Here is a 207,878-nt window from a genome sequence, read left to right as displayed (position 1 = left end):
CTCCGGTGTTGGTTCAGGTGTTGGTTCAGGTTTCGGCTTCGGCTTCGGTGCGGGTCTGGTTTCCTGCACGGGTTCGGGGCTGGCGTCTTCTGCGGGAGCCGGAGCGGGTTTGCCTGCAAGCGAGATTTTGATAGCCGGTGCTGTATTGACGGCCGCATTGCCAAGCTGATTTATCTCGAGGGGCTTCTCTGGCGCTGCGGCCATGATGATGCCAGCGCTCAGTATGACAGCGATAACCAGCAACCCCAGGCGGGCGGCCCTTCCTGTGTCCCTCACGTTTCAGGCTCCGTCAGCAGCAGAATTTCCTCATAGCCACCCTGCTCCAGCATTCGGAAAAGCGTTTCAAGGTCAGCCATGGAAAGGGTACTGGCAGCAGCAATTTTCAGTGGGTTCTTTGCGTCGGGCTCCGGCAGCCTCTGAAGCAGGGCCTGCGCGTTTAGTGTTTCTCCATCTATGCGCCAGTTCCCCTGACCATCAACCAGCAGATCGGCATGGGGTGACTGTTGTTCAGCGCTCGCTGGTGTAGTCGGCAGATCGGGCAAGGGGGTGTCTGCTAGCTGGCCTGCCACAATGAAAAACATCAGTAGCAGAAAAACCAGGTTAATGAGCGGCAAAAGTGCGTCTTCAACCCGTTCCATTAAAGACTTGCCGGAGGTCGAAGGCGGTGGAACCAGTTCGGTCATGGCGATTCTTCAGTCGCGCGTTTCCAGTGGGTCTGGATGCCATTTTGAGACAGTTCACCAAGGGCAGCTGTGAACTGGCTTAGCTGAGTTTCCGGGGTGGTCGTGAGATTTACCTCGGAAATACCGGCTCGGCGAAGCTCGGCCAGCAATTGGCCGATTGGAAGTGTGAGCTCCTGCCACTTCACATCGCCTTGTTGCGAGACGATCAGCAGCGGCAGTGGTTCGCCCTTTGTGGTGCTGCGCCCGTCGGTGTTGTTGGCTAGCTCCAGATAGTCTACCGGCAGAAGCCGGCTGGTAAGCATAAAGAACACGAGCAGAATGAACACCACATCAATCAACGGTGTTATGCGGATCGGTATTGGCCGGCTGGGCCTGGGTTCAACCAGTTGCATGAGCGAAACGCTGCCTGTCGCCAGTCCTTGATTCCTGTGCGGCTTCCGGCTCCGCACAGGGCTGGCGCGCAGTCGCCTGGATTGGCGCTTCACTCTCGTGCCCACTGACTTGTTCCTGTTGGCCAGTAAAGGCTTCAGGCGTCACGCTGAGAACAGAAACCAGGGTGCTGTTGATAATTTTATGGATACGCCGCAGCCGGAATTCGATCCAGGCAGCCAGAGCAGCGAATGGAATAGCGACCACAAGGCCGGCTGCAGTTGTGGTCAGGGCTTCATAAATGCCGCCGCTTAATTGCGAGGCATTGGCGCGGCCTTCTGTTGCGGCCATGGCGCTGAAGGCCTCCATCATTCCCAGAACGGTTCCCAGTAAGCCAAGCAAAGGCGCAAGGGCAGCGATAACTTCAATGATTTTCAGGGGTGCTTCAAAAGGTTCTAACGCTTGCTGTGCATCCCTCGCTGACATCTCGCGAACCTGCCGATTATCCTGATTGTTCTGCTGCGCCTCAATGGTATTGATCACCAGGTTCAGCAGGGGGTTCAGTTTCGCCCATCGGTTAGCCTGCAGACGAATCGCTTGCGGGTGCACGCCAGAAGGGTTCTGTTGCCAAAGCGTAATAAGGCTTTTAAGTTTTCTGGATAACCTGGGCGCGTAGAGCGTACCCACAAGTACCAGGTAGGTAAACGTGACAAGGCCCAGAACTGCCATAACAAGCAGTACCATCATTACTGGGCCGCCCATGGCTAGCAGCTGATTGAGAGGGCCGTCTGCCATTGCGGAATCGAAGGGTGCCAGAGAACTACTCATGTCAGGGATCACTTTTTCTGAAGCTTCATGATAATGATAAAGATTATCATTCGATTTGCAAGGTCTGTAATCCTACCGGCTTCAAGCCTCTGTTAGAATTCATGTCGCTATCAAGAACACTCTTATAAACTCTTTGACTTGAAACCGGAGGCCCTACTATCCACCCGCTACCCCTGCAAAACGGAGTAACTCTGCTGTGTTGATTAGCCGTTGGCTGGGCAGCCTGGTTAACCGGGCGGTTCTGATGGTAGTGGGTGTTATTGTTCTGACAGCGCTACTGGTTGCACTTGCGGGTTCGCTTCTCAGCCGGTCGGAGCTCGAGCAACAGGCGGCAAACCAGGTCGCCACCATTGCGCAACTGGTTGCCGGCGAGCTGGACGACAAACTGTCAGAGCGCCTGGAAGCACTCAGCCATGTCGCGCAAGGGTTAACTATGAGCCAGACGGTTTTCGAGGTGCGAGCGAAAGTACTGATGCGCCGCCAGACGGCGTTACAGCGCCTGTTCGATGGTCTTTATCTGATCGATGCGCAAGGCAAGGTGATCGCCGAGTACCCGGAGGCCCTGAACATAATCGGGACGGATGTCAGCAGCCGCTCATATTTCCGTCAGGCCTCCGGGCAGCTGACCCCGGGTATTAGTGAGCCCTACCGCTCGCACGATGAAGGAAAGCCCGCAGTGATGTTGGCTGCACCTGTATTCGACCATAAACAGCGTTTTATCGGCATGCTCGGTGGTGCGATTTCGCTGGCAGATGGGCACCTGATTGAAGAGTTCTCTGGCATCCGCATTGGTAAAACCGGTTACCTCACCATCGTTAGCCGCAGTGGAACTGTTCTTGCCAATGGTCGCACCGGGGAGGTTTTTCAGCCGGTAAAAAGTGCCAACCCTATGCTCCGAAACGCGATGGATGGTTTTGAAGGTACCGCCAAGACACTCAGTGCTGAAGGCGAGAACATTATTCTGTCGGTACAACAGTTGGTTGAGGTGCCCTGGTTTGTAGCCGCTGTCTGGCCCGCCGGTGAAGCTTATGCGCCTGTCACTCGTATCACGGATGCGTTTCTCTGGGTTTTGCTGGCGGTGATCCTGCTGGTTGTTCCGGTTTCCATGTGGCGCTTCCGCCGCTTGATGGCGCCTTTGGGTGAGCTTGGGTTACAGGTGCATGAACGCCACCTGGGTGTGCGAAATAAACCTGTGAGGGTTTCTGGAGGTATGGAAATCAGCCAGGTAGTTGAAATATTCAATATGGTGATGGATGAGCGTGACGACGTTCTAAGCTCCCTGGCCGAGCGCGAGGCGTTTTTCCGATCACTCACGCGGGGCGCGCCTATCGGTATTGTGCAGGCCGATGTTCTTGGCCGCATCGAGTTTGTGAATCCGGTGTTTGAAAATATCATAGGCCTGGAGCTGGCTGAGCTAAGCGGTACGCATTTGTTCGATTATGTCTCGGGTGATGATCGCGATTCTGCGGTGAAAGGCTGGCAGCAAGCCCTGAAAAAACAAGAGGTATTCCGTGATCGTTTCCGGCTGCAAGGGCCGAACGCCGGCCCCCCGGTTTGGTGTCAGGTAATGACGGCGACCCTTGAAACCCCGGAAAAGGTCATGGGCACCATCACGGTTGTGCGGGATATTTCCCACGAACTGGAGGTAGAGAAAGATCTGCGGGACGAGCAGCTAAGAGCGAAAAATATACTCAGCGTGATGCAGGATGGCGTGCTGATGGCGGATACGGGGGGTGTGATTCGTTACGCCAATCACGCGGCTGGCCGTTTCTTGGGCGCCGGCGGGGAATACCTTGGTAAAAACGTGTTTGAGCTGCTCGGAATTAATCACGCGGATCAGGCGCTCACCCATGAGTGGTTTCTTGACCATGACGATCTCGACAGCCTTTACGTGACCCTCCGCAATTGCAGCGGTGATGTTTTCGATGTGGATCTCAGCATGATTCATATTCGCCAGGGGCGGCAGAACGAACGGCTGGTGTTCGTGCTCCGGGACGACACCGAACGCAGGCGTGAAGAAGAGCGGTTGTCCTGGGAAGCAACTCACGACAGCCTGACGCAACTGCTGAACCGCCGTGCCTTTACAGTGGCGCTGAACAAATGTCTCAGTGACGCGGCGCGCCAGGATGCAAGCTCAGTGTTGATGCTCATCGATCTCGATCATTTCAAGCCGGTGAATGATGAAGGCGGGCACCTGCTCGGTGATGAGCTGCTCCTGCGCCTTGCCGATTTGTTCAAAGAGTCGGTGCGTCAGTCTGACACCGTCGCGCGGCTGGGCGGCGACGAGTTCGGCATTATTCTCCCCGCTTGCGGTTTGGCCAGAGCAAAGGCCCTTGCTGAACGTATTCGTGCCGGTGTTGACGCGCTCGAAATCGAACACGAAGGCCGCATGTTCGGAGTCACGGCCAGTATCGGTATGACCGAACTGCTTCCCGCAGATCGTGAGCCCAAAGATGTGGTCGCCCGGGCAGATGAAGGCACCTATCTTGCCAAGGCAAAAGGCCGGAACCGGGTTGTCGTTGTGCCCGTACCGGAACCAGAGCCGAAGCAATAGCCAGGGGCGCTCAGGTCCACCAGTCAGCCGCCAGGCTGGCCTGCCACATCAAGCGCAAAGCAAGGATGGTCAGAACCAGATTGAGCGCTTTGCTGAACCGGCGATTATTGAGCGAGTTCAGAAGCCGCAAGCCTATCCAGGTGCCCGCAAAACCGCAGGCAACCATGGCCAGGATAAACGGCAACCAGTGTGCAAACACAAACCCCGTCACACCAAAAACCAGGGCTTTGGGGGCATGCTGCAGGACCATTGCGGTGGCAAAGGTTGCGACTGTGCGAAACCTGTCCACATGAATCTGTTTTACAAACGCCGCCACCAGGGGGCCGGTAGCGCCCACAAAGAGACTGACAAAGCTGGTTATTGTGGCGGCGATAAAAACACCAACCGGGCCGAACGCGCTTTTTGGCAGAGCAGGGCCCCAGCACAGGTAGAGCACGAATACCGCAATGGTCAGTTGCCATAGATAGGCGGGCAGGCTCACCAGCAACCAGGCACCCGCCGCTGCGCCTGCGATAACGCCGGGCGCAAAAGCCGCAATAGTCCGCCAGTCGATATGCTTCCACGTCAGTATTGCCCGGCCACCGTTGGAGCCCAGTTGAATCATGCCGTGCACGGGGATAATTGCGGCTGCAGGCATCCAGGTGGCCATCAGAATCAGTAGCAGAACACCCCCGCCGGCGCCCAGGCTGGCGGTAATCATTGACGTAACAACGGAACTCGCCAGCAGGAAAAGTGCCACTGACAAGCTCAGGCTCTCTGGGAGCAGTGCTATTTCCACGCGCAGAATGCCTCGGGCTTTAGCTGTGGCGTTCGGCACAAGGCTTCGGTTGCCAGTTGTACATCGGCCACATAATACAGGGAGGCCAGCCCAAGCCTGTCCCGGCCCAGGTTGTGAAACACCATGCCAAACGCGATGTCGCCTGCAGTAAAACGCTCGTGATTGGGTGCAAAGTATGCCGCTGGTTTTGCCAGAGTCTCGTCATCCAGAAGCGCCTGCACACGGCCTGCGCCACCGTGGTAGGCCTGAACCAGCAACAGCACAAACAGTTTATTGCGTTTGCTTTCCGGAAGGTGGCCGAAACGTTTGTCAAAGGCCGGCTGCAGGTTGCGGGCGTTCTGGTGCATCAGGCGTAATGCACAGTCGATCTGCGCCAGCCGGTGCCAATAGTTCTGTGGTTTTATCTGGCAGTCTTTCAGTGCGGAAGGTGAAAGCTGGAGAATACCTTTTGCGTCCGCTCGAGAGTGAGCTCTTGCCTGTCCACCGCTTTCAATCAGGATTTGGCCGGCCAGATACCTGGGCAAAACCTCTGGCAGTGCAAAGCGATTTTGCTCGCTCCGGCGCTGAACGATGTACATGAGCGCATCGTGGAGAGATCCTGGTTTTTCAGAGGTTGCGAACGAGAGGTCGTCCCAGGCCCCCCATACGCGATCTCTGGCTCGGGCGCCCATATAGCGGCCAACGGCGAGGTCCAGATCTACATGGGGTTGGTCACAGGCCAAGGCAAACGGGTAGCCTTTGGTACCTTTGTCGCCGGCAACCCAGTCCTCGGTGAGCCCCTTTTCGTGCAGCGACTGGCGGGTATTGTTAAGGCGCTTTTGGGTTGTTTCGCGGTCAGCGCCGTTACTGATCCAGCCCAAAAACTGCCCGCGTATGTCGAACAGAATGTGACGCTCAGGGCTTGAGCAATAGCCTGTTTCTTTGAGCACCCAGCGCCGGATGGTGAGGATATTCTGGTACACGCCCTGGCTGACCCAGTAGGGTGAGCCCCGCACAATAGCGGTCCAGCCCGGGGTGTCAGCACTATCATCGCCGACCAGATCTTCTTCGGCCAGGGCAGATGCTTGCGCCAGCGTGGTCAGGATGAAAATCAGAACAAGCTGACGTAAGCTTGCGAATCTTGAGTTCATAAACGATGTGTCCGTGGCATTCCGGGCACCACAATAACAAATGGACGCCGCTATGAAGCAATCTGAATATCTTTGTTATGACGCCACCGCGCTGGCGGATCTGATACGCCGTGGCGAAGTGACCTCCCGGGAAGTATGCGAGGCTGCCGTGGAACGGGCAACCTCTGTGAACGGTTCCCTTAATGCAATTTGCTTTCCCCAGTTTTCCGCAGCGCTGGCGCAGGACTTCCCACCGCAAGGTGTGCTCGCCGGTGTGCCTTTGCTGCTCAAGGATCTGTCTCAGGAGCAGGCCGGCGTGCCCTGCACCTATGGCAGCCGTGGCTTTAAAAACAACATTGCACCGCAGGATTCCGAGTTTGTACGCCGTGCCCGTGAGGGTGGGCTGGTCTTTCTGGGGCGAACAGCCACACCGGAGTTTGGCCTCAAGGCAATCACGGAATCCGAGCTGTGGGGGCCGTCGCGTAACCCCTGGAACACCAGCCTCACGCCCGGCGGTTCAAGCGGGGGCTCCGCTGCCGCAACCGCAGCCGGTATTGTACCTATGGCCGGCGCCAACGATGGTGGCGGTTCAATCCGTATCCCTGCCGCCTACAATGGCTTGTTTGGTCTCAAACCATCGCGCGGACGAATTTCCAGCGGGCCTACGATGGGCGAGTCCTGGACCGGTGCTTCATCAGATCATGTGGTCACCCGCACGGTGCGCGACAGTGCTGCCATGCTGGATGTGCTCAGTGGCGCGGCCTCAGGTGACCCGTTTGTCATTCCACCCCCCGGCACTGCCTACGCCGACCTCATGCAGAAATCGTCTGGCAGCCTGAAAATCGGCGTGTTTACCTCATCTCCTTACGACACTGAGGTGGCTCCCGAGTGCGTTGCTGCGGCTGAGGAAACGGCGCGTATTCTGGAAAATCTGGGGCACAAGGTTGAGTATGCCCGCCCGGAATTTGATGGCATGGCGCTGGCGCGCTGCTATCTGGGCCTTTATTTTGGTGAAGTGTCCGCCATGATGGCGAAAGCCAAGGAACAGTTTGGCGCGACCGACAGCGATTTTGAGCTGGATACCCGCCTGATTGGCATGCTGGGTAACACCATGCCGCTGTCAGACTATGTGCTTCGGCGCCAGCAATGGAATGAGTTTGCCCGGGCGCTGGGCGTTTTTTTCGGCCGGTATGACCTTTACCTCTGCCCCACCACCGGCCAGTTGCCGGCCCGTATCGGTGAGCTGGAGACGCCGGCACACCTGAAGCTGGCGGCAAAACTGATGTTGATGCTCAAAGCCGGCAGATTGGTGCATCGCAGTGGCCAGGTGGATCAGATGGCGATGGAAAGTCTCGCCCGAACGCCGTTCACCCAGCTTGCCAACCTCACGGGAACACCGGCCATGTCGGTGCCCCTGCACTGGACGGCTGAGGGGTTGCCGGTTGGCGTGCAACTGGGCGCACCGCACGGTGGTGAGGAGGTATTGCTGCAACTGGCGGCACAGCTTGAAGAAGCGGCGCCCTGGTTTGGATATTATGAACGGCTCGACAATGCCTTTTCGGCTGCGTGCGGATGAAAGGTTGTGATCCGTTGGCCCGAAGCCTACGTTTATCTTTGTAGGCTTTACAGGCTATGCTGTGTATCAGGGAGATCATCTTCCTGAATTACCCTGATGGCATCGAGGAGGCGAGCGCATTATGAACCAACCGATGGCAATCGATGAACTGGTATCCGTAGCACAGGCAGAAGCCATGGGAGAGCTCGACGCTCCGATGATGGCGATTGTTCTGGCCAGCGAACAAAGCTATGACTTGCCCATCAACTCACTTGAAACCGATGCCGACAAGGCACGCTGGGGATTGATTCTCCGCGCTGCCCGCGAGCATGTTGAAGCGGATGCCGTGGCGGTTCTGTACCCCGCCTGGACAACCATTCGCGAGAAAAAGAAAGAAGCTGCAGAAGATGACGGCACCGAAACCTCTGTTGAGGCTTCGCCAGATACGTCAGTAGACAGCCTTGGAGGCTCGTCAAAAGATAACGCCGAGGAAGAGTCAAACGAGCCTATAGACACCTTGTTTGTGCAACTCCATACCCGGGATCATGTGTACTGGCGTGGTTTTGAGCAAATCCGGGATCCGAAGCATCAGCGCATCATCGGCTTTCGCCGAATCAAGGCGTTGTCTACCGATTACCGGCGTGATGAAGAGCCGTCGATTGCATCCTGGCTCAGCGCATTGTTTGATCCCTTGCCGGAGCATGGTGAGGAGTCAGACGTTGATCTTGAGCTGGCTGATCTTCTGGAAGAGCCCGAGGTAAGCGCTGCGTTGTATCCGCGACAGTTGCGGGCGTTGCACTAATCCGGAATTCTGAAATCCTGAGTTGAAAAGCCGGGCTTGGCGCCCGGCTTTTTGGTTTCAAGTGCTTTTCTAAATCGAACCCGCCCTTTCTGCAACCCACATCAGGCTGATGGTGCCTATGCCCATGAGAATCAATGGCACTATAAACCGTTGATATGCTCTGACGTGCGCGAAAGCGTAGAGCAGCGGGAAACCAATGATCAACAGGCCCAGTTGCCCGAATTCCACCCCCAGATTGAAGCCCGCAAGAGCAATGACCAGGTTGGAAACGCCTCCGGTCAGATCGCCCAACACGCTGGCAAAGCCGAAGCCGTGGATCAGCCCGAAGGCGAACGCCAGCTTCCAGGTTTTCCGTCCCAGAAAAGGCCAGACCACATTAAGTGCAGCAACAGCGATGGAAAGCGCGATTACGGTTTCAACCCAGGCGATGGGGAGCCGAACAATATTCAGCGCTGACAAAGCCAAAGTGATGGAGTGTGCCACTGTAAAGGCGGTCACAATGCCCGCCAACTGCAGCAACCGCGATTTGAATGAGCGGGTTGGGGCCCGATTGCTCTGTCGGCGGCTGATCAGAGTAGCCGGCAATACCAGCACCAGCAGAAAAAGCATGTGATCAAGCCCGATCAGCAAATGGACAATGCCTTCATAAAGAAACGTTCCGAAGGTGCTCCACGCCCCCATCGCACCCCCGGAGAGATCCACAACCGGCTTTTCGGGTGAGAGCACTGTGAGAGAGCGGGTCTCTCCCGATGTGATCTGTACCAGCCCCCTGTGCAGGCTGTCCTGATCGAACAGCAAGGTGTATTCAATCTGTTCCAGAAGCTCGCCGTTGGGGCAGTCGACCCGATATTGGGTGGCAAGATAGGGGCCATCGCTGTGGGAACTTAGCCCCCAGGCCTGTCCACTGAGTGTGCAAGCACTTTGCTCGCCGGTCAGAGTAATCGCGTTTTCAACAGCTTGCGTGGCGAGAGGTCGCTGGGCGCGTAACTCCTGGCCCGTGATTCTCTGGTCGCCATTGGTATCCAGAGGAACCAACAGTGCGAGATCCCGCAAGGCTATGTCGATTCGTACCTCGGAGGCGTCCATATCCACGTAGAGAAAGCTGTCGCTGGCCTTGTGGGCAAGGACTGTGCTCGCGAAAGCCGCCATGATCAGCACTGCCAGAAGCGATTTTACAGACATCACGACCCCTCCGGATAGCGGGCATCAGATTGATTCTGCTGCTTGAGCCAGCCACGTACCTGGCTCAATGCGGTGTTGTCTTGCGCAGCAATCGCAGCCCGAAGCGCCAAGCGGGTATCCAGAGGTTCACGTTGTGTGTCCCAGTTGGCCATGGCGTGCTGCAGGGCGTCCTTGGGCCGCTGTTCGATATCCAGTTCGAATCGGGACAAGTCGCGCTGGTGCAGCATGGAGCCGCGCCACAGGGCCTCTTCAAACCGTTCTCGTAAGCGGGACGCCAGCTTGGGCGCGTCGGGATGGTTCAGGCGATGTAAGGCGACAGCGCGGATGACAGCCAGATTATCCACGGCTTCATAGCCTTCGGTTGCTACCAGAGCTTGCTTGGGTTTTTCATTCTGCAGGTACCAGTCGGCGAGTTGCGCCCGGGTGTACAAGTCGTCCGGGTCCTGGCTCAGCACTCGTTGCCAGTGCTCTGCGGCCGAACCCCGGTCAAGCTGTGCAGCGATATCTCCCAGCGTACCCTGGGCCCATAGATAGCCCTGAATGGATACGTTGCTCAAGGAGCGGGTGGCGGCGGTCAGTTCGTCATAAGCGGCTTTGGCGGAGCCGGTACGAGCGGCCACCTGGGCGTGGCAACTAGAGGCAATCAGGCCGGGGTACTCTGCTGTCAGTTGCTCACACAGAGGCCGTGCCCGATCATAATGTCCCTGAACCATCTCGATGTTGGCCAGGGTCAGCAATGCCTGAGTTCTCTGTGCCGGTGCATCAGAGCGGTCGAGAACGGCCTTTAAATCCTGCCTTGCTGCGTCGAACCTGTGCAGGCTCTGCGCCAGGGTTGCTCGCAGTACCAGTAATTGATCGGTCAGGCCCTGACTGACCTGCTGATTGAACAAGCGCTCGGCATAGCCCAGAAAACGGGGGTCGCCGCTGCGCCTTGCCTCGGAGATCAACCGTTGAATCTCCCGTGCCATGGCTTCCGGTGAGGACGGGGCGCCATCACTGGCTGGTGCAGATGCCGGCAGCGTTACCAGCACCGCGTCGTCATCAAAATCACTTTGAATTGGACTCGGAGCCGCCGTAACGGCTGAAGAGCACAGCACGCCGAGCAAACCAAGCCCAATCCAAAAAGCCCCCCCGCACCGAAGCGCAGGGAGAGAAAAGACCGGATGCAAAGACATTTGGGCCCGGTGTGGGACTGTTCTATCTGAGTAGATCATCGAAAGCCCGTGGGTCATCCTGGTCATTGAAGCTGAATGTGACGGCATTGATTTTCCTGGGCTCCCGATTGGGGTCCGGGTTATCAAATTCGCCTTTCACGAAGGTTCCGAAATCCACCGACATCGCGGGCGGCTGGCTCTGGCTACTGTTGTTGCTGCTGGAACCGTCGAAGCACCCCGTCAGTGCCAGCGCCATGAGGCCCATTCCGGCAAACTGTGTGGTCAGTTTCATCATTCGTTCCTCATGAATTAGGTGAGCCGGCCAGCGGAGTCGCCAGGTACGGGAACACCGCCTGTAATTCGGTCGGATCGAGCTGAACGCCATCGGTAAACGGGGTGTTCCTGTTTGGCGCGTCGCTGGTCAAGGCACCCATGACGACTCTCAAGGCCGAATCGACCACGTCATCGACGGGGCGACGACCGTTCGGGAATCCGGCGTTGTCGCCACCCAAAACACCCAGGTCGTTTTGCATGGCCACAGGAGTAGCCGCAATGGCCGGGTTCAGGCGCAGCATCTCGGAGCCTTGCACGCCAACAGGCATATTTACATCCGGTACACCGGTCAGGAAGGCGGTTACCAGATCGGTGCGCGGGAAGTTATCCGGCGCCACAGCACCTGCGCCACCGAACAGTATTTCCAGCAGTTCCGGCAGGGTCGGATGGGTTAAGTAGGTGGCAAACTGGCTGTCGTTCATGGGCTCGCTGGCGTTGAACAGGTTTTTGTCTTTGAGGCCTATGACCACTTCATTCACCAGCGGCATGCCCAGGCGCGATACCTGGGTCCAGGCGCCGCCCTCTACCGTGGCACCTTTACCGCCTGCGGTTGGCTCGGGGTTGATGACTCTCGCCTGGCGCACACTGGCGGTGGTCCAGGCTCCGATGACTGGCTGGTCCAAGCCGGTAACGGCCGTACCGGTCAGACATTCGGTGGGCACTTCCAGGGCAAACGAGGTCACGTTCTTGTCCGCCAGGTCACCTGCACCCTCGCCGTCCCGTGCACCGAGCGGGTTGGTGTTGACCAGATCGAAAATCTCGCCGAGGTTCACTGCAAAGGCTTCCTTGCGTTGGCCCACAAACACCTGGCCGTTGGTAGCGCAGCCCGGAATGCCAATCTGAAAGATGTGCTGGCTTGCGTAGGTTTGGTAATCGGCAAACGATTTGCCGCCGATGTTGTCCAGAGGTTTGTCAAATGTGCTGGTGCCGTCGGTGATATTGGTTGCCGCCTCGACGGTGCCTGTGCGGCGGTCGCCACGAATCACAGAAACCGTGTATTCCTGGCTGAGCTGAACATTGGCGTCGTTGGTGGCATCGCCAATGTTTTTAAGAGGAACAGAGACCATTCGCTGGTCGCCAGCGGGGCCGACCGGTAACTGGATGTCGTTCAGAGTGTTGGAGAACTGGAAGCGGAACGTAAGGTTTTCCTGTGCATTACCGCTGTTGTCGATGTGGATTTCGTATACCGCGTCTTCATCCAGATCGAAATAGTTGGGGCCGCCATACGCATCCTGCAGAGGCAGGTAATTCGCGATCAGTGTGACAAAATCGTCGCGGCCGGTCTCGTAACTGCGAAAGATGTAAAAGTCGGTTCCGTCGACTTTGGGTACTTCGGTGATAAAGGGGGCTTCGCGATGGCTGGACGCGGTTGCTGAGCCGGCACTGATACAGAGACCGGCAACGGCAATGGCGAGGCCGGAGCGTTTCAGAAAAGTATTCATTCCGTTTTCCTCTTCTATTGTTGGAATTGCAGAAGAGTTAACGGAGCGGGTGCCGGAAAAGATGCAGTTACTATCAAGTTTTTTATCAGGGTGCGCTTGTAGGGTACTCTTGGGGGGTAACCTTCAGGATCAACAACCATGTTTAATCGCGCCCAGTGGTTATCCGATGCCATTGCCCGTATTGATGCGGATTTCAATCGTTCATCGGACACGCACCTGATCAAGCTGGACCTGCCGGGGCTGCGCCATATCGATATCTATCTCAAGGATGAATCAACCCATCCCACGGGCAGTCTGAAGCACCGGTTGGCACGCTCGCTTTTTCTGTTCGGGCTTTGTAACGGCTGGATCACGCAGAGCACGCCGATTATTGAGGCCTCCAGCGGTTCCACAGCGGTGTCTGAGGCGTATTTTGCCAAGCTCCTGGGCTTACGGTTTATCGCGGTCATGCCCAGAACGACTTCGACCCAAAAGATCGCCAAGATCGAATTTTATGGCGGTGAGTGCCATCTGGTTGATAACGGCAGCGAGATCTACACCGAATCGCAGCGGCTGGCCCATGAGCTGGGCGGTCACTATATGGACCAGTTCACTTACGCCGAGAGGGCGACGGACTGGCGGGGCAACAATAATATTGCCGAAAGCATTTTTGAGCAGTTGCGACGCGAGCCCTACCCCATACCCCGCTGGATTGTTGTCAGCGCCGGCACGGGCGGCACCTCTTCCACCATCGGGCGCTATATTCGCTATGGCGGGCATCTTGCCCGGGGCTGTGAACTTTGCGTAGCAGACCCTGAAAACTCGGTTTTCTATGAGGCCTTTGCCAGCGGACGGTCTGATATTACCGGTCAGTGCGGCTCACGCATTGAGGGCATCGGCCGCCCAAGGGTGGAGCCTTCCTTCAACCCTTCGGTGATCGACCGCATGGTGCGCGTGCCCGATGCAGCCAGTTTCGCCGCGCTGCGCTACCTGGAGCGTCACTTGGGGAGGCGCTGTGGCGGATCTACCGGTACCAATCTGATCGCCACACTGAGCCTGGCCAGCGAGATGCAAAAAGCCGGCGAAAAAGGCTCGGTTGTCACGCTTCTATGTGACGGTGGCGATCGTTACATCGACACCTACTTTAATCCCTCGTGGGTTGCCAATCAGGGTCTGGATTTAACGGAATGGGAGGATGCACTGGATAACTTCGACTATAGCGGCGTATTTGAGCCGGGTTTGGCAAGCACGTCCACAAGCTAATCGGCGAGAGCGTTGGCTGAACAGCTCATCTTGCCGACCTTTGTGCATCCTTATGGGGATGCCGCCCGTAGTATTGGAGAAGACTCTGAAAACAAGACAAGGGAAAGCACAGATGGTGGCCAGCAACTCTGAACAGGATGAACTTATGGGGCTGTTAATTGCAGTCTCCCGTGAGGACCGGCAGGCCTTTCAGCAGCTTTATGAAAAAATTTCCGGCCGCATGTTCGGACTTTGCCTGAAACTGGGGAGCCAGCAGGAGCTCGCGGAAGAAGCGCTGCAGGACGCGTTCATACAGATATGGCATCGCGCAGCAGAATACCATAGCGACCGTGGTGCCCCCCTGAGCTGGATGATGACCATTGCCCGATATCGCACGCTTGATCTGATGAGGTCCAGAAAGGCAAAACAAACGTCTGGTGACCGTCATCTGGAGCATGTGGAGGATCAGCGCGAAGGCCCGCTGGATGTCTCGCTTCGCAGCGCGGGCGCGGCGGAGCTGACCGGCTGCTTTGATGAACTATCCGATGTGCAGCGTGACAGTATTCTTTTGTCCTATTACCGGGGCTTTACCCACGATGAAGTCTCGGAGGCTTTGAGCTCTCCCATTGGAACCGTTAAGAGTTGGATTCGCCGCGGACTGATGGTTTTGAAGAGGTGCCTGGAGCGATGAAAAAGACACCTGAACGCATTGAACGGCTTGCCGCTGAATATGTTCTCGGCTCCCTTCATGGCCCTGCCCGAAAACGCTTTGAGAGCTGGATGATGGAATCCGCAAAAGTCCGGGAAGAGGTCTGGTTTTGGGAGAGAAAGCTTGGCCGGCTACCTGGTGAGGTGCCCGAAGTCATGCCGCCGCCTTCCGTATGGAGCTCTATCGAGCGTCGTTTATGGCCGGTTGAGAGTCTGGTAGAGAGCCCGGCTGGCAACGCCCAATCCCGTGCCAACCAGCGCTGGTTCTGGCCCAGTTGGAGCATTTTGGCGACGGCAGCCGCCCTTGTTATGGCGGTTGTATTGATGCAGCCAGCGCCTCAGAGTTCCCGGGCACAATTTTCCGGCGCGATTGTTCAAGCCGATACCAAGGATCCGCTCTGGCTGGTGAGTGAGACCGGGCAAGGCAACCTGCTGAAATTGCGTTCTGTCGCCGCCAGTGCCGCCGAAGCCGGCAAGGATTACGAGCTGTGGATAGTGCCGGAGAATGGCCCGCCCCTGTCGTTGGGCGTCATTCCGGTCGGAGGCCTGCACCAGGTCACCCTGACAGACACGGCCAGGCAAGCGTTGTCAAAAAGCCGCACCCTTGCTATCAGCCTGGAACCCGTCGGAGGTTCGCCAACTGGCAAACCGACCGGGCCGATTCTGCACGTGGCCCAGCTGTATGAGCTTTAGTGGTGATTTGTGGGTTCGGGTTTGGCTGGTGAATAGGCTATAATGGCCGGCTTTAATGCTGCACCCACAAGGCGCTGATCGTGATTGTATTTGACCAGGTACAGAAGTCGTATCAGGTGGACGGCCGGGCGATCCCCGCGCTGCACCCAACCGATATGACCATTGAAACCGGCGAGGTGTTCGGTATTGTCGGGCATTCCGGGGCGGGGAAATCGACCTTGGTGCGCCTTATCAACCTGCTGGAACCTCCGACCGGCGGTAATATTCTGATTGATGGCGAGAATATCACCCGTTACAACGCCACTGAGCTGCGCGCCTTTCGTCGTAAAGTCGGGATGATCTTCCAGCACTTCAACCTGCTGTCCTCAAAAACCGTTTCGGATAATATTGCTTTCCCCATGAAGCTGGCGGGCATCTATTCCAAGGCGGAAATCCGGGATCGGGTGCGGGAGCTGCTGGCTCGCGTCAGCCTCATGGATCACGCCACCAAATACCCTTCCCAGCTTTCCGGCGGTCAGAAGCAACGTGTGGGTATTGCCCGGGCGCTGGCTTGCAGACCAACGATATTGCTGTGCGACGAAGCCACCAGCGCACTGGACCCGCAAACAACACAGTCAGTGCTGCGCTTGCTGGCGGAAATCAATAGGGAACTTGGCCTCACTATCGTACTCATCACCCACGAAATGGACGTGGTGCGCAGGGTGTGTGACCGGGTTGCAGTGATGGACGGTGGCCGCGTGGTGGAGATGGGCGCCGTGAGTGATGTCTTCCTGCATCCGAAACACCCCACCACCCGGGATTTCGTGTTTGAAAGTGAAAGCATCGACAGCCAGGAGCGTCAGGAAGATCTGCAAAAGGCGAATGGCCGTATTCTGCGCCTGACGTTTAAGGGCGAATCCACGTACCAGCCTTTACTGGGCAGCGTGGCGCGTGCCTCTGGCGTGGATTTCAGCATTCTCTCGGGCCGAATCGACCACATCAAGGACACGCCCTACGGCCAGTTGACGCTGTCTTTGGTAGGCGGTGATCTGGCGGTTGCCATGAACGCACTGGAAGCGGCGGATGTTCACGTGGAGGTGTTGCGCTGATGGAAGCTTTACTGAGTAACGTGGACTGGCCAGAGATCGGCATAGCGAGCTGGGACACCCTGATAATGGTGGGCATGTCGCTGCTGTTCAGTGTGTTGGCCGGCCTGCCCATTGGTGTGTTGCTGTTCCTGACCGGCAAACGACAGTTACTGGAGCAGCCGGTTGCCTACGCGGTGCTGTCGTTTGTCGTGAACGTGCTGCGTTCGGTGCCGTTTATCATTCTGTTGATCGTGATGATCCCGTTCACCGTAATGCTGATCGGCACCTCTCTGGGCGTGGCAGGTGCCATTCCCCCGTTGGTGGCAGGTGGTGCGCCGTTCTTTGCCCGGCTGGTGGAAACATCCTTGCGGGAAGTTGACCGGGGTATCATTGAGGCAACCCAGGCCATGGGCGCCAACGTGCGCCAGATCATTCTCGGCGCCTTGCTGCCGGAGGCGCTTCCGGGCATCATCGCCGGCATTACGGTTACAGCAATTACGCTGGTGTCCTATGCTGCCATGTCTGGCGTTATCGGTGGTGGCGGTCTGGGTGATCTGGCCATTCGTTTTGGCTACCAGCGGTTTCAGACCGATGTGATGGTGATTACCGTCGCCCTTTTGGTGATCTTCGTACAAGTGTTGCAGATGCTCGGCGATCGTCTGGTTCTGTATTTTAGCCGTAAGTAGTTTTTTGAACCTTGAGTCGGCCTGCGATGGCACCGCCCTTCCGAAAAACGCCCGTAAATACGTCCCTGTAGGGCTCGGTCGCGCCATCCCTGGCGCTCCACGTTTTCGGAAGGGCTGTGCCATCGCAGGCTCCAGAGTTGCGAGAAACCCTCACTTTAATGCAAGTAAAAATAGTCCCGTTTATTGACAGGAGAGTGTGTTTATGAACTTCAAAAAAGCCTTTGTAGCCCTGGCTGCCGCATCTGTTTTTTCTGCGGCGGTATCCGCTGAGAAGCTATCCGTAGCCGCAACGCCGGTACCCCACGCTGAACTGCTGGAATTCGTGAAGCCGAAGCTTGCGGAACAGGGTGTAGAACTGGATGTGAAGGTGTTCACCGACTATATCCAGCCGAATATTCAGGTAGATCAGAAGCGCATGGACGCCAACTTCTTTCAGCACCAGCCGTACCTGGATGAGTTCAATGACGGCCGTGGCACCAACCTCGTGACCGTTACCGGTATTCACGTCGAGCCGTTTGGCGCCTACTCAAACAAGATCAAGTCTCTGGATGAGTTGAAAAAAGGTGCAGTTGTCGCGATTCCGAACGACCCCACCAACGGTGGCCGGGCGTTGTTGTTGCTGCAGAAAGCCGGACTGATTACATTGAAAGAAGGCAGCAAGATCACCGCAACGCCGCGTGATATTGCAGATAACCCGAAAGATCTCGATTTCAAGGAACTGGAAGCTGCAACGCTGCCACGAATTCTTGGCCAGGTGGATGTTGCACTGATCAACACCAACTACGCGCTGGAAGCCGGCCTGAACCCGTCAGAAGATGCGTTGATCATTGAGGGTTCCGAGTCCCCGTATGTGAACATTCTGGTTGCGCGCCCTGATAACAAAGACAGCGACGCCATGCAGAAGCTCGCAGCGGCGCTGAAATCTGATGAGGTTCGTGACTTCATCAAGGAAAAGTATAAGGGTGCGGTGGTTCCGGCGTTCTGATCAGAGCGCAAACCATAAAAAAGCCGGGCAGCTTGCGCTGCCCGCCTTTTTTGCTCCAGGAGTTGGCACTGATAATCAGTCGCCGCTCCAGTTGGTTGTGGGGTCTGGTGTCATCCGCAGGTAAGATTTGACCTTCTTGTAGCCTTTCGGGAAGCGTCTTTTGATTTCTTCCTCATCTTGCAGAGACGGAACAATGACCACGTCGCCACCACGTTCCCAGTTGCCCGGGGTGGCGACTTTGTGTTCGTCGGTCATCTGCAGGGAATCAATCACCCGCAGAACTTCATTGAAGTTACGACCGGTGCTGGCCGGGTAAGTGATCATCAGGCGAACTTTTTTGTTCGGATCGATCACGAACAGCGAACGCACTGTAAGCGTGCTGTCGGCATTGGGGTGAATCATGTCATACAGCTCGGCAACTTTGCCGTCATGGTCTGCGATAATCGGAAAATTCACCGCGCAGCCCTGGGTTTCGTTGATATCTTTGATCCACTCGTGGTGGGAATCGACGGGGTCAACACTCAGTGCAATGGCTTTCACGTTTCGCTGTGCAAACTCGTCTTTGAGTTTAGCTGTCAGGCCAAGCTCTGTGGTGCACACCGGAGTAAAGTCTGCCGGGTGAGAGAACAGCACCCCCCAGCCATTACCTAACCATTCGTGGAATGAAATCTTGCCTTCACTGGAATCCTGTTCGAAATCTGGTGCGGTATCGCCTAGACGTAAGCTCATGCTCGCTCTCCTTTGATGCTGCTTATGATAGCGCGGTTCGAGATGCCGGCAGGCATGCCTGCCGGATCCATTTATTGAGTGTATACGAGAATCGTTGGTGCCGGATGACGGTATTGCAAGAGTCAGTTGACCCACCTCATCTTGCATTGCCGCATTTGCCAGCCGCTACAATGACAGTCGTATCAGAGCCCTGTTAAAGACCCGCAGCCCTTTCTTTTTCGAAATACTCTTTGGTGAGCTTGAACACTACCGGGCTGAGCAACAGAAGGGCGATCAGGTTGGGCAGTGCCATCATGGCGTTCAGCGTGTCGGCTATCAGCCAGATCAGACCCAGGTTTACGGTTGCACCAACGGGAATGGCAAGAACCCAGGCAATCCGGTACGGCACTATCGCCTTCACTCCGAACAGAAATTCGACGCTACGCTCACCGTAGAACGACCAGCCAAGCAGCGTGGTAAAGGCAAAAACCGCAAGAGAAATGGCCACGATATAATCACCAACCCCCGGAAGTGCCTGATCGAAGGCCATGGAAGTGAGCGAGGCGCCGGATTCGCCGGATGTCCACGCGCCAGAGGTGATGATCACCAGGCCGGTGATCGAACATATGATAATGGTGTCGAAAAACGTTCCCAGCATGGCCACCATGCCCTGACGGACCGGGTCTTTGGTTTGCGCCGCGGCATGAGCGATGGGCGCCGAGCCCAGACCGGCCTCATTGGAAAAGATACCCCGTGCAACACCAAACCGGATAGCTGCCCAGACTGCGGCACCGGCAAATCCGCCTTCTGCGGCTGTCGGGCTGAAAGCATGCTCGAAGATCATGGAAAAGGCGGCAGGAATCTCTGCGTAATTAATGGACAGAACAACCAGGCCTGCGACCAGATACGACAGCGCCATAAAGGGAACAAGAGCACTGGCTACCCGCCCGATACGCTTGATACCGCCAATCAGTACCATGCCAACCAGCACCATCAGAATAATGCCGCTGATCCAATGCGGCAGGCCGAAGGTCGTTTCCATTACATCTGCAACCGAGTTGGCCTGCACCGTATTGCCAATACCGAAGCCGGCTATTGCCGCAAAGATGGCGAACAACACGCCCATCCAGGCCCATTTTTTGCCAAGGCCGTTGCGAATGTAATACATGGGCCCACCCACATGGGCGCCACGCTCATCTACCTCGCGGAAACGCACGGCAAGGACGGCTTCCGAGTACTTTGTGGCCATGCCCACCAGAGCGGTCAGCCACATCCAGAACAGGGCGCCTGGCCCCCCGAGGAAAACAGCGGTCGCAACGCCTGCAATATTGCCTGTTCCGACGGTTGCAGACAGGGCGGTCATGAGCGCCTGGAACGGTGGGATTTCACCGTCTGCCTCCGCGCCTCCGGCGCTGCGGCCACTCCACAATAGACGGAAACCAGCGCCAATTTTGAGTATGGGCATCAGCTTCAGGCCGAGGCTCAGGAACAGCCCGGCACCAAGAATGAGTATGAGCATGGGTGGTCCCCAGACCAGCCCATTGATTGCACCAAAAATGTTTGAGATGGCTTCCATGGGGTTCCCCTTGTTTTGTGCCATGATGTGATTTTACCCGTGAGGGTATAACCGACTGAGTTTAGTCAGTTATTGCCATGTGTAAACTGGAAAGAGGTGAAAGTTGGAGGATTTAGTGTCTATTGCCTATGTTTAAAGGACAGGATTCGCGCCCGGCTGGTGCAGTCGGGTTAACCAGCAATGCGAGGAGTTATTCATGGGTGCGCTCAGAGTTTCCGATATTATGTCAAACCACATTGAACCCATCCGGTGCGGAACACCGCTGACCCGCGTGGTCAAGGCGCTTCTGGAGAATCATATCTCCGGGCTGCCGGTGGTCGATGCGAACCGCCATTTGCTGGGTTTTGTTTCCGAGCAGGATTGCATTCATGCGCTGCTGGTAAGCAACTATCACTGTGAGGGAGATCCGGTTGTGGACGATGTGATGTTCCGCGAACCTTTGCCGATTTCACCGGGCATGGCGATTGTCGACCTTGCGCAGCAGCTCGGCTCCGGCAAGCCGAAAGTGTACCCTGTTGTTGAACACGGAAAACTCATCGGCATCGTAACGCGCACGGCTGTGCTTGCTGAACTTGCCCGCATCGGATGCGGACTCGAGCTTTCGAAGCATACAAGCGCTGACGACTGACCAACCGTATTCTACAGAGGCCACCTTGCTGATTCCGGAAGCCGGTGAGCGATTGCCCCTGCTGAACGATCAAGGCACGTCAGAGCTTGGGCCTTAGCTGAAGGGTTCACCGGATCAGTCCGGGAAGCCCCAGATCCGGCTGAAGTTCATGGATGGCATGATGTCCGGCTCTTCCAGAGCCCGGATATTGTAGACTGGCTCGCTGGTGTCACGTTCCTGGCGGGTGTCGTAGTTGTTGCCCGAGGGATCGAAGACAACCTGAACAAACGGTCCGCGGGCGCGTACTGGCCTGCCCGTTATGACGCCAACCTCGTTGTTTTCGAGTCGCACCAGGGTTCCAGGTGGATATTCTCCCAGCACCTGAAGCAGGGCTTTGGACAGGGCCGGCCGGAAGGTGCCGTCTGCGAGATTGGCGATCAGTTTGCGCGCAGCGGTTACGTTCATTCGCTGGCGATAGGCACGTTTTGTGATCATGGCGACATAGCGTTCGGCCAGTGCGAGTATTTCCGCCTCAGGCCGGATATCTGCGCCGCTCAGTCCTTCCGGATAACCACTGCCGTCTGCCTGCTCATGGTGCTGCGCGATGATGGTAAACAATAGCTCGTTATCAATGCCCACAGCCTTGAGTGCGCGGATGCTCCGTTGTGGGTGCTTGCGAATAACGCTTCTCTGCTCCTTGCTGAGTATCTTGTTGAAGGCATTGAGCTTGTCGGCAACAGGAACCAGGGCGAGGTTTGCGCTCAGGGCAGCTTCTGTCAATAACGGGATGCGGTGCTCTTCGAGCCCGAACTGCCGGGCAATAAGCTGGCAGAGAATGGCGTAAAAAATGATCTGTTCGTGGATGGTAGGCCCGACCGAGTAAAGGTGGATGAGCGCGAGGCTGGAGTCCGGCGCGCGTATACAGGCATGCTCTATAGCGTGCGCCAGGTCCTGCAGGTGTTTGCGGGCTTCCGGTGTGCCATTGGCGATCATTGCGAGCGCTTTTTCAAGCGAATGAAGGTAATCCGGATAGCGGGCAAACGGGTTACATTCAGCTTCATCGTCAGGCGCTTTGGTGCCTTGCTGCGGTACCTCAATAACCCGCGGCTTGAAACGACCACGCTCAAAAAGCTGGTCTAGCTGTGAATCTGTCTGGATCACATATCCCTGACATAGCAGAACGTTGCCCTCGGCGTCATAAACGTCCCATGGCAACGGGCGGCCTATGGTTAATGCGCCGGGGGCTATTCGAACGAGGTTACTCAAAATCCTGCTGATTCCTTGTAGGGCATGTCGGGTTTGAACACAGTAATGACTATAGTAAAGGCATTTGATTTGCCAGAGCTACCGGTCCATGTATCAAAATCACCGCCCCCCTTTTTTTATGACTTTTCAGAGGTATTTTGTTAAAAAACGTAGGATATGACGCTTATTGCGCCGCACTGAATTATGCTTCAGTAGTAACTTCTGCTTGGCGGGAAGATAACAGACATGCTAAAGCGTCTCAAAACCGATTTTCGGTTGTCGATCATTACTCTTTTGGGTGCCAGTGCATTGCTGGGAATCACCCCATTTGCGGTCATGCGCTTTTTGCAGGGTGAGCTTGTCGCCGGGGGCATAGACACAGCGATTCTGCTGAGCATATCGGGTGGTATGATTTACGCCTGGGTAACCGGAGATACACGCCGTAGTGGTATGGTTCTGGCCATCGTTGCGTGTTTTGGCGCTGTTATGGTGGCAGCGGTTGTAGGTGAGGTAGGATTGTTCTGGCTGTATCCTTGCCTGGTCACTACGTTTTTTCTGGCCAGCCCGCGTATTGCCGGATTTCTCAACCTTGCCTCGATTTTGGCCATGATAGGTCTGGGCGACGTTTTTCAATCGGATGTTCAGATGTGGTCGTTTAGTGCAACCGCAGTAGTGGTCAGTGCGGCGGCCTTCGTGTTTGCGCAACGTAACGACACTCAGCGCCATAGTCTGGAACATTTGGCGACCATTGACCCTCTGACCGGCGTGAAAAACCGACGATCCATGGACGAAGAGCTCAATCTGGCGTCAGCCCAGGTTGAGCGCACTGGCTTGTCTTATGCGCTGGTGATGCTGGATATTGATCACTTCAAGAAGGTCAACGATGAGTACGGCCATGGCGTAGGCGATGGAGTGCTCATTGATCTGGCAACACTGATTTTGCACAGCACGCGCAAATCTGACCAGCTTTTCCGTTACGGTGGTGAAGAGTTTGTGCTCTTGCTGCCAGGTGTTGATGGAGCGGGTCTCACAGCGGTGATGAATAATCTCCAGCATACCTTGCGGAAAAAGATTAGGCATCCGGGAGGCGCGATCAGCGCATCGTTCGGCGTCGCGCTGATTAGACCCGGTGAAAGCGTTGAGAGTTGGCTGGAGCGCGCGGATACGGCTCTCTACGAGGCCAAGAAAGCTGGCCGAGACAGGATCGTGTTTTCGAATAGCATGCCAGCGGCCGAAGCGGAGTTGTCTGTTGGCAGTCCCGAGTCAGCCAGTTAGGTGCCCGCTGGTTTTCGGGCGATATCGAAACAGCCTCCATCCCAGCAATGCACTTGCTGATGCCAAACCCCCGGTCAGCCCTATCCAGAACCCTGCAGCTCCCATAGCCGAAGCAATCACATCGGTAAACGTCAGAATATAGCCCAGCGGTAACCCCACACCCCAGAATGAGAACAGCATGATCAGCAAGGGGATTCCCGTATCCTTATAGCCTCTCAGGGCGCTTATGCAGGTCACCTGGATAACATCTGCCACCTGGAAGATTGCCGCAAACATCAACAATCGAATGGTCACCGCCTGAACATCCACATCGCTGGTGTAAAGGGCCGCAATGCCTTGTGAGAAAACAAACAGGATAATGGCGAAAACCAGAGCCGTAGAAGCCGCAAGAATCAGAGAGCTGCGGGAAATCAAACGTGCTGTATCTGGCGCGCCTGCTCCGATAAGAAAACTGACTCTCAATGTCAGCGCCATGCCAATACTCAGCGGCAGCATGAACAGCAGAGACACCACGTTCAGTGCAATCTGGTGCCCTGCAACAATAATAGGGCCCAGTGGTGCGAGAAACAGTGCGATCACAGAGAACACGCTGGCTTCTACAAAAATCGTGAATCCGATAGGTATGCCAATGCCCAGGATGTAGCGAATCAGGGTGGCATTGGGCTTTGTCCAGTCTGCAATGAGGTGGAATTTTTTGTAGAGCTGGCTCCGGTTCAGGTAGGTCAGCAGCGCTATTGCGGCGACCCCGTTGGAAATCGAAGTTGCCCAGCCACAGCCAATGCCGCCCATGGCAGGCAGCCCGAGCTTGCCGTAAATGAAGATATAATTCAGGGGCAGGTTAATCAGAGTGCTCAGCACCGAGAACGCCATAATTACGCGGGTGTGCCCCAGCCCATCCGTCAGCCCGCGAAGAGCAGTCATCAGCAGCAGGGCAGGAATGCCCCATGCGAAAGCGTTCAGGTAGCCCTGGGTTATGCTTGCGGTAGTGGCCTCGAGCTTCAGCCCTTCCAGAATCGGATGCACGTTTGTCAGCAACAGGATCATGACAACAGAACCAACACCGGCGATATATAAGCCTTGCCAGGTAGCCGGCATTATTTTTTCCGGCGTGCGGGCGCCGTTGTAACCTGAAATAATCGGCTGCAGTGCTCCGAGCATGCCCATGAAAAACAGAAACAACGGCATCCAGAGGCTGCTGCCAATTCCCACACCCGCCAGGTCTTCAGCGCTGGCATGGCCGGCCATGACGGTATCGATAACGCCATTGGCCATCTGGGCAATCTGTGCAATCAGAATCGGCCCGCCGAGTATCGCCAGAGTCTTCCATTCGGTCAGTGTCCGCGAGACGAGAGGCTTGCGAACTTCTGGCAGTGGCTGATGTATGTCATCCATAGAGTGCTGTTCCGAAGGGCCTGAGCGGATAGCCATCAAGGCCAGGATTCGCGGGCGCATATTTTACTTGATCTTCGCGATGTGCATCATAGGGGTTTGCCGTGAAAAGGCGCTGAAAATGGGCTTGAAACCCGCTAAAGTGGGCGCCCGCACACTCATACGGATAGCAATTATTATGGGACTCCTGGTTTTCGTCACGATACTCTGGGCTTTTTCCTTTAGCCTGATTGGCGAATTTCTCGCCGGCCAGGTAGACAGCGATTTTGCGGTGCTCAGCCGTGTGTTACTGGCAATGTTGATATTCCTGCCGTTTACCCGCTGGCGAGGCGTGCCCGGAGGCTTGAAGCTGGGTGTGCTGATAACCGGCATGCTGCAGTTTGGCATCACCTATCTTTGTCTGTACCGCTCGTTCAGCTATCTGACGGTTCCCGAAGTACTGCTGTTCACCATATTTACCCCCCTGTACGTAACCCTGATTGATGACGCCCTGTCTCGCCGGTTTTCCCCTATTGCTCTGATTGCGGCTGCAATAGCGACGTTCGGTGCCGGCATCATCCGCTACGACGGGCTTAGCGAAGACTTCATTACCGGCTTCCTGTTGCTGCAGGTTGCAAATTTCACCTTTGCTGCGGGCCAGGTGGGCTACAAACATGTCATGCAGCGCTTTCCGGTTGATATTCCCGCGTACCGTACCTTCGGTTACTTCTTTATAGGTGCGCTGATTATCGCCCTGCCTGCGTTCATGGTATTCGGAAACGCCGAACGCCTGCCCACCACCGCCTTACAATGGGGCATTCTGACGTGGCTGGGGCTGGCAGCTTCCGGGCTTGGCCTGTTCCTCTGGAATCGAGGAGCCTGCCGAGTCGATGCAGGTACCCTCGCTATCATGAACAATGTTCTGGTGCCCGCCGGATTGTTGGTAAACCTGCTCATCTGGAATCGCGATGCGGATTTGCTGAGGCTTGCAGTCGGTGGGGGCATTATTGCCCTGTCGCTGTGGATCAATGCACGCCTGCATCCCCGGGCCCGGCTGGTTGGAGTAGCGTAGAAGCTGGGCATCAGCCATGGGCAGGGGGCGCAGAGATATAACCTGTTACTTAGCTTTACTTTTGGTGGATATCAATAAAGGAAGCGAGTCTATATTGTGTGCGGCAAACCTGTATTTCCATGCGCACAACGAGTGACAAACAACGATATGCGAACAAATCTCCCCGTAACCCAGCGTGAAGTTAAAATGCGCAAGGGCGGCAGGCTTATTACTACTACTGATCTCAAGGGTGTTATCACATACTGCAATGATGAGTTCACCGAGATCAGTGGCTTCCCGGAAGATGAATTGATTGGACAGGCTCACAATATTATTCGTCACCCTGATATGCCGCAGGCGGTATTCAGGGACATGTGGCAGTACCTCGGTGCAGGCAAAGCCTGGATGGGCGTGGTTAAAAACCGTGCAAAGAGTGGTGATCACTACTGGGTGAGCGCTTATGTCACTCCCATCCGGGAAAACGGCCAGATAGTTGGTTACGAATCGGTTCGTGTGGAGCCCGCCCGGGAAGATGTTGCCCGGGCTGAGACACTCTATGCACGCATCTCGGCTGACAAGTCAGCCCTGAACATCCGGAGTCGTATCCTGTTGGTGATGAAATCCGGGTGGCCCCTGGCCCTGTCGCTGGTGCTGAGCCTTGTTGCGCTTGGGTTTGAAAATGACTGGATGGCAGGCGGGCTGATTGTAGCTGGCCATCTATTGGGCGGCGTTCTGTTACTGAAGTCGCTGCGCGGTCGGCTTATGAGTCTAATGGAATTACGCCCGGGCGCTTTCCGCGACCCCCTCGTTGCTCGCACATACAGCGATGAGTCCGGGCTTTTTTCGCAACTGGCACTGCTGCTTATAAGTGAAGACGCACGGATTCGTACGGCCCTTGCCCGGATAGATGATCAAGCTGAGCGGCTTTATGAGCAGGCACGTGCTTCTCACAATTATATCAGTGGTGGTGCGGAAGCCATTGGCCGCCAACGTGCTGAAACGGATCAGACGGCCTCGGCGATCACCGAAATGACGGCCTCCATTCAGGAAGTCACTGAATCCATGCTGGGCAATGCCCGGGAGGCCGAAGAGGCAGACCGCCTTGCGGTAATTGGCAGCGAGCGTAGCTCAGAAGCGCTGGTTGCAATTGAGCAGTTGGTTACTCGTGTGAATGGAGTTGGCAAGGCAATAAGCCGGCTGGGTGAGTCCACCAAGAGCATTGGAGAGGCGGCGAGCCTGATTACCGAGATTGCCGAACAGACCAACCTGCTGGCCTTGAATGCGGCGATTGAAGCGGCCCGCGCGGGTGAGCAGGGGCGCGGTTTTGCTGTCGTAGCCGACGAGGTTCGCTCGCTGGCCCAGCGGACCCGCGAATCTACCGTACGTATCCAGGATGTGATTGACGACTTCCGCCTGCAGGTGGACTCGGCAGTGCAGGCCACCCGGGACGGCGAGGCGGTTGCCGGCCAGGGGCTGGAGAAAGTGCGTGAAGCCGAGAGCTCTCTGCGGGATATCGTAACGTCCATAAGAACGATTTCTGATAGCTTCATCAACATGTCAGCGGCATTTGCGGAGCAGAATCAGGTGTCTGAGGGAATCAATCGTCAGATTATCAATATCGCTGAGCTTGCAGACCAAAGCGAAGAACAGGCGTTTTCTGCCAAACAAAGCAGTGATCGCCTTAGCGCCATGTCCCGGGGGCTGAAGGATCTGGTTTCGAGGTTTCTAGGAAAAAGCGATTAAGTATTTGGACTTTTTACTTGCCGGGCTGGCAGACAGCAGCCGCGGCTCTCTTTGACGATTCCTTAGCCGAAAGCACAGGAACATAACATGACTCAGCACAACCCGGCTTCGAGTAGCGATAGCGGGGCCTCTCGCGGCCTCTGGTCTTCCCGCTTTGCATTCATTCTCGCCGCAACCGGATCTGCCGTTGGCCTCGGCAACATATGGAAATTTCCTTATGTCACGGGCGAGAATGGAGGCGGCGCGTTCGTTCTGGTTTACCTGCTGTGTATTGCTGTGATCGGTATCCCCATCATGATGGCCGAAATATTTGTGGGCCGCAGTGGCCGCCACAACCCGATTGGCAGTATGCGCCTGGTTGCCGAGCGCAACCTCAGCTCGCCGGCGTGGCGTATTTCTGCTGTTATCGGCATGATCGCGGCTTTTGCGATTCTTTCCTTCTATTCCGTTATTGGTGGTTGGGCTGCTTCTTACATCGGCCATGCGGCCATGGGTGATTTCACCAGTGGCACTGCAGATTCAATTGGCGAGCTTTTCAGTGGTTTGCTGGCCAGCCCCAAGCAGCTGTTGGCGTGGCACACTCTGTTTATGGCGTTGGTGATACTGGTGGTATCCCGGGGTTTGACGGGCGGCCTGGAGCGTGCAGTCACAATTCTGATGCCGGCGCTTTTTGTGCTGCTGCTTATTGCGGTGGGCTACGCCACCACCACAGGCCACTTCGATGAGGCTGCAAGTTTTCTGTTTACGCCAAACTTCGGGGCGCTGACCATCAATGGCGTGCTGATTGCGCTGGGCCATGCGTTTTTCACGCTGAGCCTGGGTATGGCCATCATGATGGCGTATGGCTCCTACCTTGGGCGTGATGTGCCTGTGGGGCGCACGGCGGTGAGCATTGCGTTAATGGATACCGTTGTTGCGTTGCTTGCCGGGTTGGCAATTTTCCCGGTGGTTTTTGCCAACGGTCTTGAGGCCAGTGCTGGCCCCGGTCTGATTTTCCAGACCTTGCCACTGGCGTTCGGAAACATGCCCATGGGCGGCCTGTTTGGCACGCTGTTCTTTGTATTGTTGCTGTTCGCCGCCTGGACATCGGGCATCTCTTTGCTGGAGCCCGTGGTTGAGTGGGTGGAAGAAAACACCAACATGGAGCGCGTGGGCAGTGCCATTGTGGTTGGCCTGCTGTGTTGGCTTTTGGGCATTGCGTCCATTCTGTCGCTGAACGTATGGGCGGATTTTGCGCCCCTCGATATGTTCGAGCGATTTGAAGGCAAGACGATTTTCGACCTGTTGGACTTCTTTACGGCCAACATCCTGTTGCCCTTGTCCGGCTTGTTGACGGCGATCTTTGTGGGCTGGTTTGTTGCCAAGGAATCCCTGAAAGCTGATGTGAACCTGAGCCGTGGTGCGTTTGCCTTGTGGCTGACTCTGCTGCGCTATGTGTCGCCTGTGGCGGTTGTGATTGTGTTTGTTTACAACCTGACGGCGTAATCGCACAGGCAAACAGAGAGCCCGGAAGGCAGCGATGCCTTCCGGGCTTTTTTGTAAAGAGGCGTCAGTTTTCGTCATCCCGAGGGCAGCTTCCATCGAGGCCCGTGTGACAGATTCGTGAAGTTTTCGCGTTAGACTGCAGAAAAGGAAACACAGCAGATGGGCTGTTCGCACAGCCCGGACAACCGAGCCGGAGCACCATGACACGAACGGTACTGATTATTGAGGACAACCCCGGGATTGGCGAGCTGGTCAGCATGCAGATCAAGGATCTTGGCATGCAGCCGGTTCTGGTAGATCGTGGGGACGACGGCCTTGAGCGGTTTAAAAAGAGCGGTATAGATCTGGTTGTTCTCGACCTGATGCTGCCGGGGCTCGATGGGCTTTCGGTGTGCCGGGAAATCCGTGCGGTCCCGGGCTATGTTCCGGTGCTGATGCTGACCGCAAAAAGCACCGAGCTGGACCGGGTGCTTGGTCTGGAAATGGGCGCAGATGACTACCTGACCAAACCGTTCAGCGTGGCGGAACTTGCTGCCCGTATCAAAGCCCTCTTCCGTCGGGTGGACGCGCTTTCTTCACGCAATTCTGAACAAGCGAAAGCTGAGGAAGTGGAAGTGGACGGGCTCCGAATAGACCCAGTGCGACGCCGCGTATTTGTTCGTGGTAGCGAAGCGGAACTCACAGCCCGTGAGTTCGATCTGCTCTGGCATTTTGCCTGCCATCGCGGGCGCGTATTTAGCCGCGCGCAGTTGCTGGACGCTGTATGGGGGTACAATCACGATGGCTACGAGCACACCGTGAATACCCACATCAACCGTTTACGCAACAAGATTGAAACCAATCCGGCCGAGCCCCGTTACGTGCAAACGGTGTGGGGCGTCGGTTACCGGTTTCTGGACTGAACCATGAGCCGACCCCGGACCCGATCCCTGTTTCAAACCCTGTATGCGCGCCTGGCCCTTGGCCTGTTTCTGTTGTTGGTGATTGTGGGCGGGCTGTTTACCGTGCTGAGTCTCTACTCAGTGCGCGAATACAGCGCGGCGGTGAACCAGGCGCTTAATCGTGACCTGGCCAGCCATTTGGTTTCCGATCGCAATCTGGTTACCGATGGCAGGATTAACCACAGTGAGCTGGAGCGGCTGTTTGATCTCTACATGAGCATCAATCCCAGCATCGAGATTTATCTGCTGGATCAGGAAGGGCGCATTCTTTCCTATTCCGCCAACCCGGCCAAAATCAAGCTTAAGCATGTATCCCTGGAGCCAGTTCGCAGGCTGCTGGAAAACCCGGATGCCTATCCATTACAGGGCGACGACCCGCGCAGCCATGATCGCCGCAAAGTGTTCTCGGTAACACCGGTACCCAGCGCTGAGAACCCTACGGGCTATCTCTACGTCGTGCTCAGAGGTGAGGAATACGATTTTGCCGAAAGCATGGTGCACAGTGAGCGCTTGTTGCAGATGGGCGGCGGCGCCTTGGCCATCAGCCTTTTCGTGGGGCTGCTGGCGGGCCTGGTGTTTTTTCGGCTGTTGACACGAAGGCTGTCGCGGTTGACTGCTCGGGTGGAAGCCTTCGAAGCGGAAGCAAAGGGTGTTGTAACCACTGGCGGCGCAGACGAAACCGGTGTTCCCGGGGACGATGTGGACTATCTGGCAGCCCGGTTCGATCAGATGGCTGCCCGCATCGCCGCTCAGCTGGAGCTGCTGAAAGACAAGGATCGCCAGCGCCGTCAATTGGTGGCTCAGGTATCACACGATTTGCGCACACCGCTGGCGTCTATTCAGGGCTACCTGGAAACGCTGGGGATGAAACAGCAGGAGCTCAATACCGACGAACGCCGGCGTTTTCTGAATGTGGCACTGGCCGAAACCCTTCGCCTCAGCAAGCTTGTTGACGAACTGTTTGAACTGGCAGCACTGGACGCCCGTGAGCGACAGCCCTTTGCGGAGCCGTTCATGCCCGCAGAACTGTTGCACGATGTGGTGCAAAAGCACAGGCCGAAAGCAGAACAGGCGGGCGTTGCCCTGAGCATTACCCGCGCACAACCGGCGATGGTGTATGCAGATATCGCGATGACCGAGCGGGTGCTCGATAATCTGATTGGTAACGCTGTAGATCACTCACCGAAGGGTGCCGAAGTAAAACTGAGCGTTACGGTGGACAACGAAGGCGTTGAAATCTGTGTTCTGGACGCCGGAGAAGGTATCAGCCCGCAGGATATTGATCATGTATTTGATCCGTTTTATCAGGCGCCGGGTGCCATCCGCAGCGGACATGCCGGGCTGGGCCTTGCTATCGCGCGCCGCATGGCAGAATTGCAGCAGGGACGGGTCTCCGTAGAAAGCCAGCCCGGGGCTGGCGCAGCGTTCCGTTTCTGGTTGCCGCTGGTTGATGCCACGGCAAAAGAATCCACAGCGTTATAGATTCGTAAGAATTAAGGAACGTTTTGGTGAAGTCACGGCGATAGGATGGCTTACGATATTACTCGCAGGAGAGTTGTTATGAACCGAAAAATACTCGCTATGGTCACCGCGTTGTTCATTGCGGTCATCGGCGCCTTATACGCCGCCGTTGCCACGGCCGAAAAGACAACGGCCAATGCCAACGAATACGCGCCGTCAGATCCGGGCCTGAAGGTCGCTACCTTTGCCGGTGGCTGCTTCTGGTGCGTTGAGGCCGGTTACGAGAAGATCCCCGGCGTCGTCGAGGCCGTTTCTGGCTACGCTGGCGGAGACGAGCGCAATCCGACCTATCAGCAGGTTGCTTCGGGCCGTACCGGGCACACCGAGGCGGTGCAGGTTTATTATGATCCTGATGTGATTACCTACGAAGGCTTGCTGCAAGGCCTTTGGAGAATGATGAACCCGACGGATGCCAAGGGTCAGTTTGTTGATCGCGGACAGCAGTATCGCCCCGCAATTTTCTACCACAACGCCGAGCAGAAACGTTTGGCAGAAACCGCGAAACAAGAGCTGCAGGCATCAGGTGTTTACAAGAACCCGGTGGTGATCGAAATTACCCCGCTGAAAGCCTTTTATGCGGCTGAGAAGTATCACCAGGATTATTACAAAAAGAATCCGGTGCGCTACAACCTTTACACCTTCAACTCAGGCCGGTATCAGTTTATCGAAGACGTGTATGGAAAAGACTACGAGCTGGACTTCAGTCAGTTCAAACCAGAGGCCACGGCCGCTGGTAGCGCTGAGAAGACTGCGGCAAAAAGCGCCGGGATGAAAGGCTTTGATCCGCAAACGTTCGTCAAGCCGGGTTCGGAGACCCTGAAGCAGCGTCTGACCAGTACGCAGTACGAAATAACCCAGAATGACGGTACAGAACGGGCGTTCAGCAATCCGTATTGGGACAACAAGCAGCCAGGAATCTATGTGGATGTTGTCTCAGGTGAGCCCTTGTTTTCCTCCCGTGACAAGTACAAGTCCGGAACAGGCTGGCCGAGCTTTACTCGCCCACTGAGCCCGGACATGGTTGTAGAAAAGGAAGACAACGGCTTCTTCATGAAACGTACCGAGATTCGCAGCCGCTTTGCTGATTCGCATCTCGGGCACGTATTCAACGATGGCCCGGCCCCTACAGGCTTGCGTTACTGCATGAACTCAGCCGCGCTGAAGTTTATCCCGTTGGAAGAAATGGCTGACGCCGGTTACGGCGACTGGATGGCAGAAGTGAAGGCGTCGCAGTAAGGCTTGGAAGAGTAAACTTTTGCCTCAAAGCCAAAGATCACCAATGGGTGTTTGCGGGCTGAAATGATGCTGTATCTGGGCCTGCAGCAGCTCCGCAGTGGCAATGGCATCAATCAGAGCGTTATGGGCCGCATAGTGTGGCAGTCCGTAGCGCGTTCTGCTGTCTGCGAGGCGGATGGACAGCGGTTTCTCCCCCACCAGGCGTTTCAAAAAGGAAGGCTGTCGGTCCGGGTGTAAGTGCGCCTCAATGGCCATGGTGTCGACGACCGGAAAGCGAATACCTTCATCAAGACGATATTGCAGCGCCACATTCAGGAAAGGCCGCTCAATATGCCTGAAGTGTACCACCGGAATGCGGCCATTCAGGCTGGCGAAGACCTCCTCGAGTATTTCTGACAGGTCCGGAGCGTTGTATATGTCGGCGTGGGTGATGCCATGGAAGGTAACCGACATCTGGTGCAGCGGCAGCTTCGGGCGCACGACCCAGTGCCTTGCCTGGCTAAGCTGAATGGCATCGAGAGTAAAGGGCACCAGCCCGATACTCACAATAGAATGTTCATCCGCCTCCAAACCGGTCGTCTCAAAGTCCAGTGCCACCATGGGAACCTCGGACACAGGTGTATCCGGTGGGGCGCAGCCGGCTTCGTAAAAGGCTTTCAATACGGGCGCTTTGGCACTGTTTGCCAGCGCCTCGTATTGCTCCGGCCAAGGCAGGCGTTTGGCATCGTCGAGCATGAATGGGGTCTCAGACATGCCGGGTCGCCTGTGAGGTATAACGGAACCTCAAAAACTTCTGGGCGTTGCTGACAACCTGGAAAGCGTCCTTTAGATGGCTGCGTTCAAACGGCGACAAGTCCTCTGGCCGCACGTTGTTATCCGGCTCTCCTCCAGCCTCAAGAGTCAGCGCCTGGTGGCGGATACGCACAATGGAAATGAATTCCAGCGCGTCTCTCAGGTTGCTCAAGTCGTCTTCAAGGATAAGCTTGGTCTTACCAATGCTGTTCAAGCGCTCAAAAGAGTTCTGTGCCCGCGAGCCGCAGGCCAGCGCGTGAATCCGGATCAGATCAGAAAGCGGGGCTGTACCCCGGCGTTTCAGGTTGAACGTTTTTTGATGCTTGCCGTCTTCCTCAAGCACAAAGGTGCGGAAGAAACCGAGAGGGGGTGTCCGGTTAAGCGCGTTGCGCGCCATCAACGTCAGAAATAGCTGGCTGTTGCTGGCTTTTTCTGTGATCAGGGATTTGAGCTCTTCCGCAAATTCCGTGCGGCCGAATATACCGTCCAGGTCAAAGAAGATATTGCTGTTCAGAAGAGATTCCGCCTTCGGGTTTTCAATCCAGTCGGTAAAGTAACTTCGCCAAACCTTTAAAGGTTGGCGCCATTTCGGGTTGGTGGCCATAATGTCGCCGGTGCAGTAGGTGTAGCCACATTCTGCCAGACCGTCGGATACAAACTTCGCCAACGCCAAAAAGTATTCATCGTGCTCTTCCGGTACAAAACTGTCGTCCAGAATCATGGCGTTGTCCTGGTCTGTTACCACCAGTTGCTCGTCCCGCGCCATGGAACCGAGGGCCATGAAACAGTAAGGCACTGGCGGCGGACCCAGTTCTTCTTCTCCCAGTTCCAGCAGGCGTTGGGTGAAGCTGCGGCCAATGCCGGCCATGGCACTGCCAATCATGTGTGAGTTGGCGTCTTCATTGACCATGCGCACAAAGCTGTCGCGGACATCGAGGCTGATCTTTTTCAGACCTCTTACATGCTGCTGATGGAAAATATTGCTCACCAGGTACAGGCTGCTCTGGCTTTCATACCGCACAATATCTGCAAGCGCGATTACGCCCCGGACTTCATGGCCGTCCATCACCGGAAGGTGGTGCACATTGTTATGCAGCATGGTGAGCATGGCTTCGAAGATGTAGCTGCTGGCACGTATGGTGATCAGCCCTTCGGTCATGATTTCGCTGATGGGCGTTTCTGAGGGCAGCGCTTCGTTTACTGCCCGGGTGCGCAGGTCACGGTCGGTGATAATGCCTGTAAGGCGCTCATTGTCGCCTTCGCCGTCCATCAGCAATAGAGCGGATACGCCGTTATCTGTCATGATGCGTGCGGCTTCCTGCAAGCGCACGGTCGTGGGTGCCGAGACTGTTTTCCGGGAAATCAGGCGGCTCACGCGGGATGTCATCAGGGTGTTGGATTTTTCCCGGCGAGAGACTGCAGAGCGTAAACGGCTGCGATCTTCTATCTCAACAAAGTCGGCAAAGTTCTCGTCGTTTTCAAACAGGTAATGAAAGGTTTCGGCCGGAATGCGATACAGCAGGCTGTCTTCCAGCGCCCTGGCTGGAAACCTTACCTGGCCTCGAATCAACAGGCCAAACTGGCCGAAAATACAGCCTTCACCGATGCGGTTATAGAGCTCGCCGGAACGGCGGTAAATTTCCACAGCACCGCTGCGGATATAATACATGCGTGTGCTGATTTGCCCGGTTTCCGTTATCTGGGTTCCCGCTCGCACATAACTGATTTCAATACTGGCGGTGAGCTGATTGACCAGTTCCTCGGGCATGTCATCAAACGGGGCATGCTGGATAAGATGGTTACGGATGTCGATCAGTTCAGCCTGCATGCTGTCTCCCGGGTGGAATGGATAATGCCTGCGCAAAACTATAGCAGAAACCCGGGGTTGGGCGGCGGAGCCTGAGCCAAAAGGCTATATCGTTGAAAACCGGCCCCGCAATCTGCACAGATTTGCCAGGTGAACATGGCGGGTACGTACGGTGACATCAACATTGCTATGAGAGGTGCGCGCGTTAAGTTCTGATTATTTCTTCTGGTGATCTCTCCGTCTCCGACCTGGCCCCGCTTGCGGGGCTTTTTTGCTTTGCGGTGTATCAGCCGGTTAGCATGCTTGCCAAGCTCTCAGAGAAACACCTAAACATGCATATTCTGGTTCTTGGCGGCATTCGTTCCGGTAAAACCGCGCTTGCGGAGCGTTTGGCATCCGGCACAAATAATTCGGTGGTGTACCTCGCCACAGCAATGGCAGGCGATGATGAGATGCGGGCGCGTATTCAGCGCCACCAGCAACAGCGCCCGACAGCCTGGGGTCTGGAAGAAGAGCCCCTGGCTCTGGCTCAGGTGCTTGCCGGTTATGCTCTTACCCAGAGCGCGCCCTGCCTTCTGGTTGACTGCATGAGCCTGTGGTTGAGTAATTTGCTGCATGCGGGTGAAATCACGTTTGCGCAAGAGCGGGAAGCGTTTTTAACTCAGGTAAGTCATTACCCGGGCGAGCTGGTGATTGTAAGCAACGAAGTCGGGTTGGGCATTATCGGAATGGATCCGCTTACCCGCCGCTTTGCGGATGAGCTGGGGTGGCTGAACCAGGCGCTGGCAGCGCGGAGCGACAAGGTGGTGATGAGCGTCGCGGGACTGCCTATGGTTTTAAAGTCTTAAATGCCCCATGCGCTACAAGGCTCTGAAACCGCCCGTGGGTTGACGTATCGACCTGAACTCTGCTGCGGCAGGCATAGGGTGTAGTCAGGCTGGAGAATGCGTGTTTCAACGGGATGTTCATGGCGTCAGCAACGACCATTCTTATGACGCCTCCGTGGCAAACGATCAGTACATTCTGGCCCGCAAGCTCCTGTTGCCAGTGGCGCCAGCTCTCAACAACGCGGTGGTTGAAGTCCGTGGCAGGCTCACCACCCGGAGGTGTGTTGGAAACCGGGTCAGCCCAGAACTGGCTGAGTTTTTCACCATTGCTCGCCATCACCTCATCAGCGGTGCGCCCTTCCCACTCTCCGAAGTTGATTTCCCGCAGGCGGTCATCCCTGTGCAGGGGAACCTGGTAGCGATCTGCCAGTTCCCGGGCAAAGTGAGCGCAGCGCAGCATGGGGGAGGTAACGATTGCGTCCCAGTGGTCGGCTTCGGTAATGGCGTCTCGCATTTGCTGCCAGCCTGTGTCACTCAGCGGATCGTCTATGCTGCCACGGTACATCGGCCCGCCCTCGGGCTCGCCGTGGCGGATGAGGTCAAACATCGTTGTGTTGTCAGCCATCATGATGCCCCTCTTTATTGCTGACGCCGGCGTCCGTAAAACTGGCCATGCCATTGTGAAGCTCACAAGCAATCCGCAGCAGAGGAACGGCTACGGCTGCACCACTACCTTCGCCAAGACGCATCCCGAGATCAAGCAGTGGCTCCGCATTCAGTGCCGCCAGAATGGCCTGGTGGCCCGGCTCGGCAGAGCGGTGGGCGAACAGCAGCCAGGGGCGGATATCCGGTTGCTGGCGGACTGCAATCAACGCAGCGACAGAGACAATATATCCATCGATCAACACCGGAATGGATCGTGCGGCACAACCGGCAATGGCGCCCGCCAAAGCTGCAATTTCAAAGCCGCCAAAGGCTTTGAGCACCGCCATCGCATCCTGACCATCATCGTCGTTATCGTGGCGCTGAATCGCCAGAATGATTATTTCGGCTTTATGACGCACACCGGCGATGTCCAAGCCCGTGCCGGGCCCTGTCAGTTTCATGGGATTTTTTTCCATTAGCGCGCAGGCAACGGCGGTTGCAGAGGTGGTGTTACCTATGCCCATTTCACCGCCAATAAACAGTTGGCAGCCCTTGTCTGATGCCCGCTGAGCGGCTGCGTCGCCGTGGTTCAGTGCTGCGCATACCTGTTCCGTGGTCATGGCGTCGGTGGCCACAAAATTACGGGTACAGGGCGCTATGCGAGCATCTATGACGCCGGGCAAATCGGGTTCGACGTCAGATACCGTGCCAAGGTTTACAACTTCCAGTCCCGCGCCCAATGATTTAGCCAGAACACTGACTGCCGCGCCGCCATTGGCAAAGTTTGCAATCATCTGTGCGGTAACTGCCTGGGGGTATGCGGATATCCCTTCTTCACAAATACCGTGATCACCCACAAAAACACTGATCTGGATGCGATCAAGCGTCGGCGTATCTGTGCCCTGAAGTCCGGCGAGCTGAACGGCAACGTTCTCCAGTTTGCCCAGAGAGCCGGTGGGCTTGGTCAGCACACTTTGCCGCCGTGCTGCCTGCTCGAAAAAACGTGCTTCGGGTTGCCGGGGAGGGGTGGTCCAACTGCTGGGAAATGACATTGCACATACCTTCAGACATCAATGTACCGTAAAGCAGGTTCTGATTACGGAGTGTGGAGCATGAGTTCAATACAATATAGGGCGGGATCATACTCCGACTGGGCGTCTTGAGGTAGGCTTGACGGCTTTACCTTCTGTCTGGTCCGGGAACACCTGTGTTGCTATTCACTCCTTTCATTGTCTGTGTGCTTGCTCTTGCCCTCGATTATCTGTTTGGCGAGCCGCGCTGCATGCACCCGGTTGTCGGGTTCGGGCGATTGGTCACTGCTGTGGAAAAGAGGCTCAACATCTCACCGGAAAATCCCCTTCGAGGTTTGACGACCGGCATTTTAGCGGTGCTTTTGCTGACGGCTCCTCTGTTGGGTCTGGCCGTCTGGGTTTCTCTGGCACTCGATGGGCTGCTGCTGATGCTGGCTCAGATGGTAGCGCTCTGGCTGGCCATTTCTCTTCGTGGGCTAGCCGAGCATGGCAGAGCTGTAGCTGAACCGTTACACGAGGGCGACCTCGAAAGGGCTCGTGATCAAGTCAGCCGTATTGTCAGTCGCCAGGCCAGTGCGCTGGATGAACAGGGCGTGGCTGCTGCCGCGACCGAGTCCATGCTGGAGAACGGAGCAGATGCGGTGTTTGCCAGCCTGTTCTGGTTCCTGATTGCGGGCATTCCTGGCGTGGTTATGCACCGAATGGTGAATACCCTGGATGCCATGTGGGGTTATCGCAACCCACGGTTTCTGTATTTTGGCCGGGCTGCGGCACGGCTTGATGACCTGATGGGGTGGTTGCCAGCCCGGCTGACAGCTCATACCTATGCGCTGTTGGGCGATCGCAAATTGGCCTGGTGGTGCTGGCGAAACCAGGCGCCACAATGGGACAGTCCCAATGCGGGGCCTGTTATGGCGGCAGGCGCAGGTGCATTGAATGTCAGGCTCGGCGGGCCATCGCCTTATCCGGGTGGCATAAAACAACGCCCGATTCTTGGTGGTACCCGAGATGCGAGTCCGGCAAGCGTTGAGTCTGCCATCAGGCTGGTGCGACATGGCGTCTGGCTCTGGCTTGGTATTTCTCTGGCAGCTACAATTCTTGCTTTTGTTGTGGTGACACAATAATGATGTTGGAACATGGTGGGCGCCTGAATGAAGCTGTTGAGCGCTGGGGTATTCCCCGTTCGCAGTGGCTTGACCTATCCACCGGTATAAACCCGGTTGGCTGGCCAGTGCCTGACATACCGGCTGAGGTATGGCAAAGACTGCCGGAAGCTGATGACGGGCTTGAAGGTATTGTTCGTGAGTGGTCGGGCGCATCGTCATCGGTAGCCTGTGTTCCCGTACCAGGCAGCCAGGCGGCTATTATGGCTCTGCCGGGGTTGCGTAAACCCTGCCGTGTAGGCATACCGGTACCTGGTTATCGTGAACATGGGTATAGCTGGGGGCGTTCTGGTCATACGGTTGTCCCCATAGGGCCTGAGCAGACCGGCGGTGGCGCTTCCGGTTGCGATGATCGATGGCTTGACCGGCTGGATGTCTTTGTCTGGATCAACCCCAACAACCCCACCGGAGAAATAATCCCGCCCTCCACGCTGTTGCGTTGGCATGAACGGCTGACAAAGCGGGGTGGCTGGCTTGTTGTGGATGAGGCATTCATGGATGCTACGCCGGCCTTCAGCCTGTGTTCCCGAGCGGGCTTGCCAGGTTTGATTGTTCTCCGTTCGCTTGGAAAGTTTTTTGGTCTGGCTGGCGCACGGGCTGGGGCGGTACTTGCTGATTTTGCAGTTGCTGACTCTTTAAGGAAAGTGCTCGGCCCCTGGCCGCTTGGTGGGCCAGCTCGCTATGTGATGGCTCAGGCGCTGACCGATACTGACTGGCAGTTTCAGAGCCGCGACGGCTTGCAACGAAGTGCCGACAGGTTGCGGGAGGTATTACAGGCCGCCGGGCTCACGTATACGGGCGGTAGTCCACTGTTTCAGACAGTTCGCACTGATAATCCACAGTTGTTGGCGGACCAGTTGGCTGCCCAGGCGGTGCTGGTCAGAGTCTTTGAGCAATCGGGAATGCTGCGGTTTGGTCTGGCGGGAAATGAGAGTCAGTGGCGACGGCTAGAGGCGGCTCTAGCGACCAGCATTTGTGCTTAGTCATTGACCAGACATTAACGCATTGTTAGTATTTCTTCGCGTTTGTAGGTGCTGTTGTGGCGGAATCATCGCCTCTATAACAGTGAAACGGGAAGCCGGTTAAAGTCCGGCACTGCCCCCGCAACGGTAAGTGGGTGAACGGCGAAGAGAGATGCCACTGTGCGCGAGCATGGGAAGGCTTATGCCGATCGGTATTATAACCCACAAGTCCGGAGACCGGCCTGTAAACACACCGAACGCTGCGGAGGGCAGTTGCGGTGGGTAAGCACCGGTCTGTCTCACGGAATTTTCCCACCTGTTGAAATGCTTCACCCTGGCTTGTCGCCGGAATTAGCCTCCCTTATGTAGCACCGAACAATCAACCATGCGGGTGCGCGTGGTGAGTCTGTGAGTGCGTTTTATGAAAGTGTCCCTGTCAGCTACCCGAGCTCTGGTAGTTCCTTTTGCGTTTAGTCCCCTCTCAATTGCGGTCGCTCAAGAAGCTCAGGTTTCGCAATTAGATCCGATTGTTGTCACCGCAACTCTTGGTCCCAGAACGGTCGGTGAGAGCCTTGCCTCCGTTACGGTGATTGACGAAGAAGATATTCGCTCCAAAGCGCCAGCCGATTTCTCCGATCTTTTGCGCGGCCAGCCTGGCATCAACGTGGTCGGTAACGGCTCTTTTGGCAAATCAACAAGCGTCTACACCCGTGGCGTCAAGAACGGCGGCACTGTTTTTCTGGTTGACGGTGTAAAGCTGCATTCGGCAACCGGCGGTGGCGCTTCCTGGCAGTACTTCCCGTCAGAGCTTGTTCAGCGTGTTGAGATCGTGCGTGGACCTCGCAGTTCGCTCTATGGTGCAGATGCCATGGGCGGTGTTGTTCAGGCTTTCACACTGGATCCAAAGCAGGGGCAAAGAGGCTGGGTTGAGGCGGGTGCCGGTAACTTTGATTCCCAGAAGGTGAGCGCGGGTGTTTCCGGCGAGGCTGGGAACACGCGCTTCAGCCTGAGCGGTCTTCATAAAGAAACCGACGGCACGGCGATTGTGGAAAACGGTGATGACAGAGGTTTTCGCAATTCAGCCGGGCTTGGCCGGGTTGTGCACGATTTTGATAACGGCGGTGAAGCCAGCGTTATGCTTTTGCAGTCTGAGGGAAACTCCGAGTTTGAGGGCGGCAATACTGATTTTACGCTACGTGCCCTTGGCTTTGGAGTGATGACGCCTCTGAACGACAACTGGAAAACGGGTATCCAGTTCTCTGAATCACGGGATGAAGCCGAAAGCTTCCAGGGTGGTAGTGAAAGTGTGTTTAACACGCGCCTGCAACAGGCCCGATGGGAAAACACGTTCTCCTACAGTGTCCACGAACTGGTTATCGGCGCAGAGCTGCAGCAGGACGAGGTCAGCAGTACTCAAGACTTCAACGAAACCAGTAGGACGAACACCGCCGTGTTCAGCCAGTTACGCCTTAATTTTGGCCCGGTTGATGCTCAGCTAAGCCTGCGCAGCGATGATAATGAAGCCTACGGTACCCAGGAAACTGGCGGGTTGGCGTTGGGCTACAGGTTTGATCGTTCTCATCGTGTGCGGGCCAGTTACGGTACGGCCTTCCGTGCCCCTACTTTCAACGACCTCTATTTTCCGTTCACGGACTTTGGTTTTGGGTTTTCATATCAGGGCAATCCCGATCTGGAACCGGAGGAATCAGAAAACTATGAACTGGGAGTCAGCGGAAATTACCAAGCCTGGTTCTGGGATCTGGCGGTTTATCAGATGGACATTGAGAGCCTGATCAGCTCTGGGATGATTGGCGGTGTTAATACCGCTGTGAACGTCGACGACGCACGAATTCGCGGTGCGGAACTCTCAGCCGGCTATGAGTTAGACGGCTGGCGCACTGCTATTGCGTTGACCTACATGGACCCGGAAGATCGGGAAACCGGTAAACAGTTAAGACGCCGTACGCGCCAGACCGCGCGTATTGATCTGGATAAGGCTGTCAGTAACTTTGTCTTTGGCGGCTCAGTGATTGCAGAGGGTGATCGCTACGATGATGCTGCAAACACCAATCGGTTGGCAGGCTTTGCGACCTTGGACCTGCGCGCAGGTTGGAATTTTGCCCCTGACTGGAGTGCGCGTTTGACTCTGACAAACGTGCTTGACAAAGAGTACTCAACTGCCCGGAGATCTGCCACTCAGAACTACATTGCTGCGGGCCGCACGGGCATGCTTGCCGTACGTTATGATTTCCGCTGAGTGAGAGCCGAACTATGACTTACTGGCCGGTTAAGGCACTGTTTTGCGTGCTTCTGTTCCTGCCTGTGATGGTGTGGGCAGAGGTGTGTGCTGAAGATGAGAAGGGTGCGCAAGTGTGCCTGCCAGAACCGGCCAAACGAATAGTTACTCTGTCGCCCGGAGCTACCGAGCTTATGTTTGCGGCGGGTGCTGGCGACAAGGTAGTTGCTGTTGTTAACTACAGCGACTACCCTCCTGCCGCGCTCAAGTTGCCTTTGGTTGGCAATCACACCCGCATAGATCTGGAAGCTCTGCTGGCCTTTAAGCCGGATCTGGTGGTTACCTGGGTAACGGGTAACCCGCCTGCGCAGGTCGAGCTGCTGCAGGAACTTGGTGTGCCACTGTTTTCCATAGAACCTCGGACATTCGAAGGGGTTTCCAGCGTTATTGAGCGGCTCTCCACATTGGCGGGAACGGAACAGGAAGGGTATGCGGAAGCTGCGCATTTTCGGGCGGGTATTAAAGCAATCTCTGAGCAGTACCGGGGTGCTGAACCCATACGGGTTTTTTATCAGGTTTGGGAGCAGCCTCTGATGACGATCAATAATGATCATTTGATTGGCAAGGTTCTCCAATTGTGCGGTGGTGTGAATGTATTTGGTGAGATGTCCCGCCTGGTGCCGCGAATCAGTGCAGAAGTTGTTCTGGAGGCTAACCCCCACGCTATTCTTACAGGAAGTGTGGATGGTAAAAGTGACGATCAGCTCGATCTTTGGAAGAACTATTCCGGTTTGAAGGCTGTTGCCAGAGACAACCTGTTTTTTGTACCTGCATCCCCGATTTCGAGGCCCACCCCCAGGCTTCTCGAAGCGACCGAGCTAATCTGTGAAAAGCTGGATGTTGCGCGTGAGCGTTAATGCCCCAAGCGATAGCTTACAGGCAGGTGGTCGATGATCCGTTCGCTGTTAATTCTTGGCATCCTTGCTTTTTTCTCGGTGGTGCTGGCCATGGCCTTGGGCAGCGTAAACATTCCACTGCTTGATCTCTGGCAGACCATTCAGGGCGAAGGCAGCGCGTTGAATCGCACACTTTTGATGGACTTGCGCCTGCCACGCACTCTTGCAGCTTTTGCCACCGGTGGTTTGCTGGCGGTCGCGGGCGCCCTGATGCAAGTGCTACTGAGGAATCCTCTGGCCGACCCATACGTGCTGGGGTTGTCCGGCGGTGCTGCAGTCGGGGCGTTGCTGGCCATGCTGGCTGGCATGGGTGCGCTGCTGATATCGGGTTCGGCTTTCGCCGGCGCCATGCTGGCCACCCTGCTGGTCTTCGGTATCGCCCACGGCACTGGCAGCTGGACACCTTCCCGCCTGCTGCTGACTGGTGTGGTGGTTGCTGCTGGTTGGGGCGCTGTCATTACTCTCATGCTGGCAATCACCCCCTCTTACAAACTCCCCGGTATGCTGTACTGGCTGATGGGCGATGTCTCTTACGCTCGTTCACCCTGGCCGGCGCTGACTGTGCTTGTTTTAGCGGTGGTGCTGATTATGCCCCTTGCCCGTAATCTGAATGTGCTGGCTCGTGGACCGTTGCAGGCTGCTGCGTTGGGTGTCGCTGTGCGGCCGCTGGAATGGGTGATTTACCTTCTCGCCAGCTTGCTGACGGCCACCGCCGTGACCACCGCTGGCAGTATCGGATTTGTCGGCCTGATTGTGCCTCATATGCTCCGGTTGGTTCTGGGCAACGACCAGCGCATTATCTTGCCAGCCAGTGCCTTGGCTGGTGGCGCTCTGCTGGTGCTGGCGGACACGCTGGCACGCACGGTGATAGCCCCTGAACAGTTGCCGGTTGGTGTGATTACCGCGTTGCTTGGTGTGCCGACTTTCCTGTACCTGCTGCACCGGAGCCGCTGATGAGCAAGCTGAGTACCCGCGATCTGATCATTAACGTACCGGGAAGGCCAGATGGCTTTGCTCTCAATCTAAGTGTTGAGCCAGCCCAGGTATGGGGTGTACTTGGTCCCAACGGAGCGGGTAAAACCACCTTGCTGCATACACTCGCCGGTTTGCTGCCCGCCCGCAGCGGCCAGATAGTGCTGAATGACACAGACTTGGGCGAACAGAAGCGCCGGGATATCGCCCGGCAACTGGGCCTGGTGTTTCAGGACCGTCAGGACAGTTTCCCGGCAACCGTGATGGAAACCGCCCTTATCGGGCGTCACCCCTGGCTGTCGCCATGGGAGAGCGAGCGAGGTGAAGATCAGGCTTTTGCAGAGCAGGCGCTGACGGCACTGGATGTAGATCATTTGTCGGGTCGCTTGCTGAACACGCTATCCGGCGGTGAACGGCAACGTGTCGCCATTGCCACGCTGATGACTCAGAACCCGGATATCTGGCTGCTGGATGAACCCACCAACCATCTGGACCTGCACCATCAGGTCAAGGTAATGAACTTGCTCGCGGATCAGGCGGGTGCCGGCAAAACCGTATTTCTGTGCCTGCACGACCTGAATTTGGCAGCGCGCTGGTGCAGCCATGTTTTGCTTTTATACACCAACGGTGATGCCTGCTGGGGGCCGGCAGGCGCTATGTTGGAGCCTTCTGCGCTTGAGCAGTTGTATAACCAGAAACTTATCACCGTAGAAGCCGATGGCGCGACACTATTTGTACCCGTGCGCTCCGGGCCGAAACCCTGAACCTGGCCAGCCAATGAATATAACCATACCGGCGGTGATGATTACCGCTCCCGCCTCCGGGCAGGGTAAATCCATGGTGACGGCCGCGCTGGCCCGCCTGCACAGGAACGCTGGCCGCACGGTACGAGTGTTCAAGCACGGTCCGGATTATCTGGACCCGATGATACTTGAAGTCGCATCAGGCCAGCCGGTTTACCAGCTTCACCCCTGGATGACCGGTGAACACGAATGCCGCTGGCGTCTGGCGGAAGCCGCCCGGGATGCCGACCTGATTCTGATCGAAGGTGCGATGGGGCTGTTTGATGGCGACCCATCCAGTGCAGATCTTGCGAAACTGCTGGGTATTCCTGCGCTGCCGGTTATTGATGCCGGTGGCATGGCACAAACCTTTGGTGCCCTGGTGTTGGGGCTGGCGTGTTTTGATCCGGAACTGTCAGTGTACCAGGTGATTGCCAACAAGATCGGCAGCCCCCGCCACGGCGAGATGTTGAAGGAAGGTTTGCCCAGAGGCATCAGCCTGCTGGGTGCTATTCCTCGCAACGAGGCCATGCATATTCCGGATCGGCACCTGGGCCTGTTGCAACCGGCAGAGCTGGGCAACCTCGACCAGCAGCTTGATGCGGCGGCCGCTGTGCTTGAAGCCGCCGGCCTTGGTGAGTTACCGAAGGCTGTCACGATTGCCCCGGCTGAGCCTGTTAAACCAGAGGCTTTGCTGAACGGTGTGCGCATTGCCATTGCCCGCGATCTGGCATTCAGCTTTATCTATCGCGCGAACACAGACCTGTTATTGGCAATGGGGGCTGAGCTGCACTATTTTTCCCCACTGGCGGACTCGCAGTTACCGCCGGCTGACGCCCTGTGGCTCCCTGGCGGCTACCCGGAACTTCACGGCAGCACTTTGGCCAACAATACCGCTATGGCAGACGCGATTCGTGGGTTTTATGATGCCGGCAAACCGATTCTCGCAGAGTGCGGCGGTCTGATGGCCTGCGCGGAAGAATTATCAGACAAGGAAGGCGTTGTGCATTCACTGTTTGGCCTGATACCCGGTCGCTCGGCCATGGCCAAACGCTTACAGGGCCTGGGCATGCACAGCCTGACAGCGGAGCAGGGGGAGTTGCGGGGCCACACCTTTCACCGTTCCACACTGGATACCAACTGGCAACCGGCAGCCTATACTCACAAGCAGGCGGGCACGGGTAGTGAGGCAGTGTTCTGTGATAAAGGCTTAGTTGCCAGCTATTTTCACGGGTACTTCTCGTCTGCGCCGAAACTCGTTGCCGCTATTTTCAAGGGCCAGTCACCGACATTCCCCAATACCAAGGAGAAGACCCATGCGTGAACGCGCAAAAGACCCGGAACGCCATATTCGCCGAATGACAGCCAAACAAAAAATCATGCAGGAACGGATTGCTAAAGCCCAGAAAGAGCAGGGCATATTGCTGGTGCTAACCGGCCCAGGCAAAGGCAAGAGCAGCTCCGGTTTTGGTATGGTCGCCCGTGCGCTTGGCCATGGCATGAAGGTCGGCATTGTGCAGTTCATCAAGGGTGCATTCAGTACCGGCGAAGAGGCGTTCTTTCGGGATCTGCCCAATGTGGATTACCACGTAATGGGGCAAGGTTATACCTGGGAGACCCAGAACCGTGAGCAGGATGTTGCTTCGGCCAATGCCGCCTGGGATATCGTTGCAGGCATGTTGCAGGACGACAGCTATGATCTGATTTTGCTGGACGAACTCAATATTGCGCTGAAGTACGACTACATCGACCTGGATCGCGTTCTGGACGACCTACAGGCCCGGCCAGAGATGCAGCATGTGGTTGTCACCGGCCGCAGCGCACCGCAAGAGCTGATCGATATCGCGGATACCGTTACAGAAATGGGCGTGGTGAAACACGCCTTTAAGGATCAGGGTATCAAGGCTCAGAAGGGCGTTGAGCTCTAAATATGGCTACCTTGATGATTCAGGGCACCACCTCAGATGCCGGTAAAACCACTGTCGTCGCGGCCTTGTGCCGCTGGCTGGCTCGCCAGGGCGTTTCAGTGGCACCGTTTAAGCCCCAGAATATGGCTCTAAACAGTGCGGTAACCACAGACGGCGGTGAAATTGGCCGCTCCACAGCGTTGCAGGCGCTGGCCTGCGGGATTGAACCTCACAGCGACATGAACCCGGTATTGCTGAAGCCGCAAAGCGACAGTGGCGCCCAGGTAATTTTGCGCGGGCAAGTGCATGGCAATATGGGCGCGTTGGATTATCACGCCTACAAAGCTGAAGCCATGGAGGCGGTGATGGCTGCCTGGCGTTCACTCAGCGAACGTTACGATGTGATCATTGCGGAAGGCGCCGGTAGCCCGGCTGAGGTCAACCTGCGGGCGAACGACATCGCCAACATGGGCTTTGCGGAAGCGGCGGATTGCCCGGTGTTGTTGGTGGGCGATATAGACCGGGGCGGAGTGTTTGCTCAGCTGGTGGGTACTCTCGAGCTGATCTCCAGCAGCGAACAGCAACGCACAAAAGGCTTCATCATTAATCGCTTTCGTGGCGATATCAGTTTGCTGGAACCGGGCCTGGACTGGCTGGCTGACCGCACTGGCAAGCCGGTGATGGGTGTGTTGCCGTATCTTCATGGCCTGATTGTGGATTCTGAAGATAGCATAGGCACCACGGGCACCAGCGAAGCCGGCGCTCTCAATGTGATCGTGCCCGTTTTGCCGCGCATCAGTAACCACAACGATTTCGACCCATTGCGCCTGCACCCGGGGGTAAACCTGCAGTTCATCGGCCCGGATCAACCCATCCCGGCGGCTGATCTTATTATCTTGCCCGGCAGCAAAAGTACCCGGACGGACTTGGCCTTTCTGCACGCCCAGGGCTGGACGCAAGCCATCCAAAAACACCTGCGCTACGGTGGCAAGGTGTTTGGCATTTGCGGCGGCTTTCAAATGCTGGGGTCATCTGTGGATGACCCCGATGGACTGGAAGGCCAAAGTGGCTCAACCAAAGGCTTGGGCCTTTTGGCCATGGCTACCACCATGGTGGCTGGTAAACAACTGAAAAACGTGCGTGGCACGCTGAACCCGGCCGCAACGGATTGCGTGCAAGCAGAGATCGGTTTCAGTGGATACGAAATGCACAACGGCGTTAGTGAAGGCGCGGCCCTGGCGCATCCGCTCGGCCGGATAGATGGCAGTAACGAAGGCGCGATGAGCACTGATGGCCAGATCGCCGGTACCTATGTGCATGGAATATTTGATGAGCCCGCCGCCTGTGACGCACTGCTGCAATGGGCTGGGCTGAATCAATCGGGCGCGGCAGTGGATTATCAAAGCCATCGCCTGGCCCAGCTTGACCGGCTGGCGGATCAGGTAGAGCAACATCTGGATACTGACTGGCTCTGCGATCTGCTGGGGCTGCCGGCAGCAGCGGCTGCGCCCAAGGAGATGAACCAGCAATGAACGATCCTGACCGCCGGTTCAGTGACGAAGAGCGCGCCGGACTGTATCGCGCCATTTACGAACGCCGCGATGTGCGCTCCCAGTTCCTGCCAGATCCTATCCCTCGGCCGGTGTTAGCACGGTTGCTAAAAGCCGCGCACCACGCGCCATCGGTGGGATTCATGCAGCCCTGGGACTTTATCCTGATCGACAGCCTGGACGTGCGCCAGCAAGTGCTGGCCAGCTACAACGAAGAAAACGCCAAAGCGGCGAAAAATTACAGCGGTGAACGCCAGCAAACCTACCGCAGCCTGAAACTTCAGGGCATTGTCGAAAGCCCGATGAACCTGTGCATTACCTGCGACCGCAGCCGCGGCGGCACCCATGTGCTGGGGCGAAACTCCATTGTGGATATGGATTTATTCAGCACCTGCCTGGCCGTGCAGAATTTGTGGCTGGCGGCGCGGGCTGAAGGTATTGGTGTGGGCTGGGTGAGCATCATCGACCAGTCCAAGTTGGCACATATCCTGAACTTGCCGGATAACGTATACCCGTTGGCTTATTTATGTATGGGCTACGTTAGCGAATTTCTGGACCAGCCTGAACTCGAGACCAAAGGCTGGCGGTCGCGCCTACCGCTGGAAGAGCTGGTGCATAGTAACGGCTGGGGTGTGGCGCTGGACGATGAGGTACTACTGGAGCAACTGAAAAAGTAAGCGAACACTACTGTGAATTATATTCGGTTGCGCTGTTTTTCGGTTTCTTCAGTGCCTCAAAACCGATAATTACATCCATCAGCTCATTGGTGATCTCTGTTTGCCGCACAGATCGAAGTTCTCCTGTTACTTCCTCTATGCGCTCATCCACTGACTGCTCGGCCTGCTGCATCAGAGCCAGCCGTGCGGAATTTTCGGTCACCATGGCTTCTGCCGAAGCGCGAAACACACTGGCGAAGATGTGGCTGCGAATCAGCGATGACAGCAGCGCGTCAGCTTCCATGGTGTATTCCGGAAGCGAGCGTGAATCCCAGTGCTTTTCGCGCTGCAGCAGCGAAGGCGCCAACGGCAGAAGTCTTTGCGTTACCGGCTCGCGCAGGCCGTGGTCGCCGCGTTGGGTAAACGCCAGGGTGACAGCCAGATGATGCAGCGGCTGGCCCTGACTGAAACGGTCTATGCGTGTAACGATATCGCCGGCAAGGCGGCCGATGCCTTCGGCAGACGCCGGTGGCAGCAGCACAGCTTCTGGTGTAAGGCCTTGATCATCCAGGGCGTCGTTCATTTGTGCACCGATGCAGAGTAGACGCTGCTTACGGAAGGCTTGGCCTTGGCAATGCTGCTTCACCTTTTCTGCGAGAACTTCATTGTAGTTGCCACAGAGACCATGGTCGGAGCCGAACACGATAACCAGATGCTCAAGTGTGTCATCCTGGCGCAGAACGATTTCTCCGGTTCGGTAAGCGAAGGCGGCAAAACCTTGAAGGATGGTCTGGTGATAGGCCTCAATTGAGCGTGCTGCGTGCTCATAGGGTGTTGCGTTAATTGCAGACAGGGTTTTCATGGTGTGGACGATGCCACGAATACTGGTCAGGGTATCGCTGTGCCGGGTAAGCGTCTCAAGCGTCTGGGCCATGGCGGGCCTCTGCGCTGGAGATATCTGCGGAGCTGCTCGCAGCAAGTGCATTACGTGCGCTTGTTATAACCAGTTCCCGGTCTGCCTCACTCAACCCTTTGTTTTCACTGATGCGCTCGTCAATGACCTGTAATTGTTTCTGCGTAGCGGCACGAATGCGGGCCATGGCATCAGTCAGTTGTTGTTCAGACAAGGCATCGAAAAGACCTTCCATCGCGGCAATCAGCACCGCCAGTTGCTCAGCGGCAGGCATGGGGTCTCGCTCGGCCTGGCGCAGCGCAGTGCGAACGGCAGCGCCACGGGTCAGACGGGCGCGTGTGGCGTCGTCCAGCCGCGTACCGAAGCGGGCAAAGTCTTCCAGTTCCTCAAATTGCGACAGGGTAACCCGCAGGTTGCCGGCCACTTCTCGCAGAGCACGGGTCTGTGCTTTACCGCCTACCCGGGAGACAGACAGCCCCAGATCAACGGCAGGGAACTGGTTTTTGCGTACTAGCCTTGGCGACAGGTAAATCTGGCCATCCGTTATGGAAATCAGGTTTGTAGGGATATAGGCCGACAGGTTCTCTGCCTGGGTTTCCACTACGGGCAAGGCGGTAATCGAGCCGCCGCCGGCTTCTTTTGTAAACTGGCCGGCCCGTTCCAGAAGGCGGGCATGAACGTAGAAAATATCGCCGGGAAAAGCCTCGCGCCCCGGTGGCCGGCGTAGCAGCAGTGATAATTCCCGGTAGGAACGGGCGTGGTGTGTCAGATCATCAAAAATCACCAGCACGTCCTGGCCCTGATCTGAAAAGTACTCCGCCATAGCCATAGCGGCATAGGGCGCGATGTAGGCCAGCCCCGGTGTTTCTTCATCGCCGGCTGACATAACCACGCTGCGGGCCATCATGTTGCCTTTTTTCAGGGCCCCGATCGCTCGGGAGACCGCGTCCCCACGTTGGCCAATGGCGCAGTAGATGCAGGTAACGGCGGAGCGTACCTGATTGAGGATGGTGTCTATGGCGATTGAGGTTTTTCCAGTCTGGCGGTCCCCGATGATCAGCTCGCGTTGGCCGAGGCCCACGGGTACAGCGGCATCAATGGCTTTGATGCCGGTCGCCAGTGGCCGGAAAATGGCCGAACGGCTGAGAATGCCCGGTGCTTCTGCTTCAATGGGGTGCTCGGCTACTGCCGCAACAGGCCCCAGGCCGTCCCTTGGGCGCCCCATGGCATCCACCACGCGGCCGAGTAGAGCAGGGCCGACCGGCACGCTCACTACCTTACGAGTGCGGCGTACATCTTCGCCCAGGGTAATGAGCTCTGAAGGTCCGAGCAGGATCACACCGAGCCTTCCAGGCTCCAGGTCCAGGGCAATGCCGCGCACGCCGCAGTCAAACATCAATAGTTCATCCGCCAGTGCACGGGCGAGGCCGGTAACGACCGCAACACCGTCGCCCACTTCTGTGACGGTTCCGATTTCAGTCAGTTCCGGCGCGGGCGCGGGTGTTGCCAGCAGGGCTTCCCGCCAGGCGTCAAAGGGGTCAGTTACAGGCAGTTCAGAACGGTTCTCCATCGTAGTTTATCTACCTCTCTCAGGCATTACCTGGCTGAACCCGGCCGGACGCACCGGCGGCGAGGCGCTCGCTTAAAAGCGCATCAAAGGCCTCAGTGTAACTGTCGACCGTCCAGGCAACCTGGGCGCTGCCGACCCGCAGAACCAGGCCGGGAGCCTGTTTCTGGTCGGTTTCAAAACGCAGGGTTATGCCTGGCAGCAGGCTTTCGATATCGGCCTGCATCTGCGCCTGCGCGGCCTCCGGCAAGGGGTCTCGCGTGGTGGCAAGGGCTTCTTTGTTGTCACCGGCGGCGTCGGAGAGTTCGCTGGCAATCGGGCGCAGGCGCGCGCTGACGTGGCGAGCAATAGCCTCCTCCAGTGATTCGTCCGCAAGATCCCGAAGGGCTTTCCGGGTCAGTTCCAACAGGGTTTCTTCTCCGGCGCGTTGCAGTTGCGCGGTGAACTTCTGCCGCTCACGCTCAAGATGTTTGTGCCAGTCTTTCTGCTCCTGTTCAAGCTTGGCGCGAGCCTCGGCGAGCAGAGCGTCGCGCTTGTTTTCTGATTCCCGGAGCGCCCGTTCGACCACGGCATTCTGGTCAGATAACAGCTGTTTTCGCTGTTGTTGGTAGTCCGCTTCAACTGCTTGGGCTTTCTTTTGAGCCTCCCCGGCTTCTGCCATGCTGCGCGCGATCTCGGCCTCGCGTGCATCAATACCGTCAAGGATCGGACGGTAGAGAAAGCGCTTCAGTAGCCAGACCAGTACCAGAAAGTTGGCGATCTGCGCAATAACGGTAATCCAGTCAATGGACATGATCGCTTCTACCCTCCTGGGGCAACCTGCACCGCGGCCCAGAACGGGTTGGCGAAAAGCAGAATCATGGCCACCACAAAACAGTAGATAGCGGTGGATTCGATCATCGCCAGGCTCACAAACAGGGTTCGGGACAGAGTGGGAGCGGCATCCGGTTGCTGGGCCATGGCGGCAATTGCAGCGGCGGCGGCCCGGCCTTCGCCGAGGGCCGGGCCGAGAGCGCCGAAGGAAACGGTCAGGCCTGCCGTGAAAATTGATATGACTGCGATAATGGCAAGATCTGTCATGGCTTGTCCTCGTGTTTTTGCAATGAAGGGTCAGGCTCTGCTGTGGCAGAGGAGATGTAAACCGTGGCGAGCATGGCGAAGATATACGCCTGAATCATGCCGGTCAGTAAGCCGAGCATGTCCATGGCGACGGGAAAGAAAAATGGCGCGATGGTCAGAAGAATCGCCGCGATAACGGCGCCACTCATTATGTTGCCGTAAAGGCGGATAGCCAGGGATATGCCCCGGGAGAACTCGCCGATAATATTGAATGGCAGCATGATGACCGAAGGCTGGATGAACGTTTTCAGGTAGCTTCCCAGCCCGCCAGTGGCAATGCCGAATACCGGTACCGCCATCAGTACAGACAAAGCCAGAGCCGCTGTGGTGGATAAGGACGATGTGGGCGGCGAAAACCCCGGTATCACCAGCATCAGATTTGATAAGGCAATGAACAGGAACAGCGTGCCGGAAAAATACATGACATGGCGCGCGGAGTTCCGTGTAACTTCCTCAATCTGGCCCTGAATCAGTTTAACGATCACTTCCAGCGCCGTACGCCAGCGATTGGGTGGCACATCGGCGCGTAGGTTGCGGGTAATCAGCATGGAAGTGCCTACCAGCAACGCCATAACGATCCAGGTATTAACGATGGTGGCGTTAATTTCCCAACCAGCCAGAGCGAAAACAACGACATCATCGGGAGTCAACTGCATTATATGCCCTCCTGTCCAGTGGTGGCGGACGTTTTGCCCGTCCTGGCCCAGAGTATGGCCATCAGCCGTGCCAGAAAAAACGCCAGCGCATAGCCGGCTACGGCCCAGTTACTTCCTGCGGTCGATATTACCCAGAAGCCAACGGCCAGGAGTACCGCAATCCTGCTGAAGGCGCTGATCATCAGCCATAGCCCGGGTCTTTTGGAACCGAGGGCTCGCTGCATTCCCCAGGCCAGACCCGCAAAGAACAGGGCGCTGACGGGAACACCTACTGACAACCCCAACAGAGCTGCATGCCAGTCGACTGTTATCACCGCTTGTCTCCTTTCTGGTCCGGACCTTCTTTGCTGATCCAGTTCCAGGCAATAATACCTCCAACCACGACACCTCCCAGGATAAGTGCAATGGGCCAGGAAAAGTCCTGGGGTGCTACCCGGTTCAGCCATAAACCCAGAAATGCACCACCCACTGTTGGTACGGCAATCGACCAGCCAACAATTCCGAATGCCCCCAACCCTCGCAGAGGACTCAGGCCTGGAGAACTGCGCGCCAGCTTCATACGCTCGGCAGTGCGCCGGATGTTTTCTGCTGAGCGGTGGTCGTTCCTGTTCACACGGTGGGTTTCCGCAAGTCGCCAAAATGCCGGACGATGCCCGCTTCAAGGCGGGACAGTGCTGACCGGGCCACCCGTTCTTCTTCATCCACTTCGATAAACGCGGCCAGTATGGTTTCGTTCAGGGAGTTGAGGTCCTGGCCCTGAACACCCCGGCGTATGGCGATATCCACTCGATGGCCTTTTTTCATCAGCACACCCTCATCAATGCCAAAAAAAAGTTCTTCACCGTCGGCTGAAGTGAGAATAAGTACCGAGGGCACCAGCGCCGTAACGAAGTCGATATGGTTGGGAAGCATCCCGAAAGCGCCGTTCTCCGCCGTGGCAAATAGCTGCTTTACCGTGCCTTCATAGAGTGTGCGGGTAGGTAGCCGAAGCGCTACCTGCATGGTGTCGGCCAGGCTCATGACTTCACCTCCAGGTCCTTCAGTGAACCAATCATATAATAGTCGGTTTCGTTATCATTAAACTCGGTCTGGTTCAGAATGGTTTCGCAGCCATCGAGGGTATCTTTGATGGGCACACGTTTGCCGCCGGTACCGGTGAAAGAGCCGGTGGTAAAAAACGGCTGGGTAAGAAAGCGTTCGAGCCGCCGCGCCCGGGCAACCGTGGCTCGGTCAGCGGCTGAGAGCTCCTCCATGCCCAGCATTGCAATGATATCGCGCAGATCCTCATACTCTGCCAGGGTGCGCCTTACTGCCCGGGCGATGTCGTAATGACGCTGGCCGACCACGGCGGGCGTTAGCATCACCGAGGCGGAGCCGAGCGGGTCGACCGCCGGGTACAGGCCCTCGCTGGCGCGCTTTCGGGAAAGCACCACGGAGGCAGAGAGGTGTGAGAAAATATGCGCCGCTGCCGGGTCGGTGAAGTCATCGGCGGGCACGTAGACTGCCTGGATGGAGGTTATCGCTCCATTGCGGGTAGAGGTGATGCGCTCCTGCAGGGTGGCCAGTTCGGTGGCCAGGGTAGGCTGGTAGCCGACCCGGGAGGGCATACGACCCATCAGCCCGGAGACCTCAGAACCGGCCTGAACAAAACGGAAAATATTGTCGATGAGCAACAGCACATCCTGTTTCTGGTCGTCGCGAAAATACTCCGCCATGGTGAGCGCAGTTTTTCCTACCAGAAACCGCACACCCGGGGCTTCGTTCATCTGCCCGAACAGCATGACGGTCTTATCCCGCACACCGGCGTCGCCCATCTCACGGTACAGTTCTTCCGCTTCCCGCGAGCGTTCGCCAATGCCGCAGAACAGACTTACACCCTGGTAGTGCTGAACCGTGTTGTTGATCAATTCGGTGATCAGCACGGTTTTACCGACTCCGGCACCGCCGAACAGCCCGGTCTTGCCGCCGCGCTCAATGGGGGACAGCAAATCAATGGCCTTGATGCCGGTTTCCAGAATATCGCTGTGTATGACGCGGTCTTCCAGTGCCGGCGGTGGTTGGTGAATGGAGCGCCGCACTGTGGCGGCAGGAGCAGGCTTGCCATCAATGGGTTCGCCAAATACGTTGAGCATACGGCCCAGTACGGTGTCGCCTACGGGAACCTGAATGGGCGCGCCTGTGGCCTGCACGGACATTCCCAGGCCCAGTCCGCGCACAGGGGCCAGCGCCATGCAACGTACTGCGCCGTTCTCAAGCAGTGAGGTGACCTCCAGATCCAGGTTGCCAGCGCGGACCAGGTCCTGGATGCGGGGGGCAACGCCGGGGAACTTTACATCGACAACGCCACCACGAATCCCCACAATCTGTCCGACACTGTCACTGCCAGTGTCTGGCGTGAGATCCCCGTCGTTAGCAACCAGATTAGACATGATAACGTGCCTGAACGGTTAGGAGTTTTGGGAGCTTGCTCTTGTAATGAGCGTACCTGCGTGTCCACCCAGAATAGCGAGAGCATCTTCCAGGCGGCCAATGCCGCTGATGCCCCCAGTGTCCGCGAAATCGGCGCCGGCTGTCACCTTTGGCCCCATGGAACCGGCTGGCATATCCAGTTTTCGCGCCTGGTCTGCGGTAATTCTATGTATTGGGGCCGCGGCCTGAGTGTTTAAGTCACGATAAACTGCGTCTACGTCGGTCAGCAATAACAGCGCGTCTGCGCCTAACTCGCGTGCGAGCAGGGCACTGGCCGCGTCCTTGTCGATAACCGCCTCAACGCCGGTCATGCTGCCATCGTTACGGCGCAGCACCGGGATGCCTCCACCTCCGGTACAGATCACAATCACGTTCTGATCCAGCAGCAGTTTCAGCACATGAATATCCGGAATTTCTTTGGGAACCGGCGACGGCACGACTCTGCGCCATTTGTCACCATCGGCTGCAATGCGCCAGCCGGCGGCCGCAGCTCTGGCCTCTGCTTCTGCTTTACTATAGACGGGGCCGATAAATTTGGTCGGCTTGGCAAAGGCCGGGTCATTCCGGTCAACCACAACCTGGGTGAGCAGAGTGGCCACAGGGCGGTCATGGTCAAGGGCATTCTCGATTTCCTGTTCGATCATATAACCGATCATGCCGCCGGTCTCGGCACCCAGCACATCCAGAGGATACGCTTCCTCAGGTTTGTAGGCGGCACCCTGTAATGCCAGCAAACCCACCTGAGGACCGTTGCCGTGGGTAATAACGAGCTGGTGTCCGGCTCGTACCAGTTCGACCAGTGATTTTGCTGCGGTTCGTATATTGGCGCGTTGAGCCTTAGCCGTCAGTGGCTCTCCGCGTCTTAACAGGGCGTTGCCGCCCAGAGCTGCGACAATCAGCATAGGGTGCATCCTTTATCAACGATTAGCTCCGGAATCAGGCCCCGAGCGTGGCTACCAGCACCGCTTTGATGGTGTGCATGCGGTTTTCTGCCTGATCGAATACTATCGATGCCGGGCTCTCGAAAACTTCGTCCGTTACTTCCATGGCGTCAATGCCAAACTCGGCCTGGATCTCTTTGCCTACGGTGGTTTCGGTGTTGTGAAAAGCCGGCAGGCAGTGCATGAAGCGGGCCCGGGGATTGCCGGTTTTCTGCATGACCTCTGCATTGACCTGGTAAGGCATCAACAGCTCAATGCGCTCCCCCCATTTTTCTTTTGACTCGCCCATGGATACCCATACATCGGTGTAGACAAAATCAACGCCCGCCAAGGCAGGGTCCAGATCTTCGGTAATCGTAAGACGTGCACCGGTTTCCCGGGCTATCGCCTGAGCCTCGTCTTGAACCGACTGGCGCGGCCAGCAGGCTTTTGGTGCGCACAAACGCACATCCATACCCATTTTGGCACCACCGATTAGCAGGCTGTCGCCCATGTTGTTGGCGGCATCGCCCAGAAAGGCATAAGCCACCTGGTGCAAGGGTTTCTCAGTATGCTCCTGCATAGTGAGGAAGTCGGCAAGAATCTGGGTTGGATGGAATTCATCGGTCAGGCCGTTATAGACAGGCACGCCGGCATATTCTGCCAGTTCTTCGACAATCTTCTGGCCGAAACCACGGTATTCGATGGCGTCGTAGACGCGCCCGAGCACCCGCGCCGTGTCTTTTACTGACTCCTTGTGCCCGATGTGGTTGCCAGTGGGCCCGAGGTAAGTGACTCTGGCCCCCTGGTCATAAGCGGCGACTTCGAAACCTACTCGTGTTCGGGTGGAATTTTTCTCGAAGATCAGGGCTATTTCCTTGCCGTTGAGCTGAGGAACCTCGGTGCCGGCGTATTTGGCAGTCTTCAGATCAGCCGAGAGCTGTAGCAGGAATTTGATCTCCTGCGGGGAGAAATCACGCAGGGTCAAAAAGTGCCGATTTTTCAGATTAAACGCCATGGGCTTGGTCCTGTGCAGTCAGATGGGGTCGCGCATTGTCGGGCAGCTCATGCACCGTCCGCCGCCCCGGCCACGTCCCAGTTCGGCACCGGGAATAGACAGTACCTCAATGCCCGCCGCTTCCAGTGCCGTATTGGTGTCGTCGTTGCGGTCGTAACCGACGACCACACCAGGGCTCAGTGCCAACACGTTGTTGCCATCGTTCCACTGTTCGCGTTCCCGCTCGGCCGGGTTATCACCACCGGTGGGGACTATGTCGAGAGATTGGTAGCCAAGAACGTCAGCAACCACATCAAACAGGGGTCGAGGGTCCTGGCGGAAAGACAGGTGCTTTTCGCCTTCACCGGGGCGCAAGTCATAGCAGACCACTTCGTCCGCGACCTCCTTGAAGGTGGTGACCACGTTGCCACCGCAGAAGGTGAAAATGGTGTCCAGGTGCATGGCGGAACGGGATTTCGGGATCTGGCAGGCAATCACCCGTTCTACCGTGCCTTTCTCAAAGAGCGCGTTAGCCAGTTGCCCGACAGCCTGAGGTGATGAACGCTCTCCCATGCCTACAAGAAGAGTGCCATTGCCTACGGGCATGACATCTCCGCCTTCGAGTGTCGCAAGCCCATGTTCCTGTGTAGGGTCACCCCAGAGCACATCGACCTTGCCGGCAAATTTCGGGTGGAACAGGTACACGCCGGCCATTAACAGCGTTTCGGGCTTGCGGGCGGCCCAGTACATCGGGTTCAGAGTGACACCGCCATAGATCCAGGCGCTGTTGTCCCTTGTAAAGAGATAGTTTGGCAGTGGTGGCAGCACAAACCCATAATGCCCCAGGTGGTTGCCAAAAAGCCCCGTCGGGTCAAAGGGCAGGTCGGCCACCTCAAGCCCGCCAATAAGGTATTCAGCAAGCTTTCTGCCCGGAAGCTCGTCCATCCAGGCGCGCAAATCGGAAATCATCCCGACACCAATCTGGTTCCAGGTAATGCGGTGATCCAGAATCCATTTACGGGCTTCAGGGATGTTCAGGGTTTCTGCCAGCAATTCGTTGACATCCAGTACCTGGACACCTCTCTCCCGCATTACGCTGACAAACACATCATGATCTTTCTGCGCCTGTTTTACCCAGAATACGTCATCAAATAACAGGGCGTCGCAGTTGGAGGGTGTTAGCCTCCGGTGTGCCAGTCCCGGGCGGCAGACAATGACCTGTCGCAGAGTGCCGGTTTCGGAATGTACTCCAAGCGTATGTTCAGACATAACTCAGTCCTCCGCTAAATCAGTGCTGCTGCACTGATGACCAAAGTAATGAAAAGGGTAAGAATCAACAGCAAGGGCCAGATAAATGCGAGCCAGCGATCATAAGAGACGCGACCGATAGCCAGCCCGCCGACCACCACTGCAAAGGTGGGGTTGATCAGGTTTACCAGGCCATTGGCGGACTGATAGGCAGTTACGACCAGGTCACGCCCCACATTTGCGAAGTCCGCGAGCGGCGCCAGGATCGGCATTGAAAGAACCGCCAGCCCGGAAGACGAAGGTACAAAGAAGCTCATGCCCACTTCAATCCAGAACATCAGGTTGATAAAGGCCAGTTCGGGCAATCCGCCAAGGGATGTTTCTGCACTGTGCAGGATGGTATCGGCAATCATGCCCTGGTCCATGATCACAACAATGCCTCGCGCCAGCCCAACGACAAGAGCGACGCCCAGAAGATCGCGGGCACCATCAACAAAGCTGCCAGTGAGCTTCTTCTCGCCAAGGCGCGCGATGATGCCGATCACTACGGCCGAACCGAAAAACAGAGCGCCCATGCGGGCCATCCACCAGCCCTGTGAGGATACGCCCCAGATCATCGTAAGGAAGGTTGCGGCAAATATAAGAAGGGCAATCACCTGAGTTCTGTTGAGAGTGGAATCCAGGACGTCATCACCATGCTTGCCCAGGAAGAGCTTGCGGTGGGCATCCCACTGTTTGGACACAACAGAGCGGGATGGATCCGCTTTAACACGAACGGCGTAACGCATAACGTAGGCAGAACAAATTAACAGTCCGCCAATGAGCAGGATAAAACGTACGACTATGCCATCGGTAAACGGAATGTCTGCGGCGTTTGCTGCAATAACTGTGGCAAACGGGTTGATGGTTGAGCCCAGCACGCCGACACCGGCGCCGATCAGGATAATGGCCACGCCCGTTACAACATCGTATCCGGCAGCCATCATTACCGGGATCAGAATGGCATAAAACGCCAGGGTCTCCTCGGCCATGCCATAAGTTGTGCCGCCGCTGGCGAACAGTGTCATGAGGATCGGGATCATCCAGATTTCATGGCCTTTGAGATGGCGCATGGCGCTGCGTATACCGGTATCGATGGCCCCGGTGGCGTTCATTACACCGAGGAAGCCGCCGAGAAACAGTACGAACAGGGCCACATCAATGGCGTTGGCCACGTAACTGTCCGGATCATAAAATCCGGCCGTGGGCGCGAGCATGATGTCCATAAAGCCTTGGGGATGGGGGTCGACCGTCTGATAGGTGCCGGGCACGGCGACTTCACGCCCGACTTCTTCGTTCATCGCCCGGTCGTATTGGCCGGCGGGTATAATCCAGGTCAGGGCAGCAACGAGAATAATCAGCAGAAACAGAATGGTATAAGCGGTGGGGAACCGAGTTGACAAATCCTGCTCAGGGTCGTTTGGCTGATTGTCCCCGGGAATATTTGACGTGTTATCTGTGGAGGGGGGGTTATCATTCACAGCATCTCTCCTTATGTACACTGACAGCTATGGATAGAGCCAACGGCAGCTCCCGATCCAGGCTGTGAGTGCAATAGGCTCGCAGCCGGGTGGGAGCTCGAATGTCCGGTTCGTTAGAGTTACGGTAGCGAATAAGCCAGGCAAGAATTTGAGGTAGGTCACTATTAATATCAATGTAATGTAAATTCTCTGGAAACCCATCAACATTCAAAAAACGAGATTTTATGCGCTTTGAAGGTATTCATGAGCGTGCCATTGCGCGCAAAGGTGGCGTTGAAAAGTTGAACGCCCTGCTGCTAAAACTGCCACCGGCCACTGAGCTGGAGGCGCGAACGGATGATCGCTATCTCTCGGAAATCACCCGTTGTGTATTCAAGGCGGGGTTTGTCTGGCGCGTTATTGAGAACAAGTGGGCGGATTTCGAAACGGCCTTCCACGGGTTTGTACCCGCCTACTGGCAGCAAGTACCGCCGGACGTTCTGGAGGAGTTGGCTCGTGACGTGCGTATTGTGCGCAACATGCAGAAGATCCGCACGGTGCCGGAGAATGCCCGCATGATTGTGGATGCGGCGCGCGAACATGGCAGCTTCGGTGCCTTCCTGAAGCAGTGGCCGTCAGACGACCAGGTTGGCCTGTTGCTGTGGCTCAAGCGCCATGGATCCCGCCTCGGCGGCAACAGCGCACAGTATTTCCTGCGTGGAGTGGGCTGGGACGGGTTTATCCTGTCGAACGAAGTGGTGGCGGTTTTGCGTCATGCAGAACTGCTGGACGCATCGCCAGGTAGCAAAAAAGGCCTGCAGCAGGCGCAGGCAGCATTCAACAACTGGCATCAGGAAACGGGTATGCCCTACAGCCATCTTTCGCGGATTGTCTCCTGCTCAGTGGATAGTTAAACCTCAGCGCCGCATGTCTCAGCTGTAATGGTCAATTTTCATCCAACTGATTTATAGTCTGATGATCAATCAGGAGGGCTGTGTCATGACCACACTGCGTAACACCTTTCTCGGATTTGCACTCGCGCTGGCTTCTGTTATAGCGATCACAGGCGCAAGCCAAGCTATGGCTGCAAGCGCGGAAGACCTTGATCGCAATGCCAAACAGGCACTGGAAACACTCTACAAAGCTCAACCCGTTGCTAAAACCCTGTCTGGCGACGCCAAAGCGATATTGGTATTCCCCAACATCGTTAAAGCCGGGCTGGTGTTTGGTGGCAGCTACGGCGAAGGCGTTTTGTTGAAAGGCTCAGAGGTGACGGATTACTACAATTCGGTTACCGGCTCCTGGGGCTTGCAGGCAGGTGCTCAGTCCTATGCCTATGCGGTTTTTCTGATGACAGATAAGGCTGTATCCTATCTGGAAAAATCGAAAGGCTGGGAGATTGGTGTCGGCCCGACGGTGGTGTTGGTGGATGAAGGCGTGGCGAAAAACCTCTCAAGTTCGTCGCTTAAAAACGATGCCTATGCATTTATCTTCAGCCAGCAAGGCCTGATGGCCGGGCTGAGTATCGAAGGCACCAAAATATCCCGCATTAACCGTTGAGTTATATCAACCTGCTGTTGGGTGCTTACATGCCCAACAGCAGCGCCAGCTCACAAAACACCACGCTGGCACCCAGTGTGTCGCCGGTGTAACCGCCCAATTGCTGCTGCAAATACCAACCCCACACCAGGGCAACCGTCAAAATGGCGGTTATGGCCACCAGCAACAACCCCGGCAGCCAGGGGCTGAAAATCAAGACTGTTACTGCGGTAAATACAATGCTGACAAGCAGGCGCTTGCGAGAGAAGCCTCCCGCCACGGGCTTGCTTTTGCTTTTGGCCGGGTCGGTGACATAAGGCAGAAAGGCCATCAGTAACAGGGGTGTCAGGCGGCTGATTGCAGGGGCGACCAGCAACGCCAGCCAAACGTTCCGGGCATCCAGCAGCAACGCCGCTTTCAGGCCGAGAGCCATCACTAGTGCAACGGTCCCATAGGTGCCAATGCGGCTGTCTTTCATGATTTCCAGACGCTTTTCAACGGTATAGCCACCACCTAGCGCATCCACGCTGTCGGCAAGGCCGTCTTCATGAAAAGCGCCTGTAATAAACAGGTGGAAACAAAGCACCAGAAGTACACAGATCAGTGGGCTCCAGGCCAGGCTGAGCAGTGCGAACAATCCGGCATACAGCGCGCCCAGAAACAGGCCTATCAGTGGAAAGTACATGCTGCACTGGTTCATCAGCTTCTGGGAATAATCGATGCGTACCAGCATGGGAATGCGGGTGAGAAACCCAATGGCTAACCAGAAGGCTTGCCATTCATTTGATATCGATTTTGTTTCGGTAGGCATTGGCGGCTCCGTTCAGCAGAGGGTGTTCCCTCGGGCAGTGAAACGCCAGCTATCGGGAGCGTCAGAAAGGTATCATGGCTTTAAATTTTTTTCCTGATTGAATAGCGCTCTCTAGCCTTTAACCAAGAGTCGCTCGCTTGGTTGGAATCGGATCCGGAGACCTTTGGGAAACGAATGCTTCCGTTTAGAAATAGCCCTGTATGACACGGTGAACTACACTTTTAGAAATAATGCGAATTCGCGGTTAGCAGATGAGTGGCTCATGACAGGACAGTCTGATCAGAGTCAGTGGCGTACCGATACTGACTCTTTGCTTCGGAAACTGGTTTCAGCTATTCCCGACATGCTTAGTACCTACTGGCTAAGCGCCGATGGGGAGTCCCACCGGTTTGTGTTTATCAGCGAACATGTGCAAAGCGTTCTGGGCATTGCCCCGGAGGTACTTCGGGAAAACGCGGAAGCTATGTTTTCTGCGGTGCATCCGGAAGATTTGCCTGGTTTGAAGGTCAGTGTTGCAGAGTCTGCTATTACTCTTAGCCGATGGCATCGCCAGGCACGCCTGAGAATGAAGGCCGGGCACTATGATTGGTTTGAGGTCAATTCAATGCCCGAGCGCCAGGCAGACGGAAGCACCGTCTGGTATGGCCAATTCCACAACATACAGCGCTACAAAGATCTCGAGCGCACACTCAGAGAGCGTGAGACTGAGTCTGCCTTTCAGGCTGATTTTCAGAAGCTGATTGCCAACCTGTCTACCAAATTTATCAATCTTGGCATTGGCGCCATTGATCAGTGCATTACCGAGTTACTGCGCGCTATCGGCGTTTTTTTTGAGGTAGATCGCGCTTACCTGTACGAGTTCTCGCCGGACTATCATGTTATGGATAACACCTACGAATGGTGTTCGGGCGGCGTGCCAGCGCTCATCGACAGTCAGCGTAATGTGCCTACTGACGGTTTGGAGTGGTGGCAATGCAAGATCAATGAGATGGTTAGTGGCAACCGGGTCATTTTTGTTGAAGAGATTGAGCAGATACCTGCCGGACCCGAGCGCACCACGTTGGAGCAACAGGGTGTCAGTTCCATGTTCTGCGTACCGGTTCGGGTCCGGGGCCTGGTTACCAGTTTTTTTGGCGTGAGCTCACTGCGCAAACGGGCCTGGCGCGAAGATCAGGCTGACCTTCTGATTATCGTATCGGGCTTGCTCTCCGGAGCACTTGAGCGCCACCGCCTGGAGAGCGAACTCCTCAATCAGTCCATTCGTGATCCATTAACCGCCTTGCATAACCGTCGGTATCTGATGCCCAGGCTCAATGAAATGCTCAGCCGCGCCAGTCGCCACGGTGAACACTTTACCCTGGCGATGTTTGACCTGGATCGCTTCAAACACATTAATGATTCCAACGGGCACCTGGGGGGAGATTTCTGTCTGCGTACGTTTGCCGACATTCTTCTTGAACAGACCCGGGAGACCGACGTCGTGGCACGATTCGGCGGGGAGGAGTTTGTGGTTGCGTTCAGTGGTGTGAGCCAGGCGGATGTGCGGGACACCGTAAGCCGCATTATCCGCTCGGTACGAAATCACAACTTCGTTTTTGAAAGCTGTGTGGTGCCGTTGACGGTCAGTGCGGGAATCGCCGCCATCGGGGAACTGAATGACATCCCGGCCTCGCCGGATCCGCTTATCCGATTGGCAGACGACCGGCTCTATCGCGCAAAGCAGGCCGGGCGTGACTGTCTTGTTGATGCATCAGGAGTATCGCGCATATAAAACAAGAGAATTTCACCTAATATTCCGTTTTGGTATATCCTTAGAATTAAAGTCTGAGGTCCCGCCGCAACGAAGGTGAACGTCATGAGCAATCCGATCGTCCAGCATTTTTTCGATGAATCCACCAATACATTCAGTTATGTCGTGCGTGACCCCGCTAGCCCGGCCTGTGCCATTCTCGATTCGGTGCTCGATTTTGACTACGCCGCAGGCGTCACCAATGTGCGCTCAGCGGATGAGATTGTTGAGTACGTTCAGTCAAACGATCTGAAGGTTGAGTGGATTCTGGAGACGCATGTTCATGCGGACCACCTCTCCGCTGCGCCTTATCTCCATGAAAAACTCGGTGGAGAAACCGGTATTGGTGCCCATATCCGCGACGTTCAGGAGATTTTTGGCAAGGCCTTTAATGCCGGCACAGAATTCGCCCGCGATGGCAGCCAATTTGATCGCCTGTTCAAGGACGGTGATATCTTCGTTATTGGGGGGCTTGAGTGCCGCGTAATGCACACGCCGGGCCACACGCCTGCGTGCCTGACCTATGTAATCGGTGACGCGGCATTTGTGGGCGACACTCTGTTCATGCCGGATTATGGAACCGCTCGCTGCGATTTCCCGGGTGGCGATGCCCGTGTACTTTACCAATCAATCGGCAAGGTTTTGTCGCTGCCCTCAAAGACCCGCATTTTCCTGTGCCATGACTACAAGGCGCCGGGGCGTGATGAGTACGCTCATCAGACAACGGTGGCGGAGCAGCGTGAGGCCAACATTCACGTACATAATGGTGTTAGTGAAGATGAGTTTGTACAGATGCGCACTGAGCGCGACGCCACCCTCGATATGCCCCGGCTGATTCTGCCGTCTGTGCAGGTCAATATGCGTGCAGGAGAGATGCCGCCGGCAGAGGATAATGGCCAGGTTTACCTGAAAATACCGGTCAACCTGTTCTGAGCGCCGAATGAACTTGAAACGCTATTTACCTATTCTCCAGTGGGCGCCGAAATACGGTCGCAGTCAGGCCACCAGTGACTTGGTGGCTGCGGTTATCGTGACCGTTATGCTCATTCCGCAGTCCCTTGCCTACGCGCTGCTGGCGGGCTTACCGGCGCAGATCGGCCTTTATGCCAGTATTCTTCCGCTGATGATTTACGCGATCTTTGGCACAAGTCGCACACTTTCGGTCGGGCCGGTGGCGGTCGCATCTCTCATGACCGCTGCTGCACTGTCGCCGCTGGCGGAGGCCGGGAGCCCTGAGTACGTCGCCGGGGCTGTTTTGCTGGCAATAATGTCAGGGCTTATGCTCACGATGATGGGTATTCTGCGGCTGGGGTTTCTGGCTAACTTTCTAAGCCATCCCGTGATATCCGGTTTTATCACCGCCTCCGGCATTGTGATCGCTGCCAGCCAGCTCAAGCACATTTTTGGCGTACAGGCTTCGGGCCAGAACCTGCTGACGATCGGTCAGTCGCTGATTTTGTCGATAGGCGATACCAATATATCAACGCTTGCCATTGGTACCGGTGCACTGGTGTTTCTTATGTTCGCCCGAAAGTACCTTAAACCGCTCTTGATACGCACAGGTGTGGGCGCGCGCTCTGCTGATATCGTCACCAGAACGGCGCCGATTCTGGCGGTGCTGATCACCACGCTGGTTGCCTGGCAACTCCAACTGGACACTCAAGGCGTGCGTTTGGTCGGTGTTGTGCCCTCGGGACTTCCTGAGCTGACAATGCCTTCAATGGACTGGGGCTTGTGGCAGCAGCTTGCGGTCAGTGCCTTGCTGATCAGCGTCGTTGGATTCGTAGAATCGGTTTCCGTAGGGCAAACGCTGGCGGCAAAACGGCGCCAACGGATCGACCCGGATCAGGAGCTGATCGGTCTGGGTACCGCTAACCTTGGTGCAGGTTTATCAGGAGGAATGCCCGTAACCGGCGGCTTTTCACGATCGGTTGTCAACTTTGATGCAGGCGCAGAAACTCCGGCCGCCGGGGCGTACACAGCCGTCGGGATTGCACTGGCTACGCTGTTTTTGACGCCGGCCATTGCCTATCTGCCACAGGCAACGCTGGCGGCGACCATTATTGTTGCAGTGGCGACGCTGATCGATCTGCCAGCACTGGGCCGCACGTGGCGTTATTCGCGCACCGATTTTGGTGCCATGCTGGCAACTATTTTTCTGACTCTCGCGCACAGCGTTGAGGCGGGCATAATTGCGGGTGTGGCGCTCTCTATCGGCCTGTTTCTCTATCGCACCAGCCAGCCGCACAGCGCGGTCGTGGGTCGGGTTCCCGGCACCGAGCACTTCCGCAATGTACTTCGTCACGACGTGCAATTGTGTCCGAAAGTCACATTTTTACGGGTGGATGAAAGCCTGTATTTTGCCAATGCGCGCTTTCTGGAAGAGACGGTGATGGATCTGGTGTTTAGCAAACCAGAGCTGAAAGATCTGGTGCTGGTATGCCCGGCGGTCAACCTGGTGGATGCCTCGGCGCTGGAAAGCCTTGAGGCAATTAATGAGCGCCTGAAAGATGCCGGAGTGTGTTTGCATCTCGCCGAGGTGAAAGGACCGGTAATGGACCGTCTGAAAAATACGGAATTGCTTGCTCATCTGAGCGGACAGGTGTTTCTGAGCACGTATGAGGCCTGGCAGACACTCACCGGCAGCCTCGTTTCCCTTAAAAAAACCGCCTGAATAGAGCGGGTTTTCCGAGATTCTGTGCTCGGATTGCACAGATCATTGGCCGCTTGACGGTTGAGGTCGTTATCATGGGAATCTGTTCCAGATTTCAGTGGGCGTTTTCATTATGGGCATGACCGATAATCTGCTATCAACCGGGCAGTGGCTGGTAACTCTGGCTCTGTTCCTGTTGATTCTGGTGCAGGCGGCTCGCTCGGTACGCTGGAGCAACCTGCGTTCAGACAACGCGTTGCAGCATTCGTTTTTTGGCGCGGCTGTGGTGCTGGGCTTCATTTGGCAGTTGCGGGCGGGTATCTATCCCGGACTCGCCATTCATATCTTCGGTATTACTGCGGTTACGCTGATACTGGGCTGGGCACTGGCGGTGTTTGCGGGGCTGTTGGCCCTGGTCATTACCGTCATCACCGGCCGAGAGCCTGTGTTGATGTTCGCAGCAAATGGGCTGGTGACGGTTATGGTTCCAGCACTCGTGACTCAAGGCATCATGCTCTGGGAGAGGCACCGTAATTTCCGCAATTTTTTTGCTTATATCTTTTTCTGCGGGTTTTTCGGGGCCGGTATTTCAGTAGCTGTTGCCGGCTTGTTGATGTGCCTGATGCTCTGGGTCAGTGGTGTCTACGAGTTTTCCGAGCTGGTTCACGATTACCTGCGGTACTTGCCACTGTTCATGATACCGGAGGGGTTTGTGAACGGCGCAATTGTTACCGGCCTGATGGTATTCCATCCGGAGCGGCTGACAACGCTGGATCAACGACGCTACCGATAACGAGCCTGCACGCAACCGGCTATCAGTTGTCCGCTTCGCCGGCGCTTAGTGGCTCCAGAACGTCACCTACGATAGCGGCGTGCTGATGCCATTGCTGCAACCACCCCAGTACCTCGCCTGCCGGCATCGGGCGCGCAATCCCGTAACCCTGAATACAATCACAGCCTAGCTGAACTCTTATCGATCTTCACCAGACCAACTGGCAAGGTGCGCAGGCAAGCCTCCTCTGTCATCGTAGTTGACCGCGCGGTCGAGTTCTTCGGGATGATAATAACGCCCAGGTTCGTCCAGATGGACGCGGCTGATTGATAGCAACTCGATGAATTCTTCGCCGTTTTTTCGGCGGCTCCAGATCTCACCACGCCAGTGATCTGTTTCTTTAATACGTCGCCACATGGAGCGATAATAGGCTGGAGAGTGGCGGCCAGAACTTGGAATGGATGGGTTAAGGCCCAGCACATCACTCCGGTTGTAACCGGTGATGCGGGAGAAGGCCGGGTTTACATCCAGTATGCGGTTGTTCTGGTCCGAAATGACGATGGCTTCATGGCTGCGATCAAACACACTGGCCGCAATGCGCAAACCACGCTCACTGTGTTTGCGATCTGAATGTTGCTCATGACAGCGATGAAGCCCGGCGCTACGCTCTGCTCGGCGCCGATCGGGACACCATGGAGATGAACCCAGAAAGGCATACCCGCGCGATCAAGAATCAGAACCATATTGCGGCTGGCGCTCGCAACCAGTGACAAGCGTTTCAAGTCAACCTCGGGAGTGGGCATTTTATGTTCCGGATGATCTGACTCTGACATGGTTAATTCTATGGTCACTTTTTAGTTGCGCCATCGGGAATGCTTTTGCAGCTTTCGTTGCAGGGTTCGCCGGTGCATGTGCAGAACTCTGGCCGTGGCAGAGACGTTGCCGTCATGCTCGTTGAGCACCCTCTGAATGTGTTCCCACTCCATTTCTTCCACCGAAGGCGGTTCCTCACGCAGTTCTGGTGTCTTGGTCAGAGCTTCGAAACCGCACAGGAGCTGGTGAACCGTAACCGGTTTACAAAGATAGTTGACTGCGCCCCTGCGCATGGCCTCAACAGCCGTGGCAATACTGCCGTAGCCTGTCAGCACAAGAATGTCCAAATCTGGCTGTTTGGCGAGGAGCTCAGGCAGCAGTTGCAGGCCACTCTCGCCCGCGAGGTTCAGATCCAGAACGCACTTCCGGAAAACCTGGTCCTCCAAGGCATGGAGCGCCTCCGAATGACAATGGGTTGCGGTGGCGTCGATCCCCTGCCGGCTCAGCGCTCGCTGGAGTATTTGCAGGAAGGCGGTGTCATCGTCAATAAGTAGCCAACGGTCTTGAGCGATCATCGGTTAGCCCCCATGTTTGCGTTAACCGCTCGGGCTTCGGGCAAATCGATGATCATGGTGGTGCCATGCTGGTCGACCCGCGCCTTGAGGGTGCCACCAAGGCGCTGAATCGTTGCATTGGAAAGAAAGAGGCCGACGCCGAGGCCATTCTCTGAACCCACGATCTGTTCGCCCGGGGTCTTCTGGAGGGCGTCTTCCAGGCCATCTCCGTGGTCCTCCACGACCATTTCGATTCTGCTGGATTCGGCGCAGCGCACGCTGACAGCTACCCATGATGGACTGGCCGTCAAGGCGTTCGCAAGCAGGTTGAGGATGGCTTGATCCAGGGTGGCGTCAACCGCAACCCGACAATCCGGAACCGCTTCCGACCATTCAATGGGCGCAGCCGGCCACAAGAGTGTTGCGGACTCTCTTAGCCGTGCTACCCAGTCCGGAATCCTGAGGCTTTCAAGTTGTGCGGTTTTCGCTTGTATTGCCGAGCTGGAAAGTTGCTGCAGATGCTTGCTACAAAGGCCAAGTTGTTGCTCCATCAGGCTCAGGTCATCGGCGAGATCCGGATCTGGAAAGGTAGAACGGATTTCATCAACCAGTAATGTCATGGTGTTCAAAGGCGTGCCCAGACGATGGGCAACGGCTGCGGCAGAAAGCCCCAGAGCAATGATCTGTTCATCGCGCAGGCGTGTCTCGCGGATGGTCGACAGTTGCTCCTGCTGCTGGCGCAATCGCCTTGCCAGAGAACCCACAACCAGAAGCAGGATTGCCGCCGTCATGGCAAAGGTGACCCACATGCCGGCCAGGTGCAATTGCGCCAGATTGGCGTTGTGATGTTCGTTGGTGATTGGCGTATGCCATATTACCAGTACTGTGTAGGCGGCGATGCCAAAGAGAGTCAGGGCGATGCTCTGGCTCAGCGGCACCAGAATGATTGCCACGGCGATTGGCAGCAATAACAGGGATACCAGAGGGTTGGTGTAGCCGCCTGTCAAAAACAGCCAGCCACCTATCAAGACCAGATCAAGAGCCAGGCCGGCACTGACACTGGAGGGGGAGCGTGGCGGCCTCCGGGTAAACCAGAGCCACCCCAGCGTCGCGAGAACACCATAGAGCAGGCACAGCGCCAGTGCTTCAGCACGGTAGACAAGCGTTACAACCGTTTCTGCCACCGCCAGAGCGGTAAGCTGCAGGCCAACAACGGCAAGGCGCATGCTCAGCAGGTAGCGTGCTGCTTGTTGAAAGCCTGTTTGAGAGTGAGTGAGCCATTCCATGGCGTGGATTCTAGCAGGGCGGCGCAGGTAGCGGTGGATCAGGTGCGTGCTTTTGGCGGCTTTCCTGATAATAGTTGATGGACATCAAGGTGGAAAATAGCAAACCAGACGCTGGCTGACGACGTCGCCCGTTAGCTGCAGCGGGTTGGTGTGAAGATCAAAAATTTGCAGTGCCTGTTCCGGCGTAGCATGCGGATTGTGGGCTGTTCCGGGTAACCGTTCAGGCTGATAGATGCAGTTGGGACCATTGGGGAACAGGGCAACATACGCGATGCCGGTTTCCACAAGATCCTGGAAAAAATGCGAGCCATAGGAAAGGTCCGGAACCATATCACCCTCCATTTCTGCTACTTCAACCAACACGGCAACTCCTGCTATATCCGCAAACCGAACCGGCACGCCCAATTCAGGGCTGCTGGTTCCCCAACGGCCGGGACCAATAAGCATGGTGGTGTCGTTGCTGTGACGAACCTGCTCGCCCACAAGGCGGGCCACTTCGTAGCGCTGGCTGACATTCAACCTGCTGTATACCGCTGCGTTCACTCTGATAACACGCTGGATGCTCAGGTTTATGTTGCCGCCCATAAAGTTCCCGGATGTGCGAAAAAGAAGCTCCTGCGTGGATATTTCTGCAGGAATTCCGGTGGCCATGGTTTCACCGATTGTCGCCAATGGACGGCATTGCACCAGGTTGAAAGTCGGCTCCCCGTCGTTGTTCATATGCAGGGTAAATTCAACATCTACCGGATGCTGATAGCCGGTCTCCAGAGTTTGCAGCAGGTTTGACAGGCGGCTGACAAACCGGCTGTTGCGCACCAGTGGCTTGAACGTCAGCCGCCATACCGGAGCCGGCAGGCCCAGCTCCTCTGCCCGTCGGCTGGCTGCCCGGTCCACTTCGCCGAGGTGGCGCAGGGGGAGGTCTGCCACGTCTCTCACGAGCAGGCTCAAAGGGCAGGTAGTCAGTTTGCCTTCCCACAGATCCAGCACGTCCAGAAGGTGTTGGGAAAAACGGTAGCTTTCATCAAGATTGCGAAACGGCTGGCGGTTGGGGTAGTCCAGCGCCATAACGCACGCATGGTCACCTTCAATCCGGTCAACGGCACGGGTCCCGAGCCCCATGACCAGACGCACCATGCCGGCGGTCGGGTCCATATCAGTATCCCAGGCAAAGGTATTGCGGGAAACGCCAACGCCGGCGGCATCCGGTAAGTAGTAACGCCCATGAAAACGGCCGTTGACTCGTTGAATCAACAACGCCATAGGCTCCTCTCGCTGATCCAGCCCGCGTTGCTTGCGGTACACCAACGCGTCTTCGCTCATGGTAGAGGCGTAAACCTGTCGGATCGCATCCTCCAGCGCTGTAAGCCGAAGCTCTGGAGCGCCCTGGTTTACCAGAAAAACGCTGTCGTATTTGCCGGCAAACGCATTACCGAAGCCATCTTCCTGAAGACTGCTTGAGCGTACGAGAATCGGGTACTGCCCGTAATGATCCAGGAGCCGAGCCAGCTCTGTCCGGATTTCCGGAGGAAAACTGCCTTTCAGAATGTTCTGCTGAAGCTGCACGGCCTCAGTGAAATAACCGTCGGTCGAGCGTTGGCGCATAATCGCTGGCCACAGGCCGTTGTGAACGAGGAATGCGTAATAGGCATCTGAGCCCAGATAGCTGGAGTCGTGTGGCTCCAGGTTTTCTTGCCAGATGTCGGGCTGATTGGCGAGCAGAATGCTTCTGGCTATCAACATGCCTGTGGCTTTGCCGCCAATGTAACCGCTGCCGATCATTCTGGCGCGAATCGCGAGCAGGCTCTCGAGGCTGAGGTAACGTTTAGCGAGATCCAGCATGCGTGGATCCCGGCTGATCAGAACATTCAGTACGCGATCCAGAATGTCTGCTGATTGTTCATCATCATCGGTCTCAAGCGCGCTGGCGACCTGCAGAAACAGGCGGTCCCAGTAGTCCAGGAGTGGTTGGCGATTCAGCTGGGCAAGTTCCAGCCCGGCCTGAAGCCGGGTTGCGTCGCTGCTGTCGGTGACGGGCACAAAACGCCCGTTGCGCTCCCTGTGTGGCAGAAACATGGTAGGGGATTGTCGGCACCAGGCCTTGATGGGCTGGATCTGAACGTCGTCGCCGAGGCGGTGAACATCCACCATCACCTGTGTCGTTTGCCGGATACGGTCCAGTGTGGTGTGAGAGTGTCGGTCCGGATAGAGCGCAAACCAGGCGACCGTATCCAGCTCAAAGAGGAATGGACAGACCACACGGAAAAAGTTGCCCACCATGGCGTCAGTGGCCCAGGCGTTGAGCAGATCACTCAAACAGTCGCACACGTAGAATGCGCCGCGGCCATGCTCTTCAATCAGACGCCAGACCCTGCCTGTAAAGGCTTCAAAGCCATCCAGGGCGTCAACGTTTTCGATGTGAATGTTGGGTTTTGCGGACACCAGCGGGGGGTGCTGGCCAAAACGGAGGTAGATAATACGGCGCCCGGCAGACGCCGCAGACTCAATAAACGGGGTAACGAATCGGCGATAGTCGTCCAGGTCGTTGATACGCCAGACAACGTTATCACCAATTCGCAAACCATCGAGCACATCGTCAAGCCCCGGGAGGCCGGTAGAAACCCGGGTGTTATCCTGTGAGTTTCCGCCGCTCCCGGGCATGAGATCTTGCTCCGTGGTCAGATAACGCCCATGGCCTCCATGGCGCGCGCTACTTTGATGAAGCCAGTGATGTTGGCGCCCAACACATAGTTGCCTTCTGCGCCGAATTCCGCCGATGTTTCATAACAGCTCTTGTGGATATCGATCATGATGTCCTGAAGGCGCTTTTGAGTATAGTCGAAGGACCAGGAGTCACGGCTGGCATTCTGTTGCATCTCCAATGCAGAGGTTGCAACGCCGCCGGCATTGGCGGCTTTGCCTGGGCCATACATCAGCTTTGCTTGCTGGAAGATAGCGATACCTTCCGGCGTTGTAGGCATGTTAGCGCCTTCCGCAACGGCAATGCAGCCATTTTCAACCAGGGTTTTGGCGTCGTTGGCGTTAAGCTCGTTCTGGGTGGCGCAGGGCAATGCGATGTCGCAGGGAATAGACCAGATACTGCCGCCTTTGACGTATTTTGCGTCTTTGTGGAACTCGGTGTAGGCGCTGAGACGACGACGTTCTACCTCTTTGATCTGCCTGAGAGCGGCCAGATCAATGCCCTTTTCGTCTACGACGATGCCGCTGGAGTCGGAGCAGGCAATAACTTTAGCGCCCAGTTCATGAGCTTTGGCAATGGCATAGATTGCGACGTTGCCTGATCCGGAGACAACCACTTTCTTGCCTTCCAGGGAGTCACCACGAGCCTTCAGCATTTCGTGGGTAAAGAAAACGGTGCCGTAGCCGGTTGCTTCAGTGCGCGCTCGGCTGCCGCCCCAGTCCAGGCCCTTGCCGGTTAGCACAGAGGATTCGTAACGGTTGGTGATGCGCTTGTACTGGCCGAACAGATAGCCGATCTCGCGACCGCCCACGCCGATATCACCGGCGGGAACGTCTGTATATTCACCAATGTGGCGATACAGTTCGGTCATCAGACTCTGGCAGAAGCGCATGATCTCGTCATCCGAGCGGCCTTTCGGATCAAAATCGCTGCCGCCTTTACCGCCGCCGATGGGGAGGCCGGTCAGGGCGTTCTTGAAGATCTGCTCGAAACCCAGGAATTTGATGATGCCGAGGTATACAGACGGGTGGAAGCGCATGCCGCCCTTATAAGGCCCCAGAGCACTGTTGAATTCCACGCGAAAAGCACGGTTGATGTGGATTTCACCGTTATCGTCCTGCCAGGGCACACGAAAAATAATCTGGCGCTCAGGCTCGCAGATGCGCTGAATGATCTTCTTCTCGGCAAATTCCGGGTATTTCACCAGAACGGGCCCCAGTGTTTCCAGAACTTCGTGCACTGCCTGGTGGAACTCGTTTTCACCCGGATTGCGGTGCAGAACGTCTTCGTAAATCAGCTCCAGTTTCTCATCAAGTCGGGCGGCCATACAGTATTCCTCGTTTCGGTTCTTGCTTATTGCAGGAGAGTGGAAAGGATGGTGGAAAAATGGGGCGGTGATTTCATCATATTGGAGGGCGCTTAGCAAGAGATGCTCGGTTTTGGTGCATTAAGACTATACCCCCATAGAGATGCGGCATTGTGTCTCACGCGCTCAGGAGCTGGCGCGTTTATCATTCCCCGACATTTTGATTCAGGCACGCTCGCCCAAGGGGAATCAGCAGTATGAAGGATCGAGCATTTTCCAGGCTTACACGGATGGTTGTTATCGGTTTCGCGGGGCTCCCGGGGCTCGTATTGGCACAGACTGCCGGGGAAGGAGTGGTCATTCGTGTAACGGAAGGGCGCCTGAGTGACAGCTCTGATGCGGTATTGGCAAGCGAGCCGGTAAACCGGCTGGCGTCTGACCCTTCTGTCTCCCTCTCACGGATGGGAGGCCGCGGCCTTGAGCCTGTGGTGCGAGGCCAGAGTCAGGAGCGAGTGGATGTGTTGCTCGATGGTATCCGTGTGGAAGGCGCTTGTCCTAATCGAATGGATCCGCCAACCAGCCGGCTGAGCAGCGCATTGGCGCCGTCGTTAAAGGTAATGACGAACAATCGCACCTTGCGCTGGGGGCCCATCGCTGGCGGGCAGATAATTGCAACCACCGCGGACCCGCAATTCAATGGCAATGCGACCACAGGACAGGTAACCATTGGTGGAGCGGACAACGGCAATGGCAAGCTGGTAAACGCCGCAGCTGCAGTAGGTAATGAGGATGCCTGGTTAAGGCTTTCCGGTGGCTATGACGAAGCAGACGACTACGAAGACGGCGATGGTAACAAGGTGCGCAGCGCCTATGAAAATGCCGAAGGCCGTGCTGATGCAGCCTGGACTGCCGAGAGCGGTTTCTTCATCAAGGGCATGGTCAGCCGTCAGGAAGAAAGCGACGTGAAATACGCCGGCTCCGGCATGGATGCTCCGCAAACCGACACAGATCTGTATCGCATGGAGATCGGGTCTCCGGTGGCTAAAGGTGAGTGGAGCCTGCTGGCCTGGCAGGCGGATGTTGATCACATCATGGACAACTTCAGCCTGCGCCCTGCGGGCATGATGAAAATGCAGACCGACTCCATTACTGAAACCCGTGGCCTGCGCTTTATCCTTGATCAAAGCCCCAATAGCTTAACCGACTGGGCAGTAGGCGCAGATCTGGAAACCAACGACTGGGATGCCACCCTTTCCAACGTTACCAATCCCATGCCAATGGCTGTGTCATTCATGTGGCCGGGAGTAGAGCGTGAGCGTGCCGGGCTTTTCGCCGAGGGCTTCCGGCGCCTGGGTCGCGACGTAAAAGTGGGGACCGGTCTTCGGTATGACCGTGTGGAAATGGATGCCACCAAGGCTAACGATGTCGCGAGCATGGGTCTGACGCCGGCCATGCTTTACCGGAGTGCATACGGTACGACAGATGTGGAAGTTGAAGACAACAATGTCAGTGGGTTCGTATCCAGTGAATGGCGTTTGCCGCAGAATCAGGCGCTGACTCTTACCGCCAGCCGCAGCGTGCGAAGCCCGAGTGTTACCGAGCGCTACCTGGCCCGCAATACCATGAGTGACAGCTGGATTGGTAACCCCGATCTGAATACTGAAAAACATTACAAACTGGAGCTGGCTCTGAGCGGCAGCAAGAACCAGTGGAGCTGGAAGCCGGTCGTCTGGATCGACCAGGTGGACGACTTCGTGCTGCGTTATAAAGAAACGCCGACTGATACTCGCTACAAGAATATTGATGCGCGCCTGCTGGGTGTTGAGGCGACGGTTGGCTGGACTGATGGCACATGGAGCAGCAGCAGTGCGCTGGCCTCTGTCCGCGGCGAAAATCGTGACGATAACAAGGCGCTGGCGCAGATTCCGCCGGTGCAGTTTGTGCAGACACTGGGCTGGCAGAGCATGGGTCACAGCATTGAAGCCCGGTGGCAACTGGCCCGCCGCCAGGATCGCATTGATCCACAATCCGGGCTGGATGCGGGGACTTCTCCCGGATATGGCGTGTTTAACCTCTCTGGTAGCCACCCACTGATGGAGTACCTCACCCTCAACTGGGCTCTGGATAACCTGTTTGATAACACCTGGGCGCCTCACGTTAGCCGTGCAAACACTGATCCGTTCAATCCTGATGCGGTGCGTGTGAACGAGCCGGGGCGCACGTTGCGTGCTGCGTTAACGGCCAGGTGGTAAACCCTGCAATGGCGGTTGCCCGCTACTCATAGCCAGCGGGTAACACTTCGCCCCGTGCGGGACTAACTCCTCTGCACGGGGCTTTTTTATGGGTGCTTTTGTAAGTTGTCTTTGGCGATGGTTGGTGTTGGTTTTACCAAAGGTAACCTCTGATTTAGGGTAAGTTAGTGTGTCTTCGTCCTGAGTATATTGATAACCTGTGGTTATTAACTAATAACTGTTTTCGGAGTGACTGGTGATGAAGCTTGTTGCCGTGCTGGGCACGATCATTCTTGGGTGGGTTTTCACCGGATCAGCTTTGGGTAATGAAACACCAGCAAGGCCGGAAACAGTTCCTGTTGAGCGCAGTGAGCTTCAGGAAACACTGGTTCTTGATGGTGTGATCGAGGCAGTTCAGCAGAGCACCGTGTCCGCACAAACCAGCGGTACTGTGCAGCGTTTGCCCTTTGATGTGGATGACTCAGTGGTCGCCGGCGACCTGATTGTGCAACTGGATGACAGTGAGCAGCGCGCCCGGGTCAACCAGGCGCAGGGTGGTCGGGACGAAGCAAGAGCCGCTCTCGAAGATGCTCGGCAGCAGTTTGACCGAATTGAAGCTGTGCACGAGCGTGGCCTTGTTTCGCGGCAGGAGTTTGATCGCGCCAGGAACAATCTGGCGGGCGCCCAGGCACGGCTTGAGCGCGCTGAAGCGGCCTTGGCAGAAGCCCGCGAACAATTGAGTTATACCCGTATAATCGCGCCTTATGGTGGCATACTGACAGAACGTCACGTGGAAATCGGCGAGTCCGTCAGCCCCGGACAGCCCCTGCTTAGCGGTCTGTCTCTGGAACAGCTGCGGGTTGTTGTGGACTTGCCCCAGCAGTACGCAGACCTTGCCCGACGCGAGCGTCAGGCACAGGTCACACTTGCCGATGGCCGGGTTCTGGAAACCGGAGCGATGACGTTTTATCCCTACGCCAATCCAGCCACTCATACCTTCCGTTTACGCATGCGCCTGAATGAGCCCAACGGATCCCTGTTTCCGGGCATGTTGGTCAAGGTCGGTGTTCCGGTTGCGACTCGTGAGGCACTCTGGATTCCCGCCGGCAGCCTTGTCCGTCGCAGTGAACTGAGGGCGGTTTTTGTGCTGGACGAGCAGGGCCGCCCGCGGTTGCGCCAGGTTCGTACTGGCGTTCAGCAGGAAGGCCAACTGGAAATCCTGGCGGGCCTGAGCGAGGGCGAACAGGTTGTCATCCATCCCGGTGAGCTGGTTGGTACAGATCGCCTGAATACGCCAGCAAGCCCCGTCTCTGGCGAGAAGGCGAATAAGGAGGCAGGGAATTGAGTCGCGAATTGCCTCCGGTCGGCCCTTCCGGGGCGATCGCCCGGATTTTTCAGGATAATCATCTAACGCCTTTGCTGGCGTTGCTCTCCATCATTCTGGGTGTGCTTGCGGTTGTGGTGACGCCGAAGGAAGAGGAGCCGCAGATAGATGTCACCATGGCAGATATCATAGTGGCTTTTCCGGGCGCCAGTACTCAGGAAGTAGAGAGCGCTATCGCAACCCCGGCTGAACAGGTGATGAGCGAAATTGCTGGTATTGAGCACGTGTATTCTGTGTCCCGCCAGGGTCAGGCCGTTATTACTGTGCAGTTTGAAGTTGGCATTCCACGAAAGGAAGCGCTGGTTCGGCTTTATAATCAGGTGTATTCGAACCAGGACTGGTTGCCGCCGGATCTGGGCGCCACTCAGCCGGTCATCAAACCCAAAGGCATTGATGATGTACCGGTGATGACACTGACCCTTTATGATCCGGTCAGTGGGCATACTGGAGAAGAAATCACCCGCCTGGCCCATATGCTGGAAGTTGCGCTCAAGCGGGTGCCCGGAACCCGGGATGTTTACACCGTGGGTGGTGTGCCCGACCGGGTTGATATTCATTTCGATGCGGCTCTGCTTGCCGGATTTAACCTCACCCTCAGCGATATTCGCGATGCTCTGAGAACGGCCAACAGCAGCAGCCAGGAAGCCCGTATTACCCGCGATAACCTCTCCATTCCGGTACAGGCCGGCACGCTGCTGGAGAACGTAGGCGATGTGCGCCGCCTCGTTGTCGGTATGCACAACGGCGCGGCCGTGTATCTGGACGATGTGGCAAGGGTCAGTCGCGGCGGTACGGTTGCAGACCAGAGCGTGATGACCGGTTTCGGGCCGGCAACGGATGCAGGCAGTGTTGGTCAGCCTGGCGATGTATATCCTGCAGTGACGCTTGCAGTGGCAAAGAAACCCGGGCAAAACGCCGTGGATATCACCACTGCAATCGAGCAGCGGCTGAAGCAGATTCGCAATCGCGCTCTGCCGGAAGGCGTGGAAGTTATTGTTACCCGGGATTATGGAAAAACCGCTTCTGCGAAGGCACAAAAGCTCATATCTGATTTGATATCCGCTACTCTGTGCGTGGTGTTGCTGGTGCTGGTGGCCATGGGCTGGCGCCAGGCGCTGATTGTGGGTGTGGCGGTACTGATCACGCTGCTACTGACGCTGGTATTCTCTTGGGTCTGGGGCTTTACACTCAACAGGGTTTCTCTGTTCGCCCTGATTTTCTCCATCGGTATTCTGGTGGACGACGGCATAGTGATCACGGAAAACATCAACCGCCGGATTCGCAATTCCAACCACCCACTAAAGGACATTATTCCGGTGGCGGTGGACGAAGTGGGCACGCCTACCATTATGGCCAGCCTGACCATTATGGCGGCTCTGTTGCCCATGGCGTTTGTAACCGGCCTGATGGGCCCTTATATGAGCCCCATCCCCATCAACGCCTCCGCCGGCATGGTGCTGTCCCAGATTGTTGCCTTTGTGGTTGCGCCCTGGCTGGCGCTTCGGTTGTTGAAGCGAAAAGCAGGCGAAACCGCCACGGAAGCTGAAGGAGCCGGCAGTTCCGCCGATGGCGTCAGCCCCATGTCCATGAAAGTATTCGGAGGCATACTCACGCCGTTTCTGGGTGAGCACCACTGGCGTCGTCGCTTTCTGGCCCTTGGGGTGATCCTGCTCACTTTGACCGCAGCCTCCTTGCCAGGGTTTCAGGCAGTGATCATGAAAATGCTGCCCTTCGACAACAAATCCGAGCTTCAGGTTGTGGTTGATATGCCCGAAAGCGCGCCGGTCGAGCAGACCCAGCGGGTGCTTATGGAAATGGGGCATTATCTGGAAGGCGTTGACGAAGTGACCAGTTGGCAGAGTTATGCCGGCACGGCCGCGCCCATCAATTTCAACGGTTTGGTACGCCAGTATTACCTGCGCAGCGACCCCTACCAGGGCGATATTCAGGTTAATCTCAGCGATGAAAGTGTGCGATCGCGGCAGTCCCATGACATAGCTCAGGCGCTGAGGGATCCGCTGACCGCCATCGGCAAGCGTTACGACGCCAGCGTCAAGATTGTTGAAGTGCCGCCGGGGCCGCCGGTGTTATCGCCCTTGGTGGCGGAAATCTACGGCGCGGACGCTGACCAGCGCGCTAGGCTGGCACGCTCGGTTGCAGCGGGTATGGCTGAAGTGCAGGGGCTGGTGGATATCGACACGACGCTTGAAGCGCCCACTCGCCAATGGGAAATTGAAGTAGATCGCGCCCGGGCGGCTCGCCTTGGCGTTTCCCAGGCCCAGGTCGTTGAGGCTTTGCAGATGGCACTGGGAGGTATGAGCGTCAGCTTTTTGCACGATCATCAAGCTAAATACCCCGTACCTATCCGAGTAACTCTTGAGGACGCCGACAAGGCGCAGCCATCGGTTCTTATGTCCTTGCAGGTGCGCAACCGTGCCGGAAATCTGGTACCCCTGGCCAGCATTGCACAGGTGCGAGAAGCCGACTGGATGGGCGCTATTTATCACAAGAACCTGCTACCGGTGACTTACGTGACCGCTGATATGGCGGGCGCGGTAGATTCACCTCTGTATGGTATGTTTGCCATGGTGTCGCGCCTGAACCGGCAAGAAGGCGCTCCCGAACAGTACTTTATTGATCAGCCACCCTTGCCGGAAAAAGGTACGCTCAAATGGGATGGTGAGTGGCAGATTACCTACGAAACCTTCCGGGATATGGGGGCCGCTTACAGCGTAGGCATATTCATGATTTTTGTGTTGCTGGTGGCGCAATTTCGTTCGTATATCCTGCCGTTGGTGATTATGGCGCCCATTCCGCTGACCCTGATCGGGATCATGCCCGGGCACGCGATGCTGGGCCGGGAGTTCACCGCAACCAGCATGATCGGGATGATTGCGCTGGCGGGCATTATCGTGCGCAACTCCATTCTGCTGGTGGTGTTTATCCAGCAGCTTCTGGAGGAGGGCGTTGAGTTGGACAGGGCCGTGGTTCTGGCGGGCGCTGTGCGCATCAAGCCGATCACCCTGACGGCCATATCGGCGATGGTGGGCGCTTACTTCATTCTCAATGATCCGATCTTCAACGGGCTGGCAATTTCTCTGATATTCGGACTTGCGCTTTCCACCCTGTTGACTGTTGTGGTGGTGCCACTGTTGTATTACACGTTGGCCAGGCGTAAGTGGGTCTAGCTGCCCGTCCAGTAACGTTGCATTTTCATAAACAGGAAAGAAGCGCTCCAGGTAATCAGCACCAACCCTGTGAGACCTTCGGTGCCAGTCAGAAAGCGCAGTGCACCAATGGGCTCGATATCACCATAGCCAACGGTGGTGAAAGTGCTGAAAGAAAAGTAAACGCAATCCAGAAAGCTTCCGTTGAAGTTGCCTGTCAGCGAGCCCCACGCATCGGCGTGGTGCATGAAAAAGTAGGCTGCAGCAAAAACCCACACCTGTGCCGTGTGCGAGAGCAGTACGCCAAGAACGGCAACGACCAGACGAAAGTGATGACGGGAGTGCATTTTAGCCAGTATTCCGCTCAGGCGGACAAGTGCCTCACGGTGCATAAGCACAACGATGACCACAATGAAGGAATTGATCACTGTGGCGCTAAACAGGTTGGCATAATCTTCTGAGAACAAACGTATAGTACTCCTGAAAGTACTTTTGAATACTGGTCCTGAGGCGTCTTACAAGACACCTCAATGATAGCACCCGTCCTGTGACGGAGCTTTATTTACCTTAGCTGGCTAACACACGATGTCCAAACGACTTATACCCGTAATTATTCTGGCAGTCGGTGTTCTGGGTTTCCTGTTCCTGAAAATGACTCGCCCGGAGCCGGCACAAGTGAGCGCAACCGAGCGCAGCTGGCGGGTGCAGGTTCAGGTTGTTGAGCCGGGACCGCACACACCGATGTTGCCATTGTACGGCGAGGTGGTCGCACCGGAACAGGTGTCGGTGGTTGCCACTCTGGCCGGTCGCGTTGGTGAGCGGCCAGTGGCCGAGGGGCAGCGGGTGAACGCCGGTGATCTGCTGGTCGCTCTGGATGCTCGCGACATTGAACCGGTGCTGGCCCAGGCGAAAGCCCAGGTGGCCGATCTTGAGGCGCAGATCCGCTCTGAACAGGTGCGCTACCGCAATGATCAGGCCGCGCTGAAAAGCGAGCAAGCGATTCTGGCCAATGCACGTCGGCAGTTGGAGCGCACCCGCTCACTGGTAGATCGTAACCTTGCCTCCCGTGAGAACCTGGAGAGCGTAACCGATGTTGCCGCCAGGGCCGAGCTCACCGTCAGTATTCGCCAGCGCGCCATTGAAGAGCATCCGGCGCGGCGACAAAGCCTGGAGGCCCGGCTGGCCCAGGCTGCGGCAACGCTTGCGACCACCCAGCGGGATGCGGAACGCTCCCGGGTTACTGCCCCGTTTGATGGTGTGGTGACGGATGTTCAGGTGGCCGTGGGCGATCAGGTATCCCGAAACCAGAAGCTGCTCTCGGTCTATGCCATAAAGGGCCTCGAGCTTCGGGCCAGGGTGTCCGATATGTATCGGGCCGAGCTGATTGGCGCCTTGGCAGAGGGCGAGAATCTTTTTGCATACAGCGATCAGCGAGAGATTCGCTTCCGGTTCGAGCGCTTCGCCGGTACCAGCGACCCTGCCGGAACCGAGGCGATTCTTGCGGTGGCCGGCGACGCCGCGGGTTTGCGCCCGGGCGCCCTGCTGCCGGTCAGCCTTGAGCGCCCGGAGCGCAGGGAAACCGTAGCCGTTCCCTTCACCGCCTTATATGGCGCAGACAGCGTGTACCTGATTACAGACGACAACCGCATGCGGCGCGTTATCGTCGAGCGGGTGGGCGAAGCGCTCTCCGCCAATGGCGAACGCCGCCTTTTGATTGCCGGTGAGGCACTGAAGCCAGGCGCGCAGCTGATTGTTACCCATCTTCCTAATGCCCTGACTGGCCTTAAAGTGAACGTTGCCGACCCGGATGAAGGTAAAGGGAGCGCCGCACAATGAGGCGCGGAAAAGGCATCATAGTTTTTTTTGTACATCACAAGGTTGCTGGCAACCTGGTGATGTTGATGATGCTGCTTGCCGGTGCCTTGGCTCTTACCCGCATGAACGTTCAGTTCTTTCCCACCTTTGCGCTGGATGTGGTCAGTGTACAAGTGGTCTGGAGCGGTGCCTCGGCGGAAGATGTGGAGCAGGGCATAACCAATCCGCTGGAGCAGCGCCTGCGCAGCGTGGACGGGCTCAAGAAGATGACCTCCACCTCGGCTCAGAGCGTGGCGTCCATCACTCTGGAGTTTGAGGAAGGTACCAATCCGATTACCGCACTGGATGATGTACGCCAGCAGGTGGATGAGTTCAACAACTTTCCTGCAGACGCCGAGGAGCCGCGGGTTGCCCGGATCGAACGCTACGAGCCTGTCGCCCGGATGCTGGTGTTCGGTGATGTTGACCGCAGCGAGCTGCGAGCCCTGGCCTACCGCTACGAGGACGAGCTCCTGCAACAGGGCATAGACCGGGTGTCTTTCAGAGGCTTGCCGGAGCAGCAGATCAGCATTGAGGTTCCGGTGGAAAGGCTGGAGACGCTGGGACTGACGCTCGGGCAGATTGCCGAACGGGTGGCTTCGGTTTCGCGGGATTTGCCCGCCGGGATAATGGCCCAGCAGGACGCGGCCCGTGAGCTGCGATCCGTAGAGCAACGGCGCAGCCCGCAGGCATTTGAATCCGTGCCCGTGCTCAGCGGTGAGCGAATTCAGCTGCGCCTGGCGGACATCGCCGATGTCCGCCAGGAAGATCGCGACAGCCAGGTGTCCCTCACCCGCAATGGTTTTCCGGCCATTGAGTTGCAGTTACAGCGATCGGAAAATGGTAATTCCCTGGCTGCGGCAAAGGTTCTGCGGCAATGGCTCGACGAGACACGGGCTACGCTGCCGCCTTCGATACAGTTGGAGGTTTACGATGAGACCTGGCAACTGCTGAACGATCGCATTTCGCTTTTGACCAGCAACGGCCTCAGCGGCCTGATCCTGGTTGTGTGCCTGCTGTATCTGTTCCTTCCGGGGCGCGTGGCATTCTGGGTGGCAGTGGGAATTCCGACGGCCTTTCTTGCGGCTCTGGGTGTGCTTTGGCTTATTGGTGGCTCCATCAACATGATCTCCCTGTTTGCGCTGATCATGGCGCTGGGGGTGATTGTGGACGATGCCATAGTGGTGGGTGAGGATGCGGACGCTCACGCCCGCATGGGTGAAGCCTCCATTTATGCCTCGGAAGGTGCAGCCAAACGCATGGTGTGGCCGGTGCTGGCCTCGTCGTTGACCACCGTCGCCGCCTTCATGCCGTTGCTGGTGGTGGGCGGCGTTATCGGCAATATTCTCGGTGATATACCGGTGGTCATGATCTGCGTACTTATCGCCTCGCTGCTGGAGTGCTTCATTGTGCTGCCAGCGCACCTGCGGCACGCCTTCAGCCCCCGGAACACGGGTAAAGGTACGCAGGAACCTGCGCGCCCCAGCCGTAACCCGATTGCGCGTTTTCGCGCTGGCTTCGAGCGCTGGTTTGATCGCTTTCGCGAAGGCCCGTTCAGACGATTTTCCCAGCGCAGTCTGGAGCACCGGGGCATCACCATGGCCTGCGTTCTGGCCTTGGCCCTGGTCACCGTGGGGCTGCTTGCCGGTGGTCGCCTCGGGTTCAACTTTTTCCCGACACCGGAGCCCTCGGTTCTCTACGCCAATGCCAGTTTTGTTGCGGGCACGGACAGCGAGACCGTTAACCGTTTTATGGCCGATATGCAGAAGGCACTGAATGAGACGGAAGTGGCGCTGGGGGGCAACCTCGTATTGCACGCGGTTACCACGGAAGGCGCCACGCTTGGCGCAGGCGGAAGCTCCCGGGCCGGTGATGAGCTGGGCTCCATCATGATTGAACTTGTGCCTTCGGATCGGCGCCCGGTGCGTAACCCGGAATTCATCACGGAATGGCGCAGCCGTCTGGACCTGCCCGCCGGGCTGGATAACCTGGCCATTTCCGAGCGCCAGGCCGGGCCTCCGGGCCGCGATGTGAATGTGCGGCTGACCGGTGACAACTCGGAAAACCTGAAGTCTGCCGCAGAAGAACTGGCGCAGGCGTTATCGACGCTGCCCGGTGTGCTGGATGTGGAAGATGATATGCCTTGGGGCCGGGAACAGCTTATCTATCAGGCCAGTGCCTATGGCGAAGCGCTGGGCCTCACCACCACCGATTTGGGTAGCCAGCTTCGCGCAGCGTTCGATGGCCGGATCGCCCAGATTTATCAGGACGGTCGTGATGAGATGGAAGTGCGGGTGCAACTGCCCCGGGATCAGCGCGAGCGTTTGTCTACCCTGTCGCGCGTGACCGTGCGCATACCCGATGGACGCTTCGTGCCACTGGGACAGGTGATGAACCTGGATCATCGCCAGGGTTTCGAGGCTCTGCGTCATGCCGACGGCAATCTGTCCGTGGAAGTGACCTCCGCCCTGAACACCCGGGTAAGCACCACGGCGCAGATCCTCGAGAGCCTGCAGGCTGATGCTTTGCCGGATATTGCCAGCCGCTACAACGTTCGCTACAGCTTTGAAGGCCGGTCGGCGGACCAGCGGGAAACCATTGCCGATATGAAAACCGGCCTGTTGATCGGGGTGGCGTTGATGTACGTGATACTGGTCTGGGTGTTTTCATCCTGGAGCCTGCCGCTGATCGTGATGGCGATCATTCCCTTCGCCCTGGTAGGTGCGCTGCTGGGCCACTGGCTGATGGGGCTGCAGCTCACCGTTTTATCACTGTTCGGGCTGTTTGGCCTGGCCGGTATTGTGGTGAACAATGCGATCATTCTGGTGTCTTTCTACAATCAGCAGCGCCAAAAAGGGCTGGGCATTGACGAGGCGCTGAACGAAGCGGCTGTGCAGCGGGTGCGTGCCGTACTGCTGACTTCACTGACCACCATTGGCGGTTTGCTGCCCCTGTTGTTTGAAACCTCACTGCAGGCGCAGTTCCTGATCCCGATGGCCACCTCCATTGCCTTTGGCCTGGGGCTCTCAACGTTTCTGGTGCTGTTGGTCATTCCTGCCCTGTTATCCTGGCTGGAGCAGTTCCGGGAATGGTGGGCCAGCCGTCACGGTGGGGAGGCAGAGCCACTGGGAGCAGCGGAATAATAAACGGCAGTAAGGAGCGGAACCTGTATGACTGAATCTCTGCTGGCTGTTCGGGGTCTGAGCAAACATTTCGTCAGCGCTAACGAAACCGTCCCGGTTATCGAAAAACTGTCGTTTACGCTCGGTCAGGGCCAGTCGCTGGCGCTGACAGGTCGCTCCGGCTCTGGCAAAAGCACCCTGCTGAACCTGCTATGCGGCCTGGAGTTGCCAGATGCCGGTACCATCGTTCTGCATGACCGGGTTTTTGAGGCGCGCGGTGCTGCGGCGCGTCGAACCGTAACGGCCTGGACGACATTGCGCCGGCAGCATATTGGCGTGGTGTTTCAGGAGGCTAACCTCATGCCCGCGTTGTCATTACTGGAGAATGTGCGGTTTCGGGCCCAGCTTGCTGGCCGTGATCCGGCCAACAGCGAAGACTGGCTGACACGCCTGGATATCGGTGAGCTGGCCCGGCGCTATCCGGATCAGGTGTCCGGTGGTCAGCGCCAGCGCGCCGCTCTGGCCATGGTGTTTGCCATGGAACCGGCCCTGATTCTGGCGGACGAGCCTACGGGGAGCCTCGATCGTCATACCTCCGATGAGGTTGCCCGGGTGTTGTTCGATCTTCAGGTCCGTTACGGCTGTAGCCTGATACTGGCTACTCACGATGCCGAACTTGCTGCCGGTTGCCAGCAGCGCCTGGATCTTGGCCACCTGAACGCCGTATGAAAGGCTTTCTGTCTCTCTTGCCGCCTACCTTCCCCGCCTTATTCCTCCCCCGGGCCCTGCTCAGCCATTATCGCCGTCATCCCCTGCAACTGCTTGCTCTGGCGGCCATGATTGTTATTGCAACCATGTTGTGGACGGGTATGAATCATCTCACCAGCCAGGCCAGAGCAAGCCTGGATCAGAGCGAACGGACCGTAGCGCAACGCCAGCAGGTGATGCGAGACGATGGCCGGGCTTTGGTGGTTGAAGACTTTGTGTCACTTCGCCTTGCCGGTGTGTGCATTATGCCCTGGCTGGAGGTAACTCCCGAAACCGGTAGCCGCCTTGTGGGGATTGATCCGCTGGCCGCCCATTGTTTCGGTGCCGGAACCGGCGCATCTCAGGCGCTGGATCAGCCTCTGGATGGCAAACCGTTTGTGGATATGCACGCCGCAGCCAGCATCAGTGCCCGCGATAGCCATTTATATCTGCTGACACCAGAAACAACCCAAGCCACAGATCTGCCAGGTGGTTACTATCTGAAAACCTTCTCAGCCAGCCCGGACACCGGCGAACTCGGCGACAGCTTTGTGCTCAATCTCGAAGCTCTGGGTGTGTTGGTACTGCTGATCACCGCGCTGTTATTGCGCAGCGTTTACTTGCTGGGGCTGGCTCAGCGCCGGGACAGCTTTGCCCTGCTGCATCGGCTTGGCGTGCCAGCCGGGCGAGTTCAACGTTGGCTGGCGCTGGAAATTCTTGTGCTGGCACTGGTCAGTGTTGTGCCGGGCGTGTGGTTGGGCCGCTGGCTGGCGGCAGGGCTAGGGAGCGGGTTTGGGCAGGCTCTTGATGGGCTGTTCGATATTCCTCTTTATGCCGGCCAAGGGCAGGGGTGGATAACGCCGGTGCTGGTTATGCTGGCTGTGGTGGTGATTGCCTGCCTGGGGGATCTGCTTTTACTCAGGTTCCGCGAACGTTTTTCCTTGCCCCAGCCCGCACGGGCGGCGCTGGCGATCGCTTTGCTTGCAGCCGGGTTGGCCATGGCCTGGCTGGCGCCCTCGCTACCTTGGGTGTTTATTGCGGTTGCTTTGGTTTTCGCTGGTGCCGGCTGGCTAACACCGGCTGCTGTCGCGCATCTGGCCCTTTGGCGCGCCGGTCGTTCAAAAGCTCCGCTCGCCCGGTGGCGCTTTCGGGAGTTAGCCGTGCTGGTTCGTCGCCTGACGTTACCACTGGTTGCCTTGCAGTTTGCTTTGGCCATGGTGCTTGCAGTGCAGGCTTTGGTTACCACTTTTGAAGACACCTTTGATCGTTGGCTGGGGCAGCGACTGGAAGCCGCTTATTACATTGAAGTGCCCAGCGGGACTGACGGGCACAAAGCTGCGGCATGGCTCACCGGCCAACAAGCGAGCGCTCCCGGCCTGCAGTGGCACAGAGTGATTCGGGGCAAGGCCCAACTGGCAGATGCGGAGAATCCTGGCGGCCCGCAAGTGGATGTATTGGCGGTTGCCCCTGTGGGCTCTCTGGTGCGCACATGGGCGTTGCTGGAAGCGGCAGTTCAGCCTTGGGAAGCTCTGGCCTCCGGTGAAGGTGTGATGATTAACGAGCAGCTGGCGCGCCGGCAGAATCTTGGGGTTGGCGACAGTGTGCAGTTGACTCTCGGCGCTCAGCCACGGGCCCTGGCTGTACTGGGAGTCTACCCGGACTATGGTCGCCCGGTGGGTGAAGTGCTTCTGAATGCTGCAACCCTGCCCGATAATTTCGACGTCCGTTTCGAGAGCTTGCCCGTGACGCCCGGCGAACTTGGAATTACGCAGATTACCAGTGCACTTGAACAGATCTGGGGCGTGAATGAGTTATCCCTGAGAGACAATGGCACCATCCGCGAGCTGGCCACCGGTGTGTTTGATCAGACGTTTGCGCTCACCCGTGCGATGACTCTGCTTACCCTGATTCTGGCAGCCTCTGCGTTGCTGATGATGGGTTGGGTATTTTTCTCTACCCGGGCCTGGTACTTCCGGCTGTTGGTGGTCTGGGGCATGTCGCAGCGCGAGGTTGCAGGCCAGTTGCAGCGGTTGGCGCTTTTATTAACCGGAGGTATCGCCGTATTGGCCTTGCCTCTGGGTATCTGGCTGACCTGGGTACTGGTGCACCGGATCAATCCTTTGGCGTTTGGCTGGTCGCTGCCGATGGCGGTGTACCCGGCGTTCTGGCTGGAGCTGGCTGTTCTTAACCTGGCCATCGGTCTGAGTATTGCTGCGCTTATGCGCCGGCAACTTGGCAGACCCGCTGTTGCGCCTGTATCTGCCAGCGCTTTGATGGGAGGTGAGCGATGATCCGATACGTCGGTTCTCTACTGCTTTTCTCCTTGTTTGCCGGCTGCTCCAGCGACGCCGGGGATGAAGGTTTTGCCGGTCTTGCAGGGCTTGAGCAAGGCACCATAGCCGATACGCCTTACTTGCAGCCAGGCCCCGGGGATCGGCTGAGCTTTCCTGCCGATTTCGGGCCGCATCCGCAGCACCGCATTGAGTGGTGGTACCTTACTGCAAATCTTGAAACTGACGCGGGTGAGCCGCTAGGGCTGCAATGGACGCAGTTCCGCCAGGCACTCCAGCCCAGAGCTGCAACCGAGCCTGTGCCGGCTGCAACCGACTGGCCGCTGCAAGCTGCCTGGATGGCTCATGGCGCGGTGAGCTGGAGGGGCCAACACTATTTTGCGGAAAAGCTTGCCCGTGGCGACATGGGTACGGCGGGAGCCACGGCCGTTCCGTTTCAGGTGTGGCTGGATAACTGGCGGTTGAGCGGCAACGCCGATAACGATCGCTGGCAACTGCAAGCTCTAGGTGAGGGTTGGAGCTATGATCTGACTCTCAACATTGAGGGCGCGCCCGTCGCTCACGGGGAGCAGGGTTTCAGCGCCAAATCCGCCAGTGGCGAAGGCTCGATGTATTTCAGCCTGGTGGATATTGCCGTTACGGGCGAGGTGACGCTGGAGGGCGAGGTGCTGGCGGTCAGGGGAAAGGGGTGGTTCGATCGGGAATGGAGCAGCGAGCTGCTGAAAACCGGGCAGAAAGGCTGGGACTGGTTTGCACTGCATCTGGATAGCGGCGATAAGTTAATGGCGTTCCGTTTGCGGGATGAAAACGGGAGCTTTTTATCAGGCACCTGGCTTCCCGCAGAAGGTGATCCCGTGCCATTAAGCTCTGAAGAGTTGAGTCTTAAGGAACTGGATCGGCGCAAGGGCGTACCTGTGCGCTGGCAGCTCAGCATTCCGAAGTATCAAACAGACCTGGAGCTGAATGCACCACCCGGCGATTATCTTAACCGGGGGCTTTACCCCTATTGGGAAAGCCCGGTCAGTGTGTCAGGCAGTCATTCTGGCGCGGGTTACATGGAACTGACCGGTTATAAAGCGCCGTGAAACGGTTAGCCCGGATGGCTGCCTGTTGCAGGGTTTACACAACCCGGGTGCTTATTCGACCGCGGTCGCGCCGATACGGTGAACACTGATGTCCGCACCGTTGAACTCTTCCTCCTCGGTCAGGCGCAGGCCTGAGATGGCGTTCACCGCCCCATAGACTATAAAGCCGCCAACAAAGGCCACGATCATGCCTGCAACGGCGCCGATGATCTGGGATATCAGGCTCACACCACCGAGTCCGCCCAGGGCCTCCTGGCCAAAGATACCGCAGGCAATTGCGCCCCAGACACCACAAACGCCATGCAGAGGCCACACGCCGAGAACATCATCCAGTCGCTCGATTTTGTCCTGGGCCCATTCGAACAGATAAACGAAAACACCGCCCGCTACGGCGCCTGTAACAAGAGCACCAACGGGGTGCATAAGGTCGGAGCCTGCGCACACAGCGACCAGGCCGGCCAGCGGCCCGTTGTGAATAAAGCCGGGATCTTTTTTGCCCACCACCATGGCGACCAGAATGCCACCAACCATAGCCATGAGACTGTTCACAGCTACCAGACCACTGATGCCATCAAGGGTCTGCGCAGACATGACGTTAAAACCAAACCAGCCGACGGTCAGGATCCAGGCACCCAGAGCCAGAAAAGGAATGTTCGATGGGGCGAAGGCCACCACCCGGCCATTGCGATAGCGTCCTTTTCGGGCGCCAAGCAGAAGGATAGCGGCCAGTGCGACCCAGCCACCCATAGCGTGCACCACAACGGAGCCGGCGAAGTCATGGAATGCGGCACCAAACTGGTTCTCCAGCCAGCTCTGAAAACCATAGTTACCGTTCCAGATCAGTCCCTCGAAGAACGGATAAACCAGCCCGACAATCAGGCCGGAAGCGATCAACATGGGGTAGAACTTTGCGCGCTCGGCAACGCCGCCGGAGACGATGGCCGGGATGGCTGCGGCAAAGGTCATCAGAAAAAAGAACTTGACCAGTTCGTAACCGTTATTGGTCGTCAGCTCAGCGGCTCCGACCATGAAATGGCTGTCGTAGGCTATGTAGTAACCGACGAAGAAGTAGAGCACTGCGGAGACGCCGAAGTCGGTCATGATTTTAACCAGGGCGTTGACCTGGTTTTTATGTCGCACCGTGCCCACTTCCAGGAAGGCAAAGCCGGCGTGCATCGCCAGTACCATGATGGCGCCGATAAGAATGAACAGTGTGTTGGCGCTTTCAGTCAGGGTGTGTACTGCACTCGTGAGGTCCACAGGTTTGCTCTCCTGATGTTCTGGTTATCAGCCTTTGGCGGGCTGTGTGCATTAACTGAGGGCAGAACCAGCAATAAGTGTTCCAAAACAATGCGAATTGCCGGGGGCTGTATGTTTGGCGGGAAACCGGGGCACAAAATCGAGGGTATGGGTATTATTTTCGCACCTAATCAATGCATTTTTTGCACGCGTGCACGAAATTGGGCGCTAGAGGTGTCTCTGGTGGCTACCAGGTAATAAGACCGTTTGAGTCCGGCTCGGACTTCGAACCTTCTCCAGGACTAATAGTGATGGGGCGGATATCGATGATGGCTTCGCGGTCCTTGGCATCTTTTTGAATAAGCTCACGAAGCCGCATTCCTTGCTTCTCCAAAGGTTCGGATAGATCAATGATAATCTCCACGCGGCGGTTTTTCGCGCGGTGTTCTGCTGACGTGTTTTTTACCCTGGGCTCAGTGTGGGCTAACCCTTTAACAGCCAAACGAGTGGGCTCAACATCACCGGTAGCCAGCAACACGTTGGCGACTGCTGCGGAGCGGGCTGTTGAAAGATCCCAGTTGCTGTAGAAGCGGACGTCCGACTTGGTATGTCGTCGGTATGCCCTTCCACCATCAGCTTGCCAGGCATATTCGCCAGCACTTTCGCCATCTCCAGAAGCAGGCCTTCGAACTCGCAGGTCAACTCTGCCGAGCCAGAGGGGAACGAGCCTTTCTCCTCTATTCGTATGACGATACGGTGCTGGTCCTGCACTCTTTCCAGGCGGCGTACCTGTGTAAATCAGACTCAACCAGTTTCAAGCACAGTGCAACTACGCCAACATCGTCTACAAAGCCGATGCCAACAATAAGATCGGGAATGAAGTCCAACGGGTTCATTACGTACAGAAGCGCGCCGGCCATGGCGGCGATGCTTTTCCACGGAACGTTGCGGTAGCTGCCGTTCCAGTAGTCCCGAATCATGGAAAACATCAGCTTGATGTCGGCGCTGAACCGCTTCAGATTGCCACTGCCTTTGACCTTTTCCTCTATGGATTTCTGTCGTTCCAGCAGAGCTTCCAGATCGGCACGGTTTACCTTCTCCGCTTCGGCATTCAACTGTTTGCGCGCATTCTTCTGGCTGAACAGAGCCATGAACAAGTGTCCTCTGTTGGAAAACGATGGATGGCCGGTCTGTATAATGTCACGAAACAGGCCCCTCCCAACTGCCCTAACGATCAAAGTGATACGCTTCGGGCAGTTGAAAAGGTTATCCGGACAGATCTCAACCTGAACGCAGATTTACATCTCTTGCGCCGTAGGGCGCAGGATAATCTCGTTGATGTCCACATCATGCGGCTGTTCAATCGCGTAGACAATGGCGCGGGCAACCGCGTCGGCGTCGATGGCGACCTTGTAGAGCTTTTCCGCCGCGTCTGCTGCATCGGGGTCGGTGATGGTGCTGGTCAGTTCGGTGGCTATTGCACCCGGTGAAATGTTGGTGCTGCGGATTTCGTCACCGGCTTCCATGCGCAAGCCTTCAGACAGGGCTCTGACCGCGTATTTGGTTGCACAGTAAACCGCACCGCCCGGGAACAGTTTGTGGCCAGCTACCGACGAGAGGTTGATCACGTGCCCGCTGTGCTGCTCCCGCATGGTCGGTAGCACGGCAGCAATGCCATACAAAACGCCCTTGATGTTAACATCTATCATCTGCTCCCATTCGTCTACCTTGAGGGCATCCAGCGGTGCCAGAGGCATAAGGCCAGCGTTGTTGATCAGGACATCAATACGGCCAAATTTTTCCTTGGCCGAAGCAGTGAGGCTTTCTACCTGTTTGCGGTCGGTGACATCGGTGACCTGCCACAGGACTTCGGCACCTTTTGCCGTCAGCTCGTCGGCCAACGACTTCAGGCGGTCTTCTCTGCGGGCGGCCAGTACCAGTTTGGCACCACGATCGGCCAGGCGACGGGCGGTGGATTCGCCCAGGCCGCTGCTGGCACCGGTGATGATGACAACCTTGCTGTTAATCGGGTCGTTGGTGTTGCTCATAGTATTTCTCCTGTTTGGATCAAAAAATTCTGATCAAGCGTTAGTTTCAAGTTCTTCCAGTGTGGGATAGTCGGTATAGCCGTGCTCACCGCCTCCGTAGAAGGTGCTGTCATCCCACTCGTTGAGAGGCGCATTCTCGCGGAAGCGCTCCGGCAGATCCGGATTGGCGATAAACGGCCGGCCGAAGGAAACCAGGTCGCAGCGGCCTTCGCTGATACGTGTGCGGGCTTCCTCGGCAGTGTAAGCGCCGTTGGCGATATAGGTACCCTTGAAAACGTTCTGGATCGCTTCGATCACTTCTTCCGGTCGACCGTTGGCATGATTGCCCTGGAAGGAATCCTCAACCACCTCAAGGTAAGCGATACCCAGATCGTTCAGATGTTTGGCAAAGGTGCCAAAGGTTTCAATCGGGTTGTTGTCGTACATGGCGTTAAAGCTTCCTGTTGGGCTAATACGAACGCCCACCTTATCTTCGCCCCACACATCAATCACAGCCTGAACGACCATCAGCGGTAGGCGCAGACGGTTTTCCAGGGAGCCGCCGTATTGGTCGGTGCGATGGTTGCTGCCACTTTTTAAGAACTGGTCCAACAGATAGCCATTGGCGGCGTGAACCTCAACACCGTCAAATCCGGCTTTCTGCGCGTTCAGTGCGCCTTGGCGATACTGCTCAACAATGCCGGCCATCTCATGGGTTTCCAGCGCTCGCGGCTCGGGCACATCCACCATGCCGGAGTCGGCACTGATAAAGGTCTTGGCACCTTCCGGCTTGATGGCGGATGGTGCAACCGGTAGCTGCCCATCCGGCTGCAATTCCGGATGCGAGATGCGGCCCACATGCCATAGCTGCATGTGGATGCGACCACCGGCGGAGTGCACGGCGCCGGTAACCTTTTTCCAGCCATTAATCTGTTCCTGAGAGTGAATGCCCGGTGTGAAAGCGTAGCCTTTGCCTTGCGGTGAGATTTGAGTTGCTTCACTCAGGATCAATCCGGCACTGGCCCGTTGCTGGTAGTAGTGGGCATTCATGTCATTCGGAATATCGCCCGGCTGGCTTGAGCGTGAACGGGTTAGCGGAGACATCAGAACCCGGTTAGGCAGTGTAAGGCCGCCCATATTCAACGACTGAAATAATGGATCATTCGGTTTTTGGTTGCTCATAAAATAGTCTCTTTTCGGATTAATGAAATTTAATTAGACTGGTCTACTAGCGAGTGTGCGAAAAAAAATCAATCGATGCCAAAGCACTGCTTGAAAAATACCCGGACAAACCGCTCCATCGGTTCTGTTGACTTCACAACCTTGGATCTCAGGATTGCGCCTTCCCAGCCCGACAGCAAGAAACTGGCGGCATCTGAAGGGGCAATGTTGGTACCAATATCGCCAGCGGTTTGTGCCTCGGCAATGCAGCGTTCCAAGCGCTTTTCCCAGCCGGAGAACACCTTTTCCAGCCGCACACGGAACAATTCATTCTGGCCCGCAAGCTCCTGGCCAAGGTTGCCAATGAGGCAGCCACGGGCGCAGTTGCAGCTGGCCATGTTGTCAAAGCCGGTATCGAAGTAAGCGCGCAGGCGATCAACACAGGAACGGCTACTGTCATTGAGAATTCGCTCCAGCTTCGCATCGTATTCCTCGGCGAAGGTGTCGATGATCGCAAGGCCGAAGTCATTTTTGCTGCTAAAGTAATGATAGAACGACCCTTTAGGCACGCCAGCAACCGTCAGTATGCCGTTAATGCCGGTTGCACCAAAGCCCTTGGTGCCGATAAGGTCGGCGCCGGTCTGGATGATGAGATTGCGTGTGTTGTTCGTCGTCATGGCGGCCATACTAGACCGGTCGTCTAGAGCGCGTCAACCTCTCAGTATCCGGGATAACCGTAACGCTTTAACCTTGGTTCTTTAACCATAACTCTGCCTGCAAGGAGATATCCTGTGATTAAATCCCGTGCCGCCGTGGCTTTTGCTGCCAATCAACCGCTGGAAATTGTAGAAGTGGATGTCGCACCGCCCCAAAAAGGCGAAGTTCTGGTTCGCATCGTGGCAACGGGTGTTTGCCATACCGATGCCTATACTCTTTCCGGTGCCGACCCCGAAGGCCTGTTCCCCACTATTCTGGGCCACGAAGGCGGCGGCATTGTGGAAGCTCTGGGCGAAGGCGTAACCGGCCTTGAGGTCGGTGACCACGTAATTCCGCTGTACACCGCTGAGTGCGGCGAGTGCAAATTTTGTACCTCTGGCAAAACCAACTTATGCGGTGCCGTGCGCGCAACCCAGGGCAAGGGCGTGATGCCCGATGGCACGTCCCGCTTCTCGTATAAAGGCGAGCCGCTTTATCACTATATGGGCTGCTCAACCTTCTCGGAATACACCGTGTTGCCAGAAGTTTCTTTGGCCAAAATTCCTAAAGAAGCACCTCTGGATAAAGTGTGCCTACTGGGTTGTGGCGTAACCACAGGCATTGGCGCGGTACTGAATACTGCCAAGGTTGAAGAAGGTGAAACGGTTGCGATCTTTGGCCTGGGTGGTATCGGCCTGGCAGCCATTATTGGCGCCAAAATGGCCAAAGCTGGTCGTATTATCGCGGTCGACATCAACCCGGGTAAGTTCGAGATTGCACAGCAACTCGGCGCTACTGATGTGGTTAACCCGAAAGATTACGACAAGCCCATCCAGGATGTGATTATCGAAATGACCGATGGCGGCGTGGACTATTCATTTGAATGTGTGGGCAACGTAAAGTTGATGCGATCGGCCCTGGAGTGCTGCCACAAGGGCTGGGGTGAATCCATCATCATCGGCGTAGCGGGTGCAGGGGAAGAAATCAGCACCCGTCCGTTCCAGTTGGTTACCGGCCGGGTCTGGAAAGGCTCAGCGTTTGGCGGCGTAAAAGGACGGACGGAACTGCCGGGCTATGTGGAAAAGGCGGAGAAGGGCGAAATCCCACTGGGTGTTTTCATTACCCACGAAATGCCCCTGGAAGACATCAACAAGGCGTTTGATCTGATGCACGAAGGCAAGAGCATTCGCACTGTGATTCACTTCTAAAGCTACTGGTTAACGCCCCTGGAGCATGAAGGTTTCGTACTCCAGGAGGTCAAATTTACGTGACAGCAGGGCCAGGCCGATAACGGAAGACAAGAATGTGGCGCCGGCATAGCCGTAACCGTAGAAGCTGGCGCCTAGCTCAATCGTCACGAGGGTAAAGATAAGGTTGCTGGAAAAGAAAATCACGCACAAAGATACGTTGATGTGGCGGGAGTCCAGATAGAACAGCACGTTCTGGATGGCCAGAAGAATAAGCTGCATGCTCACGGATACCAAGTCTATATAGAACATAGGCAGGTACAGTGGGGATATCCCAATAGCGGACAGCAGCTCGTCGCCCCAGATAAACAGAATGATCAGTGTAAAGCTCTGTACCTTGCAGATTTCGTAAATGCCACTCCGTGCTACGCGCACCATTTCATCGCGAAAACCATTGATGCGGGCCAGGGTGTCGCCCTCCCGCACGGCACTGTAAAAGCGGTCGTAGGCTTCGGAAAAGTCGGTCTCCATACGCACCAGAAATACCGCCATGCCCGGGATAATGGCCAGGTAGGCAAGGAATATCGACAGGTCGTAGATGGCCGATGCCCTGAGGGTTCCGATCACGTGCTGGGATGTGTCGGGGTGGAACCAGAAGATAAATTTGTCGGCCCACACCGCAGCATTAAACAGCAGGCCGGTCGCGATCAATGCGGGGAAAATCTGTGACCGGCGGGTGAAGTCGAAACCCACGGGGTTGTCACTGGGGTATTGCCGGATAATGGTGAACAGAAAACTGAACAACAACAGGCCGTGGCCCAAAAGCAAGCCGCCTAGCAAGCCTTCCAGGCCAAATCTGGCCAGCAGCAGTGATGCGATAATGGCGGTGGTGTAGCTTACGGCAAACAGGGCAACGATCAGGCCATAGGACTTCATGCCTGAAAGAAAGATGGTTACCGGCCAGACATTACACAACACCACGAAATTGGCCAGCATTAGCAGCTTGTAGAGAACGCTGGTGTCCGGCAATAGGAAGAGTATGGCCGGTAGACCGCCTGCCAGCGCCAGCAGGGTTGAGAGCCAAAGCACGCCCATCAGGCTGGGTAGTATCAAGTCGTTGCGCTTTTCATAGAGCCGGTCGGCAACCCAGCGTGTAAAGACGTGCTGGAACAACCCGGAGAGCGTCAGGGAAATCGCCATCAGGTAGGTCACGGATACCAGAAACTGGATAATCTCTATATCGCGAACCGACAGGCTGAGGCTGACGATACCAATCAGCATTACCCCGAGCACTGACAGCACCCAGGGGCCGGAGCTGATAATACTGGCCAGGCCGTAAGCGCCGAACAGGCTGCTCAGGTTGTCGCGCTTCAGAATGCGTCGGAGTTCAAACCCAATGCCTGCCATCAGTCTTCCCGGTACCCGGTTGAAATTGCGGTGTCGTAAATAGTGCGATAGGAATCAAACATGGCGTCCAGTGTGTAGTAGCGTTTTACGCCTCTCAGCCCTACGGCACTTGCCTGAGTCCAGAGCCGTTCATCCAGAAGCAGCCGAATCGCCTCCCTGGCGGTTGCTTCTGGATCAGCAATGGGAACGACTGCGCCGCTGCACCCCAGGTTTTTATCTTCATCGGTACCGCCTTCAATAAGTTCACGGCACGCGCCCAAATCCGTGGCCAGGCATGGAAGCCCGGCGGCCTGGGCTTCCAGAATAACCAGTGGCAATGCCTCTGAAATAGATGTCAGAACCATCAGGCCCAGTTGCGGCAGTATGTCGTTCACATTCTGGAAGCCCAAAAACTTCACGCAGCTTTCGAGACCCAAACTGCTGACTAACTCCCGACACTCGGTTACATAGGCCGGGTCTTCTTCTTCAGGGCCTACAATCCAGCCTTCGACGTTCGGAACAACCTCGTACACGGAGCGCATGGCCCGAATGAAGGTTTTGATGTCCTTGATCGGAACCACTCGGCCAACCAGGCCCATGACCATGGGTACGTCTTTCGGCCGGGCAGCGAGAGCGCCTTCGAAACGTTGCGGGTCAATTCCGTTTGGAACAATGTGGGTGCGGGCAGGGTCGGCACCGTCAACGAGTTGTGTGTGCCACAGCAATGCCGTCCGATCCTACAGGAGTTGAACGGGCTGCATGAGAAGCTGTTGAAGTGATGGGGGAACCGAACCCCCGGAGTCTGCCTGCAGGGGCTGGCTCCAAACCACCCCGAGCGGCATTGGCTGAAGACCGTTGTCGTAAGCATCGGGGGAAAAGGCTCACCCATGTGGTGTGTCAGGTAAGAGCCGAGAAGGCGAGTACAAGCGAACCATCGTTAAGGTGTCGAAATTGACAGACGATATCAAAACCGGGGGCCACAACTATCCCCGCGATAAGCTCATCGGGAACCTGTTTACTGGATGGGCGGTATCCGGCATAGAGATGGCGCGAGCTCGGTTCAGGCGCTTCAACGGAACTGTGGGAACTCAATACCGTGATGTTAAGGGAGGGCGTCAAGTGAAGAAAAGCGAGATGCAGAGTACCGATGCACGGATTGAGGACGGATTGCCTCGTAGTAGTGACGATGTGTCTGTAATGGATGCGGAGCGAAGGGGGCGAGTTGCTTCAGCGGATCCATGGATCAACTTCTCTGGAAGGATGAACCCGTGACATCCGTAAAACCGTTTGTAATTCCAAAGCGACTGGTATGGGATGCGTATCAGCGTGTTAAAGCGAATCGAGGCGCAGCAGGTGTTGATGGCCAGTCAATCTCCGACTTCGATCGGGATTTAAGCAGGAATCTTTACCAAGTCTGGAATCGGATGTCGTCGGGCAGTTACTTCCCGCCCGCGGTCAAAGCTGTGCCGATCCCAAAGAAATCTGGTGGAGAACGAATACTTGGCGTGCCAACGGTTGGGGATCGAATTGCACAGACCATCGTCACAATGACTCTTGAGCCGATTCTGGAGCCGGTCTTTCACGATGACTCCTATGGGTACCGCCGAGGAAAGTCAGCACATGACGCACTGGCGGTAACGCGTAAGCGTTGCTGGGAGCGCGATTGGGTGCTGGAATACGATATTCGTGGCCTGTTTGATCACATTGACCACAACTTGCTGCTCAAAGCCCTTCGTCATCATTGTCAGGATCGGTGGGTGTTACTCTGTGTAGAACGCTGGCTCACAGCACCAATGCAACGTCGGGATGGGACGCAAGAATCAAGGAACGTTGGCACGCCACAAGGTGGCCCGCTGTCTCCGGTTCTTGCGAACCTGTTCTTACACTATGCCTTGGATCGCTGGCTAACGGTTCACCACAAGGACATTCCCTTCTGTCGGTATGCTGACGACGGCATCTTGCATTGCCGCAGTGAAGACGAGGCACACTATCTGCGAGAGCGGTTGGCGGCACGTCTTCGTGACTGCGGGTTGGAGATGCACCCGACAAAAACACGGGTGGTGTACTGCAAGGACAGCAGGCGAACAGAAACCCATGAGCATATTCAATTCGACTTTCTTGGCTACACATTCCGGCCAAGACGTACGGTCAGTCGAAACGGCAGGCCCTTGCTGGGATTCACCCCGGCAGTAAGCCGGCAAGCGATGACGGCCATGCGCCAGTCGATACGACGATGGCATCTGACCCTCCGAAGTGACTTGTCGCTGGAACAGCTAGCTCAAGTATTAGCGCCACGCGTACGCGGATGGATCAACTATTATTGTCGTTTCAGAGGCTCTGAGTTCCAGCCTGTAGCGGATCACCTCGATCGTGCCATCATTCGATGGGCTATGCGGAAATACAAGCGCTTACGTGGCCGCAAGATGAGAGCGATCTCATGGCTTGCAGGCATGAAGCGAAAACAGGCAAGCATGTTCGCGCATTGGTGCGGGCGTGGGGCGTTTTCGGTTGGAGCAATGGGAGCCCGGTGAGCTGAGAGGTTCACGCCGGGTTCTGAGAGCAGCTGAGGGGGCAGTTCCCTCGGCTGACTCACCCGTTGCTGGTTGCCCAGATAGAGGGAAATTATGGGGTCGGCCTGTTGATAAGCCAGGCGGCCCAAGGACTCAAAAAACCGGATCCAGAGTTGCCGGATATACCCAAGCTGGTCGTTGAGGTTGGTGCTGACCTTGTCGCTGACATCCCGTATCCACTCGGCCTGCGACAGGTCAATTTTACGCTCTTTGGTGTAGATGCCGTGCTCGGTGAGGATAAAAGGCACGCCTCGTATATCGTTCAGCATTGCGCCCAGTAGCCCGGCGTACCCTGTGGAGATGGCGTGCACCGTTCGGGTGGCCGGAATATTGCGGGCAATTTCCGCAATTTGGAACAGCGGCGCATGCATGACTCTTATGGTCCAGAAATAATCGACGAAGGACGGCTCTGTGCAGTACTGGCGGTAACTTTCGTCAATCATCTGCCAACTTTCCTGGCTGTACAGAAAATCTTCTTTGCTGATTCCGGCTTTACGCCCGAGATCACGGAGAGCCTGGCTGAGTACCCCGGCTGGTACAGGCTCATTACTGCGGAACTGATCGTGTAGTTTGCGCTGGGTATCAAACGCTGTGCGTTTGCCTTTGCTGGGTTTGGGCTTGGCGTCTGCCAGGTTGTCCATCAGATAATGGCATTCCAGATGCACGACGTTGTCCGGCAGCTCATATTGCTGCTTGCCGTAATGGTTGCGGTCGCCACCCATAAAAACCAACGAAAAACGGTATTGTGGAAGGCCAGTAATAATTTGGTGTACCCAGGACGAAACGCCCCCCGAACAAATGGGTAGGTGCCTTCCAGTAGCAATGTAATATCGGCTATTGGCGATTCTGGAACAGGCTTGCGGCCGATCATAGCCAACCCTCCATCAGCTCTTTTACAGCGGGCATAGGGCGAAACCGTGAACAGTTGGCAAGATGGAAGCGTACTTTGCGAAAGTCCCGCGCCAGGAACGCCATTTCTGCCTGATAGGGATAAATCAGCTCTGGTGGAGCACCATTAGCAAGAGCGGCCTCGAACGCACGATTGGCGGCAGTGGTGTGGTTCAGCGCAAGTTCGATCCGGCCCAGAAGGCACCAGTCATTGTGTCGGGACATGGTTTTGGTCAGGTCGGCCAGGAGATCCCGGGCGTTTTCCAGGTAGTACTGCTTGAGTCCGCCTTGTGCCAGACCGAGATAGGCTATTTCCCACCAGGTATGGGCCAGCCGACGGGTTAGAAGGTGACGGTCCGGGTGATCAGGCTGCCCCAAAAGTTTTTTCAGGCTTTGAGCCCGAGTGGTCAGGTGCTTTTCTTTTTGTTCCAGCATCGAGTACGCCAGCAGCCGGACATCGTCGGATGGGTCCTTGAGCGCTTCCTGAAGAATGCTGACTGCTTCTCTATCAGTCAATTGACGGGAGGCCAGCAATGCCTTCAGGCGTTTCTCGGGAGCATTGGCTTCTCTGAGCACTTCGCGCAGGCCGCCGTCGCTGAAAATCATTTGTTGGTTCATATCTACGGGGCTGTAGGGTAATTCCGGTATGGCTGTTTCCTGCCATGGAACACTGTGCGTTGAGCGCGGCAAGTGCAGTGGTAGCAACATGCCAGCAAATACACCGATGCTGCCAATAACGGGAATGGCAAACTGCAGCGTGAACAAAAAACTGCCGGCTTGAAGGCTTTTGCGTCGATAGCTGGCAGGTAACAGGGATAAGGAGACCAGTGTAAGCACCAGGGAGGCCAGCGCATGCATTGCTAAATAGGTAGCAAGAGCCGCGAGGGGGGGGAGGTCTGCGAACAGTGAAGCAATGCCGCCTGCCTCTAATGCCAATCCCAGTGAAATCAGCCAGCCATTCATGCAGGCTCCTTCTGAACCCGGTCAAGCCACTCGGCGCTATTCATCGTGCGGCTGATCTGTTGATGCTGGATGCGTGCGATAGATGCCAGGTTTTGCCCTGACTGCCGGCGGATATCGTCTGTTAGCCGCTGTAGATACGCCGCGCAGCCCAGTTCATCAGTTAGGGGTAGCAGAATGGCCAGCTGGTTTTCGGGTGCGTTGGAAGGACTGGCGATTACGTCCAGGCCTCGGCGCATTTGCTGCATTCGCTGGGTTATATGAGCAGCGGTGGTGGCATCGGTGAAGATGAAGTGAATCAGGGCCGATGGCAGTTTATGTTCACGGGCATCGGATATTACCCGGGCCAGCTGGAACTCAAAATGACGCCAGTCGGATGTAGACTGCTCGGGAATCCGAAGGTGTTCCTGAATCATATCCGCCATGTGCCCGGCCATAATGGCCAGTAGGCGTAAGGTTTTGGGCTGAAAGCTGAAAAATGGCATGGATTCAACGGTCACCATTCCGATCATGGTGTTTTCAGAATCAATGAGAGGCAGCGCCAGCAACAGGTTGGTGTCCAGGTTGTCTCGATTGTCGCGGTACTCTGTATGCACAGAAACCAGCGTCTGCTCTTGCAAGGCGCTAATTTGGTCCGCGTTCGGGCGCTGATGAGTCATCTCCGGGGGGAGTCGATTGTGCAACATCAGCGAATGTTTCTATTTCGGTCGGGAAACAGCCAGAGGGCAAGTCCAGCTAAGAATGGTCATTCGGAAGTCACTTTCCCTGAAATCTGATACTGGAGTCAAAAATAGTTGCGCAATCTCTACACTGTTTGCGCATAAAGGATAACCCTTATCTCGATGCCTCAGCAGAATAACGTTGACCACACAAAAGTGGCATAACAATAAACTGACTGAGAGCATGATATGTACAACAACAATGCACTGCTTCGTCTGTTGGGCCTGGCCCTGGGACTGGTGACAGTCTCAATGATGGCTTCCGCAAGCGCCGCGGAAAAACCCAACTTCCTTTTGATTGTGGCCGACGACCTCGGCTACTCCGATATTGGTGCTTTTGGCGGAGAAATCGAAACCCCGACCCTGGATGCCCTGGCTGATGAGGGTATCCGCATGACCAATTTTCATACCGCGCCGACCTGTTCGCCGACGCGATCCATGCTGCTTTCCGGTACTGACAGTCACCAGGCTGGTATGGGCAACATGGCCGAACTGTTGACTTCCGAGCAGAAAGGCAAGCCGGGTTACGAAGGTTACCTGAATGATCTGGTAGCAACACTTCCTGAAGTTCTCCGTGATAATGGCTATAGCACGTCCATTGCAGGTAAATGGCATCTTGGACGCACCGAGGAGCTGAGCCCGGCGGCTCGTGGTTTTGACCATTCTTACATTATGGTTCAGGGCGGCGCGAGTCACTTTGATGATGCCCGAGCCATTATTGGCGTTGACCCGAAAGCCATTTACCGGGAAAACGGCAAGCAGGTTGAAGTGCCTAAAGAGTTCTTCTCTTCTGATTTTTATACTGACAAAGTCATTAGCTATATTGAAGCGGCGGGTGATAAGCCTTTCTTTACGTTCCTGTCCTTCACTGCGCCCCATTGGCCTCTTCATGCGCCGGACTCCTACATTGAAAAATATGCAGGTCGCTATGATGAAGGCTACGAAGCCATTCGCCAGCAGCGCTTGGGCAAGATGAAGGAAATGGGGCTGATCGGCCACAAGCTCGCGAGCAACTTACCTTTCAATCAACTACCTAGCTGGGATGAGCTGACCGACGAGCAGCGAAAAACTGAAGCGCGCAAGATGGAAATCTATGCGGCCATGGTCGACAGCATGGATGACAACATCGCCCGGGTTCTGGAACATCTGGAAAAAACCGGAGAGTTGGACAATACCGTGGTGATGTTCATGTCAGACAACGGCGCAGATGGTAACAGCCCGGAAGTACTGCCAGGGAACAAAGCATGGATTGCGAATGAATACGATAACAGCTACGAAAATATGGGAAGGCCCAACTCTTACGTCTGGTATGGCGCCCAGTGGGGGCAGGTTGGTGCCACGCCGTTCCCGATGTGGAAAGGCTTTCCCTCTGAGGGCGGGCTGGTGGTTCCTGTCATTCTCAGCTTGCCGGGTGATGGCCGCAAAGGCGACATCACCCACGAATTCTTCCACGTGATGGATATTATGCCGACCTTTCTGGAGCTTGCCGGTATTGAGAAACCCTCCAGCCCTTATAAAGGTCGTGAGATTTTTGAAATGCAGGGCGTTTCGATGCTCCCTGGTCTGGATGGCAACGCCCCGCAAGACCGTGTTGTTGGCTGGGAATTGTTTGGTCGTTCTGCGGTTCGTGTAGGCGACTGGAAAATCCGTTTGCTGGAAGCGCCATACGGCCCTGGCCAATGGCAGCTGTTCAATCTGGCTGAAGACCCCACTGAAACCACAAACCTGGCATCTGAAGAGCCTGAAAAACTGAAGGAACTGGTTGCGCAGTGGGACACGTATGTCAGCCGCAATGGTGTTTTCCCCGCTGATCCGGAAGACATGAAAAAAGTGGGTTACAGCTTCACTACCTGCCTGTATGGCAAGTGTGTTGAGTAATTAACTTATAACATTCCAGATACGGGAAATACCATGAAGTTACATGACGTTATGATGGCTGCTGCAGTTTCTGCAGCGGTAGCCACACCGGCTTTTGCGGTCGAACTCGAAAAACCTGCGTTTTACGGCTATCTCAGCGCTGGAGCCCTGAAGATTGAGGGTGCGGATGCCGAGGTGGATGCTTTTGAGATTGAACTTGGCTTGCAAGGCAAGGCTCTTCTCAGCGAAGGCCTGAACCTGAATTACAAGGTAGAAGTTGATCTGGCGGATGCCGCCAACAATGCAGATAAAGATCCAGGTCCAGGCCGGGGAAGGGATGGCGAAGGGGATATCCACGTAAAGGAAGCCGTGTTCTGGTTGCCCACAAAGTACGGCATGTTTGTGGTCGCTCCACGGGGAACCAGTGGGCAATGGCGCGATATCTACGACTCTATCAATCACTATGAGTACAACGAGCCTCACGAGGCGCTCAATCCGGATGGTATCTTTGCCCAGCCGGACCGAACGTCTGGCACGATGGCGTACCATACTCCCTGGTTTATGAAAACCAAACTGGTGGCTGCCGCCATAACACTCAGGGAATACAACGAGCAGGATGCAGACGGTAAGTCTGTGCGCCTGGTGCATGTTAATAGCGGTCTGAAGGTGGCTATTGGCACCACCTTGATTGCGCAGGAGCAGGTGCCAACCAATGACGACTATCTGATATCCGCTGCCGGTGTCAGCTACAAGAAAGGAGGGCTCACTCTGGGTGCCGTCTGGGAAAATAACCAGGACTCACCCTATAGATTGAACTCTGGTACCTTCACGACAGCAGATTTTGACTCCTACGGAGTTTCAGCCTACTACGTAGCCGACAGTGGCGTCGGTGCCGCACTCGGGTACAAGGAAAAGAACCACGATTTTGACGCGGCCGACGAGTCTGTATACACCCTGAAAGTAGAGCAGAGAATTACTCCGCAAATGAAAGTTTGGGTCGAAACCGGGCAGTACGAAGAGCTCCCCAGCAACTATGCGGTGGGCCTTAATGTAACTTTCTGAACGTGAGGTGCCCTCGCCTGGCTCAGGGTTAGTTAACCGCCTTGAAGCCGGGCTTTTTTAGTGGTTATAAATCTGGATTCCCGCCTTTGGCGAACCGTTTCTGACGGTAGCTCACCGAAGGCGTCATGATACTGGCGAGCAAAATTGCTCAGATGGTTGAAGCCAAAAGCAACGGCGACGTCACCAATGCTGGTGTCAGGGCTGGATAGTAAGCGTTCCCGCACGCCCTTCAGTTTGTGGCATAGAATATATTTTGCCGGTGTGGTGTTGAGGTAGTCTCGAAAGCCTGACTCCAGAGAGCGCCGGCTGGTCTTGGTAATTTTCAGGAGCTCACTGACGGATATTGGGTCGCTGATATGAGCGTGTATCCATTCCGTTGCCAACCGTACGCGACCAGGCAATATGTTGATGCAGTCCTGGCCTGACAGCTGTATCGGTCCTGAGAGATGGGTCAGAAGAAGAGACTCCCATTGCTTCTGCAGCCTGGCATTAATCTCGCCACCGCAGATTTCGTGATGCCGGGCGATACATACGATTTCGTTTTTGAGTAGCTGTGCGTCCTGATGTTCAGGTTGAAGTATCGTTGTGGCCTTGCGAAGTAGCTCCAGGCTGGGTACACCAAGGTGGTCGATCAGAGCTCGCCGCGAGAGATTAATGACCACCGCGCGAGTGGATTTTTCCCACACCAGGTCAGCTTGTTGGCCCGGTGCAATGAGAATCAGGCCTCCGGTTGTTATGTGGGTGTTGCTGGTTTTGCAGAGAATGCCCCCGAATAAAACCAGAATCGCATGAAATGTTGTTTGGGGTTCGGACTGGATGTGTACTTTTTCAGACCAGCTAGCCCCAAACAGGGTAGAGTCCGCAAGTGGTTGCCAGGTCAGGATGTTGTCAGTTTTGCTCCCGGAAGATAAAGGAGAGACCTCCCGGTTATCGATCCGTGAGTTTATAAAGTTGCGTGCTTCATCGAAATCAGGCGAATGCACGCCGATGTTCTTCAGGAAAGGCACTTGGTGTTGGTTCACGGCAGTCTCGTTATTATTGTCAGCATGATTCCGACGTTATCGCCGGTTAATTGATAAGAGCACTGCAATTAACCGGCCAGTCAGGGCGAAGTGGGCCGACCCGTGCGTGCTGAAGGAATGTGAAATTCATCGTAGCCATCCGACACCTGATGGATTAACCATATTGTAAAATTTTGAAAATGGCAGGCCGGAATTGAACGATATGATCAACTATTTTTGTCGTCTGATAACCCTTGCTCTTCTGGCGCTCATCAGTACGTCCGCTGCAGCGGGAGCAGTGGAATGCGTAGGTTGCCACGCCGAAGAGGTCGAGCAGTGGTCTCGATCCCACCATGCAGTCGCCATGGCGCCGACGGGCACGGACAGTGTTGCTGGAGACTTCTCAAATGCGATTTATCAGGATAATCAGCTTCAGGTGAAATTCAGCCGAAAAGGGGGTGACTACTTAATTCGTGTCGAAGAGGCGGGAACCACCCGGGAGTGGCAGGTACAGTACACTTTCGGTGTTTACCCGCTGCAGCAATACCTGATCGATATTGGCAACGGACGGCTGCAAGCTTTTAATATTGCCTGGGACACCCGTGAAAAGTCCGTCGGTGGCCAACGCTGGTTCCGACTGGATGCAGCCGGAGAAAACCAGCCGGGAGACGCCATGCACTGGACTGGTATCTATCAAAACTGGAACAGTCAGTGTGCTGACTGCCATTCAACCGGTCTGAAACGTAACTACGACAGCGATTCAGACAGCTACCAGACGAAGTGGCAGCATGTGGCTGTGAGTTGTACGGCCTGCCATGAATCAGCAGAACAACATGCCGAGACCCAGAGGAACGGAAAAAATCATGCTGCTGGTCTGGAACTGGCAGCGATGGGAGCCTGGCTGGTCAGCGAAGGCAAAAGACCTCCTCGCCACCAGGGACCGCTCTCCAGTACCACTCAGGTGTCCACTTGCGGCAGTTGTCATTCGCTGCGTACAAGCCTTTTAGATCAGGGCGGAGGGCAGCAGGTCCACGACGAATTCAGTCTCACCAGGCTGAATCAGCCGCTGTATTTTTCCGATGGCCGTGTACGGGAAGAAGTGTTTGTGCTCGGGTCCTTCGAGCAAAGCAAGATGTTTCAAGCCGGCGTGGTGTGCAGCGACTGTCACAACCCGCACAGCGGCGAACTCAAAGCTGAAGGCAATGCAGTGTGTGCCCAGTGCCACAACGCCGGAGATTTCGATACGACGGCGCATCATCGCCATCCCGAAGGCAGCGCCGGGGCCAAGTGTGTGAACTGCCACATGCCGGAAAGCACGTTCATGAAAATTGATGCTCGTCGCGAGCACAGCTTTATGGTGCCCCGGCCGGATGTTTCCAGAGCCAGCGGCAGCCCGGACGTCTGTCTGGATTGTCACACGGACAGGAGTCGTGACTGGTCCATCGAAACGGTGGCAGACTGGGCCCCGGAACTCTATCAATCAGACAGCTGGACCCATGCGCAACAGCAGAGTATGTCTGAGGTGGTGGATTATTTGACAGACAGTGATCAGCCGGCACTCCGTCGTGCAACAGTGCTGAAGCAGCGCGGTGAGGCACTGTCCGGGAACCGGCTGTCCCTGGTAGAGGAACTGCTTAAAAACGAGCACGCGGTGATTCGCGAAAGTGGCTATCGGGTGTTGCGATATGGCGCTGTGGATTCGGTCCGCAACTTGGTGGAAGTAGGTCTTGATGATCCGAAACTGGCCGTGCGTATTGCTGCGTTTGAGACGTTGGTGAGGCTGGGTGTGACGCTGGATTCCGAACAGTGGAAACGTGCCCGAGACGAGTATGAACAGTTCCTGAATGTTCAGTCGGACCTGCCTTCCGGTCGAGTGCTTAAGGCCCAGTACCTGCTGGCAAACAATAGAGTCTACAAGGCCGAAAAGGAACTGAACATTGCGCTGGAGAAAGATCGTGGCTACGTGCCGGCCGCCATTCAGTTAACGGACATTCTCCGCTCGGGAGACCGCAATCCTGAGGCTATCCGGGTGATTGATGGGACGCTGGCGGAGTCGCCTGATGAGGCCCCGTTGATTCATCTCCGGGGACTGATCAATCTGAATCTGGAAGATTATCCTGCCGCCCTCGCGAACCTCGAACAGGCCGCCAGACTTGAGCCTGGGCAATGGTTGTTTGGATATCGCTACGCTGTAGCTCTGTACCAACTGGGTCATAAGAAAAGGGCTCGGGAGATGACCCAATCTTTGCTGAAGAGTTTTCCCGATAACCGTCGTATCCGAGCCCTGATGAATCATCTGTAGGGAGTGAATTACGCTACCGGTCAGTGGCTTTGCCCCTTATGTTCAGGAAACAACCAGAACGAAAACCACCGGGTCATTCGCGGCATCAGTACGTAGCTCATCAGAATCATCACCACATCACGTGCATTGGATCCTCCGTCATGATGCGCTTTCCTTCATAGGAACTTGGCGGGCTTTGCCGGTTTCGGCTGGCATCAGGTGTTTGATAAGGAGTTGCTGTCGGCTAGCATGGTAGCCGACAGCCTGGCCGGCCTTGACGGTATCGAGAAGCTGCTCGCTGGTTGTGACCGCTATCTGATGAATATCGTGAATTTCTTGATTCAGTTTCGATACCGTCTGGTTTTGCTGCTCACTGGCGGCGGCAACCTGTTGGTTGAGACCATCACTTTCGGCAATGCCCACCACAATAGCCTGGAGTGATTCAGCGCTAGCGGACACCTGCTCGACGCTGATGGCAGACTGGCGCTTGCCCTTTTCGATGGATTCGACCACCCGCCGGGTGCCCTCCTGCAAGGCGGTGATCATCTCCTGAATCTCGTCTGTGGATTCTTGGGTACGCTTTGCGAGAGAGCGGACTTCATCCGCCACTACGGCAAATCCGCGCCCGCTGTCACCGGCCCGGGCTGCCTCAATCGCCGCGTTTAGTGCCAGCAGGTTGGTCTGCTCCGCAATAGCGACGATCACATCCAGAATCCGGCCAATGGACTGATTATTCTGATTCAGTTCTTCCGCAGTCTGGCTGGACTCTTCCAGCTCCTGGGCCAGAGCGTGGATGCTCTCTTGGGCGGCTGCCGCTGAGCGGGCGCTATCTTCTCCGGCTTCTCGGTTGCGTGTGCTCAGACTGGCGACATGCTGGGTAGTCTCTGAAACTTCCCGGATGGTTGCCGTGAATTCCTCGATGGAGGTGGCTGCAGTGGAAAGGGCCGCTTGCTGCTTTTCCGAGGCGTCTGTGCTTCCCTGAAGCAGCGCGTTGGCCTGCAGGACGTTGTCTTCAATTTGCCCGCCGCTGTCGCGAATCCGGGCCACCATGACTTCCAGTCGAACCTCCACCAGTCGCATAGCGAGTTCGATCTGTCCCGCCACACCGGCGCTACCAGTATAGACCAACTGTTTGATCGGGTGGCTGACAAGGCTGCGGCAACGATGGAAAAGTCGGGTCAGGGGCTGGTTGAGGCTATACAGCAGGCCAAGAGAAACAGCACTACCCAGAGCGAACAGCGTGGCAGACAGGCCCGGCTGGCCGGTCATGCCTGCGATCAGGGATGGAGCAAGGCAAAGGGTGCCCGCCAGCCATTGCACGGTGCTTGGCGCAAGCCTGGGGATTCTCAGGGCCAGGGGTTGTTTACCCCTGCTGCGGGCACGATACACCTGCTTGGTACGCTGAATGGTAGCGGCATCCGGTATTCGGTAAATGGCCTGGTACTCAAGAACAGTACCCTGTTCGTCGGTAATGGGCGTAACAAACGCATCAAGCCACCAGTCAGACCCGTCGGCTGTGCGATTCAGGATCATGCCCATCCACGAGTCGTCCTTGCCAAGGGTCTCCCAAAGATCCTTGAGCGGGCCTATGGGCATTTTGGGGTGCCTGAGTGTGTTGAAGGAGGCGGCTTTCAGTGCGTCTTCAGAAAAACCGCAGAGCTTGCAGAATGCTGAACTTGCATAGGTGATTTTGCCTTTATTGTCGGTCAGCACCATTAGCTGATCGTGCTCCAGGGGGGCGTTTGGCAAAGGTTCAAATCGGGACATCTCGTTCTACCTCCGATACGAAAAAGGGGCCCGCGAAAGCGGGTCCAATAGAGGAGCAACAATGACAGGCAGGTGTTAGCTGCCGGTTGCGCGCATGTGCTGCACGTTGAACATTTGTGGCTTGGACAGCTCAGGGTCAACCTGGCCCTTGAACTGGCCGGTGGTGCAATGGCTGGCCTGGACATCGATCATGCTAAACGAGTCATCGATAGACACGCCGGTGCCCTTGTTCTTTGGCAGGTGGAAATCAGGGTGGGCCTGACCAATGGTGAAAGTCTTCCACATGCTTCCTTTTCGGTCATAAGACACGGTGCGGGGAATGGTGAAGGTCTGGGCATCCATGTAATGAACGCGCTTTGACAGTGGGTGGCTGTCATCCACCGGTACAGATTCTACTTCATAGACTTTGCGCAGTTGCCAGGTGATGTCCGGGAAGCACCCACCCTGGCCGTTAAAGGCAATTACCTGATAACCGTCGTCATCCTGATGGGTTTCTGTGTCCAGGTTCATCTCATTGTGATTGTAGAACGGCATCAGCATGTAACGGGTGCTCTTGTAGGTCCAGTTCATGTCTGAAATGCGACCGTTATAGCCCTCAAAGTCTTCGATCATCAGGTCCGATCCAAGGAAGGCGTCTGTGACCTGCCCAGTCGCCAGACGGCGAACCCGGCGCTGGAAGCCCAGGTAGAGCCAGGAGTTATCCCGCTTGAGGTCATCTGCTGCGCGGTGGATCAGTAACTGAGTATTGCGCACATCCGCCGGGTCAAGCACCTGAACATAGATGGCGCGGAACAGGTCTGACGGGTTGGGTGTGATTGCCGGTGTTGGTTCCTGAATCACACGGCCCTTGTAGTTCAGGAAGTGGAAGTTGAACTTGATGGTCCGCTCCACTTTACCTGAATCCATATCCCGGTATTTCCAGTAGAACGGGTAGATAGCGGCACTGTCGCCCCAGTTGTAGCCATACTTGTAGTTCCAGGCGAGTTTTTCGCCAGCCCGCGCGTCATCTGGATCCGGCGACTGGGGGAATGGGCGGCCGGCCTTCCAGCCGGTGATTTCACCCACCTGTTCGCCCAGGGTTACCTCTCCCAGAGAGTCACGAGTTGCCTCCACATAAGCAGGGTGCAGGTCAAAAGAAGTGGTTTCCCCCACGTTCATGGAGGTCCAGCCGTTCTCTATGAACGTGAGGAAGGCCGGATCAATGATGTCTTTGAACTGAGCGACATTGGATTGGTCAATCGTCATGCCGACGCTGAGACCCTCATAGCCAGGTATCTCATCGTTGTAAGGATGGAAGGACGCGTTGATCACCTCATCACTGGCGTAGGTGCTGGCGGAGAATATCCCTGCAGTCAGGCCGACCAACAGACCGTTGAACACGGATTTTTGTAGTCTTGTTTTCATGTTATTTCCTCTATCAGAAGCTGTAACGGGCAGTCAGCTGAATTTCGTCTTCTTTCTGGGCCATACCGATGGGGCCCGACTGGAAGCGTCCAAGGGGTTCATATCCCGAGAGACCTGCAGACTCGCCCGGCAGGTGATTGATGACACCCGGGGTTTGTGTGAACGGGTCCCATGGGTTGCAGGAACGACAGTCATCGAACTCACGAGCACCATCGCCTACCTTGAAATTGCCGCCTAGAGTCAACTTGAAATTGTCGTTGACCAACCAGTCGACTGAGGGTGCAATCGCAGTGGCCTGGGCTCGGAAATCATGAGCGGTGATAATTTTCGGAGTCAGGCGACCGTTCATATAGAAGCCCTGAACCAGAAGTGTGGCGGTCCAGTTATGCTCGTAGTTCGGAATACCGGCTTCGCCGTAGGTTCTTTGCTCGCGCTCGTGATCGAGAATGTGCTCGCCAAAGATCTGACCGGAGAACAGGAATGAGTTATCTTCGTTAAGAAAGGGGATGGCGATGTTCTTGTCTGCACCAATGACATATCGAAGTACGTCAGACTCGGAATAGAGCTTGTCGCGAAGGGTGTTCGCGAACTCTTCGCCTGAGGTGTAGGCGGTTTCGACCCGAAATACCGTATCGATGCCCTGCGAGTAGTAGTCTACAGAGCCACCAACCAGGTTAACCCGTGGGAAGTGGATGTCGAAGGCAATCAGGCTCGGCCATACACCGGTCTGGCCGGTAAACCCATTCTGGGCCGGAATGCCGCCTCTCAGGGATGGCAACTGGGAACGGTAAGTCAGCGCGTTCAGCGAGAAACCGAGATCACCATAAACACCTTCAAGCTTCATGCCTAGCTGGGTATTGGCCAGGCTCCAACTGGGCATATGTGCCTCTCGGATACCAATCTGGCCGGGTCCGAAGTCAGTGGCCAAGCCGCCATCCGGAGTTGCACCTGCGAAATTGGCCACAGTGCCACCGTTTTCCCAAAGGTTGTTCATGCCACGGAAGAAACAGCCGGCATCAAGAATCACGTTGGGTTGACCACATTGGCCGATATCATGTGGGCGGAACTTGTCGAAATTCCAGACGACCTGGAAGTTCAGATCGTCGAAGGCTAGCCCGTCGAATACCTCTGTAGGGCCCATACGGTAATCCGTACGCAGGATCCACATGGGAATCCGGATATCTTCCAGTTCGTCGTAGATGTTGTTGCGGGAGTAATCTACCGGGTTGATGACATCCAGGACCCGGAACAGATCCGTTCTGCCCCAGATTACCTGCTGTTTACCCAGGCGTGTGCTGAGGATATTTCCATTATCGAAATTGATATCAAAATCGGCATAGAGCTCTCGAACGAAGTCGGCGCGATCGTTGAATTCCTGAAATCGAAGCTCATTCGAGTCTTTGTCCAGATAGCCGTTAATACATCCGCGATCATCTTTGTCACATGGGCGAACGGGAACACCGAAAGCAACACCATTGCTCTGGTCGTGCAGATGCTCGCCCAAAACGACCATGCCTTCATTCGGATTCCGGGTTGAATCAAAGCCCAGAAAAGCGGGTGCGATACCACCGCCATGAGGTACGTAACCGCTTCCCAGGTCTTGCAGTTGAACCGGGCCTCCCGCATTACGCCCATACTCATCATCATTAAGATCGTAAACTCCGTCATAACTGCCACGGAGAGTCGCGTTGAAACGGACGTTGTTAAAGATACCGACGTTCCCGGCGCTTTTCTCCATCTCCATCTGCAGTGTGTTTCGGAACTTGGAAAGCCCTACGCCTTCCCTCCCGTAAGTCGCATTCTCAACGTATCCGTTCACGCGGGTGTCTTCCGCTGCCAAGGTGTTGGTCATCGGTAACAGCGCCAGGCTGGCACTACCGGCAAGGGTATAGCACCAGAATCTCAGGCCTTTTATTGTTGTTTGCATGGCATGTCCTCGTTACAGGTTTTAGTGGGGCGCTGTACCGGCTTCAGGCCCGGTACTGTGCTCCAGGCACGAACCCATCATCCTGTTCCCGCACGGGGTCAGAAGAAGATGGTGTTGGTTTGGGGAGATCGGCATGGAGGATGCCGTCTTCGTCCGCATAAACGTCGGTGACAAAACGGGGTTTGAACACCAGCACCCAGGAAGGCACCAGCAGCATGGCGGCCATGCCGTTGATCACAATCATCACGCACAACAGCAGTGCGGCATCAGACTGGAAACGGAGGTTCGAGAAGATAACCCACATGATGATGCCGGCCATCAACGTAAGAGCCGTAAAGCTGATAGCCATACCGGTGGTGGAGATTGCGCGGCGAACGGATTCTCGCAAGTCGCCGCATTTGGACATTTCCTCCCGGATTCGATCCATCATGTAGATGGAGTAATCGATGCCGACACCAATGCCCACAGCAATCACCGGCACGGTGTTGATGTCGATGCTGAGACCGTTCAACCCCATATAGGCATAGGTCAATGTGGTGGCAAACAGCATCGCCAGTAGCATCATCAGTCCGGCATGCCAGGAGGTGTAGAACAACATCACGAAGATGAAAATCAGCAGGAATACCAGAGGCAATACAACCACATTGGTTTCAAAGGCTGACTCATTCATTGCAGCGGCAACGCCGAGCGTTCCTCCCGCCAGACGGATTGTCAGCCCCTCAACGCTGCCGCCGTTCTCTGCAATCCACTCCTTGGCCATATGAATGGCACGGCGGATGGTTTCGCCCTGGCGGTCCTTGTAATAGAACACCAGGTTGGCGACGCGATCGTCGGTGTCGTTGAATTCATCCAGAGCCCCGGGGATCGGGCTGGAGGCCATGTAGGTAAACATAAGGCCGCCCACATAACCCGCATCGTGCGGAATCTGGTACCAGCGCGGGTCATTGTTATGCATCAGGCGGTTGACCTGTTTGACCAGATCCGGAAGACCTTTACTGCCGCCCACTTCGGGGTCCATTAACATGTGTGACTGCAGATCTGACAGAGCTGCCAATACTTCCGGCCGCTTTAAACCGCCGTTCTCTTCCGTCTCTGCAACGATGTAGAGTTCCTCGGAGCCGGGAAAGCGATCATTCACCACGCGAGATGAGATGTTGTAGTCATGATCCGGATACAGAATCGGTGATCCGGGCTCTGAATCGCCGATCTGCACATTGGACGACGCCAGTAGTCCTGCCACCATGGCCAGCGCCGCTGCACTCAGGACGACCCTTGCAGCACCGGGTCGGGTGACGGTGCGGGAACAGCTGGCGCCAATGTGGCGCAGTACGGTCTCGCGAATTGCCGGATTTTTTGGCGTTGGCAATATGGACAGCAGCAGAGGTACGCCAATCAACACGGTCAATACAACGGTAATGGCCCACAGGGAAGCGTAGATACCCAAGTGGGTATTCAGGGGTATGGAACCGATCGCAATCAGAGACAGGCCAATGGCATCGGACACCACACCCAGAGAGCCGGGGCGGAACAGGCTGTCGAAGGTGGCCTTCGCCGCCTCTGGCCCGCTGCCACGTTCCAGGGTTTCAGCGTAGTAGCGCTCAACGAGTTGCACACCGTGGCTCATCGCCCTGGCCGCAATCAGGAAGGGGATAACCAGCCCGAGTGGGTCCAGGTTGTAGCCGAGCAGGCTGATAATGCCGAGGCCCCAGATGGTGGATACAAGCACGCCACCCAAGGGAATCAGAACGCCGTAGGCCTTGCGGAAGTGGAAGATGAGCAGGGCCAGCATGGTAACGACGGTGAAAATGAAGATCTGGAGAATCTGCTCCATGTAGGTATAGGCCCAGCCCACCAAAACCGGTTGGCCCGTGGCATAGATCCTGACACCGGCCTGCTCTTCCTCGGCGCGCAGTTGCTGAAGCTGGGCAAAGGTTTTCTCGTAGTCCAGTTGGCCCTCGATGAGCTGTGCCTTGACCAGCGCCATTTTCATGTCTGGCGCTACCAGGGGCCCGTAAACCCTTGGGTTGGCGGACACGTCTGACTTCATGGACTGCAGGGCTTCCTCGGAGTACGCCCCGGACGTGGAATCGTAATAGGGCTCGGAATTGATGCTGCCAACTTCTGTCAGCCAGATTTTGCGAGAATTGCGGTGAGTCACGCTGGAAACCAGGTTATGATTGACCCCGGGCAGGTTGTCTACCGCCTGCGTGATCCTGTCGATCTTGGCAAGTTTTTCGTTGGTGAAGATGTCGCCTTCCTCGAACTCAATGCCCACTACCAGAACATTGGCGCCACCGAAGCTGTCCTTGATGCTGTTGTGGAGCTCGATATAGGGATGTTGCTGCGGCAGAAGGTCGGCGAAATCGGTATAGATTTTCAGTCCGGGAATGCGTAAGGCGAACGCCAGCGTGAGAATGGCAATCACACTCAGCACCTTGCGCGGGTTGTTGAAAATCCACAGCTCCAGCAAGTGCAGCATGTGGGTAAAACGGTGCAAACCAGGCATGGAGACGCTCCTCAGTCAGTGCTGGCCGAGAGGGCCATGGGGATTTCAAGGTTCAACAGAAGGCCACGAGCACCTGCGGCGAGCAGTCGGTTATCGGACATCAATAGTCCGCTGCGCAGATATAGGGGCTGGTCAGAGGTGGAAATCTTCTGCCAGGAGTCACCGGTGAGCTTCAGCACCGTAGCGTTGTCTGCCAGCGCGTACAGCCCGGAAGGGCCGGCAACGAACCCGAAAATCGGAGCATTGATTCCTGTAGGGAACCTTTCCCAGCTTTCTCCACCATCCATGGTGTGGTAGATGAATCCGTTCAGCCCGCCAACCCAGCCCTCATCGTCTGAAACGAAATGACTCGTATGGGCGTAAAACTCATCCGGGAGATAGCCGGCGTAATCCCAGCTTTTGCCACCGTCGCGGGTGTTGAGCACCATGCCGTATTCACCCGTGATGAAGGCATTGTCGGCATCAATGAACTGCAGGTTATTGAGGATGGCATCCTCGTTGAGGGAGGTCTCCGTCCAGGTCTCACCCTGGTCGCCACTGCTCTGGATGGTGGTGAAGCTGCCGGCGGCCCACCAGCTACCATCGGGGGCGCAGTTGGCTGTCATCATCTGTTCCTGGCTGGGAAGGGCGTGCGCTGTCCAGTTTTTACCACGGGTATCGCCGTGCCAGATCTCGTTATTAAATGTTAGTGCTATGAAGCTGCCATCGGGACAGGTGTCGACATCTATGAAGCTGTTGTCGGTGGGCAGAGAGATTCTTTTCCAGCTTTCCCCGTTGTCCGGGCTCCGCAGTAACGAGCCTGCGTTACCTGCAAGTACCACGAGCGACTCGTTCCGGGTCATGGACTGATAAAAGTCTGTACGCTTCAGGGGCTCCTGTGATTGCGCCCGCACAGCGTCGAGGTTAAGGGGCGCTTCGCAACCGGTCAGCAAGAGCGACGACAGAGCTGCGACGGCAAAGGTATTTCGGAAGGTGCCGGTTGGGCACGCCAAGGCATATTGCATGTTGCGTCACCGTCTTTGTTTTTGTGTGTAAAGCGACTTGACAGAAACATTGCAACGGTTATGCCATTCTGATGTATATATTTTAAGCTATTGAAAAAAAATAGAAAAATATTCTAACCGATCGTTTTTCGGGGTGGTGAAGAGCAGCGCTGCGGAATGATTTTTATCAAATAATCAAATGTAGATGGGAGGTTGCTGATTTCATCAACTAGGGAATTGCAAAGAACATCCGTGTTCAACAGAGACGTAGGCGAGCTCAGCTTTCCGAGAGAAGCCCGGATTTTTTGAGCCGGTAAGCCAATGCGGGGCGGGTGAGCCCAAGCAGTCGCGCGGCTCCTGAGACATTCTGGTTGGCCTCATTCATAGCCCGTTGCATCAGGGTTTTTTCCACTTCATCCAGGCTGATCCCGCTGTTCAGTATGCCGTCTGCCCAATGCCCGGATGCGCTGTGTGTGTTACCGGCTACAATCTGGCCGTCATCATCAATGACTTCCGAGGGCTGAGGCGAAGCCTGGTGGAATTCGCTATCCGGGAAGACCGCAAAAAGCGCTTCCTGGCTGATGGTTTCTTTGTTGTCGGTAAGTATCACGCCCCGCTCAATGACGTTCTCCAGTTCTCGAATATTGCCGGGCCAGCGATAACGCAAACACAACTCCAGCGCTTTGTCCGAGAGCCCAAGTGTGCGCTTGTTGTACTCGGTCTGGAACTTCCTGAGAAAGTGCTCTGCCAGAAGTGGCAAGTCTTCCAGCCGTTCGCGCAGAGGCGGGATCTTTACTGGAAAAACATTGAGCCGGTAGTACAGATCGGCCCGGAATCTACCTGCTTCTACGGCTGTAGCGAGGCTTTCATTTGTTGCTGCGATGATCCGGACATTAACAGAACGGGTGCGATTGTCGCCAACTCGCTCAAGTTCACCCTCTTGAAGCACCCGCAACAGTGAGGCTTGTGCGCGGGGTGTCAATTCGACCACCTCATCAAGAAAGATGGTGCCGCCGTTTGCCCTCTCAAAACGCCCCGGTCTGGATTGATTGGCGCCGGTAAATGCGCCTTTCTCCACGCCGAAGAGCTCAGGCTCGATCAGGTCGGGCGGAATGGCGGCGCAGTTGACAGCGATAAAAGGGCCGTCAGCCCTTTCACTGCGCAAATGCACACTGCGAGCAACAACTTCTTTGCCAACCCCGGTTTCTCCCAGCAGCAGCACCGAGACTTTGCCTAATGCTGCTTTATCAATCATTTTGCAGACTTTGTTGTAGGAAGCCGACTGGCCAATGCCATAGTACTGGCCCTGTTGTTTTTCGAGACTGCTGCGCAGCGAGCTGACCTGGGATTGCAGGTCGTAAAGCTCCTCTATGATGGGATCAGCCTTGAAATAGCGGGCGAACTCTTCGGCATCTTCCCACTGCTCCGCAGGCTTCCCTACAATCACGCACTTCTCGTCTCCGCAGCCCCGACAGCTGATTTCGCGGAAGATGATCTCACGCCCCATGAAGGAGGATGTATACGCGCATGCGTAGCCGAGCAGGGACCAGCAGGCAGGCTCATCCATCTGTCCCAGTTCAGTCTGGCAGATCTCTACCTCAAAGGAGTCAACCCATTCTATTTCTGCATAGAAATTCCCGGCTTCCTGGTCGATATCTACCTGAATGGGAATGACCTTGACCATGCCTTTCAGGGCGTGGAGCTGGGGGCCTGCCAGAAAAATATCGATCTCATCGCAGTGAGGGCGAAGCTTGCGCGCCAGCTCGGCATCCCGCAAGCCGGACTGATAGCCGAGGCGCAGAAAAAAGCCTTTTGCTCTTTCGACACCCATTGTGTTGACCATTTCGCGACGAAACGCAGCCATCGCACTCACCGCCATCAACAGCATACGCTGCTCACCAAGCCAGATTTTCCCTTCCAGGCTCAGAAATCGAATTTGATCTGTAAGGTCTTGATAATCTTTGTATTTTAGTTTTGATTTATAGCTGACGACCATATCCAGGTCCCTTATTATTTTTGTATGGGGTGAGCGCGAACACCCATGAAGCGTTCTATTTATATAACCCCTGATCGATGTCAAAAATCAACCAAATGGTAAAAAACAACCGGAAAGTCGCAGGTATGCCCGAGTGTCTCAGCATTTGCTCAATTCCTTTTAATTTTTCACTAAATGATCAATTTCTCCTGATAAAACTCAAGGCTGAAGGCTCGATTTAAGACGCTGTCTCAGTTTTGGGGTTTCTTGAAATATTTTTAAAAACAATGAGTTGTGATGTCGTTCGTTAGGTTCTGAAAAATTGTGGCACAGCCGTTGCTGAACTCTTGTCATTCAATAACAAAAGCAACGAGGTCAACGATGGAACAGCGAACAAAGACCTTTAACGAATTAACCCGCTATATCCGGGTCCGCAGTGCTCCGGAAGACCGGTTTGTGGAGTTCGATTTTGCGCTTGGTCACCCCGAACTGTTTGTCGAGCTGGTGCTGCCCCAGGAAGCCTTTCGGATCTTTTGTGAGCACAACAATGTGGTGCACATGGATTCCGACATGATCCGTCAGATTGATGAAGACATGATCAAGTGGCGCTTTGGTGAGAAAGGCCACCGCTGAAGTCAGAAGATAAGCAGCGCCAACATCCAATTCATAAAAACAACGATGGGAAGGCAGATATGAGTGTTGAGATTAAAACCACCTCGGTGGAACCCATTCGCAATACCTACTCGGCTATTGCGCGTCGCTTTGGTGATAAGCCGGCAACTCGCTACCAAGAGGCCAGCTTCGACCTTGCGGCCACAACCAACTTCCATTATCGCCCGCTATGGGATCCGAAGCGCACCTTGAATGACCCAACACGAACAGCCTTGCACATGGAAGATTGGTATGCGGTGACCGACCCGCGCCAGTTTTTCTACGGCGCCTACGTTGGCAATCGGGCAAAGATGCAGGAAGCAGCAGAAAGCAGTTTCGCGTTTTGTGACAAGCGTAACCTGCTCACCCGCCTGCCTGAGGAAACGCAAAAGCAGCTCCTGCGCCTGTTGGTGCCATTCCGCCACGTTGCGCTAGGCGCCAACATGAATAACAGCAAGATTGCCGGCGATTCGACAGCAACTACCGTGTCACAGATGCATATGTTTGCCGCTACCGATCACCTGGGTATGGGCCAGTATCTGTCTCGTATCGCACTGCTGCTTGATGGCAGTACCGGCACCGCTCTTGATGAGTCCAAAACCTATTGGATGGATGACGAGCTGTGGCAGCCTCTGCGCAAACTGGTAGAGGGTATTTTGGTCGTTGATGACTGGTTCGAAATCACCCTTGTGCAGAACGTACTGCTTGATGGGCTTATGTATCCGCTGGTTTACGACCGGATGGATGCGTGGTTTGGCGAACAGGGCGCTGAAGATATATCCATGCTCACCGAGTTCCAACGTGACTGGTACAAGGAGTCCCTGCGCTGGACCAGCGCCATGATTAAAACTGTCGTGGCTGAGAGTGACCGTAATCGCGAGCAGGTCCAGAGCTGGGTCAAATATTGGGAGCCTAAGGTCTACGAGGCACTCACACCTATTGCTCAGGCCACAACGGGACTGGACGCTCTGGATGAACTCCGTGCCGAGCTTTCAGCCCGTCTTAAAAAAACAGGCCTTGAAAGCACAGGAGTTCAGGCATGAGCCAGAAAGTATTTATGGCATTTCAGGACAACGACAACGCCCGCTATCTGGTCGATGCGATCGTTAAAGATAATCCGGAGGCCGAAGTGCAACATTCGCCGGCGATGATTCGCATTACCGCTGAAAAGCGTCTGGTGATCAACCGGGAAACAATGGAAGAAACACTTGGCCGGGATTGGGAAGTTCAGGAAATGCTGCTCGAGGTAATTAGCATTGGCGGCAATGTCGATGAAGACGACGACCATTTCATTGTTTCGTGGAATTGATCAGGAGACCTAACATGGCTAGCAAAAACAAGAAGCTGAATCTTAAAGACAAATACCAGTATCTGACGCGTGACATGGCGTGGGAGCCAACCTACGAGAAGCACGAAGATATCTACCCGGATGAGAGTTTTGAAGGCATCAAGATCCTTAACTGGGACCAATGGGAAGATCCGTTCCGCCTGACCATGGATACCTACTGGAAGTATCAGGCAGAAAAGGAAAAGAAGCTTTACGCCATTTTTGATGCGTTTGCCCAGAATAACGGCCAACAGAATATTACAGATGCCCGCTACGTAAACGCTTTAAAGCTGTTCCTTTCTGGCATCTCACCCGTTGAATACGCTGCATACCAAGGTTATGCGCGAGTGGGCCGCCAGTTTAGTGGTGCCGGTGCGCGAGTAGCCTGCCAGATGCAAGCGATTGACGAGTTGCGCCATGCGCAAACGCAGCAACACGCGATGAGTCACTACAATAAGCACTTCAATGGATTGCACGATGCCTCGTATCAGCACGATCGGGTCTGGTTCCTGTCGGTTCCCAAATCCTTTTTTGATGATGCACGTTCTGCAGGCCCGTTTGAGTTCCTGACTGCAATTTCCTTCTCGTTTGAATACGTGTTGACCAACCTGTTGTTTGTTCCATTCATGTCTGGTGCTGCCTACAACGGAGATATGGCAACGGTTACATTCGGCTTTTCCGCGCAGTCGGATGAAGCACGCCATATGACGCTGGGTCTTGAGGTCATCAAGTTCATTCTGGAGCAACACGAAGACAACGTGCCCATCATTCAGAAGTGGATCGACAAGTGGTTCTGGCGCGGCTTCCGCCTGCTGAGTCTGGTGGGCATGATGATGGACTACATGCTGCCCAACAAGGTGATGTCCTGGGCTGAAGCCTGGGAAATGTATTACGAGCAAAGCGGTGGTGCCCTGTTCAAGGATCTTGAGCGTTATGGCATTCGCCCGCCCAAGTATCAGGATGTTGCCAACGCCGCCAAAAATCATTCCAGCCACCAAACCTGGGCCACGTTCTATCAGTACAGTCAGGCGACCAACTTCCACACCTGGATGCCGCAGGAAGAAGAGATGGCCTGGTTGTCTGAGAAGTACCCCGAGACTTTCGACAAGTACTACCGTGATCGCTTCGAGCATTGGGACAAGGAGCAGAAGGAAGGGAATCGCTTCTATAACAACACGCTTCCCCAGCTTTGTCAGGTGTGTCAGATACCAAACATTATGACCGAGAAAGACGACCCGACGGTGTTCAGCCATCGCCAGATCAAGCACGAAGGCGAGCGTTATCATTTCTGTTCGGATGGTTGCTGCGACATTTTCAAGAATGAGCCTGAAAAGTACATCCAGGCTTGGCTGCCTGTGCATCAGATATATCAGGGTAACTGCGGCGGTGCGGACGTAGCGACAGTGGTTGAGAAGTATTATCACATCGTTCCTGGCGTCGACAATATGGAATATCTTGGCTCGCCCGATCACCAGCGCTGGCTGGATATCAAAGGTCTGAAGCCCCTCTCCACAAGTCGTCAAAAGAAAACTGCCGCCTGACCTGACTGGATTTGCCCGCCCTCTTGGCTGTGGTCAGGCGGGTCTCTATAACAAAAAGGAGTGCACCATGAGTGTTAACGCTATTTCCGAGTATCACGCCGAACCCAAAGATCGAGTCGAGAATTTCAATGGCATGCAGCTGCTTTATGTCTATTGGCCCCATCACCTGATGTTCTGCGCCCCTTTCGCGATGCTGGTAGCGCCGGATATGACCTTCGGTGCTTTTGTGGAGGAGTTACTCAAACCTGCGGTTGCGGGGCACCCGGATTCTGAAACCGCGGATTTCCTGAATGCGCAGTGGCGGCTTAACGAGGAGGTATTCACGCCGGACCTGGCGGTCACACTGATCGCCAATGGCATTGACCACAAGAGCATGCTGACCGTAACCACACCGGGCCTGGAAGGTATCCAGGGTTCTGCATCCTGAGGACTGAGTGATGAGCTATACCGTTACCATCGAACCGATTGGCGAACAGATTGAAGTTGAAGATGGCCAGACTATCCTGCAGGCCGCACTGCGCCACGGTGTGTGGTTACCGTTTGCCTGCGGTCACGGAACCTGCGCGACCTGCAAAGTCCAGGTGATCGACGGTGATGTGGATGTGGGTGAAGCCTCACCCTTTGCGCTGATGGACAGCGAGCGTGAGGAAGGCAAGGTTCTGGCCTGCTGCGCCACCCTTGAAAGTGACGTCACCATCGAAGCGGATATTGATGTGGATGAGGACTTTGAGGGCTATCCGGTTGAGGATTATCAGGCCACCGTTACAGAAGTCGTCGACCTGTCGCCGACCATCAAGGGTGTGCATCTCAAGCTCGACCGTGCGATGACCTTTCAGGCTGGCCAGTACATCAACATCGAGCTGCCTGGCGTCGAGGGACCCAGAGCCTTTTCCCTGGCTAACCCTCCCAGTCGCTCGGATGAGGTGGAACTGCATGTTCGGCTGGTCGAAGGCGGGGCAGCGACAACCTATGTTCATCATCAGCTCAATGTAGGCGACACCATGAGCCTGTCTGGTCCTTACGGGCAGTTTTTCGTACGCAGCTCGCAGCCGGGCGATCTTATATTTATTGCCGGCGGCTCAGGGCTTTCCAGCCCTCAGTGCATGATTCTGGACCTGCTGGAAGAGGGTGACGAGCGCAAAATCGTGTTGTTCCAGGGCGCCCGCAATATGGACGAACTCTATAACCGTGAGCTGTTCGAAGCACTGGATCGTGACCATGAAAACTTCACCTATGTTCCAGCCCTGAGCCAGGCGGAAGGCGACGCCAGTTGGCAGGGCTTCAAGGGCTATGTGCACGATGCCGCGAAAGCACATTTTGACGACCGTTTTTCCGGTCTGAAAGCCTATCTCTGCGGGCCTCCTCCGATGATTGATGCAGCCATCACCGCACTGATGCAGGGCCGCCTGTTCGAGCGGGACATTTTCATGGAGAAATTCCTCACGGCGGCCGACGGAGCAGAAGATGCACAGCGTTCTGCCCTGTTCAAAAAGATATAAGCGAGGCCAGTCATGGGAGAGACGTATCAGGTCACTGAGCAGCGCAGCGGTCAGACGTTCCGTTGTAAAGCCGGCCAAAGTGTCCTCAAAGCCATGGAGCAGCAGGGGCTGAAGTGCGTGCCGGTAGGCTGCAGGGGCGGCGGTTGTGGCTTCTGCAAGATCACTGTGCTCAACGGCGATTTTGAGTGTGGAAAGATGAGCCGGGTGCATGTCCCCCCGGGAGCAATTGAAGAGGGCGAGGTGCTGGCCTGCCGCATCTACCCACTGGGCAATCTGATTATTGAATGCCGTCCGCAACCTGCGGGCAGGCTCGCGAGCGAGCACACAACAACAAAAGTACTGAGGTAAGCATCATGAAGAAGGGTGTAATGCGTCCCGGCCACGTGCAGATCCGTGTTCTCGATATGGATGAGGCCGTCAAACATTATAAGGACCTTTTGGGCCTTATCGAAATGGACCGTGATGACCAGGGCCGCGTGTACCTGAAGGGCTGGACGGAAGTGGACAAGTTCTCCGTCGTCCTTAGGGAAGCTGATGAGCCTGGCATGGACTTTATGGGCTTTAAATGCCTCAACGAAGACGTGCTGGGCCAGTTGCGCAGTGAACTCATCGAGCGTGGCTGCGAGGTTGAAGATATCCCTGCGGGCGAACTGAAAGATTGTGGGCGGCGGGTTCGTTTTATTGCGCCTACCGGCCATGCCTTTGAACTCTACGCCACCAAAAAGCAGACCGGTAAATGGGGCGTAGGCAATCACAACCCGGAAGCCTGGCCGCGCGGCCTAGAGGGTATAAAGGCCACACGCTTTGACCACTGCCTGCTCTATGGCCCGAACCTGGATGAAACTCTGGATCTGTTCCGGGATGTTCTCGGTTTTGACTTGGCAGAACAGGTCATTGCGCCTGATGGCAAGCGGGTTGCTCAGTTTTTGACGGTCAGTACCAAGGCTCATGATATCGCGTTTATTCACCACGAAGAGCCGGGCAAATTTCACCACGCGTCGTTTTTCCTGGAGACCTGGCAGGATGTTCTCAAGGCGGCAGATCTGCTGTCCATGACAGACACCTCCATTGATATTGGCCCGACCCGTCACGGCCTCACCCATGGCCAGACCATCTACTTCTTTGACCCCTCCGGTAACCGAAATGAAGTGTTTGCTGGCGGTGATTACCACTACCCGGACCACGAACCGGTGACCTGGGATGCAGAAGAACTGGGCAAGGCCATTTTCTACCACGACCGGGTTCTGAACGAGCGCTTCCTGACGGTTCTGACGTGAATCTCTTTTGGTTTAACAGGGCATAGCAGCAATGAAAGAAATCAAGCACTACATCAACGGGCAATACGTGGGTTCGGCCGGTGGCCGGCTGTTCGACAACGTTAACCCGGCTACCGGCAAAGTGATCGCCAAGGTTCACGAAGCCGGGCGAGAGGAAGTGGATGCGGCCGTGCAGGCGGCGAAAGCTGCCCTGCGTGGCCCTTGGGGCAAAATGACCGAGGATCAACGCGGTGCCATTCTGCACAAGGTGGCGGACGGCATTAACGCGCGTTTCGACGAGTTTCTGGACGCCGAATGCCTGGATACCGGCAAGCCGAAATCTATGGCCAGCCACATCGACATTCCCCGGAGTGCGGCGAACTTCAAAGTGTTCGCTGACATGGTCAAGAGCGTGCCCGCGGAATCGTTTGAAATGCCAACGTCGGATGGCACCGGAGCAATTAACTACGCGGTACGTCGGCCTAAAGGTGTGATTGGGGTGATCAGCCCCTGGAACCTGCCGTTGCTGCTGATGACCTGGAAAGTGGGGCCGGCCCTGGCGTGCGGTAACACGGTTGTGGTCAAGCCTTCGGAAGAAACGCCGACGACGACGGCGCTGCTGGGGGAGGTAATGAAAGACGCCGGCGTTCCGGATGGCGTATTCAACGTGGTTCATGGTTTCGGCGGCGACTCCGCGGGCTCCTTCCTGACCGAACACCCTCTGGTGGATGGTTTTACCTTTACCGGTGAAACCGGCACGGGCGAAGTCATCATGAAATCTGCGGCCAGGGGCATTCGTGACATTTCCCTGGAATTGGGTGGCAAGAATGCCGGGCTGGTGTTTGCTGATTGCGACATGGACAAGGCGATTGAGGGCACCATGCGCTCCGCGTTTGTCAATTGCGGTCAGGTGTGTCTGGGCACGGAGCGGGTCTATGTCGAGCGTTCCATCTTTGATGAGTTTGTAGCCCGACTTAAAGCCGGTGCTGAAGGGCTCAAAGTGGGCCCTCCTAACGACCCCGAGGCCGACATGGGGCCTCTGGTCAGTCTCAAGCACCGAGAGAAAGTTCTGTCCTTTTACCAGAAAGCGGTGGATGACGGCGCGACGGTCGTCACCGGTGGTGGTGTGCCGGATATGCCGGAAGAACTGGCAGGTGGTGCCTGGATACAGCCTACCATCTGGACCGGCCTGGCAGATGACTCGGCCGTGGTGACCGACGAAATTTTCGGCCCCTGTTGCCACATTCGCCCCTTCGACACCGAAGAGGAAGCCATCGAGCTTGCCAACAGCCTCCCTTACGGTCTCGCGTCTGCGATCTGGAGTGAAAACATCACTCGTGCGCATCGTGTCGCTGGCCAGATTGAAGCCGGGATTATCTGGGTGAACAGCTGGTTCCTGCGGGATTTGCGCACTCCGTTCGGTGGCAGCAAACAGTCCGGTATTGGTCGTGAGGGTGGTGTGCACTCCCTGGAGTTCTACACCGAAATGAAGAACATCTGCGTCAAGCTATGAGGCGGGTATGACGGTGAACTTGGCAACTACAACCAGCCCCGAGATTGGTCGCGAAATTGTCGCGGCGGGTTACCGGACGAATCTGCACGATGAGGGTGACGGTTTCCCGGTCATGCTGATCCATGGGTCTGGTCCTGGTGTAACTGCTTGGGCCAACTGGCGGCTGGTCATTCCAGAGCTGGCCCGACAGCGCCGAGTAGTGGCGCCGGACATGCTGGGGTTTGGCTACAGCGAGCGCCCGGAAGATCAGTCTTACAACCGGGATCGCTGGGTCGACCACGCGCTTGGCGTTATGGACGAGTTGGGGCTAAAGCAGGTGGACCTGATTGGTAACTCCTTTGGCGGAGGAATTGCCTTGGCTCTGGCGATTCGATACCCCGAACGGGTTCGTAGACTGGTGCTTATGGGCAGCGTCGGGGTGAGCTTTCCGATCACCCGGGGGCTGGATGAGGTTTGGGGCTATCAGCCCTCCCTTGAGTCCATTCGCCAGCTTTTGGATACCTTTGCCTTTGACCGGAGTCTGGTGGATGACGAGTTGGCCCAGCTGCGCTATCAGGCCAGTATTCGCCCCGGTTTTCAGGAGTCATTTGCCGCTATGTTTCCGGCGCCACGCCAACGGTGGGTAGACAGCCTGGCCAGCCCGGAAGCGGACATTCGTGCTTTGCCCCACGAAGTGCTGGTCATCCACGGCCGTGAAGATCGGGTGATTCCGGTTCAGGCGTCCCTGACACTCGCAAACTGGATCGATCGATCCCAGCTTCATGTCTTTGGCCGGTGTGGCCACTGGACTCAGATTGAACACGCCAGCCGCTTTGCGCGATTGGTCAACGATTTTCTCAGCGAAGCCGATGTCATGGCTTCAGGAGCACTTTAATGGAACAGAAACGAATTCAGGAACTGGGCGACGAACTTTATCAGGCCATGCTGGCCCGTGAAGCCGTTGACCCGCTTACCAGCCGCGACGAAGACATCACCATCAATGATGCTTACCACATATCTCTGCGTATGCTGGAGCGTCGGCTGGCCTCTGGTGCGTCGGTAATCGGTAAGAAAATCGGGGTCACCAGCAAAGCCGTGCAGAACATGCTTGACGTGCACCAGCCGGATTTTGGCTATCTGACCGATGACATGGTGTTCAACAGCGGTGAAGTGGTGCCTATCAGTGACCGCTTGATTGCTCCGCGGGCGGAGGGCGAAATTGCCTTTATCCTCAAGAAAGACCTGGTCGGCCCTGGGGTGACCAACGCGGATGTGCTGGCTGCCACCGAGTGTGTGATGCCTTGCTTCGAGATCGTCGACTCCCGCATCCGTGACTGGAAGATCGCAATTCAGGACACCATTGCCGACAACGCCTCCTGTGGTTTGTTTGTGCTGGGTGATCAGGCCGTCTCGCCGCGCAAACTGGATCTGGTGACCTGCGGCATGGTGGTTGAAAAGAATGGTGCCGTGCTAAGCGCAGGGGCCGGTGCTGCCGCCTTGGGTTCGCCAGTGAACTGCGTCACTTGGCTTGCCAACACGCTGGGTGAGTTTGGTATTCCGTTAAAAGCCGGTGAAGTCATTCTTTCCGGTTCGTTGGTGCCACTGGAGCCGGTCAAGGCCGGAGATTATATGCGCGTCGACATCGGCGGCATTGGCAGCGCCTCCGTGCGCTTCTCCTGAATTGAAGGTAAGGAGATAGTCTTATGGCACGCATGGAGCCGTTACCCGTTCAGACTAACGAAGAGCTGGGAGAGAAGTTCGCCTTCTTCGAGCGCACGCTGGGTTTTGTTCCCAACAGTTTTCTGGTGATGCAACGTCGTCCGGAGCTCGTCAAGGCAGTGACGACCTTGTCTGCAGCGGTTTACGACCCCAAAGGCGAGGTGGATCTTGGATTCAAACGCTTAATCGGCCACGTGGCGAGCGCCGCGGCCGGTTGCCAATACTGCCGTGCCCACACTGCCGTCAGCGCCAGTCGTCACGGCATTCCGGCGGAGAAGCTGGAAGCGGTCTGGGACTTTCACAACAGCGCCCTGTTCAGCGAGCGCGAAAAGGTGGCTCTGGAGTTTGCACTGGCCGCCGCATCTCAGCCCAATGCTGTGACCGACGAGTTATTCAAGCAGCTGCGCGTTCACTGGAATGAGGGCGAGATCGTAGAGCTGCTGAGCGTTGTCGGCTTGTTTGGCTTTTTTAACCGATGGAACGACAGCCTGGCGACGCCGCTGGAGGCGGAGCCAGAGGCAGTCGCCAATGCACATCTGGCTGCCAGCGGCTGGAACGCTGGAAAACATGGCCACCAGGCCTGGATACGGAACACAGAGGATTAAACGATGGCCAAGAAATTGAAAGCAGCCATCATCGGTTCGGGCAATATAGGCACCGACCTGATGATCAAGATTCTGCGTAATGGTAAGCACGTTGAAATGGGTGTCATGGTGGGAATCGACCCTGAATCCGACGGCTTGGCACGTGCCAGCCGCATGGGTGTTGCGACTACCCACGAAGGGGTGGATGGTCTGGTAAACATGCCGGAATTTGCCGATATCGATATCGTATTTGACGCCACCTCAGCCAGTGCCCACATGCACAACGAAGTGTTCCTGCGTGGCCATAAGGAGAGCCTGAAAATTGTTGATCTGACACCGGCGGCCATCGGCCCCTATTGTGTTCCGGTCGTCAACCTTGAGCAGAATTTGCAGGAAGGTAACGTCAATATGGTGACCTGTGGCGGCCAAGCCACCATTCCGATGGTGGCGGCGGTGTCACGTATTGCGAAAGTGCACTACGCCGAGATTGTGGCGTCTATCTCCAGCAAGTCCGCTGGCCCAGGTACACGAGCCAACATTGACGAGTTTACCGAAACCACCTCCAGAGCCATTGAAGTGGTTGGCAGTGCCCGGAAGGGCAAGGCCATTATCATCCTGAACCCCGCGGAGCCACCTTTGTTGATGCGGGACACGGTCTACGTATTGTCTGATGCGGCGGATGAAGCCGAAGTGGAAGCTTCGGTTGAGGAAATGGTGGCCGCGGTTAACAGTTACGTACCAGGCTATCGCCTCAAGCAGAAAGTGCAATTCGACCGGATTCCGGCTGACCAGCCGATCAACGTTCCGGGGCTGGGACGCTTCAGCGGCCTTAAAACCTCCATCTTCCTGGAAGTAGAAGGCGCTGCCCATTATCTTCCGGCCTATGCCGGCAACCTCGACATCATGACCTCTGCAGCACTCGGTACCGCCGAGCGTATTGCCGAGTCGTTGGTCAACTGAGGAGACAGAATCATGACGTTTAATCCCGGAAAAAAACTGTATATCTCCGACGTGACCCTGCGCGATGGAAGCCACGCCATCCGACACCAGTATTCGATCAAGAACGTGCAGGACATTGCCCGTGCCCTGGACAAGGCCAAAGTTGACAGCATTGAAGTGGCCCACGGTGACGGGCTTCAGGGCTCCAGCTTCAACTATGGCTTCGGGGCCCACACCGATCTGGAGTGGATCGAAGCCGTGGCAGAAGTGGTTACCCACGCGAAAATCGCGACTTTGTTGTTGCCTGGCATTGGCACTGTTCACGATCTGGATGCTGCGTATAACGCTGGCGCACGCGTCGTTCGGGTTGCCACACACTGTACAGAAGCAGATGTGTCACGGCAGCACATCGAACACGCCCGCAAGCTGGGTATGGATACGGTTGGCTTTTTAATGATGAGCCATATGCAGACCCCACAGGGCCTGGCTGAGCAAGCCAAGTTGATGGAGGATTTTGGTGCTACCTGCCTGTATGTAGTGGATTCCGGCGGGGCCATGGGCATGCACGACATTCGCGATCGTTTTCGTGCGCTGAAAGATGTGCTCAAGCCCGAAACGCACACCGGCATGCACGCACACCATAACCTCAGCCTGGGGGTGGCTAACTCTATTGTGGCCGTGGAAGAGGGCTGCGATCGTATTGATGCGAGCCTTGCCGGTATGGGTGCAGGCGCGGGTAACGCACCTCTGGAAGTGTTCGTTGCCGCCGCGGAGCGTATGGGCTGGGAGCATGGTACTGATCTTTACACACTGATGGATGCGGCCGATGACATTGTGCGCCCGTTGCAGGACCGCCCTGTAAGAGTGGACCGCGAAACCCTGGCGCTGGGTTATGCCGGGGTGTACTCCAGCTTCCTGCGCCATGCCGAAGTGGCGGCGCTGAAGTATGGCCTGAAAGCTGTGGATATTCTGGTAGAGCTCGGCCGCCGCCGCATGGTAGGTGGCCAGGAAGACATGATTGTGGACGTGGCGCTGGACCTTCTGGCCGCCCAAAAGGAGCAAAACGCATGAGTAAGACACTGAGCCGCGAACAGGTTCTGGCCATGGCTGAACACGTGGAAAACGCCGAGCTGCAGGCCTACGATATCACTAAGGTTACCAATGACTACCCGGACATGACCTTTGAGGATGCCTACGAAGTACAGTGGGAAATCCGCCGCCGCAAGGAAGAGCGTGGCAATAAAATTGTCGGCTTGAAAATGGGCCTGACCTCTTGGGCCAAGATGGCGCAGATGGGTGTGGAAACCCCAATTTATGGCTTCTTGGCGGACTACTTCAGCGTGCCTGATGGTGGCGTGGTGAACACCAAAGAGTTGATTCATCCGAAAATCGAAGCCGAGATTGCTTTTGTTACCAAGGCCCCCCTGAAAGGTCCGGGTTGCCATGTCGGTGATGTACTGGCGGCAACCGACTTCGTGATCCCGGCGGTTGAGGTGATCGACTCCCGCTATAAGGACTTCAAGTTCGATCTGGTGAGTGTGGTGGCCGACAACGCTTCTTCCACCCGGTATATTACCGGTGGCCAGATGGCCTACGTGGCGGATGTGGATCTGAAGACGCTGGGTGTGGTGGTCGAGAAAAACGGTGAAGTGGTTGAAGTAGGTGCCGGCGCATCGGTATTGGGTCATCCGGCGTCCAGCGTGGCGATGCTGGCGAACCTGCTGGCGGAGCGGGGCGAACATATCCCGGCGGGCACGTTCATCATGACGGGCGGCATTACCGCCGCCATTTCGGTGCAGCCCGGTGACAACATCACTGTGCGTTATCAGGGCCTGGGCACAGTGTCTGCCCGCTTCGAGTAAGGAGGATGTATGCCGATTGCCCAGTTGTATGTCATTGAAGGCAGGACGGACGAGCAGAAAGAAACTCTGATCCGGGAAGTGAGTGAAGCCATGGCTCGCTCCCTGGACGCACCTCTGGAACGTATCCGGGTGATGATTACCGAGATGCCGAAACAGCACTTCGGGATAGCCGGCCAGTCGGCGAAAAAGATGGGGCGTTAGCCGATAAGGTGTTGGCAGATGGGCGGGCTGCAGTCCCTCTGAGTCAGAAGGAGGGAGTCGGTGTGACGTCAGTGGTGCTGCGCAGGTCGTGCTGGTATTTAGTCATCTTAAACCGGATGATTAATGAAATTGCATAAAGAGGCCTGTATACCATGCTCAGCATACTCATGATCGGCGCAGGGGGTATTGGCGGCTATTACGGTGCGCGGCTCGCTGAGGCGGGCCATCGGGTTGTGCTTACGGCTCGTGGCGCACACCTTACTGCCTTGCAGTCAAAAGGTCTCGTGGTTCACTATGAAGAACGGCTGATAAAGTGCCGGGTTCCGGCAGTTGATCATGCTGCTTTGATACAGGACTGCCAGCCTGGCGATTTTGATGTGATTGCTGTCGCCCTGAAATCCACCGCGACAGAAGCGGTGCTGGATGAGCTTGGCCCCTGGCTGGCGCAAAGCGATGTGCCGGTTTTGTCGTTGCAGAACGGTGTGGACAATGAGCCGATGATCGCGCGGGTGCTTGGCGAAAGCCGTGTTCTGGGCGGGTTAGCGGTTCGCATTGGTGGCCATATCGTTGAGCCAGGTGTGGTTGAGGCAGAAGGTGTGGCTCAGATTGTTATGGGTGAGTGGCCCTGTGTTCCGGATGAGCAGGACGCCCGTCGCCCGCTTCTGGAAACCCTGCACAACGCCTTTGAGCTGGCTGGCATTCCTACGACGGTTTCAGATGATATTCGCTATGAGCTTTGGCGCAAGCTGGTGATCAACAACGGCGTTAATCCGATCTCGGCTCTCACCGGGCTGGACACGCAGAGTCTGACGCGACACCCGCAATTCAGCCGGATTGTGTACGGCATGATGGCAAGGAAAAGGGGCGCCCGCTGGAACTGGACAGTATCGCGGGGGCAGTGCTTCGTCGTTCCAGAGGGCTCGGAATCGACGCCCCCTATACCGCCACCGTTAATGCTCTTCTGGAGCATGGCCTGGGCTAGCGGTCCGTCAGCTTGATTTCGATACGCCGGTTTTTCTGCAGTGCCTCGAGTGTTGTGCCCTCTGCAACGGGAAAGAATTCGCCAAATCCTGCAGCGACCATCCGGTTTTGTGGCACGTTCTGGTTCGCAAGATAGCGAACTACCGCTACCGCCCGGGCGGTTGATAGCTCCCAGTTGGAGGGGAACTGCGGCGTATTGATGGGGATCAGATCGGTATGGCCATCAATGCGCAGAATCCAGTCCAGGTCGTCGGGGATTGTTTTAACGACATCGAGCAACACGCCGGCCAGCTTGTCGAGCTCGCGCTTGCCTGCGTCGCCCAACTGGGCTGAGCCGGAAGCGAACAGCAGTTCGGATGGCAGCAGGAAACGGTCGCCGACAATGCGGATATTTTCATTGGCGGCCAGAATGTTCCGCAACCGTGAGAAAAATTCGGACTGGTACTGTTCCAGTTGGTTGATGCGCTCTGCCAGCAGTGTGTTGAGGCGTCGGCTGACATTTTCCAGTTCGTCTTCCTTGTCGACGGTCATTTCTTTTTGCAGTTTCAGTGCAGTGGTTATCTGTCGCAGTTGGTTCTGAAGTGATGCAATCTGATTGGATAGCCGCAGGATCATGTTCTGCTGGCTGGCAGAAAGCTCGTCCTTGTCATCCAGCTCCTGGTTCATGTTCGCCAGTCTTTCAGTCCGGGCTTCGGCATCGGCGGTCTGCTGCATTAACTGGTTGCGGGAGGCGTCCAGCCGTTCCTGCAGGTCTTCGTTCTGGGCGAGACTGTCGCTGAAGTTGCTCTGAACGGTGAGCATTTGCTGCTCCAGAGCTTCCGTTTTGCTCTGTTCCAGCCCCAATAATTGAGATATTTCGCTCAGCCGCTGGTTCAGTCGGGCCAGTTCAGAGTTGCGATCTGAAAGCGTTTGGGACAGAAAAAGCTGGCTGACCACGTAAATCAACAGCATGAAAATCACCAGCATCAGCAGGGCGGAGAGCGCGTCTACATACCCCGGCCAGACGTTGGTGGTGCTTCGGCTCCGACGTCTGGATCCGATCATGGCTGGCGTTCATTGCTGGTGAACGGGTCGAGCAGGTTGGTCACACCGGTCAGCCATTCTTCCAGCCCGTCGTAGAAACGGTTCTGGGCATGGCCGGCCTGGATATCGAGAAAACCCAGAATCAGTGAGCCACCAAGGCCGAGCAGTGACGAACTGAATGCCGTCCCCATGCCCTGCAAGGGCGTCAGCAACCCCGTCTGAAGATCCGCAAATACCTTGCCGAAGTCGCCCTGGCCCATATCCAGGTTGGTAATGACCTCGCCAACCGCATTGATGGTGCCCAGCAAACCCCAGAAGGTGCCCAAAAGCCCCAGAAACACCAGGAGGTTGATAAAGTAGCGTGTAATTTCGCGCTGTTCATCCATTCTCGAATGAATGCCATCGAGCACCGTCCGAAGTGACATGGTAGAGAGGGTGAAACGATCACGCTTGGAGTCTTCGCCTAGCTGCCGTGCCAACGGCTTGAGCAGCCGGGGTTCTTCCAGCACCGAAAGGCCGGAATGGCCTGTGCGGAACTGGGCGATCCAGCGCAGTTCGGGGAATAACACGAAAACCTGACGATAGGTGAGGCCGATGCCGACAATCAAAACGCCAACAATTAACAGGTTGAAGACCCAGTTCGCCATAAAGGCGGTGGCCAAAGGTTTGTGGACCAACACGCCGACGACGGCAACAACTGCCAGAAAAAAGGTCATCCAGAAAAGGGTGTGTTTTGGATTACTCATGAAAAAAGCCAGCCTTTTGAGATGTTCTTCAAAACGTTAGCACAGACTGGCGGAACTTGGGGCTTAATTGGCGGAAGTATTGTGTGAGTGAATGTTTCCCGGCGAGGCGAGCCGCCACGCCGGGTGCCACTAATACGGATTTCAGCCTTGCTGCAGCGCCTGGACCACAGCTTTGGCAGCGCCCTCGGATGAAGCCGGGTTCTGGCCGGTAATCAGTTTGCCATCTACAACAATGTGCGGAGCCCAGTCGTCACCCTTGGAGTAGGTTGCGGTGTTTTCCTTCAGCATGTCTTCGAGCAAAAAAGGTACGATTGATGCAAGACCAACTGCTTCCTCTTCACTGTTGCTGAAGCCGGTGACTTCGCGACCGCCAACCAGGTTCTGCCCCGGCTTGATCTCCACATTTTTAAAAACAGCGGGTGCGTGGCAGACGGCGCCGATAACTTTGCCTTGCTCGTAAGCGGCTTTGATCAGAGCGACAGATTTGTCATCGTTCACCAAGTCCCACATAGGGCCATGACCACCCGGGTAGAAGACCGCATCAAACCCGTTCATATCGATATCGCTGAGTTTTTTCGTGCTGGCGAGCGATTCTTTCGCGTGTGCATCCTCCTGAAAACGGCGGGTAGTGTCTGTGAGAGCTTCGTCGGCTTCGCTGTTGGGATCAACCGGTGGCTTACCGCCTTTTGGCGATGCAATGGTGATGTTTGCGCCTGCGTCGCGGAATACATAATAGGGCGCAGTGAATTCTTCCAGCCAAAAGCCGGTTTTATGGCCAGTGTCGCCCATCTGGTCGTGGGAAGTCAGAACCATGAGAATGTTCATAGTACGCGTCCTTTTCGTTGAGTAGTGAAATTCACCTGTTTTACCAGACTTGTTACCTTGTTTTGTGCTGCTAGCCTGTTAATTCAACCATGGTGATGCCTATCTATTTACGCAACCTGAGCAGCCACAGATCTGAGAGTGTCTATACTTCCTGCATGTGGCTTTTTATGGATCAATTAAATAGGGTGTGGAGATGCTTGTTGAGGGGTGATAAATAATGCGCCCGCCTTTCCGCCGGAGCGCAGACTGTTTTTGTATAATAATGACGCCAACCGTATTGAGCGTTACGCCGGGCTTTGGCATCTCCCCGACCGAAAGATATGCTTCTCCGTTCCAGGAAACAGGATGATCGCTCACTTGTCAGTTTTCAGAAAAAAACTGTTTACCGCGGCCAGATTGCTCTTTCCTGTGCTGATAGTGGCTATGGTTTTCAGTCGATCCGGAGCGGCGGAGCCTCTCTGCAAAACACTGACGGTGAGCGGCAATCCGGAGTACCCACCGCTGCTGTGGGAGCATCCTCTATACCCCGAGCAGCTTACGGGTGCTGCGCCCGCTTTGTTGCGGGAAATTCTTGAAACTATGGGTGTGGAGCTGGAAGTTCAGAATCTCGGCTCCTGGGCTCGCGTTCAGCGCCTTGCGAGAGTAGGTGAGCTCGATATGATTGCCGGTGCTTTCATCACATCAGAGCGTATCCGGTACATGGATTATCTGCTGCCGCCTTTTACCCGCCTTCCTACCGCCGTTTGGGTGCCCAAAGACCAGGTGTTTGAGTATCGCCATTGGCCGGATCTGGTCGGGAAACAGGGAGGCACGCTGATTAATAACAGTTTTGGGCAAGGTTTTGACCGCTACGCAGCAAAGCATCTGGAAATTGTTGGAGTCCGGACTATTGAGCAATCTTTTGAGATGGCCTTGGCCGGGCGTGTGGATTACGTTTTGTATGAGCGATTGCAGGGGCAGGTAAAGCTCCAGCGTATGGGGCTGGCGGAAGAATTTGTACCTCTGGATGTGCCCATCAGCAACGAAGGACTTTTCTTCACGTTTTCCAAGAACTCGCCATGCAATACATTTGAATTCCGTGAACGCATCGCGGATCTCCTGTATAAACTGACTCTTTCGGGCCGCTTGGACGAGATTGTCAGTGAACACACGGCCCGTTACATGTTCCCGCAGCCTCAGTAGCTGCCGGCGGCTTATTTTCAACCTGTCAGAGAATTTCTATCAGCATGGCAATCTGGACCCGTAAACCGAACCTTGTGCAGTTGGCTAAAGCCAGTGCTAACACGGCAGTCAGCCACATGGGCATTGAGTACACTGAAGTCGGTGATGATTACGTGACAGGCCGCATGCCGGTCGATGAGCGCACGGTTCAGCCTTTTGGCATTCTCCATGGAGGGGCATCGGTGGTGCTGGCAGAGACCTTAGGCAGCATGGCTGCCAACGGCTGCCTGAAAGATCCGAATACCGTGGCCGTCGGGCTTGAAATCAATGCCAACCATATTCGTCCAGCCACCAAAGGCTGGGTTTATGGAACGGCCAGACCCATCCATATTGGCAATGCGACTCAGGTATGGGAGATCCGTATGGAAAATGAAGAGGGTAAAACGACCTGTATCTCTCGCCTGACGATGGCGGTTACAAAACGACCGTAGACCCTCTCCAGCCTGTCGTCGTCAATCGAACGACGGCAGCTCCGGTTTGGCAATAGGTTTGCCGGCTTCCTGCCAGGCGTCAAACCCGCCCTCAATCGACTGTACGTAAAGGTAACCCATCTCCTGCAAAGCTTTGGCGCTCAGCGCTGCACGGCCCGAGTTTTTGCAGTAAATCACAATCTTCATGTCGCGATTGGCCAGCGCCGGATCATTGCTGAACTTGAATTCCAGCAGGCCTCGGGAAATGTTGGTGGCCTGGGGCACGTGGCTCTGCCGGTATTCGTCTCCGTCACGGACGTCTACCAGCAGATCTGCGGCCTGGATCGCCTCGTCGGCGTCGTTCAGGGAGATCTCCTGAATATGCTTTCTGGCTTCGGCGACAAAATCCTGGGCTGTTTTCATGGCAAGCTCTCCTTACGGTCAATGTGCTGTCAGATTAAGCCATAATGCCCGAGCGCGTCACCCGCCAGGTGTGTTAGATTCAGTGCCACAATGTCATGAGGAAGCTATTGTTATGGGTGCGCAGGAAGCCCGCAAAGGTGTCTTTTACGGCCTGTTCGCCTACACCATGTGGGGCTGCTTCCCGCTGTACTTCGCATTGTTTGAGGGGGTGCCCGCCTGGGAGATAGTCGCCCATCGGGTCGTCTGGTCCTGCGTTTTACTCGCCGTTATTGTCACGTCCCTGAAACGCTGGCAGCCCGTGAGAGCAGCACTGGCCCAGCCGAAAAAGCTCGGGTTTGTTCTCGGTTGCGCCGTACTTATTGCCGTGAACTGGGGTGTGTACATTTATGCAGTTGAAACCCGGCAGGTGCTGCAAGCCAGTCTTGGCTACTTCTTGACGCCACTGGTAAACGTTGGGCTGGGCATGCTGGTACTCAAGGAGAGTATTTCCCGGTTACAGATTGTCGCTGTAGCCTTGGCGACCATCGCGATTCTCTATCAGTTGCTCCTGCTTGGTGTGGTGCCCTGGATAACGCTGGCGCTGGCGTTCAGTTTCGGAACTTACGGATTACTCCGCAAACAGGTTGCGCTGGACGGGCTCTCAGGCCTGTTTGTGGAAACGCTGCTTTTGTTGCCAGTGGCTATCTTGGCCCTCACGGCCGTCAGCTATGCCGGAGCATCGCACTTTTCGGAAGATACAACGACCATGCTTTTGCTGCTTTCCAGCGGCGCAGTGACAGCGATTCCTCTGCTGGCCTTTGCCGGTGCAGCTCGCAGGTTGCGTTTGTCGACGGTCGGATTCCTGATGTACATCAACCCTACCATCCAGTTCCTTATTGCATTATTGGTGTTCAGTGAACCGCTCAGTATGGAAAAGCTGACAAGTTTTATCATGATATGGACGGCATTGGGGATCTATTCCTGGTCGGCCTGGACCGGGCGAGCCAGGCCATTACCATGAAACAGCCGATAATCGGATATCACAAAGATGAAGAAGACCACTGGGTCGCCCGACTGGCCTGTGGTCATAACCAGCATGTACGTCATACCCCGCCGTGGGTTAACAGGCCCTGGGTGACTACCGAAGAGGGACGGAGCTCCATGCTTGGTTTTGAGCTTGCTTGCCGAAAGTGCGACGAGGGTGCTGCGCGCGATTTTGTGCAGGATAAGACATAGTTTTTATTCAAGATATTTCGGATTTTGTCGTTAATATCTTGAGATAACGCCTTTCCGAGGATCTGCCGAAATGAATTTCATGAACAACCTGCGCATACGAACCCGCTTGCTTCTGGCTGTGCTGATACCGGTGCTGATTACAGCTGCCACCGTCGCCTGGATTTCCGTGAGTCAGATACAGGCCAATGGAGAGGCAGAATTGAAGCGCCTTGAGTCGAGCTTGCTGGAGGCTCGAAAGACAGGGCTGAAAAATCTGGTTGACGCTGCAAAAGCAGTAGTACTGGAGGCTAAAAACAATCCTGCACTTTCCGAAGACGAAGCCAAGGCAGCCGCGGCATCGCGTTTACGCTCCATCCGGTTTGAGAAAACAAACTACGTGTTTGCTTACAGGCGTGATGTATACAACCTGGCATACGCCCCGGATCCTTCCAAAGAAGGCCCGAGCAATAACCCCACGCTCAAACGGCTGGTTGGGAACCTTTTCGATGCCGGGGAATCTGGAGGCTACTACGGCTATGACTGGCTGAACCCGGCCTCCGGCAATGAAGAGCCCAAGGTTTCCTATTCCACGGTCATCCCGGGTTGGGACTGGATGATCGGAACCGGTGTCTACGTTACTGATATCGACAAGAAGGTCGCCGCGGCGCGTGTCGAAATCGAGAATAACATTGTCTCAACCCTAGGCTTTATCCTGCTGGTCACCGTTATTGTTGTGGTTATTTCATTGGTAATCGGTGTTTTTGTTGGCCGGACGGTAACAAGGCCATTGAAGATCGTCAGCGATATAATGCAGGAAATCGCTGACGGCGAAGGCGATCTGCGTCAACGCTTGCCGGACGATGGCAGAGATGAGCTTTCTGAGCTGGGACGTCGCTTTAATGCCTTCGTTATTAAAATCCAGGCGACCATTCGGGAAGTAGGTGCCACGACAGATCAGGTTGCTTCCGCTGCGGAAGAGCTAAGTCGTGTTGCCAATGAAACGCGGGCGTCGGTGCAAGAGCAGGGTTCGGAAACGGACCAGATTGCCTCAGCGATTAATGAAATGGCCGCGACCATCCAGCAAATTTCTGGTAACGCCAGCGAAGTGGAAGGCGCTGCATCGGATGCTGATCGCATGGCCCGGGAGGGCGGCGAAACCATTGCAAGTGCTCAGGGCGCGGTAAACAAGCTGTCTGAGGAAATCCAGGAAAGCGCTCTCAGTATCAATGCGCTGGCAGAAAAATCCGACGATATTCAGCAGGTTCTGGGTGTTATACACGCGGTCACAGAACAGACCAATCTGCTCGCATTGAACGCGGCAATAGAGGCTGCCCGCGCCGGCGACCACGGTCGCGGTTTCTCAGTGGTCGCAGATGAAGTGCGCCAGCTTGCGCGGCGCAGTGCGGAGTCTGCAGATCAGATCCGGGAAATGATTGATGGCTTCGTGAGCGAGTCACGCTCCGCTGTCGAGCGCATGAACCGATCCCGGGATCGTTCGTCCGAAACGGTGGAGCGTATTAACCACGCGACAGGCGCTCTGGCCACCATCGAGGCGTCCATCGGACAGATTCACGACCAGGTTGCCCAGATTGCCACAGCGGCCGAGCAGCAAAGCCAGGTGGCGGAAGAAGTCAATCAGAACGTAGTGCGTATTGTCGATGCGGCGCAACGTAGCGACACAGGGGTAACCCAGACCAATGAAGCGAGCCATGAACTGGCCCGGCTGGGCGAACGATTGCGAGATCTTGTGAGTCAGTTCAAGGTCTGATTGAGGCATTGTGGATATCGGTGCGCCCGTGCCTGCTGGAACAACTCTTGGCGCCGGGCGTCATCACAGGCTAAGATTATGGGCGCTTTCGCGATAAAGATATAACATAACAACACGACAAGTGGTGCTAACAATGATGACTCGCCTGTTCAGAATGGCAGCGGTGGTGCTGTTGTTCTCCGTCAGTTCGCTCGGTATGGCTCAGGAAAGCTTTACCCTTCGCCTTGCACAAACCTGGGGGCCCAATTCTCCTATTCTCGGTGAAACCACCGAGCACATGGCGCAAATGGCCGAAGAGATGTCTGGCGGTCGCTTGAAAATCCGTATCGACAGTTCCAACAAGCACAAAGCGCCGTTTGGTATTTTTGATCTGGTCCGCAACGGTCAGTACGACATGGGACACACCGCCTCTTATTACTATAAGGGCACGATCCCCAACGCGATGTACTTCACCACAGTGCCCTTTGGTCTGATTGCTCCTGAAATGTACGCCTGGTTTTACTACGACAGGGGCATGGAGCTGATGCAAAAGGTTTACGAGCCGTTCGGTCTGATGTCCTTCCCGGGTGGCAATACCGGCAACCAGATGGGCGGGTGGTTCAATAAAGAGATCAACTCGGTAGCGGATCTCAAAGGCTTGAAAATGCGTACCCCGGGGTTTGCGGGTGAAGTTATGGCCGAGCTTGGTGTTGCAGTAACCAACCTGCCTCCCGGTGAGCTATACACAGCACTTGAGCGCGGAACGGTTGATGCGGTTGAATGGGTAGGGCCGGCTCTCGATTTCCCCATGGGCTTCCATCAGATCGCCAAGTACTACTATTCAGGCTGGCAGGAACCAGGTGCAGAAGTTCAGTTCCTGATTAACGATAAAACCTGGAAAAAGCTGCCTAAAGATCTGCAAGCAATTCTGCGGATCGCCATGCGTACAGCGGCTTATGACATGTACATCCAGACCACCCACGAAAGCGGTGTGGCTTGGGCTCGCATGAAAGAAGACTATCCGAACGTAACGCACAAGACGTTCCCGCCGGAAGTTATAAATGCGATGCGAGAGACAACCAACAAGTTGCTGGCCGAGGCCGCTGAGAAGGATGATCTGGCCAAAGAGATTATCAACTCCCAGCGTGATTACCTGAAGCAGGTTCGCCAGTGGACCAACATTTCTGATAAGGCCTACCTGGACAGCGTCGCTGGCCAATAAAATCTTCCAACAAGCCCCGGCCGCCCCAGCAGCCGGGGTGTTTTCCTGACAGGGCCGATGATTAAAACACTCCTATCGCTGAGCGGTATCAGCAAGCAGTTTGACGGCAAGACCGTACTGGATGAACTGAGCCTCACGATTGATGATGGCGAGTTCATTACCCTTCTTGGACCCTCCGGCTGTGGTAAAACGACCCTTTTGCGCATGATGGCGGGGTTTGAGCTCCCGGATCGCGGCACTGTTACGCTGTCCGGCGCTGATATCACACAAACCCTGCCAGAGCACCGCCCGCTTAATACGGTTTTCCAGAATTACGCGCTGTTTCCTCATATGTCGGTTTTCGACAATGTGGCTTATGGCCTGAAAATGGAGAAACGGCCGAAAGCTGAAATACGTGAACGTGTTGAAGAAGCACTTGCCATGGTTCAGCTGGAGGATTTTGCGAGGCGCAAACCGCACCAGCTTTCCGGTGGCCAGCAGCAACGGGTTGCGATTGCCCGGGCGGTGGTCAAGCGGCCCAAGATGCTGTTACTGGATGAGCCGTTGTCTGCACTGGACTACAAGCTGCGCCGCACCATGCAGGTAGAACTCAAGCGGCTGCAGCGTGAGCTGGGTATTACCTTCGTGTTCGTCACTCACGATCAGGAGGAAGCGCTGTCGATGTCTGATCGCATCGTGGTACTCAAGGACGGGCATATTCAGCAACTCGGCACCCCGCGGGAAGTCTATGAGCGTCCGGCAAATGTGTTTACTGCGCGATTTGTAGGCCAGACCAATTTCTTTCCCGGTCGCGTTACCGGGGTTGAGGACGGTCGCATAAGTGTGGACGTATTCGGCCTGAATCGAGAGCTGAGCAAGCCGTCGTTCCGTGTTGTGATGAATCAGACACTGCATGTTCTGCTGCGCCCGGAAGATATCCGGGTACTTGCGCCGGATGATACCGAAGGTGTCGCAGGCAAGATCGTAGAGCGCAACTACAAAGGCAGTACGCTGGACTCGGTTATCGAATTGGAGGGCGGCAGCCATGTTATGGCCAGCGAGTTCTTTGACGAGGACGACCCGACATTTGATTACAGCATTGGCGAGCGGGTGCGCGTGAGTTGGGTAGACGGCTGGGAATGGTTGCTGGCAGAAGAGGGTGACGAGCCGTTGACGGATGAAGAGGAGCTGGCTGCTGATGATGCAGAGCATTAAGCAGCAGCCGTTCAGAGCGGCGGTTCTGGTGCTGGTGTGGGGTTGGCTGCTGTTCCTTGTGCTTGCGCCCAATATGCTGGTGGTGGGTGCCAGCGTGATGACGCGTGATCCGTCTACCTTTATTTCACTGCCATTGAACCTGGATGCCTATCGGCAACTGTTCAATCCGCTGTATCTGGAGGTGTTTCTTCACTCACTTTACATGGCAGCCATGACCACGCTGATCTGCCTGCTGATCGGCTATCCGTTTGCCTGGGCACTGTCGCGGGTGGAGAAGCGTCGGCAGATGTTGCTGATTTTTCTCTTGATCGTGCCTTTCTGGACAAATTCACTGGTGCGCACTTACGCCCTGAAGCTGATCCTGGCGACGAACGGCTTGTTGAATAGCGCGCTCATGTCTTTGGGTGTGATCGACGAGCCGGCGCAGCTTTTGTATACAGAAGGTGCCGTGATAGTTGGTCTGGTGTATCTGCTGCTGCCGTTCATGATATTGCCCTTGTACTCGGTGTTTGAGGACCTGCGACAGGATGTTCTGCTGGCATCTCACGACTTGGGCGCGGGCCGGTTTGCCACCTTTAAAAACGTTGTTGTGCCGCTGACTCTGCCGGGCGTGCTGGCCGGTGTCATGTTGGTATTGCTGCCAGCCATGGGGCTGTTCTTTGTGCCGGACATTCTGGGTGGCTCGCGCAATCTGCTGGTGGGCAATGTGATCAAAAACCAGTTTCTGGATGCCCGTAACTGGCCATTTGGCGCTGCCGCCAGCATTGTGCTGACCCTCACCATGGCGCTGTTGATGTTTGCGCACCGGTTGAGTAAACGCCGTCTGGGCGAGGAGGGTGCGTGATGCGCTGGCTTTCCCGTAGCTATCTCGCTCTGGTGTACTTGCTGCTGTATGTGCCGATTGTGGTGCTGGTGGTGTTCTCCTTTAATGACTCCCGCACCGGCTACAACTGGGGAGGCCTCAGCCTGCGCTGGTACGAGTCGCTGTTCAATAACCACGCTATGGTGCAAGCCATGTGGAATTCTTTGTGGCTAGCGCTTACGGCGGCGACTGTGTCTACGATGATAGGGGCGCTGACCGCACTGGCGCTGCACCGCTATCGCTTTCGTGGCAAGAGAGTGCTGAACGGTATGTTGTTTGTGGTCATGATGTCGCCGGAAATCGTGCTGGCGATTTCATTGCTCGGGCTGTTCCTGTTACTGGGCCTGAAGCTCGGGTACGTATCGCTGTTGCTGGCGCATGTGACTTTCTGTTTGCCGTTCGTGGTGATTACCGTTATGGCCAGGCTCGCCGGGTTTGATGAGCGCCTGCCGGAGGCGGCGCGGGATCTGGGCGCCAGCGATTTCACTATGACCCGTACGGTGCTGATCCCGGTTATCATGCCGGCGTTAATGGCCGGTTGGCTGCTCGGCTTCACGCTCTCAATGGACGATGTTGTGGTGAGCACCTTTGTGAGCGGCCCGAGTTACGAAATTCTGCCTCTGCGCATCTATTCCATGGTGCGTGTAGGGCTTAAACCCGAAGTAAACGCGCTGGGCACTTTGTTGCTGGTGTTCTCACTGGTGATGCTTATGGTGTCGCAATGGATACTTTCAAGGAGCAAACAATGAAGAAACTCGCGCTGGCCGGCTTGCTGGCACTGGGCCTGACGGGCTGCAGTTCTGATGATCCGCAGGTACTGAACCTGTATAACTGGTCTGAGTACATGCCACAGGAGGTGTTGACTCGCTTCGAGGATGAGACCGGCGTCAAAGTTGTCTACACCACCTACGACAGCAACGAAGCCATGTACGCCCGGCTCAAACTGCTGGACGACAGCGCCGCTTATGATCTTGCGGTGCCGTCGACCTACTATGTGAGTAAAATGCGTAACGAGGGGCTGTTGCTGCCCATTGATCGAAGCAAAATCAGCGGCTTTGAGCAGCTTGATTCTGAACTCACCGGTCTGGATATCGATCCGGACAACCAGTACAGCGTGCCTTACCTTTGGGGCACAACGGGTATTGGTGTCGATACCGCTGATATTGAAGGCGAGCCGGTGACCGCCTGGGAAGATCTCTGGGATGAGCGCTTCAAAGGCCGGGTGAATCTGACCAACGATATGCGCGAAGTCTTCCACATGGGCCTGCGGGTGCTGGGTTATTCCGGTAACAGCACCGATCCGCAGCAAATTGAAGAGGCCTATGAAAAGCTTACAGAGCTCATGCCTTCTGTGCGCACGTTTAACTCAGACGCACCGCGCATGCCCTTCCTGGAAGGTGAAGCGGATGTGGGCATGATCTGGAACGGTGAGGCCGTTATGGGCAAGGACAGCATGGAGTCACTGGAGTATGTATATCCGGAGGAGGGCGTTATCGCCTGGCTGGACAGCTTCGTGATTCCGAAGAACGCCAAAAACCCGGAAGCCGCCCACAAGTTCATCAGCTTTGTGTTGCAGCCGGAAATTGCGGCACTGATTAGCGAAGACATCGGCTATGCCACGCCGGTGCTGTCAGCCCGAGACCTACTCGGAGACAAGGTTGCCGGAGACCGTGCCAGCTACCCAACACCGGAAGACATGGTTAATGCCGAATTTCAGACTGACATTGGTGACGAGGTATTGCAGGTATACGCCAAGTACTGGGAAAAACTGAAATCCGGTCTGTGAGGCCAGTGCCGCGGCTATACGCAAAGGTGCGCCGCTCTCGTTTTTGCTACTGGATATCGATCATTTCAAGCGCTTTAACGACACTCACGGGCATGAGGCGGGTGATACGGCTTTGCAGACGTTTGCTTCGATATTGAAATCCCGGTTCCGTGGCCGCAATAGTGTTGGTGTTTTTTCGGAGCCCTAGACCACCAGAACCGGGCACTTGGCGTGCGCGGCCACACGGTGTGAAACGCTGCCGAGAAACATCCCGTCCTTGTCGCTGTGAGTACCTCGGGTTCCCACCACGATCAGATCCGCTTCCTTGTCCTGAGCAAATTTTATAATAACCTTTGAGGGGCGTCCGGCTTTTACAAAGCCGCGAACCTTGGTCGCGCCATGCTCCTTTGCCATAATCTTGGCGTGGTTAACCACCTCTTTGGCGTATTCAGAAAGCACCTTGTCCGGAATGTCCATGTCGGAGGGCCTTCCTATGGAAAGAGACGCCTCAAACAGACTGTGATGCTTATACACACAGAGAATGAAGATCTCCGCCCCCGGTAGGAGTTTTTGCAGCCCAATGGCTTTGTCTAGCGCCCCGAGAGAGGTTTTGGAACCGTCCACGGCCACAAGTATCCGTTTGAACATTGTATTCTCCTTAAAATCCAGAACCGGGCGCTCGTTATTCTGCAAAGGCAAGATCACGCAGGAACAGGGCAATCTGCGGAAACACAATAATCAGAGCGGCAGCTGCGACCAACATGATGATAAACGGCGGTGTGCCGCGAATAACTTCCAGATAAGGCCGCTTGAATATGGCAATCGCCGTAAAAATATCGCAGCCAAACGGCGGCGTTGCCGAGCCGATTGCAACCTGCAAGGTAATAAGCACGCCCACGAGAACCGGGTCCAGGCCTGTTGCCTGAATGGCAGGCGCAAAGATAGGTGTCAGTACCAGAATGACGACGATGGGGTCGACAAACATGCAGGCGATAAAGAACGACACGCAGATGGCGATAAGGACGCCTACCGGGCCGGCTTCATTAACGCCTACTGACTCCAGTATTGCCTGCGGGATCTGGGCAAAGGATATGATCCAGGAGAACCCGTTCCCCACCGCCACCAGAATGAACACGACTGCGGTGATCAGACCAGTGGATTTGGCGATCTTGTAAATCTCGCCGAGCTTCAGGGAACGGAACACAATGAATTCCAGGAAGAACGCATAGAGTACGCACACAGCTGCTGCTTCGGTTGGGCTGAAGATGCCGCCGTAGATACCGCCAACGATAATAACCGGGAAAAACAGTGGCCAGCTGGCGTCGCGGACGGAGAAAACACGCTGGCGCCAGGTCGCTTTGGGTTCGGTAGGCACCTTGTTTTTGTAGGCGTAGAGCAGGCAATACAGCGAGAACATGAACAGGATCAGGAGACCCGGGCCAATGCCTGCGATGAACAGCTCCGCGATAGACGTTTGGGAGATAACTCCGTAAATGATCATGCCGATACTGGGGGGGATCAGGAAGGCAATGTCACTGGCATTGATGATCAGTGCCAAAGTAAACGAATCGGAGTAGCCGGCCTTGAGCATTTTCGGGCGCAGAGGGGAACCAACGGCGACAACGGTTGCCTGGGTGGAGCCGGAAACTGCGCCGAAGAGCGTGCAAGACGTCGCGGTACTGATCGCCAGTCCGCCTTTGATATGGCCAATAAAGGCCATAACCATATTGATCAGTCTGTCTGCAGACTGGCCGCGTGTCATGATGTCCGCCGCGAGAATAAACATGGGCACGGCAATGAGCGAAGCTGGTCGGATGCCCCCCATCATCTGCTGAATGAATGTGCCCATCTGGCTGAAGCCGTCGAACATCATCACAAAGCCTACGACGGCGGCGGTCGTCAGTGGAATCATCATGGGGAAGCCGAGGAGCAGCAGCCCGATCATGATGATCATTAGAATAGTTGCCATAGATGTGCCCTTTTTTATCGTGCCCGGTCTGAAACCGGATCAGACTTCCGATTCAGAATCCGCGTATCCGTCAATCACCCCGGTGGAGAGGTAAACATCTTCACTGGTGAAGTTCTTGATGGCGGTGAGGAGATACTGAATGCCGGTGACGGCAAAGCCCACAGGCGCCCAGATATAAATCCACCAGATTTCAAAGCCCAGCGCAGGCAAAATGCGACCACGGCTATACAGAGTCTCGATGTAGCCGTAGGAGTGATAGCACAGGAAGAACATTACCGCGGAGGTGAACAGGGCGATGATGATCATCAGTATCTTACGACCTTTGGGCGGGAGTGCGTCGTAAACAGCAGACATCCGGATGTGTCGGCCGTAGCGCGCCGCATAACCGATGCCGGCAAAGGTCACGAGAATAATCAGGATGCGGTTTATTTCGCCGGAGAAAAAGAATCCCTCTCCAAATACAAATCGCGCAACAACGTTAACACAGGTATTGATGGCCATGAGGATGATACCTGCGGCCAGAATGACTGCTTCAGCGTTGGCTATCCATCCGTCAATGACCCCCAGAAATCCGGGCAGACCAGATTTGAAAGTGCCGGTATCGTCGTCTATCTCCGGGGAATTCTCGGACATGTAGTCGGCTCCACATCATGTCGCTCCCAACCGGACGTTATTGTATGGCGGGGCGGGTTGATTCATCAAAATGTCCGCCGGCGGGCGCCGGCGGACAGGAAGAGGTACAGAATCAGTCGTTCTGTACTTCTTCAAGGTCTTTCTTGAACTGGTTCAGCAGGTCCTTGCCACCTTGACCGGCCATTTCAATGAACTTTTTCTCAACCTGCGGAGCTCTCTCCTTGAAGGCTTTGATCTGCTCTTCATTCAAGCGAGTGACGGTAACCTTGTCGCTGCTCTTTTGGATTTTTGCGAGTGCCTCGTCCGCCAGGCCGTCGATGTGATTGATGATTTCTTCGAAGGCATAATCAGCCGCATCCTGGATCAGCTTCTTGTCCTTATCTGGCAGACCGTCGTAGAAGCTCTTGTTAGCCATTGCTGCAGTAGTAAACCAGCCGTGACCCGTGAAGATCAGGTTGGGCGATACTTCATACAGTCCGCCGGACTCGATCCAGAAAATCGGGTTTTCCTGCCCGTTAATCATGTTGGTCTGCAGAGCGCCGTATACTTCGCCCCAGGGCAGTGGTGTTGGAGTCGCGCCAAACGCAGAGTAAGTTTCCGACAGCAGGGGATTGGTCATAACCCGGATTTTTTTGTTCTGCAGTTCTTCGGGAGTCGTTATTGGCTCATCCAGAGTGATCACGAATTCGCCTTCCGGATACATTTGCAGAAGTTCCAGACCTTTCTCTGCGTAGAGCTTCGGGAAGTCTTCGTTGATGGCCTTACTCTTACGGAAGAATTCAATGACCGTATCCATGTCGGTAGGCATCAGATAAGGAATGAAGAAAATCTGGGCTTCGGGAATCAGGGAGCCAGTGAAACCGGGGGACTGGTTAACAAAGTTCAGAATGCCTGCCTGGGTCTGTTCCATGATGTCATCGGATTCACCGAGTTCACCAAAACGATACACCTGAAGGGTGTGATCGGAATTATCCTCGATATATTCCTTGAATTTGTATGCGTATACATCCTGTACGTCGCCTTCGTACTCTTCGTGTGCATAACGCCAGTTGGCGGCATTCACGGAGTTTGCTGCTGTCATTGCCGCGAAAGCGAACGCTGAAATTCCGGCCAGTTTCTTGAATTTACTCATGCTACTCATCGGGTTTTCTCCGTTCGTTTATGTATAGATATTTATTGTTACATTGCTAAAGACTGGCAAAACTTCGCGACTTACGCAAGAAATTGGCCTATTTGCTTTGCTTCTGACCAGCGCCTTTTATGTGGATGCCTGCCCTCGAGAGAAACATCCCGAACTCCTCTGTAACCCGGTCAAGGCTGTTCCCGAGGCGGTGACCGTCGGGCAGCATCAGTGCTGGTAGCGCTTGCTGCCGGGCCAGCTCCATAACCGGCAGTGGCGGCACAACGTCATCATCCCAGCCGTGGATAATTTGCACATGTTGGGCCCGGATATGCGGGCTGGATTGCGGGTAGGCCGGCATCGCCAGTGCTGGCGCCAGCAGGAAACAGCCGAGAACGGGCGTCTGGGCGCTGGTTTGTGCGCATACCCAGCCACCCATGCTGGAGCCGGCGAGAATGATGTTGTCCGCGTCTGCGCCGCTGGCGGCAATAGCATCCTGCATCTGAGCAAGGCGGACCGCCGGGTCTTTACTGCTCCGGTGGTCAATGGCATGCGCCTGAACGTTATCGAAGGTCTCCGCCAGCATTTTCAGGGCTTGGATTTTGGTACTGCCAGGACCGCTTTCCAGTCCATGTGAGAGAAAAATATGAGTGATGGTCTGTTTTACCATGGGTCAGTTTTTCCAAAATCCTGTTTTTCAGCCTGATGGGCAGGCGTTTTCCATCGATCCAGTTTCGGGCTTGAGCCATTAAGCTGCTCTGCCCCGTGTCTCCCAAAGGATATCTAATGCATGACGGCGCTTTTCCGGGTCATGGATATCCACAGTAAACATCACCTCGTCCACCGTTACGCTGGCCAGCAGTTCATCAAGTTGTTTCCGGATGGCTTTGGCATCGCCAATTAGCTGAAGCGCCAGAAAATCCTGTACTCCGGCCCGCTCACCAGCATTCCATAAACCATCCATGGACTCGACGGGCGCCTTCATCCAAAGAGGTTGCCCCCTGAAAAGTGCGAGGATGCGCTGGTAACTGGTGGTTGCCAGGTATTTTGCTTCTTCCGTGGTATCTGCGGGCACGGCGGGAACCGCAAGAATAGTGTAAGGCTGCTGCAGCTGTTCTGAAGGCTGGAAGTTGTCCCGATACACTTTCAGCGCTTCCCGATACAGGCGCGGGGCGAAGTGCCCGGCAAAGGCATAGGGTAAGCCCCGCATGGCGGCGAGCTGGGCGCTGTAGAGGCTGGAGCCGAGGAGCCAGACGGGCACATTGGTGCCGGCACCCGGAATGGCCTTCACCGCCTGGCCAGGCTTCAGAGGCCCAAGCATGGACTGCAGCCGTGCCACGTCTTCCGGGAACTGCTCTGCGCCCAAGCCATCCCGACGCAAGGCGCGAGCGGTTATCGGGTCTGTGCCCGGCGCACGGCCAAGCCCCAGATCAATGCGGCCCGGGTAAAGGCTTTCCAGAGTGCCGAATTGCTCGGCGATGACCAGCGGCGGGTGGTTGGGCAGCATCACGCCTCCGGAACCAACCCGGATGGTTTGGGTCTTACCGGCAATATGGCCGATCAACACTGAAGTGGCGGAGCTGCTGATGCCCTCCATGTTGTGGTGCTCTGCCAGCCAGAATCGCTTGAAACCGAGCTTTTCGGCATGCTGGGCATAAGCCACGCTGTTTTTAAGGGTGGCACCTACGGAATCACCTTCGCGAACCGAAGCGAGTTCCAGCAGTGAGTAGTCAGGATAGTTGCTCATGGTGCTAGGATAACATCTGAAGCCCGCACTGCCTCAAGCTGTTTCAGAATGCGCGGGGCGTCTTGACACCAATGTAACGCCAATTACCACGAAGGAAACCATTGTGCAGCAAAGCGCCTATTATGAAGACGACACCACGCTGGCCCAGTATCTGGAGTTTCATTTTGGTGAACAGTGGCACGGCGAAGCGAACTTTCCCCGGGGCCTGGCCAGGGTGGCGATTGATGCGATGGACGGCCGAACACCAGGGCGTGCTCTGGATATTGGCTGTGCCTGTGGGCGCACCAGCTTTGAACTGGCACGGGTTTTTGCACACGTGGACGGCATCGATTTTTCCAGCAAGTTCGTAGAGCAATGCCAGGTGATGGCCCGGGATAAGTTGGTTCGATACGCCCGCCCTGAAGAGGGTGCACTGGTAAGCTACCAGGAACGTTCTCTGGCGTCTCTGGATCTGGAAGCTACCGCTGAGCGGGTGGCATTTCATCAAGGGGACGCCTGCGACCTCAAACCTGAATTCACCGGCTATGATCTGGTGCTTGCTGGCAACCTCATCGACCGGCTTTACGACCCTGCACTCTTCCTGACCCGTATTCATGACCGATTAAATGACGACGGGCTTTTGTTGATTGCTTCCCCTTACACTTGGCTGGAAGACTACACGCCGAGGGACAAATGGGTGGGCGGCTTTCAGAAAGATGGAGAAGACTACACCACCCTCGACGGGCTGCACGACATGCTGGCACCTCACTTCACGTTGCTACTGGGATCCAGAAGCCTGCCTTTTGTGATCAGGGAAACACGTAACAAGTTTCAGTACAGTTTTTCCGAGCTGACCGTGTGGCAGAAAATCAGCTCTTGATCTGAGCGGTTCACCGCATTTTGAAGCCTTTTTCCTCGAGAAAGTCTTTCATGTGCGGACGCAGTTTGCTGGTGAACAGGGGCTTCAGTTGCTCTGACCAGTTTGTGTCCTTGTTGCCGCCCGTGCGCTCCAGGTAGTACTTTTTCATAGTCTCGTCGAAGCCCGCTACCTGAGCCTCATCCTGTTCGTCCTGGTAATAGTCTTCCTTGAGAATGGCCTCTGGCGGCAGCCGGGGTTTTACCTCCGGGTCCTGGTCAGGGTACCCAAGGCACATGCCGAACACCGGGTACACGTGCTCAGGCAGGCGGAGAATTTCGCTGATTTCGGCAGGATTATTCCGTATGCCACCGATGTAGCAAAGCCCCAAGCCTTCGGATTCAGCGGCAATGGCAACATTTTGAGCCATCAGTGCGGTGTCGACACTGGCAATCACTAATTGCTCCGTCATACCGTGAACCACCTCTGCACCAGCCCTTTGTGCCGCTTCCGTGGGCCGCTTCATATCGGCACAGAACACCAGGAAATCGGAGCATTCGGCAATGTAGTTCTGTCCGCCGGCCAACTCTGCGATTTTCTTTCTGTTTTCCGGATTAACCACGTGAATCACGGAATAGGCCTGAACGTGACTGGATGTGGCCGCACTCTGGCCGGCACGGATGATTTCCCTGAATAGCTCGCGGGGAATCTTCTGCTCTGTGAATTTCCGGATTGAGCGGTGGGAGTTCAGTAGTTCGATGACTGGATTCATGATTCCTCGTAATCGGTGAGCACGCAGATAGCATGCGAACGTTGTAAAAAATGGAGGATAGGGTGTTTGCGGGCAAGCTGCAAAGTCAGAAACCGTGCCGAGACGTCGTTCCCCGGCGTTACTGGCCGGAAAAAGCGGCTGGTCGCTTGGCGAGAAACGCTGATACGCCTTCTGCGAAATCGGCGGTTTCGCTGGCCTTCAGAAACGCCTGCCGCTCCGCTTCCAGGTGAATCTCGAGGGATCGCCCACTGGCATCATCCACCAGTCGGCGGAATGCGCCAAAAGCCCGAGTCGGTCCGTTGGAGACCTGATTGACGGTGGCTGCCAGAACCTCATCAAATGTTTCTTCCGGTGATACCTCGGTCACCAAACCTAATTGTTCTGCTTCAGTTGCTGTGAGTTGGCGGCCAAGCAGCATCATTTCCGTTGCGCGTGCCGTGCCTATCTTGTGCGGCAGAAACCAGGTTCCGCCGCAGTCTGGCACCGTGCCTATTCCGTTATAGCCTATAAGAAATCGCGCGTTTTCCTCGGCTATGATGATGTCTGCCATCAGAGCCAGGCTCAGTCCGGCGCCTGCCGCCGCACCCTTTACGCCGGCAATGATCGGAGCGTCCATGCTTCTCAAAAGAAGGATCGCTTCATTGAGCGGCACGAGCAAGCTGTTAATAACTGCCTGCGTGTGTTCCGGAGTGCCGGCCATGCTGGCGACATCGCCACCGGCCATGAAGGCCCTGCCGGCGCCGGTCATTACGATGCAGCGTAATCCTGGTTGCTCTTTTAAATCCTTAACCGCTTCCAGAAACGCTTCGGCCATGGCTGTGTTGATGGCATTGAGGACGTCGGGGCGGTTGAATGTCAGGGTGGCTACGCCAGCTTGGTCATCAAACGTCGAGATTACAGGGCTTTCCGTCATGGTTGTGAATTCCGTCGCTGAGAGTATTCGGGTACCTGTTTAGCTAACTATAGAACAGAGTGTCTTGGTTTTTGCGATGGGAATAGGCTACTTTAAATCGTGCTCAGGAAACTAACCTGACGTATACGTAAACAACAATAACCATAATCTGCGGATATGCGGGGAATAATGTCCAGTATCCTCGAAATTAATCATCTTTCGCTCTCGTTCGGTGGCGTGAAGGCGCTCCAGGATGTGAGCTTCCGTGTGCCGGAAAATACCGTCACCACAGTGATTGGCCCGAACGGCGCCGGCAAGACATCACTTTTTAACTGCATCTCCGGTTTTTACAAACCCCAGCAAGGCACCATCAGCTATCAGGGTAAGGCGCTCACGGGAATAAAACCGCCCGCCCGCGCGGCCTTGGGCCTTGCGCGAACCTTTCAGAATATAGCCCTGTTCCGTGGCATGACGGTACTCGACAACATCAAATTGGGCGCCCATGTGCACATGAAAAGCGGTCTGCTGGGTTCCCTCGCGTATTTTGGCGCGGCGCGCCGCGAGGAAATGGGGGTGCGTCAGGAAGTAGAGCGCCACATTATCGATTTTCTGGAGATTGACCATATACGACGCCAGCCAGTAGCCAGCTTGTCCTACGGCCTGCAGAAACGGGTGGAGCTGGCCCGTGCTCTGGCCATGCGGCCGAAGGTGCTTATGCTGGATGAGCCGGTCGCCGGGATGAACCGTGAAGAGAAAGAAGATATGGCCCGGTTTATTCTGGATATCCGGGAAGAGTGGGGCGTAACGGTTCTGATGGTGGAGCATGACATGGGCATGGTCATGGATATTTCCGACCATATTGCCGTGCTCAACTTCGGCCAGGTAATAGCGGAGGGGCTGCCGGCAGAGGTGCAGAACAACCCACAGGTTATCGAAGCGTATCTTGGCACCAGTGACATGGACAGCCTGCGCAAGAAGCTCAACCCAGAACGTGAGGTGGCCTGAGTGGACTGGTTGTTTTTTGGAGAAATCAGTCTGGCAGGCCTGGCCATGGGTGGTCTTTATGCCCTGATCGGGTTGGGTTTTGTGATCATTTATAAAGCCACCCGCGTCATCAACTTCGCCATCGGCGAGATCATGATGTTCGCGGCGTATCTGTTTCTGGCCTTTGCCGGTGGCATGGAAATGTCGCCTTGGGTAGCTCTGCCGCTGGCGGTGCTTGGTGGAAGCCTGCTCGGCGGCGTGATTGAAAAGGTCATGATTCGCCCGATGCTGGGGGAGTCATCCATTTCCGTGGTCATGGTCACTATCGGCATCGCCAGCATTCTGATGGGAGTGGTAGAGATGATATGGGGCGCTGATCCGCAGCTTTTGCCGAGCTTCCTGCCCCGCAAGCCGGTGTTTATTGGCGAGATGTACCTGGCGCCCAAGATTGCCTATGGCTTCCTGATCGGCGCTGCACTGCTCATCATTTACCTGCTGTATTTTCGCTTTTCCCGTGGTGGCGTTGCGCTGCGGGCTACCGCCTCGGATCAGGCGGCCGCCTATTCGATGGGCATTAACGTGCGCCGGGTATTCAATCTGGCCTGGGTGTTCGGTTCGCTTGCCGCCTCGTTGGCGGGCGTGCTGGTGGCGGCAACCGGTGGGCTTAGCCCGCAGTTTGGTGCTATTGGCCTGAGTGTTCTGGTGGTGGTGATTGTCGGAGGGCTCGACAGCATCGTTGGCGCTCTGATTGCCGGGGTATTTATTGGCTGGCTGGAAACCGTTGCAGGCGCATATCTGGGTGGAGAGTACCGTATGCCCGCTACGTTCGCGGTGCTTGCAGTCATTCTGGTTTTCCGCCCTTACGGCCTTCTCGGCACCCACGACATAGAGCGAGTATAAGATGCGCATTGGTGACGCAAAACAGGGCTACGAAGCCGATGAGGCTATCTGGAAAAGTTCCACCCAGAAAATCTGGTTCGCTTTTTTTCTGCTGGCGCTTGCCGTGTTTCCTTTTATGGCCGACGCCTATCTGCTGTATCTGGGCTGCATGGTGGGCATTGCGGTTATCAGCACCACGGGGCTTAACATCCTGACCGGATTTACCGGCCTTATTTCGCTCGGGCAGGCGGGCTTTATGGGGGTGGGCGGCTATACCGTTGCCTGGTTGTCTGCAAACACAGCACTGCCTTTCCCTGTAACGCTTCTGTTTGCCGGGTTGCTGGCTGCTGCGGTTGGCATTCTGGTGGGGCTTCCGTCCCTGAGGGTGAAAGGGCTGTACCTGGCGATTGCTACCCTGGCTGCCAGTGTTTTTCTGCACTTCATCTTTGCTGAGTGGGAGTCTGTAACCGGCGGAATGGGGGGGCTGAGTCTGGAGCCGGCGCATCTGTTCGGGCTGACGTTCCAAAGTGATTTTGACATGTACTTCATCATTGTGCCGCTAGCGGTGCTGATGGTGGCTGGAGCCACAAACATATTCCGAACCCGCACTGGCCGGGCATTTATCGCGATCCGGGACCGGGATATTTCCGCCGAAATACTCGGTATTAATCTGCTGCGCTACAAGTTGATGTCTTTCGCGCTCAGTTCGTTTTATGCCGGTGTGGCGGGCGGTTTGTTTGCGTATTTTTACCGGGTGGTTACGCCGGAAAGCTTTCCTCTCTCCATGTCCATTTTCTATCTGGCAGCCGTTATTGTCGGCGGTATGGGCAACCTGCTGGGCGGCATCCTCGGTGCGGCCTTCATGACGCTGATTCCGGAAGTGCTCAAACTGCTCACCGCAGCTTTGACCCCGTTTTATCCAAACGCACCGATATTCATGTCGCCGATGCTCGAAATTATCTTCGGTGCCCTGATTGTCGGTTTCCTTATTTTTGAACCGCACGGGCTTGCGGAGATCTGGCACCGCATACGGCGCTTTTTCAGTTTATGGCCCTTCAAGAACTAGTGGATTTAACAACAAGAAGCCGCAAGGAGAAGAAACATGTTCAAACGCATCTTAAGTAAAGGTCGCAGGTTTGCAGGCATCGGCACGATTGCCGCTTCCCTGCTAGCAGCAGCGCCCGCAATGGCACAGGATAAAGACCCCATCGTATTTGGTGGCTCCATACCTCTTTCCGGCGTGTTCGCCTTTGCCGGCGTGCACATCCACGCCGGCCTGACCGACTACACCAACTGGATCAACAGCGAGGGCGGCATCAACGGCCATCCGGTGAAGTATGTCATGGAAGACACCGGCTACGAAGTCGACCGTTCCGTGGCAGCGTTCAAGAAAATCACCGGCAGTAACACGGTGCCGGTTTACTACGGTGACAGCACCGGGTTCATGAAAACCATTGCCTCGGAACTGAACAGCAGAGGCACCACACTGATGAGCGGCGCATCTTTCGCGACCGCGCTGACAGACAATGAACAGTACCCGTATCAGTTCATCCCTGGCCCCAACTACAGCCAGATGTTCGGCATTATTCTTGAGTACATTGCGACTCAGGGCAAAGATGGCGATATGCCTACCGTTGCATTTGTATACAGCGATACCGAGTTTGGCAAAGACCCTATTGAAAACGGCAAGGCCAAAGCCGCTGAAATGGGTATCGAAGTGGTAGAAGAAATTGTTACCAAACCCGGCAGTGTGGACGTGTCTGCAGAGATACTGAAGCTGCGCCGGGTACGCCCGGACTTCGTGGTATTCCACGGTTATGTGTTGTCGCCCATAAACGAGTTCATGGTGCAGATGCGGCAGATGGGGCTGGATACCCGGTTCATGGGTACCTTCTGGTCTACCGACAAGTTGATCATCAACAAGATGGGCGCAGACGCCGATGGCTACATGGGTGTTATGCCATACAACTACTATGACAGCGCCGAAGGCGGGCCCATGCTTGACGCACTGCGCACTACGGCGGAAAAGAGCGATCCGGATGCCGGCTATCGCCCCACTGGCTACATGCAGGGCTGGTTTAACGCGATGGTATGGACCGAAGTGATCAAGCGCACCCTGGATGCAGGCAAGGAACTGACTGCCGAAAACATGGCTGAGTCTCTGGCTTCTATCAAGGACTGGGACACAGGCGGCATTATCGGTATTCCGGTTACGGTGCAGGATATGTCGTTCCCGGTTGGTCGAATTTGGCGAGTAAACGCTAAAGAAGCTCGCTACGAGCCGGTATCTGACTGGATTCACCTCGACTGAGACGCTGTATGGAAGCCTTGCTGGAAATCGATAACATAGAAGTGGTTTACAACAAGGCGGTGCAGGTTCTCCGGGGCCTGTCACTGCGTGTTCCCCGTGGCGCCATTGTGGCGCTGCTGGGTTCCAACGGCGCTGGCAAGTCCACCACACTGAAAAGTGTGTCCGGGCTGCTGGCCCTGGAGGACGGCGAGGTGACGGCCGGTGAGATTCGCTTCAAGGGCCGCCCTTTAAAAGGGATGGCACCGGAAAAACTGGTTCGCGATGGCCTCTTTCATGTAATGGAGGGGCGCCGCGTATTCGAAGACCTGACCGTTGAGGAAAACCTCGTTGCTGCAACTTACGCGCTCAGCGGGCGCAAGACTTCACTGAACGACTCTTACGAGTTGGTTTACGATTATTTTCCCCGGCTCCGAGAGCGCCGCAAGCAACTTGCGGGCTATCTGTCCGGCGGAGAGCAACAAATGCTGGCGCTTGGCCGAGCGCTGATTGCCCAGCCGGAACTGATCATGCTGGATGAGCCATCGCTTGGCCTGGCCCCGCAGCTGGTGGAGGAAATATTCACCATTATTGCCCGTATAAACCGGGAGCAGGGTACGGCAATACTTTTGGTCGAGCAGAATGCGGCCGTGTCTCTGGCGATTGCGTCTTATGGTTACATCATGGAAAACGGCAAAATCGTGATTGACGGTCCGGCGGACAAGCTCGCAACCAACGAAGATGTGCAGGAATTCTATCTGGGCGTTGGTGGCAAAGAAGGTGAAGCCCGCAGTTACCGGGACATCAAACATTACAAGCGCCGCAAGCGGTGGCTGTCATGACAGCATCGCAAATTCCTGATCTTACGCTTACACAAATGCTTCGGGCGCACGCCAAAGAGCGCCCCGATATGCTGGCGCTGCGCCAGAAAGATTTCGGTATCTGGCAGGCCTATTCCTGGCAGGATTACTATCAGCGCGCCCGCCACTTTGGCCTGGGCCTGCGAGCGCTTGGTCTTTCCGAAGGTGGCCACGTTGCCATTATTTCCGAAAACCGGGTCGAGTGGGTTATCGCCCAGATGGGGGTCGGCCTGGTAAAAGGTATCTGCGTGGGGGTCTATCCCACCAGCCCCTGGAATGAGGTGGCTTACGTACTTGAGCACAGCGATGCCGAAATGGTGGTGTGTGAGGATCAGGAGCAGACCGACAAGGTTCTGGAGGCTTGGCCCGAGCTGCCGCAGCTAAAGCACAACATCGTTATAGACCCGAAAGGGCTGCGATCCTATCCGCAGCCTCCGTCCTCATTCGACGCAATCGAAACCCTGGGGCGGGAATTCGAGAACAGCCATCCTGAGTTGATTGACCAACTGCTCGACACTCAGCAAATGGATGATCTCGCCCTGATGATCTATACGTCCGGTTCTACCGGCCGGCCCAAGGGTGCAATGATCAGTTGGGGCAACCTGCAGGCAGGTGCGCCCGGGTTGATTGAATTGCTGGGCGTGGATCAGCACAGTACCAGTTTGTCGTACCTGCCGCTGTGCCATGTGGCAGAACAGGCTTTGACCAATATCGCGCCGGTTTATGTGGGGAGTGCAGTGAGCTTTGGCGAAAGCCTGCGTACGGTTCAGGAAGATCTGCGAGAGATCGCACCGACATTTTTCCTGGGTGTTCCGCGGATCTGGGAAAAACTCCATTCTGCCATCTATATAAAGATGCAGGAGACAGGGCGCCTTCGGCAGATGCTTTTTGATCGTGCCATGAAAGCCTGTGAGCCAATGGCGACCAAGCCAAAAGCAAAGTGGAGTCTTGGCGAACGGCTTACTTACGGCATTTATTACTGGCTGGTATTCCGGTCTTTGCAGAACTTTATCGGGCTGCGCCGTTGCACCATTGCGCTGACCGGAGCGGCCCCGATTTCAACGGGCATTCTGCAGTTCTTCCGCACTTTGGGTGTCCCTCTGGTTGAGGTTTTCGGTCAGACCGAGAGCACGGGTATTGCGACAGCCCAGCGTGTCGACAGCGTTTGCCTTGGCACGGTCGGAACAGCGGTTGCCGGGCTTGAGGTAGTTTTGGGTGAGCAGAACGAAATCCTTATGCGAGGCGGCACGGTTTTCAAAGGCTACTACAAGAACGATGAGGCAACAGACGCTACTCTGAAGGACGGCTGGCTGCATACCGGTGATGTAGGTGAATGGAAGGAAGGTCAGTTGAGAATCGTTGACCGGCTCAAGGACATCATGATTACCGTCGGGGGCAAGAACCTGTCGCCCACGGAAATTGAAAACACCATCAAGGCGAGCCCTTACATCAAGGAGTGCATTGTCATTGGTGAGGCCCGCAAGTATGTCTCGGCGCTGATCCAGGTGGATTTTGAGACAGCCGCCAAGTGGGCAGAGCAGGAACGGATTGCTTACACCACGTTCCGCAGCCTGACCGAGCACGAGAAGGTACAGGAACTGATTCAGGCGGAGGTTACCAAGGGCAACGACAGACTGCCGCAAGTGGCGCAGATCAAGCGTTTTCACCTGCTGAGCAAAGAGCTGGATCACGACGATGATGAAGTGACGGCCACCATGAAAGTGCGCCGGAGCAAAATCTATGAGAAGTACGCGGAGGTGATCGAGACGTTGTATAGGTGACAAGGCTTGAGAGTGATATTACGGGGGAAAACCAGACAGAATAGCTTGCGAACGATCTGGATCAAGCCTACTTGACGGAAGCTATGGTTTGAGAAGCTTATTTTGATTGATAATGGGCCCCCAAAACTTTTGAGCCAGGTATCATGACTGAAATCACACGTTACGAAAAACCACCCGCCCGGCTTGGGCTCCGGCGTGCCGTTATACCTCAGGGTATCGGTATGAAAGTGGCCCTTATTTTGTCTGTGATTTTTTCTTTGGGGTTCAGCGCGTTTGCCAGCGCGGCTGAATCCGGCGTTGTGAATCTGACCCGCCACCCGGTGGGTTACCTTGCGGTTGCGATCTTTGTTATCGCTTATGCGTTCGTGATGCTTGAGGAAAAACTGCATCTGCGCAAGTCCAAGCCGGTGCTGCTGGCGGCAGGCCTGATCTGGTTCCTGGTCGCCGGTGCGGCGGCCATGAGTGGCGATACCGAAAGCGCCAATGCCGCCTTGAAACACAATCTTCTGGAATATTCCGAGCTCCTGCTGTTTCTGCTGGTGGCAATGACCTATATAAACGCCATGGAGGAGCGTCAGCTCTTTGATGCGCTTCGTGGCTGGTTGGTGAGCAAGGGCTTCAGTTATCTCAGCCTGTTCTGGATTACCGGGTTGCTGGCATTCTTCATCTCACCCATCGCCGATAACCTGACCACGGCCCTGCTGATGTGTGCGGTGCTGATGAAGGTGGGTGAAGACAGTCCGCGTTTTATAGGCCTTGGTTGCATCAATATTGTGATCGCGGCAAACGCCGGCGGGGCGTTTTCTCCGTTTGGTGACATCACAACATTGATGGTCTGGCAGAAGGGCGTGGTCGAGTTCACCGAGTTCTTCAGGCTGTTTATTCCCGCCGCAGTCAACTTCCTGGTGCCGGCAGTGATCATGAGCTTTGCCGTTCCCAGCGAGCCGCCGAAGGATGCGTCGGAACCGGTTATTATGAAGCGCGGTGCCCGCCGCACCGTTGCGCTGTTTCTGCTAACCATCACAACCGCGGTGTTGGGCCACAACTTCCTGCATCTGCCGGCCGTGGTTGGCATGATGATGGGCCTCGCTTACCTGCAGTTCTTGGGTTACTACCTGCAGCGCAGCTTTAAACGCGGTGTTGCCCGTGAACGGGTCTGGGCTGAAAATCACCAGAATACCCGCCTGCTCGAGCGACTCGACAAAGCTGTGCCTTTCGACATCTTCAACCCTATGGCGCGCACCGAGTGGGACACGCTGCTGTTTTTCTACGGTGTTGTGCTGTGTGTGGGCGGGCTCGGTTACATTGGCTATCTGTCTGAAGTGTCTCAGCTTTTGTATAGCGACTGGAACGCGACGGGTGCCAACATTGCCGTCGGTGTTATATCAGCGATTGTAGATAACATTCCGGTGATGTTCGCCGTGCTCTCAATGGGGCCGGATATGTCCCACGGCCAGTGGCTGCTGGTGACACTCACTGCGGGTGTTGGTGGCTCTATGCTATCAATCGGCTCAGCTGCCGGGGTTGCATTGATGGGCCAGGCCCGGGGTTACTACACCATCATGTCGCATCTGCGCTGGACACCGGTGATCATGCTTGGCTACGCGGCTTCTATTGCAACGCATATGTGGTTGAATGCAGGCCTGTTCTGACACGATATGCACGGAGCCCGCTCAGGGCTCCGTGTTCCGAATTGTCTGAAGACAACTGAGTCAGCGTGTTGTTCTACGCATAGCAGCCGTCGCCGGCGATGGAGGTTGCTTCATCAGTTCAGTATTTTCAGCACTACCGCGTGGCCTTCCTCGTTGCTCAACCCGAGCTTGACCACACTACCCGGCTTGGTGCCCAGCAAGGCAAGGCCAAACCGTGAGCCGATGCAGACATCGTCTTTGTCGGCTTCCGGGCAGGAACTGGAATCTGTTAACCGGAACGTAAGCACTGAAGAGTCCAGGCAATTGATCAACGTAACAGTGCTGCCAATCAATGCTGTGTTTTTTGGTTTGGTTAGGGGGGTTCTGTAAATTTGCCCCAGTTTCATATTCAACGTTTTGATATCACGTGAACCCAGGTTAAAGCCCGCATTCATCATCATGTCAGTTTCTCTGATGTTAAAAAGTTCGCATTGCCAATGGCAACACAAACGGTTGGCTGGTTGTCTTCGCTAAAGAAATAACGACCGTACGCGAGCTCCGTATGGCGGGGCTCGCTGACTAATGGAAGGTGATCGAAAGGGGGAACAAAGAAACCATGGCCAGCTCCTTCACTTGGATGGCCGGGCACCATATCAGCTTTGGAATTAAAGGCAATTATGTGTCTGATTGCGGGGTGAATGGTTATAAATGCAAAGTTGAACAGGTTCTGCTCGGGGCTAGACTGAAACTGGCCACGGGTGCCCATCAGAGAGGGAGTGTTCAGGTAAATGAGTGCAGCCGGGTGGGGTATAACACAGGATGCTCCGTTGTTCTTGGCAGCCAATTCATCATGTTGACGGAATTTACCCTGGCCGGGCGCGTGCTCTGGGTGTTTGCGATTCTGCTCTGGCTGGCACTGACCTACACCATATTTACGGCATTCACGGTAAAAGAAGAAAAACCGTCGCTGGATAAGGGTATTACCGGCGGATGGTTGCTGGCGGTGGTGGCAACTCAATCCATTGCGGTGCTCAGTGCGTTAATTGCCGTGGATATGCCTCAGCCCTACAAGCTGGGTATTAACTTTCTGGCGCTGTCCATGTGGCTTTGGGGCGGCATGCTGTACATCTGGATGATGTCGCTGATTTTCTACCGCTATACCTTTTTCAAATTTTCTCCGGGTGATCTTGCGCCGCCATACTGGATCAACATGGGAGCCATGGCAATTTCGACACTGGCCGGCTCCTTGCTGATTGTGAATGTGAAAGATGCACCGTTTCTGGATTCACTGTTGCCCTTTCTGAAGGGCTTCTCGGTGTTCTATTGGGCCACCGGAACCTGGTGGATACCCATGCTGTTTATCCTTGGGATATGGCGGCATGTGTACAAGAAGTTCCCGTTGGAATATGACCCCCTATACTGGGGTGCGGTGTTCCCTCTGGGCATGTACGCCGCCAGCACCTATGAGATGACGGCCGCTCTGGGTTTTCACTTTCTGGATTTCATTCCCATCAGCTTTTTCTACCTTGCTCTGGTTGCCTGGGCCATTACATTCATTGGGCTGGTGCGATCATTCAGGCCGGCGAAGTTACGTGGCTGACGGCATGGGCTTTGTCTGGCGCATCACCGGCAACGTGTCTTTGCATGCGCAGGCTGTTGAGCAGAACACATAGGCTGCTGAGTGACATGGCAATGGCTGCAATAACCGGCTGAACTGATGGTTGGCGATAGACCAGATCAGCAACAGCAAGCCAACCGTGGAGAGCACGAAGGTAATGATCAGGAGAACGGCGATGGTGGGCGTCATAGTCTGTCATTTTGATTCATTATTAATGCATCTTAAGTACGGCCGGCAAGCAAATCAAGTGAACGCGGGCTTTTAAAGCAGTATTTGTATTCGTTTGGAAGATAAAGAAGAGTTGCAATACATTAACGCGACTGACCGGATTGAACGATGGTTTGAGTTGTTCTAAATCAAGTCGAGGCAGCGGATGTAAGTGTCCAGAGGCCCATTAGTAATTGATAAAGCGCCCCAAGTGTTTGATAAAAAGTGACTCTGTTCAGCATCCTGTACCAAAGGGCCAGACTGGTCTACGCTGAAATAAAAGAACAATATGGGCCGCCTCGCCGATCTGTTGGATAGCCTCTCCACGCGGGGGCAGCTCTGGGTAGAGTGCCGGGATTGGTCATGTCTGGAAAAGCCTACCTGTATGAAAACGTCAGCCACCACCTCAGGCAGCATATCCATGAGGGGAGTTACCGTGCCGGAGAGAAACTGCCCTCTGTGCGGGTCCTCAGCCGGCTGTTCCATGTCAGCGTCAACACTATTCTGCAGTGCTTTCGGCAGCTTGAAGCCGATGGTCTGATCCGTCGTATCCCGCGTTCCGGCGTGATCGTCACTCCGAATCTATCTGAACAAAAGCCGGTGGATGCGGCACGGCCGCCTATTCCGTTACTTCCAGTGGAAGTTTCGCTCAGTGAAGAAATTCTGCGCTACATGGAACCCTACGCCAGCCGCCCCATGACGCGGTTCGGGATTGCCTTGCCCGGCTCCGAAATTATGCCTGTTGAGCGGGTATTGCAGACGTTCAGGGATGTTACCCGATCGGATGGGCTTGCCTCCTGGCACTACGCTCATCCACGCGGTGAGGAGAATTTTGCACATCAGCTTGCCCGCCGAAGCCTGAACTATCCGGTGCCGGTTACTGAGCAGGGCTTGCTGGTCACCAATGGCTGTATGGAAGCCATTGAACTCGCTTTGCGGGTAGTGACAAAGCCCGGGGATGCCGTGGCTATAGAAACACCCACCTATTACGGCACTCTGCTTGCTCTGGAGGTATTGGGGCGTAAGGCTCTGCCAATTCCCACAGACCCTCAGCAAGGTATCCGTTTGGCAGCGCTTGAGCAGGCTTTGCGCCGGGGCCAGGTGTCTGCCTGCATGATTTCAGCCAATGCCCAGAACCCGTTGGGCTTCAGCATGCCAATCGGGCACCGCGAAAAGCTTGCGCAGCTGGCCGGACGTTACAAGGTTCCGGTCATCGAAAATGATATCTGGGGCGACACAGTTTTCGGGGAGGCGCAGTTGCCGGTCAAGGCGTTCGACCGGGAAGGCGAGGTGATCTACTGCAACTCCTTCTCCAAATCCCTTATGCCGGGTATGCGGCTGGGCTGGATCGCTCCGGGGCGTTTTCTGCACCGGGTGCTGGAACTGAAACAGGTGAGCAACATTGCCACGGCTTCTGCGCCTCAGCTGGTGATGGCAAAGCTCATGGAGAGCGGCTTCTATCATCATCACCTGCAACAGTTGCGTTCTCACCTCCAGTGTCAGACCCGTGAGTTGACGGCATTGGCCCAGCAGTATTTCCCGGTAGGGACCCGAATCAATAAGCCTTCTGGGGGGTGCGTGCTTTGGTTGGAGCTACCAAAAGCCATCGACTCCGGGCGGCTTTTTGATCTTGCGCTAGCGCAGCAGATTCACATTTTCCCTGGTCGGGTATTTTCCCCGGCCGGACGCCACACCCATTGTCTGCGCCTGAATGCCGGTAGCCCGGTGACGCCCTCCATTGCAGCGGCAGTGCGCAAGCTTGGCGTGCTGGCGCATCAGCAGCTGACCTGACCATTCAAACGACTGCGCCTGTTTGAGTGTTTTGTTCGAATCTGTATCTGTTGCGATGTGCTACCCGCTCCTATGCTCGTTGTTAAGCCCGACAACAATATAGCGAAGAGGGGTTTGTTTATGCGTAACAACTCAAAGGTGCAGCTTGGCCTGGTCGCAGGCTTGATAGCCTTCCTGCTAAGCGGCTGTTTCGATAGCTCCTCCGATCAGCCCGATCTTGAGCTCGCCAGTCTGTCCAGCGCTGCGGATCAGGTCAGTGGTGACGATGTTCTGATCGGCCTTGAGGGCGACGCCGCCACGATCACAGCGGAAAAAGACAACCTGGAATTCTGGCTCAATGACGCCAGGATCCGCCCGGTAATAAGAGATGGCCGCAACGGCCCGGAAATACTTGTGGCAGGGCTTGCCAAAGGCACAAACCGGCTGGAAATGCACCATGTTGACTACGGACCGCTGAGCGACCTGACTCTGACGGTTCATTCGGTAACCGGCCCGATTTTCTCTGGCCCGCAGCAGTATCCGTTCGTTTGTACGGTAACCACAGAGCTGGGCAAGCAGCCTTTGGTGGACACCGCCGGCGATACTGGCTTCCCGGTTATGGACGGCAGTGGTAGCCAGATTGGTTTGAGCAAGGACTGTTCGATCGACTCGTATGTGGAGTTTGTTTATCGCACAACCGGCGATGACTGGGCGCCCTTGCCTATTGACGGTACCCGGCCGGCGGATATGGCTACCACAGAGCTCACCGATGGTCGCATCGTCGATTTTGTTGTGCGGCAGGAGCGGGGCACCATCAACCGGTTTATCTACAGCTTCGCCACGTTGGCATCCGTGGGAGACGAAGCAGATGACGCCGCTACGGAAAACTGGAACGGGCGTCTGTTGTTTCATTTTGAAGGCGGCGTTGCCATCGGGCACACCCAGGGCCGCATCAGTGGTCGGGCCCTTGAGGCGGAAGTGCTCAAGAAAGGCTACGCGGTTATCTACTCCACCGGCACTCGAACCAACACCCACTATAACCTTCAGGTGGGCGGCGAAACCGCGCTGATGGTAAAAGAGCACTTCATCAAGCGCTTTGGTGTACCTGAGTATACCGTGGCCATTGGCGGATCCGGTGGCGGCATCCAACAGTACGTCTATTCCCAGAACCACCCGGATCTTCTGGATGCGGGTGTGCCTCAGTACTCCTACCCGGACATGGTGACCCAGATCATTCACATTGGCGACTGTGAATTGCTGGAGTACTACATGGACGTTACTGACAAAGACAACGCGAAATGGCAGACAACCACAAACCGGAGTTGGCTGGTGGGGCTGAACGCCATTGATGCCTATGCCGATCCGTTTGCGGGTGCAAAAGCCATGCTGGGATACAGCACGGCACCGGGTATGACTGAGTGCATCCCGGCGTGGCGCGGTCTGACTCCATTGGTGATGAATCCATTGTTCGGAAATGCCCGCAACCAGGAGCTGATGCAGCCTGCTGGTGTGATGGATAGCGTGCAGTGGACTCACTATGACGATCTGAGAAATATCTACGGCCTTGACGAAAACGGCGACCCCCGAACCCTGTTCGACAATGTTGGCGTGCAGTATGGCCTTGGAGCGCTGCGCGACAGCAACATATCCAAAGCCGAGTTCCTGAAGCTGAACGCTCAGATTGGTGGCTGGAAACAGCCCTCTGAAATGGTGCAAGAGGGCTTTCCGTTCATTGGCTCACTTGCGGATGTCCAGGCGGACCCCCGCAAATTCGATCCCTGGAGTTCCCGCAACATGAATCTCAGCCCGGATGGCACATTGCCGGCGTCACGGACCGAGGGCGATTTGTTGGCGATTCAGGCCGCCTATGACTCCGGTATGGTTTTCGATGGGCAGCTCAATATGCCGGTCATCGACTGGCGGCATTACCTGGAGGAAGTGCTGGACATGCACAACAGTCACCAGTCTTTCTCGGTTCGCCAGCGCATCATCAACAAAATGGGAGATGCCGGCAATCAGGTCATCTGGTTTACCGATACCCGGCCGGCCGTCATCTCAGATGAGGGTGAGCCTGAGCCACGGGAAGAATCAAACCCGACATGGGCGGCACTGGACGTACTGCATGACTGGCTGATGAACATTCGCGCGAACCCGGAGCAGAGTATTGCTGACAACAGACCTGCAGCAGCGGTGGACACCTGCTATGAAACCGATGGCACTGTCATAGCAGCGGGGGACGATGTCTGGAATGGTATTCTGGACGCCGAGGCTGAAGGTGCCTGCACCGCGAGGTTCGAAACTTACACTACGTCGAGAATAGAGGCGGGCGGACCGATAGAGGGCAGTGTGTTCAAGTGCAGCCTGAAACAGGTTGCAACCGCACTGACAGACAGCACTTATGGAACGGTTTCATTCAGCGCGGCGGAGGTTACCTGGCTGAACGAGATTTTCCCTGACGGTGTCTGCGATTACAGCCAGCCGGATCAGGGGCGTCCTGCTGGTTGAGCGTTGGGCTTTCAGCGAAAGAGTCAGGCTGACTCTTTCGCTATTACTGCAGCGCTACTTGTTACATTTTCTTCAGACAGGCCGCCAAAGCGACGATAAAAACCCGGTGTCGGGCCGGGTAGTGGGCCTGAAGCATTTTCCAGCAGGCTTGCCAGGTGCTCGTCAGAGCGGCTGTATATCGCCCGGTAGAGATTTCGACACAGCTGTTTGGCACTGCGTCCTTCCCAGTCGCCTGGCAACAGTTCGTCCGGCAGCAAAGGATCTCGCAGCAGTATTTTGCGATATTCGTGAATCAGCAGAATGCGCGCGGTAACACAGTCTTCCGGGGAGAGGTTGTCGTTGGCGCTGAGTTCTCGCCACAGTGGCCGGAACTTCTCCAGAAAGCGCTTATAACGAAAGCCCAGTTCGTCCAGGTTCCAGCTTTCCTTGACCTGCCTGCGCAGAGCCCTCGGGCTGCGCTGCTCCAGTGGCTGGGTCTGCATCACGATGGTGTCTTCCAGCGCGCCCCATTCCTGAAGCAGCGGCACCAGCTCGTTGCGAGTGAAGCGTGGATGTTCCATTACGCCGGCTGCCATGCTGCCAAAACTCAGCCATTTCAGTTCTTCACGCACTTTGGCCCGGATTTCCGGTTCCAGCTGGTTGAGAAATACCAGGCACCAACTGCCGTTCCAATCGTCGGTGCCGAGCGTGTATACGTGCTCAAATGCTTGCTGAAAGCGCCTCAGGCCGGCACCGGTAACGCTGTAATAGCTGCACCGGCCGACCTTTTCGGTTTGCAGCCAGCCTTCCTGGACCAGCCGATAGACAGACGTGCGGACAAGTCGCTCGCTCACGCCCATGGGGGTAAGAAGCTTCATCAGGCTGCCCAGCCAGACGTTTCCGCCGCGCGGGTGGAGGATATCGCCGTAGGTCGTAATGATCAGCGACCCAGCCCGTAAAGGGCGTTTTTGCTGGAAGTCCCGGATCAGGCTATCGAGTTGTTGTTTTGCAGACATGATTCTCTTTTCCCTTCAAGGCGTTCCGGCGCTCATTATCCTCGATACAGGTTTCGGGTAAAGCTGTATACAATCAGCGCGGGCAATTACAGCTTTTATGCACAAGCCTGCGGCTGCCGGAATGGGTTGGGTGTTCACAAGAAAATGTCAAAAAGGCACTTATGTACTAATACATTGGTATGGATTGCTGTAAAAGTTGTGTGCCTGGACGCCGCCCTCAGTTGACACCGGTTTAATGATACAATATTTTCCATTGATATCCGTCAACGGTATCGTATTATTGTGATGGCGGATAGCCAATAATGGTTGTGGCAAGCGAATGTCTGTCACGACAAACTGAAGACAGGGCGTTGCGAAGGTGTACGTGATACGGAAAGCGTCATTTTTGCAGGAAAAACGTTCTGTTTCCGGAAATTTGGGGGCCCATAAAACCAAAATGCCCTGACCACCCTTGGGAGAACAACAAAAATGTTCAAAAATATTACGCGTCGTGCAAGCAAGTTTGCAGCCATTGCAGCGGCCGGCTTGCTGGCAATGAACGTTCAGGCAGCTGAGCCTATACGTATCGGTTCCTTTCTTGCAGTTACTGGTCCTGCCTCTTTTCTGGGAGATCCGGAGCTGAAAACTCTGGAAATGTATGTTGAAAAAATCAACAAAGACGGTGGCGTGCTGGGCCGCCAACTCGAGCTTGTTCATTACGATGACGCAGGCAACGCCTCCAAGGCCCGTAACTTCGCAAGCCGGCTGATTCGTTCAGACCGGGTAGATATTATTGTAGGCGGTAGCACCACAGGCGCCACCATGGCGGCCGTGCCAATGGTCGAGCAGGCGCAGATTCCCTTCATCTCTCTGGCAGGTGCTGTTGTTATTACCACTCCGGTTAAAAAGTGGGTTTTCAAGACCCCGCAAACCGACCGTATGGCGGCAGAGCGCGTGCTGAATGATATGAAAGAGCGTGGCCTGACCAAAGTGGGTCTGATCTCGGGCACCGGTGGCTTTGGCAGTTCCGGGCGCGAACAAACTCTCGCAGCGGCCAAGGAAATGGGTGGAATCGAGATTGTTGCTGACGAAACCTACGGCGGTTCCGACACTGACATGACAGCACAGCTCACCAACATCCGCGGCACCGAAGGTGTGCAGACTATTCTTAACTTCGGCTTTGGCCAGGGCCCGGCTATCGTTACCCGTAACTACGCTCAGCTGGGTATTGAGCTTCCGTTCTATCAGTCCCACGGTGTTGCCTCTGATGGCTTCCTGGAATTGGCAGGTAGCAGTGCTGAAGGCCTGAGATTGCCTGCGTCGCCATTGCTGGTGCCGGACTCACTGCCAGAGTCCGATCCGCAAAAGCCGGTGGTTGAAGCTTACAAGAACGAGTACGAAGCCCGCTGGAACTCCAAGGTGTCAACCTTTGGCGCCTATGCCTATGACGGCTTGATGCTGGCGGTTGAAGCCATCGAGAAAGCCGGTACCACAGACAAAGCCGCTGTACGTGATGCTCTTGAAACCATCCAGGGTCATGTGGGCGTTACCGGTACCTTCAATATGTCGGCCGATGATCACAACGGTCTGCAAGCCGATTCTTTCCGCATCCTGGAAGTTCAGGATGGCGGTTGGAAGCTGATCAACTAAGCCATCCCCATCCGTACCACAGGCTGGAGGCGACCTTTAGGGGTCGCCGCCAGCCGCTGCGCGAGCGGACCCGATTATGTTCTCTGAATTCCTGCAGTACCTGTTTACCGGTATCACTATTGGTGCCACCTACGCCCTGATCGCTTTGGGTTTTACGTTGATTTATAACGCCAGCCATGTGATCAACTTCGCCCAGGGCGAGTTCCTGATGATTGGCGGTATGGCGACCGTATCTTTGACCGCTATGGGTGTACCCATGCTGCTCGCGATTGTACTTGCTGTGGTCCTGGCTGGCGTACTTGGTATTGCCCTTCAGCGCTTGGCCATTGCACCCGCTAAAAATGCGGATGTGGTTACACTGATCATTATTACCATCGGAGCGTCCATTTTCATTCGTGGCCTGGCCCAGCTGGTTTGGGGCAAGGAATACCACGTAATGCCTAACTTCAGCAGTGACGAGCCGATTCAGATTTTTGGTGCTGTGCTGAACACGCAGAGCCTGTGGGTGCTGGGTGTCGGCGCGGTTCTTGTTGCCGTGCTGGTGTACTTCTTTACCCGCACACTCACCGGCAAGGCTATCCTTGCTACCTCGATGAACAAAGATGCCGCTCGCCTGGTGGGTATTCGTACCCAGGTTGTGCTGATGCTGGCGTTCATGGTGTCTGCATTGTTGGGCTCGATAGCCGGTATTGTGGTGGCGCCGATCACCTTCACGTCCTATGACATCGGCATCATCCTCGGGCTGAAAGGCTTTGTTGCAGCGGCCATTGGGGGCCTGGGCAGCGGTATGGGCGCCGTCGTCGGTGGCCTGGCACTTGGGGTGGTTGAAGCTATGGCTGCGGGTTATCTGTCGTCTGACTACAAGGATGCGGTGGCGTTCTCGATGATTCTTGTGGTGCTGTTTTTCATGCCCCGGGGCCTGTTTGGCGCCAAAGTTGTGGAGCGGGTGTGATGATGGCCCGACTGTCGCAATTTCGTCTCAAGGGCCTGTTGTTTCTGGCCATCGTGGTGTTTGCCGTACCACTGTTCATCTCCAACCCGTTTCATTATGGCCTGGCTACGCAAATCGCGTTGATTGCCGGTGCCGTTGTGGGCCTTAACCTGCTGGTGGGTTTCGCCGGCCAGATCAGTCTGGGCCATGCCGGGTTTTTCGGGCTCGGTGCTTATTTCAGCGCCATCATGACCAGCACATACGGCTGGTCGGCCATACCCGCTTTAATTGTCGGTGCCGTTGGCGTAGCGATTATTGCGTGGGTTGTTGGTCGCCCGATTCTGCGCCTGAAAGGTCATTATCTTTCCATGGCCACCCTCGCAGTGGGCTTCATCATCGCGATTATCCTGAACAACGAGCGGGCAATAACAGGCGGGCCGGACGGCATGCCAGTGCCCGCCTTTGACGTGTTCGGTTGGGAACTCAGCGCCTTCGGCCAGTATTCCTTGTTTGGCATGGACATCAGCGGTGATCTGGCTTGGTATCTGTTCGCCGGCGTGGTGCTTCTGGCCGCCGTGTGGCTGGCCCAGAACCTGATTGATTCACCTATTGGCCGGGCCTTGCGTTCCGTTCATGGCTCGGAAGTGGCCGCCAGCGTAGTGGGTGTAAACACCGCAAAGTACAAGAGCCTGGTATTCGTAATCTCCGCCGTATACGCCAGTGTAATGGGTGCGCTTTATGGGCACTTCCAGGGCTTTATTACGCCCTCTGTCGCCAGTTTCGACTTTTCCATTCTGTTGATCACCATGGTGGTTCTTGGCGGTATGGGCTCGACCATTGGTGTGATCATCGGCGCTGTGGTGCTGGAACTGTTGCCGCAACTGCTCGCCGATTTTCAGGAGATGGAAATGGTGTTATTTGGTCTGATCCTGATGCTGACCATGATTTTCATGCCCAAAGGTCTGCTGCCAACCGCTGCGAACCTGCTGGCAAAACGGCGCTCGAAGTCTGCCGGAGGTGACGCATGACCGCTCTGGTGGAAGTCAATAATCTGTCTAAAGCGTTTGGCGGCGTACACGCTGTTGAAGGCGTGAGTTTTGCAGTGGATGCCGGCCAGGTGTATTCGGTTATCGGCCCCAACGGTGCCGGTAAAACCACGCTGTTCAACCTGATCACAGGCCTGTACACGCCCACCAGCGGCGAAGTGAAGCTGAACGGCGAAAGCATCGCGAAACTACAGCCCAACCAGTTGGCGGAGCGGGGCATGTGCCGAACGTTTCAGCAGATGCAGATCTGTATGAACATGACGGCTATTGAAAACGTGATGCTGGGCCGGCACCTGACTCTGAAAAGCAACTTGCTGACTACCCTGTTTCGTTTGCCAGCGCTTACCCGTGGTGAAAAAGCCGCGCGTGAGAAATCTGCTGAACTGATGGAATTTGTGGGTTGTGGCGAGTACCTCGATACCGAAGCCTCGGCCATGTCCTATGGCGCACTTAAACGGCTGGAAATTGCCCGTGCGCTGGCTGCGGAGCCGAAAGTCGTCTTGCTGGATGAGCCGGCGGCTGGCCTGAACGCTGTGGAGACCGCAGCGCTGGAAGAGCTGATCCGCAAGATTGCCGAGCAGGGCATTACGGTGATGCTGGTAGAGCATGACATGAAGCTGGTGATGGGTATTTCCGACCGTTTGCTGGTGCTTAACTACGGGCGCGTGCTGGCGGAAGGTACGCCGGAACAGATTCGTGCAAACCCGGACGTGATTGCAGCCTACCTGGGCGGTTAAACGGAGCGAGGAATAACCATAATGACACAGACACCGACCAACGTTGCGCCTGAGGACAGCTACAGCCTGCAAGCCATCAGCACCATTGTTCAGGAACATCAGGCCCTGTGGCGAATTCTGGATCTGCTGGATCAGCTCCAGCACGATATGAACATCAATGAACAGAAGCCAGATGAAACGCTGTTCAGCACTATCTTCGACTACATTCAGCACTTTGCACGGCGAGTGCACAGTTCGCCCGAGGAAATTGTGCTGTACCGCCTGTTGGGAGAGAAGTCACCGGAAACCAAACCCTTGCTCGACAAGCTTGCGCACGGGTATGTGATTGGTGATCAGAAGATCAATGAGCTACGCCATCTTTTAATGGTGTGCATGAAGCAATGGCCTGATGGCCGGGAAGACTTCAGCCACGCACTGGCACGGTTTACCGAGGCCTTGCGCAAACACATCAAGAAAGAAGAAGGCGTGGTCATTCCCCGGGCGCGCAAGCTCCTGAGTGAAGACGATTGGCGCCTGATTACCGAATCCCGGGATCAGTCCAACGACCCGCTATTTGGCGAGCGGGTGCGGGACGAATTCCGTGAGTTGCGCCATCGAATTGTGAGTTACACGCCAGAACGCCTGGGCGGCCTGGGGCTACACCATGCGCCGCGCAGAACTTCACAGCACGCTAAAGAGGAAATGCTCTCTATCAAGGACCTGAAGACCTCTTATGGCCAGATCGAAGCGCTCCACGGTGTTGATATCCGTATCAACAGCGGTGAAATTGTTTCGTTGGTTGGTGCTAACGGTGCGGGCAAGTCGACACTGCTTATGACGATTTCGGGCCTGCAGCCGACAGACAGCGGCAGCATTAATTTTGAGGGTAAGGACCTGCTGAAAATGAGTACGGACCAGCGGGTTGCCAGTGGCATTGTCCAGGTACCCGAGGGGCGGCAGGTGTTCAAGGATCTGAGCGTTGAAGACAATTTGCTGTTGGGCGCCTACACCCGCGGGCGTAGCCAGGAAGTGGAAGACGACATTGAGCGCATGTATGAGAAATTTCCCATACTGCGCCAGAAACGCCGCAACCTGGCGGGTGAACTGTCCGGCGGTCAGCAACAGATGCTGGCCATGGGCCGTGCGCTGATGGCCAAACCCAGACTGTTGCTGCTGGACGAGCCCAGCATGGGGCTGGCGCCGCTGATCATTGAAGAGATCTTCAACATCGTCAAAGAGCTCAAAAACGAAGGTATGACCATCTTTCTGGTGGAGCAGAACGCCTCCCAGGCGCTTGCGCTTGCTGATCGTGGTTACGTGCTGGAGACAGGCAGGGTGGTCATAGAAGGCTCGGGTCGTGAGCTGCTGAGTAACGAGAAAGTACGTGAGGCGTATCTGGGTATGTGATGTAACAGGTACAAAAAAAACCGCCAGAGCGTTGAGCTGCTGGCGGTTTTTTTACCCTCCCCATAAAACATTCTGGCTATCGAGAGGTCCTGTCTGCGTCACTGGACCTTGATTCGATATCCGATATGCCTATGGGCGAGGACGTCACCGGGCGCTGCGGCGCATGTTCCCGTCAAAGAAAGTTGCAAGCTCCTCAACGTCTTCAAAGGAGAGCACCTGCGAAACATAATGGTCGGGTCGCACCACCACAACGGCCCCGTCTCTGTTGATGTCGCGCACCTCGAAGATATCAACCTCCGGGTCGACGGCATACATTTTTTCATAGTTGGTCACTTGGAAAGGGCCAACTTTCGGGGCAAAAATGGCCGGTGTCCCTGGGCCGAATTCTACCTCGCCATGGGGCTGCTGGTAGATCACCTTGACGTCGAAGAGGCTGTCCAGGTCCGAGCCGTCGGGAGTGTACTTCACCACCGGCGAGTCAGGGGAGTTGAGTATCCATTCAGCCCAGGTCGCCAAGCGAGAGTCTGTGCCGGGGCGTGCGCTGTCGGCAAAGGCGTAGATCCTCCAGCGGCCATCGGCGGTTGCATGATGGCCCAAGTGGACCTTGTTGCCGTCGCAAACCCGCATTACCTTAGCTGATTTGAAGCGCTTGCCAATCGGGAAGCCGGCAGCCAACTGCTGGTGTTCGGTGGTGCCGGTAATCATCGACTTCTGGTACTCGGTCATGAAGCCGGCGGGAAATTCCGCCGTTTTAACATAAAAATTCGCCAAATCTTGCGGGCTGTCGAATTCGTCGGCGGGCTTGGCCATTAAGGATGACCATTCCCGGTCAAAGTCGATCAGGTTCTGCGCGACAACCTGGCGCTCACTCGAATAGGTATCGAGCAGAGATTCGGGCGCGATGCCGGAAAGCACGTGGCCCAGCTTCCAGGCGATGTTCCAGCCGTCCTGCATGGACACATTCATACCCTGACCGGCTTTGGCACTATGGGTGTGACAGGCGTCACCGGTGATAAAGACTCGCGGAGTTCGGGAGCCTTCTTCGCCCGGAGGAACATCATCGAACTTATCGGTCACTCGGTGACCCACCTCGTAGACGGTGTGCCAAGGGCAGTGCTTCACCTCCAGAGTGTAGGGGTGCAGGATTTTATTGGCCTTGGCAATAATGGTTTCCAGAGAGGTTTGGCGTATTTGGCCATTGTCATCCTTGGAAACCTCGCCGAGGTCGACGTACATCCGGAACAGGTAACCGCCTTCGCGGGGAATATGCAGAATACTGCCGCCGCTTGATGACTGGATGGCACATTTCGTGCGAATGTCTGGAAAGTCAGTGTTGGCGAGCACGTCCATCACGCCCCAGGCATGATACGACACCGCCCCGATGTGCTGGCGGCCAATCGATTTGCGCACACGACTGTGTGCGCCATCGCAGCCGATCACATATTTGGCTTTCACCGTGCGTTCCTGGCCATCTTTCTCGCCGCCGACATGGCGCAAAGTCACTGTTACGGGATATTCGCAATCTTCATCAACAGTCAGGGTCTGGAATTCCAGTCCGTAATCGGGGGTTAGCCGGGTAGGAGCGTTCCTGGCGCACTCGGCGAAGTAATCGAGAACCCTGGCCTGGTTGACGATCAGATGAGGGAATTCGCTGATTTTCCCACCGGGATCGTCCGGGGCCACCGAGGATCGGGCAATATTCGACGGGTTATCGGAGTCCGGACCCCAAAAGGCCATCTCGGTAAGATGGAAAGCTTCAGCAGTGATTCTTTCAGCAAAACCGAATGCCTGGAACGTCTCGACACTGCGTGCCTGAATGCCATCGGCCTGGCCAATTTCCAGTCGCCCGGGGCGGCGTTCGACAATTCGGGTAGTGATGTTCGGGAACTTCGCCAGCTGGGCGGCGGCAATTACGCCGGCAGGTCCGCTGCCAATGATAAGTACATCCATAACATCCGGTAGTGTCTCGGGGCGATTAATGCCGGTCCCTGACGCCTCTTCCATTCTTGGGTCGCTGGATACGTATCCGTGATGGTGAAATTGCATTGTTATTTCTCCTTTTTTCTGGCTTGGGCCGGATGATATTAAGACCGGTTTGCCCTGCTTTTTTGTTAATTGATTCAGTTACATCACAATCGGGATTTGCCCTCAGATACGGCTTGAACCGGGCACAAAGGACTCGGTGACTGAGGCTTGCGGGGCCGGAACCTTGTCGCCGGTTACCTGAGATACCGGGAATACGGCGTTGATCTGGCCAGTTCCTGAGCTGCCGAAGTAAGGGGTCAGCACCTCTGCTTTCTGGTCGTACTCAGACCAGCCTAACGCACCCAGCATCATCGCGGTGTCGTGCATAAAGCCCTCACCGTGACCTTTTACGGCGTACTCTGGCAGCATTTCGCAGAAGTCTTCCCATTCCCCATTTTCCCACATCCGAACCACGTCGTGATCCAGTCGCTCCAGGAATGGAGACCAGGTCTTGGTGGCAAACTTCGGGGCCTGACCGTTCTGGGCAAAACGATGGGACAGTGAGCCACTGGCAAAAATGGCTACGGTGCCATCGTAGTGCTCCTCAATCGCCTTACGCATTGCCCAACCCAGGCGGGCACTGTCATTCAGGTAGTGCACCGTACACATTGCAGAGACCGAAATAACTTTGAAATGGCGGTCTTCATTCATATAGCGCATAGGTACCAGAGTGCCGTACTCAGGATCGAGGGTGGTTTTGTCGTGCGCCAGTGTTTCCACGCCCTGAGCATTGCATTCGGCGGCCAGCAGTTTGCCTAGTTCAGGGTTGCCGTCATATTCAAACTCCATATTGGAGATGAAGTGAGGCAGCTCACCACTGGTGTAGTTGCCTTTGAAGTGGGCGGCACAATTGATGTGGTAGTTGGCGTTCACCAGCCAGTGGGTATCGAATACAACGATGGTATCCACGCCAAGCTCACGACAGCGACGGCCGATCTCGATATGACCGTCGATGGCCGCTTGGCGAAAGCCCTTCTGCGGGCCCTCCAACTCGGATAGATACATGGATGGTACATGCGTGATTTTTGCAACTAATGCGAGCTTACCCATAAGGTTGTCCTCTTTTATCGTTGTTGGTTGTTACACCTAATTGCCAGGTCGTTTTCGTGTTGCCAGCGCCACGTGCTGGCGTGTGCCATCAAAGCGATTAAGAGGGCTATCAGTATGCATCCGAAGACCAACGTCGTGCCATATTCCAGCAAGAAGGGCACCAGTTGGGCGATGACAGCCCCGGTTAACAGTTGAATAAAACCCATCAATCCTGATGCGGTTCCGGCTGAGCGGTCACTGCTGTTGATGGCTGCTGACTGTGCGCTGGGCTGGCTTAAGCCGCGCCCGAATGTAAGCAACGCCATCGGCAGAAACACGCCGACAAAACTGAGCTGGTTGAGAGCTGACAGGCCAACCAGAAAAGCGGCCCCTAGTAGTGAAAGCAGATTGCCTCCGAGTATCATCTTGTCCACACTGAACCTGTGAGCTAGGCGCGTTGATAGAAAACTGCCAGCCATGAAAGCCAGGGACACGATCAGAAACCAGCTACCGAATTGGGCCGAATTGCCTCCCAGTTGCCCTGTCACTATGTAAGGGCTACTGCCAACAAACAGGTAGAACGCTGCTGCCACTGCCGTGTTCGACAACACATAACTCAGGTATTGTGTTGAGCGTAGCACCTCACGATAGCGCCGAAGAATGCCACCAAGGTGCAGGCTGTCACTGCGCACGTTGCTGGTTTCGGGGAGCATCCACAGAGTCAGCAGCCAGACCAGAGCTCCCATGAAAACCGATAGATAAAATATAGAGTTCCATCCGCTCCAGAGGTTCAGATAACCGCCAATGGTTGGGGCGATTGCCTGAGCGATGGCAATGGCCATGACCACATAACCCATGCGGCCAGCGGCGCCCTGGCGGCCATGCACGTCAAGAATGATGGCCCGAACCAGTGCCATGCAGGTGCTGCCGCCCAGGGCCTGCAATACGCGCCCAGCAATCAGCATATCAACGCCGTCAGCCGAGGCAGCAAGCAGGCTGCCAACCGTGTGCAGACCCAAGCCGGCCAGCAGTACTGGCCGACGGCCAAAATAGTCTGCCAGCGGCCCGGTGATCAGCTGGCCAATTGCCAGTGTCAGCAGATAGCACGTAAAGGTCAGCTGGATGGTGGCGATATCCACATCCAGAGCGACCGCAACATCCGGCATTGCCGGCACGAAGGCGTTCAGGGCCAGCGGGCTGGCCATGGCGATCAGTGTCAGAAGGGCAACAGGTGGTGTTGTTTTCAACGTATCTCAGCCAGTCAGGTCGTCCGCGCAGCCGCAATGGGCTACTGCAGACAACACTTACTTAGGGTCGCGTATAACCAACAGACGCAGTTCGGTCATATCTTCGATCGCATAGCGAATCCCCTCACGACCCAAACCACTGTCCTTAACGCCGCCGTATGGCATGTGGTCCACACGCCATGACGGAACATCACCAATCACCACGCCGCCCACTTCCAGTTCATCCCAGGCTTTCTGAATCTTGTAAATGTCGCGGGTAAAGATGCCGGCCTGCAGACCGAAGTCAGAATTATTTACTTCCATCAGTGCCGCATCAAAGTCGGTGAACCTGGACAGAATGGCCACCGGGCCGAAGGCTTCTTGAGTGTTTACGTTTTGAGCCGGGTCAACGTTCTCCAGCAGGGTCGCCTGCAGCATCGCGCCATCGCGCTCGCCACCGGCCAGAACGGTGGCACCGGACTCTTTCGCTTCCAGTACCCAGTCGTGCAACCGGGTGGCTTCCTTCTCGGAGATCATCGGACCGATAAAGGTGTTTTCGTTTTTTGGATCGCCGTGTACCAGGGCATTGACGGCAGTGGAGAGTTTCTCGCGCACTTCGTCATAGTGCTTCTCGTGCACCATAATGCGCTGCACGCTGATGCAGCTCTGGCCGGACTGGTAGTAGGCGCCGAACACAATGCGTGCAACCGCGTCGTTGATATCCGTGCCTTCGTCCACGATACAGGCTGCGTTACCGCCCAATTCCAGAACAACAGGCTTTTTGCCGGCTTTTGCCTTCAACTGCCAGCCGACATCGGGGGAGCCGGTGAAACTCAGAAGTTTCAGGCGGTCGTCGGTTGTAAACAGGTCGGCACCGGTGCGGTGACAAGGCAAGATGGAAAAAGCGCCCTTGGGCAGATCGGTTTCAGCCAGGACTTCACCGATGATGATCGCACCGATCGGGGTTAGACTTGCCGGCTTTAGAATGAAGGGGCAGCCAGCTGCAATAGCCGGTGCCACCTTGTGTGCTGCCAGGTTCAGCGGAAAGTTAAACGGTGAAATAAAAGAGCAGGCACCGATCGGCACGCGCTTCCACATACCGGTGTAGCCTTCGGCGCGAGGGCTGATGTCCATGGGAACGACTTCACCGCCGATGCGAACAGCCTCTTCGGCCGCAATACGGAACGTGTCGATCAGGCGCGTCACCTCACCCCGGGAATCCTTGATTGGCTTGCCAGCTTCAATACAAAGGGCGACAGCCAGCTCTTCTGCGCGCTCTTCGAAGCGCTTGATGCAGTGATTAAGGATTGCCTGACGTTTGTAAGCCGGGAGCTCGCGCATTGGCTCAGCTGCTGCATCAGCGGCTGCGATTGCCCGGTCGATTGCAGCGGCATCCGCCATAGCGACACGGGTCGCAACTTCACCCGTGAACTTGTCATACACCACCAGATCCTGGTTCGGTGTATGAGCTTCGTTAGCCAGATAATAAGGATAAGATGCTTGCAACATGGGATGAGTCTCCGCGCGCTTAAAATTTGAGTTGTCGTTTCGCGTTTTGGTTGCGTTCAGACCGGAAGCCGGGCTGATTTCATTAACATGTTAACTAATCCTAGTTAACATGTTAAGTAAAGTCAACGCCCTCAAATCAAGTGCGGGTTAACAATAGAATGGATTGTTGACGGGTGTCAGGATTTTATCTGACAGAGTTGGTCAAGCAGCTCTGCCAGTTGCTGCATGTTCTTCTTGGAGAACTGATTGGTGATTTCCTGATAACGGGCTTCCAGTGCAGGACTGACGCTCTCAAACATCTGCTTGGCTTTGTCGGTCAGGCTGATCAGCACGCGGCGTTGATCTTCCGGCGAGCGCCGCCGCCGAATGTAGTCCTGCTGTTCCAGTCGGCTGATAATGCCCGTTAAGCTAGGGCTAAGGATGCAGCACAGATCAGCCAGTTGCTTTGACTCCAGCTCATCGTGCTCGACCAGTGCGCGAATGACCCGCCACTGCTGCTCGGTGAGCGGAATGGACTGCAATTCAGGGCGGAAGAAGCTCATGGTCGCTTCGCGCGCCTTGAGGAGTTTTAGAGGGATGGAGTCGTCGAATTTACGCATCAGTGATTCACTGTCCGGTCGCCAAATTCTTTGCATGGTATCATTTTATTAATGTATTAATTAACAGTTTGCAAACTGTTGCTGCTGGCTTCGGTAGTGCTGTGCAGCGAGCCCCGTGAGCGCTTGGAAAACGTTGACAAACCTGGTGCAGTCGACTTTCAGGAAGGACTGAAACTCATGCCGGCAACCGAAGATGCCGGCATGAGTGTCTCTGCAACGTTTAGTGCTTGCCGAGTGTCGGCACGCGGTGAGTACCGTGTGCGATGCAGACGTTTTTGGTTTCCATATAGAAGTCAAAACTCCAATCACCGCCGTCACGGCCGATGCCGGACATTTTAATACCGCCGAATGGAGACGGCAGGTTGCGGTTGTTCTCGGAGTTCACCCATAGCATGCCGGCTTCGACGTGCTTGGCCATGCGCATGGCGCGACCGGTATTCTCGGTCCAGATGTAACCAGACAAGCCGTACTGCGTATCGTTGGCAATCTTGATGGCTTCTTCTTCGGTCTCGAAGGTGATCGTAGTCAATACTGGTCCGAAGATCTCTTCCTGGGTGATGCGCATTTTGCTGTTGGCGCCGGTAAACAGAGTTGGCTCAACGTAGTTTCCAGCCGGGTTCAGCTCGGCCTTGGCTTCGGTGACGCGTTTGCCACCCACAGCGATATTGGCGCCGTCTTGTTCCGCAATGTCGAAGTAGCTCAGAACCTTGTTGAAATGCTCAGTGGCGACCAGTGGGCCCACTTCGGTTTCCGGATCCAGTGAGTGGCCCACGCGCAGGTTACGCACACGCTGCTCCAGCGCGGCGATGAACTTGTCGCGGATACCGCTCTGGATCAGCAGGCGGCTGGAAGAGGTGCAGCGCTGACCGTTCAGACTGTAGATCATGAACACCACGGCATCCAGGGCGCGACCGAAGTCGGCATCGTCAAACACGATCACCGGGTTCTTGCCACCCAACTCGAAGTGCATGCGCTTCAAGGTCTCTGCGCCCTGACGCATGATGTGAGAGCCGGTGGCTGTTTCACCCACCAGGGCCACCGCCTTGATCGCCGGGTGTTCGGTCAGACGCTTGCCAGCGTCTTCGCCGAAGCCGTTGACCATGTTCCACACGCCCTTGGGTAGTACTTCATCCGCGATCTCAGCCAAAATGCAGGCGCTCAGCGGGGTCAGTTCCGCCGGCTTGTGCACGACGGTGCAACCTGCGGCCAGTGCCGGAGCGATTTTCCAGGTGGCCAGCATGAACGGCGTATTCCACGGCGTGATGATGCCGACCGGGCCGATCGCCTTACGGATGGTGTAGTTGGTGTGCTCGTCCTGATGCAAGGCCAGGCCATTCTGCGCTTCCGGTGCCTTGTCGGCGAAGAAGCGGAAGTTGGCAGCACCTCGCAGTGCAGCCTGCTTCATGAAACGGATCGCCTGACCGCAGTCCATGGATTCGACCAGGGCGATTTCGTCAGCACGCTCAACCAGCCGGTCCGCGAATGTGTGCAGCATCGTTTTACGTTCGGCACCCGGCGTGTTGGCCCAGGCTTCGAAGGCGCTTTCAGCAGCTTCACAGGCTGCATCCATGTCAGCCACGGAACCGGCCATCACTTTACCGATGGAGCTGTTGTCAGTCGGCGTCAGGTTGTCGTATTCACGACCACCGTTACCCAGGGTGAATTCACCGTTAATGTAGTGACCGGTGGTGTTGCTCTTGAAGCGCCCCAGGTATTGCTGCGCGCGTTCCAGGTTGGTTGCCAGTGTGTCGCTCATGATGTTCTCCTGAAGCTCTTAGTAGTTGTCGCCGTAATATTCCTGCTCGGAAACAATCGTCGTTTCGAGGGAGCCGACGCTTTCGATGCTGCACACTACGGTATCGCCCGGCTGCATGTCGGCCAAGCCGTGAGGTGTTCCGGTCGCAATCATGTCGCCCGGGTTCAGCGTCATGATCTTGCTCAGGTACTCGATCAGAAAGGGCACATCAAAGATCATGTCTTTGGTGGAACCGTCCTGAGTGATCTTGCCGTTCACTTCGGTGGTCACGCGCAGGTTGTTGGCGTTGGGCACGTCAGCGGCATCCACGATCCACGGGCCCATCGGCAGCAAGGAATCGCGGCTCTTTACGCGCAGGTTGGGGCGGTAGTAGTTCTCCAGATAGTCGCGAATGGCGAAGTCATTGCAGACGGTATAGCCCGCTACGTAGTCCATCGCATCTTCACGCTTGATGTTTTTGCCGGTCTTGCCGATCACGGCGACCAGTTCACACTCGTAGTGCTGAAATTCAATGTTGTCCGGGCGGTAGCTGGTCTGCTTGTGGCCGGTCAATGTGTTGGCGTGCTTAATGAACACCAGTGGCTCTTTCGGTGGCTCGAACGACAGCTCCGTGGCGTGGTCCGCATAGTTCAGGCCCAGTGCGAAAATGGTGCCCGGTTCCTTTACCGGTGGCAGCCAGGTGATCTGATCGGAGTCGAGCGCCACGGCCAGTGTTTCACCTTCAGTAATGGTGATGCGGTCGTTGGCGTCGATGTTGATGTTCAACTCGTGGCCGTTCAATAGAATGCGTGCGTGTCTCATGGTTCAGGCACCTCCCAGCGCATTGTTCAGGGTGCCGACACCCTCGATGCTTGCTTCTACCTTGTCGCCCTTGTTGATCGCAACTCGGTCGCCAGCGAAACCAACGGCAATGATCTCGCCTGCCTGCAGGGTCATGATGCGCGAGATGATGCTGATCAACTCAGCAACGCTGCGTTCCATATTGGCCAGCGCAAAGGTGCTCCTGTGCTCGCCGTTAACGCTGATGTTCACGGTCAGGGCATCCGGGTTGGTCACTTTGTCCGTGGCGACCACTTCAGGACCGACCGGCGCAGAGGTGTCAAGGCATTTGCCTTTGATATCCGGGCGGTAATAGTTCTGCTCCGGCAGCGAATAGTCAGCGACGACGGTGTAACCGCCCACGTAATTCAGTGCTTCCTCGGCAGAGACACGGCAAGTTTCCTTGCCGATCACTACGCCCAGGCTGGCGCCTACAGCCATTTCTGCAACGTCGTTGCCGTCAAAATCTTTTGCCCACTCAACAACGGCACCCCCGGTGTTCCATGTGTTGCGCGGTTTGTAGTAAAGCACCGGCTGAGTCGGTGGCTTGTTATAAGGGGCTTCGTTGAATGTCCCCTCAAGGGCAGCCAACTGTGCTTTGTCGTTCAGTGCGACGCAGATCAGCTTGCTGTTAACCAGAGTTTTTGCAGTCATTGTTAACCTTCTCGTGTTGAAAGTCGGTAATCAGTAGCCGGCCTGAGGTTTTTCTTCTTCAACCGCGGCGCCCTGTTTGAAGCGCTGCGCCAGCTTGCGGGTTTCGTTGGCCAGAATCATGGTGTCCACACCAACACCGACAAAGTTGGCACCTTGCTGAACATATTTCTCGACCAACGATGGGTCCAGGCAGAGCAGGCCCGCATACTTGTCAGCGTCGCGAATTTTGTTCAGGCCGGTATTGATAGTCTCGACCACCACGGGGTTGCCAGCATCACCAACGTAACCCATGGACGCAGACAGGTCAGACGGGCCGATAAATACGCCGTCAACACCGTCCACTTGCAGGATGGCGTCCAGGTTTTGCATTGCGTTTGCGGTTTCAACCTGAACAATCAGGCAGATCTCATCGTTGGCATTTTTAAGGTAACCTGGTATCTGGCCCCAACGGGCGGCACGGGCCAGTGAGGTGCCCAGGCCACGGATGCCCTGTGGCGGATAGCGTACGGCCTGAACCAGTTGAGCCGCCTGTTCGGCGGTCTCGACCATCGGTACCAGTAGGGTTTGTACGCCGATATCCAGTAGTTGCTTGATCAGAGCAGTGTTGTCTTCAACGCACCGCACGACCGGTGCAGTATCGTACGGGGCGATCGCCTGCAGGTGAGCCATGATGGTACGAAGGTCGAAGGGCGCGTGTTCACCGTCAATCAATAGCCAATCGAAACCTGCCAGGGCGGTAATTTCAGCGGCGCTGTTGTCCGGCAGGCCGAGCCAAAGGCCGTATTGTGTGTTGCCGGTAGCCAGTTTCTGCTTGAAGCGATTCTTGGGCAGCTCCATGCTTGTCTCCTGCTCGTTTGGGCTTATTCGAAGTTCAGGGTTACGCCGCCCAGTGAACCGAAATCGGCGTGGACAGTATCGCCCGCTTTGACCGGGACCGGACGGGTGAAGGAGCCAGACAGAATCACCTGACCCGGCTCCAGACCAATATTATGTGGTGCGAAACGCTTGCATACCCAGGTGATACCTTTTAGTGGGTTGCCCAGTACACCACCGGCCAGGCCGGTTTCTTCGATCTTGCCGTTCAGGTACAACATACAACCTGCCCAACGCAGGTCGATATCCATCGGTTTGATGGGACGTCCGCCCATGACGATACCGGCATTGGCCGCGTTATCGGAAATGGTGTCGTATACCTTGCGAGTGTAGCCTGTTTCCGGATCGGTACGCAGGCAGCGCGCGGCGATCAGTTCCAGCGACGGAATTACGTAGTCGGTCGCATCAATGACGTCAAAAATGGTGACATTTTTACCGGACAGCGGTTTTTTCAGTACGAACGCCAGTTCGACTTCAATGCGTGGGTCAAGGAAATCGGATGCTTTGAGCGTAGCACCATCTTCAAACAGCATGTCATCAAGCAGAACGCCATAATCGGGTTCATCGATATTGGACGACATCTGCATGGCGCGAGAAGTCAGGCCGATCTTGTAGCCGATCACCTTGCGGCCATCTTCGATCTTGCGGTCAACCCAGGCTTTCTGGACGGCGTAGGCATCTGCCATGTCCATTTCAGGGTGCTCCAGAGTCAGCGCCGGGATCTGCTTACGATCAACTTCGGCTGTGTACAGACGATCGGCGGCGATCTTGATCTGCTCTTTTGTCAACATGCGTGATGGCACCTTTGATAGTCCGTTGCGGTTTACTGGCCGTGCGTTGAATCGTGTGCGGCCAAATCAAATGGCGGCTAGCGACGGTTCAGAATGTATGAGATTCATTTTAGTTAACATATTAAGTAAGTCAAGAGTCGATGTCTGAACTACAGTTATGGTTGTGTGTGGGCAACTACCATAAAAGTATTGACATGGTTATCCGCATTGACAACACTTAACATGTTAACTATATTTTGGTTGCTAATCCTTTATCCGGGATCGTTGGATTAAACGGGGATAAGGGCTCAAGACAATCACTGGTGGGAGTGCTGCGATGCCTCATTTCATCGTCGAATATTCGGGCAATATTCATGACCGTCTGGATTTTCAGTCCTTATTCAAAAGCTTGCACGAGTACTTGGTATCAACGGGTGCCTTTCCGCTGGGGGGTGTACGCAGCCGCGCGATCTGCTGCAATGACTTCCGGGTAGCCGATGGTCGTGATGGTTTTGCTTTCCTGAATCTGAATCTGAAGATCGGGCATGGTCGTGATATGGCACTCAAGCAGGCCGTTGCTGAGCAGGTTTTCAAAATCCTGTGTGACTGGATGCAGCCGATCACAGATGAAAGCTATGTACAGATCTCTTTCGAGATGACGGAGCTGGATCCGGTGTTGAAGTTCAACAAAAACAACATCCATCCCCTGTTCTCAAATACCTGACGAAAGGAGGCGCGGGTGGGCGCTGCAAGATCTGCAGTGGCAGCGCCAGAAAGGTACGCGGGTCTTCCCGTTCCCGGGCCGCGGTAACGCAAGTAATAACTACAAAGCAATCAGGAGTTAGGCCGTTATGATAAAAACAAAGCTCTTTGCCAAAGCCGCCATCCTCTCATTGGGGCTGACGATATCCAGCGGCGCTTTCGCCGCCACAACGTTGCACGTGGGGACCTGGCTACCGCCCACCAACCCACAGAACGCCATTGTCTGGCCGACGTGGGCCAAGTGGGTCGAAGAGGCAACGGAGGGACGGGTCAACGTTGAAGTCGAACACGATCTGGGCCACCCGAAAACCATGTTCCAGCTCGTTGAGGACGGTGTCGTCAACGCCGGGTTCAGTTATCACGGTTATGTTCCGGGCCGTTTTCAGTTGCCCCAGATTGTGGAATTGCCGGGCCTGGGTGTAGGAGCCGAGGCGGCATCCGTCGCACTTTGGCAGGTGTACAACAAGTACTTCTTGGACTCCGGTGAGTTTGAAGGTCTGACCCTGATTGGAATGTTTACCCATGGCCCGGGTTATATCCATTCTGTTGATCCAATCACCTCATTCGATCAGATAAAGGGCAAGAAGATTCGTATCGGTGGTGGCGTCCAGTCCGAGCTTGGTCAGCGAATGGGCGTGACTCCGGTTTCAGCGCCAGCCCCGGAAGTTTATCAAATGATGCAACAGGGAGTGATCGATGGTGCCTTCCTCCCCATGGGTGAGCAGAAGACCCTGCGCCTCAAGGAAGTGGCGCCCAACGTCACCGTGCTCCCTGGCGGCATGTACCTCGGCAGTTTTTCCATGTTCATCGATCCATACTTCCTGGAGAAGTTGGACCCCAAGGATCGCGAGGCAATCATGAGCGTATCGGGTGAAAAACTCTCCGCCCTTGCCGGACGCGCTTGGGACGCTATTGATGACGAGGGCCTGAAAGCCGCTCAGGAAGCCGGCGTTAACATCATCCGGGTCAAGGAAGGGGATCAGATGGCGCAGGACTTCCAGAAGCTGATTCAGGGCATGGACGAAGAGTGGATCCAGAGCGTGTCTGATCGTGCACCGGATGCCAAACAGGCGCTCAAGGAACTGCGGACCGTTGCTCGAGAGTATGAGCGTGAACACCGGGGGGAGTAACCGCATGTCTCTCGCTACATGGGTTAACAGGCATTATAGCGAAGAGGGGCCAGCCAGGTGGCTGGCGTTCCTTCTGGAGCTTGTAGCCGCGACCGTTCTCTTCCTGCTTATGTTAACTACTTGCCTGGACGTTGCCGGCCGGTATCTCTTCAACAGTCCCGTTCCCGGGGCCACTGAGCTCACCCGACTCGGCCTTGCCCTGATGGTATTTGCGGCGATGCCGTTGATTACCTGGCGTGGTGGCCATATCGTGGTGGATTTGCTTGATAATGTGCTGGGGCTAAAGGTGTTGAAGGTTTTCGGACTGGTTTCGGCCCTGATTATCTCGTCTTCAATGTACTTCCTTGCGTTACGGATCTTTGAACTTGGGGAGAGGTCGATCCGGCGTGGAGTTGTGACGGAATTTCTCGGCCTGCCGAGTGGTTACATCACGGAGTACATCGCTATTATGAGTTGGCTGACAGCCTTCGGCATGATCACACTCGGCGTCTACCGCATCCTGTTCCAGGATAAACACTAACTCGCCGGATACAGGTAACTCACTATGTCAGTTGTACTGATCGGCTTTGCCGTTCTCCTTTTTCTCATCCTGATTCTGAGGGTGCCAATTGCCTTTGCCATGGGCCTGGTCGGCTTCTTTGGTTTCGCCTATCTGATGGGGCTGGACCTGACCAACTTCATGGAGTTCCGCTGGCGGGGTGCCCTGTCGATGGCGTCCAACCGGGTGATTGATACCGTCCAGAACTATAGCCTGTCAGTGATTCCGTTGTTCGTGCTGATGGGCAACCTGGTGACACGCTCGGGCCTGGCCCAGGAGCTTTACCATGTGTCCAATGCCTTTCTCGGCCATCGAAAAGGCGGATTGTCCATGGCAACGGTAGTCGCCTGTGGGGGGTTTTCAGCAATCTGTGGTTCGAGTCTTGCTACTTCGGCGACCATGGGCAAGGTGGCCATGCCACCGATGCGCAAATACGGCTATGCTGACTCGTTGGCCACCGCCTCCATCGCTGCTGGCGGCACCTTGGGCATCTTGATTCCGCCGAGCGTGATTCTGATAATTTACGGTCTGCTGACCGAATCCTCGATTCGTGAACTGTTCGCCGCCGGTTTCATTCCGGGCATCCTCGGCATTCTGATGTATATGATGGCGGTACGTTATGTGGTCTGGCGTGATCCCAGCGCCGGCCCTGCGGGTGAGAAAGCCGAGTGGCCGGAACGTTTGCGCGCGCTGAAAGGAGTTTGGGGCGTATTGCTGTTGTTCACCGTTGTGATGGGCGGTATTTACTTGGGTATCTTCACGCCGACGGAAGCGGCGGGCATCGGTGCAGGTGGCGCTTTCCTGATTGCCCTTGCCCGGCGCAGCCTCTCCTTGCCGACGCTCTTCGAAGTACTGGCGGATACAGCGCGTACTTCTGCGATGCTGTTTGCCGTGGTGATCGGGGCGTTGATTTTCTCGGACTTCATTAATCGCGCCGGGCTGCCGGGCATGCTGCTGGAGTTTGTGACGGCGCTGAATGTGGCTCCGATTGTCGTGATTCTGGCAATTTTGGGTATCTACATTGTGCTTGGAATGGTATTTGAAAGCCTTTCGATGATGCTGTTGACAGTGCCGGTATTTTACCCGCTGGTGGCGAGTATGGGCTTTGATCTGGTGTGGTTCGGCATAGTTGTTGTTGTTGTGACTGAGATCAGTCTGATTACACCGCCTGTAGGTATGAATGTCTTTGTGCTAAGTGCCGTATTGAGGGATGTTAAAACGGGTACTATCTTCAAGGGCGTCACTCCGTTTTGGTGCGCCGATATTGTGCGTTTGGCGCTGATTGTGTTTTTTGCTCAGATTGCGCTGTTTCTGCCGGAGCTGCTGTACCACTAAGCGGTGCAGCCTTGCCGGCCCCGTGTGGGTAGAGGAGAAGAGCTATGTATCATGATGTTAAAAAGATTTTATACGTCTCCGATCTTGATAAAGGTTCACGTCCGGCATTCCGTGCAGCGGTCAGCCTGTGTGGTCATTACTCCGAGGCCCAGATTACCTATCTGCATGTGATTGAGTCTTTGACGGGTACCACACGCAGCTTGCTGAGTAACATGATGGAAAAAGACGAACTCGACGACATGCTGCAAAAAGGCATTGAGGCCTTGAGCATCAAGATTCGCGGGCGGATAGAGCGCTTCTGCGCGGAAGAGCTGGAAGAGCACGAAGTGTTAAGCCTGAAGAACATTGAGGCGCGCATCGAAGAAGGCACGCCTTGGCGTAAAATCCTCGAAGTCGGCGACGAAATGAACGCGGATGTGATTGTTATGGGAACCCGCAAGCACAGTGCGCTAGGACAGGCACTGATGGGCTCTACCGCGACCAAGACATTGACTCACTCCAAGCGTCCGGTGCTGATCGTGCCATTGGGTATTGCCTGAGATCTATCGTCATTAATGGCGGGCAAACGCCGTATTGGAGCGAAGAGTAGTCCAACACATTTTTTCTCTGTGTCAGCCCGGCATAAAAAAACCGCCAGAGCCTGAAGCTGCTGGCGGTTTTTTTATGGTCGGAAGAATTACTCGGGCTCTTTAGCGCCTTCTTTTTTGGCGACCAATGTCAGAATATCGTAGCTGGCAACCAGCTCGTCGTTCTGATTGGTAACCTGAACATCCCACACAACCACGCCTTGGGGGTGACCATCCGGTGATGTGCGGCCCTGATCGATCTTGCGCTTGCAAGTCAGGCGGGCGCGAATGGTATCGCCCGGCGCGACCGGCTCAATGAAGCGCAGCGTGTCCAGACCGTAGTTCGCCAGTACCGGGCCTTCGCCGGGATCAACGAACATACCGGCGGCCGCAGACAGCACAAAGTAGCCGTGTGCGATGCGCTTACCGAACTGGCTGTTGCGGGCGGCAATCTCATCAAAGTGCATGTAGAAATGATCGCCAGACAGGCAGCCGAAGTTCACCAGATCTGCTTCAGTAACCGTGCGTCGGTGTGTCAGCAGTGACTGGTTAATCTGCAGGTCTTCAAAGTGATAACGGAACGGATGTATCTCGTTCTCGATAACCTTGGCACCACGAATGTATTCGCCGGTGACGGCGGCCAGCATGGTGGGCGAGCCCTGAATAGCTGTGCGTTGCAGGTAGTGATACACGGCGCGGATGCCTCCGAGCTCTTCACCACCTCCAGCGCGCCCCGGGCCGCCGTGCTTGAGCATCGGCAGGGGAGATCCGTGGCCTGTGGATTCTTTTGCCGCTTCCGCATCCAGCAGGTGCAAGCGGCCATGATAGGCAGCCAGCGCCGGAGCCAGTTTGGCAATGGTGATCGGGTCGCGGGTGGTTACCGTGGTAACCAGTGAGCCGCGGCCCTTGGCGACCAACTCAACCGCTTCATCCAGAGTGTTGTAGGGGATAATCGTGACCACGGGACCGAAGGCTTCAATGTCGTGAGCGCCACAGCCGTTCTCCGGGTTACGGCACAGCAGCAGGTGCGGTTCTATGAACGCGCCCTTTTCTGTGCCTTCACCAGTTGGCTTGAAGCTGCCGTCGCCGCCCGATACCAGTTCGCTGGTCTTCAGCAGTTCCTGGATGTTGGCTTTGACATCTTCCAACTGATCGATAGAAGCGAGGGCGCCCATGCGCACGCCTTCGACTGAGGGATCGCCTGTGGTGATTTTCGACAGACGCTCTTTGAGTTTGTCGCACACAGCCTGAACGTGTTCCTGAGGCACCATCACCCGGCGAATTGCAGTACATTTCTGGCCGGCTTTTGCCACCATTTCGCGGCTAATTTCCCGCACGAACAGATCAAACTCTTCGTGTTCCGGTGTTACATCCGGCGCAAGAACCGCACTGTTTAGCGAGTCAGCTTCGGCATTGAACGGAATGGAGCGGTTGATAATGTTGGGGTGAACACGCAGCATGCGAGCGGTTTTGGCCGAGCCGGTAAAGGTAACCACATCCTGCTCTTCCAGATGCTCGAACAGATCGCCGGTGCTACCAATGATCAACTGCAGACTGCCTTCTGGCAGAGCGCCGGATTCGTGCATCAGGCGCACGGCCAGTTCGGTGACGTAGCAGGTGGACGTCGCAGGCTTCACAATGGAGGGCATGCCCGCCAGGAATGTGGGCGCAAACTTTTCCAGCATGCCCCACACCGGGAAGTTGTAAGCGTCGATATGTACGGCTACACCGCCACGGGGCACCATAATGTGGGTGCCGGCAAAGTGATTGTTTTTGCCCAGTGGCGTTACCGGGCCTTCGTGTACCACGTTGCCTGAAGGCAGCTCACGGCGGCCCATGCTGGCGTAGGAAAACAGCGTGCCGAAGCCACCATCGATATCAATACCGTTATCCGCTTTGCTGGAACCGGTATGCATCGAGAGGGCATAGAGCTCTTTTTTGTGCTCCTGCAGGTACATCGCCATGGCTTTGAGGGCCAGGGCGCGCTCCTGGAAATCCATGGCCAGCAGGTTTTTTCCGCCGACCTTGCGGCCGTATGCAACGGCCTTTTTAAAGTCCAGGGTATCGTCATGCGTGTACGCGACAATCTCGCCGTTGATGGCGCTGGCCAGGGCCTTGGCTTGTTGCTCACCCACCCATTCACCGGCAATAAAGCTTTTAAGAACTGACATTTACAAAAACTCCAGAATTACTATTGGTCGTAGTCGAGAACAACCTTATCGCTGACCGGGTAGCACTGGCACGACAACACGTAGCCTGCTTCCACTTCGTAGTCTTCCAGGGCAAAGTTCTGATCCATCTCCACTTCGCCTTCCACGACCTTGGCGCGGCAGGTGGAGCACACGCCGGCTTTGCAGGAGTATGGAAGATCGGCACCTTCGGCGTTACCGGCATCAAGGATGCTTTTGGTGTCGCGTACAAGGTCGAAGGTCAGTGAGCGGCCATCTGCTTTAACCGTCACAACGCTGACCGCTTGCGGATCGATTTTGGTTTCAGACCGGTCTTTGCGAGCCTGAGGCACGCCGCCGGCAGGGGTAAAGAGTTCGTAGTGAACTTTTGACTTGTCGAGGCCGTGACGCTCAAGCGAGCCCCGCACGGTTTCGGTCAGCATCTGGGGGCCACAAAGGAACGCACCGGTCAGGTTCTTGGCGTCAATCCAGTGATCAAACAGCTGATCACACTTGTTGCCATCAATGCGCCCGTTGTACAAGTCTATGTCCTGTTCTTCCCGGGTGAAGATGTACACCAGGTTGAAGCGGGTCATGTATTCGTTTTTCAGATCCTGCAACTGGTCCCGGAACATGGTGCTGCTGGTGCCCTTGTTGCCATAGAACAAAGTGAAATGGCTCTTGGGCTCGGTTTCCAGTGTCGTTTTTATGATGGACAGGATCGGCGTGATGCCACTGCCCGCAGCGACCGCCAGGTAGTTGCCTTCACGCCCAGGATCCAGATCAATGGAGAAGTGGCCTTGCGGCGGCATGACTTCCAGCGTGGAACCTGGCTTCAGTTGCTCGTTGGCAAAGCTGGAGAATACGCCACCGGGAACACGCTTGATGGCAATGCGCAGCTCCTGGTCATTAACGCTTGAGCAAATGGAGTAGGTGCGGCGTACTTCTTCGCCGTCCACTTTGGTCCGCACCACAAGGTGCTGGCCCTGCTTGTACTTGAACTTTTCCGCCATGTCGTCGGGCAGATCAAAGCACAGGGATACGGCGTTTCTTGTTTCCGGCCTGACCTCTTTGAGGGCCAGTGAGTAGAATTTATTCATGATCGTATCGGCTCTATATGCATTTGAAGTAGTCGAAGGGTTCACGGCAATCAAGGCAGCGGTATAGCGCCTTGCAGGCAGTAGAGCCGAATTCGCTGATGCGCTCGCTGTTCTTGCTGCCGCACAGCGGGCAAGCAATCACTTCATCGGCGCCCAGAAGGCTCATTTTGCTGGCACTGCCCTGGGGCGGTGCTATGCCAAAAGCTCGGAGTTTTTTCCGGCCTTCCCCGGTTATCCAGTCTGTGGTCCAGGCCGGCGTTAACACGCGATTGATCTGCGGGTCGCGAATGCCGGCTGCGCGCAGGGCTTCCTCGATCAGCTCTTCAATCAGCTCGGTCGCGGGGCAGCCGGAGTAGGTGGGTGTTACATCCACGCTCAGATGTTTGCCATCCCAGCTCAGGCTGCGAACGATACCCAGCTCCACAACACTGACCGCAGGTACTTCCGGATCTTTGACGTTATCCAGCAAGGCCCAGATGGCGTCTTCTGTCAGCAGTTCCGGGTGGGCGTTGGCCGGCACCCGATCGCTGGCAATCAGCACGTCTACAGACGATGGTTCACGTTCATTCACCGGAAGACTCCCCTTTGTTAATCAGACCGGTTACCAGGTCGTCGCATCCGGGTAGGCGCGAGGCAGAAACTGCATCACGGCCAGGATGTGCCCCAGGTGCTCGGTGTGCTCGCCGCGCTTGCCGCCCATGTACATCCAGGCGTCTTCCTCGCCGGTTGTCAGGGTGGCTTGTGCTGCGACTTCGCGCACCATGCCGAACCAGTCCTGCTTCAGTTGCTCAGGGTCAGGGCCAATGCCCGCCTCGAACATGGCGTGGTCGATTTCATCCGGAGTTACCAGTTCACCGGTGAAACGCCATAACAAGTTGAAGGCATCCTGAATGCGGCGGTGGCTTTCTTCGGTGCCGTCGCCCATGCGCTTTACCCACTCCGAAGAGCGGCGCAGGTGATAGGTAGCTTCTTTGACGGCCTTGGCTGCAATGTTGGCAACACGCTCATCGCTGGCGTTCACCAGGCTTTTCATTGTGAAGTAGTGCCACACATCAAAGAAAAACTGGCGTGCCATGGTGACGGCGTAGTCGTCATTCGGCTGCTCAACCATCAGCAGGTTGCGATAGTCGTGGGCATCCCGCAGAAAGACCAGTTTGTCGGCGTCGCGGCCGTCGTCGATCAGTTCAGCGGCGTATTCGTACCAGTTGCGGGCCTGGCCCACCAGATCGAGCGCCACGTTCATCACTGCCAGTTCTTCTTCAACAGCCGGGGCCTTGCCCGTTAATTCGCTGAGACGTTGGCCCAGAATCATGTCGGAGTCCGCCAGGCGGAGCAGGTATTCCTGTAAAACTTGTTGCTGTGTCATGGGTCGCTCCTTACATGTGCCCGACTTCGTCAGGCAGCTTGTAGAAGGAAGCGTGCCGGTAAACCTTGTCTTCAGAAGGATCGAAAAGAATCTCTTTCTCGTCCGACGCAGAGGCTGTGATGGTTTCAGACGGAACAACCCAGATGCTCACCCCTTCGCTACGACGGGTGTAGAGATCACGAGCGTTTTCCATGGCCATTTCATTATCGGAAGCGTGCACACTACCCACGTGTTTGTGGTTAAGGCCGTGCTTGCTGCGTACGAAGACTTCGTAAAGGCGCCATTCAGACATTGTCATTTCTCCTGTTTACGCGGCTTTGGCAGCGCGCTGTTTTTGTTTTGCGGCATAGGCAACGGCGGCTTCCCGTACCCAAGCGCCTTCGTCAATTGCTTTGCGGCGAGTGGAAATCCGCTCATGGTTGCAGGGGCCATCACCCTTAAGCACGTCGTAGAACTCTTTCCAGTTGATTTCACCGAAATCATAATGGCCGCGCTCCTCGTTCCACTTCAGGTCCGGATCAGGCACCGTACAGCCGAGGAATTCGAGCTGTGGAATGGTTTGATCAATGAACATCTGGCGCAGTTCGTCGTTACTCTTGCGCTTGATCTTCCAGACCATGGACTGCTGGGAGTTGGGAGATTCGTCATCGTGCGGGCCGAACATCATCAGCGCCGGCCACCACAGACGGTTAATGGCGTCCTGCACCATATCCTTCTGCTCCTGGGTGCCTTCACGCATCATGTCCAGCAAGATCTGATAACCCTGACGCTGGTGGAAGCTCTCTTCCTTACAGATGCGCACCATGGCGCGGGAATAGGGGCCATAAGACGTACGTTGCAGAACCACCTGGTTCACGATGGCCGCGCCATCAACCAGCCAGCCGACTGCACCCATGTCGGCCCAGTTCAGGGTCGGGTAGTTGAAGATGCTCGAGTACTTGGCTTTGCCGTCGTGCAGCTTCTGGATTTCTTCATCGCGATCGGCGCCCAGGGTTTCCATGGCGCTGTACAGGTACAGGCCGTGGCCTGCTTCGTCCTGAATCTTGGCCATAAGCTGCAGCTTGCGTTTGAGCGAAGGCGCGCGGGTAACCCAGTTGCCTTCCGGCAGCATGCCGACGATTTCCGAGTGGGCGTGCTGGGAGATCTGGCGGATCAACGTTTTACGATAGGCGTCGGGCATCCAGTTCTTGGCTTCAATCTTGGTTTCAGCGTCTACCTTTTCCTGGAAGTCCCTTTCTTCGGGAGACATCTCTTCCAGGGTCTTGAGGCGCTTTGTACCGGTATCAACCATCTGTGCGTACATAACTCTCTCCGAATCTGACTTGTTTTTGTCTGCGGTCTTTAAACGACAGTGCACCGTGACGAATCACGAGCTATGACTTCATACTATATGATACTGAATAAATATCAAGGATCATAATTTTGTATCATGTCTGCCTTGTAACACTTTTGCATCATCTTTAACTGATTGAAAATCAACAACTAACAATTTTCTATTAATGATTGCTTTTGATTTTCATGAACGTGAAGAAAAAATAAATGACCGGGCGTTGTGTCTGTTTGCCCGGCTATAGGAATCAATCCTTGCGACGGTCAAATACCCGCTTGGCCTTGCCTTCAGATCGGCTCATGGTTCCCGCATCCTGCACCTGTATTTTGGTGCTGATGCCGATGTAGGACTTGATGTGGTGGGCCAGCTCTTTAGCCGTGTTTTCTTTGATGTCCGCTCCTTTTGCGTCCGCTTTCAGCTCAACCCGGACATCCACGCAATCCAGGTTGCCTTTCTTGTACACCTCGATTTCGTAGTGAGGTGCCAGGGCGCGGCACTTGAGCACCTGTTCTTCAATCTGTGTAGGGAATACGTTTACCCCACGGATAATGAGCATGTCGTCGCTGCGGCCGGTGATTTTATCGATACGGCGCATCGGGCGGGCCGTGCCTGGCAGCAGTCGGGTAAGGTCGCGTGTGCGGTAACGCAGTACCGGCATGGCGACTTTTGTGAGTGAGGTGAACACCAGTTCGCCGTATTCGCCGTCGGGCAGCACTTCACCGGTTTCCGGGTTGATGATTTCCGGATAAAAGTGGTCTTCCCAGATGGTCGGGCCATCTTTGGTTTCCAGGCACTCCATGCCAACGCCCGGGCCCATAACTTCCGAAAGGCCATAGATATCAAGCGCCTGGATATCGAGACGATCTTCCAGTTCTGTGCGCATTTCGTTGGTCCAGGGCTCGGCCCCAAAAATACCCAGACGCAGCGGCAGCTTCTTGGGGTCAATGCCCTGGCGGTCGATTTCATCCGCAATGTTCAGCATGTAGGAGGGCGTGACCATGATGATGTCAGGCTCAAAATCCTTGATCAGCTGAACCTGTTTCTCGGTCTGGCCGCCCGACATGGGAATAACAGTACAGCCAAGGCGCTCGGCACCGTAGTGGGCACCAAGGCCGCCGGTGAACAGGCCATAACCATAGGCAATATGAATCTTGTCCCCGGCGCTACCACCGCCGGCGCGGATGGAGCGGGCGACTATGTCAGCCCAGGTTTCAATGTCGCTTTGGGTGTAGCCCACGACGGTGGGCTTGCCGGTGGTGCCGCTGGATGCGTGTACCCGGACGACTTTCTTCATGGGGACTGCGAACATGTTAAACGGATAGTTTTCCCGCAGGTCGTTTTTACCGGTAAACGGAATTCTGGCGATGTCTTCCAGGCTGTTGATGTCCATCGGTTTGAGGCCAATGGCGTCAAACGCGTTGCGGTAGTGCGGCACGTTGGTATAGGCATGCCAAACGCTCCAACGCAGGCGTTGCAGCTGCTCATGGCGCAGTTCGTCCACGCTGGCCGTTTCCATCCGGTCCAGTTTTCCGAGTTTATGCATGGGTAGATTCATGGATGCTTCCTGTCTTGTTCTTGTCGCCCCGGTTTTTCGGCCGGGCAAGTTTCTGTTCGTGTAACCGGCTCGGGGTTGCCCGGGCCGTTTCAATCACTCTCTAACCACTCTCTAATCATTCGGCGCTGTCGACGCGCTCGATAATCAGCGCAATGCCCTGGCCTACGCCGATGCACATGGTGCACAGGGCATAACGGGCGCTTTGGCCCTGCTGATGACGGCGTTCCAGTTCATTCAACGCGGTGGTCACAAGGCGTGCCCCGCTCATACCCAGCGGGTGGCCCAAAGCAATGGCGCCACCATTCGGGTTCACGTGTTCGGCATCGTCTGGCAGGCCCAGATCGCGCAGCACGGCCAGTGCCTGGGCGGCGAAGGCTTCGTTAAGCTCGATCACGTCCATATCGGCCAGCTCAAGGCCGGCAGTCTTGAGTACCTTGCGGGTAGCTGGCGCCGGTCCCATGCCCATAATGCGCGGCTCAACACCGGCTGTAGCCATGGCAACAACCCGGGCGCGGGGTTTGAGGTTGTGTTGCTTCAGGGCATCGCCGCTGGCCAGTAACAGGGCGCAGGCGCCGTCGTTTACGCCGGAGGCGTTGCCCGCCGTCACGCTGCCGTTTTCACGGAAGGGTGTTCCCAGGCTCGCAAGCTTTTCCAGGCTGGTTTCCCGGGGGTGTTCATCGGTATCAACAACGAGCGGGTCCTGCTTACGGCGGGGCACACTTACCGGCACGATTTCATTGTCAAAGCGGCCCGCTTTCTGGGCTGCAGCGGTGCGTTGCTGGCTGCGCAAGGCGAAAGCATCCTGATCTTCACGGGAAATACTGAAGTCAGAGGCGACGTTCTCGGCTGTCTCGGGCATTGAATCAATGCCGTACTGCTTTTTCAGCAACGGGTTAACGAAGCGCCAGCCGATGGTGGTGTCGAACATTTCGGCTTTACGACTGAAAGCGGAATCGGCCTTGCCCATCACGAAAGGTGCGCGTGACATGGATTCCACTCCACCCGCCAGCATCAGGCCGGCTTCACCCGTACGCAATGCGCGGGCAGCGCTGCCGATGGCGTCCATACCGGAACCGCACAGGCGGTTGATGGTGGCGCCCGGTACATCGATCGGCAAACCTGCCAGCAGCAATGACATACGAGCTACGTCGCGGTTGTCTTCACCGGCCTGGTTGGCGCAGCCGTACAGCACGTCGTCGATTGCCGACCAGTCCAGTTCGCTGTGGCGTTCTTTCAGTGCCTTCATGGGAATGGCACCCAGGTCGTCAGCGCGCACGGTTGCAAGGGCGCCGCCGTAACGGCCAACCGGTGTACGTACAGCATCTACTATGTAGGCATCTTGCAGGCGTTTTTCGTTACTCATTGATCATTCTCCGACTGGATGACTTCGCCGCGTACCTGGTAGGATTTGCCGCGAAACAGGGCTATTACATGGCCGTTCTGGTTGGTGACAGTAATGTCGTACACGCCGGTGCGGTTGCCACGGGACTGCTCAACCGCATTGGCTGTGAGTAGATCGCCTTCACGGGCTCCAAGCATGTACTCAATGGAGCAACCGGATGCCACCGTCGCTTTATTGTAGCTGTTGCAGGCAAAGGCAAAGGCCGAATCCGCCAGGGTAAACAGGTAGCCGCCATGACAGGAGCCGTGGCCCTGAATCATGGTGCTGGTGACCGGCATTGTAACCGTGGCTTTGCCCGGAGCTACGTGGGTAATCTTCATGCCGAGGTTGCGACTGGCAAGGTCCCGGTCGTACATGGATTCGGCGCAGTCCTGTGCCAGTTTTTGCGCATCGGGTGCGTGATGCTCGTTGCTCATGAATAGAACCCCCTTTCGGCGAACCGGTTTTTTCGCAGCAACAAGGCAGGCCGGTAGCGGTCTTCCCCGTAACTTTGCTGAATGTGTGTCAGTACCCGGTGTACCAGGCTGCAACCAAGGTTGTCGCTCCAGCGCAGCGGGCCTTCGGGATAATTAAGGCCGGCTTTCATGGCAAGGTCGATATCGCTGACCGACGCAACGCCGTGTAAATATGCGTCTGCGGCCTCATTAACAAGCGTAGCCACAGTGCGCATGATCACCAGCCCCGGGCGATCAGCGACTTGACTTACTGCAATGCCGGCTTTCTGCAACAGGGCGCAGGCGTCATTAGTAGCCTGTGATGACGCCTGATCGGCTGCGGCGATTGCGAGGCGGCTGGCGTTGGCATAATCGAACGCCAGATCCAGCAGAATCAGATTGTTGTTGGCTTCTGCAGCGGCGCGCTCGGTCGCCATGCGACCATCGGTCAGTGCCAGTACGGCTTCGCCAAACTGCAGGCGGCCCGGGCCATCCCGCTCGATGATCTTGAGGCCGCTTTCGCTCAGGCGCGTTACCAGTGCGGCCAGTGGGCCGGGGTTGCCTTCGACAATGAGCGCGTCTGCATCGCTGCTGGTCGATGCGGCTGTTGCAGGTTTCGGTTTTTGCGCACCTTCGGCGTAGCTGTAAAAGCCCTGTCCGCTCTTGCGGCCCAAACGGCCAGCTTCAACCAGCTCTTTCTGCACCAGGGAGGGCAGAAAGCGAGTGTCCTGATAGTAGGAATTGAAAACCGAGGAAGTAACTGCGTAGTTCACGTCGTGGCCGATAAGGTCGGTCAGTTCGAAAGGCCCCATGCGAAAGCCCCCGGCTTCGCGCACGATGGCGTCCAGTGTTGCGCTATCTGCTGCTTGTTCCTGTAGCAGGCGCAGGCTTTCGGCATAAAAAGGTCGGGCTACCCGGTTAACGATGAACCCCGGTGTAGAGGTTGCCGTTACGGGTTTTTTGCCCCATTGCGCGGCAGTGGCATAGACGCATTGAGCAACCTCATCGCTGGTGGCCAAACCCTTGATCACCTCAACCAGAGCCATCAGTGGCGCCGGGTTAAAGAAGTGCATGCCTACCAGGCGCGCCGGGTGCTTCATGTTTGCGCCCAATGCCGTCACGGATAGGGACGAAGTGTTTGTGGCCAGAATGGCTTTTTCACTACACATGTCTTCAAGGTTGGCCAGTAAGCTACGCTTGATGTCGAGGTCTTCAACGATGGCTTCGATCACCATGCCGGCTTCCGCAAGCTCACTGAGTTCTTTTATCGGCTTGATGCGATCCAGAAGGGCGTCCAGCGCAGACTGCTCCATCTTTCCTTTATCAACCCGGCGTTGCAGCTGTTTTGCGATACTTTCGCGGCCTGCCTCGGCAGCACCCTCGCGCTGGTCGTGCAGAAATACCCGGTGGCCTGCTTGTGCCGCGACCTGAGCAATGCCGGAACCCATGGCGCCAGCACCGATGACGGCAACGGGTGTACCGGTAGCAAGTGGTTGCATGCTCAGTTCCCCTTGAATTCAGGTGCGCGCTTCTCCATGAAAGCGGCAACGCCTTCACGGTAGTCGTCAGTGCGGCCAGCCTGCCGCTGAAGATCCCGCTCTACCAACACCTGCTCTTCAAAACTGTTGTCGGCACTGGCGTGCAGAGCCCGCTTGATCATCGCCAAGCCTTTGGTGGGCTGGGTAGCGAAATGGCGGGCCAGTTTCATCGCTTCATCCTCCAGTGCGTCGTCCTCTACGCACTGCCAGATCATGCCCCACTGTTCCGCTTTTTCAGCACTGAGCTTGTCACCCAGCATAGCCAGGCCTTTGGCCCGGGCCATTCCAACTGAGCGCGGCAGGGTCCAGGTGCCGCCCGAGTCGGGGATAAGGCCGATTTTGCAAAAAGCCTGTACAAAGTTTGCGGAGCGAGCTGCCAACGTGATGTCGCAGGCGAGCGCAATGTTCGCGCCGGCGCCGGCGGCAACGCCATTCACTGCGCAGATAACCGGCATGGGAAGATCCCGAATTGCCTGCAGCATCGGGTTGTAGTATGTCTCGATAGAGTACCCAAGATCCGGAGCCGCGGCGCCGGGATTTACGTTGCGATCCGAGAGATCCTGGCCCGCACAGAAACCACGGCCATTACCGGTAAGCAGCATGACCCGTACGGTGTGATCGTTGCGGATGGTCTTCAGCGCGGCGCGCATCTGCTCATGCATCTCAACGTTAAAGCTGTTGAGGCTCTTGGGGCGGTTCAGGGTGACTTTGGCAATTCCCTGGTCGATATCGAGAAGCACACTCTGCTCGGTCATGGAAGAATCCTTGTTATAGCAGTGAAACCCGGTCTGGTCGCATCGGGTGGGTGTTTTAATCAGACAGACAACCGCCCTGATCCAACCCTTCCGGGAGCAGTATTTGTGGCATGGCGGTTCCGGCATTGCGTTGTTCTAAGGGTTTGTCGGTAAGGCCTGATTGTTATCAAGGCGACTTCCGCAGGGCGGTGTTCCACCTTATTGATTTCTGGAAAGAGTATAGGTTCGAATTGATACCGGTCAAGAATCTCAAGACAAGTTTTTGTATCACGTTATGATGAGGGTAATTGGCGCATCTGTAGGCTTATGATTTTTATGGTTATTTTTTTTCTTGGTCTTTAGTCTTAGGTGAAGGTGAAAGACTCTATAACGGGCCCCGTCACTTTGTAAGCCGTGTACTATCTGTTCTGATACAGAAAAAGTAGCCTAAAATACAAAAAAACAAACATGTTATGAGGAGCACTTTATGCCCTGTTACCGGATTGATGGTGTAACGCCAGTGGTACACCCATCGGCTTACGTACACCCCACCGCTGTGCTTATTGGCGATGTGCATGTAGGGCCGGATTGTTATGTCGGGCCTTGCGCGTCTTTACGCGGTGATTTTGGCCGTATAGTGATGGAACAGGGTGCAAACCTGCAGGACACCTGCGTTGTGCATGCCTTCCCCGGCCGGGACGCGGTTATCCGGCGCAACGGCCACATAGGGCACGGCGCTGTATTACACGGTTGCGTAATAGAGGAGGACGCCATGGTGGGAATGAATGCCGTGGTGATGGATGAGGCTGTTATTGCTGCTCGTTCTATCGTGGGTGCCGCAGCCTTCGTAAAAAGTGGCTTTAGCTGCGAGCCGGCGTCACTGATCGTAGGTTCGCCAGCAAAAGTGCTGCGCCAGCTGAGCGACAAAGAAGTTAGTTGGAAGCAGCGTGGCACCCAGGAATATCAGACACTGACGCGGCGGTGCCTGGAAAACATGCGGGAGTGCGCGCCGCTGGCCGAGGTGGATGCTGATCGGCCAAAGCTGCAGATTGATGGGCATGACCTGAAGGACCGGTAATCGCCCGCGGCCATGGATGCCATGGATCCTGTGCCGAACGAAAACGGCAGCAGGGATACCAGCAAGCCCCTCTGGCGGGCTTTCTTCATTCCGGAACGACGTTTATGTCCGGGGCCTCCAGAAAAACGTCAATTGGCTGTGGAACCCCGAAAAAATAGCCTTGCAGGTATATCTGAGGGTGTCGGGAAGCCAGGAAGTCGGCATGGGCCTGGGTTTCCACGCCCTCCGCAACAACCCGAACCCCCATGGTTTCGCCGATCCGTACGACCATCTCTACAATGTTTGCAGCCATAGGCTCATCTGGCGCTAACAGCACAAAGCTCCGGTCGATCTTGACCTCGGATATGGGTAGGCGCCGCAACCGCGACAGTGAGGAGTAACCCGTCCCAAAATCGTCCAGCGAGAAAGAGCATCCCAGGCTGCGGATAGCCTTCATTTTTTCCACAACTTTGTCCAGGTTGTCAGCCGATACACTTTCTGTCAGTTCCAATATAAGCAGCTCTGCGGGGAACCCGGAGTTGGTTAACGCGCGCTCTACTGCTTCCACAAAATCATCTTCCGCGAAGTGCTTTATGGAAATATTGACGGCACACTGGATAGTGGGGTTTATGCAATGCAACGCACTCATTTTCTCCAGCGTTTTGCGCAGAACCCAGCGTTCGATTTTTACAATTTGTCGGGAATTTTCCGCGTGCGGAATGAACTCACCCGGGCCCAGGAGGCCGCGTTCGGGATGATCCCAGTGGATCAGGATTTCCAACGCGCAGAGAACCCTGTCAGGTGAAAATTGGGGCTGTGCGAACAGCACCAGTTGATCCTGTTCAAGCGCCCGGTTTAGTTCCGATTCAATCTTCAACTGGTGACGTATTTGATCGCTCATTGAATCTTCAAAAATGGCGATCGGCCGGTTAGCTGCTTTGGCACTGCGGTGTGCCGTTTCGGCGTGTTGGAGTGCGGAAGACGGCGAATTTGAGCTTTCAGTGGGGTATAAGGCTGCGCCAACGGTTACCTCAAGACGCAGATCAGGACTGTACTCATTCGGGATGGGCTCAGCCAGGCTGTTCTGGATGCGATCGTAGAGCGCTAGAACAACCCGATATGCGTCATCAATAGTCCACTGTTTAGGGGCGAGAACTATGCTGAATTCGTCACCGGAGAGCCTGGCTATGGAGTCGTCTGCGAAAATAGCATTGCTCAGGCGCTTGGCGAACTCTCTGATTACTTGGTCACCGCATTTGAAACCGTAGGTGTCATTGATATAGCGAAAGTTGTTGATATCGATAACAAGGACTGCGGTAGATACCTTGCCACGATTACAGAACTTCAGCACGGTACCCAGCTGATTTAGAAAAAGAGCACGGTTCGACAGGCCCGTAACCGGGTCGCGCCACTTCAGCTCTTCTAACCGCTGTTCTGTTTCTTTTACACTGGAAATGTCATTAAAAACGATAACGTAGTGTGTGATTTCACTATCAGGTGAGCGAATGGTGCTGATTGTCCGAAGCTCAGGATAAAGTTCTCCGGATTTTCGGCGACTATGAAGCTCTCCAGACCAGTAGTCATGCTCAGTCAAATGCGTGCGGATGCTATCCAAGCTCATGGGAGTATCAATGTCTTTGCTCAGGTGCGCGTAACTGTCATTGAGTACGTCTTTTTCGGAGTAGCCCGTAATGCGGGAAAACGCTGCGTTAACCGCTATTATTGTATCGCTGGCATCCAGCAGAATGATGCCTTCCGAGGTTGCCATGAAAACTCTCTCGAACAGATTGCTGTTGGGGAGATTGGAACCGTTGAGTTGTTCAAGCTGTTCTTTGAGCGCCTGATTGAGTGCCGTGATGTGATCAAGCATTCCACTGAGGGAGATGTGCGTGCGCACCCGCGCTCTGACCGCAGGCAAGCGGATCGGCTTATGGATATAGTCTACGGCACCGGCTGCAAATCCCTTCTCTTCTGATTTCGAGTCGCTCAGGGCTGTGATAAATATGATCGGTATGTGTTGTAAGTCGCGCCTGGCTTTCAGGTTGCGGCACATCTGAAGCCCATCCGTTCCGGGCATCATTACATCCAGCAGGATGAGGTGGGGCTTGTCGCCTTGCTCAAGAATATCCATGGCCTCGGGGGCACTGGATGCAACAATCAGATCGTAGTCCTGACTGAGTGCGTCTGTCAGGACGCGAACATTAGTGGGTTCATCGTCAACTACGAGGATCTTCGGGCTGCCGCTCGGCCTGAAAACATCTGGCCCATTTTCCCTGGGTAACTCAAAGTAGGGGTCTGACACAATTGCGCCCTCCATCTTCCTTGGCTTCGTAAAGGCTCTTGTCTGCAGCTTCAATTAATTCGGCAGTACTTGATAAAGACGATGGCTGATACGCTGTGCAACCTATGGATAAAGTGAAGGGTGTATAGGTTTTCGCGAATTGCAGGCAGTTGTGGAGTTCTGTGTGCACGGCTTTGGCAAAATTGTTTGCTGCTGTTATCGTGCTGTGCAAATTCGCCCCGGGTATGAGTGCGACAAACTCGTCACCACCGAGGCGTGCAACGACTTCTCCGGCTCTGGCAAAACTGGAGTTCATGACGGTTGCGAGCTTTTGCAGGCATAAGTCGCCTTGGGCGTGACCATACCGATCGTTGATCTGTTTGAAATGATCCAGATCAACCAATATCAGCCCAACGGAGCTTTCCTGGCGCCAGGCTCGTCGCCACTCCAGATCAAGCTGTTGATTGAACAGGCGTCGATTGCCAATACCCGTTAACGGATCAGTCAGTGCTGCTTCTGCCAGCATGTCTGTTTTACGTTTGAGGTCAATAAACGTAGAGACTTTGGCGCTTAGTATGGTTTTGTTGAACGGCTTCAGTACATAGTCTGTTGCGCCATGCCGGAAGGCCTCTTCAATATCCTGTATTTGGTCAGAAGCCGAAATGCAGACCACGGGCACGTATGCATACAGTTGTGAAGCTCTCAGTTCGTTCAGCAAATCAAGCCCGGAACCATCCGGCAGGTACAGATCGAGAAGCACGATATCTATTTCATCAGACACGAGCCGCCTTGCTTCAGCAAGGCTCTGGCTGATGATCAATTCGCAGGCGCCCCCCAGAATGCCAGCGAGGCTGGCAATGCCGACGGGTTCATCTTCTACGATTAGCACCGTGGGTGCGCTATTTATGTCCATCGGGCTAGCTGTCCTGGCTTTCAGGTTCAATCTTCGACAGCAGATCGGTTGCGTCTTTAAATTTGTAGGTTTCGAGTGCCCGACTTAGCCGGGATGCAAGGATGGTTTCGTTGTTCTCGCGCAGAAACTCCAGCACCCGATCAATATCACTGTCGCTCGCAACACGGTTGCTACCCAGCCGCTGCAGCATTCGCGTAATGGTGTGGTGGATCGGCTCGCTTCGAATATTATCGG

At 55.8% G+C, this 207,878-nt stretch carries 190 protein-coding genes, 5 pseudogenes and 1 riboswitch (1 of these 196 only partly in view); of the genes and pseudogenes, 100 read left to right on the top strand and 95 right to left on the bottom strand.

The window, feature by feature from the left end; translation table 11 throughout:
* The 4 genes and pseudogenes from ACN0V1_RS02040 to ACN0V1_RS02025 form a co-directional block, all read right to left on the bottom strand.
* Window positions 1-276, bottom strand: a pseudogene (locus ACN0V1_RS02040) (energy transducer TonB); the annotation flags it as partial.
* Window positions 273-683 (bottom strand): ExbD/TolR family protein, encoded by a 411-nt coding sequence (locus tag ACN0V1_RS02035; RefSeq protein ID WP_417543383.1) that lies wholly within the window; start codon window positions 681-683, stop codon window positions 273-275. The pseudogene ACN0V1_RS02040 and the gene ACN0V1_RS02035, both read right to left, overlap by 4 nt.
* The gene (locus tag ACN0V1_RS02030; RefSeq protein WP_417543382.1) at window positions 680-1,075 is read right to left on the bottom strand and encodes an ExbD/TolR family protein; all 396 of its coding nucleotides are present in this window, start codon (window positions 1,073-1,075) and stop codon (window positions 680-682) included. The genes ACN0V1_RS02035 and ACN0V1_RS02030 overlap by 4 nt, the downstream gene beginning before the upstream one ends.
* Window positions 1,062-1,880, bottom strand: a complete 819-nt coding sequence (locus tag ACN0V1_RS02025; RefSeq protein WP_417543381.1) for a MotA/TolQ/ExbB proton channel family protein — start codon at window positions 1,878-1,880, stop codon at window positions 1,062-1,064. The genes ACN0V1_RS02030 and ACN0V1_RS02025 overlap by 14 nt, the downstream gene beginning before the upstream one ends.
* 196 nt (window positions 1,881-2,076) lie before the next feature.
* Between ACN0V1_RS02025 and ACN0V1_RS02020 the strand changes: the two genes are divergently transcribed.
* Entirely contained in the window at window positions 2,077-4,434 is a 2,358-nt protein-coding gene (locus tag ACN0V1_RS02020) for a GGDEF domain-containing protein (protein WP_417543380.1), read from the top strand.
* Between the two features lie 10 nt (window positions 4,435-4,444).
* On the opposite strand, the gene ACN0V1_RS02015 is transcribed toward ACN0V1_RS02020, so the two are convergent.
* Entirely contained in the window at window positions 4,445-5,212 is a 768-nt protein-coding gene (locus ACN0V1_RS02015; RefSeq protein WP_417543379.1) for a sulfite exporter TauE/SafE family protein, read from the bottom strand.
* On the bottom strand, window positions 5,203-6,342 hold the full coding sequence (locus tag ACN0V1_RS02010) for a transglycosylase SLT domain-containing protein (protein ID WP_417543378.1): 1,140 nt from the start codon (window positions 6,340-6,342) through the stop codon (window positions 5,203-5,205). The genes ACN0V1_RS02015 and ACN0V1_RS02010 overlap by 10 nt, the downstream gene beginning before the upstream one ends.
* 52 nt (window positions 6,343-6,394) lie before the next feature.
* Between ACN0V1_RS02010 and ACN0V1_RS02005 the strand changes: the two genes are divergently transcribed.
* Window positions 6,395-7,897 carry an amidase gene (locus ACN0V1_RS02005; RefSeq protein WP_417543377.1) on the top strand — a complete coding sequence of 501 codons (1,503 nt, stop codon included), beginning with the start codon at window positions 6,395-6,397 and terminating at the stop codon, window positions 7,895-7,897.
* Window positions 7,898-8,018: 121 nt separating this feature from the next.
* Complete coding sequence (locus tag ACN0V1_RS02000) at window positions 8,019-8,678, top strand: hypothetical protein (RefSeq protein WP_417543376.1); 660 nt, start codon at window positions 8,019-8,021, stop codon at window positions 8,676-8,678.
* 69 nt (window positions 8,679-8,747) lie between these two features.
* Here ACN0V1_RS02000 and ACN0V1_RS01995 read toward each other — a convergent pair whose 3' ends face one another.
* From ACN0V1_RS01995 to ACN0V1_RS01980, 4 genes are all read right to left on the bottom strand, one after another.
* Entirely contained in the window at window positions 8,748-9,860 is a 1,113-nt protein-coding gene (locus tag ACN0V1_RS01995; protein WP_417543375.1) for a HupE/UreJ family protein, read from the bottom strand.
* Window positions 9,860-10,891 carry a tetratricopeptide repeat protein gene (locus ACN0V1_RS01990; RefSeq protein WP_417543374.1) on the bottom strand — a complete coding sequence of 344 codons (1,032 nt, stop codon included), beginning with the start codon at window positions 10,889-10,891 and terminating at the stop codon, window positions 9,860-9,862. Before ACN0V1_RS01990 ends, ACN0V1_RS01995 begins: the two co-directional genes overlap by 1 nt.
* 166 nt (window positions 10,892-11,057) lie before the next feature.
* Window positions 11,058-11,306 carry a hypothetical protein gene (locus ACN0V1_RS01985; protein WP_417543373.1) on the bottom strand — a complete coding sequence of 83 codons (249 nt, stop codon included), beginning with the start codon at window positions 11,304-11,306 and terminating at the stop codon, window positions 11,058-11,060.
* A gap of 10 nt (window positions 11,307-11,316) precedes the next feature.
* A complete protein-coding gene (locus ACN0V1_RS01980; RefSeq protein ID WP_417543372.1) occupies window positions 11,317-12,789 on the bottom strand; it encodes a DUF4331 domain-containing protein in 1,473 nt (490 codons plus the stop codon).
* A gap of 138 nt (window positions 12,790-12,927) precedes the next feature.
* Between ACN0V1_RS01980 and ACN0V1_RS01975 the strand changes: the two genes are divergently transcribed.
* From ACN0V1_RS01975 to ACN0V1_RS01950, 6 genes are all read left to right on the top strand, one after another.
* Entirely contained in the window at window positions 12,928-14,031 is a 1,104-nt protein-coding gene (locus ACN0V1_RS01975) for a PLP-dependent cysteine synthase family protein (RefSeq protein ID WP_417543371.1), read from the top strand.
* A 112-nt stretch (window positions 14,032-14,143) separates the two neighbouring features.
* Window positions 14,144-14,701, top strand: a complete 558-nt coding sequence (locus ACN0V1_RS01970; protein ID WP_417543370.1) for a sigma-70 family RNA polymerase sigma factor — start codon at window positions 14,144-14,146, stop codon at window positions 14,699-14,701.
* A complete protein-coding gene (locus tag ACN0V1_RS01965; protein WP_417543369.1) occupies window positions 14,698-15,411 on the top strand; it encodes an anti-sigma factor domain-containing protein in 714 nt (237 codons plus the stop codon). The genes ACN0V1_RS01970 and ACN0V1_RS01965 overlap by 4 nt, the downstream gene beginning before the upstream one ends.
* An 80-nt stretch (window positions 15,412-15,491) precedes the next feature.
* Window positions 15,492-16,499 (top strand): methionine ABC transporter ATP-binding protein, encoded by a 1,008-nt coding sequence (locus ACN0V1_RS01960; protein ID WP_417543368.1) that lies wholly within the window; start codon window positions 15,492-15,494, stop codon window positions 16,497-16,499.
* Window positions 16,499-17,164 carry a methionine ABC transporter permease gene (locus ACN0V1_RS01955; RefSeq protein WP_417543367.1) on the top strand — a complete coding sequence of 222 codons (666 nt, stop codon included), beginning with the start codon at window positions 16,499-16,501 and terminating at the stop codon, window positions 17,162-17,164. Before ACN0V1_RS01960 ends, ACN0V1_RS01955 begins: the two co-directional genes overlap by 1 nt.
* A gap of 202 nt (window positions 17,165-17,366) precedes the next feature.
* A complete protein-coding gene (locus tag ACN0V1_RS01950; RefSeq protein WP_417543366.1) occupies window positions 17,367-18,149 on the top strand; it encodes a MetQ/NlpA family ABC transporter substrate-binding protein in 783 nt (260 codons plus the stop codon).
* Between the two features lie 75 nt (window positions 18,150-18,224).
* Here the strand turns inward: ACN0V1_RS01950 and ACN0V1_RS01945 are convergent, their stop codons facing one another.
* Both ACN0V1_RS01945 and ACN0V1_RS01940 read right to left on the bottom strand, forming a co-directional pair.
* On the bottom strand, window positions 18,225-18,878 hold the full coding sequence (locus tag ACN0V1_RS01945; RefSeq protein WP_417543365.1) for a peroxiredoxin: 654 nt from the start codon (window positions 18,876-18,878) through the stop codon (window positions 18,225-18,227).
* A gap of 193 nt (window positions 18,879-19,071) precedes the next feature.
* Window positions 19,072-20,433: an alanine/glycine:cation symporter family protein gene (locus ACN0V1_RS01940; protein WP_417543364.1), complete on the bottom strand. Its 1,362-nt coding sequence runs from the start codon at window positions 20,431-20,433 to the stop codon at window positions 19,072-19,074.
* A 196-nt stretch (window positions 20,434-20,629) separates the two neighbouring features.
* On the opposite strand from ACN0V1_RS01940, the gene ACN0V1_RS01935 reads away from it, so the two are divergent.
* A complete protein-coding gene (locus ACN0V1_RS01935; RefSeq protein ID WP_291947898.1) occupies window positions 20,630-21,061 on the top strand; it encodes a CBS domain-containing protein in 432 nt (143 codons plus the stop codon).
* Between the two features lie 114 nt (window positions 21,062-21,175).
* Here the strand turns inward: ACN0V1_RS01935 and ACN0V1_RS01930 are convergent, their stop codons facing one another.
* Window positions 21,176-22,306, bottom strand: a complete 1,131-nt coding sequence (locus ACN0V1_RS01930; protein ID WP_417543363.1) for an HD-GYP domain-containing protein — start codon at window positions 22,304-22,306, stop codon at window positions 21,176-21,178.
* Between the two features lie 225 nt (window positions 22,307-22,531).
* On the opposite strand from ACN0V1_RS01930, the gene ACN0V1_RS01925 reads away from it, so the two are divergent.
* The gene (locus ACN0V1_RS01925) at window positions 22,532-23,560 is read left to right on the top strand and encodes a GGDEF domain-containing protein (RefSeq protein WP_417543362.1); all 1,029 of its coding nucleotides are present in this window, start codon (window positions 22,532-22,534) and stop codon (window positions 23,558-23,560) included.
* Here ACN0V1_RS01925 and ACN0V1_RS01920 read toward each other — a convergent pair.
* Window positions 23,549-24,952, bottom strand: coding sequence for an MATE family efflux transporter (locus ACN0V1_RS01920; RefSeq protein ID WP_417543361.1), 1,404 nt, complete (start codon window positions 24,950-24,952; stop codon window positions 23,549-23,551). The two genes, ACN0V1_RS01925 and ACN0V1_RS01920, sit on opposite strands and share 12 nt — an antisense overlap.
* Before the next feature lie 175 nt (window positions 24,953-25,127).
* On the opposite strand from ACN0V1_RS01920, the gene ACN0V1_RS01915 reads away from it, so the two are divergent.
* The 6 genes from ACN0V1_RS01915 (at window position 25,128) to msrB (ending at window position 32,905) form a co-directional block, all read left to right on the top strand.
* Window positions 25,128-26,000 carry a carboxylate/amino acid/amine transporter gene (locus ACN0V1_RS01915; protein ID WP_417543360.1) on the top strand — a complete coding sequence of 291 codons (873 nt, stop codon included), beginning with the start codon at window positions 25,128-25,130 and terminating at the stop codon, window positions 25,998-26,000.
* A 147-nt stretch (window positions 26,001-26,147) separates the two neighbouring features.
* Window positions 26,148-27,722: a PAS domain-containing methyl-accepting chemotaxis protein gene (locus ACN0V1_RS01910; protein ID WP_417543359.1), complete on the top strand. Its 1,575-nt coding sequence runs from the start codon at window positions 26,148-26,150 to the stop codon at window positions 27,720-27,722.
* Window positions 27,723-27,809: 87 nt separating this feature from the next.
* A complete protein-coding gene (locus ACN0V1_RS01905; protein ID WP_417543358.1) occupies window positions 27,810-29,207 on the top strand; it encodes a sodium-dependent transporter in 1,398 nt (465 codons plus the stop codon).
* Window positions 29,208-29,407: 200 nt separating this feature from the next.
* Complete coding sequence (locus tag ACN0V1_RS01900) at window positions 29,408-30,109, top strand: response regulator transcription factor (RefSeq protein WP_417543357.1); 702 nt, start codon at window positions 29,408-29,410, stop codon at window positions 30,107-30,109.
* Window positions 30,110-30,112: 3 nt separating this feature from the next.
* Window positions 30,113-31,630 carry an ATP-binding protein gene (locus ACN0V1_RS01895; RefSeq protein WP_417543356.1) on the top strand — a complete coding sequence of 506 codons (1,518 nt, stop codon included), beginning with the start codon at window positions 30,113-30,115 and terminating at the stop codon, window positions 31,628-31,630.
* Between the two features lie 78 nt (window positions 31,631-31,708).
* Window positions 31,709-32,905 (top strand): peptide-methionine (R)-S-oxide reductase MsrB, encoded by a 1,197-nt coding sequence (msrB, locus tag ACN0V1_RS01890; RefSeq protein WP_417543355.1) that lies wholly within the window; start codon window positions 31,709-31,711, stop codon window positions 32,903-32,905.
* Between the two features lie 24 nt (window positions 32,906-32,929).
* On the opposite strand, the gene ACN0V1_RS01885 is transcribed toward msrB, so the two are convergent.
* Window positions 32,930-33,658, bottom strand: coding sequence for a 3'-5' exonuclease (locus tag ACN0V1_RS01885; RefSeq protein WP_417543354.1), 729 nt, complete (start codon window positions 33,656-33,658; stop codon window positions 32,930-32,932).
* A complete protein-coding gene (locus tag ACN0V1_RS01880; RefSeq protein ID WP_417543353.1) occupies window positions 33,651-35,525 on the bottom strand; it encodes a DUF294 nucleotidyltransferase-like domain-containing protein in 1,875 nt (624 codons plus the stop codon). Before ACN0V1_RS01880 ends, ACN0V1_RS01885 begins: the two co-directional genes overlap by 8 nt.
* A 311-nt stretch (window positions 35,526-35,836) precedes the next feature.
* Here ACN0V1_RS01880 and cobU point away from each other — a divergent pair, with 311 nt between their 5' ends.
* The gene (gene cobU / locus ACN0V1_RS01875) at window positions 35,837-36,352 is read left to right on the top strand and encodes a bifunctional adenosylcobinamide kinase/adenosylcobinamide-phosphate guanylyltransferase (RefSeq protein ID WP_291947877.1); all 516 of its coding nucleotides are present in this window, start codon (window positions 35,837-35,839) and stop codon (window positions 36,350-36,352) included.
* Here cobU and ACN0V1_RS01870 read toward each other — a convergent pair.
* Both ACN0V1_RS01870 and cobT read right to left on the bottom strand, forming a co-directional pair.
* Window positions 36,333-36,959, bottom strand: coding sequence for a histidine phosphatase family protein (locus tag ACN0V1_RS01870; RefSeq protein ID WP_417543352.1), 627 nt, complete (start codon window positions 36,957-36,959; stop codon window positions 36,333-36,335). The two genes, cobU and ACN0V1_RS01870, sit on opposite strands and share 20 nt — an antisense overlap.
* Window positions 36,949-38,028 (bottom strand): nicotinate-nucleotide--dimethylbenzimidazole phosphoribosyltransferase, encoded by a 1,080-nt coding sequence (gene cobT, locus ACN0V1_RS01865; RefSeq protein WP_417543351.1) that lies wholly within the window; start codon window positions 38,026-38,028, stop codon window positions 36,949-36,951. Before cobT ends, ACN0V1_RS01870 begins: the two co-directional genes overlap by 11 nt.
* Before the next feature lie 155 nt (window positions 38,029-38,183).
* Here cobT and cbiB point away from each other — a divergent pair, with 155 nt between their 5' ends.
* From cbiB to bluB, 10 genes are all read left to right on the top strand, one after another.
* The gene (gene cbiB, locus ACN0V1_RS01860; RefSeq protein WP_417543350.1) at window positions 38,184-39,131 is read left to right on the top strand and encodes an adenosylcobinamide-phosphate synthase CbiB; all 948 of its coding nucleotides are present in this window, start codon (window positions 38,184-38,186) and stop codon (window positions 39,129-39,131) included.
* Window positions 39,132-39,133: 2 nt separating this feature from the next.
* The gene (cobD, locus tag ACN0V1_RS01855; protein WP_417543638.1) at window positions 39,134-40,153 is read left to right on the top strand and encodes a threonine-phosphate decarboxylase CobD; all 1,020 of its coding nucleotides are present in this window, start codon (window positions 39,134-39,136) and stop codon (window positions 40,151-40,153) included.
* 29 nt (window positions 40,154-40,182) lie between these two features.
* Window positions 40,183-40,393: riboswitch (cobalamin riboswitch) on the top strand.
* A 160-nt stretch (window positions 40,394-40,553) separates the two neighbouring features.
* The gene (locus ACN0V1_RS01850; protein ID WP_417543349.1) at window positions 40,554-42,389 is read left to right on the top strand and encodes a TonB-dependent receptor domain-containing protein; all 1,836 of its coding nucleotides are present in this window, start codon (window positions 40,554-40,556) and stop codon (window positions 42,387-42,389) included.
* Window positions 42,390-42,403: 14 nt separating this feature from the next.
* Window positions 42,404-43,285, top strand: coding sequence for a cobalamin-binding protein (locus tag ACN0V1_RS01845; RefSeq protein ID WP_417543348.1), 882 nt, complete (start codon window positions 42,404-42,406; stop codon window positions 43,283-43,285).
* Window positions 43,286-43,318: 33 nt separating this feature from the next.
* A complete protein-coding gene (locus tag ACN0V1_RS01840; protein WP_417543347.1) occupies window positions 43,319-44,278 on the top strand; it encodes a FecCD family ABC transporter permease in 960 nt (319 codons plus the stop codon).
* A complete protein-coding gene (locus ACN0V1_RS01835; RefSeq protein WP_417543346.1) occupies window positions 44,278-45,060 on the top strand; it encodes an ABC transporter ATP-binding protein in 783 nt (260 codons plus the stop codon). Before ACN0V1_RS01840 ends, ACN0V1_RS01835 begins: the two co-directional genes overlap by 1 nt.
* A gap of 13 nt (window positions 45,061-45,073) precedes the next feature.
* Window positions 45,074-46,402 carry a cobyrinate a,c-diamide synthase gene (locus ACN0V1_RS01830; RefSeq protein ID WP_417543345.1) on the top strand — a complete coding sequence of 443 codons (1,329 nt, stop codon included), beginning with the start codon at window positions 45,074-45,076 and terminating at the stop codon, window positions 46,400-46,402.
* Window positions 46,395-47,006: a cob(I)yrinic acid a,c-diamide adenosyltransferase gene (cobO, locus tag ACN0V1_RS01825; protein WP_417543344.1), complete on the top strand. Its 612-nt coding sequence runs from the start codon at window positions 46,395-46,397 to the stop codon at window positions 47,004-47,006. The genes ACN0V1_RS01830 and cobO overlap by 8 nt, the downstream gene beginning before the upstream one ends.
* A 2-nt stretch (window positions 47,007-47,008) precedes the next feature.
* On the top strand, window positions 47,009-48,517 hold the full coding sequence (locus ACN0V1_RS01820; protein ID WP_417543343.1) for a cobyric acid synthase: 1,509 nt from the start codon (window positions 47,009-47,011) through the stop codon (window positions 48,515-48,517).
* Window positions 48,514-49,212 (top strand): 5,6-dimethylbenzimidazole synthase, encoded by a 699-nt coding sequence (gene bluB / locus ACN0V1_RS01815; RefSeq protein WP_417543342.1) that lies wholly within the window; start codon window positions 48,514-48,516, stop codon window positions 49,210-49,212. The genes ACN0V1_RS01820 and bluB overlap by 4 nt, the downstream gene beginning before the upstream one ends.
* A 7-nt stretch (window positions 49,213-49,219) precedes the next feature.
* Here bluB and ACN0V1_RS01810 read toward each other — a convergent pair whose 3' ends face one another.
* From ACN0V1_RS01810 to ACN0V1_RS01750, 13 genes are read right to left on the bottom strand one after another with little or no spacing between them, the layout of a single operon-like run.
* Entirely contained in the window at window positions 49,220-50,125 is a 906-nt protein-coding gene (locus tag ACN0V1_RS01810; protein WP_417543341.1) for a F0F1 ATP synthase subunit gamma, read from the bottom strand.
* Window positions 50,109-51,674: a F0F1 ATP synthase subunit alpha gene (locus ACN0V1_RS01805; protein ID WP_417543340.1), complete on the bottom strand. Its 1,566-nt coding sequence runs from the start codon at window positions 51,672-51,674 to the stop codon at window positions 50,109-50,111. The genes ACN0V1_RS01810 and ACN0V1_RS01805 overlap by 17 nt, the downstream gene beginning before the upstream one ends.
* Window positions 51,675-51,693: 19 nt before the next feature.
* Window positions 51,694-52,464 carry a F0F1 ATP synthase subunit B gene (locus ACN0V1_RS01800; RefSeq protein WP_417543339.1) on the bottom strand — a complete coding sequence of 257 codons (771 nt, stop codon included), beginning with the start codon at window positions 52,462-52,464 and terminating at the stop codon, window positions 51,694-51,696.
* Between the two features lie 8 nt (window positions 52,465-52,472).
* The gene (locus ACN0V1_RS01795; RefSeq protein ID WP_417543338.1) at window positions 52,473-52,751 is read right to left on the bottom strand and encodes a F0F1 ATP synthase subunit C; all 279 of its coding nucleotides are present in this window, start codon (window positions 52,749-52,751) and stop codon (window positions 52,473-52,475) included.
* The gene (locus tag ACN0V1_RS01790; protein ID WP_417543337.1) at window positions 52,748-53,446 is read right to left on the bottom strand and encodes a F0F1 ATP synthase subunit A; all 699 of its coding nucleotides are present in this window, start codon (window positions 53,444-53,446) and stop codon (window positions 52,748-52,750) included. Before ACN0V1_RS01790 ends, ACN0V1_RS01795 begins: the two co-directional genes overlap by 4 nt.
* Window positions 53,446-53,760 (bottom strand): ATP synthase subunit I, encoded by a 315-nt coding sequence (locus ACN0V1_RS01785; RefSeq protein ID WP_417543336.1) that lies wholly within the window; start codon window positions 53,758-53,760, stop codon window positions 53,446-53,448. The genes ACN0V1_RS01790 and ACN0V1_RS01785 overlap by 1 nt, the downstream gene beginning before the upstream one ends.
* Window positions 53,757-54,059 (bottom strand): AtpZ/AtpI family protein, encoded by a 303-nt coding sequence (locus ACN0V1_RS01780; protein WP_417543335.1) that lies wholly within the window; start codon window positions 54,057-54,059, stop codon window positions 53,757-53,759. Before ACN0V1_RS01780 ends, ACN0V1_RS01785 begins: the two co-directional genes overlap by 4 nt.
* Window positions 54,056-54,466, bottom strand: coding sequence for an ATPase (locus ACN0V1_RS01775; protein WP_417543334.1), 411 nt, complete (start codon window positions 54,464-54,466; stop codon window positions 54,056-54,058). The genes ACN0V1_RS01780 and ACN0V1_RS01775 overlap by 4 nt, the downstream gene beginning before the upstream one ends.
* On the bottom strand, window positions 54,463-55,875 hold the full coding sequence (gene atpD / locus ACN0V1_RS01770; protein ID WP_417543333.1) for a F0F1 ATP synthase subunit beta: 1,413 nt from the start codon (window positions 55,873-55,875) through the stop codon (window positions 54,463-54,465). Before atpD ends, ACN0V1_RS01775 begins: the two co-directional genes overlap by 4 nt.
* 18 nt (window positions 55,876-55,893) lie before the next feature.
* On the bottom strand, window positions 55,894-56,817 hold the full coding sequence (arcC, locus tag ACN0V1_RS01765) for a carbamate kinase (RefSeq protein WP_417543332.1): 924 nt from the start codon (window positions 56,815-56,817) through the stop codon (window positions 55,894-55,896).
* Between the two features lie 34 nt (window positions 56,818-56,851).
* Complete coding sequence (locus ACN0V1_RS01760) at window positions 56,852-57,853, bottom strand: ornithine carbamoyltransferase (RefSeq protein ID WP_417543331.1); 1,002 nt, start codon at window positions 57,851-57,853, stop codon at window positions 56,852-56,854.
* Between the two features lie 18 nt (window positions 57,854-57,871).
* Complete coding sequence (locus ACN0V1_RS01755; RefSeq protein ID WP_417543330.1) at window positions 57,872-59,101, bottom strand: arginine deiminase; 1,230 nt, start codon at window positions 59,099-59,101, stop codon at window positions 57,872-57,874.
* 14 nt (window positions 59,102-59,115) lie between these two features.
* Window positions 59,116-60,600: a YfcC family protein gene (locus tag ACN0V1_RS01750; RefSeq protein ID WP_417543329.1), complete on the bottom strand. Its 1,485-nt coding sequence runs from the start codon at window positions 60,598-60,600 to the stop codon at window positions 59,116-59,118.
* 224 nt (window positions 60,601-60,824) lie between these two features.
* On the opposite strand from ACN0V1_RS01750, the gene ACN0V1_RS01745 reads away from it, so the two are divergent.
* Window positions 60,825-61,493, top strand: coding sequence for a DNA-3-methyladenine glycosylase I (locus ACN0V1_RS01745; RefSeq protein ID WP_417543328.1), 669 nt, complete (start codon window positions 60,825-60,827; stop codon window positions 61,491-61,493).
* A gap of 85 nt (window positions 61,494-61,578) precedes the next feature.
* Window positions 61,579-62,139, top strand: a complete 561-nt coding sequence (locus ACN0V1_RS01740; protein WP_417543327.1) for a YSC84-related protein — start codon at window positions 61,579-61,581, stop codon at window positions 62,137-62,139.
* A gap of 25 nt (window positions 62,140-62,164) precedes the next feature.
* Here the strand turns inward: ACN0V1_RS01740 and cobS are convergent, their stop codons facing one another.
* Window positions 62,165-62,929 carry an adenosylcobinamide-GDP ribazoletransferase gene (cobS, locus tag ACN0V1_RS01735; RefSeq protein ID WP_417543326.1) on the bottom strand — a complete coding sequence of 255 codons (765 nt, stop codon included), beginning with the start codon at window positions 62,927-62,929 and terminating at the stop codon, window positions 62,165-62,167.
* Between the two features lie 262 nt (window positions 62,930-63,191).
* On the opposite strand from cobS, the gene ACN0V1_RS01730 reads away from it, so the two are divergent.
* The 4 genes from ACN0V1_RS01730 (at window position 63,192) to ACN0V1_RS01715 (ending at window position 68,164) form a co-directional block, all read left to right on the top strand.
* Window positions 63,192-64,700, top strand: a complete 1,509-nt coding sequence (locus ACN0V1_RS01730; protein WP_417543325.1) for a diguanylate cyclase — start codon at window positions 63,192-63,194, stop codon at window positions 64,698-64,700.
* Between the two features lie 84 nt (window positions 64,701-64,784).
* Window positions 64,785-65,651 carry an MBL fold metallo-hydrolase gene (locus ACN0V1_RS01725; protein WP_417543324.1) on the top strand — a complete coding sequence of 289 codons (867 nt, stop codon included), beginning with the start codon at window positions 64,785-64,787 and terminating at the stop codon, window positions 65,649-65,651.
* A gap of 7 nt (window positions 65,652-65,658) precedes the next feature.
* Complete coding sequence (locus tag ACN0V1_RS01720) at window positions 65,659-67,392, top strand: SulP family inorganic anion transporter (protein WP_417543323.1); 1,734 nt, start codon at window positions 65,659-65,661, stop codon at window positions 67,390-67,392.
* A gap of 112 nt (window positions 67,393-67,504) precedes the next feature.
* Window positions 67,505-68,164, top strand: coding sequence for an energy-coupling factor ABC transporter permease (locus ACN0V1_RS01715; RefSeq protein WP_417543322.1), 660 nt, complete (start codon window positions 67,505-67,507; stop codon window positions 68,162-68,164).
* 177 nt (window positions 68,165-68,341) lie between these two features.
* Here ACN0V1_RS01715 and ACN0V1_RS01710 read toward each other — a convergent pair whose 3' ends face one another.
* From ACN0V1_RS01710 to gdhA, 5 genes are all read right to left on the bottom strand, one after another.
* On the bottom strand, window positions 68,342-68,746 hold the full coding sequence (locus ACN0V1_RS01710) for a PAS domain-containing protein (RefSeq protein ID WP_417543321.1): 405 nt from the start codon (window positions 68,744-68,746) through the stop codon (window positions 68,342-68,344).
* Between the two features lie 251 nt (window positions 68,747-68,997).
* A complete protein-coding gene (locus tag ACN0V1_RS01705; protein WP_417543320.1) occupies window positions 68,998-69,531 on the bottom strand; it encodes a response regulator transcription factor in 534 nt (177 codons plus the stop codon).
* The gene (locus ACN0V1_RS01700; protein WP_417543319.1) at window positions 69,528-70,796 is read right to left on the bottom strand and encodes a sensor histidine kinase; all 1,269 of its coding nucleotides are present in this window, start codon (window positions 70,794-70,796) and stop codon (window positions 69,528-69,530) included. The genes ACN0V1_RS01705 and ACN0V1_RS01700 overlap by 4 nt, the downstream gene beginning before the upstream one ends.
* Window positions 70,797-70,880: 84 nt before the next feature.
* Window positions 70,881-73,454 carry a PEP/pyruvate-binding domain-containing protein gene (locus ACN0V1_RS01695; RefSeq protein ID WP_417543318.1) on the bottom strand — a complete coding sequence of 858 codons (2,574 nt, stop codon included), beginning with the start codon at window positions 73,452-73,454 and terminating at the stop codon, window positions 70,881-70,883.
* Window positions 73,455-73,471: 17 nt separating this feature from the next.
* Window positions 73,472-74,821, bottom strand: coding sequence for an NADP-specific glutamate dehydrogenase (gdhA, locus tag ACN0V1_RS01690; protein WP_417543317.1), 1,350 nt, complete (start codon window positions 74,819-74,821; stop codon window positions 73,472-73,474).
* Between the two features lie 236 nt (window positions 74,822-75,057).
* Here gdhA and ACN0V1_RS01685 point away from each other — a divergent pair, with 236 nt between their 5' ends.
* The 3 genes from ACN0V1_RS01685 (at window position 75,058) to ACN0V1_RS01675 (ending at window position 81,603) form a co-directional block, all read left to right on the top strand.
* Window positions 75,058-77,052 (top strand): TonB-dependent receptor domain-containing protein, encoded by a 1,995-nt coding sequence (locus ACN0V1_RS01685; RefSeq protein WP_417543316.1) that lies wholly within the window; start codon window positions 75,058-75,060, stop codon window positions 77,050-77,052.
* A gap of 238 nt (window positions 77,053-77,290) precedes the next feature.
* On the top strand, window positions 77,291-78,376 hold the full coding sequence (locus ACN0V1_RS01680) for an efflux RND transporter periplasmic adaptor subunit (RefSeq protein ID WP_417543637.1): 1,086 nt from the start codon (window positions 77,291-77,293) through the stop codon (window positions 78,374-78,376).
* The gene (locus tag ACN0V1_RS01675) at window positions 78,373-81,603 is read left to right on the top strand and encodes an efflux RND transporter permease subunit (protein ID WP_417543315.1); all 3,231 of its coding nucleotides are present in this window, start codon (window positions 78,373-78,375) and stop codon (window positions 81,601-81,603) included. The genes ACN0V1_RS01680 and ACN0V1_RS01675 overlap by 4 nt, the downstream gene beginning before the upstream one ends.
* Here ACN0V1_RS01675 and ACN0V1_RS01670 read toward each other — a convergent pair.
* A complete protein-coding gene (locus ACN0V1_RS01670) occupies window positions 81,600-82,025 on the bottom strand; it encodes a potassium channel family protein (RefSeq protein ID WP_417543636.1) in 426 nt (141 codons plus the stop codon). The genes ACN0V1_RS01675 and ACN0V1_RS01670 overlap by 4 nt on opposite strands.
* A gap of 142 nt (window positions 82,026-82,167) precedes the next feature.
* Here ACN0V1_RS01670 and ACN0V1_RS01665 point away from each other — a divergent pair, with 142 nt between their 5' ends.
* From ACN0V1_RS01665 to ACN0V1_RS01645, 5 genes are read left to right on the top strand one after another with little or no spacing between them, the layout of a single operon-like run.
* Complete coding sequence (locus ACN0V1_RS01665; RefSeq protein ID WP_417543314.1) at window positions 82,168-83,418, top strand: efflux RND transporter periplasmic adaptor subunit; 1,251 nt, start codon at window positions 82,168-82,170, stop codon at window positions 83,416-83,418.
* On the top strand, window positions 83,415-86,579 hold the full coding sequence (locus ACN0V1_RS01660; protein WP_417543313.1) for an efflux RND transporter permease subunit: 3,165 nt from the start codon (window positions 83,415-83,417) through the stop codon (window positions 86,577-86,579). The genes ACN0V1_RS01665 and ACN0V1_RS01660 overlap by 4 nt, the downstream gene beginning before the upstream one ends.
* Window positions 86,580-86,606: 27 nt before the next feature.
* On the top strand, window positions 86,607-87,287 hold the full coding sequence (locus ACN0V1_RS01655) for an ABC transporter ATP-binding protein (RefSeq protein WP_417543312.1): 681 nt from the start codon (window positions 86,607-86,609) through the stop codon (window positions 87,285-87,287).
* Entirely contained in the window at window positions 87,284-89,596 is a 2,313-nt protein-coding gene (locus tag ACN0V1_RS01650) for an FtsX-like permease family protein (protein WP_417543311.1), read from the top strand. Before ACN0V1_RS01655 ends, ACN0V1_RS01650 begins: the two co-directional genes overlap by 4 nt.
* Entirely contained in the window at window positions 89,593-90,681 is a 1,089-nt protein-coding gene (locus ACN0V1_RS01645; RefSeq protein ID WP_417543310.1) for a lipocalin-like domain-containing protein, read from the top strand. Before ACN0V1_RS01650 ends, ACN0V1_RS01645 begins: the two co-directional genes overlap by 4 nt.
* 51 nt (window positions 90,682-90,732) lie before the next feature.
* Here ACN0V1_RS01645 and ACN0V1_RS01640 read toward each other — a convergent pair whose 3' ends face one another.
* The 6 genes from ACN0V1_RS01640 to ACN0V1_RS01615 all read right to left on the bottom strand — a co-directional run bounded on the left by ACN0V1_RS01640 (window position 90,733) and on the right by ACN0V1_RS01615 (window position 95,785).
* Window positions 90,733-91,941 carry an ammonium transporter gene (locus tag ACN0V1_RS01640; protein WP_417543309.1) on the bottom strand — a complete coding sequence of 403 codons (1,209 nt, stop codon included), beginning with the start codon at window positions 91,939-91,941 and terminating at the stop codon, window positions 90,733-90,735.
* A 226-nt stretch (window positions 91,942-92,167) separates the two neighbouring features.
* A complete protein-coding gene (locus tag ACN0V1_RS01635; RefSeq protein ID WP_417543308.1) occupies window positions 92,168-92,728 on the bottom strand; it encodes an OmpA family protein in 561 nt (186 codons plus the stop codon).
* Window positions 92,658-93,071, bottom strand: a complete 414-nt coding sequence (locus tag ACN0V1_RS01630; RefSeq protein WP_417543307.1) for a YkvA family protein — start codon at window positions 93,069-93,071, stop codon at window positions 92,658-92,660. Before ACN0V1_RS01630 ends, ACN0V1_RS01635 begins: the two co-directional genes overlap by 71 nt.
* 147 nt (window positions 93,072-93,218) lie before the next feature.
* A complete protein-coding gene (locus ACN0V1_RS01625) occupies window positions 93,219-93,968 on the bottom strand; it encodes an SDR family oxidoreductase (protein ID WP_417543306.1) in 750 nt (249 codons plus the stop codon).
* Between the two features lie 33 nt (window positions 93,969-94,001).
* Window positions 94,002-95,129, bottom strand: a complete 1,128-nt coding sequence (locus tag ACN0V1_RS01620; RefSeq protein WP_417543305.1) for an alkene reductase — start codon at window positions 95,127-95,129, stop codon at window positions 94,002-94,004.
* A gap of 68 nt (window positions 95,130-95,197) precedes the next feature.
* Window positions 95,198-95,785, bottom strand: coding sequence for a TetR family transcriptional regulator C-terminal domain-containing protein (locus ACN0V1_RS01615; RefSeq protein WP_417543304.1), 588 nt, complete (start codon window positions 95,783-95,785; stop codon window positions 95,198-95,200).
* Between the two features lie 114 nt (window positions 95,786-95,899).
* Here ACN0V1_RS01615 and ACN0V1_RS01610 point away from each other — a divergent pair, with 114 nt between their 5' ends.
* Window positions 95,900-97,012: an S-(hydroxymethyl)glutathione dehydrogenase/class III alcohol dehydrogenase gene (locus ACN0V1_RS01610; protein ID WP_417543303.1), complete on the top strand. Its 1,113-nt coding sequence runs from the start codon at window positions 95,900-95,902 to the stop codon at window positions 97,010-97,012.
* A gap of 9 nt (window positions 97,013-97,021) precedes the next feature.
* Here the strand turns inward: ACN0V1_RS01610 and pelG are convergent, their stop codons facing one another.
* A complete protein-coding gene (gene pelG, locus ACN0V1_RS01605; RefSeq protein WP_417543302.1) occupies window positions 97,022-98,398 on the bottom strand; it encodes an exopolysaccharide Pel transporter PelG in 1,377 nt (458 codons plus the stop codon).
* Window positions 98,398-99,087, bottom strand: a pseudogene (pelF, locus tag ACN0V1_RS01600) (GT4 family glycosyltransferase PelF); the annotation flags it as partial. The gene pelG and the pseudogene pelF (ACN0V1_RS01600), both read right to left, overlap by 1 nt.
* Window positions 99,088-99,328: 241 nt before the next feature.
* Between pelF (ACN0V1_RS01600) and ACN0V1_RS01595 the strand changes: the two are divergent.
* On the top strand, window positions 99,329-99,649 hold the full coding sequence (locus tag ACN0V1_RS01595) for a hypothetical protein (RefSeq protein ID WP_417543301.1): 321 nt from the start codon (window positions 99,329-99,331) through the stop codon (window positions 99,647-99,649).
* A pseudogene (gene ltrA / locus ACN0V1_RS01590) lies at window positions 99,616-100,746 on the top strand (group II intron reverse transcriptase/maturase); the annotation flags it as partial. The gene ACN0V1_RS01595 and the pseudogene ltrA, both read left to right, overlap by 34 nt.
* Here the strand turns inward: ltrA and pelF (ACN0V1_RS01585) are convergent.
* The 3 genes from pelF (ACN0V1_RS01585) to ACN0V1_RS01575 form a co-directional block, all read right to left on the bottom strand.
* On the bottom strand, window positions 100,737-101,708 hold the full coding sequence (pelF, locus tag ACN0V1_RS01585; RefSeq protein ID WP_417543635.1) for a GT4 family glycosyltransferase PelF: 972 nt from the start codon (window positions 101,706-101,708) through the stop codon (window positions 100,737-100,739). The pseudogene ltrA and the gene pelF (ACN0V1_RS01585) overlap by 10 nt on opposite strands.
* A gap of 106 nt (window positions 101,709-101,814) precedes the next feature.
* Window positions 101,815-102,798, bottom strand: coding sequence for a HEAT repeat domain-containing protein (locus ACN0V1_RS01580; RefSeq protein ID WP_417543300.1), 984 nt, complete (start codon window positions 102,796-102,798; stop codon window positions 101,815-101,817).
* Window positions 102,795-103,481 carry a PelD GGDEF domain-containing protein gene (locus ACN0V1_RS01575; RefSeq protein WP_417543299.1) on the bottom strand — a complete coding sequence of 229 codons (687 nt, stop codon included), beginning with the start codon at window positions 103,479-103,481 and terminating at the stop codon, window positions 102,795-102,797. Before ACN0V1_RS01575 ends, ACN0V1_RS01580 begins: the two co-directional genes overlap by 4 nt.
* A gap of 222 nt (window positions 103,482-103,703) precedes the next feature.
* Here ACN0V1_RS01575 and ACN0V1_RS01570 point away from each other — a divergent pair, with 222 nt between their 5' ends.
* Together ACN0V1_RS01570 and ACN0V1_RS01565 are read left to right on the top strand one after the other, a co-directional pair.
* On the top strand, window positions 103,704-105,392 hold the full coding sequence (locus tag ACN0V1_RS01570; RefSeq protein WP_417543298.1) for an arylsulfatase: 1,689 nt from the start codon (window positions 103,704-103,706) through the stop codon (window positions 105,390-105,392).
* A 33-nt stretch (window positions 105,393-105,425) separates the two neighbouring features.
* Window positions 105,426-106,433, top strand: coding sequence for a porin (locus ACN0V1_RS01565; protein WP_417543297.1), 1,008 nt, complete (start codon window positions 105,426-105,428; stop codon window positions 106,431-106,433).
* Between the two features lie 32 nt (window positions 106,434-106,465).
* Here the strand turns inward: ACN0V1_RS01565 and ACN0V1_RS01560 are convergent, their stop codons facing one another.
* Complete coding sequence (locus ACN0V1_RS01560) at window positions 106,466-107,455, bottom strand: helix-turn-helix domain-containing protein (protein ID WP_417543296.1); 990 nt, start codon at window positions 107,453-107,455, stop codon at window positions 106,466-106,468.
* Window positions 107,456-107,657: 202 nt separating this feature from the next.
* Here ACN0V1_RS01560 and ACN0V1_RS01555 point away from each other — a divergent pair, with 202 nt between their 5' ends.
* Window positions 107,658-109,736 (top strand): tetratricopeptide repeat protein, encoded by a 2,079-nt coding sequence (locus ACN0V1_RS01555; protein ID WP_417543295.1) that lies wholly within the window; start codon window positions 107,658-107,660, stop codon window positions 109,734-109,736.
* A gap of 138 nt (window positions 109,737-109,874) precedes the next feature.
* Here the strand turns inward: ACN0V1_RS01555 and ACN0V1_RS01550 are convergent, their stop codons facing one another.
* From ACN0V1_RS01550 to ACN0V1_RS01525, 6 genes are all read right to left on the bottom strand, one after another.
* On the bottom strand, window positions 109,875-111,482 hold the full coding sequence (locus tag ACN0V1_RS01550) for a methyl-accepting chemotaxis protein (RefSeq protein ID WP_417543294.1): 1,608 nt from the start codon (window positions 111,480-111,482) through the stop codon (window positions 109,875-109,877).
* 75 nt (window positions 111,483-111,557) lie between these two features.
* On the bottom strand, window positions 111,558-112,886 hold the full coding sequence (locus ACN0V1_RS01545; RefSeq protein ID WP_417543293.1) for a DUF1329 domain-containing protein: 1,329 nt from the start codon (window positions 112,884-112,886) through the stop codon (window positions 111,558-111,560).
* A 13-nt stretch (window positions 112,887-112,899) separates the two neighbouring features.
* Complete coding sequence (locus ACN0V1_RS01540; RefSeq protein WP_417543292.1) at window positions 112,900-114,813, bottom strand: DUF1302 family protein; 1,914 nt, start codon at window positions 114,811-114,813, stop codon at window positions 112,900-112,902.
* Window positions 114,814-114,856: 43 nt separating this feature from the next.
* Window positions 114,857-117,319 carry an efflux RND transporter permease subunit gene (locus ACN0V1_RS01535; protein WP_417543291.1) on the bottom strand — a complete coding sequence of 821 codons (2,463 nt, stop codon included), beginning with the start codon at window positions 117,317-117,319 and terminating at the stop codon, window positions 114,857-114,859.
* Between the two features lie 11 nt (window positions 117,320-117,330).
* Entirely contained in the window at window positions 117,331-118,323 is a 993-nt protein-coding gene (locus tag ACN0V1_RS01530) for a YCF48-related protein (protein ID WP_417543290.1), read from the bottom strand.
* Between the two features lie 256 nt (window positions 118,324-118,579).
* Complete coding sequence (locus tag ACN0V1_RS01525; protein ID WP_417543289.1) at window positions 118,580-120,298, bottom strand: sigma 54-interacting transcriptional regulator; 1,719 nt, start codon at window positions 120,296-120,298, stop codon at window positions 118,580-118,582.
* Window positions 120,299-120,658: 360 nt separating this feature from the next.
* Here ACN0V1_RS01525 and ACN0V1_RS01520 point away from each other — a divergent pair, with 360 nt between their 5' ends.
* The 18 genes and pseudogenes from ACN0V1_RS01520 to ACN0V1_RS01435 all read left to right on the top strand — a co-directional run bounded on the left by ACN0V1_RS01520 (window position 120,659) and on the right by ACN0V1_RS01435 (window position 134,330).
* Window positions 120,659-120,910: a phenol hydroxylase subunit gene (locus ACN0V1_RS01520; RefSeq protein WP_417543288.1), complete on the top strand. Its 252-nt coding sequence runs from the start codon at window positions 120,659-120,661 to the stop codon at window positions 120,908-120,910.
* Between the two features lie 59 nt (window positions 120,911-120,969).
* A complete protein-coding gene (locus tag ACN0V1_RS01515; protein WP_417543287.1) occupies window positions 120,970-121,971 on the top strand; it encodes an aromatic/alkene monooxygenase hydroxylase subunit beta in 1,002 nt (333 codons plus the stop codon).
* Entirely contained in the window at window positions 121,968-122,237 is a 270-nt protein-coding gene (locus ACN0V1_RS01510) for an MmoB/DmpM family protein (RefSeq protein ID WP_417543286.1), read from the top strand. Before ACN0V1_RS01515 ends, ACN0V1_RS01510 begins: the two co-directional genes overlap by 4 nt.
* A gap of 14 nt (window positions 122,238-122,251) precedes the next feature.
* A complete protein-coding gene (locus tag ACN0V1_RS01505) occupies window positions 122,252-123,796 on the top strand; it encodes an aromatic/alkene/methane monooxygenase hydroxylase/oxygenase subunit alpha (protein WP_417543285.1) in 1,545 nt (514 codons plus the stop codon).
* Window positions 123,797-123,863: 67 nt separating this feature from the next.
* The gene (locus ACN0V1_RS01500) at window positions 123,864-124,223 is read left to right on the top strand and encodes a phenol hydroxylase subunit P4 (RefSeq protein ID WP_417543284.1); all 360 of its coding nucleotides are present in this window, start codon (window positions 123,864-123,866) and stop codon (window positions 124,221-124,223) included.
* A gap of 10 nt (window positions 124,224-124,233) precedes the next feature.
* A complete protein-coding gene (locus tag ACN0V1_RS01495; RefSeq protein WP_417543283.1) occupies window positions 124,234-125,295 on the top strand; it encodes an NADH:ubiquinone reductase (Na(+)-transporting) subunit F in 1,062 nt (353 codons plus the stop codon).
* Window positions 125,296-125,307: 12 nt separating this feature from the next.
* Window positions 125,308-125,643, top strand: coding sequence for a 2Fe-2S iron-sulfur cluster-binding protein (locus ACN0V1_RS01490; protein WP_417543282.1), 336 nt, complete (start codon window positions 125,308-125,310; stop codon window positions 125,641-125,643).
* Between the two features lie 5 nt (window positions 125,644-125,648).
* Window positions 125,649-126,572 (top strand): catechol 2,3-dioxygenase, encoded by a 924-nt coding sequence (locus tag ACN0V1_RS01485; RefSeq protein ID WP_417543281.1) that lies wholly within the window; start codon window positions 125,649-125,651, stop codon window positions 126,570-126,572.
* Window positions 126,573-126,603: 31 nt separating this feature from the next.
* Window positions 126,604-128,064 (top strand): 2-hydroxymuconic semialdehyde dehydrogenase, encoded by a 1,461-nt coding sequence (locus ACN0V1_RS01480; RefSeq protein WP_417543280.1) that lies wholly within the window; start codon window positions 126,604-126,606, stop codon window positions 128,062-128,064.
* A gap of 7 nt (window positions 128,065-128,071) precedes the next feature.
* Window positions 128,072-128,938: an alpha/beta fold hydrolase gene (locus ACN0V1_RS01475; protein ID WP_417543279.1), complete on the top strand. Its 867-nt coding sequence runs from the start codon at window positions 128,072-128,074 to the stop codon at window positions 128,936-128,938.
* Entirely contained in the window at window positions 128,938-129,723 is a 786-nt protein-coding gene (gene dmpE / locus ACN0V1_RS01470) for a 2-oxopent-4-enoate hydratase (RefSeq protein ID WP_417543278.1), read from the top strand. The genes ACN0V1_RS01475 and dmpE overlap by 1 nt, the downstream gene beginning before the upstream one ends.
* A gap of 23 nt (window positions 129,724-129,746) precedes the next feature.
* Complete coding sequence (locus tag ACN0V1_RS01465; protein ID WP_417543277.1) at window positions 129,747-130,367, top strand: carboxymuconolactone decarboxylase family protein; 621 nt, start codon at window positions 129,747-129,749, stop codon at window positions 130,365-130,367.
* A 3-nt stretch (window positions 130,368-130,370) separates the two neighbouring features.
* The gene (locus tag ACN0V1_RS01460) at window positions 130,371-131,306 is read left to right on the top strand and encodes an acetaldehyde dehydrogenase (acetylating) (RefSeq protein ID WP_417543276.1); all 936 of its coding nucleotides are present in this window, start codon (window positions 130,371-130,373) and stop codon (window positions 131,304-131,306) included.
* 12 nt (window positions 131,307-131,318) lie between these two features.
* Window positions 131,319-132,356 carry a 4-hydroxy-2-oxovalerate aldolase gene (gene dmpG / locus ACN0V1_RS01455; protein ID WP_417543275.1) on the top strand — a complete coding sequence of 346 codons (1,038 nt, stop codon included), beginning with the start codon at window positions 131,319-131,321 and terminating at the stop codon, window positions 132,354-132,356.
* Entirely contained in the window at window positions 132,353-133,147 is a 795-nt protein-coding gene (dmpH, locus tag ACN0V1_RS01450) for a 2-oxo-3-hexenedioate decarboxylase (RefSeq protein ID WP_417543274.1), read from the top strand. The genes dmpG and dmpH overlap by 4 nt, the downstream gene beginning before the upstream one ends.
* Window positions 133,148-133,156: 9 nt before the next feature.
* Window positions 133,157-133,348: a 2-hydroxymuconate tautomerase gene (locus tag ACN0V1_RS01445; protein ID WP_417543273.1), complete on the top strand. Its 192-nt coding sequence runs from the start codon at window positions 133,157-133,159 to the stop codon at window positions 133,346-133,348.
* 152 nt (window positions 133,349-133,500) lie between these two features.
* A pseudogene (locus ACN0V1_RS01440) lies at window positions 133,501-134,142 on the top strand (ketopantoate reductase family protein); the annotation flags it as partial.
* A 104-nt stretch (window positions 134,143-134,246) separates the two neighbouring features.
* Window positions 134,247-134,330 carry a hypothetical protein gene (locus ACN0V1_RS01435; RefSeq protein WP_417543634.1) on the top strand — a complete coding sequence of 28 codons (84 nt, stop codon included), beginning with the start codon at window positions 134,247-134,249 and terminating at the stop codon, window positions 134,328-134,330.
* On the opposite strand, the gene ACN0V1_RS01430 is transcribed toward ACN0V1_RS01435, so the two are convergent.
* From ACN0V1_RS01430 to ACN0V1_RS01420, 3 genes are all read right to left on the bottom strand, one after another.
* Window positions 134,327-135,373, bottom strand: coding sequence for a peptidoglycan -binding protein (locus ACN0V1_RS01430; protein WP_417543272.1), 1,047 nt, complete (start codon window positions 135,371-135,373; stop codon window positions 134,327-134,329). The genes ACN0V1_RS01435 and ACN0V1_RS01430 overlap by 4 nt on opposite strands.
* Window positions 135,370-136,098: a flagellar motor protein MotA gene (locus ACN0V1_RS01425; protein WP_291947758.1), complete on the bottom strand. Its 729-nt coding sequence runs from the start codon at window positions 136,096-136,098 to the stop codon at window positions 135,370-135,372. The genes ACN0V1_RS01430 and ACN0V1_RS01425 overlap by 4 nt, the downstream gene beginning before the upstream one ends.
* Window positions 136,099-136,239: 141 nt before the next feature.
* Entirely contained in the window at window positions 136,240-136,923 is a 684-nt protein-coding gene (locus ACN0V1_RS01420) for a type 1 glutamine amidotransferase domain-containing protein (protein WP_417543271.1), read from the bottom strand.
* A gap of 357 nt (window positions 136,924-137,280) precedes the next feature.
* Between ACN0V1_RS01420 and ACN0V1_RS01415 the strand changes: the two genes are divergently transcribed.
* Window positions 137,281-138,105 carry a substrate-binding periplasmic protein gene (locus tag ACN0V1_RS01415; protein ID WP_417543270.1) on the top strand — a complete coding sequence of 275 codons (825 nt, stop codon included), beginning with the start codon at window positions 137,281-137,283 and terminating at the stop codon, window positions 138,103-138,105.
* A gap of 44 nt (window positions 138,106-138,149) precedes the next feature.
* A complete protein-coding gene (locus ACN0V1_RS01410) occupies window positions 138,150-138,575 on the top strand; it encodes a hotdog fold thioesterase (RefSeq protein WP_291947752.1) in 426 nt (141 codons plus the stop codon).
* A 21-nt stretch (window positions 138,576-138,596) separates the two neighbouring features.
* On the opposite strand, the gene ACN0V1_RS01405 is transcribed toward ACN0V1_RS01410, so the two are convergent.
* Window positions 138,597-138,977: a rhodanese-like domain-containing protein gene (locus ACN0V1_RS01405; RefSeq protein WP_417543269.1), complete on the bottom strand. Its 381-nt coding sequence runs from the start codon at window positions 138,975-138,977 to the stop codon at window positions 138,597-138,599.
* Between the two features lie 112 nt (window positions 138,978-139,089).
* Here ACN0V1_RS01405 and rarD point away from each other — a divergent pair, with 112 nt between their 5' ends.
* The 9 genes from rarD to ACN0V1_RS01360 all read left to right on the top strand — a co-directional run bounded on the left by rarD (window position 139,090) and on the right by ACN0V1_RS01360 (window position 147,169).
* A complete protein-coding gene (gene rarD / locus ACN0V1_RS01400; RefSeq protein ID WP_417543268.1) occupies window positions 139,090-139,977 on the top strand; it encodes an EamA family transporter RarD in 888 nt (295 codons plus the stop codon).
* Entirely contained in the window at window positions 139,974-140,192 is a 219-nt protein-coding gene (locus tag ACN0V1_RS01395) for a DUF3565 domain-containing protein (protein WP_417543267.1), read from the top strand. Before rarD ends, ACN0V1_RS01395 begins: the two co-directional genes overlap by 4 nt.
* Before the next feature lie 70 nt (window positions 140,193-140,262).
* Window positions 140,263-141,939, top strand: a complete 1,677-nt coding sequence (locus tag ACN0V1_RS01390; protein ID WP_417543266.1) for a methyl-accepting chemotaxis protein — start codon at window positions 140,263-140,265, stop codon at window positions 141,937-141,939.
* Between the two features lie 154 nt (window positions 141,940-142,093).
* On the top strand, window positions 142,094-143,140 hold the full coding sequence (locus tag ACN0V1_RS01385; protein ID WP_417543633.1) for a TRAP transporter substrate-binding protein: 1,047 nt from the start codon (window positions 142,094-142,096) through the stop codon (window positions 143,138-143,140).
* A gap of 57 nt (window positions 143,141-143,197) precedes the next feature.
* Window positions 143,198-144,334, top strand: a complete 1,137-nt coding sequence (potA, locus tag ACN0V1_RS01380) for a spermidine/putrescine ABC transporter ATP-binding protein PotA (RefSeq protein WP_417543265.1) — start codon at window positions 143,198-143,200, stop codon at window positions 144,332-144,334.
* The gene (potB, locus tag ACN0V1_RS01375) at window positions 144,318-145,178 is read left to right on the top strand and encodes a spermidine/putrescine ABC transporter permease PotB (protein ID WP_417543264.1); all 861 of its coding nucleotides are present in this window, start codon (window positions 144,318-144,320) and stop codon (window positions 145,176-145,178) included. Before potA ends, potB begins: the two co-directional genes overlap by 17 nt.
* Window positions 145,178-145,945, top strand: coding sequence for a spermidine/putrescine ABC transporter permease PotC (potC, locus tag ACN0V1_RS01370; protein WP_417543632.1), 768 nt, complete (start codon window positions 145,178-145,180; stop codon window positions 145,943-145,945). The genes potB and potC overlap by 1 nt, the downstream gene beginning before the upstream one ends.
* The gene (locus ACN0V1_RS01365; protein WP_417543263.1) at window positions 145,942-146,982 is read left to right on the top strand and encodes an extracellular solute-binding protein; all 1,041 of its coding nucleotides are present in this window, start codon (window positions 145,942-145,944) and stop codon (window positions 146,980-146,982) included. The genes potC and ACN0V1_RS01365 overlap by 4 nt, the downstream gene beginning before the upstream one ends.
* A gap of 16 nt (window positions 146,983-146,998) precedes the next feature.
* A complete protein-coding gene (locus ACN0V1_RS01360) occupies window positions 146,999-147,169 on the top strand; it encodes a diguanylate cyclase (protein ID WP_417543631.1) in 171 nt (56 codons plus the stop codon).
* On the opposite strand, the gene ACN0V1_RS01355 is transcribed toward ACN0V1_RS01360, so the two are convergent.
* The 6 genes from ACN0V1_RS01355 to ACN0V1_RS01330 form a co-directional block, all read right to left on the bottom strand.
* On the bottom strand, window positions 147,166-147,609 hold the full coding sequence (locus ACN0V1_RS01355; RefSeq protein ID WP_291950333.1) for a universal stress protein: 444 nt from the start codon (window positions 147,607-147,609) through the stop codon (window positions 147,166-147,168). The genes ACN0V1_RS01360 and ACN0V1_RS01355 overlap by 4 nt on opposite strands.
* A gap of 34 nt (window positions 147,610-147,643) precedes the next feature.
* The gene (locus ACN0V1_RS01350; RefSeq protein ID WP_417543262.1) at window positions 147,644-148,930 is read right to left on the bottom strand and encodes a TRAP transporter large permease; all 1,287 of its coding nucleotides are present in this window, start codon (window positions 148,928-148,930) and stop codon (window positions 147,644-147,646) included.
* Window positions 148,931-148,969: 39 nt separating this feature from the next.
* Window positions 148,970-149,563 carry a TRAP transporter small permease gene (locus tag ACN0V1_RS01345; protein WP_417543261.1) on the bottom strand — a complete coding sequence of 198 codons (594 nt, stop codon included), beginning with the start codon at window positions 149,561-149,563 and terminating at the stop codon, window positions 148,970-148,972.
* A 112-nt stretch (window positions 149,564-149,675) separates the two neighbouring features.
* The gene (dctP, locus tag ACN0V1_RS01340) at window positions 149,676-150,704 is read right to left on the bottom strand and encodes a TRAP transporter substrate-binding protein DctP (RefSeq protein WP_417543260.1); all 1,029 of its coding nucleotides are present in this window, start codon (window positions 150,702-150,704) and stop codon (window positions 149,676-149,678) included.
* Between the two features lie 88 nt (window positions 150,705-150,792).
* Window positions 150,793-151,353 (bottom strand): YqiA/YcfP family alpha/beta fold hydrolase, encoded by a 561-nt coding sequence (locus tag ACN0V1_RS01335; protein WP_417543259.1) that lies wholly within the window; start codon window positions 151,351-151,353, stop codon window positions 150,793-150,795.
* A gap of 78 nt (window positions 151,354-151,431) precedes the next feature.
* On the bottom strand, window positions 151,432-152,430 hold the full coding sequence (locus ACN0V1_RS01330) for an LLM class flavin-dependent oxidoreductase (protein WP_417543258.1): 999 nt from the start codon (window positions 152,428-152,430) through the stop codon (window positions 151,432-151,434).
* Between the two features lie 103 nt (window positions 152,431-152,533).
* Here ACN0V1_RS01330 and ACN0V1_RS01325 point away from each other — a divergent pair, with 103 nt between their 5' ends.
* Window positions 152,534-153,289 (top strand): putative 4-mercaptohistidine N1-methyltransferase, encoded by a 756-nt coding sequence (locus ACN0V1_RS01325; RefSeq protein WP_291950352.1) that lies wholly within the window; start codon window positions 152,534-152,536, stop codon window positions 153,287-153,289.
* A gap of 10 nt (window positions 153,290-153,299) precedes the next feature.
* Here ACN0V1_RS01325 and nfsA read toward each other — a convergent pair whose 3' ends face one another.
* Window positions 153,300-154,037, bottom strand: coding sequence for an oxygen-insensitive NADPH nitroreductase (gene nfsA / locus ACN0V1_RS01320; protein ID WP_417543257.1), 738 nt, complete (start codon window positions 154,035-154,037; stop codon window positions 153,300-153,302).
* Between the two features lie 118 nt (window positions 154,038-154,155).
* On the bottom strand, window positions 154,156-154,950 hold the full coding sequence (locus ACN0V1_RS01315) for an enoyl-CoA hydratase/isomerase family protein (RefSeq protein WP_417543256.1): 795 nt from the start codon (window positions 154,948-154,950) through the stop codon (window positions 154,156-154,158).
* A gap of 168 nt (window positions 154,951-155,118) precedes the next feature.
* Between ACN0V1_RS01315 and ACN0V1_RS01310 the strand changes: the two genes are divergently transcribed.
* The 7 genes from ACN0V1_RS01310 (at window position 155,119) to nhaD (ending at window position 163,372) form a co-directional block, all read left to right on the top strand.
* Window positions 155,119-155,934, top strand: a complete 816-nt coding sequence (locus tag ACN0V1_RS01310) for an ABC transporter ATP-binding protein (protein ID WP_417543255.1) — start codon at window positions 155,119-155,121, stop codon at window positions 155,932-155,934.
* Entirely contained in the window at window positions 155,935-156,813 is an 879-nt protein-coding gene (locus tag ACN0V1_RS01305; protein WP_417543254.1) for a branched-chain amino acid ABC transporter permease, read from the top strand. It abuts the gene before it with no gap.
* 1 nt (window position 156,814) lies between these two features.
* On the top strand, window positions 156,815-157,858 hold the full coding sequence (locus ACN0V1_RS01300; protein ID WP_417543253.1) for a branched-chain amino acid ABC transporter permease: 1,044 nt from the start codon (window positions 156,815-156,817) through the stop codon (window positions 157,856-157,858).
* A gap of 36 nt (window positions 157,859-157,894) precedes the next feature.
* Window positions 157,895-159,103: an ABC transporter substrate-binding protein gene (locus ACN0V1_RS01295; protein ID WP_417543252.1), complete on the top strand. Its 1,209-nt coding sequence runs from the start codon at window positions 157,895-157,897 to the stop codon at window positions 159,101-159,103.
* Between the two features lie 8 nt (window positions 159,104-159,111).
* Window positions 159,112-159,921 carry an ABC transporter ATP-binding protein gene (locus ACN0V1_RS01290; protein ID WP_417543251.1) on the top strand — a complete coding sequence of 270 codons (810 nt, stop codon included), beginning with the start codon at window positions 159,112-159,114 and terminating at the stop codon, window positions 159,919-159,921.
* A complete protein-coding gene (locus tag ACN0V1_RS01285; protein ID WP_417543250.1) occupies window positions 159,918-161,720 on the top strand; it encodes an AMP-dependent synthetase/ligase in 1,803 nt (600 codons plus the stop codon). The genes ACN0V1_RS01290 and ACN0V1_RS01285 overlap by 4 nt, the downstream gene beginning before the upstream one ends.
* Before the next feature lie 143 nt (window positions 161,721-161,863).
* The gene (gene nhaD, locus ACN0V1_RS01280) at window positions 161,864-163,372 is read left to right on the top strand and encodes a sodium:proton antiporter NhaD (RefSeq protein WP_417543249.1); all 1,509 of its coding nucleotides are present in this window, start codon (window positions 161,864-161,866) and stop codon (window positions 163,370-163,372) included.
* 113 nt (window positions 163,373-163,485) lie between these two features.
* Here the strand turns inward: nhaD and ACN0V1_RS01275 are convergent, their stop codons facing one another.
* Window positions 163,486-163,812, bottom strand: coding sequence for a hypothetical protein (locus tag ACN0V1_RS01275; RefSeq protein ID WP_417543248.1), 327 nt, complete (start codon window positions 163,810-163,812; stop codon window positions 163,486-163,488).
* Between the two features lie 341 nt (window positions 163,813-164,153).
* Here ACN0V1_RS01275 and ACN0V1_RS01270 point away from each other — a divergent pair, with 341 nt between their 5' ends.
* On the top strand, window positions 164,154-164,951 hold the full coding sequence (locus tag ACN0V1_RS01270) for a tellurite resistance/C4-dicarboxylate transporter family protein (RefSeq protein WP_417543247.1): 798 nt from the start codon (window positions 164,154-164,156) through the stop codon (window positions 164,949-164,951).
* Here ACN0V1_RS01270 and ACN0V1_RS01265 read toward each other — a convergent pair.
* Entirely contained in the window at window positions 164,926-165,168 is a 243-nt protein-coding gene (locus ACN0V1_RS01265) for a hypothetical protein (RefSeq protein ID WP_417543246.1), read from the bottom strand. The two genes, ACN0V1_RS01270 and ACN0V1_RS01265, sit on opposite strands and share 26 nt — an antisense overlap.
* Before the next feature lie 371 nt (window positions 165,169-165,539).
* On the opposite strand from ACN0V1_RS01265, the gene ACN0V1_RS01260 reads away from it, so the two are divergent.
* Both ACN0V1_RS01260 and ACN0V1_RS01255 read left to right on the top strand, forming a co-directional pair.
* On the top strand, window positions 165,540-166,967 hold the full coding sequence (locus tag ACN0V1_RS01260; RefSeq protein WP_417543245.1) for a PLP-dependent aminotransferase family protein: 1,428 nt from the start codon (window positions 165,540-165,542) through the stop codon (window positions 166,965-166,967).
* 120 nt (window positions 166,968-167,087) lie between these two features.
* Window positions 167,088-169,451, top strand: coding sequence for a DUF6351 family protein (locus ACN0V1_RS01255; protein WP_417543244.1), 2,364 nt, complete (start codon window positions 167,088-167,090; stop codon window positions 169,449-169,451).
* 23 nt (window positions 169,452-169,474) lie between these two features.
* On the opposite strand, the gene paaX is transcribed toward ACN0V1_RS01255, so the two are convergent.
* Window positions 169,475-170,446, bottom strand: coding sequence for a phenylacetic acid degradation operon negative regulatory protein PaaX (paaX, locus tag ACN0V1_RS01250; protein ID WP_417543243.1), 972 nt, complete (start codon window positions 170,444-170,446; stop codon window positions 169,475-169,477).
* A 468-nt stretch (window positions 170,447-170,914) separates the two neighbouring features.
* Here paaX and ACN0V1_RS01245 point away from each other — a divergent pair, with 468 nt between their 5' ends.
* The 6 genes and pseudogenes from ACN0V1_RS01245 to ACN0V1_RS01220 all read left to right on the top strand — a co-directional run bounded on the left by ACN0V1_RS01245 (window position 170,915) and on the right by ACN0V1_RS01220 (window position 176,175).
* On the top strand, window positions 170,915-172,075 hold the full coding sequence (locus ACN0V1_RS01245) for an ABC transporter substrate-binding protein (protein ID WP_417543242.1): 1,161 nt from the start codon (window positions 170,915-170,917) through the stop codon (window positions 172,073-172,075).
* 76 nt (window positions 172,076-172,151) lie between these two features.
* A complete protein-coding gene (locus ACN0V1_RS01240) occupies window positions 172,152-173,027 on the top strand; it encodes a branched-chain amino acid ABC transporter permease (RefSeq protein WP_417543241.1) in 876 nt (291 codons plus the stop codon).
* A complete protein-coding gene (locus ACN0V1_RS01235) occupies window positions 173,027-174,034 on the top strand; it encodes a branched-chain amino acid ABC transporter permease (protein WP_417543240.1) in 1,008 nt (335 codons plus the stop codon). Before ACN0V1_RS01240 ends, ACN0V1_RS01235 begins: the two co-directional genes overlap by 1 nt.
* The gene (locus ACN0V1_RS01230) at window positions 174,031-174,789 is read left to right on the top strand and encodes an ABC transporter ATP-binding protein (RefSeq protein WP_417543239.1); all 759 of its coding nucleotides are present in this window, start codon (window positions 174,031-174,033) and stop codon (window positions 174,787-174,789) included. Before ACN0V1_RS01235 ends, ACN0V1_RS01230 begins: the two co-directional genes overlap by 4 nt.
* Window positions 174,790-174,810: 21 nt before the next feature.
* Window positions 174,811-175,260 (top strand): annotated as a pseudogene (locus ACN0V1_RS01225) (hemerythrin domain-containing protein); the annotation flags it as partial.
* Between the two features lie 210 nt (window positions 175,261-175,470).
* Entirely contained in the window at window positions 175,471-176,175 is a 705-nt protein-coding gene (locus ACN0V1_RS01220; protein ID WP_417543630.1) for an ABC transporter ATP-binding protein, read from the top strand.
* 144 nt (window positions 176,176-176,319) lie between these two features.
* Here ACN0V1_RS01220 and ACN0V1_RS01215 read toward each other — a convergent pair whose 3' ends face one another.
* The 10 genes from ACN0V1_RS01215 to hpaH all read right to left on the bottom strand — a co-directional run bounded on the left by ACN0V1_RS01215 (window position 176,320) and on the right by hpaH (window position 187,456).
* On the bottom strand, window positions 176,320-178,221 hold the full coding sequence (locus ACN0V1_RS01215) for an FAD-binding monooxygenase (protein WP_417543238.1): 1,902 nt from the start codon (window positions 178,219-178,221) through the stop codon (window positions 176,320-176,322).
* Between the two features lie 102 nt (window positions 178,222-178,323).
* Window positions 178,324-179,250 carry a 3,4-dihydroxyphenylacetate 2,3-dioxygenase gene (gene hpaD / locus ACN0V1_RS01210; RefSeq protein ID WP_417543237.1) on the bottom strand — a complete coding sequence of 309 codons (927 nt, stop codon included), beginning with the start codon at window positions 179,248-179,250 and terminating at the stop codon, window positions 178,324-178,326.
* Window positions 179,251-179,264: 14 nt separating this feature from the next.
* Window positions 179,265-180,476 carry a multidrug effflux MFS transporter gene (locus ACN0V1_RS01205; protein WP_417543236.1) on the bottom strand — a complete coding sequence of 404 codons (1,212 nt, stop codon included), beginning with the start codon at window positions 180,474-180,476 and terminating at the stop codon, window positions 179,265-179,267.
* A 57-nt stretch (window positions 180,477-180,533) separates the two neighbouring features.
* Window positions 180,534-181,964: an aldehyde dehydrogenase family protein gene (locus ACN0V1_RS01200; RefSeq protein ID WP_417543235.1), complete on the bottom strand. Its 1,431-nt coding sequence runs from the start codon at window positions 181,962-181,964 to the stop codon at window positions 180,534-180,536.
* Window positions 181,965-182,140: 176 nt separating this feature from the next.
* On the bottom strand, window positions 182,141-182,563 hold the full coding sequence (hpaR, locus tag ACN0V1_RS01195) for a homoprotocatechuate degradation operon regulator HpaR (protein WP_417543234.1): 423 nt from the start codon (window positions 182,561-182,563) through the stop codon (window positions 182,141-182,143).
* A gap of 220 nt (window positions 182,564-182,783) precedes the next feature.
* Window positions 182,784-184,319: a 5-carboxymethyl-2-hydroxymuconate semialdehyde dehydrogenase gene (hpaE, locus tag ACN0V1_RS01190; protein WP_417543233.1), complete on the bottom strand. Its 1,536-nt coding sequence runs from the start codon at window positions 184,317-184,319 to the stop codon at window positions 182,784-182,786.
* An 18-nt stretch (window positions 184,320-184,337) separates the two neighbouring features.
* Window positions 184,338-185,120, bottom strand: a complete 783-nt coding sequence (locus tag ACN0V1_RS01185; protein WP_417543232.1) for a fumarylacetoacetate hydrolase family protein — start codon at window positions 185,118-185,120, stop codon at window positions 184,338-184,340.
* Window positions 185,121-185,123: 3 nt separating this feature from the next.
* Entirely contained in the window at window positions 185,124-185,792 is a 669-nt protein-coding gene (locus tag ACN0V1_RS01180; protein WP_417543231.1) for a fumarylacetoacetate hydrolase family protein, read from the bottom strand.
* A 30-nt stretch (window positions 185,793-185,822) separates the two neighbouring features.
* Entirely contained in the window at window positions 185,823-186,629 is an 807-nt protein-coding gene (gene hpaI, locus ACN0V1_RS01175) for a 4-hydroxy-2-oxoheptanedioate aldolase (RefSeq protein ID WP_417543230.1), read from the bottom strand.
* Between the two features lie 23 nt (window positions 186,630-186,652).
* Window positions 186,653-187,456, bottom strand: a complete 804-nt coding sequence (gene hpaH / locus ACN0V1_RS01170) for a 2-oxo-hept-4-ene-1,7-dioate hydratase (RefSeq protein ID WP_417543229.1) — start codon at window positions 187,454-187,456, stop codon at window positions 186,653-186,655.
* Between the two features lie 316 nt (window positions 187,457-187,772).
* On the opposite strand from hpaH, the gene ACN0V1_RS01165 reads away from it, so the two are divergent.
* The 5 genes from ACN0V1_RS01165 (at window position 187,773) to ACN0V1_RS01145 (ending at window position 191,739) form a co-directional block, all read left to right on the top strand.
* Complete coding sequence (locus tag ACN0V1_RS01165; protein WP_417543228.1) at window positions 187,773-188,159, top strand: 5-carboxymethyl-2-hydroxymuconate Delta-isomerase; 387 nt, start codon at window positions 187,773-187,775, stop codon at window positions 188,157-188,159.
* Window positions 188,160-188,286: 127 nt separating this feature from the next.
* Complete coding sequence (locus tag ACN0V1_RS01160) at window positions 188,287-189,327, top strand: TRAP transporter substrate-binding protein (protein WP_417543227.1); 1,041 nt, start codon at window positions 188,287-188,289, stop codon at window positions 189,325-189,327.
* Window positions 189,328-189,331: 4 nt separating this feature from the next.
* A complete protein-coding gene (locus ACN0V1_RS01155) occupies window positions 189,332-189,847 on the top strand; it encodes a TRAP transporter small permease (protein WP_417543226.1) in 516 nt (171 codons plus the stop codon).
* A 24-nt stretch (window positions 189,848-189,871) separates the two neighbouring features.
* Window positions 189,872-191,200 carry a TRAP transporter large permease gene (locus ACN0V1_RS01150; protein WP_417543225.1) on the top strand — a complete coding sequence of 443 codons (1,329 nt, stop codon included), beginning with the start codon at window positions 189,872-189,874 and terminating at the stop codon, window positions 191,198-191,200.
* Between the two features lie 44 nt (window positions 191,201-191,244).
* On the top strand, window positions 191,245-191,739 hold the full coding sequence (locus ACN0V1_RS01145) for a universal stress protein (protein WP_417543224.1): 495 nt from the start codon (window positions 191,245-191,247) through the stop codon (window positions 191,737-191,739).
* A gap of 137 nt (window positions 191,740-191,876) precedes the next feature.
* Here the strand turns inward: ACN0V1_RS01145 and paaZ are convergent, their stop codons facing one another.
* From paaZ to paaG, 11 genes are all read right to left on the bottom strand, one after another.
* Entirely contained in the window at window positions 191,877-193,937 is a 2,061-nt protein-coding gene (paaZ, locus tag ACN0V1_RS01140; RefSeq protein ID WP_417543223.1) for a phenylacetic acid degradation bifunctional protein PaaZ, read from the bottom strand.
* 20 nt (window positions 193,938-193,957) lie between these two features.
* Window positions 193,958-195,034, bottom strand: coding sequence for a 1,2-phenylacetyl-CoA epoxidase subunit PaaE (gene paaE, locus ACN0V1_RS01135; RefSeq protein ID WP_417543222.1), 1,077 nt, complete (start codon window positions 195,032-195,034; stop codon window positions 193,958-193,960).
* A gap of 13 nt (window positions 195,035-195,047) precedes the next feature.
* Window positions 195,048-195,605, bottom strand: a complete 558-nt coding sequence (gene paaD / locus ACN0V1_RS01130) for a 1,2-phenylacetyl-CoA epoxidase subunit PaaD (RefSeq protein WP_417543221.1) — start codon at window positions 195,603-195,605, stop codon at window positions 195,048-195,050.
* Window positions 195,606-195,635: 30 nt separating this feature from the next.
* Window positions 195,636-196,400: a 1,2-phenylacetyl-CoA epoxidase subunit PaaC gene (gene paaC, locus ACN0V1_RS01125; RefSeq protein WP_417543220.1), complete on the bottom strand. Its 765-nt coding sequence runs from the start codon at window positions 196,398-196,400 to the stop codon at window positions 195,636-195,638.
* 10 nt (window positions 196,401-196,410) lie between these two features.
* Window positions 196,411-196,692 (bottom strand): 1,2-phenylacetyl-CoA epoxidase subunit PaaB, encoded by a 282-nt coding sequence (paaB, locus tag ACN0V1_RS01120; RefSeq protein WP_417543219.1) that lies wholly within the window; start codon window positions 196,690-196,692, stop codon window positions 196,411-196,413.
* A gap of 15 nt (window positions 196,693-196,707) precedes the next feature.
* Window positions 196,708-197,703 (bottom strand): 1,2-phenylacetyl-CoA epoxidase subunit PaaA, encoded by a 996-nt coding sequence (gene paaA / locus ACN0V1_RS01115; protein WP_417543218.1) that lies wholly within the window; start codon window positions 197,701-197,703, stop codon window positions 196,708-196,710.
* 274 nt (window positions 197,704-197,977) lie between these two features.
* Window positions 197,978-199,285, bottom strand: a complete 1,308-nt coding sequence (gene paaK, locus ACN0V1_RS01110) for a phenylacetate--CoA ligase PaaK (protein WP_417543217.1) — start codon at window positions 199,283-199,285, stop codon at window positions 197,978-197,980.
* A 115-nt stretch (window positions 199,286-199,400) separates the two neighbouring features.
* Window positions 199,401-200,648, bottom strand: coding sequence for a 3-oxoadipyl-CoA thiolase (gene pcaF / locus ACN0V1_RS01105; protein WP_417543216.1), 1,248 nt, complete (start codon window positions 200,646-200,648; stop codon window positions 199,401-199,403).
* Window positions 200,645-201,103 (bottom strand): hydroxyphenylacetyl-CoA thioesterase PaaI, encoded by a 459-nt coding sequence (gene paaI / locus ACN0V1_RS01100; protein WP_417543215.1) that lies wholly within the window; start codon window positions 201,101-201,103, stop codon window positions 200,645-200,647. The genes pcaF and paaI overlap by 4 nt, the downstream gene beginning before the upstream one ends.
* Entirely contained in the window at window positions 201,100-202,620 is a 1,521-nt protein-coding gene (gene paaH / locus ACN0V1_RS01095) for a 3-hydroxyacyl-CoA dehydrogenase PaaH (RefSeq protein WP_417543214.1), read from the bottom strand. Before paaH ends, paaI begins: the two co-directional genes overlap by 4 nt.
* A gap of 2 nt (window positions 202,621-202,622) precedes the next feature.
* Window positions 202,623-203,414, bottom strand: coding sequence for a 2-(1,2-epoxy-1,2-dihydrophenyl)acetyl-CoA isomerase PaaG (gene paaG / locus ACN0V1_RS01090; RefSeq protein ID WP_417543213.1), 792 nt, complete (start codon window positions 203,412-203,414; stop codon window positions 202,623-202,625).
* A 466-nt stretch (window positions 203,415-203,880) separates the two neighbouring features.
* Here paaG and ACN0V1_RS01085 point away from each other — a divergent pair, with 466 nt between their 5' ends.
* The gene (locus ACN0V1_RS01085; protein WP_417543212.1) at window positions 203,881-204,471 is read left to right on the top strand and encodes a phenylacetic acid degradation protein PaaY; all 591 of its coding nucleotides are present in this window, start codon (window positions 203,881-203,883) and stop codon (window positions 204,469-204,471) included.
* Window positions 204,472-204,556: 85 nt separating this feature from the next.
* Here the strand turns inward: ACN0V1_RS01085 and ACN0V1_RS01080 are convergent, their stop codons facing one another.
* The 3 genes in view from ACN0V1_RS01080 to ACN0V1_RS01070 are tightly spaced (at most 4 nt apart) and all read right to left on the bottom strand, a layout consistent with a single transcriptional unit that may run on beyond the window.
* Window positions 204,557-206,752, bottom strand: coding sequence for an EAL domain-containing protein (locus ACN0V1_RS01080; RefSeq protein WP_417543211.1), 2,196 nt, complete (start codon window positions 206,750-206,752; stop codon window positions 204,557-204,559).
* Window positions 206,733-207,644 carry a diguanylate cyclase gene (locus tag ACN0V1_RS01075; RefSeq protein WP_417543210.1) on the bottom strand — a complete coding sequence of 304 codons (912 nt, stop codon included), beginning with the start codon at window positions 207,642-207,644 and terminating at the stop codon, window positions 206,733-206,735. The genes ACN0V1_RS01080 and ACN0V1_RS01075 overlap by 20 nt, the downstream gene beginning before the upstream one ends.
* A 4-nt stretch (window positions 207,645-207,648) precedes the next feature.
* A protein-coding gene (locus tag ACN0V1_RS01070; RefSeq protein WP_417543209.1) for a CHASE domain-containing protein crosses the window boundary here: on the bottom strand, window positions 207,649-207,878 show its 3' portion. Its footprint extends 3,007 nt past the window's final position; only the last 230 of its 3,237 coding nucleotides appear in the window; its start codon lies off the right edge, out of view; the stop codon is at window positions 207,649-207,651.

Source organism: Marinobacter sp., from assembly GCF_048266785.1.
GTDB lineage: Bacteria > Pseudomonadota > Gammaproteobacteria > Pseudomonadales > Oleiphilaceae > Marinobacter.
The sequence above is the reverse complement of the archived record's forward strand: the minus strand, read 5'-3'. Positions and strand labels throughout refer to the sequence as shown.

What these genes read in the sequence shown, in the direction of transcription:
- rarD (WP_417543268.1), top strand. Translation starts at nt 139,090, where the DNA reads ATGGGTGCGCAGGAAGCCCGCAAAGGTGTCTTTTACGGCCTGTTCGCC.
- ACN0V1_RS01850 (WP_417543349.1), top strand. Translation starts at nt 40,554, where the DNA reads ATGAAAGTGTCCCTGTCAGCTACCCGAGCTCTGGTAGTTCCTTTTGCG.
- ACN0V1_RS01245 (WP_417543242.1), top strand. Translation starts at nt 170,915, where the DNA reads ATGTTCAAAAATATTACGCGTCGTGCAAGCAAGTTTGCAGCCATTGCA.
- paaI (WP_417543215.1), bottom strand. Translation starts at nt 201,103, where the DNA reads ATGAGCAACGAGCATCACGCACCCGATGCGCAAAAACTGGCACAGGAC.
- ACN0V1_RS01345 (WP_417543261.1), bottom strand. Translation starts at nt 149,563, where the DNA reads ATGTCCGAGAATTCCCCGGAGATAGACGACGATACCGGCACTTTCAAA.
- ACN0V1_RS01820 (WP_417543343.1), top strand. Translation starts at nt 47,009, where the DNA reads ATGGCTACCTTGATGATTCAGGGCACCACCTCAGATGCCGGTAAAACC.
- ACN0V1_RS01940 (WP_417543364.1), bottom strand. Translation starts at nt 20,433, where the DNA reads ATGGAAGCCATCTCAAACATTTTTGGTGCAATCAATGGGCTGGTCTGG.
- hpaI (WP_417543230.1), bottom strand. Translation starts at nt 186,629, where the DNA reads ATGGAGCTGCCCAAGAATCGCTTCAAGCAGAAACTGGCTACCGGCAAC.
- ACN0V1_RS01630 (WP_417543307.1), bottom strand. Translation starts at nt 93,071, where the DNA reads ATGGCTCTGTTCAGCCAGAAGAATGCGCGCAAACAGTTGAATGCCGAA.
- ACN0V1_RS01555 (WP_417543295.1), top strand. Translation starts at nt 107,658, where the DNA reads ATGATCAACTATTTTTGTCGTCTGATAACCCTTGCTCTTCTGGCGCTC.
- ACN0V1_RS01575 (WP_417543299.1), bottom strand. Translation starts at nt 103,481, where the DNA reads ATGTTGCACAATCGACTCCCCCCGGAGATGACTCATCAGCGCCCGAAC.
- ACN0V1_RS01795 (WP_417543338.1), bottom strand. Translation starts at nt 52,751, where the DNA reads ATGACAGATCTTGCCATTATCGCAGTCATATCAATTTTCACGGCAGGC.
- ACN0V1_RS01680 (WP_417543637.1), top strand. Translation starts at nt 77,291, where the DNA reads ATGAAGCTTGTTGCCGTGCTGGGCACGATCATTCTTGGGTGGGTTTTC.
- ACN0V1_RS01200 (WP_417543235.1), bottom strand. Translation starts at nt 181,964, where the DNA reads ATGTTGCAAGCATCTTATCCTTATTATCTGGCTAACGAAGCTCATACA.
- ACN0V1_RS01775 (WP_417543334.1), bottom strand. Translation starts at nt 54,466, where the DNA reads ATGAGCCTGGCCGACACCATGCAGGTAGCGCTTCGGCTACCTACCCGC.
- ACN0V1_RS01510 (WP_417543286.1), top strand. Translation starts at nt 121,968, where the DNA reads ATGAGCCAGAAAGTATTTATGGCATTTCAGGACAACGACAACGCCCGC.
- ACN0V1_RS01355 (WP_291950333.1), bottom strand. Translation starts at nt 147,609, where the DNA reads ATGTTCAAACGGATACTTGTGGCCGTGGACGGTTCCAAAACCTCTCTC.
- ACN0V1_RS01580 (WP_417543300.1), bottom strand. Translation starts at nt 102,798, where the DNA reads ATGAATGGCTGGCTGATTTCACTGGGATTGGCATTAGAGGCAGGCGGC.
- ACN0V1_RS01465 (WP_417543277.1), top strand. Translation starts at nt 129,747, where the DNA reads ATGGCACGCATGGAGCCGTTACCCGTTCAGACTAACGAAGAGCTGGGA.
- ACN0V1_RS01255 (WP_417543244.1), top strand. Translation starts at nt 167,088, where the DNA reads ATGCGTAACAACTCAAAGGTGCAGCTTGGCCTGGTCGCAGGCTTGATA.
- ACN0V1_RS01165 (WP_417543228.1), top strand. Translation starts at nt 187,773, where the DNA reads ATGCCTCATTTCATCGTCGAATATTCGGGCAATATTCATGACCGTCTG.
- ACN0V1_RS01830 (WP_417543345.1), top strand. Translation starts at nt 45,074, where the DNA reads ATGAATATAACCATACCGGCGGTGATGATTACCGCTCCCGCCTCCGGG.
- dmpE (WP_417543278.1), top strand. Translation starts at nt 128,938, where the DNA reads ATGGAACAGAAACGAATTCAGGAACTGGGCGACGAACTTTATCAGGCC.
- ACN0V1_RS01975 (WP_417543371.1), top strand. Translation starts at nt 12,928, where the DNA reads ATGTTTAATCGCGCCCAGTGGTTATCCGATGCCATTGCCCGTATTGAT.
- ACN0V1_RS01295 (WP_417543252.1), top strand. Translation starts at nt 157,895, where the DNA reads ATGTTCAAACGCATCTTAAGTAAAGGTCGCAGGTTTGCAGGCATCGGC.
- ACN0V1_RS01160 (WP_417543227.1), top strand. Translation starts at nt 188,287, where the DNA reads ATGATAAAAACAAAGCTCTTTGCCAAAGCCGCCATCCTCTCATTGGGG.
- ACN0V1_RS01180 (WP_417543231.1), bottom strand. Translation starts at nt 185,792, where the DNA reads ATGACTGCAAAAACTCTGGTTAACAGCAAGCTGATCTGCGTCGCACTG.
- ACN0V1_RS01565 (WP_417543297.1), top strand. Translation starts at nt 105,426, where the DNA reads ATGAAGTTACATGACGTTATGATGGCTGCTGCAGTTTCTGCAGCGGTA.
- ACN0V1_RS01705 (WP_417543320.1), bottom strand. Translation starts at nt 69,531, where the DNA reads ATGATCGCTCAAGACCGTTGGCTACTTATTGACGATGACACCGCCTTC.
- ACN0V1_RS01550 (WP_417543294.1), bottom strand. Translation starts at nt 111,482, where the DNA reads ATGTCCCGATTTGAACCTTTGCCAAACGCCCCCCTGGAGCACGATCAG.
- hpaH (WP_417543229.1), bottom strand. Translation starts at nt 187,456, where the DNA reads ATGTTGACAAAAGAGCAGATCAAGATCGCCGCCGATCGTCTGTACACA.
- cobT (WP_417543351.1), bottom strand. Translation starts at nt 38,028, where the DNA reads ATGTCATTTCCCAGCAGTTGGACCACCCCTCCCCGGCAACCCGAAGCA.
- ACN0V1_RS01805 (WP_417543340.1), bottom strand. Translation starts at nt 51,674, where the DNA reads ATGGAGAACCGTTCTGAACTGCCTGTAACTGACCCCTTTGACGCCTGG.
- ACN0V1_RS01545 (WP_417543293.1), bottom strand. Translation starts at nt 112,886, where the DNA reads ATGAAAACAAGACTACAAAAATCCGTGTTCAACGGTCTGTTGGTCGGC.
- ACN0V1_RS01905 (WP_417543358.1), top strand. Translation starts at nt 27,810, where the DNA reads ATGACTCAGCACAACCCGGCTTCGAGTAGCGATAGCGGGGCCTCTCGC.
- ACN0V1_RS01845 (WP_417543348.1), top strand. Translation starts at nt 42,404, where the DNA reads ATGACTTACTGGCCGGTTAAGGCACTGTTTTGCGTGCTTCTGTTCCTG.
- ACN0V1_RS01230 (WP_417543239.1), top strand. Translation starts at nt 174,031, where the DNA reads ATGACCGCTCTGGTGGAAGTCAATAATCTGTCTAAAGCGTTTGGCGGC.
- ACN0V1_RS01895 (WP_417543356.1), top strand. Translation starts at nt 30,113, where the DNA reads ATGAGCCGACCCCGGACCCGATCCCTGTTTCAAACCCTGTATGCGCGC.
- gdhA (WP_417543317.1), bottom strand. Translation starts at nt 74,821, where the DNA reads ATGGCCGCCCGACTTGATGAGAAACTGGAGCTGATTTACGAAGACGTT.
- ACN0V1_RS01725 (WP_417543324.1), top strand. Translation starts at nt 64,785, where the DNA reads ATGAGCAATCCGATCGTCCAGCATTTTTTCGATGAATCCACCAATACA.
- ACN0V1_RS01330 (WP_417543258.1), bottom strand. Translation starts at nt 152,430, where the DNA reads ATGAGCAACTATCCTGACTACTCACTGCTGGAACTCGCTTCGGTTCGC.
- ACN0V1_RS01625 (WP_417543306.1), bottom strand. Translation starts at nt 93,968, where the DNA reads ATGAGCAACACCAACGACCCGATTAACAGCAAGGTTGTCATCATCACC.
- ACN0V1_RS01695 (WP_417543318.1), bottom strand. Translation starts at nt 73,454, where the DNA reads ATGCCCGGGAGCGGCGGAAACTCACAGGATAACACCCGGGTTTCTACC.
- ACN0V1_RS01570 (WP_417543298.1), top strand. Translation starts at nt 103,704, where the DNA reads ATGTACAACAACAATGCACTGCTTCGTCTGTTGGGCCTGGCCCTGGGA.
- ACN0V1_RS01215 (WP_417543238.1), bottom strand. Translation starts at nt 178,221, where the DNA reads ATGCAATTTCACCATCACGGATACGTATCCAGCGACCCAAGAATGGAA.
- ACN0V1_RS01665 (WP_417543314.1), top strand. Translation starts at nt 82,168, where the DNA reads ATGTCCAAACGACTTATACCCGTAATTATTCTGGCAGTCGGTGTTCTG.
- ACN0V1_RS01840 (WP_417543347.1), top strand. Translation starts at nt 43,319, where the DNA reads ATGATCCGTTCGCTGTTAATTCTTGGCATCCTTGCTTTTTTCTCGGTG.
- ACN0V1_RS01260 (WP_417543245.1), top strand. Translation starts at nt 165,540, where the DNA reads ATGTCTGGAAAAGCCTACCTGTATGAAAACGTCAGCCACCACCTCAGG.
- ACN0V1_RS01810 (WP_417543341.1), bottom strand. Translation starts at nt 50,125, where the DNA reads ATGGCCCAGACGCTTGAGACGCTTACCCGGCACAGCGATACCCTGACC.
- ACN0V1_RS01385 (WP_417543633.1), top strand. Translation starts at nt 142,094, where the DNA reads ATGGCAGCGGTGGTGCTGTTGTTCTCCGTCAGTTCGCTCGGTATGGCT.
- ACN0V1_RS02005 (WP_417543377.1), top strand. Translation starts at nt 6,395, where the DNA reads ATGAAGCAATCTGAATATCTTTGTTATGACGCCACCGCGCTGGCGGAT.
- ACN0V1_RS01970 (WP_417543370.1), top strand. Translation starts at nt 14,144, where the DNA reads ATGGTGGCCAGCAACTCTGAACAGGATGAACTTATGGGGCTGTTAATT.
- paaA (WP_417543218.1), bottom strand. Translation starts at nt 197,703, where the DNA reads ATGTACGCACAGATGGTTGATACCGGTACAAAGCGCCTCAAGACCCTG.
- ACN0V1_RS01430 (WP_417543272.1), bottom strand. Translation starts at nt 135,373, where the DNA reads ATGATCGGATCCAGACGTCGGAGCCGAAGCACCACCAACGTCTGGCCG.
- ACN0V1_RS01475 (WP_417543279.1), top strand. Translation starts at nt 128,072, where the DNA reads ATGACGGTGAACTTGGCAACTACAACCAGCCCCGAGATTGGTCGCGAA.
- ACN0V1_RS01885 (WP_417543354.1), bottom strand. Translation starts at nt 33,658, where the DNA reads ATGTCTGAGACCCCATTCATGCTCGACGATGCCAAACGCCTGCCTTGG.
- ACN0V1_RS01185 (WP_417543232.1), bottom strand. Translation starts at nt 185,120, where the DNA reads ATGAGACACGCACGCATTCTATTGAACGGCCACGAGTTGAACATCAAC.
- ACN0V1_RS01755 (WP_417543330.1), bottom strand. Translation starts at nt 59,101, where the DNA reads ATGTCTGAACATACGCTTGGAGTACATTCCGAAACCGGCACTCTGCGA.
- ACN0V1_RS02010 (WP_417543378.1), bottom strand. Translation starts at nt 6,342, where the DNA reads ATGAACTCAAGATTCGCAAGCTTACGTCAGCTTGTTCTGATTTTCATC.
- paaK (WP_417543217.1), bottom strand. Translation starts at nt 199,285, where the DNA reads ATGAATCTACCCATGCATAAACTCGGAAAACTGGACCGGATGGAAACG.
- nfsA (WP_417543257.1), bottom strand. Translation starts at nt 154,037, where the DNA reads ATGAATCCAGTCATCGAACTACTGAACTCCCACCGCTCAATCCGGAAA.
- pelG (WP_417543302.1), bottom strand. Translation starts at nt 98,398, where the DNA reads ATGGCAGGCATTGGGTTTGAACTCCGACGCATTCTGAAGCGCGACAAC.
- ACN0V1_RS01155 (WP_417543226.1), top strand. Translation starts at nt 189,332, where the DNA reads ATGTCTCTCGCTACATGGGTTAACAGGCATTATAGCGAAGAGGGGCCA.
- ACN0V1_RS01265 (WP_417543246.1), bottom strand. Translation starts at nt 165,168, where the DNA reads ATGACAGACTATGACGCCCACCATCGCCGTTCTCCTGATCATTACCTT.
- ACN0V1_RS01835 (WP_417543346.1), top strand. Translation starts at nt 44,278, where the DNA reads ATGAGCAAGCTGAGTACCCGCGATCTGATCATTAACGTACCGGGAAGG.
- ACN0V1_RS01700 (WP_417543319.1), bottom strand. Translation starts at nt 70,796, where the DNA reads ATGGAATGGCTCACTCACTCTCAAACAGGCTTTCAACAAGCAGCACGC.
- ACN0V1_RS01650 (WP_417543311.1), top strand. Translation starts at nt 87,284, where the DNA reads ATGAAAGGCTTTCTGTCTCTCTTGCCGCCTACCTTCCCCGCCTTATTC.
- ACN0V1_RS01740 (WP_417543327.1), top strand. Translation starts at nt 61,579, where the DNA reads ATGACCACACTGCGTAACACCTTTCTCGGATTTGCACTCGCGCTGGCT.
- ACN0V1_RS01500 (WP_417543284.1), top strand. Translation starts at nt 123,864, where the DNA reads ATGAGTGTTAACGCTATTTCCGAGTATCACGCCGAACCCAAAGATCGA.
- ACN0V1_RS01085 (WP_417543212.1), top strand. Translation starts at nt 203,881, where the DNA reads ATGCCCTGTTACCGGATTGATGGTGTAACGCCAGTGGTACACCCATCG.
- ACN0V1_RS01405 (WP_417543269.1), bottom strand. Translation starts at nt 138,977, where the DNA reads ATGAAAACAGCCCAGGATTTTGTCGCCGAAGCCAGAAAGCATATTCAG.
- ACN0V1_RS01620 (WP_417543305.1), bottom strand. Translation starts at nt 95,129, where the DNA reads ATGAGCAACCAAAAACCGAATGATCCATTATTTCAGTCGTTGAATATG.
- ACN0V1_RS01995 (WP_417543375.1), bottom strand. Translation starts at nt 9,860, where the DNA reads ATGTCTGTAAAATCGCTTCTGGCAGTGCTGATCATGGCGGCTTTCGCG.
- cobS (WP_417543326.1), bottom strand. Translation starts at nt 62,929, where the DNA reads ATGCCTACCGAAACAAAATCGATATCAAATGAATGGCAAGCCTTCTGG.
- ACN0V1_RS01925 (WP_417543362.1), top strand. Translation starts at nt 22,532, where the DNA reads ATGCTAAAGCGTCTCAAAACCGATTTTCGGTTGTCGATCATTACTCTT.
- potA (WP_417543265.1), top strand. Translation starts at nt 143,198, where the DNA reads ATGATTAAAACACTCCTATCGCTGAGCGGTATCAGCAAGCAGTTTGAC.
- potC (WP_417543632.1), top strand. Translation starts at nt 145,178, where the DNA reads ATGCGCTGGCTTTCCCGTAGCTATCTCGCTCTGGTGTACTTGCTGCTG.
- ACN0V1_RS01760 (WP_417543331.1), bottom strand. Translation starts at nt 57,853, where the DNA reads ATGGCGTTTAATCTGAAAAATCGGCACTTTTTGACCCTGCGTGATTTC.
- paaZ (WP_417543223.1), bottom strand. Translation starts at nt 193,937, where the DNA reads ATGTCAGTTCTTAAAAGCTTTATTGCCGGTGAATGGGTGGGTGAGCAA.
- ACN0V1_RS01955 (WP_417543367.1), top strand. Translation starts at nt 16,499, where the DNA reads ATGGAAGCTTTACTGAGTAACGTGGACTGGCCAGAGATCGGCATAGCG.
- ACN0V1_RS01310 (WP_417543255.1), top strand. Translation starts at nt 155,119, where the DNA reads ATGTCCAGTATCCTCGAAATTAATCATCTTTCGCTCTCGTTCGGTGGC.
- ACN0V1_RS01480 (WP_417543280.1), top strand. Translation starts at nt 126,604, where the DNA reads ATGAAAGAAATCAAGCACTACATCAACGGGCAATACGTGGGTTCGGCC.
- hpaD (WP_417543237.1), bottom strand. Translation starts at nt 179,250, where the DNA reads ATGGGTAAGCTCGCATTAGTTGCAAAAATCACGCATGTACCATCCATG.
- ACN0V1_RS01980 (WP_417543372.1), bottom strand. Translation starts at nt 12,789, where the DNA reads ATGAATACTTTTCTGAAACGCTCCGGCCTCGCCATTGCCGTTGCCGGT.
- ACN0V1_RS01075 (WP_417543210.1), bottom strand. Translation starts at nt 207,644, where the DNA reads ATGGACATAAATAGCGCACCCACGGTGCTAATCGTAGAAGATGAACCC.
- ACN0V1_RS01505 (WP_417543285.1), top strand. Translation starts at nt 122,252, where the DNA reads ATGGCTAGCAAAAACAAGAAGCTGAATCTTAAAGACAAATACCAGTAT.
- ACN0V1_RS01150 (WP_417543225.1), top strand. Translation starts at nt 189,872, where the DNA reads ATGTCAGTTGTACTGATCGGCTTTGCCGTTCTCCTTTTTCTCATCCTG.
- ACN0V1_RS01425 (WP_291947758.1), bottom strand. Translation starts at nt 136,098, where the DNA reads ATGAGTAATCCAAAACACACCCTTTTCTGGATGACCTTTTTTCTGGCA.
- ACN0V1_RS01315 (WP_417543256.1), bottom strand. Translation starts at nt 154,950, where the DNA reads ATGACGGAAAGCCCTGTAATCTCGACGTTTGATGACCAAGCTGGCGTA.
- ACN0V1_RS02035 (WP_417543383.1), bottom strand. Translation starts at nt 683, where the DNA reads ATGACCGAACTGGTTCCACCGCCTTCGACCTCCGGCAAGTCTTTAATG.
- ACN0V1_RS01365 (WP_417543263.1), top strand. Translation starts at nt 145,942, where the DNA reads ATGAAGAAACTCGCGCTGGCCGGCTTGCTGGCACTGGGCCTGACGGGC.
- ACN0V1_RS01395 (WP_417543267.1), top strand. Translation starts at nt 139,974, where the DNA reads ATGAAACAGCCGATAATCGGATATCACAAAGATGAAGAAGACCACTGG.
- dmpG (WP_417543275.1), top strand. Translation starts at nt 131,319, where the DNA reads ATGACGTTTAATCCCGGAAAAAAACTGTATATCTCCGACGTGACCCTG.
- ACN0V1_RS01910 (WP_417543359.1), top strand. Translation starts at nt 26,148, where the DNA reads ATGCGAACAAATCTCCCCGTAACCCAGCGTGAAGTTAAAATGCGCAAG.
- ACN0V1_RS01525 (WP_417543289.1), bottom strand. Translation starts at nt 120,298, where the DNA reads ATGGTCGTCAGCTATAAATCAAAACTAAAATACAAAGATTATCAAGAC.
- ACN0V1_RS01800 (WP_417543339.1), bottom strand. Translation starts at nt 52,464, where the DNA reads ATGTCCATTGACTGGATTACCGTTATTGCGCAGATCGCCAACTTTCTG.
- ACN0V1_RS01900 (WP_417543357.1), top strand. Translation starts at nt 29,408, where the DNA reads ATGACACGAACGGTACTGATTATTGAGGACAACCCCGGGATTGGCGAG.
- ACN0V1_RS01685 (WP_417543316.1), top strand. Translation starts at nt 75,058, where the DNA reads ATGAAGGATCGAGCATTTTCCAGGCTTACACGGATGGTTGTTATCGGT.
- atpD (WP_417543333.1), bottom strand. Translation starts at nt 55,875, where the DNA reads ATGTCTAATCTGGTTGCTAACGACGGGGATCTCACGCCAGACACTGGC.
- ACN0V1_RS01285 (WP_417543250.1), top strand. Translation starts at nt 159,918, where the DNA reads ATGACAGCATCGCAAATTCCTGATCTTACGCTTACACAAATGCTTCGG.
- ACN0V1_RS01145 (WP_417543224.1), top strand. Translation starts at nt 191,245, where the DNA reads ATGTATCATGATGTTAAAAAGATTTTATACGTCTCCGATCTTGATAAA.
- nhaD (WP_417543249.1), top strand. Translation starts at nt 161,864, where the DNA reads ATGACTGAAATCACACGTTACGAAAAACCACCCGCCCGGCTTGGGCTC.
- ACN0V1_RS02030 (WP_417543382.1), bottom strand. Translation starts at nt 1,075, where the DNA reads ATGCAACTGGTTGAACCCAGGCCCAGCCGGCCAATACCGATCCGCATA.
- paaG (WP_417543213.1), bottom strand. Translation starts at nt 203,414, where the DNA reads ATGACCGAGCAGAGTGTGCTTCTCGATATCGACCAGGGAATTGCCAAA.
- ACN0V1_RS01935 (WP_291947898.1), top strand. Translation starts at nt 20,630, where the DNA reads ATGGGTGCGCTCAGAGTTTCCGATATTATGTCAAACCACATTGAACCC.
- ACN0V1_RS01720 (WP_417543323.1), top strand. Translation starts at nt 65,659, where the DNA reads ATGAACTTGAAACGCTATTTACCTATTCTCCAGTGGGCGCCGAAATAC.
- ACN0V1_RS01950 (WP_417543366.1), top strand. Translation starts at nt 17,367, where the DNA reads ATGAACTTCAAAAAAGCCTTTGTAGCCCTGGCTGCCGCATCTGTTTTT.
- ACN0V1_RS01445 (WP_417543273.1), top strand. Translation starts at nt 133,157, where the DNA reads ATGCCGATTGCCCAGTTGTATGTCATTGAAGGCAGGACGGACGAGCAG.
- ACN0V1_RS01945 (WP_417543365.1), bottom strand. Translation starts at nt 18,878, where the DNA reads ATGAGCTTACGTCTAGGCGATACCGCACCAGATTTCGAACAGGATTCC.
- ACN0V1_RS01540 (WP_417543292.1), bottom strand. Translation starts at nt 114,813, where the DNA reads ATGCAAACAACAATAAAAGGCCTGAGATTCTGGTGCTATACCCTTGCC.
- ACN0V1_RS01275 (WP_417543248.1), bottom strand. Translation starts at nt 163,812, where the DNA reads ATGATGATGAATGCGGGCTTTAACCTGGGTTCACGTGATATCAAAACG.
- ACN0V1_RS01920 (WP_417543361.1), bottom strand. Translation starts at nt 24,952, where the DNA reads ATGGATGACATACATCAGCCACTGCCAGAAGTTCGCAAGCCTCTCGTC.
- ACN0V1_RS02025 (WP_417543381.1), bottom strand. Translation starts at nt 1,880, where the DNA reads ATGAGTAGTTCTCTGGCACCCTTCGATTCCGCAATGGCAGACGGCCCT.
- ACN0V1_RS01335 (WP_417543259.1), bottom strand. Translation starts at nt 151,353, where the DNA reads ATGGTAAAACAGACCATCACTCATATTTTTCTCTCACATGGACTGGAA.
- paaH (WP_417543214.1), bottom strand. Translation starts at nt 202,620, where the DNA reads ATGCAACCACTTGCTACCGGTACACCCGTTGCCGTCATCGGTGCTGGC.
- ACN0V1_RS01495 (WP_417543283.1), top strand. Translation starts at nt 124,234, where the DNA reads ATGAGCTATACCGTTACCATCGAACCGATTGGCGAACAGATTGAAGTT.
- ACN0V1_RS01655 (WP_417543312.1), top strand. Translation starts at nt 86,607, where the DNA reads ATGACTGAATCTCTGCTGGCTGTTCGGGGTCTGAGCAAACATTTCGTC.
- ACN0V1_RS01615 (WP_417543304.1), bottom strand. Translation starts at nt 95,785, where the DNA reads ATGACGACGAACAACACACGCAATCTCATCATCCAGACCGGCGCCGAC.
- ACN0V1_RS01645 (WP_417543310.1), top strand. Translation starts at nt 89,593, where the DNA reads ATGATCCGATACGTCGGTTCTCTACTGCTTTTCTCCTTGTTTGCCGGC.
- ACN0V1_RS01410 (WP_291947752.1), top strand. Translation starts at nt 138,150, where the DNA reads ATGGCAATCTGGACCCGTAAACCGAACCTTGTGCAGTTGGCTAAAGCC.
- ACN0V1_RS01350 (WP_417543262.1), bottom strand. Translation starts at nt 148,930, where the DNA reads ATGGCAACTATTCTAATGATCATCATGATCGGGCTGCTGCTCCTCGGC.
- ACN0V1_RS01290 (WP_417543251.1), top strand. Translation starts at nt 159,112, where the DNA reads ATGGAAGCCTTGCTGGAAATCGATAACATAGAAGTGGTTTACAACAAG.
- bluB (WP_417543342.1), top strand. Translation starts at nt 48,514, where the DNA reads ATGAACGATCCTGACCGCCGGTTCAGTGACGAAGAGCGCGCCGGACTG.
- paaC (WP_417543220.1), bottom strand. Translation starts at nt 196,400, where the DNA reads ATGACACAGCAACAAGTTTTACAGGAATACCTGCTCCGCCTGGCGGAC.
- msrB (WP_417543355.1), top strand. Translation starts at nt 31,709, where the DNA reads ATGAACCGAAAAATACTCGCTATGGTCACCGCGTTGTTCATTGCGGTC.
- ACN0V1_RS01485 (WP_417543281.1), top strand. Translation starts at nt 125,649, where the DNA reads ATGAAGAAGGGTGTAATGCGTCCCGGCCACGTGCAGATCCGTGTTCTC.
- ACN0V1_RS01730 (WP_417543325.1), top strand. Translation starts at nt 63,192, where the DNA reads ATGACAGGACAGTCTGATCAGAGTCAGTGGCGTACCGATACTGACTCT.
- ACN0V1_RS01535 (WP_417543291.1), bottom strand. Translation starts at nt 117,319, where the DNA reads ATGCCTGGTTTGCACCGTTTTACCCACATGCTGCACTTGCTGGAGCTG.
- cobU (WP_291947877.1), top strand. Translation starts at nt 35,837, where the DNA reads ATGCATATTCTGGTTCTTGGCGGCATTCGTTCCGGTAAAACCGCGCTT.
- dmpH (WP_417543274.1), top strand. Translation starts at nt 132,353, where the DNA reads ATGAGTAAGACACTGAGCCGCGAACAGGTTCTGGCCATGGCTGAACAC.
- ACN0V1_RS01300 (WP_417543253.1), top strand. Translation starts at nt 156,815, where the DNA reads ATGCGCATTGGTGACGCAAAACAGGGCTACGAAGCCGATGAGGCTATC.
- ACN0V1_RS01390 (WP_417543266.1), top strand. Translation starts at nt 140,263, where the DNA reads ATGAATTTCATGAACAACCTGCGCATACGAACCCGCTTGCTTCTGGCT.
- paaB (WP_417543219.1), bottom strand. Translation starts at nt 196,692, where the DNA reads ATGTCTGAATGGCGCCTTTACGAAGTCTTCGTACGCAGCAAGCACGGC.
- ACN0V1_RS01490 (WP_417543282.1), top strand. Translation starts at nt 125,308, where the DNA reads ATGGGAGAGACGTATCAGGTCACTGAGCAGCGCAGCGGTCAGACGTTC.
- ACN0V1_RS01520 (WP_417543288.1), top strand. Translation starts at nt 120,659, where the DNA reads ATGGAACAGCGAACAAAGACCTTTAACGAATTAACCCGCTATATCCGG.
- cobD (WP_417543638.1), top strand. Translation starts at nt 39,134, where the DNA reads ATGTTGGAACATGGTGGGCGCCTGAATGAAGCTGTTGAGCGCTGGGGT.
- ACN0V1_RS01530 (WP_417543290.1), bottom strand. Translation starts at nt 118,323, where the DNA reads ATGCAATATGCCTTGGCGTGCCCAACCGGCACCTTCCGAAATACCTTT.
- potB (WP_417543264.1), top strand. Translation starts at nt 144,318, where the DNA reads ATGATGCAGAGCATTAAGCAGCAGCCGTTCAGAGCGGCGGTTCTGGTG.
- dctP (WP_417543260.1), bottom strand. Translation starts at nt 150,704, where the DNA reads ATGAGTAGCATGAGTAAATTCAAGAAACTGGCCGGAATTTCAGCGTTC.
- ACN0V1_RS01870 (WP_417543352.1), bottom strand. Translation starts at nt 36,959, where the DNA reads ATGATGGCTGACAACACAACGATGTTTGACCTCATCCGCCACGGCGAG.
- ACN0V1_RS01240 (WP_417543241.1), top strand. Translation starts at nt 172,152, where the DNA reads ATGTTCTCTGAATTCCTGCAGTACCTGTTTACCGGTATCACTATTGGT.
- paaE (WP_417543222.1), bottom strand. Translation starts at nt 195,034, where the DNA reads ATGAATAAATTCTACTCACTGGCCCTCAAAGAGGTCAGGCCGGAAACA.
- ACN0V1_RS01515 (WP_417543287.1), top strand. Translation starts at nt 120,970, where the DNA reads ATGAGTGTTGAGATTAAAACCACCTCGGTGGAACCCATTCGCAATACC.
- ACN0V1_RS01715 (WP_417543322.1), top strand. Translation starts at nt 67,505, where the DNA reads ATGGGCATGACCGATAATCTGCTATCAACCGGGCAGTGGCTGGTAACT.
- hpaR (WP_417543234.1), bottom strand. Translation starts at nt 182,563, where the DNA reads ATGCGTAAATTCGACGACTCCATCCCTCTAAAACTCCTCAAGGCGCGC.
- pcaF (WP_417543216.1), bottom strand. Translation starts at nt 200,648, where the DNA reads ATGAGTAACGAAAAACGCCTGCAAGATGCCTACATAGTAGATGCTGTA.
- ACN0V1_RS01790 (WP_417543337.1), bottom strand. Translation starts at nt 53,446, where the DNA reads ATGCAGTTGACTCCCGATGATGTCGTTGTTTTCGCTCTGGCTGGTTGG.
- ACN0V1_RS01915 (WP_417543360.1), top strand. Translation starts at nt 25,128, where the DNA reads ATGGGACTCCTGGTTTTCGTCACGATACTCTGGGCTTTTTCCTTTAGC.
- ACN0V1_RS01880 (WP_417543353.1), bottom strand. Translation starts at nt 35,525, where the DNA reads ATGCAGGCTGAACTGATCGACATCCGTAACCATCTTATCCAGCATGCC.
- ACN0V1_RS01420 (WP_417543271.1), bottom strand. Translation starts at nt 136,923, where the DNA reads ATGAACATTCTCATGGTTCTGACTTCCCACGACCAGATGGGCGACACT.
- paaX (WP_417543243.1), bottom strand. Translation starts at nt 170,446, where the DNA reads ATGTCTGCAAAACAACAACTCGATAGCCTGATCCGGGACTTCCAGCAA.
- cobO (WP_417543344.1), top strand. Translation starts at nt 46,395, where the DNA reads ATGCGTGAACGCGCAAAAGACCCGGAACGCCATATTCGCCGAATGACA.
- ACN0V1_RS01460 (WP_417543276.1), top strand. Translation starts at nt 130,371, where the DNA reads ATGGCCAAGAAATTGAAAGCAGCCATCATCGGTTCGGGCAATATAGGC.
- arcC (WP_417543332.1), bottom strand. Translation starts at nt 56,817, where the DNA reads ATGCTGATTGTCGCAGCTCTGGGCGGCAACGCCCTGTTAAGACGCGGA.
- ACN0V1_RS01220 (WP_417543630.1), top strand. Translation starts at nt 175,471, where the DNA reads ATGCTCTCTATCAAGGACCTGAAGACCTCTTATGGCCAGATCGAAGCG.
- ACN0V1_RS01965 (WP_417543369.1), top strand. Translation starts at nt 14,698, where the DNA reads ATGAAAAAGACACCTGAACGCATTGAACGGCTTGCCGCTGAATATGTT.
- ACN0V1_RS02000 (WP_417543376.1), top strand. Translation starts at nt 8,019, where the DNA reads ATGAACCAACCGATGGCAATCGATGAACTGGTATCCGTAGCACAGGCA.
- hpaE (WP_417543233.1), bottom strand. Translation starts at nt 184,319, where the DNA reads ATGAGCGACACACTGGCAACCAACCTGGAACGCGCGCAGCAATACCTG.
- ACN0V1_RS01660 (WP_417543313.1), top strand. Translation starts at nt 83,415, where the DNA reads ATGAGGCGCGGAAAAGGCATCATAGTTTTTTTTGTACATCACAAGGTT.
- ACN0V1_RS01985 (WP_417543373.1), bottom strand. Translation starts at nt 11,306, where the DNA reads ATGAAACTGACCACACAGTTTGCCGGAATGGGCCTCATGGCGCTGGCA.
- ACN0V1_RS01235 (WP_417543240.1), top strand. Translation starts at nt 173,027, where the DNA reads ATGATGGCCCGACTGTCGCAATTTCGTCTCAAGGGCCTGTTGTTTCTG.
- ACN0V1_RS01745 (WP_417543328.1), top strand. Translation starts at nt 60,825, where the DNA reads ATGCGCTTTGAAGGTATTCATGAGCGTGCCATTGCGCGCAAAGGTGGC.